Genomic DNA, 227,934 nt, shown 5'->3' with positions numbered 1-227,934 from the left:
CGTCGCCCTTGATCGGCTCGAACGTATCGTACTGGCAGGCCGAGGACAGGTCCGGCCCTCCGGACTTGAACGTGTCGAGAACCGTGACGTGATGCCCGCGCTCCAGGAGCATCGGCACCAGGATCGTCCCGATATAGCCGGCGCCGCCGGTGATCAGAATTCGCATCGTTGCCTCTCGTCGCGATGAGCCGTCGGGCCGCCTGCGGCCGGGCTGGAATGATGGGCGGGCGCCGCTCAGCGGGTCTGGCGATAGATCAGGGTCGACCCGTCGACATCGATGCCGATCGGAACGACGGATAGCGGCGCCACCCGTTCGGTCAGAGCCGGAAGCCGGTCCGGATCGATGAGGGCGAGGAAGAAGCCGCCCCCGCCCGCGCCGCACAGCTTCGCCCCGTAGGCCCCCGACGCGATGATCGCCTCGAACAGATCGTCGAGCACCGCATTCGAGACCTCACGCGACAGGGTCCGCTTGATGCGCCACGAGGCGGAGAGCATCTCGCCGAGCTGCGTGAGCCAGCCGCTCGTCCCCGCCTCCAGCAGCGAGACGCATTCCTCCACGAGGCGGTATAGTTCGGATAATTCCTTGTCGATCGCGCGCGCGCGCGTCACGGCGATCTGGGCGGCGACCGTGGTCGTCGCGCGCCGCGCGATGCCTGTATGGACCAGCACCATCGACGCGTTGAGCTGCTGTGTGGCCGCAGAACTCATCTGAACGGGGGATATGCGGATCGCGGAACCGCTGAAATCGAACCGGTTGATCCCACCGAAGGCGGCATGGAGCTGGTCCTGCACGCCGACATTCTCGCGCAGGATCTCGCGTTCGACTTCAATGGCCTTCTTCGACAACTCGATTTTTGTCGGCTTCTGGTTCAGAATTGTATAGATTGTCCGAAGAAACCCGACGGTGAAGGCCGACGAGGATCCGAGTCCGCTGCCTGCCGCAGGCAAATCGGATATGATGCTTATGTCGAGCCGACGATTGACATCGAAATGCTTGAGGACTTCCCGGACGACCGGGTGCTCTATGTCCTCGACATTGTTACAATGCTCGATCCGGGAATAGCTCAGTCTATAATTGTAATCCTGGCAACCAATCAAATCGAGCGCAGCGATGATAATGTATTTGTCAATCGCCGTCCCGACGACCGCACCGGGCGCGCGCTCAAAATATTCAGGATAATCAGTGCCGCCACCGAAAAGGCTGATTCGAAGTGGCGTCCGAGTGACCGTCAGCATCTAGGCATTCCAGATCTTGCATGCGCGTCGTTGTTTTGAACATTGAAAACACGGTCCGACCGGATCAATCGAGCGCACTGCAACACGCACACGCAAGAAACAGTGCCATGGCGCCTTTGGCAGGAGCAACGGCAAGGGCTCTTCCTCAAGCGCGACACGTCAAATGTCCTTTTCGGTCTATTTATCGACAATCCTTCAGATCGAACGGGCGAAGATTTTCATATGGCTTTGAACCCGGGATCCCAAGAGAACCGGATTTCGTCCTGCGCGGGCCGATGCCGAACAGCTTCGTCCCGGGCGCTCTCTCGCGGAACGATGCGGGACCAGCCCATCCCGAAGCCGACCGCGCACGCCCCCGATCGCAGCGGCGAAGGCGCCCGACCGGACATCCTCGGCCCGCCGGAGAGCGCCCCTGCGGCGTTCGCGCCAACGCGTTACGCCGTTGCAGATCGCGCGCCCCAGCTGCGAAGACCCCGTGGACACACGTCTCCGGCCGCCGAGCACTGTCCCGGCCGTCACGATCCCGTCGGCTGTCGTCGATCGTCCCGCCGGCCCTGTGCCGGCGCCGCGCCCTGCGGGAGGGATCGATATACGCATCCCATCGGACGACCGGTGATCCTGGCCCATATATCCCGACTGCGACCGCAGTTTCGAAGCGGTCGTTCCTGTGAATGCAGCTTCCGAAATCAGGGTTAAAGGTTCGTAAACGATCGTTCGGGCCCAGGATGAGGATCCGCGCATCCGTGTGCATCGGTTCGCGTCCTGCGGCCTTCGGGCGGCCCTGGGCCCGTGCTGGATATCGATCCCGGGACCCGGAGCGGTCGGCGCCGTACGACGCGCCACCGATCGGTCCGTCGGTTCGACGGCCTCCCGGCACGGCAACGGACAGCCCCGCGCCGGACACGAAGTCTGCACGGCTGCCGGGTTCCCTCTGCGAGCCGTCTGCCGCCATCGGTCGGCCCGGCCTCCGGCAGCGCCTGAACGGCCTCGCTGAAACCGCGGCGCGCCATCACGCAGGGCTCGCGGCGGCGTCCGTGCCGCGAGCACCGGGGCGGGTTCACCGGCTCAGGCGGCCCGCACGCCGGGCCCATCCCGCCCATGCGCCTGATCCATGATCTCGCCGATCCGCTCGCCGACGGCGACGGCGATCTCGACCGAGGCCGCCCCTTCCGAACCCTGCCGGCAGATCCGGGTGAGGACATCGGTCACGCGCTGCTCCATGACCCCGAGGATCGCCGCGGCCGCCTGCGGCTGCGCGCCGCGCAGCACGGCGGCGAGGTCGCAATAGGCGTCCTGAAGAAGTCGGAGCGTGAGCCGCTCGACCGCTTGTTCATCCTCCGCCGACAAGGCTTGCATCAGACCCCACTCCCGACAGCGCCCCCAGCCTTGCCCCGACATCTTAACAAGCCGTGAAGGACGCCGCGGGACCGCAAGATTCGGCTAACCCTGCCGCAGGGCCGGGGGAGGTCCACTTACGCACGGCGCGGATTCCGGGCGGCCGAGGCGCCTCGGCGCGATCCGCGGCCGGGCGGAGGGAACTTGGCGGGCCCTCGGCGGGTCGACCCCGCAAGATCCGTCAGCGCGAGAGCCTCCCCATGCGCCTCCTCATCATCACGAGCCTCTGTCTGGCCGCCATCGCCGCGACACCGGCATCGGCCCAGGTTCAGCAGACCAATCCCAACGCCGCCAACCGATCCATGGAAACCGGCGGCCAGCTGCGCGCGCTGCGGCAGGAGCAGACGACCCAGAGCAACACGCTGCGGATGAACATCCAGCGCAACCAGGCCGCGACGCCCGCCCCGAATACCGGACCGAACGCGATCGGCCCGACCGGCGGCACGGGCGTGATCGGCCGCTAGGACCGGGACGGTGCTGGCCGGAACCGGTCCACGCTCCCTACACGTCCGGCAGGCGCCGCCCCTTCACGACCACCCGCGGCCACCGGTCCAGCCCGATCGGCATCAGCACGGCGATCCCGGGCGGCACCGCGGCGTCGCCGAGCAGGCTTTCGAGGGAGACCCGGCAGGCTTCCTCGAGCTCGCCCCGCGTGCGTGCGCCGGACGTCTTGATGTCGGCGATCAGGAGCGCCGCGATCTCGTGGGCAAAGGCGTCGCCGTCCAACATGCCGGGCTCCTGTTCTACGCGTGATCCCGTAGAGCCTCTCGCACAACGCCCGGAGCGCGGTTGCGGTCGGAGGCGAAGCCGCCGGCGCCCGAGAGTCTTGTGGGAAACCCTTAGCCGTCTCGGGCCCCCGCGAGCAGCCGGACAGAATTACGTATCCCCATAACGATTGCGGATGGTGTCACCGTCCGGTCCCGGGCGGCCATCCCCCGCGAGACGACCGTGCCGGCCCCCTACCCATAAAGGAGAGATAGTCCGCCCCGGACGGCCCGTGCCACGTCGGACCGGCAGATCGCGGCTCAGAAGCCGCTTGCCGATCGGCGGCGCGCTCCTGGGCTCGCGTGACGGGGACCAGGGTCCGGGTGCCGTGGGGACGCAGCCCGCGATGGCGCCAGAGGGATCGAGGACCGGACCGATGATCATCGTCGACGAGCGCTCCGGCCCCTTGAGCCCTGGCGCCGCCCCCGCCCGCATGCGCGCGTCCGCGGAGAGCTCGCCCGCCGGACGCCGCGGCGCCGGGCGACTGGCGATCCTGGTGTCGGCGGGGACGATCCTGTTTCTGATCCCGGCCCTCTGGAACGGCCACCCGTTCCTGTTCCCCGACAGCGAGCACTACTTCATCATCGGCCGGAGCATCCTCAGCGGTCTCGCCCGGCTCGGCGGCTCGGCGGCGGCGGCCGGCAGCGGCGGCGCCGTCATGGCCGATCCGGCCGCGAGTTCGGATGCGGCGGGCGGCCTTGCCGCGATCGCGGGCGGGCGCTCCCCGGTCTATGCGCTGCTGCTCTACGTCCTGTCCGCCCTGGTGAGCGTGTGGTGGATCATCGTCCTCCAATCCGTCCTCGTCTCCTGGCTGACCGTGACATTCCTCGATCTCGTCTGGGAGCGGCCCCGGCCCGGTGCGGTCCTGGCCGGTCTGGCGGCCTTGGCGCTGCTCACCTCCGCCGGGGCGTTCAGCGGCTTCCTGATGCCCGACGTCTTCGCGGCGACCTTCGTCCTGGCGGCCCTGCTGCTCGTCTTCGACACAGCGGCGTCCCGCGGAAAAACTCTCGCCTATGCGGGCGTTGTCGCCCTCAGCCTGGTGATGCATGCCACGATCGTCCTGCTGGCCGGATCCGCGCTCGTCCTGATCGCGCTGTGCCGGCTCGTCCCGTTCGCAGACCGACATGTCCGCAGGGCGTCGCTGCTCTGGATCGGCGGCGCGCTGATCCTGGGGCTCGCCTTCAATGCGGCCTATCTCCGGCTCGCGGAACGCGTCTCCGGGCATCCGGTCGGAACGCCGCCCTACCTGATGGCGCGCGTCATCGCCGATGGGCCGGGGCGTCTGCTCCTCACCGAGACCTGCACGCCGTCCGATCGCCCCTTCGCGGCCTGCGCCTTCGCAGGCCGGCACTTCGTCGACCACAATGACTTTCTCTGGGGCAGCGGGAGCCCCGGTCCCAACTTCAGCACCGCGCCCGCCGCCCTGCGCACGGCGCTCGGCGCCGAGGAGGGGCGCTTCGTCCGCGCGGCAATCCTGCATCATCCGATCGCGCAGGCGGCGGCCTCGACGCGCAACGCCCTGCGGCAGCTCGTCAGCGTGGACATGACCGAGTTCGTGATCGGGACGCATCTCCTCGTCGACGATGCCGAGTTCAGGACGGCCGCGATCCTGAAGACGATCCCCAAGCTCGACCGGTGCCTCGCGCAACCCGGCGTGTGCCCGCCGGAGGCCGCGCTCGTCCCGACCCTGCAGGGTGCCTTCGGCGTCAACCTCCTGTCCTGCTTGGCCGCGATGGCCGTCACCGCGCTCTACTGGGCACTGCGGCCCCGGCTCGGGGCCGACACCCGGGCGCGTCTGGATCGCCTCATGCTGATCGGGACCGGGATCTGCCTCCTGCTGCTCGTCAACGCGGTGGCCTGCGGCGCTCTGTCCGGACCGCATGACCGCTACCAAGCGCGCCTGGCGTGGCTCAGCGCGCTGTTCATGGTGGCGCTCGCGGTCCATGCGGGCGGGCCGGGCGAGCCGCAGCCGGCGCGCAAGCCGGTGTGACGGGCGCTGCGCGCGCCGAGCCGACCCGTCCGCGGCGGGACGGACGGCATGCGCCGGCGGAGACGCGAAGCGGCCGCCTCCGGGCGATGCACGGCGGCGGTCCCCCCGCGGTCGGGCATTCAGGCGCGGATCGCGCCGCCCGGACCTTCAGACGATCTCGCCGGGCAACGAACGGGCCCGTCCCGAGGCTGAACCGGCTCCAGCGCCTTCCGGCAGCCGAAGCCGACAGTGCGGATTGGTCCAGCACGGCCGGACCGAGAGGCCGGCTCCGTCCAGGGAGCGATCCGGACACGGCCGTCCGCTACGGCCGGACCCGTCCCGATATCGCGGCGCGGCCTGCGGATCGGAGGCTGGCCTGGGCAGCCGCGCCGCCCCGCTATCGAAGCTCGGGGGCGGACGACACGTCGACCCGGGAGCCGACCCGGGAGAAGACGAGGAGGCGCGCGCCCGCATAGTTCAGGACGAGGGCGACCGCGGAGGCCAGGGCCAGGGCGGCGAGGGGGGCGGAGAACGGCTCGGGAAGCCGGAGGATCGCCAGAGCGAAAACCAGCATGTTGCAGGCGAAGCCGAAGGCCTGCACCAGCAGGTAGCCGGCCAGGGCGCTCAGGACCGGGCGCCCCCGCAGATCGGCGAAGCTGAGGCTCCTGTTGAGCAGGAACGTGACCAGCACCGCCACCGTGAAGGACACCGCCCGGGCGGCGAAGGGCCCGCAGCCGAAGCCGTGGATGCAGAGCGCCATCAGCCCGGCATCGGTGACGAATCCGATCCCGCCGACGAGGCAGAAGCGCGCGAAGCGCTCCGCCTCGCTGCGGGGTGCCCGGGCCTCAGCGGACATCGAGCTGCCGGGCCACCGAGAGGTAGAGCAGGCGCTTCAGCTCCTGACGGGTGCGGGTCGTCAGGTCGAGGACGATCCCGGTGAAGAAGGTCAGCACGCTGAGGATCACGATGCCGAGGCTCAGGACCGCCGTCGGCAGGCGCGGCACGAGGCCGGTCTCGACGAAGGTGACGATGACGGGCGCGACCAGCACGAGTGCGGCGAGCAGCAGCGCCACGCTGAGCGCGCCGAAGAACTGGAGCGGCCGCTCGTCCTTCATCAGGCGCAGGATCAGGTACAGGATGCGCGCACCGTCCCGGTAGGTGCGCAGCTTGCTGACCGATCCCGCCGGCCGCTCCTGATAGGCCGTCGTGACCTCGGCGGCGGGCATGCGCAGCTCCAGCGCGTGGACCACGAGTTCGGTCTCGGTCTCGAAGCCGCTGGACATCGCCGGGAACGACTTCACGAAGCGGCGCGACATGACCTTGTAGCCCGAGAGCATGTCCCGGAACTCGCGCCCGAACACGCCCTGGACGAGGCCGGTGAGGACGCGGTTCCCGAGGCGGTGGCCCGGCCGGTAGGCCTGCTGCGAGACCTCCGCGCGGGCGCCGTTGACGAAGTCGAGGTCGTCCTTGAGCACCCGTCCGACCAGGAACGGTGCCGCCGCGGCGTCGTAGGTGCCATCCCCGTCGACCAGGATGTAGATGTCGGCCTCGACGTCGCCGAACATCCGCCGGACGACGTTGCCCTTGCCCTGGCGCGGCTCGATCCGGACGATCGCGCCCGCGGCTCGGGCGACCTCGGCGGTCCCGTCGGTGGAGTTGTTGTCGTAGACGTAGATCTGCGCCGTCGGGAGGGCCGCGCGGAAATCGCCGACGACCTGCGCGATCGTCAGGCTCTCGTTGTAGCACGGGACCAGAACGGCCAGGCGGGGCGGGCGCGCGGTTTCGGCGACGAGGCCAAGGACGGACATGGCGGGGCTCCGCGGCCTCTGCCTGAGGCCTGCCGCCACCGTGCGGGCCGTCCGGATCGACCACAATCGGCCGCGCTCCGGAGCCGGACCGCGCTTTCGACGTAGCGGCGCCGGCCGAAGGAGGGCGGGCTACGTCCTTCGGCGGAGACGGCCGCGCGGGCTCACGCCTCGGCCCGCGCCCGCTTCCGCGCCTCCGGGACGGCGGCGGGCGCCGCGCGGCCGGGTCCGCCGAAGGGCAGGCGCAGGCCCGCGACCACCGGATAGACCGCCGGCAGCACCACGAGGGTGAGCAGCGTCGCGGAGATCAGGCCGCCGATCACCACGGTGGCGAGCGGCCGCTGCACCTCCGCGCCCGCGCTCGTCGAGAGCGCCATCGGCAGGAAGCCGAGCGCGGCGACCAGGGCGGTCATCATCACCGGCCGCAGCCGCATCTCGGCGGCGCGCGTCGCGGCCTCCTTGGCGCCGAGGCCGGTGGCCTCGAGGTCCCGGATGTAGCTCGTGAGCACCACGCCGTTCAGGACCGCGATGCCGAAGGTCGCGATGAAGCCGATCGCCGCCGAGATCGAGAACGGCATCCCGCGCAGGGTCAGCGCCAGGATGCCGCCGGTGGCCGCCATCGGCACGTTGAGGAAGATCAGGCCGGCGATGCGGATATCGGCGAACATCACCACCAGCAGGATCAGGATCGCGGCGAGCGCCGCCGGCACCACCACGGTCAGCCGGCCGGTCGCCTCCTGCAGGTTCTGGAACTGGCCGCTCCAGACCAGGGCGTAGCGCGGCGGCAGCGTGACCTGCTGCGCCACGGCGGCCTGGGCGGCCGCGACGAAGCTCTGCACGTCGCGGCCCCGGACGTTCGCCTGAACGGAGATCCGCCGCTGCAGCCGCTCCCGGCTGATCTGCGCCGGTCCCGTCGCGACCTCCACGCTGGCGACCATCGCCAGCGGCACCATCATCCGGCTGCCGGCCTCTCGACCCGCCTCCTGGCCGGAGCGGCCGACCGGCAGGGCACGGATGCGCTCGATGTCGCCGCGGTCGGCGGGATCCAGGCGCACCACGATGTCGGTGATCGAGTTGTCGTCCCCGTAGACCATGCCGGCGGTGCGGCCGCCGATGCTCTCGACGACGTCGAGCACGTCGGACACGGTGATGCCGTAACGGGCGGCCCGGGCCCGGTCGACCTGGATCGAGAGCGCCGGCATGCCGGCCTGCGCCTCGGCCTTCACGTCCGCGGCGCCCTCGACCCCCGACACCGTCCGCACGATGGCATCGGCCGTGTCCTTCAGGACCTTGAGGTCGTCGCCGTACAGGCTGATCGCGACGTCGCCGCGCACGCCCTCCAGCAGGTCGTCCATGCGCATCTGGATCGGCTGCGAGAAGCTGTAGGCGACACCGGGCACCTCCTCCTTCAGCCGCGTGTCGAAGGCGGCCACGAGGCCGTCCTGCGTCGCGGCGGTGGTCCAGGTGGCGGGGTCGGCGAGGGTGATGAAGCTGTCGGTCGATTCGACGCCCATCGGGTCGGTGGGGATCTCGGCGCTGCCGGTGAGGGAGACCACCCGCTTCACCTCGGGGAAGGATTTCAGGACCCGCTCGATCCGGCCGACCGTGGCCAGCGACGCGTCGAGGGCGATGCCCGGCAGCTTCTCCGAGGTGACGACGATCGCGCCCTCCGACAGCTTCGGCAGGAACTCGCCGCCGAGGCGCGTGGCCAGCACGCAGGAGCCGGCGAAGAGCGCGAGCGCCACCCCGACGGTCAGGACCACGTGCCGCTCGGCGCCGCGCAGCAGCGGCCTGTAGGCGGCGCGCATCCCCCGGACGAGGCGCGTCTCGCGCTCGCCGACGCCGCGACCGGCGAGGAAGAGGGCGGCCAGGGCCGGCATCAGCGTGAGGGTGACGACCAGAGCGCCGGCGAGCGCGAGGATCACGGTCAGCGCCATCGGCACGAACATCTTGCCGGCCACGCCCTGCAGCGCGAGGATCGGCACGTAGACGAGGATGATGATCGCCACCGCGAAGATCACCGGCCGCGCCACGGCGGCGGTGGCGTCCCGCACCACCTCGGTGGCCGGCCGGTCCGGATGCTCCCCACGCGCGCGCAACACGTTCTCGATCATCACCACGGCGCCGTCGACGATCAGACCGAAATCGATGGCGCCGAGACTCATCAGGTTGCCCGACAGGCCGAGCAGGCGCATGCCGGCGAACGCCATCAGCATCGCGAGCGGGATCGCGACGGCGACGATCAGGCCGGCCCGCAGGTTGCCCAGCAGCAGCAGCAGGACCACGATCACCAGCACCGCCCCCTCAAGGAGGTTGTGCGCGACCGTATGGATCGTGCGATCCACGAGGGCGCTGCGGTCGTAATAGGGGACGATCGCCACCCCGGGCGGCAGTTGCGGGCGCAGGTCGTCGATGGTCTTCTTGACCCGCTCGACCACCGCGCTGGCATTCTCGCCGTAGCGCATGAGGGCGATGCCCACGACCGTCTCGCCCGCGGCGTCGTGGGTGACGGCGCCGAGCCGGACCTTGGGCGCCTCCTGCACGGTTCCGAGCGTCGCCAGCGTGACCGGGACGCCGCCGGGGCCGGTCGCCACCACGACGTCGGCGATGTCCTGCGGGCCCTTGGCGAGGCCGAGGCCGCGGATCACCTCCTGCTGATCGTTGTGCTCCAGATAGGCGCCGCCGCGCGCGGCATTGTTGTCGGCGAGCGCCGTGTAGACCTGGGCGAGGGTGACCCCGTAACGGCGCAGGGCATCGGCGGAGATGCGGGCCTCGTAGGTCGGCATCTGGCCGCCGTAGATGTTCACATCGGCGATGCCCGGCGTCAGCTTGAGCTTCGGGGCGATCGTCCATTGCAGGATGCGCTTGAGCTGCATCGGCGTGTAGGCCGGCGCGCGCAGCTCGAACTGGTAGATCTCGCCCAGGCCCGTCGCCATCGGGCCCATCTGCGGGTCTCCGACGCCGGCCGGCATCAGGCTCTTGGCCTGCGGCAGGCGCTGGAACACCTCGGCCCGGGCCTCGGTCACCGATACGGATTCGTCGAAGGTCGCGTAGACCGCCGAGACCCCGGCCCGGGACGTGGAGCGCACATTGGCGAGGCCCGGCGCGCCCGCCATGGCATTCTCCACCGGGAAGGTGACGAGACGCTCGACCTCCAGGGGGCCGAGCCCCGGCGACAGGGTCAGGACCATCACCTGCCGGGGCGAGATGTCCGGCACCGCGTCGATGGAGAGGCCCTCGAGGTTGGCGATCCCGCCCGCGGCGGCCGCGAGCGCCACCACCAGGACCAGGAACCGGCGGCGCACCATCAGGGCGAACCAGGTCTTCATCGCGGTGCTCAATCCGTGGAGCCGAGCAGGCTGCGCATGAGGATCGCCTTGAGGCCGAAGCTGCCCGCCGTCGCGACGCTCTCTCCGGCCGCGACGCCGCGTGTCACCTCGACCCAGTCCGCCCGCTGGATCCCGAGGGTCAGGACGCGCCGTTCGAAGCGGTCGGGGGCGACGCGCACGAAGGCGATCGGGCCCGCCTCGGTCTGCTGGATCGCGGCGGCCGGGACGGTGACGCCCGACCGGCCGAGATCGGCGGCCACCGTGACCGACACGAACATGTTGGCGCGCAGCAGGTCCTCCGGATTGTCGAGTTCGAGCCGCGCGGGCGCGGTGTTGGTCGCCGGATCGAGGGCGGCGTTGACGGAGCGCACCCGGCCCTCGAAGGGCGGCTGGCCGGGGATCGGGCTGTCCACCGTGGCCGCGTCCCCGGCCTTCACCCGGGTGATGTCGGGACCGTAGAGATTGGCCAGCACGACGACGCGGGCCGGATCGGCCACCGTGAACGCGTCGCGGGCGGTGTCGACGACCTCGCCGAGGGTCACGCCGACCTGCGTCACGACCCCGGCGATCGGGGTGACGACCGCGCTGGTGCCGGGCGCGGCGCCCTCCGCGGGGGCGAGGCGCTGATACTGCGCCCGGTACATGTCGGCATTGGCCTGGGCGGACTGGACCGCCGCGCGCGCCTTGGCGAGATCGACCTGCCGCCGCTCGACCTCGGCCTGGGCGACGCCGCCGAACTTGAGCTGCTCCTGGCCGCGCTTGAGCTGTATCTCCGCGGCCCGCTCGGAGGCCTGCGCCTCGCCCAGGGTCGCCTGGGCGGCCTGGAGGCCGTTGCGCGCGTCCAGGATCCCGGCGGCGTCGAGGGTCGCCAGGGTCTGGCCGGCCGCGACACGGTCGCCGGGCTGGACCGCGAGGCTCAGGACCCGCCCCTGCGTGCGCGGCTTCAGATGCGTCACGCGCCGCTCGTCGAAGGCGACGGTGCCGGGGGCGCGCACCGGCAGGACGATCCGGCGCGTCTCGGCCGTCCCGAAGGCGAGGCCGGACCGCTTCTGGCCGGCCGCGTCGAGGGTGACGAAGTCCGATTGTGCCGACGCGTCCTCCGTCTTCGCGGCGGACGAGGCCGTCGCCGAGGCGTCGTCACCGGTTTGGGCAGGCCCCAAGCCGAGCCGGTCGCGCAGCGCGTCGCGCGAGATCCAGCCGGCGCCCAGGAGCGCGGCGAGGATCAGGACGAGCCAAGCCAGGCGTGCGCCGCCGCGCCGGGCCTTCCCGGGCCGGACCTCCGGAGCGGCCGCCGCGGTCGGCCCCACATCCGGATGCGGCGCCTGCGCGTCGGTCTCGGCCTCCCGCGCGGCATCGGAGGCGTCCATGGTCAGCGCCATCCGATCCACCGCAGGCCTCCCCATCGCCCGGCGCCGAGCGCCGCAGCCGACTCGACCGGCCGCCTCACGCGTCGAGGCCCGGCTTGAGCACGTCCTCGGTCACGAAGCGCCCGGTCTCGACCTCACGGACCACGACCTCGTAGCCCGCGCTGCGCAGATCCTTGAGGTGATCGAGGGTGACGTAGGCCCGGGCCTCGACATCGTACAGGCGGCTCGCCGCGTAGCGGTTGATCAGGCGCCGCGGGCGCCGCTTCCTAGGCATGCACCGACGTCCACGGATCGGGCGCGAAGCGGCGGGACGGGCAGGGAAGGCGAGACCAAGTCCGCATCGAGGGAATCCGGAAGCGCACCGTCCGGCGGCCGAGGGGCGGGCGGGTACGGGCTAGAGTCATTCCAATAAAGAGGGCCAACGCGATGCGGTGCCATTAAATTCGGGTTCATGCGGACGGTCGCGGGGCGATTTGCGCCGCGAAGTCCGGCACAAGGGTCCGGGACCGGGAAACAGCCGCGCCTGCGCCGGGGCGTGGAACCGGGGCGGGGGCCGCGCGTGGCGAAGCTGCTGCTGATCGAGGATGATGCGGAGACGGCCGGGGACGTGCTCGACGACCTGCGCGGGCGCGGCCACGAGGTCGTCTGGACCGCGACCGGTCCGGACGGAGCCCGGGCGGCCCGGGATGGCGGCTGGGGCGCGATCATCCTCGACCGGATGCTCCCCGGCCGGGACGGCCTGAGCGTCCTCCAGGATCTGCGCCGCGACGGGGATCGGACGCCGGCGCTGGTCCTGAGCGCCCTGGGCGACGTCGACGAGCGGATCCGGGGCCTGCGCGCCGGCGGGGACGACTACCTCGCCAAGCCCTTCGCGCTGGCCGAACTCGCCGCACGCATCGAGGCGCTGCTGCGGCGGCCGGTCGACAGCCGCGAGACCGTCCTGCACGTGGGCAACCTCGCGATCGACCTGATCGCCGGCACGGGCCGGCGCGGCGCCCGCGACCTGGAGTTGCTGCCGCGCGAACTCAAGCTCCTGGCGTATCTCATGCGCCGCCCCGGCCAGATCGTGACCCGGGCGATGCTGTTCGAGGAGGTCTGGAACTACCGGTTCACGCCCAAGTCCAACCTGATCGACGTCCATGTCGGGCGCCTGCGCCGGAAGCTGGAGGCGGGAGGAGAGCCGCCCCTGATCCACAGCGTGCGCGGCACCGGCTTCACGCTGACGCCCGATGGTTGATCGGCTCCGCTCGGCGGACCTGTTCCGCTCCACCGCGATCCGCTGGGCGCTCGGCATCGCCCTGTGGTCGCTCCTGCTCGCCCTGGCGATGTTCGCCTTCGTCTACTGGCAGACGGCCGACTACCTGCGGGAGGAACTCGCCGAAACGCTCCGGCTGGAGGTCCGGGCGGCCGCGGCCGACCCTGGCGTCGCGGCGACCCGGGTCGATACGTGGATCGCGATGGATGTCCACGCCACGCATTACGGCGGCCTGTTCGCGCCGGACGGGACGCGCCGGGCCGGCAATCTCGGGGCGTTGCCGGCCCGTCTGGCGCGCGACGGCGACGCGTACCGGGTGAGCGCGACGGTCGATCTCGCCGGTCGCAGCCTCCAGGACGAGATCTGGGCGGCCGCGCTGGCGCTCGCCGACGGCAGCACCGTGGTGATCGCCCACGACACCGACGAGATCGACCGCGTGAAGGCCACGATCCTGCGCGCCCTCGGCCTCGGGCTGGTGCCGACGCTGGCGCTCTCGGCCCTGGGCGGCCTGCTGCTCACGAGCCGCGCGCGCCGCCGCCTGGCCGCCACCGAGGCCGCCGTGGCCGAGGTGATGCGCGGCGACCTGGGCAAGCGCCTGCCGGTCGGCCCGGGCGACGACGAGTTCGACCGGCTGACCCGGACCGTGAACCGGATGCTCGACGAGATCGAGCACCTCATGGGCGAGGTCCGCAGCGTCGGCGACGCCGTCGCCCACGACCTGCGCACGCCGCTCACCCGCCTGCGCGCCCGGCTCGAGCGCACCCGGTCCCAGGCCCGGACCGTCGCGGAGTTCCACGAGGCGATCGACCAGGGGCTCGTGTGGATCGACCAGACGCTCGCCATGGTCACCGCCGTCCTGCGGATCGGCGAGATGGAGGACGGGCGGCGGCGCGGCGCGTTCACGCGGGTCGATCTCGGCGAGGTGGCGGCCGTGGCGGTCGAGTTCCACGCGCCGCTCGCCGAGGAGAAGGACATCGACCTCGCGCTCGCGGCGCCGGACGGGCCGCACCCCGTCCACGGCGACCGCGACCTGTGCTTCGAGGCCCTCTCTAATCTCCTCGACAACGCCCTGAAATTCACGCCGCCCGGCGGCCGCGTCGCGGTGGGATTGCAGCGGACCGAGGCCGCGATCGTCGTGACCGTCGCCGATACCGGCCCGGGGCTGCCACCGGGGGAGCGCAGCCAGGTGTTCCACCGCTTCTATCGCGCGGAGGCGGCGCGCCAGACGCCCGGCCACGGCCTGGGCCTGAGCCTCGTGGCGGCGATCGCCGACCTGCACGGCGCCCCCGTGGCGATCCGCGACGCGGCGGGCGGCGGCTGCCATGTCGAGCTGCGCTTCCCGCACGCCGAGGCGGAGGCCGGCCCTCGGACGGCCCGGTCAGCGCCATCCATCACAAGTGGACCGTCATCCCCATAATTCGCCCGTGATGGCTCGGCCGCTCGGGTGCGAAAGCCGCGGTTAAGGCGCGCCATGTCAGTACCCGGCAACGAAACGACGCCTGTGTGGGGCCGATGAACGTGTTGCGGCGCGCCGGTTCCTGGCTCAGATCGGCCCGCACCTGGATCGCGCTCGGCGTCCTGGCCCCGTTGGGCATGGTGGTGACGTCCGGCCTGATGCTGGCCGATCTGCGCCGGGACGCCTGGGACAGCGCGGACCAGACCAGCCGGAACCTCCTCCAAGTCCTCGAGCGCGACATCGTGCGCAACATCGAGATGTACGATCTCTCGATCCGCGCGGCCGTCGACAACCTGAAGGTGCCGGGCCTGATAGAGGCCGATCCGCGCCTGCGCCAGCTCATCCTGTTCGACCGCGCCGCGACCGCCCGCGACATGGGCGTGATGCTGATCCTGAACGAGGAGGGCGATGTCGTCGCCGACATCGCGGCCGTCCCGCCCCGCAAGGGCAACTACGCGGATCGCGAGTACTTCCAGGTTCACCAGGCGAGCGCCGGGCTCGGCCTCCATGTCGGGCGCCCGATCGTGTCGCGGCTCGACGGCGAGCGGATGCTGCCGTTCAGTCGCCGCATCGACAGGCCCGACGGCAGCTTCGGCGGCGTGGTTCTGGGCACCGTGAAGCTGTCCTACTTCACGCACCTGTTCAGCGAGATCGACCTCGGGCCGGGCGGGGCCATCAACCTGTACCTGACCGACGGCACCCGCATCATGCGCTATCCCTACGTGGAGGCCGATCTCGGGGCGAACATCGCGCAGGCGCCGACCTTCAGGCGGTTCCTGCGGGAGGGGCGGGGCAGTTTCGTCAGCACCTCCGTGCGCGACGGCGTCGAGCGGAGCTACAAATTCACGCGGATCGGGACCCTGCCGCTGATCCTGAACGTCGCCCTGTCCACGAAGGACGTGGAGGCGGACTGGGCCGCGAAGGCGACGATCATCGGCGGCATCGTGCTGGCGCTGTGCGGCCTCACGATCGCGCTGTCGCTCCTGTTCGGGCGGGAGCTACGCCGCCGCGAGGCGATGCGGGCCGAGATGGCCGCTTTGTCGCGCACCGACGCCCTGACCGGCCTGCCGAACCGCCGCTGCTTCGAGGACATGTACCAGCGGGCTCTGGACGCGGCCCGGCGCGACGGCCATCCCCTGTCGCTGCTCATCGTGGATGCGGACCATTTCAAGCGCTTCAACGACCAATACGGGCACCCGGTGGGCGATGCGGTCCTGCAGGGCCTGGCGCGCAGTCTGTCGGCGAGCGTGCACCGCCCGCAGGATCTCGCCAGCCGCATCGGCGGCGAGGAGTTCGCCGTGCTCCTGCCCGAAACCGACGAGGCGGGCGCCCGGCGCGTCGCCGACACGATCCATGCCGAGGTGGCGAAGCTCCCAATCCCGTCGGCCGGGCTCGGGGCAGGCGTCGTGACGGTGAGCATCGGGCTCGCCGCCGCACGGCCGAGCGGCGACCGGAGCGCGCCCCCGCCGGACCTGTACCGCTTGGCGGACGGCGCCCTCTACGAGGCCAAGACCGGCGGCCGCAATCAGACGCGCAGCGCGGCGCCGTCACCCGCGCCGCTCCAAAGGGGCGCGCTGCAGCTGGTGAAGACGTCCTGACGGGGCCCGGCTGCGATCGGTCTTCCGATTTCTTGACGGAATCGACACGAAAACCGTGATCTTCTCGCGCCGATGGCTGACGGACCGGCCCGTGCCGCCCGTCGTCATCGCGCGCCGATGGACGGGTAGGCAGCGGGACCCGTGCGTCGGATCAGCGATGCTCGTGTGGATTTCGCGTGGAATCCGGCCCCGCAAGCCAAGGGTAACGAGGATGGACGACAGACGTGTGGCGCCCCGCAGACGGACGCTTCTCGAGGGGCACATCGAACTCGCCGGTGGCGGTGCGATCGACTGTACGATCCGCAACATCTCGGACGGCGGCGCCCGCCTGCGCGTCGTCAGCGTGATCGGCGTTCCCGACGCCTTCGTGCTGTCCTACGGGATCAACGGTCAGCGTCGGCCAGTTCGCGTCACGTGGCGTCAGGAAACCGAACTCGGGATCGCGTTCGACGACGCCTGACGGCCCGCGCCGGACGAGGCTTCCACGCCCACCCGTGTTGAGGGGCGGATCGGAGGGGCGTGGAAGGCCTGCGTCCGGCTGGTGGCCCACCGTTGCGCCGACAGGGTTAACGTTTCCTTACCGGGCGGCGGGGGCCGCGCGCCGGGCGTGGAGCGTCTCGGCGATCACCACGCCGGTCCGCAGCACGTGGCGATGGGCGATGGCCCCGGCCTCGGCGGCGTCCCGCCCGGCGAGGGCCTCGAACAGATCCCGGTGCTCCCGGGCGGATTCCGCCCAGCGGCTGCCGCTGGAGAGCGCGCGCAGGCGCGCCCACTGAGCCCGGGCCTGGAGCGGCGCGTGGGCCTCCGCCAGCGGACGGTTGTGGGCGGCCGTGACGATCGTCCGGTGGATCTCCTGGTTGAGGGCGAAATAGGCATCGAGCGCCTGGTCCCGGTGCATGCGGTCGAGCTGAGCCTGCTTGCCGCGCAGGTCGTCCATCAGGGCCTCGGAGATCCGCGGCGCGGCAAGTTCCGCGGTGAGCCGCTCGATGCCGGCCAAGGCCTCGAACAGTTCGAGGATCTCTTCCGGCGTCCAGTCCGGGACGCGCGCGCTGCGATTCGGGTGCAGGTCGACCAGCCCCTCCGCGGCCAGGAGCTTGAGGGCTTCCCGCAGCGGGGTCCGGGAGACCCCGAGCGCGACGGAAAGGTCCGTCTCCACGAGGGTCGCGCCCGCCGGCAGCACGCCGCGGACGATCATGTCCTTGAGCCGGGCCGCCGCCTGCTCGTGCAGTCCGATCCTGTGCACCTGCGCGGCGGGGACGATCAGGGCCTTGCGGGGCCGGCCCCGGCCTCGTGCGACGACGTCCATCGATCCTCCCACTCCACCGCGCCAGCCTAGCGCGTGCGGCCGCCCGATCGATGATCCATTTTTCGGCCACTTGCGCTGCCATATCATGCATTTGCGCAAATTGCATGCAGCATGCAGAAAATGCCTTGTCGCTCGTCCCGGCCTGTCGGATGCTCCGCGTGTCGGGGAAGGATGCGATGGAACGACCGAACCGCACGACGCGCCTGGGCATGCTGACGCCCTCGTCGAACAGCGTCCTCGAGCCGGCCACCGCCCATCTGCTGGCCGGCTGCGCGGGTGTGAGCGCCCACTTCGCCCGCTTCCGCGTGACGGAGATCGGCCTGTCGGCGGCGGCGCTGGACCAGTTCGACCCCGAGCCGATCCTGAGCGCGGCCGACCTGCTCGCCGACGCCCGGGTCGCCGCGATCCTGTGGAACGGCACCTCCGGCGCGTGGCTCGGCTTCGACGCGGACGAGCGCCTCGGCGCGGCGATCACCGACCGGACCGGACGCCCGGCCTCCACCGCCGCGCTCGCCTTCCGCGACCTGTTCCGCGCCCGGGGCTTCCGGCGGATCGGCCTCGTCACGCCCTATACCGGCGACGTCCAGCGCCGGATCCAGGCCAACTGGGGTGCGGCCGGATTCGACTGCGGCGCCGAGCGCCATCTCGGCCTGTCGGAGAATTTCGCCTTCGCCGAGGCCGGTCCCGAGGCCATCGCCGGCATGGTCCGGGCGGTGGCGGCCGAGGGCGTCGACGCGGTGGCGATCGTCTGCACAAATCTCGCGGGCGCCGTCCTGGCTCCGGATCTGGAGGCCGAACTCGGCGTGCCGGTGATCGATTCGGTGGCCGTCACCCTGTGGAAGGGCCTGGACCTCGCCGGCTGCCCGACCGCGCATCTCGCCGCCCATGGCCGCGCCTTCGCGGCGGACGGGGAGGGCCGTCCGTGAGCGCCGGAGCCGGAACCACCCTGATCCTCGACGGGATCACCCAGCGCTACGGGACGGCGCTCGCCGTCGACACCGTGACCCTCGACATCAAGGGCGGCGAGCTCGTGGCGCTGCTCGGGCCCTCGGGCTGCGGCAAGACCACCCTGCTGCGGGCGGTGGCGGGCTTCCTGAAGCCGACGGAGGGGCGCGTCATCATCGGCGGCCAGGCGGTCGACCACCTGCCGCCGAACCGCCGCACCGTCGGCATCGTGTTCCAGAACTACGCCCTGTTTCCCCACATGAGCGTCGCCGACAACGTCGCCTACGGCCTCGCGGCCCGGGGGGTCGGGCGGGCCGAGCAGAAGGCACGGGTGGCCGAGATGCTGGCGCTGGTGCGGCTGGAGCACCTCGCCGGGCGCTACCCGCGGGAGATGTCGGGCGGCCAGCAGCAGCGGGTGGCGCTGGCCCGGGCGCTCGCCGTGCGCCCCTCGATCCTGCTCCTCGACGAGCCCTTCGCGGCCCTCGACAAGAACCTGCGCCTCGACATGCAGATCGAGATCAAGCGCATCCAGCGCAGCGCCGGCACCACCACGCTGATCGTCACGCACGACCAGGAGGAGGCCCTGTCGATGGCCGACCGGGTCGCCGTGCTCAATGCCGGCCGCCTGGAGCAGTTCGCACCGCCCACCGACGTCTACGACCGCCCCGAGACGCTGTTCGTCAACACCTTCGTGGGCACGGCCAACGTCCTGCACGGCCGGCTCGCGACCGGGCCGGGGGGCACCCGCGTGGTGGCCCTGGAGACCGGCGGCCTTCTGCCCACCGTCACGGCCTTGCCGGACGGGACGCGGGTGGCCGCCTGCCTGCGGCCAGAGCACGTCGCCTTCGCGACCGGAGGGGAGGGGCTCGACGGCGTGGTCGAGATCGGCCTGCCGCTCGGCGCCACCCTGGTCCACGAGATCCGCCTCGACGGCGGCGCCCGCCTGAAGACCGCCGAGGCCCGGGCCGCGGGCGCCCGGCCCCGGCCGCCCGGCACCCGCGTGCGCCTGTCGCCGACCGCGCCCGAGCGGGTCAGCGTCTTCCCCGATTCCCGCCACTGAAGCCGAGCCGCCCGAGTCCGAGCCAGGAGAGCCGACCATGACCCTGCACCGCCGCAGCCTCCTCGCCGGCGCCCTGACCCTCGGCGCCGCGCAGGCCTTCCCGGGCCTGTCCCGCGCGCAGGCGCGCAAGCTCGTCTTCGCCACCTTCACGGGCAGCTGGGAGGAGGCGCACCGGGCCGTGCTGGTGCCGGCCTTCCGCAAAAGCTCGGGGGGCGACGTCATCCTCGATCCGATGCTCTCGGTCGACCAGATCGCCAAGGTCCAGGCCGCCCGCGCCAACCCGCCGATCGACGTGATGCTGCACGATCCGGGCCCCGCCCTCACGGCCATCGCCCAGGACCTCGTCGAGCCCTATCCGGTGGCCCAGTCGGCCCATTACGGCGACCTGATCGCCGACGCGCAGGAGCCGATGGGCCCGGCGCCGTTCTTCCAGATCGTCGGCCTGACCTACAACCCCGAGAAGGTGAAGACGCCGCCGACCTCCTGGGCCGACCTGTGGAAGCCCGAGTACAAGGGCCGGGTCGGCATCACCAACCTGAACTCGACGCTCGGCACCGGCTTCCTCGTGGAGATCGCCCGGATGCACGGCGGCTCGGAGACCGATGTCGAGCCGGGCTTCAAGGCGCTGGAGGCGCTCAAGCCGAACCTCGCCGCCGTGGCGGCCAACCCGGGCGCCCTGGCGGCCCTCTACCAGCAGGAGCAGGTCGACATCGGGCCGGGCAATTTCAACGCGATCCAGATCCTGAAGGCCCGGGGCGTGCCGGTGGAGTTCGCGATTCCGAAGGAGGGCATCATCGCCTTCAAGACGACGATCCACATCGTCAAGAACACGCCGGTAAAGGAGCTGGCCTTCAAGCTGATCGAGGCCGCCCTCTCGCCGGAGGTGCAGGCCAAGCTGATGCAGAGCCCCTACCTGATCGTGCCGACCAACCGGAAGGTCGCGATCGAGGGCGCGATCGCGAAGGTGCTGGCCAAGGACGCGGACGAACTGAAGCGCAAGTCGGTCTTCCAGGACTGGGCCGCGATCAACCGCAGCCGGTCGGCCTGGATCGAGCGCTTCAACCGCGAGATCCGGGTGTGACCGCCGGCCCGGCCATGGCGACGGCGGGCCCGGTCGCGGCGCCCGGCCGCCCGGTCCGCGCCTGGACGGCGGCCTACGACATCCGCCTCGCCCTGCCCCTCGGGGCGTTCTTCCTGGTCTTCTTCCTGGCGCCGCTGGCGCTGCTGCTGCTGGTGAGCTTCTACGCCGATCCGGGCATGACCCGGTTCGGCCTCGACCAGTACGCCCGGTTCCTGCTCGACCCGTTCTCCCTGCGGGTGCTCGGCGCGACCCTGTGGCTCGGCGTCGAGGTCACGGCGCTGACCCTGCTGCTCGGCCTGCCGCTGGCGCTGCTCCTGACCTGGGCGCCCGGCCGCCTGCGCGGCCTGCTGACCCTGATCGTGCTGCTGCCGCTGCTCACGAGCGTGGTGGTGCGGACCTTCGCGTGGATCGTGATCCTCGGGCGCCAGGGCATCGTCAACGCCGCCCTCCTCGGCCTCGGCCTCACCGACACGCCGCTGAAGCTGCTCTACACCGAGGGCGGCCTCGTCCTGGCGCTGGCGCAGGTGCAGATGCCCCTGATGGTTCTGCCGCTGGTCACCGCCCTGTCGCGGATCGACCCGAACCTCGCCGACGCCTCGGCGGCTCTGGGGGCGGGGGCGTGGCGCACCTTCCTCCGGGTGACCCTGCCGCTCTGCCTGCCCGGCATCGTGGCGGGCTGCCTGCTGACCTTCGCGGCGGCGATCACGGCCTTCATCACCCAGTCGCTGATCGGCGGCGGGCAGATGCTGTTCATGCCCATGTACCTGTACCAGCAGGCCTCCTCGCTCAACAACTGGCCTTTCGCGGCGGCGATCGCGATCGTCTTCCTCGTGGCGGTGCTGGCCTGCGTGACGCTCCTCAACCTCGTGGGCCGCCTGTCGCGCGGCTACGCGCAAGCCTGAGGTCACCATGCGGACGTCCCTGCGGCGCGACTTCGACTGGTTCAGCTTCCACGGCACCGTGCTGCTGCTCGCCGGCCTCTGCCTCGTCCTGCTGGCGGCACCGACCGTGATCGTCGTGGTGGTCTCGTTCACCAACGGCTTCTCCCTGCGCTTCCCGCCGCCGGGCTATTCCCTGCGCTGGTACGCGGCGCTCGCGGAGGCCGAGCAGCTCCAGGCCGCCGCCTGGAACAGCCTGGTGGTGGCGGGCTGGGCGACCCTCCTGTCGGTGGTGCTGGGCACCGCGGCTGCGCTCGCCATCGCCCGGTCGCGGCGGCTTTCCGCGCGGCTCCTCGACAGCCTGTTCCTGTCGCCGCTGGTCCTGCCGGCCCTGGCCTTCGGGCTCGCCGCCCTGATGCTGTTCAGCCTCGCCGGGATCCCGGTCTCGCCGCTGACCCTGATCCTCGGCCACACCGTGGTCTGCGTGCCCTTCGTGGTCCGCACCACGGTCGCGGCCCTGTCGCAGATGGACCCGGTGCTGCTGGAGAGTTCGACCTCGCTCGGCGCCTCGCGCCTCTACACGTTCCGCCGGGTGACCCTGCCGCTGATCCGGCCCGGGATCTTGGCCGGGGGCTTCGTCGCCTTCATGGCGAGCTTCGACAACGTCCCGGTCTCGCTGTTCCTGCGCGACGCCGCCACCGACATGCTGCCGATCCGGATGTGGCAGGATCTGGAGGGGCGCCTCGACGTCACGGTGGCGGCGGCCTCCAGCCTGCTGATCCTGGTGACGGTGGTGCTGGCGGTGGTGATGGAGCGGGCCGCCGGCCTGTCCCGCCGGATGGCGGGCTGACCCGCCATGCGGATCCTGCTCCTCAACCCGAACACCTCCGCGGCGATGACCGAACGCATGGCGCGGGCGGCGCAGGCGGCGCTGGCCCCCGATGCGCGGATCACCGCGCTCACCGCCACGACGGGCCTGCCCTACATCGCCAGCCGGGCCGAGGCGCAGCTCGCCGGCGCGGCGGTGCTGGAGACGCTCGCCGCGCACCAGGCCGGCCACGATGCCGCGGTGATCGCGGCCTACGGCGATCCCGGGCTGATCGCGGCGCGGGAGCTGTTCGACCTGCCGGTGGTCGGGATGGCCGAGGCGGCGATGCTGACCGCCTGCCAGGTCGGAGCGCGCTTCGCGATCGTCACCTTCGCCCCCGCGCTGCTGCCCTGGTACGAGGATGCGGTGGCCCTGGCCGGCCTGTCGGCCCGCTGCGCCGGCCTCTACGCGGTGCGCCGGCCGTTCCAGGCGGTGACCGAGGTCCAGGACGACTTGCGGCCCGAGATCCTGGCCCTGGCCGAGCGGGCGGTCGAAGAGGGGGCCGACGCGGTGATCCTGGCCGGGGCGCCCCTCGCCGGCCTCGCCACGACCCTGCGGGACGCGGTGCCGGTGCCCCTGGTCGACCCGCTGGCGGCCGCCCTCGGCCAGGCGCAGGCGCTGGTGCGGCTCGGGACGCGGCCGCCCCGGGCCGGACGCTTCGCCCGGCCGCCCGCGAAACCGGCCACGGGCCTGAGCGGGCCGCTCGCCCGCTGGATCGCGCATCGCGAGGGAGAGCCATGATGCAGACCGATGCGACGGGCCCGCTCTGGACCCTCTCGGCCACCGCCCTGGGCCGACGCTACGCCGCCGGGACGGCGAGCCCGGTCGCGGCCGCCCGCGCCTGCCTGGACCGGGCCGAGGCCGTGAACCCGGGGCTCAACGCCCTGGTCGCCGTCGATCCCGAAGGTGCGGCGCGCGCCGCCGCGGCGAGCGCGGCCCGCTGGGCGGCGGGCCGGCCGCTCGGCCCCCTCGACGGCGTGCCGGTGACCATCAAGGACAGCCTGAACGTCGCCGGGTTCGCCACCGGCTGGGGCAGCCGGCTCTACGCGGGGCAGGGGGCGGACCGGGACGAGACGCCGGTGGCCCGCCTGCGCGCGGCCGGAGCGGTGATCCTGGGCAAGACCAACGTCCCGGAACTGACCGTCCAGGGCTATACCGGGAACCCGGTCTCCGGCGTCACCCGCAACCCCTGGGATCCGGCGCTGACCCCGGGGGGCTCCAGCGGTGGCGCCGTCGCGGCGGTGGCCGCCGGGATCGGGCCCCTGGCCCTCGGGACCGATGCGGGCGGCTCGATCCGCCGCCCCGCCTCCCATACCGGCCTCGTCGGCCTGAAACCCACCGCCGGACGGGTGCCGCGAACCGGCGGGCTGCCGCCGATCATGCTCGACCTCGAGGTGGTCGGGCCGATGGCGCGCACGGTCGACGACCTCGCGGCGCTGATGCGGATCCTCGGGGCGGCCGATCCGAACGCGGTCGCGCCGAACGGCTTCGGCCCGTTCGGGACCGCCGCAATGCCGGAGCGCCCGCTGCGGATCCTCCATGTCCCGGCCTTCGGCACCGCCCCGGTCGATCCCGAGATCGCCGACAGCGTCGCCGAGGCGGCCGGGCGCCTCGCCGGCCTCGGCCACCGGGTCGAGACCGGCCGCTTCGACGCGGCGACCGCCATCACGGAGGCGTGGCCAATCCTCGGCCAGGCCGGAATCGCCTGGCTGATGCGGGCGCATCCGGGCCGGCGCGACGACCTCGGCCCCGACATCCGCGCCCTGGCGGAGGCCGGGGCGGCCCTCTCGGCGGCCGACCTGTTCGACGTGCAGCGGATGGCGCTGGCGCTGCGTCAGGATCTCGCCGCCCTGTTCGCCGCGCATGATCTGCTGATGACGCCCACGGCGGCGGCGCTACCCTGGCGGGCGGAGGACACCCATCCGGAGCGCATCGCCGGGGTGCCGGTGGGCCCCCGCGGCTCGGCGACCTTCACGGGCTTCGTCAACGCCGCCGGCTGTCCCGGGATCTCGATCCCCTGCCGCCCCTCCCGTGCCGGGCTGCCGATCGGGTTCCAGCTCGTGGCGCCCTGGGGCCGCGACGAGGCTCTGGTGGCGATGGCGGCGGCCTACGAGGCCGCCCATCCCTGGCGGATGCTCTGGGAGGGCGGCGCCCCGTGACCGGCCTGTCGCTCCACGCCGTCGACGCCGCCACGGGCCGGCCGGCCGCGGGGATGCGCGTGCGCGTCCTGCGGGCCGGGTCCCGGCGGCGGGTGCTCGCCGAGGGGCGGCTCGGCGCGGACGGGACGCTCGATCATCCGATCGTGCGGACGCGGCTCGCCGCCGGCCTCTACGAGGTCGTGTTCGCGATCGGGGACTTCGTCGGGGCGGCGGGGGAGGGGTTCCTGGAGGAGGCCGCGATCCGCTTCCGGATCGACGACCCCGACGGCCACTGCCACCTGCCGCTGAAATTCACCGCCTTCGGCGTCGCCCTGTTCCGCGGCTGCTGAGCCGGGGGTGCGTCGTCCCGGCACGCGCCTGCGGCGGCGCGGCCCTGCCGGCTCCCTCTCCCTTTGAGGTGACCGAGGCCCCCGGAGCGCCTAGACTCGATTCCGATCGGAGCGGGGCGCAGGAGGAAGCCGATGCGGGTTCAGGCGATGACGATCCCGGCCGCGGCTGGGCGCGCGACGCGCGGCGCCCCTCCGGCGCGCCTGATGCTGGCCGCGCTGACGGTCCTCGCACTTCCGCTGGCCTGGGTCGCGGCCGGACGCTCCCCTGCGGCAGCCATCGACCCCGATCTCGTGCGGGTGATCCGCTTCATGGCGCTGATCAAGGGCGGGTTTGCCCTGGCGGCGCTGGCCGGCTGCCTCTGGCGCCTCGGACGCCCCGCGGCCGCGTGGCGGAGCCTCGTCTACGTGGCCGGGCCGCCGCTCATGGCGGTCGGTGCGGCCGGCCTGTGGTCCCTGCACGATGCCGGCTCGGCGGCGCTCGCCCTGCATCTCGGTCTGTTCGCGCTCCTCGCGGCGGCGCTGACCGACCCCGATGCCCTGCCCGACGGTTCCCTGCGGCACGCCGTCAGATCGTCTCGTAGGCGAACAGAACCGAGATCAGCGTCAGGCCGATCAGCCCGATGACGAAACAGATGTCGGCGCAGCGCTCCAGGCGGATCGCGAGGTCGCTGACATCCCCCAGACGGATCGACAGGTAGGACGCGATCGCGCTGACCAGGAACAGGACCGCCGTCAGGGCGGCGGCCTCGTCGACGTGGCTCGGCCCGATCCAGCCCTCGGCGATCTTCACGAGGCCGATCAGCGTGGTGCAGACACCGACCATCGTACCGGCATTGGGGAGGATGTGGCGCGACAGGCCGTCCTCGCCGGATCCGGTGGCCTTCCGCCTTTCGGCCATGCGCTCCTCGTACAGCTCCGCGCCGGCCGATCCCCCTTAGATATCGCGCCCGTGGAGGTTCGTCATGAAGCGACCGCTCACCACCAGCTTCTCCGCGCCGCCGCCGACGCAGGCCGCCTCCCCCGAGCCGGCGACCTCGACGGCGACCACAGCGGCGACCACAGCGGCATCCTGGCGCGACGTCGCCCCGTTCGCGGCGGCCCTGATCGCCACCCTGGAGGGGATCGAAACGGGGCCGAAGGCGGGGCCGGCGATGCGGGCACACCGCTCCGCCATGCGCCGCCAGGGCGCGGCGGCCGCGGCGCTCGGCGGATCCGAGGCGCTGGAGGCGGTCCTCCACCAGGTCGCGGAGGCCGACGCGGCGCGGGCCGCTCAGCGCCTCGCGCTCATCCGCGAGGCCTGGACCGGGCTGCCGGGGGCGGGGGCGTGAGGCGTTCGGTCGGCCTACCGGACCGGGCTGGCGGCAGGTCCCGGACGCAGGTCCCGGACGAAGCGCGCCGTCGGGCGGGGCGCCGCCGCTTCGCGCCCCGGATTCAGACCGTCGCGTAAAGATTTGATACAGGATCTGGGATAAATTCGGGCTCAGCCACGCCGCGTCACACCGAGATCGATCGTCAGGAATTTGTGATGAACGACCAAGACAAGCAATTCATCACCCAGCAGATTCTTGATGTGGGCCGCCAGCTCTACGCCGCCCTCGACAGCAAGATCATGGCGGCTCACGCGCAGCAGCTCGCACAGATGCAAGATGTCAGGCGCCTCGCCGTCGTTCAGCTGGCGCCGAAAAACAACTTCTGTCTCGTGACAGATCATCCGATCGCCTACGAGAGCAACGATCACACGGTTCCGCGCGGAACAAAGGATGACAATACACGCAATCAGCGGTTCTGTCATGCGATCGAAAGCCATTTCGGCCGAAAGGTCACCGCCCTGGACCTCGGCTGCGCAGGGGGCGGCCTCGTCTTCGATTTCCTCATCAGAGGCAACGCGGCATTCGGGATCGAGGGAAGCGATTACTCCCTTCGCGCGCAGCGCGCCGAATGGTCTATCATTCCAGATTATCTAAAGACATGCGATATTACCAAGCCATTTTCTCTGATAGATCAGAAGACGGGTACGAAAGCCAAATTTGACGTCATCACGATGTGGGAGGTCCTCGAGCACATCGAGGAATCGTTGCTTCCTCAGCTGTTTGCCAATGTGAAATCTCATCTGGCCGACGGCGGTCTTTTCGTGGGCTCCGCCGCGACATACGACGATGTCGCCAACGGCGTGAGCTACCATCCTACAGTCAAGCCGGAGACGTGGTGGCGCGAGCTTGTCCGGCAGCACGGGCTCGAATTCGTCCCGAAGAGCATGTTTCAGTTCAAGGATTTTTGCCGAGGTTCCGGCAATGAGAACGCATTCTACGATGCCGATTTCAGCAAGAACCCCGAACTCGGCTTCCACTTCGTGATGAAGCACGTCGCCGCTTAGGTGCGGGGCATCCGAACGCGGCCATGAGGGCGCCGCACGCTTGAGCGGACCGAGCGCGCGCCCCACATGGACGGGAGCGACAGCATGGGGGGCCGGCCGTGTACGACCTCATCCACACCCTCCGCCTCTGGCTCTGGCGCCGTCAGATGTGGGCCATGGCACGGGCGTGGCGGGTGCCCGCGACCGGCGACGGCGACTGGATCGCCGCCACCGTGGCGGCCTCCGCGACGAGCTCGGGCGCGCCGGTCTCGTACGTGAGCGGCGCCGGCCTGTAGCGGATCCCGCTCCACCGGGAGCGGTCAGCCTTCCGGAGAGGGCTCGGCGGCGGCGGCGCCCGGCTCGGGTGCCGGGCCGGTGTCGAGGGTGCCGCTGTGGACCAGGGCGCCGGCCCAGGCGCTCGCGATGATCCGGACCTGCTCGATGGCCTCGGCGCGGGTGAAGGCACTGTCGCCTCCTCCCGGCCTGCCCTCGTCCCAGTAGACGAAGCCGGTGCGCCGGCCGCCGGCATCCTCGACGCAGGCGGCGTTCTCGAGGACGCAGATCCGGAGCGGGAGCTTGAGGCCGAGTGTGGGCATGGGGCCCATATAGGGCGCCGATCCCGCAGGAAATCGGCGCGCCCGCCGCGTGACGGTGCGCCTCAGGCAGGCCTCAGGTGGGTTTGGCCGCGTTGAGCGCCCGCGTCAGGTGCGCCACGACCTCGTCGCCCTTGGGCGGAGGCTCGGCTTCCTCGACCCGCCGGGCGACTTCCATCACGAGGTATGTCACCGATGGCGGCCACGATACGCCGTTGTCCAGGAGCATCCGGGCGGCGCTCACGAGCATCCTGAACTGGTCCGGCGGGATCGTGAGACCGGCCTCGTGCTGCGCGAGGATGTGGTCGGCGATGGCGGCCGCCAGTCCAGCAACCTCGGCCATCTTGTCGGGCGGACCCTCAGCCGTCATCTCAGATCGCGCTTCGTCTTGGAACGCTCGGTGCGGAGCATCTGTCACCTCTCCCAGGCCCATACGGTTCCACAAGCAATCCTGGGCAGCAAGCCACGCGGGCGGTTCGCAACTCCGACGTGTTGGATTGTGAACCATCGACGTCATGCGGCGGATCGGGCGCCCCATGCGTCTGCGCGGCTGGCCGTTCGCCCTGGCATCCCCTCATCGAGGCTCCCCGTTCGTGGCCGCTCTTCACCCGGCGGTCGGCCCCGTGCGGCCAGGGAAGCGGGCCATTGCCGCCCATGAATGGGATCCGGGCCTCGCGTCCGTGCGGAGCCGCGCGCCCGGCCCTCCGCCGTCCACCCGAATGCGATGTGACGGGCGCTCCGACGCGGCTCGACCGGTGAGCCAGCTGCGCTGGTCTGGGAGGCAACCGCGTCCTGACCGAAGCCGCGGGCCTCGAAGATCCTGTGGACGACGCCTGTCCGCTTCGCCTCGTCCAGCCAGGCCGTGACGCAGGCGAGGGCAGCGGGGCGGCCCTGCGGGACAGCGACCTGCATCTGCTGGTCGACCGGCCACAAACGGAACGGCGACGGGCCGCGCGTGCGTCAGCGTGCGGGCGGCGGCGCGGACGGTCGTCGTCCCATCGATGGCCACCGTCACGCCGTCGGGTTTCCCGTCATCCGAGCGACTGACAAAGATCAGCCCGGCGGTCGGCGCCCCTATCCGGCCGACCCGGAGCGGGCCGGTCGGGGCAATCTCGAAGTAAGAGCGGACGGTCCGTCTCCGATCCAATTCGGCCACTCGGCGGACTCGGACGACAGCCCGAAAACGGATGCGGCCGGCGGCCCATCCTACCTGTGCGCCCGCCGGTAGTCACGCGGGCTCATGCCGTGGCGATCCTTGAAGCGGCGCGCGAAATGCGCCTGGCTGCTGAAGCCGCAGCCGTAAGCCAGCATGCCGATCGACAGGTGGGCGCAGGCCGGATCGGCTAGGCGCTTGGCTGCCGCCTCTAGCCGGCGTCCCCAGATGTAGTCGGAGATGTGCCGGTCGCGCTCGTGGAACAGCTCCTGCAGCCGGCGCAGCGACACGCCGACCGCGGCGGCGAGCTTCGGCGGGTCGAGGGTCGTGTCACTCAAGTGCGCCTCGACGTAGGCCTTGGCGCGCTGGACGGTGGCGTTGCCGTGTATGGAGCGGGGCACCTCCTGCGCCAACCGTTCGGCGAGACTGGCCACGACGAGATCGATCCCGATCGACGCCATGCGCGCCGCACCGTCGGGGTTGAGCCGATCTCCCACCCGGATCAGTTCCTGGACGTAGGTGTTCGCGAGCATCGTAGAGGCGAGGTTGGCCTCGACCGCGAGGGCAGTGAACAGTTGAGACGGGCCCAGCACGCTCTCCAGGCGCTCCCGCGGCAGGTCGAGGATCAGGAAGGTGCCGGTCTCGATCTCGCTCACGCCCGGTCGATGATCGAGCACGACGAAATCGCCGGCCCGAGCTAGCGCCTCACGCTCGTTCTGCTGGACGGCATGGCGGCCGGATTGGCTGAAGACCGCGTAGAGGCGGTCACCCCGGCCGTTCCGCCGCACCGCCTCGGGTGTCACTTCGGTCCGGGTGGAACTCTGAACGCTTCGCGTGATCGGCAATGCTCCGATCGCGGTGACCTCGATCCGGCCGTGGAACGGCGCAGCGTCAAGATTCCGGATCTCGTTCGGAACCATCTGATCGCACATCATCTCCCGCCATCGCCGGAAGGCGATCCTGGGGTGGAGGCCCTCAGTCGAGAAAAGCGGTCGCATCCGCGGTCTCGGTCCACAGCTCGCCATACGAGGGCGGAGATTGGAGGGGCCGTCCGTCTATTGTATATAATCTAAGGATTCAAGCATTGCGGGCCGCCCGAAAACGGACCGGCGGAAACCCATCCCGAGCCGCGTTTCCGGACGCGACCCATGCCAGACGCTTAGGCGACGATCAGCGCATCCCGGAAGCGGTCATAACTCGTTCGCGCCCCACTTTCGTTCGAGGCCGGGTTGGCTGTCGCCGCCGTTTCAACTCGGCGACAGGGGATCCTGTCCAAGGAGCTTTGCACCCATATCCGCCGAACGGCGAACCACCTCGAAGCCATAGGTGGTCATCTCCCGCTCATACGCCTGAAGCGCTGCATCGCAGGACAACTCGCCTTTGTGATGCTTCACGATCCAGTTCCTCAAAAGCCCCGCATCGCGCAAGGCGACGTTCGCGCCTCGCCCCAGGCTGGGCGTCATCGTGTGGATCGCGTCGCCCAGGAGCGTGACCCTCGTCTCCGGCTGGAGATCGAAGGGAATGCAAGAGGCCATCTCGACATAGAAGAATGAACCCGCTTCGCCCGCCCGCGGCACCTTTGCAGCCCCTGACGGCCACTCTGCCAGAAGCCGGCTCGCCAGATCCTGCAGCGTGTCGCTGGAGGCCGCGCGCAGGGCGGCTTCGTCGTCCCCGAACAGCTCCTTGCGCCCCGCGATGATGCAGCCGATGTAATCATCCTGCGTCCGAAGCCTCGCCTGCGGCAGCAAGGCGCGGGCCGCTTGATCGGGCGCCATCGGATAGATCACAGGCCCCACGCCCAGGATCAACTTGCGGGTGTCGAAGGCGGCGGTGAAAATATCGGCCAGGGCGTGAGGCGGCAGAACCCGCCGCGCGTCGCTCAAGGCCAGGCGGCCATAGATGGCGCGGGCACCCGAATCCATCATCTTCGCGTCAGGCGCCCTTTGACGGCGCAACGCCGACCCCGCGCCGTCCGCACCCACCAGCATTGTGCCGCGCGCCGTCCGGCCATCGGAAAAAATCGCGGAGACCCCCGTCTCATCTGTCTCATAACCTTCGAGCCGTGCATCCCAGTGACAAACATCCTCCAGATCCTGCAACAGGATCTCGCGCAGGGTCGCACGGTTCACGTTCAGATGCTGGGCAATGCCGTCGGTCAGGTGATGCTGCGTCTTGCTGTAGTCGTCGGTCTGGAACCGGCGCTGGATTGCGAAACTCGTGTCCATGATGGTCGTGTAGGGCAGCGGGTGCATCGAGGTGGCCTCGAACAGCGCAAACAGCGGCCCAGGCAAGGCGGCTTTCAGCGCCGAGATGCCATCGGCATCCAGATGCAGGCGGTAGCCCTGCTTTCGATCCCAGGGGCCTGCATCTCGATCATAGACCGCGACCTCAATTTGCGATGCGCGCAAATGTTGCGCAAGACAAAGACCGCCGATCCCCGCACCGATGATGATGATTTTCACGTTTGTTGTCCTTGATATAGGCCTAGATCGAGCGACCAGCCGCCGGAGCGGCCTGCGAAAGGACCTGGAGCTACCAAGGTAAGCGCTGAGATGGTTTTCGAGACGATGTCTGTTAATCGATCAGACATAAGGCACCCATCTCCACCGGCGCGCAACGCGCACGCCTACGTTCACCTTGGCGTCTGCCAGGTTTGAACGTCGTGGAGCCAGTTGGGCGATGAGAAACCGCAAGCGGCGACCGCGCTACCAATCGGTCTGCTCTCTTCTCGACATGGAAATCATATTCTGAGTCGCGCCAAAATCAACCTGCCGAGCGCGAAAATCGAAGCGCGAAGGGTGGTGATATCCTGGTTCCAAAACGTCGGCCCATAACCGACCAATAGGAGATCATCACGTGCATCAGACGGCCATCGACTGAGTGTCCTTCTGGATCCTCGTAAACGCGTCTGCTTCTCGCGTTTTGCGCCCGGAAGCGGATTGTCAGAAACCCACCCTGAGCCGCCGGTCCGCACCCAACCCCTGCCAGCCGTGCCGCCAGCTTTCGCCGACACCCGGAAGCAGCCATTCACCGCCCCTCCGACACCTTCGACTTAAGGTGGACAGCGGACCGTAGATCGTCGTCCAGAAGCCGACGTTCAGCCTCCGACCGACCATCGTCGCACATGTTGCGGCCTGAATCGCGCCAGATCTGACAGAGATTCCGATCCAGATCTCAAACAGGCACTGCGATCTATCCACCACGTCTCGATCGCGAAGGTTCGGACTGCATCATGGATCGGGGCCAATCAGCGGCCGAGCGCTCCCTGACTTGCTGTTGAAGCCAGTACGCCCCCGCCATCAGGGCGCGCTCCTACGCGGGCGGATGCCGTCCGCCGCTCCTGCTTCCACGATGGTGACAGAAATTGTCACCACGGCGTCGTAGGACGCCGCCTCGGGTGAAAGGCGAGTCCATGAAACGCATTCAATATCACTCCTACGGCGGCCCCGAAGTCATGCGGCTCGAAGAGTTTGCGCTGGGAACGCCAGGGAAGGACGAAGTGGCGGTCGCCGTCCGTCGCGCCGCGCTCAACCCGATCGACTGGAAGGTCCGCAACGGCGCGATGAAGATCGTGACCGGGCGATCGTTCCCGCGTGGAATGGGTCTGGACCTGGCCGGCACCGTCACCGCGGTCGGGGCCGACGTGACCCGATTCAAGATCGGCGACGCGGTCTTCGGCATGGCGCGCTTCAAGGAGGCCGGTTCACTGGCCGAAGCCGTCATTGCCAAGGAAGCCGCGCTCGCGAAAAAGCCGGAGACCGTCTCCTTCGAGCAGGCCGCATGCCTCGGGACGGCGGGCGTCACGGCTTGGAATGGCCTCATCGACAAGGCGCGACTGAGGCCCGGTCAGAGCGTGTTCATCAATGGATGCTCGGGTGCTGTCGGAGAGGCCGGCGTGCAGATCGCACGCATGTTCGGCGCCGAGGTGTCGGGCAGCTGTGGCGCCGAAGGGATCGAGCGTGCCCGCTCGCTCGGGCTCCAAACAGTCTATGATTATCGGGTCACCGCCGCACCGACGATTTCCGAGGTATTCGACGTGGTGTTCGATGCTGCAGGAACGCTCTCGACGTCAACCGGCATCGGCCTGCTGCGCAAGGGCGGCACCTTCACCACGGTCGAGCCTACGCCCGTACGGTTCTTGCGTGCCGTGTTCGACCGGCGGATGAAACCGATCGTTGGAAAGCCACGTGCGGACCTGCTCGACCGCCTGGCAAAGGCAGCCCATGACAGGACGCTGGTTCTGCCGATTGCCGAAACCGTGCCGCTCGCGCAAGCTATTCCGCTGATCTCGGCAATCGAGGCGGGCCGCAAGCTGCGCGGCAAAGTGGTCGTCACGATCGGGTAGCCGTGTCGCGCAGTCACCGTCTCTTCGACCTCCTCCAGCGTCTCCGCCGTCACCGAGGGGTGGTGGCGGGCGCGGTGCTCGCTCGCGAGGCCGGCGTCTCCTTGCGCACCATCCGCAGGGATATCGCGACTCTCCAAGCCATGGGGGCCGACATCGATGCGGAGGCCGGCGTCGGCTATGCTCTCCGCCCTGGTTTCTTGCTCCCGCCGCTCTCATTCACCGAAGAGGAACTGCACGCACTGGTCATCGGTGCGGAATGGGTGAGCCGTCAGACCGACGCCGCCCTGGCTGAGGCCGTTCGCAATGCTCTCGCCAAGATCGATAGCGTGCTGACTCCGACCCTGCGGCCGGCTCTCGACGACAGCAGTTTCTACGTCGCCTCCGGCCCTCCCTCGGTCGCCACGCGCTTCGATCTGGCGGAGTGCCGCCGCGCGATGCGCGAGCAGCGTAAGATGCGGGTTGTCTACCGTGAAGAAAGTGGCGGCACGTCGGAGAGGATCGTCTGGCCGATCATGCTTGGTTTCGACGGTTCCGGGCGAAGCTTTGCAGCTTGGTGTGAGAGAGAGGCCGGTTATTGCATTTTCGACGCCGAACGCGTTGTCGATATGACTCTTCTCGTGGAGCATTACCCGGGAAGCCGTCGACAGCTGGTCAAAGCGTGGCGCGCCGTGGCAGAACGACTGTGCGCACAAAGGGTCCGATAAGGCCGCGGTCCTCCGCAGGGCTGCCGAGGAAGCGGCCGCACCAGCCTTGCAGTCGGCGGCCGGCCTGCCGATCAGCAGGAAAGCGAGCGGGCGGCAGGCGCGGTCGGGCGGAGCTCGTGGATCCCGGCCGTGCGTCCACCGCGCGAGCGCCCGCTTGCCCGCATCGGTTCTCCCCTTCGCCTCCCGCGGAACAGCGATGGGCCTCCACCCCGGATGCGTCGATCAGACCCTGGGCCGGCGGTCCGCCAGCCTGAGCCAGAGCTTCGAACAGACCGCCCGTCCTTGCCTGCCCAGCGCATGAAGCGGTCAAGGTCTTCTTCGGGCCGTAGATCTCGCGCGGTGCGTCCGCCCGACGTCCGCCGGATTTCAGCCCGTGACCGATGCCCCCGATCACGCGCGGGTCGTCGACGCGCTCCTTGCCTCGCGTATCGGTGGGCAGGTGCGGAGCGATCTTCGCAGACTGCTCATCCGTCAGCCAGGAATGATCCATCGGCGCCTCCGGCAGGAGCCGTGAATCACATCCTGCCGGGCCGCGCTACCGTTATGGGGGACGTCACTGAGACGGCAGGCTGCCGGCTCACTTTTATTGAAGGAATACGATCCATGATCGATTAGAAAGCAGAAGCCATCACCTTATTTTGCACCCTGAATGGTCGACGACTCGTGGCGATTTTCCGATATGGCGAGAGGAGGAATGCAGACGAAGGCTTTGAGACTCGGATAAGCCGCGTTCATTGCCGCATCGATCGTGTTGTTTTCGATCACGACCCCATAGCCCGGAAATTCGATCAGCTGATTGGAAAGCGGAAGACAGATCTTCATGAGGTTTCTCGCACCGAGGGGTGAAACCGTGTACGCCATTACCCCGAAGCTATGACGCAAACGGAGCGGCACGTTCAGCCCGGCACGATCACGGAACTCTGCAACCCGAGCGCGAAGATCATCCTGTTCGAACTGCAGCTTGCAGCGAACCCCTTCGACAACCTCAAGCCAGAGAAAGGCGTCGAAGTTCACCCCCCAAAGAACGACATCCCAATCGGAGGGAAGCGCATCCAGGATTGTGCGTGCCCCGGCATGAAAATCTCTCGAAAAAATCGCGTCGTCTTCCGCAATCGTTACACAGACATCCTCGTCCGCTGCCTTGGTCCAAAGACCGATATGGGAGTGTGCATTGCCCAAGGCTGGATTTGTATAGCGCAAATCTCGATGGATCATCCCGGTCCTGGCCAGTTCGTCGCGATCCAGGTTTCGGCCTTCGACAGCGTCCGGCCGGACAACCTGGAGGAAATCGTTGCGATGCATGAATGTTTTCAATCGCTCAGCGTCGCGATCCAGGTTGATGATGTGAACGGGGACATTCCGGTCGGCATCGATCATCGTCTTGTGCCTCGGCCACACGGGACATCGAAAAATCTTGATTCAAAAGAGCAGACAACAACACAGAGCGAGATTCTTGATAATTTTGCTCGTCGAGCAAAGGCTTGTGCGTTCGCGCGCAATACGAAAAATCTTTTGCTTGTATCTATGAATATAAATTTCAGATTTTCCATCAAGAAATTGCCTTTTCGTCCGAATATCAATCAAGCCACAGTACGGTGATCGTATTGGCCTGGTTCCGGACTCCCTGCTTTCCGCTCCCGATCCGCAAAGCCAATTCGAATTATCCAAGTGGCGAGCTCATGATAACGCGTGATGTGCGGCTGCGACAAAGGCAATCTGGCGGACAGAGGCGCATTTACATCTGCCTGAAAGTCATCCACACGATGTGCGACAATCGAACCTGCGCCAGATGCCTTCCATCCGTCACGATGAATTGCAAATAAAGTAGTTTGTTATAAATTTGTAAGCGCCCTCATAAGCCACATTGTGCCCACCGGTCGACAACGCATCTCGATCGGCATGCGCCATCCAGCCTTCGACCATATACGGAACATCGTCAGAAGGGACGTTGTGCAAGAATATTGGCACCTGGTGATGATTGAAATACATGGCTAAAACGATGTCGTCATTTGCGCGGCAAAATTTATCATTTGATGTGTCAACTAAATATCGATCGAAATCGTCCTTGATACAATTCGGAGGATACAGGACCCCACCAAACCCTTCGAGCATCGTGCATGCGCCGTGCCCGTACCAGGGTTCGAAGAGACCTCCTTCTTTCAGGTTGCCTCCATAACGGGTGAGTATCCGATCTTCGTTCGGACCAGAGATAGATGTCAGCAATCTCAATTGATTTCGCGGATATCGGCAATCGTCGTCAACCGACCATATGTACGCATCGTCATGTCGATGCCGGAGCAGGGTGGGGGCGATCTTCGTGATGGGCCCATAATCATCGGTTCGAAAAACCGCGACCTGACCTTCCGAAACGAGCCAATCCGGAAGAATGTATTTTTCTCCATTGCGCTTGCAATGGAACGGAATATTGATCTCCAGACGATCGACAGCCACGTCCTGATGGAGAACAGACTCGATGACGGGCTCAATCTCCGCGATACGTGACGGTATCGTCGTCATAGAGGCAATGATGCGCATCTCGATCCCGCCTCGCTGATGCAAGGAAGACTATTATTGACGCAACTGGACAACATTCGCAAGAACCTTGCTCCTGCATCAGTTGCCCATTCAGGAATCGGAAGCGGTCGTCGCCAGTTCTGCCAAGAATCTCCGCGTCTGCCGCCGGTCGCGGGACGAGCGGCGAACGGGGCGGCAACCCTCGCGCCGATCGGGTCCACCGAAGCGCCTGCGTCGGCAGCGCCAACACCCTCGCGGTCGCGACTCCCGACAAGGGCCAGGAGCGCTTCGCCGCTCGGCCGTGCCGCCGTCGCCATGAGCGGATTGTCGACCGGCTCGCCCCGTGTCGAAGACTTGCGCCGCTCCCACGATGCGGCCCCCTGATTGCCGCCTCACGGCTGGCAAGACCTCCAGAGACAAGGCGCCGCTGCCGAGGACTGTGCAAACCCGGATGAGCAGAGATCGATCCCGATCAGCGCGAGCAGATCGTCGTCTTGATCAGATCGGGTAATAAACCGGCCGATCCCAAGCTCTTGCAACTCGCACGCCACCGACTGAGATACGCATCCAGAGGCAATGCCGCCCGTTCCGGCCAGCGATTGAGCGCACCGATGTCTTCCAACAGCGCGGGACGCGCCATCAGGGCGGGTAGCAGTATCGAAACCGCCGCCTTCGCATGGTCGGACAGTCCGACGAAACCCTCCAAGGCCGATCTATTGCGGGTGAACCAAGAGCTGGACGTTCCGAGGCCTTGAGATGACGAAATCTGATTGTACTGGGCCAGAATGTTATCTCGATAATGGCTTATCTCCTTCCCATAGCCCGCGTCTCCCGGAAACGGCGGGGTCCTCTCCCAATCCGCCGCCAGGTTGGCGAGACCGCGGAGCGAGAAGCTTTCAGCGATCATTTCTTCAACCCACTGGCATGGCGCGCTGGGTTTCGCTTCGCTGTCCCAAGAATTACTCACGACATGACCCAGTTCGTGGCCGAACTGATAGGCCAACTGGGTCCAAGCACGCTCGCCCACGTCGACATGGATGATGGCAGTATCGCTCGCATCCCGATGCAGCCAGACCGCGGGTGGACCGGCGGGGCAATTCTCGATCCGTAATATCTGCGGCTGCCGATCGGACACCATACGGATGCCGGAGCAGCAGGCCTCCCGCATGCGGCCGATCACGAGCGCGGCCGACCGTGGCGGCGCGTGCCATTCGCCCCGGACTTCGACAGGATTCGCCAGGATCGGAGCGCTGCCTGCTTTGGTACGGCCGAGGCTTATCATGTATAAACCTCCAGCAAAAGCGACGCTCCGACGTGAGATCAGCCTATCCCGCATGTGTCGGGCTGCGGCTTAGCAGGATGCGCGCCTGTTCGGTATCGTTTCGTATGTCATCGCGCGCCATGTAGCCGTAGATCTGACGATTATCGATGTACTGTACGACATTGCTCTTCCGAGCGCTGTCGGAGAAAATCACATACTCGTGCCTGTCGGTTCCGTCCTGATAGTTGAGCAGCGGGATGACGTCGGTCCGGACGAGGTAGGTGCAATGGACCACCGGCATTTCGACGACACCTGTGATCCAGCGGTTCAACACCCAATCGTACTGGTCGCAATGACTGTAGTATCCCTGATCGTCGACCGCCGCATGGTAATTCGAGTAATAGCTTCCTCTCTCCACCGATCGTAGAAAGGGGGCCACGATGGGCAACTGCAGCGCCACCAGTTCGCGAAGCGTGTTTGGCCGAATGAAATTGTCGACATCGGCCGTGAAGTAGAAATCGCATCCGTGATGGATCGCCCGTTGAAGGCTTTCCTGACGGATGCGCCCCAGGACCCGGAACCGCGTCGCGTTCCACTCGTGCAATTCGTAGGTCTGAACGGGATCTTCGACGTCGCTGGCATCGAACTCGACGGCCGCATACTGAGCGCCGAATGTCTCGATCCAATGCGCCAGGATGTTCTCCGTCTCATCCGTATTGTTGTTGGTTCTTATATAAAGTACGATCTTGGATTTCGGATAATTCATATTTCTCAAGCAGTCGAGATAGAGCGGGAGCGCTGCGGCCATCTGCTTCGCCAATATCGCGACCAGCACGCGGGCATCTGCGGCGGCGGGTTTCAGCTCCCGCGCGGGGCCGATCTCGTACTGCTCAAGGAAATTCGGCGCCGCGCGCGAGCCCAGACGGGCGGCGGTCTTCTCGTCCTGGATCTTCGTCAACGACGCACGGGCATTGGCCTCGACCCGAGCGCGTTCCGACAGCGGGAGCCTGTTGTCCGCCAGAAGCTTCAGACAGGCTTCTAAGCATTCGCTATAATGTCCCGCCCAGTAAGCGTTGATGGCGAGCTTGTCCAATAACCCGTAATCGTAGACCCATTTGGAAAGAAACAGTCCGCCTGCGGGTTCGACGAGATGAGAACCCGCTTTGGCCGCAGCGAAGCCCTCCTCGTTGCGGCCGTGTCGAAAATAGAGGTCGCTGATGTGGTAAAAGGCTTCCGCGCGAGTCCCGCAAACCGCTATGGCGCGTCGGTAGACGTCAGCGATCTCGTCGACGGGCCGGCCGAGACGATCCATGAGGTGGCCGGCTTCCAGTAAACTGATGTACACCTCTTCGGTCCAATAACCCATCTCGCTCCGTGCGAGATAGGCATCCAGGGCCTTCTCGAGCTGATTGCTGTCTCGGTAACTTTGGCCAAGATAGAACGTATACCTTGACCGAAGGAAACTGTCGCTCTCGACATCGAGAGCGTCCTCCAGTCTGCGGGCATCGCGGCGATAAGTGTCCGGATCCTTTTCTCGGGCGCCGCCCGATGCGCCCGACGCGATGTGAAATCCGATGGCGTCTCCCGATGTGACGCCGTCCGGTGCCTCAATATACTCGTGCAGCACGCCCTTGTAGTGAAAATCTCTGTCGTTCGACATGATTTGAGGGCGCCAATATCTTATGCCGCCGCGTCGGATCTCGACGTTGTAATAATCATGTCTTAAAGACGCTTTGAATTTTCGCGGATCGAAACCGTCGTCGAAGGTCAGCGTTTCGTCCGCGTCCATGACGAAGGCGTATTCGACGACGTTCCGCGCTCTGAGATGGCGCAAAGCCGAGCTTCGATTTGTGGCAAAGTCCTGCCACGTCTCCTCGACGACGTCCCCCGATACATGATTCCGCTCCAGCCAGGAACGAATGATGTCCTGGGTGCCATCCGTCGATCCGGTATCGGAGATGAGCACGTAGTCGATCAGAGGAAGCATGCTCTCGAGGCAGCGCTCGATCACGCGCGCCTCATCCTTGACTATCATGGACAAGCCAATTTTTGCCATGGTCCCGTTCTCTCCCGATCAAAGAGGCGAGCGGCTGACAAGAATTTTCAGTACCCCCGTCCGGACGCATGGCGCACATGAAAACCGGACTTCGTTGATATATTACAGATTTCAGGGCGCCGATAAGACGCCTATGTTGCCATATCTTCGCCGGGTAGTATAGCTCGCGCGGTGTAACATCAATCTGTCGGCAGGAACGATCTGGACCGAATCGTCCCGGCTCGAAAAGCCCGCATGGGGTGAGATCCCGATCTCGGAGGGCACAGAACCGCCCCTCGGTCAGGTGCCGGACGACGGGGCCGCGGACCGGCTGGGCTATGCCGACGTCTGGTCGACCAGCGGCCGAGGCCATCCCGGACGAGGTCGCAGGCCTTCCCGTGTCGCGAGGTGCTGCTGGATGCGACGGTCGGCGAGGGCTTCCGTGCGTGTGGGCGGTGTCTGCCCGCAGGCGTGAGGTGCGTCTGGCGCTGCCGAGGGAACGTCGCCGTCGGTCGGGACCAAGAATTACCATTCGGTATGCGCGCGGCCACGGCGCATCGAAGCCACCCGCGCAACACCGATGCCGCCCCCATGCGCACCGCTCGTGGTCTCCGTGGCGGTCCGGCACCGGAGCGGTTCGGGCGCCGGACGCATCTCGCCTCGCCCTGCGCGGCCCGCGCCAAACGTGGAGAGGCCGCAGCGGCGAGCTGCGGCCTCTCTGTTCCGGAGGGCGCCCGGAAAGGCGCCCTCCGCATGTCACCCCAGTCAGCTCGGCCGACCCAGATTGTTGAGCAGATCGGTCGGCGAGGACGTGTTCGAGGACGCGCCACCCGCCGTCGACCGGCTCGCTCCGAGCGAGGCGCTCGCTTGGGTCGTCGCGTCGCCCGAGCTTCCGCCGAGCCGGAACGCGTTCATGAGAGTCAGGATGTCTTGTTGCACGGCCGTATCGCTGAGTAGGCCACTCACCGAGCCGTTGTTGGAGATCAACCGGCTGATGAGGTCTCCCAGCGATCTCAGGACATCCATGTCGGACACGCTCGAACCCTGAGTCGACTGAGCGAAGACCGGATCCATCCCCGTGCTGACGGATCCCTGATCGATCACAGCTCCAGCGCCGCCGTTCGATCTCGTCGCATCCGCCGAGTCGTAACCATGGTGATGATCGTGACCATGGTGGTGGTGGTGATGGTGGCCTCCAGTGGCACCCGTCGCGCCCGTGCTGCCGGTCGAGCCGGTCGAGCCGGTGGCACCCGTCGAGCCGGTCGAACCGGTCGCTCCGGTGCGGCCCGTGGCTCCGGTGGCACCCGTCGAGCCGGTCGAACCAGTCGCTCCGGTGCGGCCTGTGGCTCCAGTGGCACCCGTCGAGCCGGTCGAACCCGTCGCGCCGGTGCGGCCTGTGGCTCCGGTGGCACCCGTCGAGCCGGTCGAACCGGTCGCTCCGGTGCGGCCTGTGGCTCCGGTGGCACCCGTGGCGCCGGTGCGGCCTGTGGCTCCGGTGGCACCCGTGGCGCCGGTCGAACCCGTCGCTCCGGTGCGGCCCGTAGCTCCAGTGGCACCCGTCGAGCCGGTCGAACCCGTCGCGCCGGTGCGGCCCGTGGCTCCCGTGGCACCCGTCGAGCCGGTCGAACCGGTCGCTCCGGTACGGCCTGTGGCTCCGGTGGCACCCGTCGAGCCGGTCGAACCCGTCGCTCCTGTGCGGCCCGTGGCTCCAGTGGCACCCGTTGAACCGGTCGAACCCGTCGCTCCGGTGCGGCCCGTAGCTCCAGTGGCACCCGTCGAGCCGGTCGAGCCCGTCGCTCCGGTGCGGCCTGTGGCTCCGGTGGCGCCCGTGGCGCCGGTCGAGCCGGTGGCACCCGTCGAACCCGTGGCGCCGGTCGAACCCGTAGCTCCCGTCGAACCCGTAGCTCCCGTCGAACCCGTAGCTCCCGTCGAACCCGTGGCGCCGGTCGAACCCGTAGCTCCCGTCGAACCCGTAGCTCCCGTCGAACCCGTAGCTCCCGTCGAACCTGTGGCTCCCGTCGAACCCGTGGCTCCGGTCGAACCCGTGGCTCCCGTCGAACCCGTGGCTCCCGTCGAACCCGTGGCTCCCGTCGAACCCGTGGCTCCCGTCGAACCCGTGGCTCCGGTCGAACCCGTGGCTCCCGTCGAGCCCGTGGCTCCCGTCGAACCTGTGGCTCCCGTCGAACCCGTTGCTCCCGTCGAACCCGTGGCGCCGGTCGAACCCGTAGCGCCGGTCGAGCCCGTGGCTCCCGTCGAACCCGTAGCGCCGGTCGAACCCGTAGCGCCGGTCGAGCCGGTGGCACCCGTCGAACCCGTAGCGCCGGTCGAGCCCGTGGCTCCCGTCGAACCCGTGGCGCCCGTCGAACCCGTGGCGCCCGTCGAACCCGTGGCTCCCGTGCTGCCGGTGGCTCCCGTGGCACCGGTCGCCCCCGTGCTACCGGTCGCGCCGGTGACGCCGACCACGCCGGTGATCGGGTACCCGCCATCGTTGGTGAACGTTACGCTCGTGCTTCCGGCACCATTGGTGGCGCTCTGCGTGCCACCGCTGAATGCGACCTGCGCGGTGGTGATATTGATGCCCGTTCCCGTCGCATCGTAGATCGCGAATTGCTCATAAATCCCCTGGCCGAGCGCCGCGGAGAAGGAAAAGCTACCGCCCGTCGAGAAGGGATTCGGCGTATCGGCCACCGTAGATCCGAGCAGGATCCAGTTCCCATTCTGCCTGGCGTAGAAAAACAGCTGATCTCCGGCATCCGCTGTTCCGGAGAATGCAACGAGGCCGTCGCTTGAGGTTCCGGACAAGTTTTCGTTGGCCATTGCAATCTCCCTCGCTATGGCTCTTGCCCACCTTCAGTCTTGGTGGCGCCGGCCTCTCGAACAACGGAAATCAGATCTGTTTTCGCACAAGGCAGCGCATACGAGGCAGCATGCCAGCACAGGGGATCCTCCTATCGCGAGACAAATTGGCCGAGCCATATGCCAGAGGTTATAATTCGTTAACTAAACACGCCGGACCCAAAACCGAATCACGGTCAGTCGGATGCGAAAGCAGATTTCACGAGACGATCTGCGGACCCGGGAGGCGCCGAAGTCGAAAAGGTTAAGAAGTCTATAACCTGTGGCCTATTCCAGCCCGAACCGCGGGCCGGCATGATCGTGAGCGGCGGGCGCGCCCGCATGAGACGCACCGAGCAGGCGCCCCCTCAGGGTGCCTGCCCGAGCTTCGCATGACCCGATCAGACGACGTGGAGTCGCCATGCACCAGCGCCCGACACCCGCGGGGCCGCGTTCGGAGTTCGAGAGGTGAGCGTCTCAGACCGTGCGATGTCGCGCGAGGCGCAGGCGCGTATCATGGCGGTCGTGCGGGTCGCACACCACCATGGCGCTGACCTCGATCCCGCCGACTACCCGCGCGAGTCCGAAGGTCCGGTACCGGCGCCGGCCTCGCTCGCGGCATGGGCAACGGCGTCCGGCCTTTGGGCCAGGGCGGTGCGCATGCGCCGGTCCCAGCTCATGCGGCTGGAACACGTCGGCCCCATCGTTGTGTTTCTTGCCGACGGGCATGCCGCCCTCATCACGCGCCGCGATCGTGAGCGAGGCGTCTGCTTCATCGAGGGACCGACGGGCCCCAGCGGCACCGGCATCGAGATCGACGAGCTGCGCCTTGAGCGGGTCTGGAACGGCGAGGCCCTTCTCGTCCGCCGCTCGCGCGCGACGACGGACGACGAGGCCGCCTTCTCGCTCGGTTGGCTCGCCAGGCTCGTCCTCACGGAGAAGCGCAATCTCCGCGAGATCCTGACCGCCTCCCTGGCGGTCAGCGTTCTGCAGATCCTGCCGCCATTCCTGGTCATGGCGGCACTCGACCGGGTTCTGACCCACAACACGGTGTCGACGCTCACGCTGATCACGCTCATGCTGGTCCTCGTGACGGTCTACGAAGCGCTGATCAGCTACGCGCGGCGCGAGATCGTCGAGGTGATGTCGACCCGGATCGATGCCCGTCTGAACGTTCACGTGTTCCGGCGCCTGCTGGCCTTGCCGATCGAGTTCTTCGAGCGATCCCCGACCGGCGAGACGACCCATAAAATCTCGCAGGTCTTCAAGATCCGCGACTTCCTGACAGGGAAGCTGGTTTCGACCGTTCTGGACCTGCTCACGCTCGTCGTCCTGCTGCCGTTCCTGTTCTACATGAGCGTGACCTTGGCGTGGATGGTGCTGGTCGCGTCCGCCTGTGTCGGGGGGCTCGTGCTGGCCTTCCTGCCGGCGATCCGGACCGTCTATGCGCGGCTGATCGCGGCCGAGATCCAGAAGGGCGGGACCCTGGTCGAGACCGTGCACGGGATGCGGACGGTCAAGTCGCTGGCGATCGAGGACGTGCGGAAGCGCGAATGGGACGAACGCGTCGCCGAATCGGGCAAGGCGCGGCTGGCGGCCGGCCGTATCGTCAACTGGGCGCAGACGCTCTCGCTGCCGCTCGAGCGCTTCATCGACCGGGGCATCCTCCTCTGCGGCGCGTACATCGTGGTCCTGGCCCCGGCGGGAACGACCGGCATCACCGCGGGCAGCCTGATCGCCTTCATGATGCTCGGCGGCCGCGTCGCGAGCCCGCTGATCAGCTTCGCCAAGCTGCTTCAGGACATCGAAGAGATCCGCATGTCGATCAGCCAGGTCGCGGAGGTGCTCAACCATCCGACCGAGACCGAGGCGGCACGGAGCGGCCTGCGCCCCCAATTCGCGGGACAGATAAGCTTCGAGGAGGTCGGCTTCCGGTACCCGGGCGCGCAGTCGGCGGCCTTGCGCGAGGTTTCCTTCAGCATCCCCGCGGGAACGATGCTGGGACTGGTCGGCCGCAGCGGGTCCGGCAAGTCGACCATCGCGCGCCTGCTGCAGGGGATCAATCGCGATTACACGGGCCGGTTGAAGATCGACGGCTCGGACCTGCGCGAGATCAACCTCACGCACCTGCGTCGGAGCTTCGGCGTGGTCATGCAGGACAACTTCCTGTTCCGCGGGACGGTGCGCGAGAACATCATCGCCGGCCGGCCGGGCTTGACCTTCGAGGACGTGATCCGCGCCGCGCGGCTTGCAGGCGCGGAAGAGTTCGTCGAACGGCTGCCCCGCGGCTACGAGACCTGGATCGAAGAGGGCTCCGCGAACCTGTCGGGCGGCCAGAGGCAGCGGCTCGCGATCGCCCGCGCCCTGATCACGGATCCGAGATTGCTCATCCTGGACGAGGCGACCAGCGCGCTGGATCCCGAAAGCGAGGCCCTGGTGAACGCGAACCTCCAGCGGATCGCGAGCGGCCGGACCATGATCATCGTGTCCCACCGGCTCTCGTCCCTGATCCGTTGCGACCAGATCCTGGTGCTCGACAAGGGCAGTGCGATCGCCATCGGTCCCCATGACCATCTGGTCGAGCATTGCACGATCTACAAGCAGTTGTGGCAACAGCAGAATCGGCATCTGGAGGAGGCGCGTCCGTCCCCGATCTACCTGAGCGCCACCTGATCGGAGACCGCAGATTGCGCCGTTCGCTCCGGACGAACGCGGCGCCGGGTGGAGCAAGCCCTCAGGTTGTTCTGAGCCACGGCCATACGGAAACAAGGGCTCGCCGATGAGTAACTCTCTCGCAAGCTGGTTCAATTTCCGGATCAGGCGCCTCTCGCCCGCGGAGGCGGATGTCGGTCCGGTCCTCCTGGAGTTCCAGTCTCCGACGGCGGCGCTCCTCGCGATGCCGGTTCAACCTGCGGCGCGCAGCATGCTCGGCGTGGTCCTCACGCTCGTGATCGCCTCGGGCCTCATCCTGGCCACGTGTCCCGTCGACGTCGTCGTCACGGGCGGGGGGCGGATGGTGTCGACGAGCCCGACGATCGTCCTTCAGCCCTTGGAAACGTCGATCGTGCGGTCGATCAAGGTTCGCGAAGGCCAAGTCGTCCGCGCCGGCGAACTCCTTGCCGAACTCGATCCGACCTTCACCGGCGCCGACGCACGGGCCCTGGAGAACCAAGTTCTCAGCCTTCAGGCGGAGGTGGATCGGCTGACGGCGGAGAGCACGGGATCGCCGTTCCATCCGTCCTCGGCCGACGCCGCGACCGTGATTCAGGTCGCTCTCTACGGACAGCGACAGGCCCAGTACCGGCACCAGATCGAGAGCTACGATCAGAAGATCAGAGGTTTGGAGACGCAGCTCGCGCGCGCGGATCTCGACGCCAAGGCGTTCGGCGAGCGCGCGGAGATCGCCGGGATCCTCGAATCGAAACGCCTGCAGCTGGAGCGCCTCCAAGTCGGCAGCCAGATGAATCGCCTCGTCGCTCAGGACCAGCGCATCGAGATGCAGAGGAACCTGAAGGATGCGACCGCGTCCGCGGGCCGGGCCCGGAACGACCTCAATCAGATGATCGCCGAGCGGGATGCCTTCTCGCAGCACTGGAAATCGCAGATCAGCCAGGAGATCACCCTGCGGCGCCGCAGCCTCAACGAGGCCCAGGAAGGCCTGCGGAAGGCGACCCTCCGTCGACAGCTGGTCAATCTGGTGGCCGAACAGGACGCGATCGTCCTGAATGTCGCCAAGGTGTCGGTCGGTTCGATCCTGCAATCCGGCGAGCAGCTCATCACCCTGGTGCCGCGGGACACGCCCCTGGAAGTCGAGACGCGCATCGCGGCCGACGAGGCGGGTTACGTCCATCCCGGACAGAAAGTCAGCGTGAAGTTCGATACGTTCCCCTTCGTGCAGTACGGCATGGCGGACGGCGTCGTGAAGAGCGTGAGCGCCGACAGCTTCACCGGGCAGCAGGAGACGCAGCGAAGCAGTGTCGGCGGGCAGGCGGCCAACGGGGTCTGGTTCCGCGCGCGCGTGGAACTGACCGCGATCAAGCTTCACGGACTGCCCGATAACTTCCACATGACCGCCGGCATGCCCGTGACGACCGATGTGATGGTCGGGGATCGAACGATGCTCAAGTATCTGTTCGCCCGCCTGCTGCCCGTCGGACTTGAAGGGATGCGGGAGCCGTGAATAATCGCCACTCTTCGGAGGCGTGCGGCGGATGAAGATCGTCGACAGGTTCCTGGCTCCGGCATCTCCGACCGCGCGGCTCAGGCTCGGCCTCAGCCTGCTGGAGAGCGGCCGGTTCAAGGACGGCGTCGCTCAGATCAGCCGGGCGGCCCAGGGCGGCTTGCCGGACGCGCAGTTCCACCTCGGGCAATGCTACCTGGACGGGACGGGCGTCCCCGAGAGCATCACCGAAGCCGTCCGCTGGATGACCGCCGCGGCAGAAGGCGAGCATGCGGAGGCACAGTTCAAGCTCGCGTTGCTGTGCATGCGCGGCGATACCGGGATGGCGGAGCAGAGGTCTTCGCTCACGGACGAGTTGGCCTTCGACCGCGCCGACGAGCGAAAGCAATCCGATCCCGTCTCCGCCATCCTCTGGGCGCGACGGGCCTCCGCCAACGATTCGCGCGAAGGGCAGGCCCTGCTCGGCTACATTCTGACGGCGGGCCCGAACGCCCTGCGCGACGAAGCCGAGGGGGAACGCTGGTATCTGGCGTCGGCCAGGGCCGGCTGCCCGCAGGGGCATCTCGGCCTGGGACTGCTGCGTCTGCGGAAGCAGACGCCCGAGGACATTGCGCTGGCGGTCGCCGAGATCGAGAAGGCGGCGGCGGCCGGCTTGGGGGATGCGTTGTTCCTGCTCGGTGCGCTCACGCATGCAGGCATCGGCGTGCCGAGAAGTGCGGAACGCGCCGTCGAGCTCTACGCGCGGGCGGCCGAGGGCGGCATCGTCGCCGCCCAAACGAGCTTGGGTCTCGCACTGCTCAATGGCGACGGCGTCGAGCGGAATCCGATCCTGGGGGAGACGTGGCTCAGACGCGCGGGTCTGGCCGGAGACGCACACGCCGCCGCGCTGGTCGGGCACCTGCATGCCAGAGGCGGCGATCTGGCGCCCAATTTCGCCGAAGCGGCGCTCTGGCTCGAGCGCGCGGCAAAGGCCGGCTATGCCGGCGCGGCGCGAACGCTGAGCCAGCTCTACCAAGTCGGCCTGGGCGGCGCTCAGGACCCGGACAGGGCCGCGCACTGGCTGCGGGAGGCGGCCAACCTCGGCAGTGAAGTCTCCCAGGTCGATCTCGGAAATCTGATCCTCGCCGGTGAGGGCGCGCCCGGCGACGATGTGCGGACCCGCCACTGGTTTGAGCGCGGCGCCAGGCAGGGCAATCTGGCGGCGGCCTTCAACTTCGGCATCTGTCTGTCGCACGGCATCGGCGGTGGATACGACGAGGCGCAGGCGGCCCTGTGGCTGCGCAAGGCGGCCGAGGAGATGCCGATCGCCCAGTTCTGGTACGGTCGGATGATCGCCGAGGGCCGAGGGGTCGTCGGCGATGCCGTGGAGGGCCGGACCTGGATCGCGCGCGCCGCCGAAGGCGGCGTCGCGGAGGCGCAGGCGATGCTGGGCGAGATGATGGTCAACGGCCGAGGGGGCCCCGTCGACCGCGTCCAGGCCTTCCATCTGTTCGAGCGCGCGGCCGAGAGCGGCCATGTCGGGGCAATCTATGCTCTGGCCGCCATGCTCGACGGCGGGTACGGTCTGAAACCGGACTTCCCCCGTGCGTTGAGCCTGTTCAGAGCAGCGGCGGAGGCAGGACATGCGGATGCGCAACTGGCTGCAGGTCGCTACCTGGCCCGCGGGCTCACGGGCTCGAAGGACGAGGCCGAGGCACGGCGCTGGTTCGAAGCGGCACGCGGGCAGGGTGTCCGTGAGGCTGCCGCGGAACTCGAACAGCTCGATCAAATCAGCTTTCCGAAACGCGACGACAGTGGAGCCGCTTTTTTCGCGGCTTAATTATACTTTGACATCGCGGCCTTATCGGCCTAATAAAGCCACGTATCTCACATGTTCCTTAGTTCTGCTCGGCATGATCCTCATGCGACCTGCCGAGGCGGACATGTTGCGGAGACAAGCGATGAGTGGCTGGGTCGTAAAAATTACGAAGGCCGGGAATTTCACTGCGCCGAAGCTTTACGCGGTCGCGGAGGCGGATCCGCGCCGCGCGCTGTATCTCGTCAACAAAGCCGCCGACGGGGCGCCGCCAGCCGATCGCGTCGAGACGGTCGGCGAGCTCTCGCCGGATGCGGTTCACAATCTCGGGCTTGGGCCCGAAGAGATCCGTGACGTGACGGCCAATCCGCCCGCTCACTGACCGGCCCACGGCCGCACCATGACTTGCAGGCCACTCATCGGCCGGTGAACCTGATCGAAGCACCGTTCACGGGATCCGGAGCAGCCGGATCCTGCGCGCGCGCGTCGGCGGCAGGGCGATGACCCGGACGCTCATGCACCGCGATGCCGGAGATGATCCGGCTGATCGTTCGCTGCGGCGCACGGGCGGTGTCCGGTTGCAACGCGCTTGGTCCACAACGGTGAAGCTGTGACGGGCGCGGCGTGCCCCCTCTCCCGTCCAGGGGAGGGGACCCGCGTCCCATCCGGACGACACGGCAGCCTCGTAAAATGTGCCGTGCGCACCGCGATCGGGCAAGATCCGGACGCCTGCCGCGGCCTCGAACGTCATGTGCGCGGGCAGGGGCGCCCAAGCATCCCCGCGCCCACCGGATATCGACCGGGGCGATGCCATCGTGCGTGAGGGGGCAAGGCTCAAGTGTCGGACCCACCCTCGCGCCGCCCCGTGCCGGCCGACGCATCTCCCACCCGGAACGAACCAGAGTGTCCAGTCCTCAAGGCCGAAGCCCCCCTCCGCGCGACTGACGACGGGCATCGGCGCCGCGTGTGACGGCCGGTTCGGTCCGCGCTCAAACGCAAACGATCGTCAGGACCTCGGGACAAAGGACTGAAAATTCAGATTTTACAGACAATTGCGATATACAGACTCATATCGCGACTTGAATACAATCTTCTGTCGATGAAAATAGTTGACCAGCCGGGAAACCGCTCCATTCTCATGGCCGCGAACCTCAGACGGCGCCCGAGACTGTAACCTGCTTCCGATCCACGAGGCACGCCCTCATGCGTCAGATGAAGCACATCATCGATGGGCTCACCCGACCCGCCGGCGGCAACTGGATTTTTGCAGCCGCCTTCGGCGCCGTTCCGATCCTCTATCTGATCCCCGCAGCAAGCCGCTTTTATGTGAACGATCACGCCGTCTTCGCGATCATACCCTGGTGCGCGAACAGCCTCTTCCTGGCCATCCTGCTCCGTACACGCCGGGAAGCGTGGCCGCCGGCGATCGCGACCGCCGCGGCCGCCAACTTCGCCGCCCACCTGTTGATCGGCAAATCGATTCTGGCGACATCCGGCATCGTCATCGCGGACGTGTTCGAAATCTGCGCGACGGCGGCACTTTTCAGGCAGATGAACCGCGGAGAAAATTGGTACTTATCATTCAAAACCATCCTCCTTCTTACGGTCTTCAGCTCGCTCGCCTGCCTGCTGAGCGCGGCGTTCGAATTCGCCTGGATCAGTCTCCTTGTTCCCGCAACGGAGCGGCCGATCATCCAGACCCGGTCCTTCACCGAAGCCCTCGACTTGCTCGTAGCGCTGCCTTTGGTGCTGAGCTGGACTGAACGGTCTCTTCTGGAAAGGCTCAACCCCCGGAAATTATCTCAGATCGCCGTTCTGACGATCGCGAGTGCGGCCGCCAGTTACGCTCTGCTGGTGTCTCACACGCCGTTTCTTTTTCTCGCGATACCGCTGTTGCTGTTGGCAACGCTCAGCGGCGGATTGTTGGGCAGCAGCGCGGCGGTCTTCGGTGTGTCGCTCGCCGTTCGATTGTTCACCTTCAACGGACCGGCGGCCCTGAGCGCGGCCAAGGGCGCTGCGAGTGCCGAATTGCTGATCATCTACAATTTGTTCGTCCTCACGGCCCTCTTATCGGCCATCCCGTTGGGCGTGCTTCTCGCCCGACTTGAAAACGCGGCCCACCGCTTGCGGGAGGCGGGCGCGGCGGCCGACCGCGCGCGTGAGGAAGCCGAAGCGGCACGTGACAAGGCCGAGACCGCGGGCCGGGCGAAGAGCGATTTCCTGTCCGTCATGAGCCACGAGCTTCGAACACCCATGACCGGCGTGCTCGGCTTGGTGGACCTGCTCGCGAAGGAAACCCTGACGGACAATCAGAAAATAAATCTCGATCTCGTCAGGCAATCTGGCCATCATCTTCTGAGTGTGATCAATAACATTTTGGATTTCTCAAAGATCGAGTCCGGAAAACTCGAAATCGAGTCGACGATCTTCTCGGTGAGATCCCTCTTCGATGAAGTATGCGCGACGACGCAGCCGCTCTGCCACGCCAAAGATATCGCGTTCAAGGAAGAATATTCTGAACGTATCCCAGCTTGCGTGATCGGCGATCCGACCAAGATCCGGCAAGTCTTGCTGAATTTCGTCGGAAATGCGATAAAATTCACACACCATGGAACGATCAGGATTATCGCAACCCATCGCTCGATCGATGAAAACAAGCTCTTGCTCCGGATCGAGGTGCAAGACAGCGGCATCGGCATCGCTGAAGAGAATCAAGCGGAGGTTTTTACGGCCTTCACACAGGAAGATAAATCGACAGCGCGACGCTATGGAGGGAGCGGCTTGGGACTGGCGATCTCCAGACGTCTCGTCACCGCGATGGGCGGAACGATCGATTTTGCCAGCTCGCCCGGTTCCGGCAGCCGCTTCTGGTTTGAGATCCCCCTTCTTGAGCATGACGGATCTGACGTCGTGGCCCCCATCCCATGCAGGCCATCGGATCTGCAACCGCGTCGCATCCTCGTGGCCGAGGATATTCCGCTGATCCGCAGTATCATCCGCTCGATGCTGGCATCGGATCGTCATACCCTGATCTTCGCCCAGGATGGCGCCGAGGTTGTCGAATTGGCCAAGCAGGGTTGCTTCGATCTGATCCTGATGGATGTCCAGATGCCGGTCATGGACGGTGTCGAGGCGACGCGGGCGATCCGGCGCCTCGAGGGCCCGGAAAGGAGCCTGCCGATCATAGCGCTCACGGCCAACGTCTACGAGAGCGAGCGCCGGCGCTACCTGGAAGCCGGAATGAACAGCTGCATCGCGAAGCCGATCGATTGGGGTTCGCTGAACGCATCCATTGCCCACTACACGGCGAGAACGCGAAACTTCGTGAGCGGCAGCGCGGTCTCGCCGACGCCTGCACCTCAGCAGTCCGATCTGCTCGACGATCGTAAACTTCAGTCCTTGCAAAAGAGACTGGGTAGCGAGCTCGAATCCCTCCTGCTTCAGGCACTCCGAAATGCCCATGGCACCTGTGCCTATCTCGACCGCACCGATGCCAGCGGGAAGGCGAAAGCGAAGGAGGTCCATGCGCTCAAAGGCATGGCCGGCATGCTCGGGCTCTCAGGGATGCAGCGTCTTTGTCTCGGGTTGGAGATCGAGCTGGGATGCGATCAAAGCATCGGCACCAGTAACGCCGATCTGCGCGCGATGATCACATCGACCCGGGCAGCCCTCGTCCGAAAGAATTTCCTGACCGAACCGGAATTCGCCGCGCAAACAGGATTGTGATACGGCGGTTGCGGACAGCATTGTTGCCAGTATCTCGCGCCGTTGCGGGTGGCGCAGCGCGCATCGCCGAAGCCCGCGGGAGGAAATCCGCACACGCGGTCTGTGCGGGGCGCCCCCCGCTCGCGGAGCCGCTCATCTTCGGCGCCCCGCGTTGTGCGGCTCGGGCGGGCAACGTCCGGCTGCCGCGCAACCACCTGCAGAGCGGCACATCGCGCCGAAGGCACCGGCAAGGTCTCCGGGATCGCGTCCGACGTGAACGAGAGCTCTGATGACATCCGGTTGTCGCGCGACGATCCGATCGCCGATCCGCCAGGTACGCGGGCACTGAACACGCATCGCGGATCGTCAGGCCGTCAATATTGTAAATAATAAAACCGCATCCTGCGACCGGTCGAATCAGAAGCGCTGCTCCTGCAATCCGACAATCGAACGGACATTTGCGTAATTTGCCAGCTCGGTCCGATTAGAGAGAGACAACTTCTGAAATATATTATACAAATGGATCTTGACTGTACCCTGCGAGATATTGGCCTCTCGCGCGATCTGTTTGTTCGTCAGACCTCTTGCAACGAGCATCGCGATCTCGCGTTCGCGCGCCGTCAGGTTCCGCGTGCCACCGTCCCCATCCTCGCCATGGTGCCGATCATAGGATTGGCCTTGGCGTTGGATATGGCCGCCTTCAATCCAATCCAGAAGGTCGTCGCTGGCGGAGTCTTTGTGAAAGATCGCGATCGCACCGCATTCCGAGGCCGTGGCAAACTCTTCACGGGCGACTGAGCCGGTCAGGACAATGAACTGCGTCTCTGAACCGGCCTGCCGCGCAGCCTGGATGACCTCGACACCTGACAATTTCGGCATCTGCACATCGAGGCACGCGAGATCGGGTTGCAGTTCAAGGATCACCTTCAATGCCGTTTCGCCCTCGCAGCAGGTGGCCACGACATCCAGATTGTTGACCTGCCGGAGCAGGGCGGCCAATCCAGCGAGGACCACCGGATGATCATCCGCGATTATGATACGACGACCGGGGGAACAAGCCATAACGCGTCTCTATACGCCTGCTGTTGCGATCCAGTTATTCTCCGATACGCGAGATCAATTTTTGCCGTATAAAATTCTTATTGAGCGGTACGACTTGCGGACTCACCGTCTTTCAGCATTGTCTTTCAAATCGACACTCTCAAGTTCACAATCAATCATTTAAATCCGATCGCAAAATAATGATACGTAAAACAACTCCATCGACGGCTCAATTTATGACACATCGACATACGATATGCATCTTCACGCCGCGAAGCCGGAAAGAGCAACATCGATAGACAATATCTCTTTATAGATGCGCCAATATTGAAAGCTATGTCGGTATAATTGTATTTAATAGCGGGATTTCGAATGATTCATCTGTACAGACGGGAAAAACAGGTGTCAAGATTGATTTCTGGCGATGCATATAGGTTAATATTTTGACGATCCGCCGCGGCGAGCGGCTCTGCCGGCAGGCCGGTCTTCCGCGGCACGACCGCGACTGTGATACCGTTCGGACGCAGGGGCGTGACGGACACGCGAGCCGGTTCCGAACGCTTTGCGATGAATCGCGCCACTGGCGCCGCGGGTCCGGACTTGCGCAACGGGCTCCTCTCCCGGGCGGGAGAGGGCCTGGGCGCGGGACGAGACGCTTCAGGACCGAGCGCCGTGGACGCGCGCCGGACTCGGTCGAGATAGTGCTCGTCGCCCCTGCCGCACGGAGCTATAGACCTTCCCGCACGGTGGCATGATGCCCCGGATCACGGCGGCTGCCGTCATCGCCTATGAAGAGGCGAGTGCGATCCCCGTTCAACGCTGAGCCCTAATGGAAGCGGCCGCTCGGATCGGACGCGGTCATGCTCCGCGCAAGCAGTACACCGGCCTGCATCAGGGCCTGCCGCAAAACCGGCAGCATCTCCTTGGCATGATCCTGCTCAATGAGCCCATGGGCTATCAGCAGGTGGTCGGCCACGAGCTCCAAGGCTGAGCCCGGTGGCGTCGTCGGGCTCACGGGCGGCGGCACGAAGCGCGCCAGCGTGCCGAAGGCACCCAACGGTTCCGAACCGCTCACGGCGATCTCCGTGACCGAGCCGAGATAGCCGAGGAAGGTGCGGCCGGGCGGCCCGAACGAGGGGACGGCCCCGATCATCGCCCAGGCGTAGCTTCCGTCCGCACGGCGCAAGCGTAGGCGCAGGCTGTACTCGCACTGCTGATCGCGAGCCTCGCGCAGGAACGTGACCGCAACCTCATGGTCGTCGGGAAGCACACAAGCGAACCAGCCATGCTCGACGGCCTCGGCCGCCGCCTGGCCGGTGAAGACCGTCCATTCGGGACTGACGTAGCTCACGCCCCCGTCCGCCTTCGTGACGAAGATCATCTAGAACGCTCCTCGGCTTCTGACTCGCATCGGCGCGGAAGCCCGAGCGCCAATCCCCAGACCCACCGAATTCAACTGGAGCGATACTTTTACTTTTCAACCGAGCTCGTTAATTTTAGTCAATTCGTGATCGCGGAACATACATCTTCGATCTAAGGTTTTGCTGATGACATGAGAAAATTTGACGAGCCCGATTGGGCGACGCTGCACCGGCTCGCTGATGCTCTCGGCGTCCCTGTCGAGCGATTCTTCGCCGAGAAGCCGCCTGCTGGCGAAGCCGCGAGCACGGACGAATACCTGCGCCTGTGGTTCAAGATCGAGACGGAGGAGGGACGACAACAAGCGTTGGAAGCGCTGCGAGGCGTTGCGGAGAGAGAAGAGCCATAGCAACCGGTGGATCCCGACGGCGGATATGGGCCGCCGAACACATCACCGAGCGCGTTCCGCCTAAAAAGCGTGCGCCGCCGCCGATCCTCCGGCCCGGCTTGGATCATGTGGCCGCGCTGGCAGAAGGCGGCGAGGCTGGCGTCGGCGTTGTTCGAGGTGTCGTGATCGCGGTGTGCGACGGCCAAGACCGTCCGGGTCCAGCGGTCGAGGATGTCGGCTTCTGCCGCGACCCGGAAGCGGCGCCCCCGTCCATCGCGCCACCGGCCGGCTTCCGCGCCCCACAAGCGACCATCCAGCGACCATCGCCGAGGGGGTAGACCATCCCCGCCCGTATGGCCGCCCCCAGCCCTTACGGCAGTCTTCCGCCCGCCCCAACCGGCTCACGTCCGAGAGCTGGGGCCAGCCGATGGGGTTGAAAAAGCGATGCTCAGGCCGGATCGGCACCGCGGGGCTGAAAATCCGGTGCGGGGCCTAAGCTGCGGCGAGCCGGCTCACCCATCCTGTAGCCATTTGGCCACAGCCGCCCGGCAACGTGCCGGCGGAATGCAACCAAAGCGCCAGCGAGATGTTGTGGCGCCCGGATGAGGATCGAGCGGCATATCTCCCAAATCTAACTCATTTTTACAGACAGTTTACTATGCCGCCCCGCCTCGTCGCCCAATGGTGTGCCCATAAAACTACAGCTATTTTCGGCACGAACCGGTAGCCATACATCCAGATCGAAATTTGGACCTTACCTCATGACCAAGCTCCTGGCCTCGCTGGCTGCCTTCACCGCCCTGACCGCTGCCGCCTCGGCTGCCGACCTGCCGCGCCGCGCCGCCCCGCCGCCGGTCTTCACCCCCGTCCCGGTCTTCACCTGGACCGGCGCCTACTTCGGTATCAACGCCGGCTACGCCTTCGACGCCAGCGACCGCAACACCGGCAACACCTTCGCCGTGCCGTTCCCCTACGCCGCCCCCGGCACCGTCGCCTCCTTCCGCAACCGCAGCCAGGACGGCTTCTCCGGCGGTGGCCAGATCGGCTACAACTGGCAGCTGACCCCCGGCTCCGGCGTCGTGTTCGGTATCGAGGCGGACGCCCAGTACCTCGACTTCGGCCGTAACCGGAACAACGCCTTCGTCGCCGGCGCGCTGGCTCCCGGCTACTACGTCACCGACCCGCGCGGCCTCTCCAGCCTCGACTTCTTCGGCACCGTCCGCGGCCGCCTCGGCTACGCCTTCGACCGCACCCTCGTGTACGGCACCGGCGGCTTCGCCTACGGCTCCGGCAGCGCCGACCGCTCCTTCGGCGGCTACGCCGGCAACGACAGCTTCCGCACCGGCTGGGCCGTCGGCGGCGGCGTCGAGTACGCGCTCCCCACCGACTCCTTCCTGAACTTCTTCCGCTCCTCGGCCGTGACGCTCAAGGTCGAAGGCCTGTACGTCAACCTCGACCGCAACACCCGCAACCAGGGCGCGTTCGTCATCAACGCCGCCAACAACTTCCCCGTCGTCTACAGCGGCATCGGCCGCCGTTCCGACGAGTTCGCCGTCGTCCGCGCCGGCCTGAACTACAAGTTCGGCTCCTACTAAGATCCGGTCGCGCTGCTCCCGGCGGCTGTGCCGGGAGTTGCGGCGGCGGGCGAGGGGTCGTTGGTCCTCCTCATCGCCCTCTGCCGCCGAAGAGCAGCCGATCGGCTGACCTTCGCATCCCCAGCCCGATCAAACTGGCCGCGAGGTCGGCGACACCCTGGGAGCTCCCGCTCCTGGGGTGTTTCTCGTTGGAGCCCCTGGCCGGGCAGCGCGGTCCTCCGATGAGGCGTGACCATCGCCGGCTCACGCCGACCGGCGTTGGAACGAGAGCGTCCCTCCCCGCGGATGGGGGGCGATCCTGCTGTGGACGAGATCGCTGGAGCGGGTCCTGAGCCGCCGTCCTTTCTGACGCGGTAACCATGCCAGGCCTATCAGCCACATCCCCGAGGCCGCGAGGCAGGTGCATGCATGGGCGATGATGTGGCTGCGATCCTTTTGACCCTCGCGACCGAGAACGTCGAACTGCGCGAGCAGCTCGCCACCGCGCAGGACATGCTGATGGAGACAGCCGTCGATGCCGGGCAGCTCCATGCCCGAATTCAGGATCTGCAGGCCGAATGCGATGCGTGGCGGGCTGAGGCCGAGCGCCTGGAGGCTCGGGCCCTTCGAAGAGCCTGAAGGGTCAGGCTATGGCCCAGAACAGCGGCAGCGCACCCGCCAGGAAGAGGGCTGAGGAGAGGAGCACGGCAAGGCGCTCGCGATGGTAGAGGACGAAGGCGTGAGGGCTGGCGAACATGGTGACATTGGATCGGACGGGGAGAGATCACGTACGCCCCTGAACCTTGACGGATCGAGGGCGCTACGCGCTGTCCACAATTGATGGCCGATCCCTGTCGCTGCCGAGCCACATCCTTTTGGATGTGCTCGGACGCACCCTGCGGAGGCCGGGCCGAGCGTAATGCGTCCTCGTGGCTGCTATCGCCCCCTCAGTGGCCCGATCCAGCGGCGCAGTGACCTTCCCGGGTTGCTGCGCCGTTGTCGCCCCAGGGGCGACCCGCAGAGCCGCCGGCATTCCGTGCGAGCCGCCTCTATCCGCCGGACAAGGTCGGCCGCGCGATCCACGAGGCCGACGCCCTGGGCGCAGTTCGGACCGGCGTCCATCCGCACAAGCGGCACCGCCAAGCCCCGGCTCAAACCTTTCGCACGAAGGTCACCGGCAGGAGCGGCGTGAAGTGATCTCGGCACATGCGATCCAGCGGGATCACGGCACGCGGGCCAGATCGCGCCATGAGGATGACGGGGGTACTGACGGCGCCCTCCGAGAAGGTCAGCGCTCAATACGGGACGCGGCGCTGCCGCCTCGATACCGCCGGGCTCTTCCATTGGCGTCCGGGTCTGAAGGTCCCCAACCGGGGGCATCACGGTCGGCAGCTTCGACCGAGCGCCGAACTTGTCGCGCCTCCGCGGCGGCGATTGCCTCGACCGCGGCGATGACGTTCTTCAGTGCAGCGATCTGGTGAAGGGCGCTCCCGGTCGGCACTCCCACATGCTCGGCCATCGGCACAGGAGGAGCGCACGCTGCTGCGCCTTCAGGCGTTCACGCAGGGCGTTGAGCCTGTCGGGCATGGGCGGGCTGCAGCCCCTCCCTGTCGGACGCCTCGCACCGCGTCCCGTTTCTCAGCCCCGGCGCCGCTCCTGCCGCCACAGGGCGATTGCGATGCGACGCGCCTCATAGGTTCGCCGGAGCAGCGTCCCGAGTCCGCCCTGGCCCTCCGGGGCATAGGCGTATGACAGAACTCCATCAGGCCCGTAATTCCGAAGCATCTCGGCACGCCACAGACCGTCCGCCGCCGCGAGCGCGGACTCCGTGAGGGCGAGGCGGGCGGGGTCCGAAGACGGCGAAGGCTGAGCGATCATCTCATTCAACGCGCCGTTCGGGCGAGTGATCCAACCAAGCCATCTCGACACCTTGAGGGGTGCGCTCCTACCCGTGAAGTCGGCGCCACACCCTCGTCGCTGCTGCTCTCTTCGCTCTCGTGGAATCGGCCTCGGCTGCGCAGTCGCCGGACGCCGCCGTCAACGGTTGCCACCGGATCCCGTGCCGGACCTCCAGCAAGCCGAAGGCCGATCCGACCGGCTGCCCCTCGGCAGCCCTTCGATGGACCCGTATCCACAATCGGCCTGTGTGGACCACTTTTACCTTTGGGATGCATCTCTTCGCACCCGGTGGCGCCCAAACGCGCCGGGGCCGTGGATCGCCCTCTCCGCCGGAGTCGGGTCCATCCCTCCAGGCTGGCTTCGAGCGCGCGACGGATGCCCGGTCCTGCGGACCTGCGCGTGCCCTTTGCCGTTCCGCTTGCGGACGGCGGGCATCGGATATCCTCACAGCCGGGGCCGATTTGGGACCGGCTGCTGCTGAGGAGCTTGTCGGGCGCTCACGCCAAGGCACGAAGGCCTTGTTTTTCCGAGGAGATTTGTTGGCGCACCCGACACGATTCGAACGTGTGACCTTTGCCTTCGGAGGGCAACGCTCTATCCAGCTGAGCTACGGGTGCAGGCCGTGGCGATTTCCTAGCCCAAGCGCGCGAGGAGCGCAACGGCGCCGATACGATCGCGCTCTGCCTCTCATCGCCTCGACGGGGACGTCGCGGGCGCGCGCCGGAGCGGGTTGACCGGAGTTGAGCCAGGGCAGCCGGCGCATGGCGCGCCGCGCGTGCGCGGCCGCAGGCGATGGGCGAGCGCGATCAACGGCGCTCCCGTCCCGATCGAGACGGGGAGGGTCGCCCCGGGGATCGCGTCGCCGCAGAGGGCAGCAGCGCGGGAATGCCGGACCGGGAACGGCTGCCCACGAAAGATAGCGGCCGTGCAGGAGGAGAGGGCCTCCGCATCAGGTTGCACGACGATGCCGAAGCCTGCGTAGAACGGGCCAGCGTCAAAGATGACGCGGCGCCCGCGCCGGTTGGGCTCGAACAGCGCGCCGTAACGGAGCCTGGCGAAGGTCGCTTCGTCGTCGAGCGGCTCCTGATCGATCCGGTCGCGGCGCTTGGCGGCCCGGTCGAGATCCGGCTTCTCGCACGGCTTCACGGCTTCGGCGAGGACAGCCTGGATCGCGGCGCGGATCGGGCGGCCGCAGGCGCGGATCTCTTCGCGGCTGGGCGTTGGCCCCGTGGTCGGAGTCGGCCGCGGAATTCGGGATGCAGTCCTCGCAGGAGCGGCGCCCACGACAGGCTGCGCGGCACGTGGCGCATCACCGAAACCGGCACCGGGGACCACGACGATCGCGATCACGATGAGCCCGCCTTCAGCGCCTTCGACCAGCCGGATGTCGGGAGCGCGTTTCGTTTCGAAGGCGTTGCGTCCCTGACCTGCGCCTACAGCCAGACCGATGTCGGCTTTGCGGTCCACGGCTTCGACGAGGGCACGGAGGGTTGGGGACGAGGGCTGGGCCGAGGTCGACGGGGCGGCCTCTCGATCGCAAGACGCTGTTCCGCCTCGATCGGGACGAGCAACGGTTGGTACGAAGGCGCGGCGCGCGCTGGAGCCGCGACTTCACCCGGACACGCGCGACGAGGGACGGCGCTTCCGGCATCCGCGTCGTGGTCGACGATAGCTCGCGGGCGTGCGCGGCGCTTGGGACGACCATGCGGGTGGCGACAGAAGGCACACCCGCGTCGGCACGCCGGATCGTCCAGGACGTCACCCGCGCGGCAGCGGAGGTGTCGATCCCGACACGAGCCCGACAGGCTGGATCTCGCGCGGCACTTGGGGTGGTGTACGGAGGAACAGTGCCGTTGAAGGCGCACGTCGATCGTGCCGGACTGCCGGCCCGGCCCGACGGACGCGGCTTTCAGACGCGGCTTGCCCGCTGCGGAAGGCGGTCGCGGCGAGTTGCCCGATGAGGCCCAACGGCGCCGCGGGTGCGCCACACGCGATGACCGGCAGTTCGGCGATCGGCTCAGAGACTGAATTCTATCGCATCCCTCAGCACCTTGGAGGGCCGGCCCCTTCAGCTTCGGAGGGCGACGCGCTGTCCGGCTGAGCTGCGGGCCCGGGCCACGGCCATGCCCTGATCCGACTGCGTCGCCCGTGCAACGGCGCCCGTCCCATCGCGCGGCGCCGCCCGATCCCCATCCGGTGTGGCGCCGGCGTCCTTGCCTTCGCGCGCCGCTTCTTGACCCCTGAACACCGGGCAGAGGGGTCGGGAGCGAACAGCGGTGGCGGAGGTGACGGGCGGCCGGGATCCGCGGGCGAACAATTTCGGGTCCCTGCGCCTCCTGTTCGCGACCCTCGTGATCCTGGCCCACGCCCCCGAACTCGTGGACGGGAACCGGTCGCGCGAGTTGCTGACGCAGGCCTTCGGCACCCTGTCCCTCGGGGAGATCGCCGTCGACGGGTTCTTTCTCGTGAGCGGCTACCTGATCACCGCGAGCTACCGCGCCAAGCGCTCCTTCTCGGATTACCTGATGCGGCGGGCGCTGCGGATCTACCCGGCCTTCGTGGTGGCGTCCCTGCTCTGCATCGCCGTGGTCGCGCCCCTGGGCGGCGGCGACCTCGCGGCGGCCTCGCCGCTGGAGGCCCTGGCGCGGCTGTCGCTGCTCCTCATGCCGGTGGTCCCCGGCACCTTCGCCGGGCTGCCCTATCCGCTGCTCAACGGATCGATGTGGACGATCCCCTGCGAGTTCGGCTGCTACCTGCTGCTCGGCCTCGTCGGCACCGCCCGCGCCCTGCGCCGGCGCGGGCGCTATCTCGGTCTCCTCACGGGTCTCGGCATCCTCCTCGCCCTGCGCTGGCTCTACCTGCCCATCGGGCATCCGGGAGATGCCCTCGGCTCCCTGTCGGAGATGATCCGCCTCACCTTCGTGTTCTGCTGCGGCGGCGCCTTCCGGCTCTTCGCCGACCGGATCACCTACACGCGCCGCGGCGCCGGCCTCGCCGCCTTGCTGCTGGTGCCGCTCCTGTTCAGCCGGCCATTGGCCGAGCCGGCCTTCGCGCTCCTCGGCGGGTATCTGATCTTCTGGTTCGCCTTCGCGGTGCGTCCCAATGCCCTCAGCCGCGCCACCGCCCAGATCGATCCGTCCTACGGGCTCTACCTCTACGCCTGGCCGCTGCAGAACCTGCTGATCGCCCGGATCCCCGGCATTTCCCCCTGGGCGGTCGCGGCCCTGGCGCTCGGGGCCGCCATGCCCCTCGGCCTGCTGAGCTGGTTTCTGATCGAACGGCCGATGCTCCGGTTCCGCGCGGGAACGGGCGCCGCCGCAAGCCCCGAGCCCGGCCCCATCCCGGCGGCGCGTCCGGCGCTCAGCGCCTAGCGCCCGACGCGCCGCCGGGTAACCGGGGCCGCCCGGGCGCGTTTCGCGATAGACCATCGGGTCGCGGCCGGGGAGGGCGGGGCATGACGCAGGGTCTGGATCGCGGCACGCTCGACCGGCTGATCGCCCTCGGCCGAAGCCGGGGCGCCATCACGGCCGACGATCTGCGCACCGCGCTGCCCGTCGAGCGCATGGATGTCGATGCCCTGGTTCTGGTGATGCTGGAGCTGGAGGCGGCGGGCGTGAGCGTCGAGCCCGAGGCCGTCGGCCCCCCGGCGAACCGGCCGGTCTCGACCGCGGTGGAACTCCCGGCACCCGAGCCCGGCACGCCGCCGAACCGGGCCACGGAGGCAGGATACGGCGCCGCCGCCTTCGCGGCGCCCAGATCCGCTGCGGCGGCCCCGCCGGAGCCGATCCCGGACGACCGGGCCGATGCCAGCCGGGCGGTCATCCTGGCCGGCCTCGCAACTGTGCTGATCCTCGGCGCGGTGCTCCTGATGCTGTGAGCGTCGGGGGCGGAACGCTTCGGCCCGCGGCCCCGTTGGCCCGGGACGGCCGGAAACGGCCCCGAGGACCATCGTATCCATGCGTCAGACCCCGGACGGAACCCTCGCCCTGCTGATCGCGGCCTTGCGCGAGGGGACCGCGCACGTGGAGGCGCTGCTGACGCTGGCGCGGACGGAGATCGACGGCAACATCCGGGCGATCGTATCGCTGGTCGCCATCATCGGCACGATCCCGGTGCTCCTGATCGTCACCTTCTTCCTCGGCCTCGACGCCGTGGTGAAGCTGCTGGCGGTGCCGTTCGGTGCCGAGGCGCCGGCCGCGCTGCTCGTCGCCGCGCCGTTCCTGGCCGTCGCGCTCGGCCTCGGCTGGATGGGCGTGCGCCGGATGGCGCTCTCGAACCTGGAACCCTGGCGGACATGGCGGCAGGTGAAGCGGGACGTCCGGGAGGTTACACGCATCGGCACCTGACCCCGGGACCGAAAGGTCGTTATCCGTCAGGCGACTATGCCCGTCCGTTCACGCGTGACGCGAGCGGCCCGATGCTTCGCTGGCGAAGGGGCTGCTTCTTAGTTCCGCATCCTGTTCAAGCGAGCCGGCCCATCGCGCCCGGCTGATCCGGATGTGCTGAACCGATCAATCAGAATGTCGCCTCAACGCCCTGTCGTATCGAGACAATCTTGCTGAACCCCGTGGGCTCTAGCCCGTCGGTGCCAGCATCGTGCCGAGCCCCGGATCCAGCGGCACGTCGATCCGGCACTGGAGGCCTTGGGGCTCGAAGGCGAGATCGACCGTGCCGGCGAGCTCGCGCCGCACGCCGCCGGCGATCAGCCGCGTCCCGAAGCCGACCCGGGTCGGCGGCTGCACCGGCGGGCCGCCGCTCTCCTCCCAGCGGAACCGCAGATGTCGCGCGCCCGGCGCGAGCGACCACGTCACCCGGACGCGGCCCTCGCGGACCGAGAGGGCGCCGTACTTGGCGGCATTGGTGGTCAGTTCGTGGATGGTCATGCCGAGCGCGAGCACCTCGCGGGGGCTCAGCGAGACGTCCGGACCGTCCAGGCGGATCTGGTCGCCGCCGGTCCGGTAGGGGCTGAGTTCGTTCTCCAGCACCTCGCGCAGGGACGCCCCGCTCCAGTCCTCGCGGGTCAGGAGGTCGTGGGTCTTCGACAGGGCCAGGATCCGCGCCTCCAGGACGTCCGCGGAGCCGCGGGACTGGCGGGCGAGGGCCTGGACGGTCGCCAGGGTGTTCTTCACCCGGTGGTTCAGTTCGTGCAGCATCGTGCCCTGCTGCGCCTGCAGGGCGCGCCCGTTCTGGATCTCCGCGTGCAGCGCGGCGGTGCTGCGCTGGAGGGTGCCGGCCATGGCGTCGAGCTTGCTGCCGAGGCGTTCGAACTCCGTGGCGCCGCGCAGGCCGGTGCGGGCGGCGAGATCACCGGCCTGCCAAGCCGCCGCGATGTGCAGGAGCCGCTCGACCGGACGGCGGATGAAGAGCCGCCCGGCCACGAGGGCGGCGGCCAGCGCCAGCGCCGCCCCGAGCGCGATCAGCACCAGCCCGCGGCGCGTGGCGGCGTCGATATCCGCGAAGGCGGCGGCATGGTCGCGCCCGACCACGACGCGCACCCCCGCCAGCGGGCCGTCCGGCGTTGCGGCCGCGATGATCCGCAGGCGGCCGTCGAGCCCCTCGGCAACGCGGACTTCGCTGCCCTGGATCTCCCGCATGGCGCGCTGGTCGGGCGGGATCGGCTTGCCGATCCAGGCGGCCTCGTCCGGACGGCGGGCGATGATCAGGCCGTCGCGGTCCGTGACGGTGATCGCCGTCTCCGCTTGATGGAGCGTCTGTTCCAGATGATCGGAGAGCCAGTCGAGGTCGACGGCGGCGAGGAGGACGCCGGTGGGGGCCGCCGTCGCGTCGCCGGCATGGACGGCCCGGGCGAAGTGGATCGAGGGCCGCCGCGTCTGGAGGCCGACCGCGTAGCCGCCCACCGCGTAGCCGCCCGTCTCCAGGGCGCGGCGGTGATAGGCGCGGTCGCGGCTCGTGTAGGAGCCCGCCGGGGAGCCGGCACTGTCGCAGAGCACGGCGCCTTCGGGATCGGTGAGGGCGATCAGCAGCACGTGCGGCAGCCGGGCGGCGGCGCGCCGCAGGTAGGCGGTGCAGGCCGCCGGGTCGCGGGTCTGCACGGAGGCATCCCCGGAGATCAGGTCGAGAGCCTGCTGCATCCGCTCGGAAATCTGCGCGAAATCCTCCGCGACGTCCCGCGCGATGGCGCGGGCCTCGGCCCGCACGGCCGCGTCGCGGCTCGCCCGCAGGGCGACCTCGTTGTAGCCCTGGATCGCCAGCGCCGGGGCGAGGGCGAGCAGGACGAGCAGCAGGATGCGGGTCGTCAGCGACAGAGGCAGCGAGAGAGGCGGCGGCGGCGGTAGCGACGGCGGCGGCGCGGCGGGGCGTGGGACGCGGAGCGGCATCGGCGGTCAGTCGCGACCGGCGATCATCGCCCGCACCCGGGCGGCCAGCACCTCCACGGAGAACGGCTTGGTGATCATCTGCATCCCCGGTTCCAGGTGACCGGTGCCGAAGGTCGCGTTCTCGGCATAGCCCGTGATGAACAGGACCTTCAGGTCCGGCCGGTGCGGGCGGGCCGCCTCCACCATCTGTCGGCCATCGAGGCCGCCGGGTAGGCCGACATCGCTGATCAGAAGGTCGATCCGGCCCGGTCCCCGCAGCAGGGCGAGCCCCGCCCGGGCGTCCGCGGCCCGGACCGCGGTGTAGCCGAGGTCGGCCAGCACCTCGACGATCAGGTCCCGCACCACCGGCTCATCCTCCACCACCAGCACGGTCTCGCCGCGCGCCGCCCGGTGCAGCACCGTGCGATCCGAGGCCACGGATTCGGGCTCCGCGACGCCGCGGTGGCGCGGCAGATAGAGCGTGACGGCGGTGCCGCGCCCCGGCTCCGAATCGATCCGGACATGCCCCTCGGACTGCCGGGCGAAGCCGTAGATCATCGACAGGCCGAGGCCGGTGCCCTGGCCCAGCGGCTTGGTCGTGAAGAACGGATCGAAGGCCCGGGCGGCGACCTCCGGGCTCATGCCGGTCCCGGTATCGCTGACGCGGATGCTCACGTAGGAGCCCGCCCTCGCGCCGGCCTCCAGCCTTGCGTCGGCGTCGCCCAGGCGGGCGTTTCCGGTCTCGATCACGAGGCGGCCGCCCTCCGGCATCGCGTCCCGGGCGTTGATGGCGAGGTTGAGGACGGCGTTCTCGAGCTGGTGCGGGTCGCACAGGGTCAGCCACAGGTCGGCCGCCGTGACCAGGGCGAGTTCCACCCGCTCGCCCAGGGTGCGGCGCAGGAGCTCCTCCATGCCGGCGATCAGCGGGTTGGCGGCGGTCGGCTGCGGCGCCAGGGGCTGGCGCCGGGCGAAGGCGAGCAGCCGGTGGGTCAGGGCCGCCGCCCGGTTGGCCGATGCCATGGCGGCGCCGGCATAGCGCTCGATCGCGTCGAACCGCCCCTGCCGGATGCGGGTCTGCATCAGCTCGAGGGAGCCGATGATGCCGGTGAGCAGGTTGTTGAAGTCGTGGGCGATGCCGCCGGTAAGCTGACCGATCGCCTCCATCTTCTGCGCCTGCAGGAGCTGTTCCTCGGCGCGGCGCTGCTCGGTCAGGTCCCGCCCGACGATGTAGAACAGCCCGGCCCCGGGCTCGGGCACCGCGGTCCACATCACGACCCGGCGGTCGCCCGCGCGGGTGAGGACGCGGTCGACGAAGCCCGTCACCCTCTCGCCGGCGGCGAGCCGCCCGACCACCGCGGCGGCCTCGGCATGGTCGTCCGGATCGATGAACGTCGCGAACGGGCGTCCGAGGAGCTCGGCCTCGGTCCAGCCGAGCATGCGCGCCCAGGCCGGGTTGACGCTCTTGAGAAAGCCGTCGAGCCCCGCCGTGCCCATCAGGTCGTTGGTGGTCTCCCACAGCCGGTCGCGCTCGCGGGTGCGCTGCGTGACCTCGGAGAGCAGCGTCGCCTCGACCTCCTTGCGGTCGGTGATGTCCTGGACGAACACGTGGAAGCCGTCGACCGCCCCGCCGGCATCGCGCCGGGGCAGATAGCGGATCTCGGCATCCCGGTGGCGCCCGTCCGCGTGGGGCCACGCCGCCTCGAACAGGACGGCCTCGCCGGCGAGCGCGCGCTCGATATAGGTGCGCCGCAACTCGGCATTCGCCGGAGTCAGGAGCGCACGCACGTCGCGGCCGACGATCTCGGAGGCCGGGCGGAAGAACCAGTCCTGATAGGCCGCATTGGCGAAACGGTAGATGTAGTCCCGGCCGATGAAGGCGATCAGCACCGGCAGCGCATCGGTGATGAGGCGCAGCTCGCGCTCGTTGGCCTCGGCGAGCCCCTCTGCGGCCTTGTGGTCGGTGATGTCGCGCACCGCGCCGACGAACCGGACCGCACGCCCCGCGCCGTCCCGCTCGAACGCGCCGCGCCAGGCGATCCAGCGCTCCGCGCCGGTATCGGCCCGCCGGATCCGGTAGGCGACGTCCCGCGCGGCGCGGCCGGCCGCGCGGTCGGCCCGCCGGGCGATCAGGCCGGCATCGTCCGGGCTGACGAGGCTGGCGATGACGTCGACGGGGAGCCGGTCCTGCTCCGGCAGCCCGTAAAGGCGAAAGAAGTTCGGCGTCCCGTGGACGGTGTCGCTGGCGATGTCGATGGTGAAGACGCCGACGCCGCCGGCCTCCTGGGCCCGGCGCAGGCGGCCCTCGGAGGCGCGCAGAGCCGCCTCGGCCCGGGCCTGCGCGCCGATCTCGGTATTGACCCCGAACCAGCGCGCCACCCGTCCGGTGGCGTCCCGCAGGGGCACGATCCGGGTGAGGAAGGGCCGGAACACGCCGTCGGCGCCCCGCAGGGGGAAGACCATCTCGAACGGTTCGCCGGTGGCGATCGCAGCGGCCCAGACCGCCTTGACCCGCGGCAGCTCGGCGGGATCGTGGACAGCCTGCCAGCCCCACCCCGCCATCGCCTCCTGGGTGGTGCCGCAATAGTCGAGCCAGCGGCGGTTGTACCAGAACAGGTAGCCGTCGCTGCGGGCGAGCCAGCACAGGATCGGCAGGTGGTCGGCGAGGTTGCGGAACTCGGCATCGTCGAGCCGTGCCGGGTCGGGATCGGGAAGGGTCGCGTCGATCCGCGCGGGCGCGCGCCAGAAGGCGCGGCCGAAGGCGGTCTCGTCCGCCGGTGCGACCGCGGCGTCTGTCTCCGCCCGGGCCGCGAGGGCGGCACGCAGGCCTTCGACCTCGTCCGCGAGCGCACGGTTGCGCTGCCGGAGATCCGCGACCTCGTCCACACTCATGAATCGCCGCCGGATCGGGCGGACGCGATCGACACGCGCGCGCAGGCGGATTCGAGAGCGGGATGCGGTGCCATACCGGCGTTTTTGCAGAACCGGCCGGCCCTTGCCAGTGCGCCGCGGGATCCGGGCGCCGGAAGCGTGGGCTGGATCGTCTCAGCGCCCGCGGGGGCGGCCGGCCTGCGGGCGCAGGTACAGGAAGCTGCGCTCGCCGGTAGCGGCTTCGGCCACGTGCTGGATCGTGTCGAGCAAGTCGGCCACGGCCTGCGGCGCGGCCGGACGGAACCCCGCCTTCGGCTCGACCCAGCGCTTCTGCGTGCGTCCCGCGGCGATCTGAGCTTCGCTCAGCGCGTCGAAATCCCGGCGTCGGGTCATGGTTGTGCCCTCCGCCTGGGATTCTGTCGGCGGTATGGTTGACGAAAGGTTAACGCAGGATGCGCTCCGCGAGGGGACAGCGCGCCGCATCTGCCGACCGGCTTGATCCAAGACCCAGCCCCCTCTAAACAACAAAAACTGAGGTAAATCAATAGATTAGTGTGATTATAAACTGCAGCCTCCGGGACGGCGCGGGACTCAGACCAGCGTGTGGGCCGCGGTGACCGGATCCGCCGGCCCCGCCATCGGCACCCGGGTCGTCGACGCCCTGGCCGGGCTGCGGCCGCTGGCGCCGTTCTTCTGCCTGTACGTGACCTTCGGGGCCACGCTCGGCTTCCTGTCCGGCGGGGCGCCGCTGATCCTGCGGGCCCGGGGCGTGGAGCTGGCCGAGGTCGGCCTGCTGCAACTGATCAACCTGCCGGTCGGGCTGACCTTCCTGTGGGCGCCCGTCCTCGACCGGCTGCGCCTGCCGTTCCTCAGCCATCGGATCGGCTGGATCGTGGTCGCGCAGGCCGCTTCGGTGCTCCTGCTGGTCGCCCTGAGCTTCGGCGAGACCTGGCCGCTCCCGGCGCTGCTCGCCCTGGCGATCGCCGCCTGCGCCTGCGTGGCGACCATGGACATCGCCCTCGAGGCGCTGGTGGTCGAGACCGTCCCGGCGGACGAGCGGGCCTACGTGGCCTCGGCCAAGCTGTGTGGGGCCTCCCTGGGCGGGATCCTGGGGGTCGGCGTGCTGGTCGGCTCCTACGACAGCCTGGGCTGGCACGGGGCGGTCCTGGCCTGCGCGGCGCTCGACGCCCTCTGCCTGCTGCCGATCCTCGGCTACGGGGAGGCGCGCCTGCGCGGGGCCGGGCAAAGCCTGGAGCGCGGGTCGGGCGCGCTGGCGCGTCTGCGCCGCCTGGCCGGACGCGTGCTCGTCCTCGGAGCCTATTTCGCCGCCTCCTATCTCGTCGCCGGGCCCAACACCCTGGCGCTCCTCGATCTCGGCGTGTCGCTCGGGCAGGTCGGATCGCTCACCGGCACCGTCCTGCCGGCCGTGAACCTGGTGATGGCCCTGGCGGCGGGGGGCTTGGCCGCGCGGTTCGGCACGGTCCGGCTGATCGCCGCGGGCGCCCTCGGCGTCCTGGCCTCAGGGGGCCTGATGGCCGTCGCCTGCGCCGGCCGGATGGCGGATCTCGGAATCGCCGCCACGGTGCTCAGCTTCGTCGCGGGCGGCTTCCTGGGCGTGCCGGTCTTCAACATGATCTACCGGTGGGCCCAGGGGCCGAGGCCCGCCACCGACTACGCGCTGCTGTTCGGGGCCGCCTTCTTCGCCGCCATGCCCCTGCGGGTCGCCGCTCCGGCGCTCGCCGGCTGGGTCGGCTGGCCGGGCTACTTCGCCGCCAGCCTGCCGCTCTACGCCGCCGCGGTGGCGTGGCTCGCCGTCGCGGTGGGCCGGACCCTGCGGGCCGACGGGGTGGCGCGATGATCGCCGAGGTCGCCGCGCAGATACCCGACTCGCTCGCGGCCTATCGGGACGGCGTCGCGGACGGTCCCGGCGGCCCGGAGGCGGTGCCCCTCGGTGCCCTGCGCGACCCGGACGTGTTCGACGCGACGCTGGCGGCCTTCGGGGCCGGGTTCGGCGCGGAGTTCCAGACCGCGGATCCGCGGATCCGGGTCTCGTACTGGAGCCAGTTCTACCTCGCGGCCCTGGCGACGCCGGCGCTGACGGCCCTGGTCCGCCTCGGCCGGCCGCTGCCGCTCGCCTTCGATGCGATGCGCCTCGAACTCGACGCGGCGGGGCGGCCGTGCCGCTTCCGCCTGCCCGCGGACGGGTCCGGCTGCGCGGGCTGCCCGGCGCCCGGCCTCACCGGGCTGGTGGAGGCGCATCTGCGCCCGTTCGTGGAGCTGTGCCATGCCCGATGTGGCATCGCCCCCCGGATCCTCTGGGGCAACGCGGCGGTGATCCTCGACTACGTCGCCCGGGAACTCGGGACCCCGCTCGGGGACGGGGGCGGGGACGGGGCGGGGGCCGGGGCGCCCCCCGCCTGCGCCGCCGCCTGTGACGACGTCGCGGCCTGCCTCGGATGGCGTCCGGGCCCGGGCTGCGCTAGGAGCCCCCTGGCGCAGGCGCTCTGTCCGGGGACGTCGGGGTGCCGGCGGCGGCGCGTCTGCTGCCTGCGCCAGCGCCTGCCGGGGGTGCCGTCCTGCGGCGCGCTCTGCCCCGTCGCGTGCGCCGCCCCACGCTGATCCGAGCCGCGCGATGCTGAAGGCCTTCCTCGCCTATTACCGGCCGTACCGGACGCTGTTCCTGGTCGATTTCGGCTGCGCGGTGCTGTCCGGCCTGCTCGAACTCGGCTTCCCCATCGCCGTGAAGGGCTTCATCGACAGCCTCCTGCCCCGGCAGGATTGGGGCCTGATCCTGCTCGCCGCCGCGGCGCTGGCGCTGGTCTACGTGGCCAATGCCGGCCTGATGGTGGTGGTCACCTACTGGGGCCACGTGCTCGGCATCAACATCGAGACCACCCTGCGGGAACGGGCCTTCGACCACCTGCAGAAGCTCTCCTTCCGCTTCTACGACGGCCAGAAGACCGGCCACCTCGTCGCCCGGGTGACCAAGGACCTGGAGGAGATCGGCGAGGTCGCCCATCACGGGCCCGAGGACCTGTTCATCGCCGTGATGACGCTGCTGGGCGCCTTCGCGCTGATGCTCACGGTGCACGCGCCGCTGGCGCTGATCACGGCGGCGATCCTGCCGCTGATCGCCTTCGTGTCGATCCGCTACGGCGGCCGCATGACCCGCAACTGGCAGGCCCAGTACGGCCGGGTCGGGGCCTTCAATGCGCGGATCGAGGAGAATGTCGGCGGGATGCGGGTCGTGCAGGCCTTCGCCAACGAGCCCCACGAGCGCGCCCTGTTCGCCCGCGACAATGCCCGCTACCGCGACACCAAGCTCGAGGCCTACCGGCTGATGGCGGCGGGCCTGTCGATCAACTACCTGGGCCTGCGCCTCGTGCAGATCGCCGTGCTGCTCGGCGGCGCGGCCTTCGTGGTCCGGGGCGACCTGACGCCCGGCGGCTTCGTGGGCTTCCTGCTCCTCGTCGGGGTGTTCTACCGGCCGCTGGAGAAGATCGGCGCCGTGGTCGAGACCTACCCGAAGGGTGTGGCGGGGTTCCGCCGCTATCAGGAGTTGCTCGCCACCGCGCCCGACATCACCGACCGGCCGGAGGCCCGCGCGGTGGAGTCCCTGCGGGGCGACATCGGCTTCGAGGGGATCGGCTTCGGCTACGGCCCCGGGCGCCCGGTCTTCGCCGGCCTCGACCTCACGGTGGCGGCGGGCGAGACGGTGGCGTTCGTGGGCCCCTCGGGGGTCGGCAAGACCACCCTCTGCGCCCTGCTGCCGCGCTTCTACGAGGTCGAGGCGGGCCGGATCACCGTCGACGGGATCGACATCCGCGACATCACCCTCGCGAGCCTGCGCCGGCAGATCGGCATCGTGCAGCAGGACGTGTTCCTGTTCGCCGGCACGATCCGGGAGAACATCGCCTATGGCCGCCTCGACGCCACGGAGGCGGAGATCGACGCCGCCGCCCGGCGCGCCCGGCTCGGCGGGCTGATCGACGGCCTGCCGGAGGGCCTCGACACGGTGGTGGGCGAGCGCGGCGTGCGCCTGTCGGGGGGGCAGAAGCAGCGCATCGCCATCGCGCGGGTCTTCCTCAAGAACCCGCCGATCCTGATTCTCGACGAGGCGACCTCGGCGCTGGACACCGAGACCGAGCGGGAGATACAGCGGGCGCTCGCCGAACTCGCCCGCGGGCGCACGACCCTGGTGATCGCCCACCGCCTCGCGACCATCCGGGACGCCGACCGCATCGTGGTCCTGGGGGAGGGCGGCGTGGTCGAGGAGGGCCGGCACGCGGCCTTGCTCGCCGCCGGCGGCCCCTACAGCCGCCTGCACGCGGCGCAGTTCGGACGGGGCGACCCCGAGACGGGCATCCTCGCGGCGGAGTGAGGCGCCCATACGGGCCGCGGAACGCCGGCCTCGGCCTCCTAGGCCTGCGGCCGCGCCGCGGTCGATTCGCGCACGACGAGGCGCGTGGGAAACAGCCGCTGGGCGAGGTCGTCCGGCGCGCGCGTCCCCTCGATCAGCTCGACCAGAGTCGCGAAGGCGAACCGGACCATGTCGAGGGTCGGGACATCGACCGAGGTCAGGCTCGGGACCGAGTAGGCCCCCTGGGTGAGGTTGTCGAAGCCCACGACGCGGATCTCCGCGGGGACCCGCACGCCGCGCTCGTGCAGCGCCTTCAGCGCGCCGAACGCCACTCGATCGCTGGCGGCCACGATGGCATCCGGCCGGTCTCCTGACCCCGTGTCCGGCCGCTCCAGCAGCGCGCGCGTCGCCCGATAGCCGCCCTCGGACGTGCAGTCGCACGCCACCACGCGGTCGTCGCGCAGCGGCAGCCCCGCCTCCGCGAGCGCGTCCCGGTAGCCGCGGAACCGCTCGGCCCCGGCACGCCACCGCCGACCGTCGCCCGCGCCCGTGAAGAAACAGATGGACCGGCTCCCGGCCTGGATCAGGTGGCGGACGGCGTCGCGGGCCGCGTCGCGCTCGGCCTGCATGGCGTAATGCGTGCCGGGAACGTCGAGGCCGAACACGACGAACGGGAACCGCTTGGCCTGCAGCAGGCCGATCAGCGGGTCGTCCTGGCGGTCGGCGAAGACGACGATGCCGTCGACCCGGGCCTCGCTGACCAGGCTGGCGATCCGGCTCAGGCCGTCCGGGTCGTCGCCGCGGCGACACCGGTGGACCAGGGTATAGCCCTGCTGGTCGGTCACGTACCCGAAGGTCTGCAGGACGAGGCCCTGATCGGCCTCCTCCCTCAGATGGAACGCGGCATCGGCGGGCTGCGCCCCGAGGGAGAACACGCAGGCGATGCTGCGACTGGGCTTCTTGCGCAGGGACCGGGCGGCGAGGCTCGGCACGAAGTCCAGGTCGCGCATGGCCGTCTCGATGGTCTCGCGCGTGGTCCGGGCGACCTTCTCCGGATGGTTCAGGACCAGCGAGACCGTCTGGAAGCTCACGCCGGCCCGTCGGGCGACGTCCTTGATCGTCATCTGGCCCATCCTCACCTCGGGAGCCGGTCTGCCCGGCAGGACGGCGCGCCCGCGCCGGGACGGGCCCGGTGCCGGCTCGTTGGGCCCGCGAATCTAGATCTGTATCGATTGGAGATAAAGCCGCTGGCACGGCAACGAAGACGGGTCGTGTCAGCACTAGACCGGTCGTTTCGGCGTGAAATCCGGTCAATCCCTCAGATTGTCGGCGGCTCCGCCGCGCCGTCCCCGGCCTGGACGGCGCGGTTCGCCAAGCAGGTTTTCCGGGCAGGATTTCCGGGCAGGATCTCCACGCAAGCCCCCAGGCGGAATCGGGGCGTGTCGCGTGGCCTGCCCAATCCACAGGCGTGCCCCCCGCACCCCACCGCGCCGCAGCCGAGGGAAGGAGCGCAAGACGGCCGCCAGACGGCCGGCGTCCGACCGCTGTCGCGTCAGCCGGCCCGGGCGCGCAGCCGCTGCATCAGCCTGAGCAGCACGCCACGGATATGGGATCGGAGGCGGGTGGTCTCGGCCATGGGACGCGGTTCGAAGCGCCGGAGCGCGGCGCCTTGAGAAACACGTCCATCGGACGAGCGTTGCTACGCAAAAAGCGGGTTCGCTCCGGCGGCGATGCCCCGGAACCACCGTCCAAGGGTGTAGCGCGAGACCCGCATCGACGCGCGGCCGCGCCCCGTATGATGACTGCGGATCGTCGACAGAACGTTCTTGATATGCGCCCGCAGCGTGGCTTTGCGGAGCGCGGCTTTCTCGGCGCGCGCGTTGGGCGGATCGGCGGAGGTCGACATGTCAGGGGTCCCGACTCCAAGAGCGCCACCTCAGCAAGCCATCGGACATCGGCGGCGGCGTGCCTGGTTCTTATAATCGATAATTCAATCGAGACTGGGCCGCCTTCGCACAGATACAGGCAAATCCGCGTTTTAAATGCATTAAGGTTTATCCGATCAAAGACCGGTCCCAGTCATATTCCGGACTACGTAGAGAGATCAGGACGACCGCCGGAGGGCGGCAGCAGGGGGGAGGTCGGTGTCCGAACGCTTCTACTTCGACGTCGAGAGCGGCGAGGAAACGATCCGCGACGAAGAAGGCGTCGAGGTCGGCAGCCTGGACGAGGCCCTGGCCGAGGCACGCAGCGTGATCGCCGAGATGGCCGATGAGGTCTGCGCGGCCGATCCCGGCCGCTCCTGGAGCCTGGTGGTGCGCGACACCGCCGGGCGGCCCATCCGCCGGCTTCCGATTCGGCGGTAGCGCCGTGTCGGCGACATCCGACAAGGAGCCCGCCGCGGCAGGGCCGGGCGGGCTGAAGGTGATCTCGTCTCGGAGAAGTGACGAGCGTAGAGACCGGCCGGGGACCGCGCATCCCCCATCCGGATGAGGCGGCCACACGATCCTGCGAGGATTGCGTCGAGGCCCGCGCGGACGCGGATCGGGCCGCCGCATGGATCGCGTCGGCCGCCCGGGACAACCCGGCCGCCATCAGGCCCCGCCGTCCGGGGACGCTACAGCCACAGGGAAAGGCCTTCCACGGCCGCCGGGCCGGTCAGCCCCCGAAGGCGCGGGGCGGCAGGCCGGTCACGCCGACATCGAGTTCGAACAGGGCCCCCGCCGCCGGCACGTGCTCGGCGCCCCGGGCGGCCGAGGTGACGAACAGGCGGTCGAGCCCTTCTCCCGCGAAGGCGCAGCTCGTGATGTTGGGGGCGGGCAGTGGGATCGCCCGCATCAGTCGCCCCTCGGGATCCACGCGGCTGAGCCGGCCGCCGCCCCAATGGGCGATCCAGAGGCAGCCCTCGGAATCCGTGGTCATCCCGTCGGGCCAGCCCCAGGCCTCCGGAAAGCGCAGGAAGGCGCGCTTGCCCGTCAGCGTGCCGTCCGCGGCGAGGTCGAAGGCGTAGACCGTCCGGGCGGCGCTGTCGCTGTGATAGAGGATCCGGCCATCGCGGCTAAAGGTCGGCCCGTTGGCGACGCCGTAGCTCGTGTCCATCCGCCGCCAAGTCAGGTCGGGATCGAGCCGGTGGAGGGATCCTGAAGCCGCGGTCTCGGCCTGATGCATGCTCCCGGCCCAGATCCGGCCGGCGCCGTCGACCTTCGCATCGTTCAGGCGGTTGTCGGGCTCGTCGGGCTCCGGATCGCCGATCGGCGTGATCCGGTCGGCCTCGAGGTCGTAGATCGCGAACCCGCTCTTCAGCCCGACGATGAAGTCGCGCCGGCCGGCGCGGGGGATGATCCAGCCCAGCGGCTCCGGGAACGGATGCGTGCCGGTCTCGCCGCGGGCGAGGTCGAGCCAGTTCAGGGCCGGGGCCTCGATGTCGACCCAGAACAGCAAGCCCCACTCCGGAACCCAGATCGGGCCTTCGCCGAGCCGGTCGCGCCGGGGCCGGTCCAGGATGCGGATCCGCGGGTCCATGGCAGAGCGCTCCCCGATGCCGCCGACGCTCAGGCGCCCGCCGGCCGCGCCGCGGCGGCGGGGCGGCAGCCCCAGAGAGCGTAGAACAGGACGTAGAGTTCGCAGGCGGCGGTGATCAGGAAGGAATGTTGCAGCCCGAACCGGTCCGCCGCCCAACCCTGCACCACCACCAGGGATCCGCCCGCGATCGCCATGATCAGCAGCCCGGCGCCCTCCTCGGTGAGCGGCCCGAGGCCGCGGATCCCCAGGGTGAAGATCGTCGGGAACATGATCGCGTGGAACAGGCCCACCGAGATCAGGGCCCACATCGCCCAGTGGCCGGTCGCGAAGGTCGCCACCAGCATCACCGCGCAGGCGCCGATCGCCGCCCCGGCCAGCACGGTCTCGGCCGCCCGAGCCTGCATCAGGTAGCTGCCGGCGAAGCGGCCGACCATCATGCCGCCCCAGAGCAGGAACAGGTAGCGCGAGGCCTGGGCGTGGGTCAGGTCGCCGATCTCCGGCTGTGAGACGAAGTTGATGAACAGGTTCGACACCCCGATCTCGGCGATCAGGTAGATGAAGATCGCCGGCACGCCGAGCACGAGGTTGCGGTGGCGCCAGAGGGACAGGCCGGCGCGCTCGGCCTTGACGGCCCGGGCCGTGGCGCCGCCGGCGCCGCCCAGGGCGGGCAGCGGGAAGCGGGCGATGATCACGGCGAGACCGACGAGGATCGCCGCCACGATCAGGTAGGGCAGCTGCACCGATTGCGCGTCGGCCAAGCGCTCGGCCGGTGTCAGGATGGTGCCGGCGGCGGCGTTGCCCGCGGCGGAGCGCCCGAGGATCAGGTAGCCGCCGAACAGCGGCGCCAGGGTCGTCCCGAAGGAGTTGAACGCCTGCACGAGGTTGAGGCGCGCCGGAGCGCTCTCGGCCGGGCCGACCACCGCCACGTAGGGGTTCGCGGCGACCTGCAGCAGGGTGATGCCGCTGGCGATCACGAACAGGGCCGTGAGCGTGATCGCATAGGAGACTTGGTGCGCGGCCAGGATCATCCCGAGCGTGCCCAGCGCCATGATGCCCAGCCCCGCCACCAGGGCGCGCTGGTAGCCGACCCGTTCGATCAGCTTGGCCGCCGGGATCGAGGCCACGAAATAGGCGATGAACCAGACGGACTCGATCAGCGTCGTCTGCGTGTAATCGAGGTCGAACACGCTGCGCAGGTGCGGCAGCAGGGTGTTGTTGATGACCGTGATGAAGCCCCACATGAAGAAGAGGCTCGCCAGCAGCGACAGGGCCGGGCGGTAGGCGCCCCGGTCGCGCGCGGCCTCCGCCCCCGTCCGGGGCGCCGTCGTCCCGACGGTCGCGATCGGTCCTGCCATCCGGCGTTGTCCTCTGCGCTCCGGGCCGCCTTGCCGACGGTCCCATGTTGTCCATTTCATTTGTATGAGTATATATCGGATTCGCGGACGTCAACCGCGTCCCCGTCGCGTGCCGGCGCAGGATCGGCGGGACGGGCGGCTTCATCGAGGGGAGGATGCGATGCGTGGAGTGGGACCCCTGGCGCTGTGCGCCTGCGCGGCGATCCCGGGCCTGACCCCGGCTCCGGTCCGGGCGGCCGAGCCGGTCCGGACGGTGTTCGGCACCCTGCCGGACGGCCGGTCGGTGGAGGAGGTGACGCTGACGAACGGCAAGGGGATCACGGCCCGGATCCTGTCGTGGGGCGCGCTCCTGCGGAGCCTCGACGTCCCGGACCGGTCCGGCAAGGCCGCGGATGTGGTGCTCGGCTACAACGACCTCGCCTCCTACCTGACCAAGGGCAGTTATTTCGGCATGAGCGTCGGGCGCTACGCCAACCGCATCCGCGCCGGGCGCTTCACCCTCGACGGCCAGACCTACACGCTGGCCACCAACGACGGCCCGAACGCCCTGCACGGCGGCGCGGCCGGCTTCGACAAGCGGCTCTGGACGATCACCGCGGTCAAGGGCGGCGCGGCTCCGTCGGTCACCCTGCGCTACGTCAGCCCGGACGGGGAGGAGGGCTATCCCGGAACGCTCACGGCCACCGCCACCTACACGCTCGACGCGACCGACACGCTGACGGTCACCTACGAGGCCACGACCGACAAGCCGACGATCGTCAACCTGACCAATCACAGCTTCTTCAACCTCGCGGGTGAGGGCTCGGGCCGCTCGATCCTCGATCAGACCCTGACCATCCCGGCGGAGCGCTTCACGCCGGTCGACGCCACCCTGATTCCCACCGGCGCGTACCTGCCGGTGGCCGGCACGCCCTTCGACTTCCGCAAGCCCGCGGTGATCGGCGCGCGGATCCGCGACGGGCGGGACGAGCAGATCGTGCGGGCGCGCGGCTACGACCACAATTGGGTCGTCACCGACGCGCCCACGGCCGAGCCGCACCTCGTGGCGCGGGTCGAGGATCCGGAATCGGGCCGGATCCTCGAGGTGGCGAGCAACCAGCCGGGGGTGCAGTTCTATGCCGGCAACTTCCTCAACGCGACGGTGGTGGGTAAATCCGGCCTCGCCTACCGGCAGTCGGACGCCCTGGCGCTGGAGCCGGAACTCTTCCCCGACACGCCGAACCAGCCGGCCTTCGGCTCCGCCCGGCTCGACCCCGGCAAGACCTACCGGAACGTGATCGCCTACCGGTTCTCGACCAGCCCCGCTCACCGGACCCAGAAATGACCGACCGACCGATTGCACGGCCCCTGCGCTCCCGCGCCTGGTTCGACAACCCCGACAATATCGACATGACGGCGCTCTACCTGGAGCGCTACCTGAACTTCGGCCTCAGCCTGGAGGAGCTGCGCTCGGGCAGGCCGATCATCGGCATCGCCCAGACCGGCTCGGACCTGTCCCCGTGCAATCGTCACCATCTCGTCCTCGCGGAGCGGATCCGCGAGGGCATCCGCGAGGCGGGCGGGATCGTCCTGGAATTCCCCGTCCACCCGATCCAGGAGACCGGCAAGCGGCCGACCGCGGGCCTCGACCGCAACCTCGCCTATCTGGGCCTCGTGGAGCTGCTCTACGGCTACCCGCTGGACGGGGTCGTGCTGACCACGGGCTGCGACAAGACCACCCCGGCCTGCCTGATGGCCGCCGCCACCGTGAACATCCCGGCCATCGCCCTGTCGGTGGGGCCGATGCTCAACGGCTGGTTCAAGGGCCAGCGCACGGGCTCCGGCACGATCGTCTGGAAGGCCCGCGCGATGCTGGCGGCCGGCGAGATCGACCATGACGGCTTCATCAAGCTCGTCACCTCGTCGGCGCCCTCGACCGGCTTCTGCAACACGATGGGCACCGCCACCACGATGAACACGCTCGCCGAGGCCCTGGGCATGATGCTGCCCGGCTCGGCCGCGATCCCGGCGCCCTACCGCGACCGGCAGGAGGCCGCCTACCAGACCGGCAAGCGCATCGTCGCCATGGTGGCCGAGGACCTGAAGCCCTCCGACATCCTGACCCGCGACGCCTTCCTCAACGCCATCGCGGTCAATTCGGCGATCGGCGGCTCGACCAACGCGCCGATCCACCTCGCGGCGATCGCCCGCCACATGGGGGTCGACCTCGACATCACGGACTGGCAGACCCACGGGCTCGACGTGCCGCTGCTGGTCAACCTGCAGCCGGCGGGCACCTATCTCGGCGAGGATTACTACCGCGCCGGCAGCTTGCCCGCGGTGGTGGCGCAGCTCATGCGCCGCGACCTGATCCGGGAGGGCGCGCTGACGGTCAACGGGCGCACCCTCGGCGACAATTGCCGCGGCGCCGTGATCGAGGACGAGGACGTGATCCGGCCGATCGACCGGCCCCTCAAGGAGGCGGCGGGCTTCCTGGTCCTGCGCGGCAACCTGTTCGACGCCGCGGTCATGAAGACCAGCGTCATCGGCGACGAGTTCCGCGCCCGCTACCTGTCGAACCCGGAGGATCCGGACGCCTTCGAGGGTCCCGTCGTGGTCTTCGACGGACCGGAGGATTACCACGCTCGGATCGACGACCCGAGCCTCGGCATCACCGCGGAGACCATCCTGATCATGCGCGGGGCCGGGCCGATCGGCTATCCCGGGGCCGCCGAGGTGGTGAACATGCGCCCGCCCGCGCAGCTGATCCGGGCCGGCGTGCACGCGCTGCCCTGCCTGGGCGACGGGCGCCAGTCCGGCACCTCGGGCTCGCCGTCGATCCTCAACGCCTCGCCCGAGGCGGCGGCCGGCGGCGGCCTCGCGCTCCTGCGCACCGGCGACCGGGTGCGGATCGACCTGCGCCGCGGCACCGCCGACATGCTGGTCGACGCGGACGAGATCGCCCGCCGCCGCAGCGCCCTGGAGGCGGCGGGCGGCTACGCCTATCCGGCCTCGCAGACGCCGTGGCAGGCGATGCAGCGCGCAGCCGTGGGGCAGATGCACACCGGGGCCATCCTGGAGGGCGCCGAGGCGTTCCAGCGCATCGCCCAGACCCGGGGCGTGCCGCGCGACAACCACTGAGACGAGGCCCAAGCCGGCGGCGCGGACGCCGCCGGCGCCGTCAGGGGCGCATCGCCAGCTCGGTGTCGGCGAGGGCGAGGCGGACCAGCTCGGTCATGGTCTCCCGGGCGGCGGCCGGGTCGCCCGCCACGATCGCGTCGTAGAGGGCGCGGTGGTCGGGCATCGGATCCCGGGGCAGGCCCTGGCGGCGATGCTTGAAGATCGTCGTCCACGTGACCGCGGCGGCGATGGAACTCGACAGGGCCATCAGCGCCCCGTTGCGGGCCGATTCCAGGATCGTGTTGTGGAAGGCCTGGTCGGCGGCCCGTCCGGCCTCGGTGGCGAGGCCGTGGCGGCCCATCTCCTCCAGGGCATGGCCCATCCGGGCGAGGTCGAGGCCCGAGCGCCGCTCCGCCGCGAGCGCCGCCGCCGCCGGCTCGACGATCATCCGCAGCTCGAACAGGTCGCGGATGAAGGACTCGCTCGGCTCCGACTCGAAGGCCCAGGCGAGGATGTCGGGGTCGAGCAGGTTCCAGCGGCTGCGCTGGCTCACGCGGGTGCCGGTGCGCGGGCGGCTCTCGACGAGCCCCTTCGCGCTCAGGATGCGGATCGCCTCGCGATAGGCGGTGCGCGAGACGTTCAATTTCTCAGAGAATTCGATCTCCCCGGGCAGCACGTCCCCGGGAGCGTAGCGGCCGCCAAGGATCGCCACCCCCAGATCGCGGGCGACCGAGCCGTGGATGCGGCGCGAGCCCGAGGCGAGGGGCAGCGTGACGTTCTCCGGACCGCGATCCTGCCTCACTCGTCCACCTCCAGTCCGGGCCACCGGGTCGGTCGGGGCGGGATCGGCGTGATTCTATCCTGAAGTTGTAGGAGCGCAAAGAGGAACACCCCCTGCACCGGAATCGCGGCCGCGCTTGCGGCGGGAGGCGAACTGCCCTAGCCTAATTGTATGAGTAGTGAATCGCCAGGATCCGTGACGATCCGCGGCAGCGTCCTGATCGGCGCCGCCGACGTGACCACAGCCGCGCTCTTCCGGGCCGTGGATCCCGCCACCGGAGCGCCCCTGGAGCCGGCCTTCTCGGCCGCAGGCCCTCGGGAGGTGGAGGCCGCCTGCACGCTGGCGGAAGCGGCGTTCCCGCATTTCGCGGAGACGCCACCAGAAACACGCGCTCGCTGTCTCGAAGCTGTGGCCGAGGGCATCGCCGATCTCGGCGCGCCGCTCGTCGAGCGGGCGATGGCCGAGACCGGCCTGCCGCGGGCGCGGCTGGAGGGTGAGCGCGCCCGCACGGTCGGGCAGCTGCGGCTGTTCGCGGATCTCGTCCGCTCCGGCGCGTGGATCCGGGCGACGATCGATCCGGCGCAGCACAAGCGGCAGCCGCTGCCCCGGCCGGACCTGCGCCGGCGCCACGTCGCGATCGGCCCGGTGGCGGTGTTCGGCGCCTCGAACTTCCCGCTGGCCTTCTCGGTGGCGGGGGGCGACACCGCCGCCGCCCTGGCGGCGGGCTGCCCGGTGGTGGTGAAGGGCCATCCGGCCCATCCCGGGACCGGGGAGCTGGTCGCGCGGGCCGTGCGTGCGGCGGTGGCCACCGGCGGCCTGCCCGAGGGCACGTTCTCCTACCTGCCGGGACCGTCCACGGACCTCGGAAGCGCCCTGGTCGCCGACCCGCGGATCAAGGCCGTCGGCTTCACCGGGTCGCGCGCGGGCGGGCTCGCCCTGATGCGGGTGGCCGCCGGCCGGCCCGAGCCGATCCCGGTCTATGCCGAGATGAGCGCGGTCAACCCGGTCGTGCTCCTGCCCGGCGCCCTGCGGGCCCGGAGCGCGTCCCTGGCGGCGGGCTTCGTCCAGTCGCTGACGCTGGGGGCGGGGCAGTTCTGCACCAATCCCGGTCTGCTGATCGGGATCGCCGGCTCCGACCTCGACGCCTTCGCGGAGGCCGCCGCCGCGGCGATCCGGGAGAGTGTGCCGCACACCATGCTCACCCCGGACATCCGCGACCGGTTCGCGCACGCCGTCGCCGCGCTGGCGGCCCGACCGGGAGTGACGGTCGCGGCGCGCGGGGCGGCCGCCGGCCCGGGGGGCGCCCCCGCCTGCCTGCTGCGCACGGAGGCGTGCCACGTCCTCGCGGATCCGGCCCTCGCCGACGAGATGTTCGGTCCGGCCGCGCTGCTGGTCGCCGCCGCCGACATGGCGGAGGTCACCCGGCTCCTCGAGTCCCTCGGCGGGCAGCTCACCGCGACGTTGCACCTCGACCGCGCGGACGAGCATCTCGCCGCCGGGCTCGTGCCGCTGCTGGCCCGCAAGGCCGGACGGATCCTGGCGAACGGCTGGCCCACCGGCGTCGAGGTCGCCCCCGCGATGGTGCATGGCGGGCCGTTCCCGGCGACCTCGGACGGCCGGAGCAGCTCGGTGGGCACGCTGGCGATCGAACGGTTCCTGCGCCCGGTCTGCTACCAGGACCTGCCCGACGCGCTCCTGCCGCCGCCCCTGCGCCCGGACAATCCCTGGCATCTCGCGCGCCGGATCGACGGCGTTCTCGATCCGCAACCCGGCCGCTGACAGGCCGCCGCGCGACCCTCGACGGCCGCGCGTTCAGGACGACCCGAAGCGGTCGTCCCCGGGAGGACACAGATGGGACGATCACTCCTACAATTCCGCGCCGCCGACGGGCAGCGGGGCGTCGCGCTGCTCGCCGACGGTCGGGCGCGGCGGGTGCTCGGCGTCGACAGCGTGCGCGCCCTGGCGCGCAGAGCTCTCGAGGCGGGGGACGATCTGGCCGCGACGGCGGAGCGGGCGGGACTCGGCGCGCCCGTCGATCTCGACACGGTCCGGCTCCTGCCGCCCATCGACCACGCCGATCCCGCCCACCTGATGCTGAGCGGCACCGGCCTGACGCATCTCGGCTCCGCGGAGGGCCGCGACGCGATGCACCGCGCGGCCGCGGCCGACCCGGCGCCGACCGACTCGATGCGCATGTTCCGGATGGGCGTCGAGGGCGGCAAGCCGGCGCCGGGCGAGGCCGGCGTGCAGCCGGAATGGTTCTACAAGGGCGACGGCTCCGGCCTGGTCGCCTCCGGCGAGCCGCTGGTCTCGCCGGCCTTCGCCCGCGACGGCGGCGAGGAGCCGGAGATCGCCGGGATCTACCTGGTCGACGCCGACGGCACCCCGGTGCGCCTCGGCTTCGCCCTGGCGAACGAGTTCTCCGACCACGTGACCGAGCGCGGCAACTACCTGTGGCTCGCCCATTCCAAGCTGCGCCCGGCCGCCCTCGGCCCGGAGCTGTGGCTCGGGGCGCTTCCCCCGGACGTGCGCGGGACCAGCCGCATCCTGCGCGACGGCGCCGTGCTCTGGGAGAAGCCATTCCTCTCCGGGGAGGCGAACATGTCCCACAGCATCGCCAACCTGGAGCGGCACCACTTCAAATACGCACCCTTCCGGCGCCCCGGCGACGTGCACGTCCACTTCTTCGGGACCGCCACCCTGTCGTTCAGCGACGGCGTCGCGACCCGGCCCGGCGACGTGTTCGAGATCGAGGCCGCGCCGTTCGCGCTGCCCCTGCGCAACCCCCTGGCGGCCGCCCCGCCCACCGATCCGGCTGTGCGGGTGCTCTGAGATGGCGAGCCCGATCCGCATCGGTCTGGTGGGTGTCGGCAAGATCGCCCGCGACCAGCATCTGCCGGTCATCGCCGCCTCCCCGGATTACAGCCTCGTGGCGGTGGCGAGCCGGCATGGCGGGCTCGACGGCGTGCCGAGCTACGGCAGCCTGGAGGCGATGCTGGCGGCGCACGGCGACCTCGACGCCGTCGCCCTGTGCCAGCCGCCGCAGGCGCGGTTCGCGGCGGCCCTGGCGGGGATCGCGGCGGGCCGCCACGTCTTCCTCGAGAAGCCCCCGGGGGCGACGCTGGCCGAGGTCGGGCTCCTGGTCGAGGCCGCTCGGACCCGGGGCGTGAGCCTGTTCGCGAGCTGGCACTCGCGCTTCGCGCCGGGGGTGGAGCCCGCGCGCCGCTGGCTGTCGGGCCGCCGGATCCGGTCGGTGGAGATCGCTTGGCTGGAGGATGTCCGGCACTGGCACCCGGGCCAGGACTGGATCTGGGACGCGGGCGGGATGGGCGTGTTCGATCCGGGGATCAACGCCCTGTCCATCGCCACGCATATCCTGCCGCCGTTCCACCTGACCGGCGCGACCCTGTCGGTGCCGGAGAACCGGCAGGCGCCGATCGCCGCCGACCTGCATTTCGCCGATGCCGCCGGCACCCCGATCCGGGCCCGGTTCGACTGGCGCCAGACCGGGCCGCAGACCTGGGACATCCGGGTCGAGACCGACGACGGTACCCTGGTGCTTTCGCAAGGCGGGGCCGTCCTGACGATCGACGGCCGCGACCAGCCGCTCCCGCCCGAGGCGGAGTACCGCGGCCTCTACGACCGTTTCGCCGCCCTGGTCCGCTCCGGCGCCAGCGACGTCGACCTGAATCCGCTGATCCACGCCGCCGACGCCTTCATGCGCGGCGAGCGCCGCACGGTGGAGGCCTTCACGGACTGACCGGACACGGACTGACCGGGAGGCCCCCTGCGGGACACGAACGCGACAGAGCCAGGCAAGGCCGCGCGGTTAAGGGGGAGTCACATGGGAAAGTATAGGCGATGGGCCGCGCTCGCATTCTGTGCCGCGACGGTCACGGCGGGCGCGTGTCCGGCGGTCGCACAGGTTGAAGCCACGGCTCCGGACGGGGGACCGTCGCTGGTGAATCCGGGGCCGAAGGCGAATCCGGCGCAGAAGGCCCGGTACCGGGCGAACCGCGCCCGGCGGCGGGTCATCCGGGAGGCGCGGAGCTTCTCGGGCGCCAGCAGCGCCGCGGCCAGCCTCGACGTGCAGGGCAGCAGCGCGACGCCGCCCAGCCTGCCGCCGGGCACCCTCGATCTGGGCAACGGGATCAGCATGATCCTGAACTACACCGGCGAGTTCGCCGCCAACCCGTCCGGCGGCATCCGCCAGGGATCGGCCTATGCCGGCCAGATCGCCTTCGGCCTCGACGCCGATCTCGCGCGTCTCGCGGGGATCGACGGCGGCTCGGTCCACACCGTCGTCACCCAGCGCCACGGACGGAGCCTGGCGCAGGATTCCATCGGCTTCGACGGCAGCGTGCAGGAGATCTACGGCGGCGGCCAGACCGCCCATCTCACCCTGCTGTCCTATGAGCAGAAGCTGTTCGACAACCGCCTCGACCTCGAGGTCGGCCGCCTGCTGGCCAACCCGAACTTCCTGGCCTCGCCGCTCTACTGCAACTTCCAGAACAACGCGACCTGCGGCGCGCCGAAGTCCATCTTCAAGCTGACGAACTTCACCTACTGGCCGATCGCCACCTGGGGCGGCCATGCCAAGGCCTGGGTCAACGACAAGGTGTTCCTGCACGCCGGCATCTACGAGGTGAACCCCCGCGACCAGTTGCCGACGCAGAACGGGATCGACTGGTCGACCAACGGCGCTACCGGTGTCCTGGTGCCGGTGGAAGTCGGCTACTCGACCAATTTCGGCAATGACCCGCTGCCGCGCAACTACAGCGTCGGCGTCGTCTTCGACCGGTCGGACTACAAGGATCCCGTGCTCGACCAGCGGGGCGGCGCCCGGGTCTTCAGCGGCCTCGATCCGCTGACCCGGTTCGGCCGCTCGGCGGTCTACGCCCGCTTCGACCAGATGGTCTGGCGGCCGGACCCGAACGGCATCCAGGGCCTGTCGGTCTTCGGCGTCGCGCTCGGCGGGACCGGCGGCCGGCAGACCCAGGATTACTTCCTGGAGGGCGGCGCCGTGCTGACCGGCACCTTCCCCGGCCGGCCCTACGACACCCTCGGCTTCGTCTTCGCCATGGAGAAGCTCTCGCCGCTGGGCACGGCCAACATCCGGGCGGCGCGCACGGCGCTCGGGCTCGGCACCCGGAACGTCGAATCCCTGCAGACCATCCTGGAGCTGAGCTACGGCATCCAGCTCACCCCGGCGGTGCGGCTGATGCCGAACCTGCAATACGTGATCGACCCGGACCAGACCCGCTTCCCGTTCCGTCCGAAGCCGATCCCGGATGCCTTCGTGATCGGCGCGAAGCTGTCGGTGGACCTGTTCACCCTGGCCGGCCTGGCGAAGGGTCCGGGCAGCCAGTGAGCGCGCGAACCCCCGGCGCCCGCAGGATGCGGGCGCCGGTCCTCCATCGCGGCGCCAATCCCGGCTGCCGCACGGCGCGGCCGTCCGGCAGGACCGATGTCCCGGTCGCGCCGACGGCCTCGGCCGGCGCAGGAGCGCGGCGGACGGGGTTTCGCCCTGCGCGCTCCTTCGTGTACGAGACCGGGCTCCGCGTTCCGTCACGCGGTCGGTGGGCTGCCCGCCCGTCGGGCGACGGCAGAGACCTGGACATGGCAGTGACCGATCAAGACGCGGCGCCGGTCTGTACCGGAGTGGCCGGCCTCGACCACATCCTGGACGGCGGCTACGCGTCCCGGCGCTCGCACCTCATCGAGGGCCGGCCCGGATCCGGCAAGACGACGCTGGCGATGCAGTTCCTGCTCGACGGCGTGCGGCGGGGCGAGCGCTGCCTGTACATCACGCTGTCCGAGAGCCGGCGCGAGCTTCTGAACGTCGCCGGGCGCCACGGCTGGTCCCTCGACGGCATCGAGATCTTCGAACTCATCGCGCCGGAACTCAGCCTCGACCCGAACCAGCAGCAGAGCCTCGTCCATTCGTCCGATCTCGAACTCGGCGAGACCATCCGCATGGCGATCGCCGAGATCGAGCGGACCAAGCCGCAGCGCGTCGTGTTCGACAGCCTGTCCGAGATCCGGCTGCTCTCGCAGGGTTCGCTGCGCTACCGCAGGCAGGTCCACGCCCTGCGCAGCTTCCTGCTCATCCAGAACACCACGGCGCTGCTCCTCGACGATCTGACCGCCGAGGCGGACGACCTGAATCTGCACAGTCTCAGCCATGCCGTGATCCGGCTGGAACAGCTCGCGCCGCTGTACGGCGGGGAGCGGCGGCGCCTGCGCGTGATCAAGATGCGCGGCACGCCGTTCCGGGGCGGGTTCCACGACTACGTCATCCGGCGCGGCGGTCTCACGGTGTTCCCGCGGCTCGTCGCGGCCGAGCATCTCGGCACCTTCGCCGACGACCAGTGCGGCACGGGCAGCCCCGAGCTCGACCTGCTGCTCGGCGGCGGCATCGATCGCGGGACCAGCACGATGCTGATCGGCCCGTCCGGCGTCGGCAAGTCGACGGTGGCGCTCACCTGCGTCACCGCGGCGATCGCCCGCGGCGAGAAGGTGCTGATCCTCAGCTTCGACGAGACCACGAACGTGCTGCGCCGCCGGGCCCGCGGCCTCGGCATGCCGATCGACGCCGTAATCGCCTCCGGCGATCTCCGGGTCGAACAGATCGATCCGGCGGAGGTCTCGCCCGGCGAACTCGCCGACATCGTGCAGGAGGCGGTCGAGCACCAGGGCGTGACGACGGTCGTGATCGATTCCCTGACCGGCTATCACAACGCCATGCCGGAGGAGAACTACCTGCTCCTGCAGATGCACGAGTTGCTGACCTACCTGAACCAGCAGGGCGTCGTCACGCTCCTGGTCCTGGCCCAGCACGGCATGATCGGGGCGATGGGCGCCAATGTCGATCTGACCTATCTCAGCGACACGATCCTGCTGTTCCGCACCTTCGAGGCCGATGGCCGGCTGCGGCGCGCGATCTCGGTGGTGAAGAAGCGGACCGGCAGCCATGAGAACGCGATCCGCGAGTTGCGGATCGACTCCGACGGGATCCGCGTTGGCGAACCACTCAGCGCGTTCAGGGGTATCATGACCGGCGTTCCGACATTCGAAGGTGAACGGTCGTCCCTCTTGCCCACCCACAGGGCTGATGACCGACGCTGAACCGCCGGTTCTCCTCTTCACGCCGGGGGGCCGCGACGCCGTCGTCGCCGCGACCATCCTCGGCGAGGGACAGATCGCGTCGCAGATCTGCGGCAGCCTCGCGGAGGTGGTCGCCCGGCTCCACACGGCCGCCTGCGCGGTCCTGACCGAGGAGGCGCTGCTCTCCTCGAACCGGCAGGCGCTGGCGGATTGGATCGCCGCCCAGCCGCCCTGGTCCGACTTCCCGTTCATCCTCCTGCGACTGCGCGGCGCCGAGCCCAACACGCAGTTGACCGACCTCTTGGGCAACGTGAGCGTGCTGGAGCGCCCGTTCCATCCGGCGACCCTGATCATGGCGGCCCGGGCCGCCCATCGCGCCAAGCGCCGGCAGCTCGAGGCGCGGGCCCATCTCGAGGAGCGCGAGCGGACGACGGAGCGGCAGGCGCTCCTGATCCGCGAGCTGCATCACCGGGTGAAGAACACGCTGGCGACGGTGCAGGCGCTGCTCGGGGCTTCGGCCCGGTCCGCCACCACCGTGGACGCGTTCTACGAGGCGTTCTCGGCGCGGGTGATCTCGCTGGCCAAGACCCACAATCTCCTGACCGAGGATTACTGGCAGCAGGCCCCCCTGCGCGAGATGCTGATGAACGAGCTGGGGCCCTACAACGACGTCGAGGGCTCCCGCATCCAGCTGGACGGGCCGCCGATCGACCTGATGGGCGACCTCGCGGTCCCGACCGGCATGGCCATCCACGAGCTGACGACCAACGCGGCCAAGCACGGCGCCTTGTCGGTTCCGGAGGGCTGTATCCGGATCCGCTGGGGTGTCGAGCAGACGCCGGCGGCACGCATGCTCCATCTCGACTGGACCGAACGGGGCGGCCCGTTCACGGAGACACCGACGCGGAAGGGCTTCGGCTCGACGCTGCTGCAACGCGTCCTGAAGCTCCAGTGCCAGGCGGAGATCGCCTTCGATTTCCAGCCGGCCGGCCTGCATTTCACCATGCGTGCGCCGCTGCCCGAGACGCGCGTCGTCCCGACCTACTGAGCGCACCGGTTCTCGAAACCCGGCGGCCCGGATCCGACCGCGGGATGTGCGCTTTCACACAGAAGTGTGGTGCATCCTCCGGCTCAGGTCGAACCGATCGCAGGTGCGAGATTTGGGATGTCGCAGCACAGCGACACGTTTCTCGATGACCAAGTTTGCCCCTCTCGTCGCCGCCATCCTCGCCTGGGCCGCCTTCGGCACCTGGGCCGAAGCCCGGCGATCCGCGCTCCAGAAGGATATTCCGGCCCTGCGTCCGGGCATCGAAGCCGATCTGGCCGCCCGAAACTGCCCGAATGTCCGTATCGACACGGAGCGCTTCCGCCAGTTCTCGCGAGAGAACCACCTCAACCACGCCGATTTCTTCACGAAGAAGCGCTCGGTCGCCCTGCAGCAGGACCTCGACGCGGAGGCGACGCAGTTCCGGGAGCGTCCGGAGCAGGCCTGCGCGCAGATGTGGGACAAGTACGGCGACGACGGTACCGTGCTGCATCTCCTCGCCCGCAAATAGACGGACCGCCGGCCGGGCGCGTGCTGGAACCGGCCCGCCGCCCGGCGGGCCGCCAGGGTTCGCGGCCGACGGGTGAGCGTCTGCCGGTTGCCGGCCCGCCGGGCTCCCGGCCGACGAGGCCCTTCCAAAGCCCCGCGGAATGCGAGAGCGCCCTTCTCACGCCGGGCCCTCCGGGAGACGAAAGCTTCGTTTCCCGCGCGACCACGCCGCCGCGGCACAAGATTTCGGCGCGAGTCCGCCCGGCATCCTGAGATAAAATCTCATCCGGGGCGAGATGTTTCGAGCAGAACGTTTTGCGTTCGCGAGACAATTGGGAACCGCGTTTCATTGACGGCGGAACGTGGGGCGATCAATTCTATCGACCTATTCGGATGTCCGGCCGCACCATCCTCGCTCTTCGAGATCGCGGCGGCTCGCCATCCTGTCCCGCAGCAAGGCACCCGGAATGACACGACCGAGACTCGTCGGCCTGAGCGCGAACGTGCAGCGGCCCTCCAAGACCCGGACGCTGGTGGATGCGGTGCTGCGCGAGGCCGGCGCCCGGGCGCCCCTCGATGTGCGCCTCCTCGACTTCGTCGATGCCGGAACCGGCCTCGGCGCCGCCTGGACCCGCGACCAGCTCCCGGCGTCTTCGCGCAGCGTGCTCGCGGCGATCGAGGAGGCGGACGGTCTCGTGGTCGGCTCGCCGGTCTACAAGGGCGCCTATACCGGCCTGTTCAAGCACCTGTTCGACCTCGTCGATCCGGGGGCGCTGGCCGGCAAGCCCGTGGCGATCGTGGCCACCGGCGGCGGCGCGCGCCACGCGCTCGTGGTCGAGCACGCCTTCCGGCCGCTCTTCGGCTTCTTCGGCGCCCTCCAGATCCCGACGGCCGTCTACGCCTCCGATCCCGATTTCAGCGACGGCGTGCTCACCGAGGCCGGCGTGCGCGCCCGCGCCGCCGAGGCCGGCGGGCAGCTCGCGGCCCTGCTGGTCCACCGGTCGGCCTCCGCCGCGCCCCTCGCCCTGGCCGCCGCCGAGTGAGCCGGGCGATGCTTAACCGCCGCAGCCTGCTGGCCGCCCTGGCGGCCCTGCCCCTCGCGCCGGCCCTGGTCCGGGGCGCCCGCGCGGCCGAGCCCAGCGTGGTGCGGATCGGCTACCAGAAGAACGGCATCCTGGTCGTCGCCAAGCAGCAGGGAATCATCGAGAAGCGCCTGGAGCCCCTCGGCCAGAGCGTGCGCTGGGTCGAGTTCTCCTTCGGGCCGCCGCTGCTGGAGGCCCTGTCGCTCGACGGGATCGACTTCGGACAGACCGGCGACGCGCCGCCGATCTTCGCGCAGGCCGCGCGCGCCAACCTCGTCTACGCGGCCGCCCAGGAGGCCGGCGGGTCGGGGGCGGGGATCCTGCTCCCGGAGGCCTCGGCGATCCAGAGCCTCGCCGAGCTCAAGGGCAAGCGGGTCGCCTTCGCCAAGGCGTCGAGCGCCCACAACCTGACCATCGCGGCCCTGGAGAAGGCCGGCCTCAGCTACGCCGACATCACGCCGGTGACCCTCGCGCCCGCGGACGCCGCGGCGGCCTTCGCCCGGGGCAGCATCGACGCCTGGACGATCTGGGACCCGTATTTCGCCATCGCCGAGCAGGGGGAGGGGGTGCGGGTGCTGGCCCGCGCCAGCGACATCACCCCGCAGAACAACTACTTCCTGGCGAGTCGCCCCTTCGCGGAGACCCGCGCCCCGGTGCTCCAGGCGGTGATCGACGCGCTCGGGGACGTGGCGGCCTGGTGCACGCAGAACCGCGGCGCCGTCGCCGACCTCCTGTCGCAGGGCACCGGCGTGCCCCTCGCCGCCACGCGCCGGGCGGTGGACCGGACCGACTACGTGATCGGCCCGATGAACGACCGGGTCGCCGCCGAGCAGCAGCGGATCGCCGACCGCTTCCACGCCCTGAAGCTGATCCCCAAGCCGATCCGGATCGCCGACGCGGTCTGGACCGCCCCCGCCCGCAACGGCTGACACCGACTGCCGAGAGCCATGACCGACCGCACGCCCCGCGCCCTGGCCCTGCCGCCGTCCGACCGCCCGGCGCCGAACCGCCGCCTGCTCCTGTCCGCCGGGCTCGGCCTCGCGGCGGCCGCGATGCTGCGCCCCGCCCGGGCCGCGGGCAGTATCCGGATCGGCTACCAGAAATACGGCTCCCTGGTGCTGCTGAAGGGCCGCGGCAGCCTGGAGACGGCGCTCCAGCCGCTGGGCGTCACGGTGGCGTGGTCGGAATTCCCGTCCGGGCCGCCGCTCCTGGAGGCGCTGAATGCCGGGGCGATCGATTTCGGCTCCGCCGGGGAGGCCCCGCCGATCTTTGCCCAGGCCGCGAGCCCGGAGCTGCGCTACGTCGCCACCGAGCCGCCGGCGCCGCGGGGGGAGGCGATCCTCGTGCCCAAGGACAGCCCGGTGCGCAGCGTCGCCGACCTGCGCGGGAAGACCATCGCCCTCAACAAGGGCTCGAACGTCCACTTCCTGCTGGTGCGCGCCCTGGCGCAGGCGGGCGTGCCCTATGACGGGGTGAAGCTCGCCTTCCTGGCGCCGGCGGACGCCAACGCCGCCTTCGTGCGCGGCTCCGTCGACGCCTGGGCGATCTGGGATCCGTATCTCGCCGCCGCCGAGCGCGCCACGGGCGCCCGGGTCCTGGCCGACGGGCAGGGGCTCGCCCCCAACCGCCAGTTCTACCTGTCCCGGCGGGGCTTCACCGATTCCAGCCCGGAGATCGTGTCGGCCGTGCTCAAGGCGATCGGTGAGGTCGATGCCTGGGCGGAGGGCCACGCGGACGCCGTGGCGGCGGAACTCGCCCCCGCGGTGGGCATCCCCGCGCCGGTTCTCGGCGTCGCCCTGGGACGGCTGTCCTACGGCGTCGCGCCCCTCGACGCCGCGGCGGTCGCCGATCAGCAGAGGGTCGCCGACACGTTCCACGGGCTGGGCCTCCTGCCGCGACCGATCCGGGTCGCCGACGCGGTCTGGACGCAGCCCGAGCGCCGGACCGAGAATCGGGCGGAGACTCGCTGATGCGCAACGCCAAGCTCGATCGCCTCGGCGACACGGCCCTGCCCTGGCTCCTGCCGGCGGCGCTCCTTCTCGGCTGGCAGGCCGCGGTATCGGCGGACCTCGTCTCCAACCGCTTCATGCCGGCGCCCCTCGACGTGGTCCGGGCCGGCTGGGAGGCCGGGCGGACCGGGGAGCTCTGGACCAATCTCGGCGTCAGCACCCTGCGGGCGCTCGCGGGCTTCGTGATCGGCGGCGGCATCGGCTTCGCGCTCGGCCTCGCCAACGGCCTGTCGCGCCTGTCGGAGCGGCTCACCGACACCTCGGTGCAGATGGTGCGCAACGTGCCCCACCTGTCGCTGATCCCGCTGGTGATCCTGTGGTTCGGCATCGGCGAGGAGGCCAAGCTGTTCCTCGTGGCGCTCGGCGTGTTCTTCCCGATCTACGCCAACACCCTGCACGGCATCCGCTCGGTGGATCCGGGCCTCGTGGAGATGGGCCGGGTCTACGGCATGTCCCGCAGCGAGCTGTTCGCCCGGGTGGTGCTGCCCGGCGCCCTGCCGTCGATCTTCGTCGGCCTGCGCTACGGCCTGGGCATCATGTGGCTGACGCTGATCGTCGCCGAGACGATCTCGGCCTCGTCGGGGCTCGGCTACATGGCCATGCAGGCGCGCGAGTTCATGCTGGTCGACGTCGTGGTGCTGGCGATCCTGATCTACGCGGCCCTCGGCAAGCTCGCCGACGCCCTGACCCGCCAGCTCAAGCGCACCTGCCTCGCCTGGAATCCCGCCTACAGGAGCGCCTGATGCTGCTCGACGCCGTCCGCCGCGAGGCGCTCCCCGACGCCGGATCGGCACCCCGTCAGGCCGGGGGATCCGCATCGTCACGCCCGCCCGCGGAGCCCGCAGGCCGCGGCATCGCCGTCACCGTCCGCGACCTGCACAAGAGCTTCGACGGCACCGCCGTCATCGAGGGCCTGAACCTGTTCCTGCCGGCCGGCGGGTTCACCGCGGTGGTGGGCCGCTCCGGCTGCGGCAAGAGCACCCTGCTGCGCCTGATCCTCGGGCTGGAGACGCCCACTGGCGGCCGGATCGATCTGGAAGGGCCGGCGACGTCGCCCCGCCGGTCGGAGCCGCCGAAGCGGATCATGTTCCAGGAGCCGCGCCTCCTGCCCTGGGCGCGGGTCGTCGACAACGTCGCGGTCGGCCTGTCGGGCCTCGGCTCCCGGGCCGAGCGCCGGGAGCGGGCGCTCGCGGCGCTCGCCGAGGTCGGGCTCGGCGACAAGGCGGGACAATGGCCCGCGACCCTGTCGGGGGGCCAGCGGCAGCGGGTGGCGCTGGCCCGGGCGCTGGTGAGCCGGCCGGGCCTGCTCGCCCTCGACGAACCCCTTGGCGCCCTCGACGCCCTGACCCGCATCGGCATGCAGGACCTGATCGAGCGGATCTGGCAGGCGCAGGGCTTCACGGCGCTGCTCGTGACCCACGACGTCGCCGAGGCGGTGGCGCTGGCCGACCGCATCCTCGTGGTGGAAGCCGGGCGGATCGCCCTCGACCTGCGGGTCGACGTGCCGCGCCCGCGCCGACGCGGGGATCCGGATCTCGCACGCCTCGAAGGCCGTATTCTCGATCATCTTCTGGGCGCGCCGCAGGCCGCCTGACCCGCAACGGAGCTTCCCGATGACCGCATCGCACGACGGGCGCGCCGACGTCCTCTGGTTCCTGCCGACCCACGGCGACGGGCGCTATCTCGGTGCCCAGGAGGGCGCCCGGGACGTGTCGCTCGGCTACCTCCAGCAGATCGCGCAGGGCGCCGACGCCCTCGGCTATTACGGCGTGCTGCTGCCCACCGGGCGCTCCTGCGAGGATTCCTGGATCGTCGCCTCGGCCCTGGCGCCCCTGACCCGGCAGCTGCGCTTCCTCGTGGCGGTGCGGCCGGGCCTGATGGAGCCCTCGGCCGCCGCCCGCATGACCGCGACCCTCGACCGGATCTCCGGCGGGCGCCTGCTGATCAACGTCGTCACCGGCGGCGACCCGGTGGAGCTCGCCGGCGACGGCGTGTTCCTGTCCCACGACGAACGCTACGCCGTCACCGACGAGTTCCTGACGATCTGGCGCGGCCTGCTGGCGGGGGAGACCGTGACCTTCCAGGGCGCGCATCTGCGCGCCGAGAACGGCCGGCTGATCTACCCGCCGGTGCAGAAGCCCTATCCGCCGCTCTATTTCGGCGGCTCCTCGCCCGCCGGGATGGCGGTGGCGGCCGAGCATTGCGACGTCTACCTCACCTGGGGCGAGCCGCCGGCGCAGGTCGCGGAAAAGATCGCCGCCGCCCGGCAGGCCGCCGAGGCGAAGGGCAAGACCTTCTCGTACGGCATCCGCCTGCACGTCATCGCCCGGGAGACGGAGGGCGAGGCCTGGGACGCGGCCGAGCAACTGATCTCGAAGCTCGACGACGCCACCATCGCCAAGGCGCAGGAGACCCTGAAGCGGCAGGATTCCGTCGGCCAGAGCCGCATGATGGCCCTCCACGGCGGCAAGCGCGACAAGCTGGTGGTGTCGCCCAACCTCTGGGCCGGCGTCGGCCTCGTGCGCGGCGGTGCCGGGACGGCTTTGGTCGGCTCGGCCGATCAGGTCGCCGACCGGATGAAGGAGTACATCGATCTCGGGATCGACCGCTTCATCCTCTCGGGCTACCCGCACCTGGAGGAGGCCTACCGCTTCGCCGAGCTGGTCTTCCCGAAGCTGCCGCTGCGCGCCACCACGGGTCGCCCGGCCACCAATGCCCGCAACGACGGCCCGTTCGGGGAGATCGTCGCCAACGACATCGTGCCCAGCCGCCGCGTCGGCGCGCACTGACCGGAGGATCGGGCCGCCCTCCGGGACCGGGCATGGCTGATCTGCATTCGCGCTGCCCGGGTGTCATGGTGACGCCATCCTTGGCGTCCATCCGCCCCGCCCATCGCCGCGCGCCGTACGCGCGCGGCCGGGACGAGTAAAGGATGTCCATGACTTCGACCAAGACGGCCCTGCTGGCCATCGGTCTCTGCCTCGGCCCCGCCGCGGCCTTCGCGGAGCAATCCCCGGCCCGGGAAGCGCTCAAGCAGTACTGCACCGGCGACTACATGGATTTCTGCAGCGCCTACGCGCCGGGCGGCCCGGAAGTCGAAGCCTGCTTCAAGGCCAATCTCAAGAAGCTCTCGCCCAACTGCTCGGCGGCGATCACCGCCTACAAGAAGGAGCAGCGGGCGACCAAGCGCTTCAGCGAGGCGCGCTGAACCGTCACCGCACGGCGACGCCCAGAGGCGCGCCGCTGCAGTCGAGATGCGCCGGGTTGGTCGAGACCACCCCGGCATTGCACCCCGCCTGCGTCCCGACATAGAGGGGCGTCCCGCCGGATCCGGGCCGCGCGAGGTAGCCGATCGGCCGCGTGCCGGCGTCGAGATGGCGGGGATTGCTGGTGACGAGGCCCGCATCGAGCCCGGCCGCCGTGCCGACATAGACGGGCGGGTCGCCGGGGTTACCCGGTTGCGCCAGCGTGGCGCCGATCGGCGCCGTGGCGCAGCCCTTGTACCCCGGGTCGATCGTCACCTCGCCGGCGTTGCAGCCGCCCTGCGTGCCGACATAGAGCGCCGTACCGGGCGCCCGGGGGGCCGGGGGCGGCGCGACGGCCGCCTGCGGCGCGATAGCAGCCCGCGGCGCTTGGGCGGCCCGCGGCGCTTGGGCAGCCTGCGGCGCTTGAGCGGCCGGCCCGCCGCCGAGCGCCGTCCGCAGGGCCGCGATCCCCGCCTTGACGTCCTCCAGCGTGCCGACCACCACGTAGCAGGTGTAGCTGTGCGCTCCGGCCGGGACGTTGTTCTCGCGGAAGACGCAGTTCCACTTCACCGTCGCGTTGCCGGGGCCCGGCAGGGTCGCGAAGTTGAACCGGCCGTAGCCCGCGTTCGGCACGCTCGGCTGGGGGAGGGCGGGGCTGTACACGCCCATGGCCCGGGATCCGTCGGCATTGGCCAGGATCACCGGCACGCCCTGCTCGGCCGGCCCAGCGGAGAGCGGCGCGGAGCGGCCCGTCGCCGGATCGTAGCTCCAGAACTGCGCGAAGTCGGGGGGCATGTAGGCGGTGGCCGCCTCGAAGGTCGCGGAGGCATGCGGCTCGGCGGTGACGTAGGTGGCGCGGTACGCGATGGCGTTGGCCACGCCCTCGGCGCCGAGGGTGACGCGCTTGGCCAGGACGTCGTTGGAGCGCGGCCCGGCATGGGGGCCGGGGCCCTTCGGGCAATTGCCGGTCGTCGCACCGGGCCCGATCCAGTAGGCCATCTGGGACCGGGTCTCGAGCGTGTCGGCGCCGACCTGCAGGGCCGTGAGCAGGCTCGTGCTGCGCGGGCCGGTGCCGTCGGCATCGCTGCCGGCCTCCGTGGGGTTCAGGCACTCCCCGTAGCCGTCGAAGGCGGCGGCCGATTGCAGCTCCCGGCCGTGGTCGCGGGCGTTGATGAATTGCGTGCCGCCCCAGGTCAGGCTGTCGATGGCGCCCGCGGTCCGGGACGAGACGCCGACGGCGAGGGGCGATCCCTTGAACGGCCGGCTGATCGTCGCCCGGCCGCCGGGCTCGGGCCATGCGATCGACGGCGCATCCGCGGCGCGGGCGGACCCGGCGAAGCCGGCGAGCAGCAGCGCCGCGCAGGCGGGACGGGTGGGTCGGATCGGTGCGGTCATCGGCGACTCCTGGGCGCCGTCGGCTTAGCAGGTGCGCGCGCGCCGTCCAGGATCGCATCCCGGATACCCGACCGGGACCCGCGCGCCGCAACCGGGCTTTGCGGTCCGCCGCCCGCGCCGATGCTGCCTTCGGGCAGCCTCACGCCTGCACGATAATTTAAGCCCGTGGCCGCCATCAGGTTAGGACACGCGCGGCCGAACTCTGAGTCCTGCGGCTCTGTGATGATCGGCCCGCGCGACTATCGGGAACCTGTCTCGGCAGTCCCGGAGACTGCACGATGTGGAGGCCGTGCCGATGACGACACCCGACCTGACGTCCGCCGGAACCGCCTCCCGGGCCGGCGGCCGCGAGGGGCTGCTGCGCGGTGCACGCATCGGCGCCGCCGCGGCGGTGACCGTGATGGTGCTGCTGCTCGATCTCATCAGCTACTCCCAGCTCATCTTCGCGGGGCCGCTGGCGGAGAGCCGCGCCGCCGGCCTGTCGGGCCTGCTCGCGGCCTACGTGCTGGGCAGCCTCGTCTTCATCGCGCTCCGCCGGACCGCGCGGATCTCGCTCTCCTTCATCGGCGCGGCCGCGATCGTGCAGGCGGCGATCGCCGCGGGCGTCGCCGGGCAGCTGGAAGCGGCGGGCGTGACCGATCCGGAGACGGTGGGCCAGCTCGTCCTCGTCGCCTGCGGCGTCTCGACCTTCGCCACCGGATTGGTCTTCGCGCTGCTCGGCACCCTGCGGGCCTCCCTGCTGGTGCAGCTCCTGCCCTATCCGGTGCTCGCCGGCTTCCTCGGCGGCGTCGGGCTGCTGTTCCTGCGCAGCGGCGTGCAGATCGGCGGCCATGTCGACGATCCGCTGGCGGCCCTGCTCCGCACCGTCGACCCGGCGGCCCTCGATCCGGGCCGGATCGATGCCGGAGCGCTGGCGCGCATCGCCCTGACCCTCGGCATCGGCTTCTGCGCCTTCTACCTGCCCCGGATCGTCCGGCACTGGGGGACCTATCCCACGGTCATCCTGTCGAGTCTCGCCGTGGTCCATCTCGGACTGGCCTGGACCGGCACCAGCGTCGCCGCCGGGCAGGCCGCGGGATGGCTGATCGAGCCGCTGCCGGCGGGGTCGCTGCTGCGGCCGCCCGCCATCGGCAGCCTCATGGCCTTCGACCCGCACCTGCTCCTGCCGATCTGGCCCAAGATCGCCACCCTGGTCGTCGTGGCGGTGATCATCCAGATCCTCTACGTGGTGAGCGTCGAGCTGGAGATCCGGCGCGACCTCGACATCGACCGGATGTTCGTGGCCTCCGGCGCCACCAACATGGTCGGAAGCCTGTTCGGCAGCTCCGCGATGGGCTTCGGCCGGACCTCGACGCTCCTGCTGCACAACATCGGCGGCGGCCACTGGCTCGGCTGGTGGCTGACGCTGGCCGTCATGGCGGCGCTGCTCATCGTCGGGGCGAGCCCCCTGGCGCTTCTGCCCCGCCCGCTGGCCGGCGGCGCCCTGATCGCCATCGGCATCGGGCTGCTGTTCAACCTGAACATCGCCTGCCGGACCCTTCCGGGCTGGGAGATCGCCATCGCGCTGGTCGTGTGCGCCGCCACGGCGTTCTTCGGAGCCACCACGGGCTTCCTGGTCGGCGTCCTGCTGGCGATCCTGATCTTCGGGGTCCAGTACGGGCAGATCGGCGCGATCCGCCGGTCGCTCTCCGGGGCGGAGCGGCGCAGCAGCGTCATCCGCGGTCCCGACGCCGCGGCGCGTCTGCAGGAAGCCGGCGGCCGCACCCGGATCTACACCCTGCAGGGCTACCTGTTCTTTCTCAACGCCCAGGCGATCTACCGGCGCGCCGGCGCGGAGGCCGGGGATCTGCGCGTCCTGATCCTGGATTTCCGCGAGACGGTCGGGCTCGACAGCTCGGCGCTCATCGCGTTCCGCAAGGTCGGCCAGCTCGCCGAGCAGCGGGGCTTCGACCTGCTGCTGGTCCATCTCGATCCGGCCGCACGCCTGCAGATCGCCCGCAACGGCCTCACCGCGGACCCGCATATCCGGATCCGCGACACCCTGGACGAGGCCCTGCGCGAAGCCGAGGCCACCCTCCTGGCGGAGGCCGGGGGTGCCGGCCCGGGGGAGGTCGCCGTCTTCGCCCGGCACATGGCCGATCGGCTGGACAGCACGTTCGGGCCGGACGACTTCGCACCGTATCTGACGGTCCGCGACCTGACGGCCGGGGCGACGCTGATGCGCCAGGGTGAGGCGGCCGACGCCCTCTACTTCCTGGAGCAGGGCGTCGTCTCCATCGAGATGGAGGTTCCCGGCCGCGGAAACCTGCGCCTGCGCACCACCACCGCGGGCACGGTGATCGGCGAGATCGCGCTGGTCCAGGGCGGCCGGCGCACCGCCACCGCCATCGCCGAGAGCCCCTGCCGGGTGGTCGGCATCGACCGCGCCGGACTCGCCCGCATGGAGCGGGAGCGCCCCGATCTGGCGCTCACCTTCCAGCGCTTCCTGATGCTGGAACTGGCCGGCAAGGTCTCCGACACGAACCGTCTGCTCGAGGCGGAGATGCTGTGACGCGCCCGGCGGCGCCCGCCCTCCGCACCGCGGATCAGGCCGCCGCCAGCATCACGGCGAACCCGAGATGGGTGACCTGATGCAGGAACTGGTCGATGCCGACCAGCCACCAGAACCGGGCATCCGTGGCGGGCAGGCGCGTCCGCTGGGCGACCAGCGCCTTGCCGCGGTCGATCGCCGTGTGGATCGCGAAGTCCGCCAGCGCCAGCCACCACAGGGCCGGCTTCACCGCGAGGGCGATCAGCAGCGTGCCGAGGCCGTGCAGGCCGGTATGGGCGCAGAGCGGGACGAGCCACGCGGACGGCCGTTGCTTGCCTTCAGCCATCCAGTTGGTCTGGAACAGGAAATCCGCCGCGAGGTGCTTCACGGCGAACGCGAGGACCAGCAGCGCGAAGGCACCCACCGGGACGAGCGTATCGACGGACGGCATCGCGGCCCCGGCTCTCCTGACGCGATCCTGCGGGGAAGGGTTCGGATGCGCATCCCGCGCTCCGAATCGACAGGCCGCCAGCATACACGCGCCGACCGGCCCTGGCGCGGACGGAAATCCGATCCCACGGCCGCTCCGGCACCGGACGCCAGACACCAGACGCCGGACCGCAGGATTCAAGACCCCGAAAGTCGTCACGCCCTTCTTCGCGCCAGGAAACCAGATCTTTCCGATAATCGCTGCGAAAACATCCCAAACAGCGAATATTTTAATCATTCTAATTCACGAAGATAGACATTGTTGTCCAAATCGACCGCATGATAGCTGTCCCGGCTGCGTGAGCTACGCAGGCGGGACAATGTGAGCGGGATCGTGGCGGCCCGGAATTACGACGCTGGCCTCTCCGGCCAGAGGATCACGGCGGCTCCCGTGCCCGGCTCCGGCCGGCAGCCGCCCGGCGGATCCTGGAACCTCGCGGCGTTCGAGCGCCATCGCGCCGCCTATCTGGCGAGCGCGCGCCGCATCCTCGGCTGCCCGGCCCAGGCCGAGGACGTTGTGCAGGACGTGCTGCTCCGGCTCATCGCGGATCCGCCTGAGGCCGCGGATGCGGTCCAGGCCGCCTATGTCGGGCGGATGGTGCGCAACCTCGCCCTCGACCGGGCTCGGCGGCAGGGCTTCGAGCGGCGCCTGTTCACCGGCCTCGATGCCGCCCCGGATCCGGCCGACCCGGGGATGGGAACCCCCGAGGCGGCCGCGGCGTCGCGCGAATCCCTGCGGCAGGTGGAGGCCGCGGTGGCCGAGCTGCCGGAGCCGGTGCGGACCGCCTTCCAGCTCCACCGGGTCGAGGGCGTTCCGCAGATCGAGATCGCGGCCCGGCTCGGGGTCTCACGTGCCCTGGTGTGCGGCCTCGTGCGCCGCGGCCACCTGCACTGTCTCGCGGCCCTCGACCGGCGCTGCGCCGCCTGTCCGGCGCGCGCCGACGCACCACGCGAGCATCAGCGCCAAGCCGATCCCGTCGGCCAGGAACTCGGCCGCGACCCGGCTGGCGAGCACCCCCGTATAGCCGAGGAGCGGCGGCAGGATCAGGAGCGGCGGGATCAGCGCCAACCCCTGCGCCGCCAGCGACACGGCGGCGGCCCGGCGCGGCGCGCCGATCGCCTGGAACAGGGTCGCGGCCGTGAGCTGTAGGCCCACCGGCATGAAGGCCACGGCGAAGATCGCGGTGGCGCGCGCACCCTCCCGGGCGGTCCCCGGATCCTGCGCGAACAGGCCCGCGAGGGGCTCGGCCAGCACGATCATCAGGCCGCCCACGATGGCTCCATAGGCGAGGGCGGCGGTGAGCACGAAGACGAGGGCGCGGTGCAGGCGATCCCGGCGGCCGCCACCGGCGGCGTGGCCGAGGACGGCCTGGGCGCCCGCCATCGTCCCGAGGAGCGGCAGCGCCGCCACCAGGGTCAGCCGCAGGGCGATGCCCTGCGCGGCGACGGCGGCGTCGCCATAGGGGGCGGCCGCCTCCACGAACAGCGCCATCGCGAAGGCCGCGAGGAGGCTGGAGCCGGTGGCCGGCACGGCGAGGGTCAGGGCCTCGGCGAGAGCCGCCCGCCCGACCCGGCTGCCGGGCCATCGGACGCTGATGCGGTCCGGCCCCCGCGCCCGGGCGAAATGCAGGCCGTAAGCGGCCGCCCCCGCGAGCTGCGCGCCGATCGCCGCCCAGCCGGCTCCCGCCGTGCCGAGACCGCAGACCCGGATCAGCACCCCGTCGAGCAGGATGTTGAGGCCGAAGCTGCCGACCATGACGGCGCCGCTGAGGCGCGCATGGCCCTGGGCGCGCACGATGAAGCCGCCGACGATCATCACCAGCATCAGCGCCGTGCCGACCGTGGCGAGCGCCGTGTAGGGCGCGGCCTCCGCGGCGAGGGCGGCATCGGCGCCGAGGAGGCGCAGCCAGAACGGCGTGTCGGCGACGATCGCGGCCGTGACGGCAAGCCCGGCCGGCAGGCTCAGCCAGAAGCCCAGGCCGGCAGAGGCCGCGGCGCGGTCGTCGTCCCCCGCCCCGAGGGCGCGGGAGACCTGCGAGGCCGCCGCGATCCCCGCCCCGTAGCCGAGCGCCGCGACCAGCAGCGTGACCGGATACGCGATGGCGATGGTGGCGATCGCGGCCGCGCCGAGATCGGCCGCGAACCACGCATTGACCAGCATCTGCAGCGCGTGGGCCGAGATGCCGAGGATCGCCGGCCCCGACAACCGCAGGACGAGGGCGACGACCCGGTCCTGGTCGAGATCGACCGGCCGCCTCACGGGGCCGCCGCAGCCGACCGGATGGCCGCCCGGGCGGCGCGTTCCTCTTCGAGGATCGTCTGCGCGATGGCGCCGGCCCGCACGGGCAGGATCGACAGCAACGTCTCGGTCAGACCATGCGTCGGCTCGCTGAAGCCCTGGAGGTGCAGGCTCACCCGGGGCTCGGCGCGCTCCAGCGGCAGGCGGTAGTGCCGGTCCGCGGTCTCGCCGGCCATGAACGGGCGCACGGGATCGAGGATCGCCGGCACCGCGGCGCGCTGGTAGCCGGTGGCGCAGATCACCGCCGCGTAGCTCTGCCGTTCCTCGGTGCCGGCGACGTCGTCGCGCAGGGTCGCGCGCAAGCCCTCCGATGCCGCCTCCAGCGCCACCACCCGGGTGCTCCGCCGCAGCCGGTAGCGGGTCACGCCGCTCACCGTCTGCTCGTAGAGCGTGGCGTAGAAGTCCTGGATCAGGTCGGCGTCGACCACCGCGTAGTTGGTGGCGCGGTGGGCGGCGATCAGCTCGGCCCGGACCGGCGCGGGGGCGCCGTGGATCCGGTCGACGGCCGCAGGGTCGAAGATCTCGTTGACGAAGGGACTGTCGTCGGCGGGCTTCAGGGCGGGCCCGCGGATCGCGAGGTCGACGAGCGCCCGCGGGTAGCGTGCGCCGAGATCGGTGACGATCTCCACGGCGCTCTGGCCGCCGCCCACCACCAGGATGCGGGGCTCCGGCCCGTCCAGGCGCGGCGCCCCGAGGGCCTGCGCGATCCCCGGCAGGTACCAGGAGGAGTGGATCAGCCGCCGGTCCTGCGCGTGGGCCGCGAAGGGGGCCGGGATCGCCGGGTCGCCGCCCGCGGCCACGACGAGGTGACGGCAGCGGCGCAGGCGGCGCGTCCCGGCGCCGTCCCGGGCCTCGACCACGAAGGCGGCGAGCCGGCCGTCGCGGATCTCCGGCCGCACGGCCTCCACGGTCTCGCCATACGCGACCACGTCCGAGAAATGGTCCGCCGCCCAGGCCAGGTAGTCGTTGTACTCGACCCGGGACGGGTTGAACGTCTTGAGGTTGAGGAAGGTGCTGAGCCGCCCCTTCACGTGCAGGTAGTTGAGGAAGCTGAACGGGCTCGTCGGATCGCGCAGGGACACGAGGTCCTTCACGAAGCTGATCTGCATGTCGGCGCCGGGCAGCATCATCGCCCGGTGCCAGCCGAACCGATCCTGCCGCTCGATGAACCGCAGGGACGTCCGCGGCGGCCCGTCGCCCATCGCGTCCCGCAGGGCGATGGCCAGGGACAGGTTGGCCGGGCCGAAGCCGATGCCGATGATGTCGTCGGTCGCGGGGTGATCCGTCATCGCTCGCATCTCTGTTCGCTCGGGGGGCGGTCTAGGCCGGCACGGCGGGGGGCCGCGGCGCGGCGTCGGCGGCGGCCGCGCCCGGCACCCAGAGCCGGTCGCGGACGAAATGCTCGCGCGACAGGGCGACCAGGGCCGCCCGCTTGTGGGGGAAGTCGACGGTGGCGATCGTCGCGAAGCCGGAGGCGTGAAGATTCCGGATCTGCTGGGCGTGATCGGCCCGGGGCTCGCCGACGATCCGCTGCGTGCGCGGCTCGTCGAGGAGCAGGTAATGCATCAGCGACGGCAGCCACGCCGAGAGAACGGGCCGCCCGCGGACGGCTTCGTCGCCGATCGCCACGTGCCAGCCGCGGTCGTAGGGCCCGGCTTCGTAGAGCGGCCCGAGGCGGCTCTCCCGCGCCCAGTACAGCTCGAAATAGCCGAACGGCTTCCCGTCGAGGCAGCCGAACAGCGGCAGGGTCGCGGGATCGGACTGGAGCTTGGCGATGTATGCGGCATGCGCCGCGAGGGTGCCGGTCTCCTGCCAGATCGCGGCGACCCGGGGATCGTTCATCCAGGCGGAGAACAGGGCGACGTCGCCGGGCTCCGTCATCGTGCGGAAGCTCACGGTGCGGCCGAGCCAGGGGATCGCCCGCGCGTAGACCGTGCCGGCGGGCGTCCCGGGCCGCAGCGGGTGGCGGCGCCCGTCCGTGGCGGTGAACAGCTCGGGGAACGGCGGCCGGACCGCGGGAAGCCAGCGGGCGGCGCATTGCCAGAGAAGCCCCGGCAGGATCTCGACCCCGTCGCCGCTGCGCCGGGCCGCGCCGAGGTCGAGCAGTCGCCCGGTCGTCGCCGGATCGGCCGTCACGGCGATGCGCAGGACCCGCGTGTCCTCGGCGGTCAGCGCCTCGGCGCGCGCCAGGATCGCATCCACGGCGGCCGCCGGCTCGACCGAACCGGCGAGGCGGATCACCGGCACCTCCCGGGTCCCCTCCAGGGCCAGCGGCACCCGCGCGTCGGCGTGCGCCGTGTCGTCGTGCATCCCGTCCCTGGACATGCTGGGCCTCGAAGCGTCCGTCATCCGTCCTCCGCGTGTCGCCGGCACCTCCCTGACGGATGGGGCCGCCCGGCGTTCAGACCTTTCGTGCGGGGGCGGCCCGGAGGCCCCGGGGCGCCGCCGTGAACGGCCCCCCGCCTCAACCGTCAGTTCATCGAGGCCCGGAGCGGCGCAGGAGCGAGCGGATGGACAGGCAGACCGGCCAGGCGGCGATGGCGGACGAGGCGGCGATCGCGGACACGGGCGGGGACACGACCGCGGACGCGGCCGGGGATTGGACCCTGGCACCGGTGGTGGTGGCCTTCGACCGGGCCGGGCACGGCGCCTTCTGGCCGGCCGGCCAGGCGCTGCCCGCCGGCTGGAGCCGGGCATACGGCCCCTGCGGGATCGCGGCGGCGCGGGACTGGATCGCCGATCCGGCGCACGCACCCGAAGCCGTCCCCCTGTCGGAGCCAGCCCCCGACGCCGACCGCGAGAGCGTCCCGGCCCGGCTCGCCCGCCTCGCCGCGGCCGAGCCCGGGCGGCCGGCGGTGGTGTTCGGGAACCGGACGCTCACCCGGGGCGAGCTCGACACCCGGGCCTGCGCCCTCGCGGCCGGGCTCGCGGCCCGCGGGATCGGGCGCGGGGACCGCGTCGCGGTGGCGCTGGAGCGGTCGCCGGAGATGATCGTGGCGCTGCTCGGGGTTCTGCGGGCCGGCGCGGCCTTCCTGCCCCTCGATCCCGCATACCCCGCCGCCCGGGTGCAGCTGATGCTGGCGGATGCCGGCATCGCGCATTGCGTCACGACGCCGGCGATCGCCGCGCGCCTGGAGCTTCCGGCGGGCCTCGCCCGGCTCGATCCCGCCGCCCTGGAAGCCGACCGAGCCGCCGCCGCCCCGGTGATGCCGGAGCCGGGGGATGCCGCCTACCTGATCTACACGTCGGGCTCCACCGGCATGCCGAAGGGCGTGCTCGTGGAACACGGCCCGCTCGCCATGCACTGCCGGACCACGGCCGCGGCCTACGCGATGGACGCGGAGTCGCGCGAGCTCCATGTCCTGTCCTTCGCGTTCGACGGCGCCCACGAGCGCTGGATGACGCCCCTCGTGGCCGGCGGCTGCATCGTGCTGCGCGGCCCCGACCTCTGGACCGCCGCCGAGACCCTGGCGCAGATCCGCCGGCACCGGGTGACCCATGCGGGCTTCCCCACGAGCTTCATCGGCCAGCTCGCCGACTGGGCCGAGCGCCTGGGCGAGGCCCCTTCGGTCCAGGTCTACTCCTTCGGCGGGGAGGGGATGCCCCGGGAGACCTTCGCGCGGCTCGGACGCGCCCTGAAGCCCCGGCTGCTGATCAACGGCTACGGCCCGACCGAATGCGTGATCTCGCCGCTGATCTGGGCGGTGCCGCCGGACGCGACCTTCGACGAGCCCTACGCGCCGATCGGCGGCCCGGTGGGCGCGCGGGCGGCCTACGTGCTGGGGCCCGATCTCGAACCCGTGGGCGCGGGGGAAACCGGCGAGCTCTACATCGGCGGCGGCCTCGCCCGGGGCTATTGGGCGCGTCCGGCGCTCACCGCCGAGCGGTTCCTGCCGGACCCCTTCGCCGCGGGCGGCGGCCGGATGTACCGAACCGGCGACCGCGTGCGGCGCCGCCCCGACGGCAGCCTCGCCTTCGCCGGACGGGCGGACGATCAGGTCAAGATCCGCGGCCACCGGATCGAGATCGGCGAGGTCGAGGCGGCCCTGCGGGGGCTGCCGGGCGTCGCGGAGGCCGTGGTCCTGCGCCGGGAGGGCCCGGCCGGTGCCTATCTCGCGGGCTACGTCGTGCCGTCACGCGGGCGCCGCCCGGAGCCCGGCCGCCTGCGCGCCGGCCTCGCCCGCACCCTGCCGGAGCCCATGGTGCCGGCGAGCCTGACCCTCCTCGACCGGCTTCCGGTGACCGCCAACGGCAAGCTCGACCGCCACGCCCTGCCGGACCCCGCCGCCGACGACCGGCGCGGGCGGCCCCCCGGCTCCGCCACGGAGCGGCGGCTCGCCGGGATCTGGTCCGAGGTCCTGGGCTTTCCGGTCCGGGTGGCGGACCGGCGCTTCTTCGAACTCGGCGGCGATTCCCTGTCGGCCCTGCGGCTGGTGGCGCGCCTGCGCCTCATCGCGCCCCGGGGCGGGATCGGCGTGGCGGACCTCCTGCGCGATCCCACCATCGCGGAGCTGGCGGCGCGGATCGATGCCGGAGCGGAGGCGGCCGACGAGGGCCTCGCCCCCACGGTCCGGCTGTCCGCCGGGCAACCGGAGAGCGACCGGCCGGTGCTGGTGCTGTTCCCGGGACTCCTGGTGAGCACCCGGGAATACGAGCCCCTGGTGGCCCATCTCGGCCCCGGGCAGGAGGCGCACGGCTTCCTGTGCGCCTCCCTGGTGGAGGCGGTCCGGCCGCTGCCGGCGGTGGCCGACCTCGCCGACGCCTATGCCGAGCGGGTGCGCGGCCTGATGCGCGGCCGCGCCGGCACGTGCGTCTTCCTGGGCTGGTCCTGGGGCGGAGTGCTGGCCTACGAGACCGCCCGCCGGCTCGGCCCCGGCTTCCCCCTGGGGTGCGTCGGCATGCTCGATGCCTGCGGCCTGGAGGCCAATTTCGCCCCCGGCGCCGGCCGGCCGATCGCGCCCGAGGAGCGGGCGGCCCACGAATCGCTGGTCGGCGCCTGGCTCGAGCGCTCGCCGATGCGTGCGCATTGGGCGGCCCTGCGCGCCCGCATGGACCCGGAGGCCGACCTGCAGTTCCTGCGCTTCCTGGCCGCCGAGCCGCAGCCCCTGCCGACCGACGGACCCGAGGTCGGAAGCCGGGAGCGGATGCTCTGGACGCTGGTCGACCACGCCATTCAGTTCCGCAGCCTCCGGCTGGAACCCGCCGCGGTGCCGGTCCACAGCTTCGTGGCGGCGGAGTCCCTGACCCGCGGCCTGCCGGTGATCGACTGGTCCGCGCTCACCAGCCGGCTTCTCGCGGTGGAGACCGTACCGGAAACCGATCATCTCGACATCGTCCTGTCACCGTATCTCCACGACCGGATCGCCGCGCTGATGGCGCCCGGTGCCGGGACATGGGGCCGGGCCGCGCGGACCGTCGCCGGGACTGCCGCCGGAGCCGCCGCCGGGACCGCCGCATGACTCCGCGGGATCCCGATCTGACCTTCGAGGCCCTGCGCGACGCCCATGTGGCCGCGCTCACCGGCTCCCTGATCGACGGCGTCGAGCACGGCCCCGGGGGGGCGGGTTACGTCTGGTCGCGGAGCATTCCGGACCCGACCCTGAACTTCGCCTTCGGGGTGCATCGGCCCGACCAGTTCGCCTGGGCGGGGGCCGCGGCCCTCGGGCGTGCCCGGGCGCCGGCCTTCCTGGCCCGGGACGACGCGGAGGTGGCGCTGCTGCGCGATCTGTTCGAGCCGGCGGCGCTCTACCCGGCGAGCTGGATGGTGGCGTGGCCGCGGCCGTCGTCGTCCGCGGCGGGTGGCGCGATCACCGTGCAGGCGGCGCCCGCGCCGGGGCCGGATTTCGAGCGGGTCTTCGCTCACCTGTCCGACGACCCGGGCGTGCGGACGCATCTGCGCCGCTTCTATATCCCGGCCCTGCGCGCGGCCCGGAGCAGGACCGGACTCGCGCCGTTGCACCTCGTCCTGCGCGACGCCACCGGTCCGGCGGCCTGCGCGAGCCTTTACCTGCGCGGCGACAGGGCGGGGCTGTACAATGTCAGCACGCGGGCCGACCGGCAGCGTCGCGGCCTGGGCACCGCCGTGACCGTCGCGGCCCTGCGCGAGGCGCGGGCCCGCGGGGCCACCCAGGTCTTCCTGCAATGCCCGGCCGGCGGCGCGGTCGAGGCGCTCTACGTCCGGGCGGGCTTCCGGACGGTCTGCGCGCCCACCCTGCTGTGCACGAGCCCGCCTTGATCGGGATCCGTTCAGAACGGCTCCGCGCCATACCCGTCGGGCGTGAGGCTGAAGACGAACCCGATCTCCGCCGCCGCGTCGCCCAGGACCAGCGCGCTGACCGGCCCGGCGACGACCTTGCCCTCGCCCTCCGCCCAGGCGTCGTACCGTCCGCGGGACTCGAGGGCCGCCAACGCCGCGAGGGTGCGCCGCGCCGCCCGGGGCTGCCGGACGCCGTTCTCGTCGCGCCACGCCGCCGCGTCGGCGGGCCAGACCCGGCGCGGCAGGGACGGCCTGTCGCCGCGCGAGGGCGGGCGCATGGCCGCGACCCGGAGCGCGCGGATCCTCACGGCCGGCCGACCCAGGCCGCGCGCAGGACCCGCAGGGGCGCCGTCGCGGCAGGCGCCGTCGCGACGGGCGTCGGGCGGGGCCCGGGACAGGGCACATCCGGGCGGAGCGGCCGCCCGGCCGGAGGGACCATGCCCGCCACCGCGCGGGAGAGCGCCGCGGCCAGGGGCGCGTAATCGGCCAGATGCACGCCGTCCCGGTGGAGACCGGGGCCGGCGAGCCCCCCGGTGCCGGCGCGCCACGCCGCGAACGGGTCGAAGAAGGTGTGGCCCCCCTCGGCACACAGCCTCGCCAAGCGGTCCGAAAAGACCGCGACGGCGGCGGGATCCCGGCCGGTCGCCCCGATTCCCACCGGCGGTACGGCGGCGACGAACACCTGTGCCGACCACGCCTCCAAACTGCGCAGGATGCGCCGGACATCGGCCTCGAACCGGTCGACCACGCGGGCCCGCTCGGGATGCCGCCAGCGCTGGAGGTCGTTGGTGCCGATGATCAGCACCGCGGCCGCGCAGCGGGTCGGCACGCGCAGCTCCGCGAGATGGCGGCCGCAATCGACCGCGGTGCTGCCGCCGACGGCGATGTTGATGCAGGCCCGGCCGCCGAGATCCGGCGTTCCGACGAACTCCGCGTGGGAGTTGCCGGCCAGCAGCACGCTGTCCGGCGCGGCCGCCCGCAGGGCTGCGCGGATGCCGGGACGCCGGTCGGCGAACCGGCGCCCGACGATCCGCCCATGCCGCCAGTGCCGGGCGGCGGTCTCGATCCAGGGGACGTCCATGACTGTCCTGATCAGGCGTGAGGGCTCGGCCGCTCCCGGATGGCCGGGACCGGAGAATGACGGGTGCGGTCCGCGACAGAACCGTCACGACCGCACGACTCGGCCGCACCATGACTCGGCCGCACCATGACTTGGCCGCTCCCTGACATGGCCGCTCCCTGACATGGCCGCTCCCTGACATGGACACGGCATGACTTGGCGACCGGGCACCGAAGCGCGGGAAACACGGGGACATCCGATCCGCAACCGCAGATCGTCTTCGCATCTTCTATGTGGGAAAATTTCACACGTCAATCGCCCAGCGGAACGGATCGGTCCCGGATCCGAACGGGGACGACTTCCGGCCGCTGCGGCGCCGCGCTAGGTCGGTGGCCGCGGGGCGCCGTCGGTCGCCCGGAACCGTCGGGGGGCCAGGATGGCCAGCGAGATGATCAGGGATCGGGTCTTCATCGTCACGGGCGCGGGCTCCGGCCTCGGGGAGGCGACGGCGCGGGGCCTCGCGGCGGCGGGGGCCCGGGTGGTCGTGGCCGACATCGCCCGGGAGGCCGGCGCCCGGGTGGCGGCGGATCTCGGGACGCAGGCGCGCTTCGTCGAGACGGACGTCACCCGCGAGGCGGATGGCGCGGCGGCGGTCCGGACGGCGCTGGACGCGTTCGGGCACCTCCACGGGCTCGTGAACTGCGCCGGCATCGCGCCGGGGGAGAAGGTGGTCGGCCGCGACGGGCCGCACCGGCTCGAGACCTTCGCGCGGGCGGTCTCGGTCAACCTCGTCGGCACCTTCAACATGATCCGGCTGGCGGCCGACGCCATCGCCCGGGAGGCGCCGGACGCGGCGGGCGCCCGGGGCGTGATCGTCAACACAGCCTCGATCGCGGCCTTCGACGGCCAGATCGGGCAGGCCGCCTACGCGGCGTCCAAGGGCGGCGTGGTCGCCATGACGCTGCCCCTTGCCCGGGAACTCGCCCGGCACGGCATCCGGGTGGTGACCATCGCGCCGGGCATCTTCGAGACCCCGATGATGGCGGGGCTGCCCCAGGACGTGCAGGACACCCTCGGCCAGAGCGTGCCCTTCCCGCCGCGCCTCGGCCGCCCGTCGGAATACGCGGACCTCGTCCGCCACATCTGCGAGAACCCGATGCTGAACGGCGAGACGATCCGCCTCGACGGGGCGCTGCGGATGCCGCCGCGCTGACGGCTCAGCCGATCGACACGCTGGTCAAAACCGCGGCGGCCCGGCGGACCTCGGCGGCGATCATCTCCTCGCTCGGACCGTCGATCGGCATATCCGACAGGATCGCCGCCACGTCGCGCTTCACGTCCTCGCGGATCTCCGGGTTCTCCTCGGAGAGCCGCCCGATCAGGACGCCGAGCACGATCTCCAAGGCGGACAGCTTGGCGTGCAGGCGCGTGAAATCGTCCAGCGGCTCGGGCTCGTGCGCGGTCATGGCCTGCTCCATCCGTGAGGGCTCCGCCGTCGCCGAGGGGCACGCCGGATCGTCAGCGTCTCATACAGGGGCCCCGGCCGCCCGTCTCGCGGGGCGCCCGGCCGCGCTCCGGGGCGACGGCGGCAGAATTTTTTCCGGGCGCGGGCAACCGGATTTCCGGACCCGACGTTTCACGCTCCCGTGAACGAGCCCGCAAAGGGACTACCCGCCATGATCACCCGCCTCACCGCCGCCGCTGGCCTGCTCGCCCTCTCCGCCAGCTTCGCCGTGGCCCAGACCCCCACCGCGACCCCCGCCGAACCCGCCACCAAGGCCGACAGCAACCTGAAGGAGTGGCAGGTCGCCAAGGTCGCCAAGGTCGGCCTCGCCCAGGCGCTCGCCACCGCCGAGTCGCAGGGCGACGAGAAGGGCGGCCGCGCCATCGACGCCGACTTCGAGAAGGCCGACAGCAAGGATCCGGCCCACTACGCGATCAAGGTCGTCTACCCGAGCGGCAAGCTGGTCGAATACGGCATCAACGCCGATACCGGCGCCCTCTACAAGACCGAGAACCAGCCGATCGAGCGCTACTTCACCCGGCTGAAGGCCTCCGACTTCCAGAACGCCAAGACCTCGCTGAAGGACGCGCTGGCCATCGCCGAGCAGAAGGCCGGCGGCGGCAAGGCCTACGAGGCCGAGGTCGAGAAGGACGGTTCCGCGGTCCAGTACGAGATCAAGGTCGCCGGCGCCGACAAGGAGCAGGAGATCAAGGTCGGGCCGGACGGCAAGGTCCTGAACTGAGGCGCCGGGCTGCGGCGCAGGCCGCCGCAGCCCGCCCCGTCCTCGCGCGGGGCGCGCGCAATCCGGGGGACGCCCGGCCGATCCAGGCCGCGCTGCCCCGAAGCGCTTCATGCGCGAGGACGGCTCGGCCGGAGCGGCCGCTGCAACCTGTCGCCCCGCGGCAAGCGGACCCGAACCACCGTCTCGTCCATTCCCTTCGTAAGCGGCGGCCGGAGCGGCCGCGGACGGGAAGGGCAGGATGGACGCACGCGCGCTGGACGAGGGTCATCTCGGACGGGCCCATACCCGGGTCGAGGGTCCCGACAAGGTCACGGGCCGGGCCCTCTACAGCTCCGACCGTGTCGGCCCGGAGACCGCCACGGCCCACGCCGCCCTGGTGACCAGCACCATCGCCCGGGGCCGCATCACCGGCTTCGACCTCGAAGCCGCCGGGCGGGTGCCGGGTCTCCTGGGGATCTTCACCCACCGGGATTTCGCGGGCGCGGTGGCGCCGGTGAAGCACCTGATGGCCGGCGGCTTCGCCAACAGCTCGCACCGCCCCCTCGACTCCGAGGCGATCGCCTATGCCGGCCAGATCGTGGCGCTGGTCGTGGCGGAGACGCAGGAAGCGGCCGCGGCGGCGGCGGGCGCGGTCCGGGTCGCCTACGCGGCCGAGCCCGCCGCCGGCGGCTTCGATGCGCCCGGCGCCGAGACCGTGCGGCTGGCCGACCTGAAGCCCCATCACGAGGACATCGCCCGCGGTGATGCCGAAGCCGCCCTGCATACGGCGGCCGTCCGGATCGAGGCGCGCTACGAGACCCCGGTCCAGCACCACAACCCGATCGAGCTGTTCACCACCCGGGCCGCCTGGGACGGCGACAGGCTCACGGTGCACGAGCCGACCCGCTACGTCGGCGCGGTCCAGCACGGGCTCGCCGCGCAGCTCGGCCTCGATCCCGCGCAGGTGCGGGTGGTGGCGGGCCTGATCGGCGGCCATTTCGGCTCGAAATTCGCGCTGTCGCAGCACACGGCGCTCGTCGCCCTGGCAGCCAAGCGCCTCGGCCGGCCGGTTTCCCTGGTCCCGAGCCGGCGGCAATGCTTCACCATCGCCAATTACCGGCCGGAATCCCGCCACCGCATCCGGCTCGGCGCCGACCGGACGGGCCGCTTCACCGCCCTGGTCCACGAAGCCGACACCGTGACCTCGCGCTTCGATCCCTTCGTCATGGAGGGCGCGGAGGTGACCGCGAGCCTCTACGCCTGCCCGAACATCCGGACCGAGGAGCGGGCCGTGCGGGTCGACCGCAACACGCCGGGGCCGATGCGGGCGCCCCCGGAGGTCCCGTTCCTGTTCGCCCTGGAGAGCGCCGTCGACGAGATGGCGGCGGCGCTCGGCATGGACCCGATCGAGTTGCGCCGGCTCAACGACACGGCGGTGGATCCGGTCAGCGGAAAGCCGTTCTCGACCCGGCCGCTGATGGCCTGCTTCGATGCGGGCGCCAAGGCCTTCGGCTGGTCGCGCCGGGTGCCGCGTCCGGGTTCGATGCGCGACGGTCCCTGGCGGGTGGGTCTCGGCTGCGCCACCTCGGTGCGGCCGGTGAAGATCGCCGCCGCGACGATGCGGGTCCGGCTGGGCCCGGACGGGTCCGCGGAGGTGGCCTGCGCGCACCACGAGATCGGCAACGGCATCACCACGCTGCTCGCGATGGGCGCGGCGGACGGGCTCGGGGTGCCGGTTGAGCGGGTGACGGTCCGGCTCGGCGACACGGACCTGCCGGCGGCGGGTATCTCGGGCGGATCGAGCACGACCACCAGCCTGATGAACGCCCTGGCATTGGGCTGCGGGCAGATCCGCGAGACCCTCGCGCAGGCCGCGACCGGGCAGGACGGCCGCCTCGCCGGCCATGATCCGGGGACGCTGCGCCTCGCGGACAGGCGGCTCGTGGCCCCGGACGGGGCCGGGATCGCGCTGGCCGAGGCGGTCGGCCCAGCGGGCGTGGAGACCGTCGCGGCGTTCGTGCCCGAAGGCGGCGACCGCGAGACGGCGCTCGCGGGCCTGCGGCAGGGCCATATCGGGCTCAGCCTGGGCGGGGGCGGGAAAGCCGTGTCCTGGGGCTTCGGCGCGCAGTTCGCGGAGATCCACGTCCATGCCGAGACCGGGGAGATCCGGGTGGCCCGGCTCACCGGCGCGTTCGCGGCGGGGCGCATCCTCAACCCGCTGACCGCGCGGAGCCAGCTCACGGGCGGGATGATCTGGGGCCTCGGCTCGGCGCTGCTCGAAGAGACAGTGCTCGACGGTGCCGCCTACCGCAACCCGGATCTCGCCGAATACCTCGTCCCCACGGCGGCCGACGCGCCGGAGGTCGAGGCGCTGCTGGTACCCGATCCCGACGACCGGGTGGACGCGCTGGGCCTGAAGGGTCTGGGCGAACTCGGCATCATCGGGGTGAACGCCGCCATCGCCAACGCCGTCCACCACGCCACCGGCCGCCGAATCCGCAGCCTGCCGATCCGGCTGGAGGACGTGGCGTAACGCCGGCCGCTTCTCCCTCCCCCTCTGCGGGGGAGGGAGGGCGCGCCATTCTGCGACCCGCTCTACTCCATCGTCGGCGCGAGCTTCTTCACGCTTGCCACGTCCTCGCCCAGCCATGCCGCGTTCTTGGCGGTGCCGTCGAAGGTCGCGCTCGTCTTGAACAGCTCGTACTTGCCCTCCAGCGCGTAGGGCTTCGACCGCGACAGCAGCTCGGCCACCGCCGCCTTGTCCATCGGCTTGAAGGTCTTCACCGCCTCGAAGGCCTGGTCGAGGTCGCGCTGGTTCTGGATGCCGGTGATCACCACCGAGACCGGCAGGTTCAGCGAGAAGTGCAGGTACTCGATCGGCTTGATCGGCGCGTCCGCCTTCAGGATCACCCCGTCGCCAAAAGTCTTCATGGCGAGCGGCGCGATGCCGTTCTGCACGAGGTACGGCAGGACGAGGTGGCTGAACGAGCGGAAATGCGCGTCCATCACGTTGACGGGCATCTGCACGGAATCGAAGTGGAAGCCGCGCTCGGCGGCGACCTCCAGCATCTGCAGGTGGATGCGCGGGTCCTTGTGGCCGGTGAAGCCGATGTAGCGCAGCTTGCCGGCCTTCTTGGCCTCCAGGAAGCCTTCCATCGCCCCGCCCTCGGCGAAGACCCGGTCCGGGTCGTCGAAGCGCAGTATCTCGTGGTGCTGGACGAGGTCGATCCGGTCGGTGCGCAGGCGCAGGAGCGACTGGTCGATCTGCTTGATCGCCTCCTCCTTGGTCCGCCCGTCCATCTTGGACATCAGGAAGACCTTGTCGCGATAGCCGCCCTGGGCGAGGGCCGCGCCCATGCGCAGCTCGGAGCGCCCGTCGTTGTAGTCCCAGCAATTGTCCATGAAGGTGATGCCGCGATCGATCCCGGCATGGATCAGCCGCGTCGCCTCGTCGTCGGTCACGGCCTTCTTGCCGAGGTGGAACCCGCCCATGCCGATCGCCGAGATCTTTTCCGACGTCTTCCCGAAGGTCCGGTAGAGCATCTCGCCCCGGCGCTCGCCGGGATCGGTGACGAAGGGCAGGTCCGCCGGGTCCTGCGGGCGGTTGCCCGGGAGCACGGGGGCGTTCACGGCCGCACCTGCGCTGCCGGCGCCAGCCAAGCCCGCGCCGAGCACGGCGCCCTGTAGGAAGCTGCGGCGTTCCATCGGCTGTCTCCGTTCGTGAGTGTCCGGGTGAGGAGAGGTAATGCGTCGGGCCGGCTCATCGTTCGGTCTCCGCGGCGAGGCGTCCTGCCGCGTGGAGCAGGCGCAGGGCGGCGCAGGCGGCGCCGTAGCCGTTGTCGATGTTGACCACCGTGATGCCGGGGGCGCAGCTCGCCAGCACGGCGTCGAGGGCGGCGCGGCCGCCCGCGGCGACGCCGTAGCCCACGGAGGTCGGGACCGCGATCACCGCGCCGGCCACGAGGCCGCCGACGACGCTCGGCAGCGCCGCATCCATGCCGGCGGCGACGATCACCACCGGATGCGCGCGGATCTCCTCGATCCGCGTGGTCAGCCGCCACAGGCCGGCGACGCCGACATCGGCGAAGAGCGCGGCAGCCCGGCCGGCATAGGCCAGCACCCGCAGGGCCTCGCGGGCGACGGGGACGTCCGAGGTGCCGGCCGCCACCACGGCGACCCGAGCCGGGCCCGTGATCCGGGGCGCCTCGCCGAACACGGCCGTGCGCGAGACCGGGCAATAGTCGAGGCGGGCCGCCGCATCGAGCCGGTCGCGCTTCTCCGGATCGAGGCGGGTGAGGAGGAGCGAGGCGCCCCGGGCGCGGGCGGACTCCAGGATCGCGTCGATCTGCTCAGGGCTCTTGCCGGCGCAGAAGATCGCCTCCTCCAGCCCGATCCGCTCCGACCGGGCGAAGTCGAGGGTGAATTCTTCAGCGACGCTCACGAGCGGGCCTCCCCCTGCTGCACCAGGAAGGCGCTGCCGACCCGGTAGGGCGCGAACCGGACCGGGCCGGCGAGACGCGCCGGTGCGATCTCCCGGATCCCGGCCCCGAGTTCGGCGCGGCTGTCCGCGTCGAGGGCCGCCAAGCTCCCGGGATCGAGTTCCACCACCACGCCCTCGGCGCGCACCCGGCAGCGGACCGCCCGCTTGGCGCCGGTCCCCGCAGCGAGGGCGCCCCCCACCAGCCGCTCGACGGCGTGGATGAAGCCCAGCGTATCCGGCTCGATCGGGATGCCGGTCTCGACCCGGCTCGACAGGCACGGGGCCGCCGGCAGCTCCGCCACGGCGCCGAGGCCGAGGTCGCGGGCGAGCGCCCGCACGGAAGCCTTGTCGAACCCCGCCTCCACGTAGGGGTGGCGCACGCCGTGCTCCCGGGCGGCGTCGAGGCCGGGGCGGTACTCGCCGAGGTCGTCGCGGTTGGCGCCCGAGAGGATCTGCCGGTCGGTGACGGCCCGGACCGCCCCGTACAGGTTGGTCTTGCAGAAGAAGCAGCGGTTGACCGGGTTGGCCCGGTAGGCCGGGTCGGCGAACTCGCCGGCCTCGATCACCCGCAGGGTCCAGCCCTCGCGGGCGCCCTCGGCGCGGACCCGCGCGGTCGCCTCCTCCGGCACGGCCGGCGAGACCGCGTGCACCACCAGGGTCGTGCCCGGCGCCAGCCGGTGGGCGAGGGTGGCGAGGGTCAGGCTGTCGACCCCGCCGCTCACCGCCACGGCGACGGGGCCGAGTCCCGCCAGGACGGCTTCGAGTTTCTGGCGCGTCACCGCTCCTCCTCCGGCACAGTCAGGGCGAGGCGCTCGGCCTCGCGGCGCAAGCGCGCCCGTGCGGCGTGACCCGCGTGGTCGCGGGCATCGTCGGCCTCGGCCTTGGCGGTGCGCCCGCCGGGGCGGTCCACGACCTTCACCCGGACGGGTCGGCCCGCATGATCCACCGTGCGGGCCTCGCGGTCGAGCACCGCCCCCTCGACCCGATGGTAGCGCAGGCCGATCGTGGTGGTCTCCCGGAAGCAGGCCGCGATCGCCGCCTCCAGGCTCTCCGGGCGGACCAGAACCTGGATCCGGGCCATCATCCGGCCCTTCTTGCCGAGGACCGGCGCCTGCACGACGTCCAGGATTCCGGGCTCACCCCGCAGCCGGTCGAGGCCCATGGCGAGATCCTCGCCGGACTGGTCGTCGATCTCGAAGGCGATCACCGCGAGGTCCCGCCGGCCGGGACGGGCGGCCGCCTCATCCAGCACCAGGACGCGCAGGCAGTTGCTCAGGCCCGGCAGGACCATGGTGCCGAACCCGATGCCGGTGCGCCCGAGAATGCCCCGGGGACGGCCCCGCCCGGGGTCTTCGCCGCAGAGATGGCGCAGGATCGCCGCGCCGGTGGGGGTGACGCGCTCGCCGGGCACGCCGTCGTCGAGGGTCGAGAAGCCCTCGAGGAGCAGCGTCGTGGCGGGGGCCGGGACGGGGAGGGGACCGTGCTGGGTCCGCACCCGGCCGGAGCCCAGCGGCAGAGCCGAAACGCTCCAGCTCCGCACCCCCAGCGCGGCGATCAGGTGGGCGGCGGCGACGATGTCGGCGATGGAATCGAAGGCGCCGACCTCGTGGAACGCCACCGCCTCGACCGCGATGCCGTGGACCCGGGCCTCGGCCGCGGCGAGGTGGCCGAAGATGGCGAGGGCCTGCGCCCGGACCGCCGGCGCGAGATCCGCCGCCTCCAGCGCGGCGCGGATCTCCGACCAGGGCCGGTGTCCGTGACCGTGACCCTGATCGTGGCCATCGCCGTGACCGTGGCCGTCATCATGGGCGTGATCGTGGGCGTGATCGTGATCGTGGGGATGCGGATGGTCGTGGCGTGCCGGGTGGTCGTGTCGGTGCGGCGCGGGTCCGGGCTCCACCCCGGGGGCCGAAACGGCGAAGCGCGCGCCGCTGAGGATCCCGTCATTGTGCGCCCGGACCGCGCAGGCGATGCGCCCGTCGACCGCCCGGATGCTGGCGGAGACGCCGGCCTGATGCTCAGGGAAGGCGTCCAGCAGGGCGGCGGCGAACATGTCGCCGGCCACGCCGCCGAGCGCGTCGAGGTGGATGTGCATCGTGTGTCGCGCGGGCCCGTGCCGGGAGGGAGGTCCGCCTCAGATCGGCCGCGGCGGTTCCGCGGCAAGGTTCGGCCGGCCTGCGGGGCCGCGGCGTATCGCCCGCGCCGGTCAGGAGAGCTGCAGATAGGCCGGATCGAACAGCCCCCGCTCCATCAGCCCGTCGAGGTCGCGGATCGTCAGGCGCCGGCTGCGCAGGGCGACGAGGCCGCTGATGCGCAGCTCCTTCAGGGTGCGGTTGATGTGCACGCTCGTCTGGCCGAGGGCATCGGCGAGATCGGGCTGGGTCACCGGCATCGGCAGCGTCATCCCGTCCGCGAGGCCGACGCGTGTCAGCCGCAGGTGCAGCTCGCAGAACAGGTGCGCCAGCCGCTCGATCGCCGAGCGCCGGCCGACGCTGGCGATCCACTCCCGGTGGAGGGCCGTGGTGGCGAGCATCTCCCGCCACAGGCATTCCTCCACGGCCGGCCGGCCGCGGATCGCGTCGCCGAGCTGGTCCGGCGCGATCCGGGCGACGGTGACGGAGGTCAGCGCGCCGATGGCGTGGTCCATGTGCGCCCGGCGGAAGACGAACGGATCGCACAGGTCGCCCGGCAGGAGCAGCGCGACGATCGCCCGCCGCCCGTCCGGAAACTGCTTGTACCGGCAGGCCCAGCCGTCGAGGATGAGGTGCGTGTGGGACGGGTCGCTCTGCTGCCCTTCGATATCCTGACGGGCCGCGACATGGCGGACGTGCTGGCGCCCCAGCCCGTCGAGGACCGCGCGGTCCTCGGGTGCGAGCCGGACGTGCCGCTCCATCTTCCGCACGAACGGGTTCTCCACGTCCCCCTCCGGTCAGATCACCGCGACACCGGCGTGTCGGCGACCCTCGGGAGGGAGACGGGCCCGACCGGAGATTCGGCCGCGTCGCGGCCGGGTACACGGGACCGGGGGACGTCGCGCGCGTCCGAAGCGTCCCGCACGACGGTGCCGCCGGGGGTATCGGTGAAATAATGGGACAAGGATATTTCTATCGGCAGGGACCAAACCGTCATCCGAACATCGAAGTCCGGATCATCTTGATCGGCTTGTGCCTGCAGCAGAAAAACGTGCGCCAACCTGTGTTAAGTCGTCGTTCCCGGGCTTGAGGACGGGGGACGCGTCGATCCGGTGCGCCCGCGCAGGTTGTTCGCGCAGATCGTACGCGCGGGTCGCTCGGAAAGGCCGTTCGCGCCGGACCGGGTGCGGCGCTAGTCCGCGGCGGCGCCCACCGTATCGGCCATGCGCGCCCGGCGCGTGCCCAGGGGCTGGGGCGCGCCGACGGTGGTGTCCTCGGCGGTCTGATGCTCCATCTCGGCGTTCACCTGGGCGCCGGCCAGCATGATCATGGTCGAGAGCCAGATCCACGTCATGAACCCGACCGCCGCACCGAGGGAGCCGTAGGTCTTATTGTAGCTGCCGAAATGGGCGACGTACCAGGAGAACAGCACCGATGCGCCGAGCCACAGCACGGCCGCCAGGGCACCCCCGGGCGTGACCCAGCGCCAGCGCGGCGCGTCCCGGCTCGGCCCGTAGCGGTAGAGCAGGGCGAGCCCGAGCAGGACCGCCAGGAGCAGAACCGGCCACCGCAGCAGCGACAGCCACCACGCATCCGCGCCGAGCCCGACAGACGCGAGAATCACCGGCACCGCCACCACCGCGGCCAGCGCCAGGACGAGGAACAGCAGCGCGCCCGCCGTAAAGGCGAGGGAGACCAAGTTGAGCACGAAGAAGTTGCGCTTCTCGCGCTCGTTGTAGACGAGGTTGAGGGCGTCGAAGACGTGCTTCACCCCGCCATTGGCGCTCCACACCGACAGGACGACGCCGAACACCAGGCTGAGCCCGAGGGTGCTGTTGCCCTCCGCGTTCAGCCGCTTCACCTGGTCGCCGACGATCTCCAGGGCGCCCTGGGGCAGGATACCCTGGAGGCTGGCGAGCTGGTCGTTGATGGTCGCCGCATCCGCCACGAGGCCGTAGCAGGAGACCAGGGCCGCCACCGCGGGGAAGATCGCCAGGAGCGTGAAGAAGGTGACGCCGGCCGCGATCAGCGACAGGCGGTTCTCGCCGATGTCGTGATAGGCCCGCAGCGCGATGTCCTTCCAGCCCTTGGCGGGGATCTCGGCCGGCGTCGAGGCCCCCCGCCCGCGATCGGCCTGGGTCCGGGCGACGGCCTGCGCCTCCTGGCCCGCGTGCGAGGGCGACGTCCGGCGCGCCCCGTCCTGCCCGGCGGAGCGGTCTCCGGAGCGGTCGGCGGGGCGGTCGGCGGGGCGTGGGGCCGGCGGCCCCGTCCGGCGCGGAAGGGCGACGAGGCCGATCAGCGCGGTGGCGAGGGCGAGCGTCCAGACCGTCGAGGCGCTCCCCTCCGGAGCGGAACCCGCGGTGCGGGCTGGATCGGGGGTTGGCATCGGCGACCTCGGCGGGGTTCGGGCGGACGTGTCGGCGCAGGCCAGTCGGCCGCGCATGACGGCGCACCCGACCGGCTGCAGCTGCGAAGGCAAACACCGCGGCGCGGGCAAGGGTTCGCCGTCCAGTTGCAATACGACGGCAACGCGGGACGCAGGGCCTGAGCGGCGGGTCGGCGGTCGTGACCGGCACCTCGGGCGGCATCGGCCGGCCCGTCCCGACGGCGCTGCGCGCCGGCGCGGCCCCGCGGCCGAGCCCCCTTCGGGAAAAGCGCTAACCCATGTTGCGGCATGGGCGGCCCGGGCACGCCACAAACAGTCCCATGGGCGCAACCGGCCCACTCGCCGACGACCGGACCGTATGCCCGACACCGAAGGCTCATCGCTCCTCGATCCCGTGACGGATCGTGCAGAGGAGGCCGGGGCGGAGACCCGCCACGGCCTGCCGGAGGCCGTGCGGGCCCATCTCGGCACCCTGCTCGGCCGCGCCTACGACCGGATCGGCCTCGGGTCGGAGCCCGCCTCGGACCCCTTCGCCGACCTGCTGGCGCGCCTGGAGACGGCCCTCGCGCAGGCCGAGGGCGAGCGGGACAAGCTGTTCCGGGCGGGTCTGCTGGAGGTGGTGCCGGCGCTGCACCGATTCGCGGTCTCGCTGACCCGCGACCCGGCTGCGGCGGACGATCTCGTGCAGGACACCCTGCTGCGCGGCTGGCGCGGCCGCGGCGGCTTCACCCCCGGCACCAATCTGGAGGCGTGGCTGTTCACGATACTCCGGAACGTCTTCTACAGCCAGCACCGCAAGCAGGGCCGCGAGGTCGCCGACACCGACGGCACCTATGCCGAGCGGCTGACCAGCATTCCCGAGCAGGGGGGCCATCTCGATCTTCAGGACGTGCGCGCCGCCCTCGACCGCCTCGCCCCGGTGATGCGGGAGGCGCTGGTTCTCGTGGCGATCGAGAACCTGAGCTACGACGAGGCCGCCGCCGTGATGAACTGCCGGATCGGGACCGTGAAGAGCCGCGTCTGGCGCGCCCGCGAACAGCTCGCGCGGATGCTCGGATACAGTGGAGCCGAGATCGGCAGCGACGGGGTCATGCTGTCGGTGACCGGCAGCTCGGCCTGATCGGGACGATTCTCCAGGTCGAATAAGCCAATTCGACACTCAGACCGCCGTATTCGGCAGGAAATTTGACTTAGGTGAAAGCGTCCGGGCCGGCGCCTGGGCGATATGAAGCGGGTTGGGTCGATCCGTCGACTCGGCTCGGCTCCCATCGGTGTGACATCCCCCCGATCCACCGATGGGGGCCTCTTCCCGCATCTCCGGCGGATGTGCCGGGCAGAGGTGGGGCCCAGCCCAGACCTCAGGTCGAACCGCCGCCCCGGTCCGTGTCGAGCTGCTGCAGCAGCTCCGCCAGTCGGGGATCCAGAGCCTCGTCGATCACCGGATCGTACATCGCCCGCATCTGGTGGCCGAGGCGCAGGCGCGTCTGCGCGTCGAGGACCGGGCCGCCCGAGAGGGGAACCACGCGCAGGGCGGACGGCGCCGGGCCGGGGCCATAGCGTTCGGTCGGTCTCGGGGCGGCGCGCCGGCGTTCGGGATAAGGCATGCCGTTTACATCGGCCCGCACCCCCGCGACGGCAACCACCTGCCGGCGCGAAGGCGCGCCCGGGTCGTCCGCCTCACGCATCGTCCTCCGGCGCGAACACCTCGCCCCGCTCGGCGAGCACGGTGTTCGCGGCGTCCTGGGCCAGTTCATCCTGGGCCAGCTCGTCCCGGGCCACCGCCGGATCGGGGCGGCCGAGGGCGTGCGCCAGGGCGGCGTCCCAACCGGCCGGAGGCGCGTGACCCTGGCCGGCGAGGATCTCGCCGGCCCGTCGGCAGAGCCGAGTCCAGTCCGGCGCGGCGAGGGCGGCCCAATCGGTGCCGAGGCCCAGTTCGGCCGCGGCCTGCGTCGCGGCGGCGGTCCAGCCCGACGGCGGGGCGGGGATGTCGGTCATGGCGATGCGGCCTCCTGCCGGGATCTCGCGTCTCCCGCGGACGATAGCGCGCGCCGACGGCCTGTCATCAGCGCAGGCCGTGGGCCGCGAGTTCCTCCGGCACGCCCGCGGCCGCGTCCTGGCGGATCAGGATGGCGTCGAGGGTGACCGGACGGTCGTTCCAGGCATCCACGCCGACATCGCAGGAGCGCGTGGTGTCGGCGAGGCAGCCGTGGCTGTGCCCATAGAGGTGGCGCGTCTCCCGCCACAGCCCCGGCCAGGCCCGATGCGCGTAGTGCGACAGGAACAGGCGGTGCGGCCGCCCCTGCGCGTCCGCGACGGAGAGGCGGGCGCTCTCAACCGGCGGCTCCGCCCAGGGCAGGTCGAGGACGCGGTTCGAATCGTGATTGCCCCGGACCAGGCGCTTCGTGCCGTTCAGCCGCGCGAAGATCGCCGCGCAATGGGCGGGGCTCGCATGGGCGGCGAAGTCGCCGAGATGCCAGACGGCATCCTCCGGGCCGACCACGGCGTTCCACCCGGCGACCAGGGCCTCGTCGTGGGCCTCGAGGCTGCCGAACCGCGCCCCGCGGTGGCGGAGGATGTGCGGGTCGCCGAAATGCGTGTCCGCGGTGAAGAAGATCGCCATGCCGTCGAGACCTGGGCCGCCATCGCGTTCCGTCCAGACCGGCCGGAGAGGCCCGGACAAGATGGCGCTGCGCGGCATCCCGTCTGCCGGACTGGAAACGGGGCCGCGGCTCGGATACGGGTGCGGCGCGCGAGGCCGGCCGGCTCCCCGAGGGGCGGAGCGCCGTGCGGGCCGGATGGGCTGAGGCGATGCTCGATCCCGCGATCTACGCCCATCTCCTGGACGCGGCGCGCGCCCATCCGGCGCTGCGGGCCGCCCTCGTTCAGGCCGGTCCGATCCGGATCGAGCCGCCGGCGCATCCGCGCGTCGCCGACCGCCTGTTCGTCGAGGTGGTCAACCAGCAGCTTTCCACCCGGGCGGCCGGGGCGATCTGGGCCCGGATCGAGGCGGCCGCCGCGGCGGCGGATTCGAGCCCCCGGGGCCTGTTCGAGGCCGGCGACGCGGACCTGCTGCGGGCCTGCGGGATCTCGGGCAACAAGGTGCGGGCCCTCCAGGCGATCGTGGCGGCCGAGGCGGCGGGCCTGCTCGGCCCCGGCCTCGCCGGCCTGCCGCATCCCGAGCGGGCGGCGATCCTGTGCGGCATACGCGGCGTCGGCCCCTGGACGGCCGACATGGTCGGCATCTTCCATTTCCACGACCCCGACATCTGGCCCGCGGGCGACGTGGCGGCGGTGGGCTGCCTGCGCCGCCTCACCGGGCAGGCCGATGCCGGCGCGGTGGCGTCGGCCTTCGCACCGTACCGCTCGATCCTGGCGCGCTACCTGTGGCGCATCAAGGACGGGGCGCCCCTGCCGGGGGACGAATCAGCCTGTCAGGCCCCGGCCCCCCGGACCCGGCGCCTGCGCGGGGCGGCGAAATCCGGGTGACGGACGGCCGGGGATCGGCTATCCGTCGGCGCCTCCCGGGCCCGTAGCTCAATGGTTAGAGCCGGCCGCTCATAACGGTCTGGTTGCAGGTTCGAGTCCTGCCGGGCCCACCAGGCTGGCCGCGGGCAACCGCACCACCCTCGCCGGCCCCCCGTATCCCGCAGTCACGCGGTTCCGCCGACCCACAGGGGCCGAGCCCGGATCGGTCCCTCGCCCAGGAGCCGCTCACGACGGCGAGGCCGAACGCGCCCTGTGGCACGGCCGCGACACCGCCCGACACCGTGATGTGGACGGTGCGCATTGATCCCGATCGATCAAGCGCGAACGGGCAGTCTGCGACGCACCGAATCAGACCGAGTCTTCGCCGCGTTCGTCGCTCTCTCGCCTTCCTCCCGTGCCATCGCGTCGGTCGCACCGCGCCCGACGCCACGCTCTCTCCCGCCGACAGCCCATGCTTCCGCATTACCGCTGGCTCTGGGCCCTGACCCTCCTCCTCGCCTGCGGCGGGGCGGGCCTCCTCTACAATGTGCTCTTCGTCGGCGGGGCCTCGATGCTCGCCGGCCTCGTCTACGCCCTGGCAGTGGGCGGGACGGTGCTGGCCTTCGTCCCCGCCCTGACCCTGTCGGGTCTCCAGCCGCGGATCCGCCGCCTGCCGGCGCTGGTCTACATGCTCGCGGCCGAGTTGCTCTACGTGGTGCTGATCACCCTCGGCTGCGCCCTCGGCGGCCTGGTCGTCTGGGGGTTCGGCCTCACCGGCGACAGCCTGTCCACGGCCGTGCGCATCACGCCGCGGTTTCTCGCCTACTCCCTGGCCGTGTCGGCCCTCCTCGTCTTCGCCATGCGGATGCGCGACCTGATCGGCGGCGCCGTGTTCGTGAACTTCATGATCGGCCGCTACCACAAGCCGGTTCAGGAGGAGCGGATCTTCCTGTTCCTCGACGTCGTCGGCTCCACCGCCTTCGCCGAGACCCACGGCGATCTGCGCGCCCAGGAGTATCTCGGGGCCGTGTTCGCGACGCTGGCCGAGCCGGTGCGGCGCAACGGCGGCTCCGTGGACGATTATGTCGGCGATCTCGCCATGATCACCTGGCCGATGAGGCGCGGCCTCAAGGACGCGCGCTGCGTCACCGGCCTGTTCGCGGTGCTCGACCGGATCGAGGCGGATGCCGCGGCCTGGACCGCCCGGTTCGGGACGGTCCCGCGGCTGCGGGCGGCGCTGCATGGCGGCCCGGTGGTCACGGCCGAGGTCGGAGTCGACCGCCACAAGATCGCGTATTTCGGCGACGCCGTGAACGTGACGGCGCGGATCGAGGCCCTGTGCCGCCCGCTCGGCGTCGGCATCCTGATCTCGCAGGATCTCCTCGGATGGCTGGACCCGCTGCCCGACGGCGTCCGCGCCCGCCCCCTGGGCCTGCACGCCCTGCGCGGCCGGGGGGCGCCCCTGGCGGTCGCCACCCTCGAACGCGGAGCCGCGGTGGCGGAGAGGCCGATCCCGGGGCGGAGGCCGGATCCGAGGGCGCCGGATCGCCCGGAGGTCGTCGCGGAACGGCGCTAGGAGGTCGCATGCCGCGCATCCCGGCCGGCGCCCGGCGCGGCGGCGTGGCCGGTCCGGGATCGCGTCTCAGCCGCGGCGGAAGCAGCGGTTCCAGAGGCGCCGCCCCCAGGCGACCGGCGCGCGCCGGGGGGCCGCCGCCGGGCTCGGCCCGTCGAACGCCGCAGCCAGCGCCGCCGGCAGGGTGTCGATGATCGCCGCCGGCCCCTCGATGTCCCAGCCGATCACGCAGCAGCCGCAGCCGGTGCTGCGCACGCAGGTGAGCCGGCCGGCATGGGCCAGCATCCAGTGCTCCGCTGCGGCGACGTCGTCCGCCTCGTCCACCTCCACGCACAGGCAGGCGCGCCTGAGGCCCGGGGCAGGGGGACCGGCCGGCCACGGATCGCTCCGCCCGTAGAGGGCCCGCAGGGCCTCGGGATCCGCCCCGGCCTCGCCGGACCTCACGGCGCGTCGTCCGCGCTGTCCGGCGGCGCGTCCATCTCGGCCACCTGCCGCTTGGCGAAGGCGCAAGCCGCGAAGTCCGGGTTGATCGCGCAGGCCATGTCGAACGCCGCCCGGGCGCGGGACGCCTCGGCGGGGACGCCCTCGCCCAGGCGGTAGGCCTGGCCGAGCATGGCGCAGCCCCAGGCGCCGCGCCGGTCGCAATCGAGGCGGAAGCTCCGGGCGAGGCAGGCGTCCGTGTCCGCGCGCGGCGCATCGCGGAAGGGATCGGCCGCGTAGCCGCCGTTGCGGATCCCGGCGGCCCGGTTGGTGCAGCCCGCCGGAAACCCGCCCGCGCAGGCGAGGGCGTAGAGGCGCTCCTTGTCGAGGATATCCGGGACGTCGAGGGAATGGTGCTCGAAGGCGAGGGCGAGGTCGAAGCAGGCCGGCGCGTTCGACCACCGGGTGCAGAGCACGAAGCAGGCCGCGGGTTCGCGCGCGCAGCGGCGCTCGGTGGGCCGCCGGGGCGCGAAGGCCCGCCGCCAGACCGGGCGCTCCCGCGCGAAGGTGTCGGCCGGGCAGGCCGGGAAGCTGCGCAGCAGCGCCGGGTCCTGCCGCAGCGGCTCCCCGATCCCCGCGGCCTCCGCCTTGTTGAAGATGATCGCGCCGGGCGCCTCCTCGGCCCGGGCCGCCGGTCCGCGCGCGAGGGCGAGGGCCGCAGCGAGGCTGGCCAGGATTCGCCCGGCCAGACGGCGCCGGGGCGGGCTCACCGGCGCCGGCGCCAGCGGCGCAGCAGGCGTCGGAGGCCGAGCACCAGGGCGACCACGAGGACGAGCAGCCCGAGCGCCGGATGCAGCAGGGCGCCCGCCTGGAACAGGACGAAGACCCCGAGGACCACCTTCCAGGGCTTCATGGGGGCGTCGTCGGCCTCCGCGACCGTGCCGGGCGCGGCCTGCGCGGGGGCGACCGGCTCGGGTGTACCGAACCGCGGGCGCCCGGAGGCCGGCACGCCGCTGCGGCCCGGCACCGGCGCGGCCGCGCGGGCCGCAGCCTCGGCGACCGCCCGCGCGGCAGCCGCCTCGGCCTCGGCCAGGATCGGGTCCGGCTCGGGCGCGGGACGGGGGGCCGGCGCCCACCAGCGGGCCAGCGGCATTGCTCCCCGCGCGGACCGGGCGCGGAAGTCCGGCTGCGGCCGCACCGCAGGCCGCAGCCCGTGGCGGTCCGCGAGGGCGCGGGCCTGCGCCACCAGCGGCGCACCGGTCTCCGGCGTGACCATCCGGACGAACTGCGCGAAGCCGACCGCGGCGCGGAGCACGTCGCCCTCGCCGGCCGCGCCCCAGCGCCGCCCGGCCGGCCCGTGCCGATCGAGCCCGTGCAGCAGCGCGCGGAAGCGGCGCAGGGTCTCCCGGGGCACGCCGACGCGCTCGTTGACGGTCAGCCCGGTCACCTCCTGGTGCCGGCCGCGGCGCATCACCCGGGTCTTGTCCGGATGGACGGTGAAGCCCTCCCCGGCGACGATGGCGTGGACGTATTTGAGCAGCGCGCCGACTTTCCCGGCGGCCGCGCCGGAGGCCGAGAAGGTCAGGTCGTCGGCGTAGCGCGTGTAGGTGAAGCCGAGGCTGGCGGCGAGGCCGGTGAGCCGGGCGTCGAGCCGGGTGCAGACGAGGTTGGTGAGCGCGGGGCTCGTCGGCGCGCCCTGCGGCAGCCGGCGGGGGCCCCGGGCGGCGTAGAGGCGCGCGCCGTCGATCTCGACCGCGTCCACGTCCGGCTCGGTGCAGAGCAGCGCCAGCACGGTGGCCACCGGCTCGGCGTAGCCCAAGCCCCGGAACTTCCCCTTGATCCGCCGGTAGTCGAGGCTCGGGAAGAAGTCCTTGAGGTCGAGATTGACCACCACGTCCCGCCCGACATGGGCGGCGGCGTTGGTGACGATCGAGCGGCCGGGCACGAAGCCGTGGGCCGCCCCGTGCACGGGAACGTGGGCGAGGAGCGCGTCGAGGATCCAGTACTGCGCCCGCTTCAGCCGCGGCATCGGCGCCGAGATGCGGCGCAGGCCGCCCGCCTTCTTGGGGATGGTGAAGCACCGGTAATGGCTCACCGCACTGAGCGCCCGGTCGTAGGCGAGGAAGCGCAGCTCGCCGAGGCCGATCCCCATGGCCTCCGCCAGCGCCTTCGGGCTCGCCAGGGCGGGAAGACCGGGGGCGGGCCCCCGCGCGGGCGCATCCGCGTTCGCGAGGCCGGCCGAGACGCCGTCGCCGAGATGGAGGATCTCCGCCTCCCGGCGCGCGTGCCACGCCTGCGCCCGGGCGTGGCGGTCGCGGGCGTTGCGCAGCTTCGTCTCGCGCCGCCGCTCCAGCGCCGCCGTCTTGCGGCGGCGATGCATCTCCTTGAGGGCGGCCTCGGGGTCGCGCCACGCCGCCTCCCGCCGGTGCAGATCGGCGAGGGCGCGGGCGATCTCGCCGCGGCGGCGGATCAGGTCGTCCGGCGGGTTGGGCTGCTCCGCCCCGTCCGGCCAGAATCCGAGCCGGATCATCTCCTCGAGGATGACCTCGTCCTTCGAGCTCTCGCGGATCCGGTCGTAGAGCTGCTGGCGGGTCAGGCTGCCGGGCTGCGGGCTCATCGGCGGCCTCCGGCGCGGGCGGCGGGAGGCGTGACGGGGGGAAGCGTGACGGGGGACGTCGGCCAGGATGCCTTCGTCAAGTCTCGGGACTGGCCCGGTCCACTCGACGCCGGCACGACCACCGGTGCGCGTTTGGGTTCAGCGAACCCAAACCGCGAACGCGCACCGGTGGTCAGTGCCGGCCCAGTGAAGAGCGGGCCAGTGACGCTTTGCCGGGCAGGGTGCAGGGACGGCGAATCGCCGCCCGAAATGCAAGGTCCGCCCCGGCCGACGCCCCTCGTCACGGTCAGGATAGGCCAGGCTTGCGGCCGCATCAATCGGGTCTGCCTCACGCCTGCCACCGCGCCGGCTTGCCCTCGACCTGGGCGTGGAAGAAGCGGCGCACGGCCAGCATGTGCGCGCAGGGGCCGCGGGTGAGCCGGTTGTGGGTGTAGAAGCCGCACTGGCAGGAGCCGCCGACCATGCGGTCGTCGGAATCGAGCTCCACCGCGGGCGTCAGGCTCCGGCCGTCATCCAGCACGGTCCCGCTCAGGCGCCGCCGGTCCCCCGCCTGCTCGACGGACCCGAGGGTGACGAGCCCGGCCGCCAGGAACCGGTCGGCCTTGGCCTCCTGCTCGGAGGCGAAGCGCAGGGCACCCGGCGCCAGCGGCTCCCGGGTCAGCTCCCGCAGGCGGTAGACCCGCTTGTCGAGGTCGAACATGGCGCGGCCCGCCTGCACGTAGCCGCCGAGCGCCGCCTCCACGGTCGACCGGTCGAGGCCGGTCTCGGCGGCGAGTTGCCCGGTCCCGGCGGCGTGGTGGCGCCGGAGCGCCGCGAAGACGCGGGCGGCGGTGTCGGCCTCGACCTCCCCCCGGGGGGCGAGCAGGTCGAACTGCCCGGCCCGGGACCAGTCGTTGGCGGTCCAGCCCGACAGGCCGAGGGTGAAGCGCAGGCCGCCGAAATCCACCACCGCGAAGCTCGGCAGGCCGGTGCCGAGGAGGTGCAGCCGCACCGACCGGGCGAGCGGCAGGGTCCGGGCCAGGATGGCGAGGCGCCGCCGGCCCCACAGGCGGATCTCCGCGGCCTCGCCGCCGCGGTAGATCGAGCGCCGGAAGGTCAGCCGCTCGTTCCAGGGCTCGATCAGCACGCTGACCGGCCGGCCGGGCTCGAGCAGGAACCGCAGGGCGCGCGGGCCGTGGCGCTCCCGGCGCGCGGCGAGGCGGGTCAGGATCGCGTGCATGTCGACCGGGTGCAGGTCCACCACGTGGGCGGGCTGCGCCATGGCGCTCGACACCTGCAGGAAGCCCCGCATCCAGGAATCCGGCAGCTCGATCTTGTCCTCGCGATAGGCGGCCTCGCCGGAGGTCTGGACCGCGAAGCCGGTCGGGTCGATCGCCAGCTCGGTATCGCGGTAGCTGCGGATCTTCTGGAACTCGTCGTAGAGCGCGTGGCTGTAGTCGATGTTGGTCGTGCCGCAGGCCATGTCGCCGATCCGCGCGAAGGTGTCGTGGTCGCAGGACAGGCGCCCGTAGCTCGATTCGTCGAGGCTGAACGCTTCGAAGAAGACCTCGTCCGGATGGACGGTGATGACCGGGTCGAGGACGATCCAGGCGTCGAAATTCTCCCGGTAGAGGTAGTCGAAGTACCGCTTCCGCGCGTCGTAGAACGGCCGCATCACCGCGTCGGAACGGGCCGCGATGTCCCGGTGTTCGGCGCGCAGCGCCTCGATCTCGGCGCGCAGGCTGTCCTTCTCGGCGAGGGCCTCGGCCAGGAGTTCCTGCTCGTGGGCCTGGAGCCACGCGAAATAGGCGGTGCGGTCCTTCGGCTTGAAGCGCAGGTCCGACACGACGACGTGATGCAGGGCCGAGATCGCCTCGCGGAACGGCAGGTGTCGCGCCACCGTCCCGGCGAAGTAGGTCGGCTCGCGCAACGTGTCGGGGACGAAGCCGAGCCGGGTCGCGTCCGCATCCGAGACGGCCCGGCTCTCGCCGAGGTAGCGATGGACGAAGTTCATCGAGCCCCTTCCGAGACGGGTGCCGAGGGAGAGATGGGCCCCCGCACCTCCGGCGGCCGCCGGACGAGAGGCACGGCGAGGCCGGGATGGGCCTCGGCGATGTCGCGCAGCGCCAGGATCGCGGCGCTGCGGTCCCGGGCCGTGCCGCTCAGGGTGAGATCGGCGAAGAGCGGCAGCAGCGCCTCGGCGCGGGCGCGGCTGCGCAGGGCCTCGGCCCGGAGGAAGGTGGCCATCCGGTCCTTGGCGACCCGGCCCCGCAGCACCTGCAGCATCACGATGCGGGCGAGGGGGATCAGCCGTACGAAGGCCGCCTCGCTCGCCACGGCCTGCTCGGTCAGGAGTTCGGTGAGCAGGAGATGCATGGACGGAGCGGGGTGCTCCAGCAGGCGCAGCACCTGCCCCTCCGCATCCTCGGGCCGGAGCCGGCTGCGCAGGAGATGGCGGGCGAAGGCCAGGACCTCCGGCTTGACGCTGTCGGTGACCACGGCGAGCGCCCCGGGCGTCCAGGCAGCCTCCGGCCACGTTTCAAAAAAGCTGCGGGCGAAGGCGAGGGTGTCGGGCCAGTCGCTCTCCACGAGGAGCACGGCCTCGGCCGCCGCGGCCTGGAACCGGGCCGGGTCGGCCGCGAAGGCCGCCATCGCCCAGTCCCGCACCGCCCGGTACGGGTGGCCGCCGAGCCGGGCGATCTGGCGGACGCTGAAGGCCGCGGGGCGCCGGTCGGGCAGGAGGGCGGCGCCGAGGCGGCGGGCGCCGTCGGCGCGGGCCTGCAGCAGGCGCCACAGGGTGCCGTCGTCGAGGGCGGCGCATTCCCCCGGCAGGGCCTCGCGCAGCAGGGCCACGACGTCGGCGGCGTAGGCGTCGTCGGGGGCCGCGCGAAACAGGCTGCCGATCAGCTCCCGGGCGAGGCGGGGAGCGAGACCCGGATCCGCCGCCGCGAGGCGCGCCACCAGGGGCCGGGCGGCCTGCCGGACGGCGCTGCCGGGCCCGCTGGCGAAGGCGACGATCCGCTCGGCGTAGGGTCCGAGCCGCGCGTCGTCGAGACGCGCCAGCAGGACCAGGGCGGCAATCCGGATGTCCTCGGAGCCCGTGCCGATCAGCGCGTCCCAGCTTTCCGGGGGCAGGCCGTCGGCTCCGGCAGGAGACTGCGCCAGGAGCGCGAGTCCGGCCGATCGGACGGCGGCGGCCGGGTGCGCGATCAGGGCGGCGGCAGTCTCGGGCTGCACCGGCAGGTCGTGGTCCGGCCACAGGAGGGGCAGGGCGGCACGTAGGCCCCGGATCGCGGCCGTCGCGGCGGCGTCGGGCTCCGGCGGCATCGCCCGCAGCCACGCCACCAGCCGCGCGACCAGGGGCGCCGCGAGCCCTGGGGGCAGCGCCCGGGCGAGCCCCGGGACCGCCGCCTGGACATCCGGCTCCGGGCTCGTGAGCAGCGCGGCGGCGAGGTCCGGATCCGACCAGACGACCGGCGCCCCGGCCTCGAGGCGCCGCAGGGCAAGCGCCCGCGCCTCCGGCAGGGCTGCGGCCAGCAGCGCCGCCACCAGGGCGGCGAGGTCGGCGGAATCGGCGATCCCGGCGGCGAGGCGCGCCTGGGCGATCTGGAAGGCGAAGGTCCGCACGGCGTCGTGCGGGGCCGCCAGGAGGCGCCCGATCGCGGCGGCGTCCAGAGCCGCGCAGGCCCCCGGGTCCGCGCGCAGCACCCGCAGCCCCAGCCGCGCCACCGGCTCGATCCGCCCCTCCGCGGCGAGGCGGAGCGCCAGGTCCGGACGGGCGCTCCAGAGATCCGGGAAGGCCTCGTCGCGCCGGTCGGGATCGACGGCGCCGGTCTCCAGGAAGGTCAGCGATCCCGTCCGCGGCCGGGCCTCCGGGGCGTGGCGGTACAGGAGCTGGCTCGCCGTCCAGTTGCGGCCGAGCGGTCCCCGTGCCCGCGCCTGCCGGCCCCAGGTCCCGTCCGGCTTGCGCCCCCAGGCGGTCCAGCGGGTCGGGGGGTCGAGATCCTCCGGCCCGAGGGCCAGCAGGAAGCCCGTCGCCAGCGCGGTGAAGGCCGGGTCGCCGACGGCGCCGCGCTTGCGCAGGGCGCGCCAGATCCGCCGCTTCATGTAGGCGCGGGTGGCCGTGGACAGGCCGAGCCGCGCCTCCGGGCCGTGGCGCGCCGCGTCCACCGCGACGTAGCGCCGGAGGTCGGGGACGTAGGCGTGGCTCCGGCCGGCCTGGTACATCGCCTGCGCGGTCTCGAAGCGCTGGGCGGCGGCGCCGAACAGGGCGGCATCGTCGGCCATCTCGGCGTGCTTGAACAGGCGCCGCAGGCCGATCAGGTAGGGCGGCCGCGCCGGCAGCCGGAGGAGGGCGGCGCAGAGCGTCGCGTGCAGCGCGGGCCGCCCCTGGGCAAGCCGGCCCAGCGCCACCAGGGCCGGCCCGACCCGGCCGGGATCATGCCGGGCGAGGCCGTCCAGCGCCCCGCACAGGCCGTCGACGTCGCCCGCCTCGGCCGGCCGGGCGACCATGCCGGGCAGGTCCGGCTCGGCCTCCGGTGGGCGGTACGCCCCGGTGAGCGGGGCGGCCAGGGCGAAGCGGGCGAGGTCCCGGACGACGCTTCCGGGGGCGTCGGCGGCGATCGCGTCCAGGATCGGGCCCGCCTCCGCGCCGGCCGCCCGGGCGAGCGCCCAGACCAGAGCGTAGCTCGCCTGCGCCGGACCGAGGGCCCGCGCCAGGGCGATCAGGTCCGGGGCCGCCGCGGCCAGCCGCAGCTCGCCGATGCGCCAGAGCAGGCGGTCGCGCTCCCGCTCGGGCCAGCGCTGGTGCAGGCAGGCGGAGAGCCGCGCCCGCAGCACGGCCGCGCGCCCGTCGGCCGACGGCTCCGACGCGGCGGAGGGCTCCGGGCCGTCGATCCGCCGGTAGCCGCCGTTGATCTTCGCGACGATCACGCTGTCGAACACCCGGGCCGCCGCCTCGGCGGTGAGGGGCTGGGGTGTCTTGGAGCCCTCGCGCAGGGTCGCGCCGCGCCGGCCGTAGCGTGTGTTGACGAAGTAGCGCTCGGGCGTCCCGAGGGCCTCGTTCTCGATCAGATCGACGTCGTAGACCTTGTCGGAGGTGGCGTCCCGCAGGTGGAGGCGCGCCGCGCGGACGACCCTCATGCCACCGCGTGGGCGTGCGGGCCGCGCGCCGGACGAACGGGATGGCCCAGGCCTGGGCGACGATCGACGGATCCGCGCATTCGGGCTCCTTACGCAACGATCGGGACGGGACGGCCGGCGAATCACGGCGCCCGAAACCGCGGCAAGCTGCCCCAGGGCGCCGGATGGAGCAACCGCGTCCCCACGATTCCGTGATCAGCCCTCCGCCGGCCCGGGATCATCCCGCATGGCGGCGACCCAGAGGGCAGCCCGGGCGAAAGGATCGGGCTCCGCGCCCGGGGGGGCCAGGGCGGCGGCGAGGAAGGCCGAGAGCCGCGCGGCGGTGGCGGGATGCCCCGCCGCCGCGAGGCGCGCCACGAGGTCGGCCCCGCCGGCGCGGGCGTTCGCCGCGAAGGCCCGCCGCCCGGCATGGAGGGCGTTCGCCAGGAGCGCGGCCGCCTCGTCGAGGAGCGTGGCCGGCCCCAGGTCCGGTGCCGGCGGGATCGGGTGGCCGGCGCCGTCCGGGGCGGCGAGGTCGGGCACGACGAGCCGGTCGACCGACACCGACCAGGGATCGCAGACCAGGGCCCCGTCGGCGATCCGCACCGGGCCGGCGACCTGCCGCACCGGTCCCCAGCGCCCCGAGCAGGCGCCCGCGAGGGCGTCCAGGGCGTGCGGCGCGGCGGGGTCGTAGGCGCGGGCGAGATGCAGCGTGCCGCCCGCCTCCGGCAGTTCGACGGCGGCCTGCCACGTCTGGGCGCCCGGTGCCCAGGCCTGTCCCAGGACCGCATCGACGGGGAAGACGTGGAAGGCCTCCAGCCGGTCGCGCGGCCGCAGGAAGGCCGGCGGCCGCTCGGCCAGACGGCGCAGGATCGACGGGACGTCCCGCGCCGCCAGGGGGGCCGGCACGGTCACGCGGGCGTCCCGCGGCAGCAGGGCCGTGCGGCCCTGCGCGCCCCGGCCGAGGGCGAGGAGCCCGTCTGCCCGGCGCCGGGCGACGCTGGTCAGGATCTGGCCCTGGCCGGTGCCCGAGACGGACAGGCCCGATCCCAGGAGCCGCCCGGGCAGGCTGCCGACGAAATCCACCTCGGCCTCGCCCGGCGCGAAATCGCGCTCCAGGGCCAGGAGCGCGCCGGTATCGGTGTCGGCCAGGGCCACCCGGGCGCTGGCGCCGCGCCCGCGGGCGAGGAGCCGGGCGCCCAGGGAAACGAGGCGCGTCCTGCCCATGGCGGTCTCGTAGGGCTGGCCGACGCCGAGGGCGGCCTCCCCGCCCCGGACGCGGCCGAGGAGTTCCGTGGCGAGCGCCAGGACCACGGCCGCGTCGTAGGCGGCGTGACGCCCGGCATAGGCCGCGAGTTGCCCGGCCAGGTCCGCCTCGGCCAGCAGGATCTGCGTGGCGCCCCGCCTCTCGGCCACCCGCCGCAGCCGGACGAGGGCGGCGTCGTGGGCTTCCGGACCGGATACCACCCCGGCCTCCAGCAGGCCGGCGACCACCCGGTCGGCGGCCTCCGCGAGTCCCTCCTCCGCCGGCCCCGCCTCCGCTCCGGCCGGCGCCGCCCCGCCCAGGCGGATCTCGGCGGCGCCCCCGGCCGCCCGGAAGGCGCGGATCGCCAGGGCGACGTGGGCGCAGCCGCCCCCGGCCGCGCAGTCGCAGCGGGCGTAGCCGACCGCGTCGGGCACGAGGAAGCGCACCGTCGCGGTCGGGAGCCGCGCGGCCGGCACGGCGCCGCGCTCCAGCCCGATCGTGATCCCACCCGCCAGGAGGCGCCGCAGCTCCGCCGCCGCCGCGCCGCCGAGCCCCGCCTCGAAGGCGGCGCCGTCGAGGCTGCCGGGATCCCAGGCGACCGCCGCGGGTGCGGCTGGCTGCGCCGGTCCATCCGCGACCGCCGCGGCCCGGTAGGCGACGACGAGGGCGACCCGGTGGCGGCACATCCCGCTCGCCGGGCAGGTGCAGCTGGCCTCGCCCGGGGGCCGGCCGGGGCCGAGCCGCGTGACCGTGCCGTCGGCGAAGCGCGCCTCGACGGTGCCGTCCTCGGCCTCCGCGAGGGCCGGCCCCTGGCCGGCGGCCACCTCGCGCAGCGCGCGCTTCACCAGGCCGGCATTGGCGAGCTGGACGAGGCCGTCATCCGTGAGGGCGCGGAGGTCGGGGCGGGCCATCGCCGCGGCTCAGCTCCGGATCGCGGCGGCGAGCCAGCCGGCGAGTTCGCCGGGCGTCATCGCGGCGATCTCGGCACCGGCCGCCACGAGCCGCTGGGCCATCGCCCGGTCGTAGGCGGGCCGGGCCGCCGAATCGAGGGCCGCGAGCCCGAGCACGCGGGTGCGCTGGCCGGAGAGCGCCCGCACCTGAGCGACCAGGGCGGCCTCGCTCGCGCCCTCGTAGAAGTCGGAGACCAAGACCACGATCGCCCGCTCCGGCGCCGCGATCAGGCCGGCCGCGTAGCGCAGGGCCCCGCCGATATCGGTGCCGCCGCCGAGCTGGACCTTCATGAGCAGCTCGCAGGCGTCGTCGCAATCGCGGGTCAGGTCCACCACCGCCGTGTCGAAGGCGACGAGATGGGTGCGGATGCCGGGGAGCTTCCACAGGCAGGCGGCCATCACCGAGGCGTGGATCACCGAATCGAGCATCGACCCGCTCTGGTCGACGAGCAGGATCACCTGCCAGGGCCGCATCTGCCGCCGGTTCCGAGCGAAGAAGTGCAGCCGCTCGACGGTGATCCGCCGGCTCTCGGGATCGTAGTGGCGCAGGTTGTCGCGGATCGTCCGGTTCAGGTCGAGGTCGCGGGCGCCGGGCAGGCGCGTGTGCCGCCGCCGGTCGAGCACCCCCGAGAACGCCACCGCGAGGTCCCGGGCCAGCCGCTCCATCAGCTGCCGCACCACCTCCTGGACGAGCTTGCGGGCCATCACCAGCACGTCGGGCGCCATCAGGTGCTTGGTGCGCAGGACCGCCTTCAGCAGCGTCTCGTTCGGCGCGACCCGGGCCAGCACCTCGGGGTTCGTGACCACGTCGTCGATGGCGTAGAGCTCGATCGCGTCGCGCTCCAGCCGCTCGATGGTCTCGCGGGGGAAGAGCGTGTGGACCGCGTTGATCCAGCCCGGCACCGTCAGGGTCGAGCCCTCGCGGCCGCCCTGGCGCCGCTCCCCCCGCGCCGTGCCGTCGGCGTCGCGGCCGTAGAGCCAGTCGAGGGCCTGATCCATGGCGGCGGCCTCCCCCGACAGGGCGCAGCCGGCCCCCGCGCAGGCGGACTCCGCCGCCTCGCCCAGGATGAGCCGCCAGCGCGTGACGGGGTCGAGGCTCACCGCAGCCGCGTCCCGGCGAGGAGGCTCGGTCCGCGCAGGAGCTCGCTCGCCGTCACCGGCGCGAGCGCGCCGAAGGTCCGCTGGCCCGGCTCCGTCCGGTTGCTCCAGGGCGAGCCGAGGGTCAGGTCGCCGAGGGTCTGCTCCCGGTCCTCGAACTCCACCGCGCCGGTGAACAGGCCCTCCGAGAAGGTCAGGGATGCCTGGCCCGCCGCGCCCCCCGGGAAGGTGACGGCGCGCTCGATCCACCAGACCACACCGCCATCCTGCGGTGACCCGAGGGGCCAGCCCTTCGCGGCCATGCCGCGCAGGCGGTTGGCCTCCACCACGGTCCCGGCGAAGCGGCTCGTGGTCGATGCGGCCGCCTCGGCCTCCGTGAAGGCGTAGGTCTCGCGGACGAGCTGCGGGAAGGGCTGGACGATCTCGTAATCGCCGAACAGCGCCCCCCAGGCGGCCAGGGCCCCGGGGTCGAGTTGCAGGGGATGGACGAGGCCGATCAGGCCCGGGGCCGCCCCGGTCAGGTCGAGGTCGAGCGGCGCGTCGTCGGCATCCGTGAAGGTCAGGTCCTCCGCCACCCGGAAGGTCAGGCCCGGGCCGGTCCGCGGGTCGGCATCCGCGAAGGTGGCCCAGACGAGGCGCTGGGCGAGGTGGCGCACGAGCGGGTGTGCGGCGAAGCAGGGGCCGAACACCGTCGGCTGGACCCGGCGGGCGCCGGCGAGCATCGCCTCCAGGCGGGCCACCTGCAGGCTCGCCACGGCCCGCGCGTCCTTCTTCAGGGCACCCCAGCGGGCCACCGCCGCCGCGGCCTTGCCGGCATCGTCGGCCTTGGCGGGCTTGGGCAGGTCCTTGAGCCTCTGGCCGGCGGCGTCCCGGACCCAGGGCTTCAGGGTCTCGTCGAACCCGACCCGGAAGCCGCGGGGGCCGAAATCGAGGTCGAGGCCACCGCGCTCGTCGAGGTCGAGGTCGGGGGCGAGCCGGTCGGCCAGCTCCTCGGGGGTGAGGCCGCGGGCCTCGGCGAGCTGGGCGATCTTCTGCCGGGCCTTCTCCTGGAGCCCCTTGAACTTCAGCTTCTCGGCGATGCCGTTGAGGTTCATCAGCGCGACGTCGGTGCCGATATCGACCAGCACGTCGAGTCCGGTGACCGCGCGGGCGTGGGCGGCCTCGCCGGGCCAGCGGCGGATCAGGCGGGTCAGGTCGCGGGCCGTGGCGTCGGTGCCGAACCAGCCCAGCGCGCGCAGGGCCCAGCCGTCCTTCGAGGGCGTCCCGGCGGCGATCCAGGCGGAGAACAGGTCCCACGCGAAGGCCGCGAGGCTCGCCTCGGTGCAGGCCTCGCGGACCATCGGCACGCCGGCATAGACGGCGTCCGGGTTGGTGAAGGACAGCATCTCGCAGAGGGTCAGGATCGCCGCGTCCGGCAGGGCGGTCCCGTCCCGCAGACGCGGGCGGGTCAGCATGGACGGCACGACCCAGGCGGGCGGCTTGCCGACCTTGGCGGGGACGCGGTCGAGGGGATCGCGGTCGAGCACCTGCGCGACCGCCTCTGTCACGTCCGGTGCCTGGTCCGCGTAGCGCGCGGCCACGGAAGTGATGATGGCGCGGCCGTCCGCCCGGTCCTGCGCCAGCACGCGCAGGGCGTGCTCGCCAGCGTCGCGCAGCGCCCCGGGCCGGCCCACGGCGTCGGGCAGCAGGCGGATGAGGGCGGTCTCGGGATGGCGGCGCAGCCAGGCCAGCGCCGGCTCGCGGGCCTTCTTGAGCTTCGTGAGGGCGCGGGCGGCAGGCACGGCGAGACGGCCATCGTCCACCGCCAGGACCGCCGGCAGGAGCCCGACCGGATCGGCCTCGACCAGCCCGACGAGGCCCGGCATCGCCCGCTCGCCGAACCGCGCCAGCATCGCCCACACGATCTCCGGCCATTGCGAGACGTGGAAGCATCCCGCAACGACGCGCGACTGGGCCCAGAGGGCGAGCGCCAGGGGCTCGGGCTGCCGCTCCAGGCTGCCGACCAGTTGGCGATAGGGCGAGTTCGCCCAGTAGCGGCAGGCCTCGTCGATCTGGGCGACGCGGGCGGCGACCCAGGCGATCAGGGCCGGCGGGTCGTCGCGCGGCGGCTCGGAGAGCGCGGGCGGGATCCGGCTCCAGCCCTGCGTCGGATGGGAAAGCTCGGTGGCCGCCACGAAGGCCGACAGCGCCTCCGGGCCGTCGAGGGTCACGGCGTTCCGCGCCCGCCAGTAGCTCGGGGCGACCTCCGGCACCGCGTGCGCGAACGGCGTCGGCAGCGGCGCGAGGGCGAGGACGAGGTCGTCCCGGGTCCGGGCCTTGGCCCGCCAGGGCGGATCACGCAGCACCCGCGGCCAGGCGGCGGGCTCCGCCAGGGGCACGGCGCGGGCCTCCGCCAGGGCATCGAGGATGCCGGCCCCGCGCCCGCCCGACGCCGCGAGCCAGCCGCGGACCGTGTCGAGGCCGTGGATATCGAGCGCCCGGTTCACCCGGGCGCGCAGGGCCGGCTCCGATCGGCCGCCCGCGAGGGCGGCGAGGCAGCGGGGCAGGATCGCGGCGGGATCGGCCTCCAGCGCCGCGTCGAGGGCCGCCGCGACGGGCTTCTCGTGGAGATGGGGCAGCAGGGCCGGCAGCGCGCCGGCCTCCCCCGTCGACAGGATCGCCAGGGCGACCGTCCGGCGCTGGTCGTCGGTGGCGTAGTGCAGCAGCCAGTCGAGGGACGGCAGCGCCGGCTGCCCGGCGGCGCGAGCGACCGCCAGCAGGGTCGCGGCCGCCTCCCCCGCGTCGACGGCGCAGTAGACGAAGTAGAAATGGTAGCTGCGCTTGGTCCGCCAGGGCGCCACCGCGTCCGGCGGCGCATCGGCGAGCAGCGGCACGAAGGCCGTATCGGCCGTCACGTCGATCCCCGCGGAAGCGGCGGCTTCGAGCACGGCGCGGGGCTGGAGCGGGTGCGGGGCGGGCCGGTCGTCGGCCAGGATGAACGCGCAGGCGCAGGCCGCCGGCCAGTCGTGATCCTCGGCGATCCGCGCATTCAGGAACGCGACCGCGGCGTCGTAATCGGCCTCCGGGGCGTGCACCAGGGCGGCCCGCAGGGCGAGGTGGAGCGGCTCCGCCCAGGACAGGCGCTGGTAGGGGCGCGGCGTCTTCGGGGTCGGGCGGCGCCGGTCGGCCAGCCGGGCGACGGCCTCCGTCCCGCCCCGGGCCACGGCGTAGCGAAGGATCGCCTCCAGCGCCCGCCGCAGGATGGCGTCGCCGGTGGCGGCCCGGGACGGATTTCCCTGTCGGCGCGCCTCCGCGGCGTCGACGATCGCGTCCAGCCAAGCGGCGAGGCCGTCCCGGTCCGGCGGCGCCCCGGCGAGGCGCGCGGCCTCGGCATCGCCGAGCGCGGCCGCCAACGGCGCCGCGATCGCCCGCCAAGCCTCCGCCGCGTCCGGGCGCGGACCGGGGCGCAGGCGGGTCGGCAGCGGCACCGCCTCGAAGACCGCGGCCGGGGCGGGGGGCAATGCGGGCTCCTGCGCGGCCGGGTCCGGGGCGGGCTCGGCCGCCGCCGGCGGAGCCGCGACGAGTGCCGTCTCGTCGGTGGCCGTCACGGTGGCCGGTTCGGCGGGGATTTCAGCGGCGCTCTCCGGTCGCTCAGCCGTCCCGGACGCCTGAACCGCATCCGCGGTCCGAGCCGGTGCGGCCGGGGCGGCGGCGGGTGCGGGAGCCGATCCCTCGGCGCGGACGTAGCCCTTGGTGGTCTTCTCGCGGACGAGCTTGTCCTTCTCCTTCACGGCCGCGGCCGCATCGGCGCAGGTCTTGTCCTTGCTCTGGCCCTGGGTGCCGAGGCGCCCGAAGCGGACGGTGAGCGTCGGGCCGGAGACACCGACCTCCCAAAATTTGGCCGCGCTGCCCTCGACCAGCTCGTAGCGTTCCATGGGCTGTCTCCCTCTCACGCGTCGCCGGCGGCGGCGAGCAGGCTCGGCGTGCGCAGGACCTCGCTGGCGGTCACCGGATCGAGGTCGCCGAACCGGTGGGTCGCCGCGGCGCGCCAGCCGGTCTCGGACAGGGTCAGGGTCCGCAGCGTCTGGATCCCGTCGCCCTCCGGGCCGGGCCGGTGCCAGAACCCGTCCTCGAAGCGCAGGACCGCGACGAGGCGGGTTCCGTCGGGCAGCGCGACCGGCCGCTGCACCGCATGGACGTGCTCGCCACCGGTGTCGGTCGACCAGCCCTGGGGCCGCAGGCCGCGCAGGCGGCGGCCGCCCACCCGGATTCCGTCGAAGCGCAGGGTCTCGGCGCCGCCCCGCTCGGCCTCGGTGAACGCGAAGGTCTCGCGGGCGAGTTGCGGGAAGGGCTGGGCGATCTCGTAATCGGCGAACAAGCCGCTCCAGGCCGCCAGCGCTTCCGGGTCGAGGTGCAGGGGATGGACGAGGCCGACCACGCCCTCGGCCGCCGCGACGTCGAGGGCGAGGGCGTCGTCCGCGGCGTCGGTCGGCGAGAGATCCTCCGCGAGGCGGAAGACGTGCCCCGGCGGCGTCGCGGGCGCACCGTCCGGATAGAGCCCCCAGACGAGGCGCCCGGCGAGGTGGCGGATCAGCGGGTGGGCGGCGAAGAACGGCCAGAACACCCCGGGGGCGACGCGGCGCTGGGACGCCAGCATGGCCTCGAGCCGGGTGACCTGCAGGCCGGCGGCGGCTTCCGCGTCCTTGCGCAGGGTCGCCCAGTGCCGGGACGCCGCCTTGGCGGCCTCGGGATCGTCCGCCTTGGTCGGGCGGGGCAGGGCGGCGAGCCGCCGGCCCTCGGTGTCGCGCAGGACGGGCTTCAGCGTCTCGTCGAAGCCGACCCGGAACCGGCGCTCCCCGAAGGACAGGTCGAGCCCGCCCCGGGCGTCGAGGCCGAGATCGGGGGAGAGCCGGTCGGCGAGGTCGACCTCGTCGAGGCCGCGCGCCTCGGCGGCGTCGACGATGGCGGCGCGGGCAGCCTCGCGCAGTTGCAGCAGCGGGCTCTTCTCGGCGATGGCGCTGAGGTTCATCAGCGCCACGTCGGTGCCGATCCCGGCGAGCACGGCGATGCCGGCCCGGCCGCGGGGCTTCAGGCCGGCCTGCCCCCAGGCGCGGATCTGACGGGTGAGGTCGCGGGCGGCGTGGTCGCCGCCGATCAGGGCCAGCGCCTGCAGGGCCCATTCCCCCGTCGCCTTGGCGCCGGCGGCAATCCAGGACTGGAACAGCGCGACCGCGAAGGCGTCGAGGCTCTCCGGCGTGCAGGCGGCGCGGGCCTGCGCGACGCCCGCGTAGGGCGTCAGCGGGTCCGAGAAGGCGAGCATCTCGCACAGGGCGGTGACGGCGGCGTCGGGCAGGGCGCCGCCGCTCCGCAGGACCGGGCGGGGCAGGGCGGCGGGGACCACCCAGTCGGGGAGCTTCGGCGGCTTGGCCGGCACCTGCTCCAGCGGGTCGCTGTCGACCCCGGCGGCCACCGCCTCGGTCACGCCGGGATCCCGCTCCGCATAGGCCGCGACGGCGGCGTCGAGGGCGGCGCGCCCCGCGGGCTCGGCGGCGAGGAAGCGCAGGGCCGCGTCGGCGGCGTCGCGGTCCGGGCCGGCGGGCCCGAGGGTCTCGGGCAGGAGCCGCAGCGCCGCGGTGCGGGGATGGGCGCGCAGCCACGCGGCCGCGGCCGGCCGGAGCTTGCGGGTGCGGTGGAAGACCCGGGCGGCGACCGGGGCGAGGTCGGCGGCGTCCACCGGCTCGACCTCCGGCAGGAGCTGCGCCGGATCCGCCGCGACGAGGCGGACGAGGCCGGGCACGGCCCGCTCGCCGAAGCGGGACAGCATCACCGCGATGGTGCGCCGCCACGCCACGTAATGGGCGCGCTGCGGCCCGGTCTGCTCCCACAGCATCAGCGCCAGGGGCTCGGGCTGCCACCCGACCATCCGGAACCAGGGCCCGTAGTTGAAGTAGAAGAAGCCCGTGAACTGCTCGCGGGTGAGGTCGAGCCGGCGGTCGAGCCAGGCCAGGGCCGCCGCGGGATCCGCGTCGGCGGCCGGCACGGGCTCGGCCGGCGGCGGGATCGGCATGTCGTAGAGAGCCTCCGCCTCGGTGGCGCAGATCCGCGCCGCGAGGTCCGTCATGGCCTCCACAAGCGTTCCGGCCTGGAAGTAGAAGGTGCTGCGGTCGAGGGCCTGCTCGGGGTCGAAGCCGTGCGCGAAGGGCGTCGGGATCGGCGCCACCACCCGTTCCGGCCGGGCGCGCGCGGCCCCGCGCCGCCGCCAGGGCGGGTCCCGGAGCACGGGCGGCAGGGCCTCCGGCGCCGCCTGCGGCCCGCTGCCGGCGGCGAGCAGCCGGTCCAGGCGCCCCGCGCCCCGGCCCCCGTCGGCCGCCGCCCAGGCGCGGGCGGTCTCATGTCCGTGGCGCTCGGCGAGCGTGACGACCCGCGGGCCGAAGGCGGGCTCCCCCTTGCCATGGAGCGCCCCGAGATAGGCCCGCAGCATCCAGTCGGGGAAGGCCGCGTCTGCGGCGTCGAGGGCGTCGCGGACCAGCTTGGTGCCCACGAAGGGTAGGAGGGCGTCGAGGGCGTCGGCGGCCCGGGTCTCCAGGAGCGCCCGGGCGATGAGCGTGCGCTCGGGGCCGACCGCTCCCTCCAAGAGCCAGACAAGGGCGGGGGTGGCCGGCTCTCCGGCCGCGTCGGCGCTGGCGATCACCGTGGCGGCGGCCTCCTCGGCCCCGACATCGCAGGTCGCCAGGGTCGCCCGGTGGAACGGCGCGGCGTACCAGGGCGCGGCCTGGCTCGGCGGCACGTCGACGATCAGCGGCAGGGCGGCGTGGGAATTGCCGTAGGCCTTGGGATCCGGCGGGTCGCAGCGCCCAAGCACCGCGCGGGCGCAGAGGGCATGGTCGGCGCCGGGCCGGTCGTCCGCGAAGACCGCCGCGAGCCAGCGGGCGAGGGTCGGCTCCGGCTCCGCGGCGGCGAGCCGGAGGGCCGCCTCCAGGGCCGCCGCGTATTCCGTCTCGGGGGCGGCGGCCAGGGCGGCCCGGACGCCGAAGGCGGTGGGCATGTCCCAGGCCGAGACCGGCAGGGAGCCGTACCGGCCGGAGGGGCGGGGCTGCAGCCGGTCGAACAGGGCCACGAGCGTCCCGGTGCCGGAGCGGGCCACGAGCCAGCGGGCGAAATGGGTGAACGCCGCCCGGGCCGCCGGCCCCTGCGGGCCGGGCTTGGCACCCCAGAGGCGCTGGTTCAGCGCCGGGCAGGCCGCCTCGAGCTGCTCCAGCCAGTGCCGGGCCGCGGCGTGGTCGGGGGCCGGCGGCGCGCCGTCGAGCCGGGCGGCGAGGGCCTCGGCCGGCGCGCGGGCCTCGTCGGGAGCGGTTTCCAGCAGCGGGCGGATCCGCGCCGCGAAGGCCGCCCAGTCGGCGGCGGCGTCGAGGGGCGGCCCGGGGCGGGTGCGCGTGGGCAGGGGCGTGCCGGAGAAGATCGGGGCGCCGCCGGTTGCCGGGGTGCAGCGCGCCTCCGCCCGGGCGGCGGGGGCCGGCGAGGCCTCGGCGGCTTCGGAATCGGCGGCCCGGGCAACCGTGGCCTGGGCAATCGTGGCCTGGGCTGTCGCCCCGGCGGCCGAAGCCGGTGCGGCGTCGCCGGCCGGGCGATAGCCCTTGGCGGTCTTCTCCCGCACCAGCCGGTCGAGCTCGACCCGAGCCGCCTGCGCGCTCGCGAAGCTCTTGGTCTTGGACTGCCCCTGCGTGCCGAGCCGGCCGAATCTCACGATGAGAACGCTGTCCTCGGTCCCGGCCTCCCAGAACTTCGCCGATGATCCCGCCGTCAGCTCGTAACGCTGCATGCAGTCCTCTCCCCCGTGGCGCGGCGGTAAAATTTTCCTTGTCGCGTCTCAGGTCAACCCGTAGCGGGCGAGCCGCGCGGCGACCCGCGCCTCGCGGGCCAGGGCCTCGGCCTGATCGGCCGGGCGGGCGCGCTGGCGCATCCAGGCCAGGGCCTCGACCTCGGCCCGGGCCTCGCCGAGGCCGCTCCGGCGCAGGATCGCCACGGCGATGCGCTCACGCTCCCGGGGCGGGAACCACGCGAAGGCCATCCGCAGGGACGGCAGCGCCCGCAGGAAATCCTCATCGCCCCAGGCGGCCACCAGCCCCTTGACGGAGGCGAGGGTGGCGTCGGCGGCGATCTCCTCGCGGGCGAGGGCGAACAGGCCGGCGAGGAAGTCGCCCAGCGTCGCGGGCAGGCCGAAGCGGCGCAGCCGGGACAGGGCGGCCTCCGGGTCCGAGCCGGCCGCGCCGCAGGCGACCCGGAAGCCGAGGGCCGCCCCCGCGAGAGCCGGGGGCGTCTCCGGGTCGGCGAGGCGCCGGCCGAGCATGGCGGCGAAGGGCGCGCGCAGCTCGTCGAGGCCCGCAACCTCGGCGCCGACCTCGCGGAACAGGTCGCGGCAGGCGAGGAGCAGCGGGATGGCGCCGAGCCCCGCGCGGGGCTCCCGGATGCCTTCGACGACGAAGAGCGCCCGGGCCGCCAGAGCGGCGCAGAGGCGGGCGAGGGCGGGCCGCGAAGGCGCGAAGGCGTCGCCGAACCGGTACAGCCGCACGATCCCGGCCCCGGCGGCGCCCAAAGCGGCCACGTCGTGCGCCGCCGCGATGCCGGCGCTCAAGCGGGCCAGCAGATCGCCCTCCAGGGTCAGCCCGGCGAACAGCGCGTCGGACAGGGCCCCGGTGAGAACGGCGAGGGAATCCGGCGCCGCCTCGACCCGGGCGGAGATCCGGGCGGCGGCGGCCATCTCCAGGGTGCCGCCCCAGAGCGAGGCCTCGATCAGGGCGCCGAGCCAGTGCGGGTGGCGCACGAGCGTGAAGCGCTCCCGCGGCAGGCCGGGCTCGGCGCGGTCCGGCCCCTCGCGGGCGATCCCCGGCAGCCCGAGCAGCGCCAGCCGGTGCAGCAGGTGCGCCCGCGCCCGGTCGCCCGGCTCGGCCCAGTCGAGGTCGATGCTGCGGCGCGCCGGCCCCGGCTCCAGATCGGCGGCGCGCAGACGCTCGGCGACGTCGGCCACCAGGGGCGGCTGCCGGGTGCCGGGAGCGAGGCGTCCCTCGCGCCGGCCGGTGAGCGCCCGCAGCATCGCGGCGAGCGCGGGGTGGCCGGGCGCGGCGCCGCCGCCCGCCCAGGCGGGCGGGCGGTCGAGGGCGTCCTTCACCAGGGCGGCGAGAGCCGCGTCGATCAGGTCGGCGCGCAGGATCGCCGGATGGGCGCGCAGCCGGGCGAGGGCCTCGGCATGGACCCGCCAAGCGATGCGGTCGGCGGTGGAGACGACCTGCCCGGCCTCGCGCAGGGCCGCGGTGATCGCCGTCATCGCCCAGTCGGCCGCGGGGGCGAGACCCGCCTCGGCCACGCGCTCGTAGTAGCCCGGGGCCGGCATGCCGGCCGCGTAGCCCGAGAACCGGTCGAGCCGGAGATAGGCGTAGGGCACCACGTAGCTGCCGGTGCGCAGGTCCGGCTCCGGCGGCGCCGGCTCGGGCCGGGTCCCGTCCGCCTGCGCGGCGTGGCGCCGGACGGCGTCCGCGTGCCAGCCGCCGCAGACGAGGACCACCGGCCGGTCGCCGGCCGCCCGCAGGGCGTGGGCCGCGTAGGCGCCCATGAAGCGCTCGCGGGCCGCCTCGGCGGGATCGTCCGTGCCCGGCGGGCGCAACAGGGCGAAGTAGCGGTCGAGCCGGGCCGGCAGCTCCGCCTCGGAGGCCGCCTCGGCGAGGACATCCCAGAGGGCGTCCTGGTCGGCGACGCCGAGGGCGGCGGCCAGCGCCCGCTCGGCGGCCTCGGCGCGGGCCCCGTGCGGGTCGGCGTAACGGTTGGCGCGGCGTCCGAAGGCCGGGTCCCAGGCCGGCAGGTCGCAGAACAGCGTCTGGGCACCGACCGCCCGGCCCGCCTCCAGCGCCTGCCATTCCGGCGAGAAGGCGCAGAACGGCGTGTAGGAGGCGGCGCTGCCGGTCGCATCCGCCCGGAACGAGAAGATCGCCACCGGCAGGTCGTGGCCGAGGGCGAGGTCGGGCAGGTGCGGGTTGAAGTCCACCGGACCCTCGATCAACACCAAGGCCGGCCGCAACGCCGCGATCGTGCGCCGGACGAGCCCGGCGCAGGCCGGGGAATGGTGGCGTACGCCGATGACGGTCAGGCGGCCGGAATCCGGCGCGGGACCGCTCATTGCGGGGTGAGGAGGTGCCGCGCCGCGTAGAGCTGGCGCCACGCCGCGCCGGAGCGGCGGCTGACGCGCTGGTCGAGATAGCGGCGCAGGCGGGCGAGATCCTCCGCGTCGTCCTTGGCGGCGGTGCCGGCGAGGCAGGCGACGATGTCCTCCGGCTGGCCGGCATCGCCCCGCAGGAAATGGCCCTTCACCCCGATGGCGTGGGCGACGCTGACCGCCTCCGCGGTGCTCATCACGGAGGAGAGCCGCTCCATGCCGGTGCCCTCCGTATCCACGGCCTCGCGCAGTTCCCGGAAGCAGGTCACGAGGAGTTCGAGCACCTCCGGATCCGGGCTGCGGGGCACGCCGGAGCGGGCCAGAAGCGCGGTGGCCTCGCGCTGCACCAGGGCGAGTTCGGCCTCAAGATCGGCGATCGGGAACACGGTCTCGAAGCCGAACCGGCGCTTGAGGGCCGCCGACATCTCGTTCACGCCCCGGTCGCGGGTGTTGGCGGTGGCGATGAGGTTGAAGCCGTCGCGCGCGTAGACCATCCCGTCCGCGCCGGTGAGTTCCGGCACGGCGAGCACCCGGTCGGACAGGACCGAGAGCAGGCTGTCCTGCACCTCCAGCGGGCAGCGGGTCAGCTCCTCGAAGCGGACGATCCGCCCCGCGCTGAGGCCGGTATGGAGGGCGCCCGGCACCAGGGCGCGGGGGCTCGGCCCCTCGGCGACGAGCAGCGCGTAGTTCCAGCCGTAGCGGATCTGGTCCTCGGTCAGCGACGCACCGCCCTGGATCGTCAGGGTCGAGCACCCGCTGATCGCGGCGGCGAGGAGTTCCGAGAGCAGGCTCTTGGCGGTCCCGGGCTCCCCGATCAGCAGGAGGGCGCGCGAGGTCGCCAGGGTGACCATGGCCCGCTCCACCAGCGCGGGCGCGCAGACCACCTTGGCGGGGGTCGCGCCGTCACCGCAGATGAAGCGCCGCACGGCCTGGAGCGAGAGCTGCCAGCCGGGCGGCCGCGGCGCCGAATCCTCGGCCCGCAGGCGGGCGAGTTCCGCAGCGTGGACGTCCTCGGCCGGGGGTCTCTGACGCGCCTCGCGATCGCCGCCCGCCCGCACCGCCTTCGCCATGCACCCGTCCCCTGCCGTCGCGCCGATCCTGTCGGCGTGTCCTGCGATCGGCAGAGCATGCCCCGGCACGGGCATGTCTCTCAAGCGCCTCCGAGCATCTCCGAGCATCTCCAAGCATTGGTGGCCCAGCGCATGCGTCCGGCCGGCCCGCACGGCACCGGACGGGCCAGAACGGATGTCTTTCCGAGAGCGTCTACATCGACACCAAGCACAACGTCAGGATCGCGATCTCGAAGACGATCCAGCCACCGAAGACGACGACCAGCTCCCAGTCGGTTCTCTCTTTGGTCTTGGCCAAAGCGTACATGTTCGACCTCCTCGCGCAGCCCGAGAGGCCACAAGCGAATTCAGTCACCACGATAGGACGCGACGTATACGAATATTCAATCAGATTCTGCTGTGGATTGCAATTGTTCAAGCCCGCGCAAGCCCGAAGATAAATCAATACATCACTCCGCGAAACGCGCGCCGCGCCTTCTCGGACGCGGAAATATTGCATCGCAGCAAGTATTTCCCCGCAGGCCCGGCGCTCGCGCAACCCCGATCCCGGGGACGTGAACGGGATCCGTCCGGCCGCGTTGCTCCCGACAGGCCCGGGAGAGGCAGCCTGGGGAAGCGTTCCGAGGATTCACACATGAAGACGTTGATCAGCCTGACCGTCGCGGGCCTCCTGGCGACGGGCGCGGCCGCCACGGCCGCGGAGAATACCGGCCCCCGCATGCAGGGCTCGCCCAATGCGGCCGGCTATACAGGCAAGGACGAGACGGGGAAGGGCGCGACGACGGGGACGACGACGGGCACGACGACCGGATCACCGGGCTCGGAGATGCCGAAACAGGACGGCCGGATGAAGGGACCGCCGAATGCGGCCGGCTTCCAGCCGGGCGGCGACAAGGCCGGCGGCGCGGCCGGAGCCCCGGACCGTCGCTGATTCGCCTCATGCCGGGGCGGGATCCGGCCCACGATCCCGCCCCTGAAGCCGGAGCCCCAGCCGCGACAGGCGGGGGCGGCAACCGGACGGGCCGCGCAATGCGGCGGCCCCATGGAGCACGGCGCGCGCAACGATATCCCCGCCACGGCGACGGCGATCGAAGGGCGGGGCCGCGATGGCCCAGGTCGAGGCGGAGCCGGTCGCAGGGCCCTGATGAAGGCCGTCGACCTGCCGGAGACGCCGGGATTCGAGGACGGGGGCGCCGTCCCCCTGCGCGCCCGGGCAGCGAACGTTCTGCCCGTGAAGCCGTCGCGGCACCGCGGCGGCGCATTGCGGCGGCATCGCGGCGGCAGCATGGCCGGGGCTTGTGCCGCTGCGGCGGCCCCGTCATCCAGCCGTCATCGGGCCGGCCTAGGGCGGCGCCTCCCGCCCACCCGACCGGCTATGCTCACCTGATGGATTGGTCCGACCTGCCCGAAGACATCCCCCCGTCGTCGGCCGCCGACGCGAGCCGGATGCGGCTGTACATCACCGTCGGGCTGATCGGCATGGGGGCTCTCGGCATGGTCGGCGGGATGCTGCACATCCTCCCGGCCTGAGCGAGACCGCCGCCGCCCCGGCCCGGCCCGTTCGGTCGCCGCCCGGATCGCGGCGATCCGGCCGCCGATCTCGTCCGTCGTCCGGGCGGCCATTCCGGCGGTCACCTTCGCCGCGGCGACCACGGCGAAGCCACGGCCCGCCTCACCGGCGCGGGCGGCCTCGATCGGGGCGACGCCGCATCATTCAGCGAACCAGGATCGATCCCCCGCACCAGACCGGCGCCCCCCTGCCGCAGGAACCGGAAGGTCCCGGCGGGCAGTGCGTCGCAGCGCGGCTCCATCGGCTGGACGACGCTGCCGCCGGGCCGGCGGCAGGCTACCGGACGGGATCGGGCAAGGCTGAAGCCGCAGCGCCGGGGAGGCGATCCCGGCTGCTTCCATGCAGATCGCCCGATGGCAGCGCCACGGGAGGTGCCCTGAGAGGCCGGGATCGACACCCGCGGGTGCCGCTGCCGAATCCCGGAGGTCATCGCGGCTCCAGAGCGCCCGCCGGAGCCGGGGCACGCGGTTCGGAGCCCGAATCCGCTCAGGCCGCCAGCTTGAGAACCCAATCGTAGAAGTCGGTCCAGGTCTCCGACGGGGTCGGCGGCTCTGTGCCCGACGATTTTCCGGGTTCGATCGCGACCTGCGCGCGGACATCCCGAGGGGCGCAGCCGAACTCTGCGCGGAAGGCCTGGGTGAAATGTGCGGGGCTCTCGAACCGCCAGCGATACGCCACATCGGAGATGCGGGCGAAGCGCCCGTCGCCGGCGGCGAGGTCCCGATAGGCGCGGGCGAGCCGGCGCTGCCGGATATAGCCGGACACGCCCCCGAGGGGGACGAACAGCCGGTACAGGGCGCTGCGCGAGACGCCGAACCGCTGCCCGATCGCCTCGGCGGTCAGGTCCGTGGACGCAAGCTCGGCCTCGATGAAGCGCCGGATGGCGACGAGCAGGGGGGCCCGCTCGAGTGGCTGGACGCCCCCATCCTCCTGCGGCAGGCCCAAGGCCGCCACACCGAGCAGCGCCGCCGTGGCCTCAGCTGCCGCAGCGGCCTCCGGCTCCGAGAACCCGGTCGCGTGCGTGCTGAGGGAGCGCAGGTGGTCGGTGAGCATCCGGCCGAACGGCGTCGCACCCCGGATCACCGCCCCGTGCAGGGTGTCGAGCGCGCTTTGCCGGACGCCGAAGAGCGGCCGCGGCAGGACGACCGTGATCGCCTCGTAATCCGTGGAGGCGGCGGAGAGGGGCCGCGACAGGTCGAACAGGCAGATGTCCCCCGGCGCGCAATCCTGCTCCCTGCCGCTGACCGCCACCCTCGATTGTCCGGAGACACGCATGTGGGCGACGATGTGATCGACGCCCATCCGGGCCACCAGGCCACGCTCGCGCACGAACCGGAGCCCGGAGGCGCGGGCGCTGCAGACGATCGCGGTGCCGAGGTGCCGAACCCGCGACTGACCGCGGAAATCGGACAGATCTTCCTTGCGGATCGTGAAGTCCCAAAACGGCGCGACGGCGTCGCGCCAATCGTCGGCTTGACGATGACCGGGGCTCTCACCCGTGAGCAGCAGGATCGGTTTTGGTCGCATCGCCCGTGTTGTGGTCCGGACCGCGCACATGGCATCGGCCCCGCCGCCAGTATGGCGATTCCTGCTGCTTAGAAAAGTGGCACTCCGTTCCAAACACCGGACTCTGCGCTCCGGGCTCGTCCTGTCCTGCGGGATCCGGTACCGGAGGTGGAACGTCCCGCAGGCCGGTCGGCCGCGGGACGGGACGGGACACGGTTGTGAGGATCGCGGACTGCGATCCTGATGGTCGAGCCCCGTTACCGTCCGCTCGGGGCTGCGCCGCTGCCGGTGGCACCGTTGCCGGTGCTGTTGTCGCCCGCAGGGGCGCCGGGGGACGAGGTGTTGCCGTTGGGCGTGCTCTGCGCGGCGGCTATCCCGGCGCTGCCGGCGACGAGGGCGAGAGCGAGCAGGGCGGATTGAACGGTTCGGCTGGTCATGGCTCTCCTGGATCCCGATCGGATTCTCGACGTGCCGGCCCATGCCGGCTTGCCTTCGAGAACCGCCCCCGGCCCGCCCTGTTCCCGCCCGGACGGGAGCGGCGCGAATCGGCCGCGGACCTCGGGCATGCCCGTGCAAGCATCCAGACCCGGAATGCGGCCGCGCTGCCCGGCTCGTGGATCGGGCAGCCGTTGTGCTCGGCCCGGAAGCCGGCCGAGCGGGGATAGACCACTCGGCGCGCGCGCATGATTGCGCCGAGCGGACGATGGGCGGCGAGGTCGTGCCAAGGACGGAGGACGAGGCCGTCATCGCGAGCCCGCGCCTTCGCGTCGCTCCAGGCCTCCTGACGCGGCACGGTGATGCGCGCCACAGGGGGCGATAGGGGCTCTCGGCCTCGGGCCAGGGGACCGAGGCGTCCTCGACCGGCATCGTCTCGCAATTGGTGAGGAGTTGAGCCCAGATTTCCCAGACGCCCGCCTGCGCGGCGAAGAAGGCCGCGACCGCCTCGCGCAGGCCGTTCGGCTGGCCGTTGACGTTCAGGGCGGCGCCCGTGAGCGCGGTCAGTTCGGGCGAGACCGGCGCCACCGCGACCTTCGCGACGTAATCGCCCCAGCGCAGGGGCGCCTGGCTGTAGAAGGTCTCGCTCAGGATGTGGGTTTCGGGATGACCGCCGAGGGCGATGACTGTCGGGCTTTTCGTGCCGAGTCCCTCAAGCACCGCTTCGACGCCGCGCAGCAGGGCCGAGAAGCCCTTCTTGAACACCTGCGGGGTGTCGGTGGCACTCGCCGGCAACGCCGAGATTCCTGATGGCGAGGCCCCGGGGTGTCGACACGCTGTCGTCGAGGATGTCGCCGGGATTGGTCGAGAAGCGCAAAACCACATCGTGGCGCTCCGGCGCCGCGAAGGCGCCCTGGGCGAACGCGGGGGACAGTCCGGGCAGCACCTCCAGGGAGCCGACCAGCAGGCCGTGCGCCTTGGCATGAACCCCGCGCACCGCGTGGCCGTCATCCTTCAGGGTGATGCCCTGGATCTTGGCGAGTTGCTCGACCATGCCCGCCTGGACCACCGCCTCATCGGGCTGCGGAGCCTCCAGGTCGGGCGCGTAGCGAATGAAGGCGGTCATGGGCCTCGGGGAAGACTCGGGGGCGCCGGGCAGCGGATCCGAGCCGCAAACCGTTCGGATGCAGGCCGTTCCGGGCATTTAGGGCGGCGGGAGCTGCTGGCCGCGCCGTTTCCGCCGGGAACACCCGGCAGCCCCCCGAGCTTGTCCGAAGGTCGAGACTTGGGGCGTGGCGTGAAGGTGTTCCGGATCATGCAGGCGGCGACGGGGGCGATCCTCTGGATCGGCTCCGCGCTCGATCCCCTTGCAGCCCTCGACGCGATGGCGCGCGCAGCCGGCTTCCGCGACAGCACCCGGATCCCGAGCCACCTGCGGGCCGGAGGCCTCCATGTCGAAGAGGTGGAGGTCTGAATCCGCGCCGCGCCGAGCAACGGGCCGGGCGGCTGGACGTGCGGCTGGACGTGCGGCGCCGATATCCCATCCCGGGCTGGCGGATCGAGATGCGCTCGCCGGAACCGACCACAGCGACCGCTGTGTGCATCGGGGAGAACAGGGGGGTTGCCGACAAGTGTAGCGATGCCGTTCACGCGTCTTCAGGGAACGCCACGGAGGGTACGGCATGAACTCCGCCGATCCGACACCGCGCCTGCTCGCGGCCGGGGCGTCCCTCACCGGGACCGGCATCCTGATGTGCCGGACCGAGCCGTCCTGGGACGGGATCCTCATCGGCCTGCTTTGCCTCGGGCTCTGGGCCCTCGGAACCCTCGCGACACGTCCGGGGCCCGTGACGCGGCCCACACGGACGATGCGGCCGGTCCTCCTTGAGGCGGTCGTCGTCGAGCGCCCCCGACCCCCGCCCCTGTTGCTGCCCGCGCCCCGGACCTCGGCCGACGACCGGGCCGGATCGAGCCCATCCCGCCTGCCGGACAGGCCGACGCACCGCCCACGCGTCATCGGGCGCCGGCGCGGCTAGGGCCCCATGGCCGGCCCGGGATGCCGCTGACCCGGCGGGCGAGCAGGGGCGAGAACCGCGCTTCGAGAGCCTTGAGACGTGTCACCGGGGTGCCCCGGCGACGGCCGGGGCGGGCGCGAAGACCGCGGCTGGGAGCCCCGCCCGCGCCGAAGGAATCTGGTAAGGAGGTGAGCCAGTCATCGATCCCAAGCCGGCCGGATGTCCTGCGGCGTCCTCGCCATCCGGACCGACAAACGGCCGCCGTCCGGAATCCTGCATCGCCGCGCCGGCTCTGGCGGCGCGCCGCCCCCATGACCGGCCAGGAGATCGCCATGGCCCCGATCGAGACCCCGGTGCCCTACCGGCTTCAATGCATCGTCCACCGGGAGAGTGCCGGCGGCATCATTATCCACGACGAGCAGATTCCCGGCGCCACCGACGAAGCGGCGGTCGCCACCGCGAAGGCACGCTTCACGCAGCTGCTCTCCGGCCGGTCGGGCTCGGCGGCTCTGAGGGACCCCGCAGGCCGGGTCGTCTGGTCTGCCCGGCAGACGCCGCCGCCCGGCACGGTGGAATCCGGCATCCCGTAGGACACCTCCCGGCGGGGTCAGGGGGTGTGGCGCGCCTCGAGATCAATCACCGGGCCGCCCAGATCGAAGAACTCATCCTCGTACGGGAGCAGGTCCTGCGGTTCCTCAGCCTCCCGCCCCCCGAACGGCAGGAGCGCGGACAGGACTCCGAGGCAGAGCGCTCCGGCAACGAGGGCAATCATAATCGCGAAGCTCATCACGGAACACTCAGGCGAAGCCGACGGCGGCATCAGGCCGTCGGAAGATTAAGGCCCGGTTCCCGCACGCCGCAATCGTTCATGGCCGTCCGCGCGACCGCGGATCGACCGTTCTGCACTCTGAACGGCGCCCCGCACGCCCCGAAGCGCCACGAAGCGCCACGAAGCGCCACGAAGCGCCACGGGGGCACCGCTGGCGCACCGTTGCGGGGCGCATTCGAGGATTGGACCGGCCCCGGCGCGGCTCGGGTGATTCGGATGCGGAATCACCGTGGCGTCGTGACCGCATCCTGACGGTGCTCGACCTCGTCGCGCACACCGCGGCCGGCCATGAGGATCTCGGTCATGAACGCCGCGATCGCCGCCACCGTGCAGATCAGCGCCGCGCCGAAGCAGGCGAACAGGACGGAGGCGGTCGCCGCGTCGCGCAGGGCCCCGACGAACAGGGTCAGCACCGCCAGGCCGATCAGCCCGCCTCCGAGCGAGGCCAGGACCACCGCCACGTCCAGCACGAAGGAGCGCCGCCGCAGGAAGGTCAGACGGCGGGTGAGGCGGACAGCCTCGGCGGCCGTGGCCCGGGCGGTCTCCGCCGAGAGGCTGTCGACCTTGTCGGAGATCCGGCCGAGTCGGGTCGAGAACACGTTGAGCAGCGTCGCCAGGGCCGACAGCAGGAAGGCGGGCGCGAGCGCCACCTGGATGATGTGCGCGACGCTGTCAGGCTCGGTCGCATTGAGGGAGAAGCCGAACATCAACGCGCTACGCTCGCGGACATGTCATGTCCCGGCGCGGCCGGGCATCGGTGCGGATGGAGGCGCGGGTGCGCACGGGTCCCGGGCGGAGCAGCCTACCATAGGAGCCCCTCCGCCTGCAGCCCGGCCACCAGCAGGAACAGCGCCGAGAGGAACGCGACCGCGATGTAGGGGGCCGGCGTGTCCGTCACCGAAGCCTCCCGGCGGGCGTGGGGCACAGATGCCCGATCCCGATACGGGCCGGGAGGACCGGCATCGAAGGCAGCGCGACGGGTCCCATGCGCGTCTCCTGAACTCTCCACCGATGACGAGGCCGGGCAGATAGGGCCTGATATGCGCCGGGAAAGCCGCGGCCGTTCGGCCGTGCGGCGGCCGCAGGTTCTTCCCCACAGGCCGGGCGGAGCGGGTCCGCACCGGGAGCCGGCACCGGGTCTTGCGCGAGATCTGCGGCGCCCCGGGAGATCGATCGGTCCATGGGGCCGCGGCCGGACTCACGGTCGTCCGCCCGAGATCCGGATCCGGCCGGGCCCCCTATTCGCGCGGGCGCATCCGCCGTCGGACGCCGGAAGATCAGGGCCGGGCCGGCGCGAACCCGACGGGCAACGATCCGATACGCTCCCGGACCGGAGCAGATCTCCCGCCTCGCGCAAGCGGGCAATCCGGGGGACCGATCTGGGCTGTTCGTAAATTAATGTTAACCGCTCTTCGGGTCGCAGACGGACTTGCGGGCCGCCTGCCGGTAGGCTCTAGTGAATGTCGAAGCTTCCTGGTTGGTCCTGGGAACGTTTACGAACGAACTTCAGCCCCGTCCGCACCGCGCGGCGGGGCTTTTTGTTCTCGGAAACACTCCGATACACATGGTTGAGAGCGCTTCGACCAATCCCGATCGGGATGTGCCCCAGCACACTTGGCTGTCTTGGCGGGAGGGCCCGTATCCGGGCTGTTGCGGCGACGCACTATCGCCCTGGCGCGCCCTGTCGTTCTGTCCGCCCCGCACACATCCCGCACAACGGGAGACAGAGGACCAGATGATCAAGAAGCTTCTTCTCGCGAGCGCCGCCACGGCCCTCCTGACCGGCGCCGCCTCGGCCGCCGACCTGCCGCGCCGCGCCGCCCCGCCGCCGGTCTTCACCCCCGTCCCGGTCTTCACCTGGACCGGCGCCTATTTCGGTATCAACGCCGGCTACGCCTTCGACGCCAGCAGCAACAACACCAACAGCTTCGCCGTGCCCTTCCCGTACGGCAACGGCACCACCGCCTTCTTCAACCAGCGCAACCAGGAAGGCTTCTCCGGCGGTGGCCAGGTTGGCTACAACTTCCAGTTCACCCCCGGCTCCGGCATCGTCGTCGGTATCGAGGCGGACGCCCAGTACCTCGACTTCGGTCGCAACCGGAACAACGCCTTCGTCGTCGGCCCGCTGGCTCCCGGCTACTACGTCACCGACCCGCGCGGCCTCTCCAGCCTCGACTTCTTCGGCACCGTCCGCGGCCGCATCGGTTACGCCTTCGATCGCGTGCTGTTCTACGGCACCGGCGGCTTCGCCTACGGCTCGGGCAGCGCCGACCGCTCCTTCGGCGGCTTCGCCGGCAATGACAGCTTCCGCACCGGCTACGCCGTCGGCGGCGGCATCGAGTACGCGCTCCCCACCGACTCCTTCCTGAACTTCTTCCGCTCCTCGGCCGTGACGCTCAAGGTCGAAGGCCTGTACGTCAACCTCGACCGCAACACCCGCAACCAGGGCGCGTTCGTCATCAACGCCGCCAACAACTTCCCGGTGGCGTACAACACCATTGGCCGCCGCGATGACGAGTTCGCCGTCGTCCGCGCCGGCCTGAACTACAAGTTCGGCTCGTACTGAGATCCTCGCGCGATCGCGCCCCCCGCGCCGCGGGGGGCTGCGTCCCGGCCACCGGGACAGCGCGAGGCCCTCTGAGCAGGCCGTATCCTTTCTCGACCTGAGCATCCCCAGCCCGATCAAACTGGCCGCTTGAGCCGAGGAGCGTCCCGGGAGTCATTCCCGGGACGTCTTGCCCGGGACGTCTTGCCCGGGACGTCTTGCGTCCTGGCGATGGCCCTCCGCGTCACGCCTCAGGCGTGGACCGCGTGTTCCAGTTGCGCCTTCGACATCCGCGACCGGCCAGGCACGTTCTGAGCGCGGGCCTTGCGCATGAGCTCGGCCTTTGTCGGCTCCGACCGGCTGGAGCCCTTGCCGGACGTCTTGCCCTGTCCGGCAGACCTGCCGTCCTTCCTGCCGTCCTTGCGCGCTGCGGCGGCCTTTTCGGCGGCGGCCTCCGGCTGCTTCGAGAACTGCTTGCCCTTGCGGGTATCGGCCCGCTTCTTGGCCGTGCTGGCGGCATATTCCTTGTCCGTCAGACTCTCGCGGGCCTTCTTGGGCAGGTATCGTTCACCGGTCTTGCCGCTCTCTTCGCCCGATTTCGTGCCCCATTCCTCGTCGGTCCATTGCCGGAGATGGTTGTCGGCCGTCTTCTTGCCGGCATAGCCACCGCCTTCCTTCTTGTATTCGGCGGTCGCCATCTGCGCCTTGCGCGCCGACCACTGCCCAGGCTTGCCACCCTTGTCCGATTTCGTGACTTGCGTCTTGACCTTCTCCCACAGCTTGGGGTCGGTCTTCTTCGCTGTACCCGACATCGTCGCGCCTCGTGAAAAAGATTTGGCAGACAACACGAGCCCTGCGGCTCTGTTCCTGCGGCGCGTTCACTCCCCGCGCCCCGCCCGGTACGGTCCCGCGCCCCGGCGCCCCGCGATGACATCCCCGGGGAGGGGACGCGTCTCGGAGCGGAGCGGGATCGGCCTGACGGCGGCCAGGATTGAGCGCCTTTCAAGGCGCGGGAACGGGGGCCGGAAGACGCAGCAGCCCGATCCGGCGCAAGCCCCTGCGCGCGCCCCTGCGCGAGCCGAAGGGCGTCATCGTCGGCGGCCGAGGCCCCCCATCCGCAGCGCCTCAGGAGCCGTCGATCACGCCGGTTCGGACCGGAAGTCTGCTCTCGGCAGTCGCCGCCGGAGGGTTCCGGAATGTTTGTTTCTGGACGGTTATGGCGGAGGTCAGCCCACATTCAGGCGAGACGACCATTCTATCGTGGCCTTGTGTCGGTCCCGACCGGCACAAATCGAACAGAAGGTCAGATCATGATGCACGTGAAGATGTTCGCGGCGACCGCGGCCGTCATCGGCGGCCTCGGCCTCGTCTCCGCCAGCGCGGCGCCCCTGGCACCCGCCGGAGCCGCCGCGATCACCGGCCCCGCGTCTGTCAGCACCGTCGCCTTCGGCTGTGGACCCGGCTGGGCGCCCGGCCCGTACGGGCGCTGCCGGCCGATCTACCGTCGTCCGCGCTTCTACGGCCCCCGCTGCTTCTTCCGCCCGACTCCCTGGGGCCCGCGGCGGGTCTGCCGGTACTGATCCGACGGCTCGGGATCGATCGCGGCACCGAACCGTGACGCGAGCCGCGAGCTGATCCAGGGGCAGGCGCCGTCTCCGAGGAGGCGGCCCTGCCCCTTCCCGTTGGAAGGGACGCGGACGCCCGGGATCGCGCATCCGGCCCGTGCCGCCAGGCAGGCCGGGGCCCGGCCGCAGAGCCGCGCGCCGTCGGACCGAAAGTCCTGGCGCGGGGCGGGAATAAATCCCGCCGCCCACCGGTTCCTGATCGTGTGGCACGACGCTGCGGTCTGGAGCACGAGGGTCGGGACCCCATGGCTTCGCAGGCTCTCGACGGGGCGGGCCCGGCCCGGCCGCCGACATGACGACCCTGGCGCGGGCGCGCTTCAGCCAGTTCGTCCTGCCGCGCCTCGACGAGGGTTACCGGCTCGCGCACTGGCTCACCGGAAATGCCACCGACGCCGAGGACGTGATGCAGGAGGCGTGTCTGCGCGCGTACCGGGCGATCGAGGGGTTCGCCGAAGGCAATGCCCGCGCCTGGTTCCTGACGATCGTCCGCAACACCGGCTATTCCTGGCTGCAGCGGCACCGGCCGCGGGCGGTGGTCTTCGCCGACGACCTCGCCCCCGAAGCCCGCGCCGCATTGGAGACCGGAGGCGCCCTGGCCGAGGCCCCGGAGACGCCCGAGTCGACCCTCATCGCCCGCGATGAGGCGGGGCAGCTCGCCCGGGCGGTCGGGTCCCTGCCGGTGGCCTTCCGGGAGGCGCTGATCCTGCGCGAGTACCACGGCCTCAGCTATCGGGAGATCGCCGCGGTGACCGGCGTCCCGATCGGAACCGTGATGTCGCGCCTCGGCCGCGCGCGGCAGCATCTGCTTGTACGGCTCGCGAAGGACGGGCGATGACCGACGACGAGACCCTTCAGCTCCTCAGCGCCTACGCGGACGGCGAACTGTCCCCTGGCGAAGTCCTGGCCATGGAGCGCCGTCTCGCCGCGGACCCCGCGGCGCGGGCGATGGCGGAGCGCCTCCGCGACCTCTCGCGCGCCCTGCGCGGCCCTCTGGCGGGACCGTCGGCCCCGGAGACCCTGCGGGCGGGCGTGATCGAGCAGATCGGCTTCTCCGATCCGCCCCCATCCCGCACCCGGCTCGGCTCCTGGCAGGTGCTGGCCGCGACGCTGCTCCTCGGTCTCGCCGGCGGCGCCGCGCTCGGCGCCGGGGCCGTCTATCTCGACCGCCCCGGCGGCGCCCCCGATACGGGCGCGTCCGTGCTCGCCGGCCACCTCCGCGGCCTCGCGGCGCCCCAGCCCTTCGACGTCGCCTCCTCGGACCGGCACGTGGTGAAACCCTGGTTCAACGGACGGACCACCATCGCGCCCGAGGCTCCGGACCTGTCGGACCGGGGCTTCCCGTTGATCGGCGGCCGGGTCGACATCGTCGCCGGCACCCCCGTGCCGACCCTGGTCTATCGCCGCGACCGGCACGTGATCAGCGTCACGGTGGTCTCCGCCGCCGACGGGGCTGCGGACGGCGAGGGACGGCGGGACGGGTCCACGATCGAGCGCTGGCACCTCGGCGACCTCACCTACTGGGCGGTGTCGGACCTCAACCTGCGCGACCTGCGCGCCTTCGCCGACCTGTTCCGGTCTCGGGCCGGCGGACGCCCGAGCTGAAACGGGAATAATCGGCATTTCCGACGGGTTGTTACTGATATCGGGGAGTCGATGCGGCGAGGAACCTGGCGTGATCAGTCAATCGCACATGAACATCCGCAGAACCGGGGGCATGCCGGAGGCCGGCCCGGTGCACGCGCGGCGGTCCCAGTCCGGCGGCGCCCCCACCGTCCCGGACGCGTTCGTGGTGGAGGCCGCGCTCCACCTCCTGGCGGAGCATCTCGAACAGGGGCTGGCCGTGACCGACCGGAGCGGTCGGCCCTATTTCCTGAACCGGGCTGCGCAATCCCTCATCGACCGGGGCCTTCTGCGCCTCGAGCACGGCGGCCTGCGCGGCGCGGGGCCGGAGGACAGCGCGACGCTCCGCCGCGTCATCGACCGCTGCGCCGCCGGCCAGCGCGGCGCCGCGGTGCGCCTGGACGGCCCCGACGGGACACTCCTGGTCGCCGCCTGCGCGATCCCCGGGGCCTTCCGCCCGATCGCCGAGGGCGCGGTTCTCCTGCGCCTCATCGACCCCGCGGCGCCACGCCTGCCGGATCCCGGCGTTCTGCAGGATCAGTTCGGTTTTACCCCCGCGGAGGCGGCCCTGGCCATCGACATCCTGGCGGGGAACGACCTCGCGGCGAGCGCGACGCGCCGCCAGATCACCCGGAACACGGCACGTGTGCACCTGCGTCACCTCTTCGAGAAGACGGGGACGCGCCGCCAGGCCGAGTTGATGCGCCTGCTCCTGCTCTGCCCGCAGCCGATCGCGGGTGTGTAGAGCCGTCCTCGGTTTCCCGTGCGGGACGGAGGGGCGTCGTCTGGACCGGCAGAGCCTGCCCCGTCAGGCGGCAGGCCGCAACAGGCTCGCCCCCCGGCAAACAAGTCTACTTCGACAACACGCAGTAACCTGAACAGATGATGCGAGAAAGAGACGATTCATCGACACTGATCCGGCCGAAATTGGATTAAGAACCAATTCTTTGGCACAACGGAGACCAGATCATGATCCTCTCGTTCGTTAAATACATTCGAAAAAACCGCATCGCCGCGCGAAACATTCGCATCTTATCGGCCCTCGACGACGATATGTTGAGCGATATCGGGCTCGACCGGCGCACGCTCCGCGCCTTCTGCGAGAACGGCTGTTCGCACATGCTGGCCCGGCCGGGCCAGCCGGAGGCATCCCGGACGGTCGCGCTGCCCACGACGCTCGGGATCGCCGTCCGCTGAACCGGCCAGACCCCTTCAGGCCCGCTCAGATCGCGATGCAGATCTTGCCGAAGTGGCGGTTGCTTTCCTGGTGGCGGAACGCCGCCACGAGCTCGTCGAGGGGGTAGCGGCTGTCGACCACCGGCCGCAGGCCGCAGGCTTCGATGCCGCGGACCATCTCGATCTGGTGGCGGCGGCTGCCGACCAGCACGCCCTGCAGGCGGATCTGCTTCAGGAGCGCCGGCACCAGGGGCAATTCCCCGGCCACGCCCGACAGGATGCCGATCACCGAGATGTGGCCGGCGACGCGGACGGCGGCCATGGACTGCTCCAGCGTCGCCGGACCGCCGACGTCGACGACGTGGTCGACGCCGCGCCCATCGGTCAGCCGCCGGGCGGTCTCGCCCCAGGCCGGGTCGGCGCGGTAGTTGATGACGTGGTCGGCGCCGAGCCCGCGCAGGCGCTCCAGCTTGTCGTCGTTGGACGAGGTGGCGATCACCGTGGCCCCCGCCGCCTTGGCGAATTGCAGGGCGAACAGCGACACGCCGCCGGTCCCCTGCACCAGCACGACGTCACCGCTCTTCAGGCCGGCATCGGCGTGGAGCGCGCGCCATGCGGTGAGCGCCGCGGTGGTCAGGGTCGCCGCCTCGGCGTGGTCCCAGCCCTTCGGCGCGTGGGTGAAGGCGCTGGCCGGCGCGGTGACCCGCTCCCGGGCATAGCCGTCGACCCCGTCGCCCGGCACGGTGGCGAAGCCCTCGACCCGCGGCGTGCCCTCGGTCCAGGTCGGGAAGAACGTGCTGACCACCCGGTCGCCGACCGCGAAGTCGTTCGGGCCGGGTCCCACGGCCTCGACCTCGCCGGCGCCGTCCGACATCGGGACGCGCGGCTCGCTCGGCCCCCACATCCCGCTGACCACGGCATAGTCGTGATAGTTGAGGGAACTCGCCCGCAGGCGGACGGTGATCGCGCCGGGCCCCGGCTCGGGCACCGGCCGCTCCCCGAAAGTCACCTTGTCGAAGCCGCCGCCCGGCTGGACGATGACGGCCCGGGCTGTCGATCCGGTCATGATGCACCTGTCGCTCCGCGGCCGCGGCCGCCGGGAGGCGGACACTGGCAGGCCCCACGCCCGGCGTCGAGACGACGGACGGGGACCGTCCGCCGCGGGGGCCGGGGCGGACGGCCCGCAACGGGCGCTCCGGTCCGGGACCGGCGCGCCCAGGAGCCGGGCGCAGGAGCCGGGCGCATGCCCCTCCCGCCCTTGCCGCTCCGCGACGCCAGCGGCAAGGTCGCGGATCGCATCCCGTCCGGGGAAGGAGCACAGACCGTGTCGACCGAGCGCGTCGTTCTGACCGAAAGCATAGCGCCGACGGCGTCCAGGATCTTCACGCAGGCCGGGATCGGCGACATCCGCCAGCTGCCTCGTGCCGTCAGCCCCGATGATACCCGGGATCTGGCCGACGTCACCGTCCTCGGCATCCGCTCCCGCACGCACGTCACCGCCGCGCTGCTCGACGCCCTGCCCGATCTCACCGCCATCGGCTGCTTCAGCGTCGGGACCAATCAGGTCGACCTCGAGACGGCGCGCGCCCGGGGCGTGCCCGTCTTCAACGCGCCGTTCTCGAACACGCGCAGCGTCGCCGAACTCACGATCGGCGAGATCGTGATGCTGCTCCGGCGCATCCTGCCACGCTCGATCGCCGCCCATGCCGGCGGCTGGGACAAGTCGGCCTCCGGCGCCTTCGAGGTGCGCGGCAAGACGCTGGGGATCGTCGGCTACGGAAACATCGGCGCGCAGCTCTCGAACCTCGCGGAGGCGATGGGCATGCGCGTGATCTTCTACGATCTGACCGACAAGCTGCGTCACGGGAACACCGAGCCGGCCGAGAGTTTCGACGCGCTGCTCGCCGCCAGCGACGTGGTCAGCCTGCACGTCCCGGAGACGCCGCTGACCCACGGGCTCATGGGCGCGGAGCGCATCCGCGCGATGAAGCCCGGCGCCTACCTCATCAACAACAGCCGGGGCACGGTCGTGGACCTGGACGCCCTGGCGGCGGCCCTGCGCGACGGCCATCTCGCCGGAGCCGCGATCGACGTCTTCCCGGTCGAGCCCACCTCCAACGCGGAGCGCTTCGTCTCGCCCCTGCAGGGGCTGCCGAACGTCATCCTCACCCCGCATATCGGCGGCTCGACGGAGGAGGCGCAGGATCGGATCGGCGCGGAGGTGGCCCGCAAGCTGGTCGACTACGCCCAGACCGGCTCGACGCTCGGCGCGGTGAACTTCCCGCAGGTTCAGCTGCCGCCGCGCCGGTCCGGCGCCCGCTTCCTCCACGTCCACCGGAACGTGCCCGGCGTGCTCGGGCAGATCAACGCGGTCTTCTCGGACCGGTCGCTCAACATCGACGCGCAGTACCTGCAGACGGACGGCGAGTACGGCTACGTCGTGGTGGACGCGTCGGTGGGGCCTGGCGAGGCGGACGCGGTACTCGGCGCGCTGCGGGCCATCGACGGTACGGTGCGGACGCGGCACCTCCGGCCGGCGGTGGCGTGAGGCTGACGCCGACGGCTGCCCCACCTCGTCGCCCCGTGCGGGCGACGAGGTCCACATCACTGCGACCGCTGCGCGTGCGCCTCCCACAGAGCTCGGGCTCGCCCGAGATCTGTTCCTGGCAAGCCCGCACGGGCGAGGGGACCCGCGCCCCGTCCTGAGACCCATGGGCGAGACCCGCGATCGCGTCGCCGCCCTGCAGAGGACGAGCGCGGCGCGGATCCGATCGCCCCCCGGGGTCAGTGCCGCGGCAGGGTGTGCAGCGCCGTCAGGAAGGCGTCGACCTCCGCGCGGGTGTTGTAGAAGGCCAGCGACGCCCGCACCGACTGGTCGACCCCGAACCGGCGGAGCGCCGGCAGAGCGCAGTGATGGCCCGAACGGACCGCGATGCCGCGGGCATCGAGGTGGTGGGCGACCGCCTCGTTCTCCTGGCCTTCGATCACGAAGGACATCACGCTCGCCTTCTCCCGAGCCGTGCCGATCAGGCGCAGGCCCTTCACGTCGGCAAGACCGGCCTGCGCATAGTCCAGCAGGTCGTGCTCGTAGGCGGCGATCGCCGGCAGGCCGATCCGCGCGAGGTAGTCGAGGGCCGCCCCGAGCCCCACCGCCCCGGCAATGTCGGGCGTGCCGGCCTCGAATTTTTCCGGCGCGCCCTTGTACACCGTCTTCGCGAAGGTGACGTCCTCGATCATGTGGCCGCCGCCCTGCCAGGGGGGCATCGCCGCGAGCAGGTGCGCCTTGCCGTAGAGCGCGCCGATGCCCGTCGGCCCGAACACCTTGTGGCCGGAGAAGACCAGGAAGTCGGCGTCCAGCGCCTGCACGTCGAGCGGCATGTGCGGCGCGGATTGCGCCGCATCGACCAGCACCGGCACCCCGTAGGCATGGGCGATCTGGATGATCTCCCGCACCGGGTTCACGGTGCCGAGCGCGTTGGCCACCTGCGTCACCGAGACGATCTTGGTGCGGCCCGACAGCAAGGCCGCGTATTGCTCGAAGATGATCTCGCCCCGGTCGTTGACCGGGATCACCCGGAGCGTCGCCCCGGTCTGCTGGGCCAGCATCTGCCAGGGCACGATGTTGGCGTGGTGCTCGATGGTCGAGACGATGATCTCGTCGCCCGGGCCGATCTGCGCCCGGCCGTAGGAATGGGCGACGAGGTTGATCGCCTCCGTGGTGCCGCGCAGGAAGACGATGTCGTCCTTGGAGGGCGCGTTGAGGAAGCGGCGCACCGCCTCGCGCCCGCCCTCGAACAGGTCGGTGGCGCGCGCCGCCAGGGTGTGGGCGGCGCGGTGGATGTTGGAATTGTGCCGGGCGTAGAACGCGTTCGTCGCGTCGATCACGGCTTTCGGCTTGTGGGTCGTCGCGGCGTTGTCGAGCCACACCAGCGGATGGCCGTTGACGCTCTGGTGCAGGGCCGGGAAGTCCCGGCGGATAGACGCCACGTCGAAGGGCGCCGCGACCGGGATCGACCCGTGCGAGAGCGCCCGCGGCGCGGGGCCCGGCGCGCGGCTCGGCTCGACGCGCGGCGTCGCGGGAGCCGTCCGGGCCGGGCGGGGGCCGAGGGTCAGGAAGTAATAGTCCGACAGGTTGTCGGCGGCCGGTTCGGGCGCCCGCGAGAGGCGGCCGGTCCTGCGAAAGCTCTCCTGCGCCTCGTCCACGCCCGCCTGCGACGGGTCGGCCGGGACGAGGTGCGGGGCGAGCGCATGCGCGAAGGCCTGGGCGCGGGGGTGATCCGCCGCGACCTGCCGGTGCAGTTCAGGCCCGCCCGGGAACGAGATGTCCGGCAGGGCCGGAGGCGGGCTCACCGGGTGGACCGGCGGGATCGTGGCGGTCCCGGCGAAGGCCGGGCCGGCGGGGGCGAGATTCGGCAGGCCCGGGCCGGTGAGGCCCGGGACGCCGGCCGGCGACGCGCCGAAGGCGCGGGCCCCGAGGGCGGACAGGTCGGGCTGGATCCCCGCGGGCAGCCCGGCGGCCGGTGCCGAGGGCACGCCCACGGCACCGCTCGGCAGCGGAGCGCCGCCGAACCCCTGAGGCACGCCGTCGAGCGCCTGCGGGACCTGCGGGCCCGCGGGGAGGGTGGGGGCGAAGGGCTGGCTCGCCGCCTGCCCCTGACCGTAGATCTCGCGGGCGAGGCGCCCGACGAGATCCGCGTGCGCGAGGTCGCCCGGGCTCGCTCCGGGCACCGCGAGGGCCGTCGCCTCAGGCGTAGTCATGGTAGTTGCCCAGGAGCACGTTATCGAGGCGGGCGATCGCGTCCTCGACCAGCACGGCGGCCGAGAAGTAGCGGGTCACGAGGTGCGAGGCGATCGAATGGTCGTTGGTGCCCATGTAGCGCACCGACAGGCCGGGCTCGATCTCGCCGGTCACCCCGGATTTCTGCAGGCCGACGACGCCCTGCTCGCCCTCGCCGACCCGCAGCAGCAGGATCGAGGTGGTCTGCGCGCCGGTCACCGGGTCGATGTCGATGGGCAGCTTGTCGCTCGGCACCAGCGGCACGCCGCGCCACGTGATGAACGGCGCGCCGAACAGGTGGACGACGACCGGCGGCACGCCCCGGCGGGTCGCCTCCCGGCCGAAGGCCGCGATGGCGCGGGGATGGGCCACGAAATAGGCGGGCTTCTTCCAGACCAGCGTCAGCAGCTCGTCGAGATCATCCGGGGTGGGCGGGCCGCCGCGGGTCGGGATGCGCTGGCGCGGACCGACCTCGTGGAGCAGGCCGAACTGCGAATTGTTCAGGAGTTCCCACTCCTCGCGCTCCTTCACGGCATCGACCGTGAGACGGATCTGCTCGCGGAGCTGGTCGATCTCGTTGGAGTAGAGGTCGGTCACCCGTGTGTGGGTGTTGAGGATCGTCTGGATGGTCGAGAGGTGGTACTCGCGCGGATCGACCTCGTAATCCACGAAGGTCGTGGGCAGGCGCGGCTCGCCGGTATGGACTGCCAGCAGCTCGATGCCCTGCTCGCCGTAGGAATTGGTGTGGCCCGTGAGGCGGTCGCGCTCCTCGCGGTACTGGGCGATCCTGGCGCGGATCTCCTCGCTCTCCACCGCGGCGGCGTCCAGCGTCAGGAGGGTCACCGCCGACAGGGCCTTCACGGCCGGGGCGGGCGCACGCTCGCCGGCCAAGCCGGCATCGCCGAAATAGTCGCCCTTCGTGGCCAGGCCCTGCCGCAGGCGGCCCTTGTAGGGGCCCGACAGGGTCAGCTCGACGGTGCCGTCGGCGACCACCGTGAGGCTGCGGCCGGAGGCGCCCTCCTCGTGGATCACATCGCCGGCCTTGTGCCGGCTCTCGGTGAACTGAGCCGCCAGGGCCGCGAGCTCCGCATCGCCCAGCCGGCTGAACAACGGCACGGCCCGCAGGGAGGCGGGGCGGATCACCCGGCGCTTGCCGTCTCCCTTGCCGTCTCCCTTCTCCTCGGCGGCGAGATCGATCCGGCCGGGGCGCGCCAGCACGACGGCGCGGCGGTTGACGCGGTAGACCCCGCCCGCCACGTCAACGAAGGGCAGAAGCCGGAGCAGCCAGCGCGGCGTGTTGGCCGCGTTCTGGACCGAGGTGACGGTCGCCGTCGCGAGATTGCGTGCCGCCGTGGCGCTCACGCTCAGACCCGGTCCGCTCATCGTTCGTCCTCACTCCATTCAGGGTTGCAGGCGCGCCGCATCCATCCGCAAGCAGCGGTTCGTCCCGCAGCGTATGCGGGGTCGGCGCGAGACGTCTTGATCATGACTTGATGATGATCACGGGCCGGTAGACCGCATGACCGCCAGTCGAATGATGTATCTTACAGCGATCGTACAATCCTTGTCCGCCGCTTATCCGGCCTCAGTTCTTGTTCGGCCCGACAGGATCTGGATAAGGCCCGACTCGCCCAAGGGTCAACGGAATGATTTCCCTATTTTAAGCCGATTCATAGGAATTGCACCTTTGGCATACTTGACGCAAAGGACATAGCGATCGTGCGATCGCCGGATCGAAGAATTTAGTTTCATCCCATCGGGGCGCGCGGCGCAGGCCGGGCGACTTTGTTTCACGGGAAGGATTTTCCGGCGCGCCTCAGATGCCGTCCCCGTAACCGAAGGACTGGTCCATGCTGAGCGCCGGCTCCTCGCCGACGGGCAGGCGCGAGACGACCCGGGCCGGCACGCCCGCCACGGTCGTGTGGGGCGGCACGTCCTGCAGCACCACCGCGGCGGCCGCCACCTTGGCGCCCGCGCCGACCCGGATATTGCCCAAAACCTTGGCCCCGACGCTCAGCAGCACCCCGCGCTCGATCTTGGGATGCCGGTCGCCGCTCTCCTTGCCGTTGCCGCCGAGCGTCACAGACTGGAGGATCGAGACGTCGTCGGCGATCACCGCCGTCTCGCCGATCACCACCCCGGTGGCGTGGTCGATGAACACCCCCGAGCCGATCCGGGCCGCCGGGTGGATGTCGCAGCCGAACACCTCCGAGATCCGGCTCTGGACGTGCAGCGCCAGGGTCGCCCGGCCCTGGTGCCAGAGCCAGTGGCCGACCCGGTAGGCCTCCAGCGCCGCCAGACCCTTGTAGAACAGGAACGGATCGAGGAAGCGGCGGCAGGTCGGGTCGCGCTCGCGGATCGCCACGAGGTCGCGCACCGCGTGGGCGCCCGCCTGCGGATCCGCCTCGAAGGCAGAGAGACACAGGTCGCGCATCGACAGCCGGGCGAGGTCGCCGTCCCCGAGCCGGTGCGCGAGGCGGTAGGCGAAGGCCTGGGCCAGGGAGCGCTGGTCGAGAATCGTGGCCTGGATGATGCCGGCATAGAGCGGCTCCTCGATCAGGGCCGCCTCGGCCTCGGCGCGCAGGTCCGCCCAGACCTCGGCCTCAGCCGTGCCGCGGCTCGTGACGCGCAGCGGCGGCTGGACCACGGCCATCGTGGCCCCCGCGGGGGGCAGGGCGGCGTGATGCATCGGGCGCCGCCGGTCACCGCACGGGGCGGAACAGGTCGGGCAGATAACGTTTCAGGGTGTCGTGCCCCTGGAACTTCACGTCCACGGTGGCCGGGGCGTTGCCCGGGGGGTGGATGCCCACCACACGGCCCCGGGCATGCCGCCAGATCCCCAGAATCTCCGCGAGGTCGATCCGCGCGAACACGACCTCGTCGCCCTGCATCATCCGCCCTGGGGTCATGGTGTCGGCTCTCCTTGAACGGCCGGTCGCGGCGGCCTGATTCGGCGGCCAACGGCGCCGGAACCGGGCCGGCGGCGTTGGCGGGAAGTCTTTTCCGGGCACCCCGGTCCGGCGGAGAAGGTTTCGACCGTGCGCGGGCGAAACGGGAGCATCATCTTCGCTAAGACCTTGTTATATATTGATTTTTACGCATCGCCCCTGCCTTGGCAAGCCCCGCGCGCCCGGCCTCGGGCCGGAACGGGCGTCCTCGATCGCGGCCACGATGCCGGCCCGCCCGGGCCGGACCTGAGCTTCTGCTCCAAGATGCGCCTTCGACGAACGACCTGCGCTGCAAGTCCTCGCCAATTTGGCAGCACATTCTCGGCCTCGGCCTCTAGATTGACGGTGTCGGCGCGCAGTCGACGCAGAGCCGAATGGAGGTTTGCCGTGATCGTGAGCAAGAAACGGATCGCCGGGACGACTGCGCCGTGTCTGCCGTGTTGCCGCATCCAGGACGAGGAGAGCGCACGACATCAGACACGAAAGGCGAACACCGATGCTGACCTATGACACGAGCCGGAGCACCCAGCCCGACCTGAGCGCCGAAGCGGCCGTTTCCCTCGGCCGAATCCTGACCCGGAGCGTCCGCTCCCATCCCTCCCATGAACGCGCCGCCCTCGCGAGCGCCCTCGACGACGGCCTGATGCCCGACGAGGTCGACCGGATCCTCGCCGGCCGCCGGGTGGCCGAGGCCTTCCCGATCCGCCGGGGCGAGAGCCCGGAAGCCTACGCGTCACGGGCCGTGTCCGAGATGTTCGTCGCCTACCTCCAGTAGGCGCGCCGCGTCCGGCCAAGCCGGCCTCCCCGAACACGAACGATGGACACCTGTCATGTCGGTCTTCCCCCCCGGGTGGAGGCGCCGGACGGGGACGGCTGCCTGCGCCCTCGCCCTGGCGCTGGGAGCCGCCGGCCCGGCCGCCGCGCACCCGCCGAAGGGCCGCGGCGCGGCCTCCGCGGCGTCTGCCGCCGATGGGCCGGCCGTCCCGGCCCGGCTCACGGTCGGGCCGGGCGGCCGGGACCTGCGACTCGCCGGCGATCTCACCGAGGGTGTGGCCGCACGGGTCGCGGCCCTCCTCGCCGCGCACCCGCAGATCGCGCGCCTCCATCTCACCAGCGACGGCGGCCTGGTGGAGGAGGGGGCGGCGATCGGGGCGCTCGTGGCGGCGCGGGGGCTCGCCACCTACGTCCCCGACGCCTGTGCCTCGGCCTGCACGCTGATCTTCGTCCGCGGCCGGACGCGCTACCTCGCGACCGGCGGCCGGCTCGGCTTCCACGCCCCCTACGAGATCGGGGCGCAGGGCCGGATGCGCCCAGTGGATTCCGCGCCGGAACGGGCGGCCTACCGGGCCGCCGGCCTGCCGGCGGCCTTCGTGGCGCGGGCCCTGGCGGTGCCTCCGGCCGGGATCTGGATCCCGGCCGCGGCCGAGCTGCGCGCGGCCGGCATCGTCACCGAGGTCGTCGGCCCGGACCGCTTCCCCGATTCGACCCTGGACGCGGATCCGAGCGCGGCCGGGGCCCGGGCCGCGATCCTGCGAACCCTGCCGATCCTGCAGCAGGCCGACGCGGCGGGGCTCGACCCGATCACCCGGTGGTACAGGGACGGCTACGCCGCCGGCCGACCCGAGGCGGAGGCCGCGGCAGGCCTGAGGCGGATGGCCGCCAGCTACCTGCAGCGGCGCTTCCGGGCGGCCGATGACGGGGTCGTCCGGGCCCTGGGACACCGGATCCTGGCGATGATGCGAAGTGCCGGATCGCAGGATACGGCCGCCTGCGGCATCCTCGCGGCCGGCGACCTCGTGGCGCTCGATGCGCGGCTGCGGGCCGAGCGGCCGGCGTCGCGCGGGCTCGCACCGCTCCTCGCCCGGACGCAGGCGGGGCGGCCGGACGATGCGGAGGCGGCAGCCCCGGACGCCGCCCGGTCGGCGGATTGCGCCGCCCGGATCGCCGGCACGCGGCGCGCCCTCGGCCTGCCGCCCCACGCGGCGGCCGCCGCGCTGCGGGCGCTGTTCCTCGCCGCGCCGCAGCAGATCCTGGCGAACGGCGCCGGGCCGTAGCGGCCCGCCCCCTCTCGACACGCCGCGCAGGCGCCTATCTTCGCATCCGCCGCCAAACCTCAGGCAGCCTGGTCGGAAACGGGAGTCGATGGATGCCGGATTATCGCCTGCGCGGGGCGGTTCGTGGCGCGGACGGGGAGATCGGCGCGCCGCGCCTCGACGAGATGCTCACAGCCGCGGACGCGAAGGAAGCGGTACGCCTCGCCAACAGACGCTCACTGACGATCGAGGACGATGCGGTGAATGCCCTGTGGCTGGTCGACGCGAACGGGACCATGCTCTGGTCCCTGCGCCGGGCCGATCTGGAATCCTGACGCAGTCCCCACGGAAGGCCGGAGCCGTCAGGCCGGCGCGTGGCGGCGCGCCTCGGGCGGCGCCGCCGCCTCGGGGCGCTCGGCCCCCCCGAGATACAGGGACCGGACATCGTCCCGCGCCCGCAGGGACGCGGCACTGCCGGCCAGCGCGCTGCGTCCGTTCTCCAGCACGACGGCGTGGTGGGCGTGGCGCAGGGCGAGACGGACATTCTGCTCGGCCACCAGCAGGGTCAGGCCCTCGGCCCGGTTCAGGCCGGCGAGCACCCGGTAGATCTCCTCCACCACCCGGGGCGCGAGCCCCATGGACGGCTCGTCGAGGACGAGCAGCCGGGGCCGTCCCATCAGGGCCCGGCCGATCGCCGCCATCTGCTGCTCGCCGCCCGAAAGGAGGCCGGCGGCGACCTCCCGCTTCGCGGCGAGGCGCGGGAACAGGCCGTAGACCCGCTCCAGGTCGGCGCGCACGTCGCTGCGGCCCGAGCCGCGCCCGAGGCCGCCCGCGACGAGATTCTCCTGGACGCTCAGTCCCCGGAAGCAGTGACGGCCCTCCAGCACGCCCACGAGCCCGGCGCGGACGAGGGCGTCGGTCCGGGTCCGCGTCACGTCGCGTCCGTCATAGGCGAGGCGCCCGGCCGTGACCTGGCCGCGCAGGGCCGGCAGCAGGTTCGACACCGCCCGCAGCAGGGTCGTCTTGCCGGCGCCGTTGGCGCCGACCAGGGCGACGATCTCCCCCGCCCGGACCGCGAGGTCGACGCCGTGCAGGGCGTGCACCGCCCCGCCGTAGACGACCTCCAGGGCCTCGACCTGCAGGAGGGTCGGCGCGGCGCTCATCGGGCGCTCACCGGGCCGCCGCGGCGGCCTGCTTGCCGGCCGCGTCCGCGGCCTCCTCCGCCGCGCAGTCGCGCGGGGTGAGGCCGTGCTCCTTGGCGTAGGCGGTCGCGGAGGCCTCGATGATCGGGCGCAGGCTCGCCCAGTCGGGGGCGATCCAGTCGGACACCACAGTCCACTTCGCCCCGTCCCATTGCTGGAAGGTGACGCGGCCCTCGCCCTCGTGGTTGGCGCAGGTGACGTTGATCGAGTGGAACAGGCCCTTGGCGCCGAGCGCCGCCACCCGGGCCTCGTCGAGGCGCAGGTGCTCGAAGCCCCAGCGCACCTCGTCGCCGGTGAGCGTGCGCGCACCGAACTTGCCTTGCGCGATCCGCACCGCCTCGACGTTGAGGATGCCGTTCAGCACCCCGAGATTGTGGTAGACGCTGCCGATCCGCTTCCTGTCGGCGAGGTTGCCGTTACCGGCCCCGTAGACCTTGCCGACGACCTCCTGGATCACCGGATAGGCGGTCCCCGAGGCCTGGGTGGTGATGGCGACGTAGCCCTTGGCGGCGTCGCCTGCCGGGATCACGTCCTCCTCCGAGTTCGACCAGACATTGCCGACGATGCGGTCGGCCGGGAAGCCGGTCTTCTGGGCGGTCTTGAGGGCCACCGGGTTCATCACGCCCCAGCCGCGCAGCACCACGAAATCGGGCCGCAGGCGCCGGATCGTCAGCCATTGCGACTGCTGCTCGTTGCCGGGATGGGGCACCTCGATCTGCGCGACCGTGAAGCCGTACCGCTCGGCGAGCTGCGCGTAGATCGGGATCGTCTCCTTGCCGTAGGGCGAGCCATGGTAGAGTACCGCGATGGTCTTGCCCTTGAGCTTGTCGAGGCCGCCCGCGCGGGTGCCGAGATACTGGATGATGCCGCTCGTCTCGCTGTAGGGGTTGAGCAGCAGCGGGAAGACGTAGGGAAAGACGCGCCCGTCGGTGGAATCGGTGCGGCCGTGGTTGATCGTGACCAGCGGCACCCTGTCGGCGGTGATGCGGTCGATCATCGCGTAGGCGATGCCCACCGAGAGCGGGTTCCAGGCGGCGATGCCGGGCCGGGACTTCAGCCGCTCGTAGACCTCGACCCCGCGCTCGACCTCGTACTGGGTCTCGCCCTCGCTCCAGGTGAGCTTGACGCCGTTCACGCCGCCGTCCCGGGCGTTGATCAGATTGAGATAGTCGATGAAGCCGCCGAAGAAGCCGGTCCCACCGGCCGCGTAGGGGCCGACCCGGTAGCTCTGGAGCGGGAAATACTGCTCGTCGGCCCATCCGGCGCGCGGCGCGGCGGCGGCGAGCATCACGGTGCCGGCGAGGAGCGCGGCGCGGAGGCGGGTCGTCAGGGGCATGGTCGTCCTGGGGTTGGTCAGACGGGGAGGGGATCAGGCGGCGCGGCGGCCGAGGCGGCGGCCGGCCCGGTCGAGGAGGGCGGCGAGGCCCGCGGGCTCGCGGATCAGCACGGCCACGATCAGGGCGCCGAGGACGATGCGCTGGACCATCTCCAGGGTGCCGGAATCGAAGCCGTCGCCGAGGAGCGCCGCGCCGAGGCGGGCCAGCAGCAGGGGCAGCACCACGATGAAGCCCGCGCCCAGGAAGGCGCCGCGCAGGGTGCCCAGGCCGCCGATGATGACGATGAACAGGATCTGGAAGGAGCGGTCGAGGTTGAACCCCGCCGGCTCGACGGTGCGCAGATACGCGAAGGCCCACAGCGCCCCGGCGATCCCGATCACGAAGGACGAGGCCGCGAAGGCCAGGAGCTTGGTCCGGGCGACCTTCACGCCGACGAGGCGGGCGGCGGTCTCGTTGTCGCGGATCGCCACGAGGTTGCGGCCCGTGGGGGAGCTAACGAGCCTCCACGCGACGAGGGTCAGCAGCGTGACCACCGTGAGCGAGACCAGGTAGCGCCCGCGCGGATCGTCGAAGGACAGGCCGGCCACCACCAGTCGGGGAGCGGTGATGACGCCCGAGGGGCTGTCGTCGGAGATCCAGCCGATCCGGTTCAGCGCCCAGGCGACGAAGAACTGCACGGCGAGCGTCGAGACCGCGAGGTAGAAGCCCCGCAGGCGCAGGGCCGGCAGCCCCGCCGCCAGCCCGGCGAGCGCCGCCACGAAGCCGGCGAGCAGGAGTGACGCCGGGAGCGGCAGACCGGGCAGGCGCAGCGACAGGTTGAAGGCCGCGTAGGCCCCGACCGCCATGAAGGCGGCCGAGCCGAGGGAGAGCAGCCCGGCATAGCCGGTGAGCAGGTTGAGCCCGAGGCCGGCCAGCGCCAGGGCCAGGAACGGCGTCAGCAGCGCCTCGAACAGGTAGCTCGTGCCGGTGAGCGGCACGATCCCGTAGGCCAGGACCAGCAGGGCGCCGAGGCCGAGGGCTCCGGCGGGCAGGTGGGGGCGCGGCGCGGCGCGGGGGAGGGCGTCCATGGCGTCTTCAGACCCGCTCGACGGCGCGCAGGCCGAACAGGCCCGACGGCCGGACCAGCAGGAAGCCCAGCGCCGCCACGTAGGCGATCCAGCCCTCGATGCCGCCGCCGATGACGGGCCCGAGATAGACCTCCGACACCTTCTCCACCGCACCGACGATCAGCCCGGCCACGATCGCCCCGGCGATGGAATCGAAGCCGCCGAGCACGAGCACCGGCAGGGCCTTCAGCACCACCAGCGACAGGGAGAACTGCACGCCGAGCCGCGCGCCCCAGAGCAGCCCCGCCACCAGCGCGACGATCCCGGCGGCGATCCAGACCGCCGACCAGATCCGGGGCAGGCGCAGGCCGGTGTTGAGGGCGGCCAGCGGATCGTCCGCCACCGCCCGGAAGGCGAGGCCGGTGCGGGTGTAGCGGAAGAAGGCGGAGAGGAGCGCCACCATCAGGCCGGCGGTCGCGGCGGCGAACAGGTCGAACCGGCTCACCAGCACGCCGCCGAGATCGATCGGCGTGTCGTCGATGCCGAGGTCGAGCCCGTGGACCTGGGTGCCCCAGGCGAGCTGGGCCGCGCCCTCGATCACGTAGGCGACGCCCAGCGTCGCCATGAACAGGGTGATCGGCGGCTGGTTGACCAGCGGCCGCAGCACCGTCCGCTCCACCGCGAGGCCGACCACCACCATCGCGGCGAGGGTCGCGGCGAGCGCTGCGGGAAAGGGCAGGCCGCGCTCGGTGAGGCTCACGAAGGTGAGGGCGGCGAACAGCACCATCGCGCCCTGCGCGAAGTTCAGCACGCCCGAGGTCTTGTAGATCAGCACGAAGCCGATCGCCACGAGGGCGTACATCACGCCCGACAGGAGGCCGCCGACCACGACCTCGATCAGGAAGGCGAGATCCGGGCTCATGCGGCGGCCGCGCCCGTGTCGGCATCCCCGTCCGCATCCCCGTCCGCGAGTCCCAGATAGGCGGCGATGACCGCCGGGTCCGCCTGCACCTCCGCCGGCGTGCCGGTGGCGATGCGGCGGCCGTGGTCGAGCACGGTCACCCGGTCGGAGAGGCGCATGACGACGCCGATATCGTGCTCGATCAGGACGATCGCGGCCCCGGACGTCTCCCGCGCCGCCCGGATGAAGCCGGTCATCTCGGCCTTCTCGGTCGCCGTCATGCCGGCCATCGGCTCGTCGAGGAGCAGGAGTCGCGGCCGGGCCACCAGGGCCCGGCCGAGTTCGACCCGCTTCTGGAGCCCGTAGGGAAGGCTGCCCGCCGGACGGTCGGCCACGGCTCCGAGGCCGAGGCGGCCGATCACGGCCTCGGCGGCGTCGCGGTGCGCCCGCGCCTCCCGCCGGGCCGACGGCAGGCCCAGGATCTGGGCCCCGAGCCCGGCGCGCCGCGCCGCCGCGAGCCCCGCCAGGACGTTGTCGCGGACGCTCAGGCCCGTGAACAGGGCGAGGTTCTGGAAGGTCCGGGCCACGCCCAGTGCGGCGAGCCGCCCGGCCGGCACCCGGGCAAAGGATTCCACGCCGATCCGCACCCGCCCGGCCTGAGGCGCATAGAGGCCGGTGATCGCGTTGATCAGCGAGGATTTGCCGGCGCCGTTCGGCCCGATCACCGCATGGATCTCGCCGGCCCCGACCGCGAGGTCGATCTCCGCGAAGGCCACCGTGCCGCCGAAGGCGAGGGACAGCCCCTCGACCGACAGGACCCGTCCCGCCCGGTCCCGATGCGGGCTCCCGCCGGGGGCGGGGACGGCAGCCGGGCGGGGGGCTGGCCCCGGGAGGAGGGGCCGATTGCCGTCCCGTCCCGTTCGAACGAGGCGCAGCGCAGGCTGCATGATCCGGATTCCGTTCAGGACAGGCCGCCCGCTTCGGCGCGAACCGGCGGCACCCGTTGAGAGAAGACGAGACGCAAGACGATGATCCGTCCCGGGAGGACAGTTCGACGCTCCTGCTGTTCAAATCCTGCTGCTCAGCGCGGATGAAGTCAAAAGCACAGTCTTTCCAATTTCAGGACGACACGCGAACATTCTCCCGCCGGGGAGCGGCGGCACGAGATCGCCTCCATCGTCGCGCCGACGGGCCGCACGGGACGGCCAGATCTTGCCCTGCCGGCGCGGCGACAGAGCCCGAACGCCGGCGGATCGGCCCGGCAGCAGGGACGGAAAGACACCTTGTGGTAGCATAAACTAATCCATGTAAGTATTCATGCGCGGAAACAAAATGTAGGGTTGCACGCTCAGGCCGTTGCGGAGATGCAGCCATGCCAAGCCCGCTCGCGCACAAGCTCAATTGCTACGTCCGGCTCTCGGAAGACGACCGGATGTGCTTGGCCGACGCCATGGGCCCGAGCCGCATGGTCGCCCCGCGCACCGACATCATCCACGAGGGCGACGATCCCCGCGCCATCAACGTGATCCTCGACGGCTGGGCCTGCCGGTACCGGCAGTTCGCCAACGGGCGCCGCCAGATCGTCTCGCTCCTGCTTCCGGGGGATCCGTGCGATCCGCATGTGTTCCTCCTCGACGAGATGGATCACACGATCGGGGCGATCACGCCCGTGCTCCTCGGCCAGATCTCCGGCACCGCGATGCGGGATCTGACCGCCCGCAGCCCGCGGCTCGACCTGGCCTTCCATCGCGAGAGCCTGGCCACCGCGGCGATCCAGCGCGAGTGGACCGTCAGCCTCGGCAGCCGGACCGGCATCGAGCGCCTCGCCCACCTGTTCTGCGAGCTGCATGCGCGGCTGACGGCGATCGGGCTGGCGGACGGCAATACCTGCGCGATGCCGATGACGCAGAACGATCTCGGCGACGCCATGGGCCAGACCAGCGTGCACATCAATCGGACGCTTCAGGAGCTGCGCGGCCTGGGGTTGATCACCCTGCGCAGCCGGCGCCTGACCATCCACGACCCGGCGGCGCTCGCCCGGCTCGCGCATTTCGACGCCGCCTATCTGCACCGCACGGAGGTCGACCGCATCGTCGCATGCTGAACCCTGCCGGCCCCGTGGCGATTGAGGCAGGTTGAACGACATCCGGAGTGGCCCGGCATGACAGACCCTCGCGACCCGGCGGAGCGACTCTCGGCTCTGGAGGCCGACAACGCACGCCTGCGCCGGCTGCTCGACGAAGCCGGCCTTCCGGACAGCCTGCGCCACGGGATGCGCAACACGATGGCGATGCTGCGCACGGTCATGCACCGGTCCGCCGAGAGCGCCGCGGATGTCGAGAGCTACGTGGCGCATCTCGACGGACGGTTCGGCGCGATCATGCGCGTGCAGGCCGCGACGGACGCGTTCGGCGATGCCGACCTGCACACCCTGATCTCCGACGAGTTGATGTTCCACCTCGCGCGGGAAGGGGAGCAGGCGACCCTCGCCGGCCCGCGGGTCCGCCTCCGCCCCAAGACCGCCCAGGTTCTTGCGCTGGCCCTGCACGAACTGACCAGCAACGCGGTGGAGCACGGATCCCTGGCGCTCCCGCAGGGCCGGATCCGCGCCACGTGGCGGGTGAACCTGGAGGTCGAGCCGCCTGTCCTCAGCCTCGCCTGGGCCGAGACCGGCGGCAGCGGGATCACGGCCCCGTGCCGGCGCGGCTTCGGCACGGACGTGCTGACGGAGATGCTGGCCTACGAGCTCGGCGCGGCGGTCGATCTGCACTTTGCGCCGGATGGGCTGCGCTGCGCGATCCGCGTGCCGCTCACCGCCCGGATCGGGCGCCACGTCGCCGAGGATCCCGAGACGGCGTGGGACGGCGACAGCCGGTGAGATCCGGGCCCGGGAGGACGATGCGGGCCCCCACCGGCCCCGGCGGCGCTCACGGTCCCGACGCCGCCCGCACCTGGCCGGTCATCTGGGGGAGCGCGCCGAGCGCCTCCGGGGTCTGGGTCGATCCGGGCAGGAGGAGGTAATCCGGCGTGAAGCCGGAAAAGTCCTGCAGTCGCTTCAGGTTCGGCACGCGCACGCTCTTGCGTCCGCTCTCGATCAGTCCGGCCCTGCGCAGATCCGAGAGGACCCGCGAGAGGTGGACGTTCGAGAGCCCCGCCGTGTCGGCCAGTTCCGACTGCGCCAGCGGCAGGCGGTAGTCGGGCTCCAGGCCGAGGCCGACGGCATTCAGGCGGGCGAAGAGTTCGCAGATGATATGGGCGACCTGCCGGTCGGCGGACCGGCGCCCCACCCCGACCAGCCATTCCTGGAGCACGGCTTCGTCGACCAGAACCGACCACCACAGGGCGCGGTAGATGTTGGGCCGGCGGGCGGCGAGCTCCTTGATCGTCCGGTAGGGCACGGAGGCGACGGTGCAGGGCGTCAGCGTCGCCACGGAGTGGATCGCCCGGTTCAGGAGGGAGGCGTGCAGGTCGCAGCCGTCGCCGGGCACCAGATAGGCGAGGATCGATCGCCCCCCGTCGGGCACGAGCTTGTAGCGGCAGGCAAATCCCTGAAGGATCACGTAGGCGGCGTCGGGCCGCTCGCCTTCCGAGACCAAGTCGCGCCCCGCCTCGACCTGCGCGGTCGCGCTGGTCGCAGCGTCCAGCGCGGCCATGTCGGCCTCATCCAGGTCTGCGCGCAGCGCCAGCTTGCGAAGGAAGGGGTTCAAGGGATGTTCCGGAAGGACCGCGCCGCGTCACGAGCCGCGCCAGCGTAAACGCGCGACCGCCTATTCCTACTCCCTCGGGTCATCACATCACCGTCTCGTCCGGCCCCGGATGCCGACGGCCTCGATCCGCCGGACCATTGAACGGCCGGGCATACCGCTGCCCGGATGCGGCGTTCAGCAGAACCGGGCAAGAGCCGGACCGTTTGGGATCCACAGCCTGCGCCGGGACGAGCCACGCGACGGGAAGGCCGTGCAGACCCGCCCGTCAGGCCCAGGCTCGGCCGGATCGCGCGGGTGAGCCCGGCGCATCAGGAAAGCCGAAGCGTGCGCAGGACGGTGCCGGCCCCGTCGTGGATCTCCATGCGCCAGCCCTCCCCGGCGTCCGGCAGATCGCCGGCGCGCCGGAACTCCTCGATCAGCACCAGCGCTTCCGCTTCCGCTTGCGCGATCGACGCGGCCAGGACGCCCACCTCGTCCTCGATCGTCTCGCCGTCGCTGCTCAGGCGAAAATAGTAGCGCTCTGCCATATCATCCTTCTGCACAGGCCCGGACCCGATTTCGACCCGCCCGCGGGCTGCCGCCCGTCGGGCGACGCGTCCGCGCGCCGCGGGTTGAGGTAAGTGGCATCGATCCGCGCCCGATCAACGTGTCGGCGAAAACCCGATGGCAGATGCCCACCGGTTGATCCCGCCGCCGCCCGAAGCAGCATGAAGCTGCCGGTCTCGCGGGCGAAACGCCGCCCATCTGTGCGCCGCTCCGGCCGGGCCGCCGCGCGATGAGGCATGCCTAAATATGTGGCATACGATTTGCGAAGCCCCGAACCGTCGCAAGGAAGACGACGCAGGGGACCGCCATGAAGGCATTTGGAACTTGGGCTTCGGCCGCCGCGCTGGCCGCCGGGCTCGCGATGGGCGCCCTGGGGGCAAGCCCCGCGCGGGCTCAGGAGACCATCAAGGTCGGCATCCTGCACTCGCTGTCGGGCACGATGGCGATCTCGGAGACCACCCTCAAGGACGCGATGCTGATGCTCATCGCCGAGCAGAACGCCAAGGGCGGCGTGCTCGGCAAGAAGCTGGAGCCGGTGGTGGTCGACCCGGCCTCGAACTGGCCGCTCTTCGCCGAGAAGGCCCGCGAGCTGATCAGCAAGGACAAGGTCGCGGCCGTGTTCGGCTGCTGGACCAGCGTGTCGCGCAAGTCGGTGCTGCCGGTGTTCAAGGAACTCGACAACATCCTGTTCTACCCCGTCCAGTACGAGGGCGAGGAGAGCGAGCGGAACGTATTCTACACCGGCGCCGCCCCGAACCAGCAGGCGATCCCGGCCGTCGACTACCTGATGTCGGAGGATGGCGGCGGCGCCAAGCGCTGGGTGCTGGAGGGGACCGACTACGTCTACCCCCGCACCACCAACAAGATCCTCGAAGCCTATCTCAAGTCCAAGGGCGTCAAGGACGAGGACATCCTGATCAACTACACGCCGTTCGGCTTCTCGGACTGGCAGACCGAGGTGTCGAAGATCAAGGCCTTCGGCTCGGCCGGCAAGAAGACCGCCGTGGTCTCGACCATCAACGGCGACGCCAACGTGCCGTTCTACAAGGAGCTCGGCAACCAGGGCATCAAGGCCACCGACATCCCGGTCGTCGCCTTCTCGGTGGGCGAGGAGGAGCTCGCCGGCATCGACGCCAAGCCGCTGGTCGGCCACCTCGCCGCCTGGAACTACTTCGAATCGATCAAGACCCCGGAGAACGAGGCCTTCATCAAGAAGTGGCAGGCGTTCAAGAAGAACCCCAAGGCCGTCACCAACGACCCGATGGAGGCCCACTATATCGGCTTCAACATGTGGGTGAAGGCGGTCGAGAAGGCCGGCACCACCGACCCCGACAAGGTGATCGACGCCCTGCCGGGCATCGAGCAGAAGAACCTCACCGGCGGCACCGCCACGATGCTGCCGAACCACCACATCACCAAGCCGGTCTTCATCGGCGAGATCGAGGCGAACGGCCAGTTCGACGTGGTCTGGAAGACCGACACGCTGATCCCCGGCGAGGCGTGGTCGAAGCAGCTCGAGGGCTCGAAGGACCTCGAGGCCGACTGGGTCAAGCTCAAGTGCGGCAACTACAACACCAAGACCAAGACCTGCGGCGGCGCCTGAGGGGCGCTCCCGCTGAACGGAGGTGCCGGACCTCCAGTTCGGTCCGGCACCTTCGGATCGCGGTGAGGCGCGGGTCCCCTCTCCCGTGCGGGAGAGGGACAGGGTGAGGGATCGGGTCCTTCCGGACAGCGCGCACCCCTCACCCCAACCCTCTCCCGTACGGGAGAGGGGGCCTGTCGCGCCTCGCATCGACCGATCCGTGCAGACCGCGGCCGCCCGTTGGCGAACTCAGGTGCCGCACGCGTCCCCGTCCCGCTTCCCAGGCGCAACGAAAGTCTCGATGCTCCGTCTCCTCACCCTCCTCGTCCTGCTGCTGGCCGCCCCCGCGCTGGCCCAGGCGCCCGATCCCTACGGCCAGCTCGCCGGGGACGGCTATACCGAGATCGAGGCGGGCGTCTCCGGCCTCGCCGCCAGCGGCGACCCGCGCGCGGACGCGATCCTGTCGGCCCTGTCGGACGGACGGCTGCTGGTGCGCCCCGCCGACAGGACCCTGCTGATCCGGCAGGGCGGCACTCTGGTCGACGCCCGGACCGGCGCCGCCGCCGCCGACAGTCCCGACCTCAAGCCCGTGCGCGCCAACAACCGGGTCCGCCGGGCGATCGAGGCCGCCCGCGGGCAGCTCGACCTCGCGAGCCCCGATCCGGGAAAGCGGCGCATCGCCGCCGACGCGGTGTTCAAGGCAAGGGACGCGGCGGCCCTGCCGGCCCTCGACGCCGCCCTGGCGCGCGAGACCAGCGCGCCCGTCCGGCAGGCGCTGACCGAGGCCCGCGCCGCCGTGCTGCTCGCCAGGCCCGGCACCGCGGAGACCGACCGGATTGCCGCAATTCCCGCCATCCAGGCCCGGGGCGATGGCGACGCGATGGGCATCCTGCGCGGTCTGGCGGCGGATTCGAGCGAGGCGGTGCGCAATGCCGCCGCCCGGGGCATCGCGGCGATCGAGACGCGGCTCGCGATCCTCGGGGCCCTCCAGAACGTCTGGTACGGGATCTCGCTGGGCTCGGTCCTGCTGCTCGCCGCCATCGGACTCGCCATCACCTTCGGGGTGATGGGCGTGATCAACATGGCCCACGGCGAGATGGTGATGCTCGGCGCCTACACGACCTATGGCGTGCAGGAGCTGATCCGCACCCAGGCGCCGTCCCTGTTCGGCTGGTCGCTGGCGATCAGCATCCCCTGCGCGTTCCTGGTCGCCGGCCTCGTCGGCGTGCTGATCGAGCGGTTCATCATCCGCTTCCTCTACGGGCGCCCGCTGGAGACGCTGCTCGCCACCTTCGGGGTCAGCCTCGCGCTCCAGCAGGGCGTGCGCTCGATCTTCGGTCCGACCAACCGCGAGGTCGGCGCCCCCGCCTTCATGAGCGGCGCCTTCGATTTCTACGGCCTGTCGATCACCTGGGGCCGGATGTGGATCATCGCGTTCGCGCTGGCCGTGTTCCTGGGCCTGCTGTTCGTGCTCAGAAGAACGTCGTTCGGCCTGAAGACCCGGGCGGTCACCCAGAACCGGCGCATGGCCGCCGCCATGGGCATCCGCACCCCCTACGTCGATGCCCTGACCTTCGGGCTCGGCTCCGGCATCGCCGGCATCGCCGGGGTGGCGCTGTCGCAGATCGACAACGTCTCGCCCAATCTCGGCCAGGGCTACATCATCGACTCGTTCCTCGTGGTCGTGTTCGGCGGCGTCGGCAACCTCTGGGGGACGCTGGTGGCGGCGCTGACACTCGGCGTCGTCAACAAGCTCGCCGAGCCGTATGTCGGCGCGGTGCTCGCCAAGATCGGCCTCCTGGTCTTCATCATCCTGTTCATCCAGAAGCGCCCGCGCGGCCTGTTCGCGCTCAAGGGCCGGGCGGTGGAATCGTGAGCCCCATGCCGTCCCGCCCCCCTCTCATCGACCTGAAGGGCTGGATCTTCCTCGCCGTCCTGGCCGCCTTCTGCGGCGCCGTGCCGGTGCTGAACCTCGCGGTGCCGGAGGGCTCCGGCCTGCACCTGCCGACCTACCTCGTCTCGCTGTTCGGCAAGTACCTCGCCTACGCGCTGCTCGCGGTGAGCCTCGACCTCGTCTGGGGCTATTGCGGCATCCTCTCGCTCGGCCACGGGGCGTTCTTCGCGCTGGGCGGCTACGCGATGGGCATGTACCTGATGCGCCAGATCGGCTCCCGGGGCGTCTACGGCAACCCGGTCTTGCCCGACTTCATGGTGTTCCTGAACTACAAGGCCCTGCCCTGGTACTGGCTGGGCTTCGACCACTTCGCCTTCGCGGCCCTGATGGTGCTGCTGGTGCCGGGGCTGCTCGCCTTCGTGTTCGGCTGGCTCGCCTTCCGGTCGCGGGTCACGGGCGTCTACCTGTCGATCATCACACAGGCGCTGACCTACGCGCTGATGCTCGCCTTCTTCCGCAACGACATGGGCCTCGGCGGCAACAACGGCCTCACGGACTTCAAGGATCTTCTGGGATTTTCCGTCCAGTCCCAAAACTTCCGCGTCGGCATCTTCGTGGCGACCGGCGTGGCCTTGGCTTCGGGCTACCTGATCGCCCGGGTCATGACGGTCTCGGCGTATGGAAAGATCCTGATCGCCGTGCGCGATGCCGAGAGCCGCACGCGCTTCCTCGGCTACCGGCCGGAGCACTTCAAGACGCTGGCCTTCACGGTCTCGGCCATGATGGCGGGCGTCGCCGGCGCCCTCTACGTGCCGCAGGTCGGCATCATCAACCCGGGGGAGTTCGCCCCCACCAACTCCATCGAGACGGTGATCTGGGTGGCGGTGGGCGGGCGCGGCACGCTGGTCGGCGCAGCTCTGGGCGCCGTGCTGGTCAACTACGCCAAGACCGTGCTCACCGGCGCGATGCCCGACGCGTGGCTGTTCGCGCTGGGCGGCCTGTTCGTGGTCGTGACGCTGTTCCTGCCGCGCGGCCTCGTCGGCACCGCGATCGAGCGTCTCGGCTCCCGGCGCGCCGCCGCCACGCTGCCGCCGGAGCCCGACATCGCCCCGAAACTCGCCGAAGAAGGGCAGGGCTCGTGAGCACCGACCTCGTTGAGCGCCCGGACGCCCGGGGTCCCGCCAACCGGAAGCGGGAGACGGACGCGCTCCTCTACCTCGACGACCTGCGGGTCACCTTCGACGGCTACAAGGCCCTGCGCGGCCTGTCGCTGACCCTGGCCCGCGGCGAGTTGCGGGCGATCATCGGGCCGAACGGCGCCGGCAAGACCACCATGATGGACTGCATCACCGGCAAGACCCGGCCGGACAGCGGCATCGCGCTGTTCGACGGCACCCATGACCTGCTCAGGAGCGACGAGCCGGCGATCGCCGACCTCGGCATCGGCCGCAAGTTCCAGAAGCCGACCGTGTTCGAGAGCCACACGGTCGCCGACAACATCCTCCTCGCCCTCAAAGGCCCCCGCGCGGCCTTCGCTTCCCTGTTCGGCTGGCGCAACCGGGTGGAGGCCGCGCGGATCGACGCCCTCTTGGAGACCGTCGGCCTGCTGGCCCACCGGGGCCGCCCGGCCGCCGATCTCAGCCACGGCCAGAAGCAGTGGCTGGAGATCGGCATGCTCCTCGCCCAGGATCCCAAGCTCCTGCTGGTCGACGAGCCGGTGGCCGGCATGACCGACGCCGAGACCGCCGAGACCGCCCGGCTGCTCCGGCGGATCGCGGGCGAGCACGCCGTCCTCGTGGTGGAGCACGACATGCACTTCGTCCGCGACCTCGGCTGCCGGGTCACCTGCCTGCACGAGGGCGCAGTGCTGGCCGAGGGTTCGATCGACGCGGTCTCGGCCGACCCGCGGGTGGTCGAAGTCTATCTGGGACGATGACCATGCTCAGTGTCGAAGGCATCGACCTCTATTACGGCGCCGCCCAGGCGCTCCGCGGCGTCTCCCTGACGGCCGAGGCCGGGCGGGTGACGACGGTGCTCGGCCGCAACGGCGTGGGCAAGACCTCGCTGATGCGGGCGATCGTCGGCCAGCAGCCGGTGCGCTCCGGCGCGATCCGGCTCGACGGCCGTCCCATTCAGAACCTCGCCCCCTACGACCGGGCGCGGGCCGGGATCGCCTTCGTGCCCCAGGGCCGCGAGATCTTCCCGCTGCTCACCGTCAAGGAGAACCTGGAGACCGGCTTCGCGCCGCTGAAGCGCCGCGACCGCCACATCCCGGGGGAGATCTACGACCTGTTCCCGGTGCTCAAGGACATGCTGCACCGGCGCGGCGGCGATCTCTCGGGGGGCCAGCAGCAGCAGCTCGCCATCGCCCGGGCGCTGGTGACCCGGCCGAAGCTCCTCGTGCTCGACGAGCCCACGGAGGGCATCCAGCCCTCGATCATCAAGGATATCGGCCGGGCGATCACCTATCTCCGGTCCAAGGGCGAGATGGCGATCGTGCTGGTCGAGCAGTATTTCGCGTGGGCGCGCGACCTCTGCGATTCCTACGCGGTGATGGATCGCGGGCAGGTGGTGCTGGCCGGCCCCCGGGCCGGGATGGTGGAGGCCGACGTGCTCCGGTGGATGTCGGTGTAGGGCGCGCCGGTCGCCACGCCCCTGCCGGTGCTGCGCCGGAGGCACTTGGGAATCCGGCCCTCCGATCCGATTATTTGGACGGATGTTCAGCAATCAGACGATGGGCAACCGGAAAATCGGTCACGAAATCTGTGTTCACCGCCTCGTTCGGCCAAGGTTAAACCACAATTTGGGTTCGCCATGGGGGTCAACCACGGGGGCGCCCATGACGATCCTGGATCCGATCACCGGCGAGCTGGTCACCATCTCCCTACCAAGGCCGCGTCCGCAGACCGGTCCGCGCTGACAGGCGGTGGGGCCTCATGACGAACGCGACCGATCGAAGAACCGGACGCCGCGGCGGTCGTAGCGGCCGCCCCCAGATCCGGACGATGCCGCCGGGCCTGCTGCTGGCCGGCGGCACGGGGGCGAACGCCGCGCTGACGGCCATCGACCTCATCGCCCAGGCCCGCGCGGCCCGCCGAGAGGCCGAATCGCGCGACGGTGCGGACCGCGCGGAGCAGGGCTGACGGCGGCGACCGATTCGGTCACGCCATCGCCCGCCTGTGAGAATCGGGCTCCGCGCGACGCGGGCGTCCCGCCGGCTGCCGGGCCGGCACGATCCGGCTTGAAAGCACCCGCGCAGGAGGGTCAGAAGGCGCCAGCCTCGCAACCGCTGACGGGTGACTCATGAAGATCGGCGTCCTGATCCTGGCCGGAGCCTGCGGCGTGATCGTCGGGATCGTCATCGGATACGTGGCGGGCACGCGCGTCAGCCAGGCCTTCGCACGGCTGCCGGTGACCGACCGCTCCCCCGCCGCCCAGGCGCTCCGGATCGTCTCGCAGATCGCCGCCGAGCACGGCCTCACCCGGGACGCGCTGCTGAAGGCGATGATCGACCCTCAGGCCGGCGGGGAGGGGACGGAGCGTCCCGGCAAGGATACCGGCAAGGACCGGCGCGATCTGGCCCGGTAAGGGGCCCGGCAATGGGCCCGGTAAGGGGAAATCCGCGACCGCATGCGCGCCGGCCTCACGCGACCGGCACCGGCCGCGGGCGCAGCCTGATGCTGGCGGCGACGAGGACGGAGCGCAGCTCGGCCGGCCGAACCGGCTTCGAGAGGATCGGGATGTCCGGTGCGCCCAGATCCTCGCGCACGCGCGCCTCGTCATGGCCGCTCATCACCACCGCCGGCAGCGCACGGCCCGCCAGGCCGCGGACCGCCGCGATGCATTCCGTTCCCGTCACGCCGCTCCCGAGTTCGAAGTCGGTGATGAGGAGGTCGATCTCGGGCAGCGCAGCGGGGATCCCGGCCTCGGCCTGAACGCGGCATCCCCATTTGCGCAGCAGGCTGGCCGTCGCCCGCAGGACGGCGCCGTCATCCTCCACCAGCAGCACGCGCAGCCCGCCGATCGTCGCCGGCGGGTCGAGGGCGTCGCGCGGGGCCGCGGGCACCGGAGCCTCGGCGAGGGGGAGGTCGCCGATGGTCACGCAGGTTCCGCGCCCCGGCACCGAGCGCAGCGTCACCGCCAGGTCCAGCAGCGCGCCGAGCCGCCGGACGATCGGCAGGCCCAGGCCCACGCCCTCGACGTCCCGGTCGCCGCGGCGGCGGATCTGGTAGAATTCGTCGAAGACCCTGTCCTGATGCTCGGCCGGGATTCCCGGGCCGCGATCGTAGACCTGGATGGCGAGCCGACCGCCCCGCCGCCGGCACGCGATCAGGATCGGCCGGCCGGGCGCGTACTTGATCGCGTTGTTGACGACGTTCTGCAGCATCGTCGTGAGCAGCGCCCGGTCGGTGTCCACGACGCTGGCGCAGGCACGGCGGCGCAGGACCGTCCCGGCAAGCTGGGCGGCCTCCGAATTCTGGCGCCACACGTCGTCGAGGATGTCGTTGACCGGGACAGGCTCGGGGCGGGGCACCACCCGGCCGCTGTCGAGGGTCGAGATATCCAGAAGCGACTTGAACAGGCGCGAGACGCTCTGCAGCGACCGGTCGATGTTCTCGACCATCTGCAGTTCCTCCCGACCCAGCGGGGCGTCCCGCAGGCAGGCGGTGAACAGGCTGATGGCATGGATCGGCTGGCGCAGATCGTGGCTCGCCTGAGCCAGCAAGCGCGACTTGGACAGGTTCGCCTCCTGCTCGCGCTCATAGGCGCGGCGCAGACGCTCCAGGAGGCTGTAGATGTAGGTCGGCACGAGGACGGTGATGGCCGCCAGGGTCAGGACGAGAAACGGATTGCCGCGCCAGTACGCGTTGAAATACGTCGTGACCGCGAGCGAGACCAGGGCCGCGGCTGTTGACGCCTTCAGGGAGGTGCCCCCGTAGCGCAGGCCGTTGCCGACGATCAGCCGGATGACGATCGCGTAGAGCGGCAGGAACGGCGCGCCGCCCACGGCCATCGCGTAGGTCATTCCGCCGAGATCGAGGGCGAAGGTGACGACGCGGCGCGGCGTGTTGCTGCCGGGATGCCGGGCGATCCAACCGTACAGCGCGACGGCGAAGACCCAATGGCCGGTCACGAGATAGGCGACGAACCGGGCTTCCGGCGGGGCGATGCCACCGTAGATCTGGGGCAGGAGATACAGGCAGGCGCAGCCGATGACGACGGCTCGGATGAGGGCCTGCGCCTTCTCGTTGTCGTACGCCTCGTCCCGCTGGCGGCGCGGCTGGAACATCGGCGATCAGGCCGGGCCGGAAGCGAACGGCACGGCCCCGACGCCGTCCCGGGACTTCACGGGGGCTGCGCCTCCGGCATACGGCCCGCCCCCCCTCCTGCCGGCCTCGGTATCCTGCTGTCGCGTCATCGTGCGAACTGCCCAGCCGTATCACCGCCCGGACCCGGGTAACGGCCGCAACCGTCGCCGACCGAGGACAGATCTCTCAAGCCTACCTGAGGGTGAGCAGCACTACCAGTGGTAAAAAGAAGGGGCGATCGGGCGACGCGGACGGCATTTCCGGGCGCCGGGCGGCTATACAATCCTCGACAATCCTCGGCACAGCCCAGTCCGATCATCACAACAACATCGATTTGGAAAATATTCAGTGTGATCTTGTTTACGACACTGCAAAAATAGTCTCGCTCCACGGCCGAGTGCTCCCGGCGACCGGCACCCCGTGGCGTGGCGGGTGGCCCTCCGGGAGGCCGGCCGGGTGGCCGGCCTCAGCGGTAGGTGCCGGCGGCCGGGTCGAATCGATAGAGGCGGGCATCCCGGTCCGTGGCCGGACGCAGGCTGCCGTCCGCGCCCAGCACGGTGCCGCTGAGGGTGACCCGGACCGGGGGCCACGCGGCGGGATCGCGGGGATCCTCCGGCCGGATCTCCAGCCGGCCCTCGCTCGTGCCCATCCGGCAGGGCTCCTCCTCGACGCAGGCGGCCGAGCCGTCCGAGCCGGCCGAAACCTCACCCGCCAGCACCCAGCGCGTCGGCGCCCCGTAGAACTGCAGGAGGAGGAAGGAGAAGTCGCGGGCCCCGGCCGCACCGGAAGCGGCAAGGCGCAGGCCCATCAGGAGGCGCCCCCGGCTCAGCGGCTTGAACACCGCGCCTCGCTGCTCGTCCACCGCCGGGGCGCTGCCGTTGCGGTTTCCGGTCCCGATCCGCCCGGACAGGGTCTGCACCCCCTCGAGACGCCAGCGCATGTCCTTGAGGGCGTAGGTGGCGGCCGCGACGCTCCGCCGGTTGGGCGCAGCGGCATCCTCGCCCGGCGCCGGCATCGTGACGAACCCGGTGAACCAGCTCCCGGTCTCGGTGGAGAACATCGCGGCGGTCCAGAACTCCGCCGTGCGGCCGTCCTTCATCCGGCAGGTCTCGGCTTCCTTGTCGGCGGGCCGCCCGCAGATCGCCGCCAGCACCGTGGCATGCGGCAGCATGGCGAGGTCGGGATCGGCCGCAGCGGGCCGGGCGGCCAGTCCGGACAGCCCCGCCAGGCCCAGACCCGCCAGACGCCGCATGCGGGCCGCACGTCCGACCCCGTGTCCCGATCGCCTCATGCCCCGGCCCTTGCCACGGGGTCCGCGACGGCGACATTCGGACAGGTGTACGATCGGACGCTCCGCAGCCGCCGCCCCGCCCCCCTCATTCACCGACACCGGCCGTCGCGGCTTTCGCGGCCGCCGCGGAACGGGAGGTGACGTCGAGGGCCCGCAGGAGCGCCGAGACGTGGATGCGGACGGTGAAGGGCGAGATGTCCAGTTCCCGGGCGATCTCCTTGTTGGTGTGCCCCCGGGCGACGAGGCGCAGCACGTCGCGCTGGCGCTGCGTCAGGGGCGGGAGCGGTCCGCGCGGTAGGGCGAGGCCCGAGACGGGGCTTCGCCGGATCACGAACTCCCCGTCGCGAATCGCCGCGATCGCCTGGGCGATCTCCGCTGCCGGCAACGCCTTGCCGATGAAGCCGTCGGCGCCCTCGGCCATGACGGTCCGGATCAGGCCCTCGTCGTCGGTCATCGACACGACGACGATCGAGGCCCGCTCGAACTCGACGCGCAGCGCTCCGATGGAGTGCCGGGGATCGAGGCCGGGGAACAGAAGGTCGAGGAAGAACGCCCGGGGCGGCGGCCCGGTGCGGGCCATTGCCAGGACCTGCTCCATCGTGGCGGCCTCCCGGACGAGGGCCTGGGGATAGAGCCGTTCGGTGATGCGCCGCATGCCCTCGCGGAACAGCGGATGATCGTCGGCGACGATGAGGGTCTCGCGCGCGGAGCCGTTCATTCCACTCCCGATCGCAGCATCGGAATCTTTCCCCACGACGTCCCCAGCACAGGGCCATGCCGGATGAAATCCAGGCCCTGTCAAGGGTGCGACGATAGGTCAGATACACTAGTAGACCGGTTTTTTCCGCATGCCTAGAAGTCAGCCCGTCATGATGACAGGCATCGGCCGCCGGTTCTTTTGAATCTTTCCAAAAACATCAAGGCTGTTTGTCCTGTCGTGCGTGCCGATGCGGCGCACGAATTACGTCGTTCCATGTTCGGGGGCCTGCTGGATGTCGGAAGTCGAGCGCCAGAATGCTGAGCGGCAGGCTCAGGACAGGCTGTCCGGTCCCCACGCGGCCCCGAGCCCGGCGGCCTCCGCCAAGCCGGCCCTGTCGCCGAGCCTCATCGCGATCGTGGGCGGGCTGGTGGCAGCGGGCGCCGTCGCGGGCGTGCTGCTCTCGGGCGGCGGCGAGACCGCCGGGACGGCCGAGCGGCCGGCCCTGAACCTCGTCAAGACGGGCCAGATCGACAAGGCCGCCGAAACCCTGCCCGCCGACGAGAAGGACAAGATCGTCGCCGAAGCCAAGGCCTGCCGGGCGCCCCTGGGCCTGATGCGCCTGTCGAAGACGAAGGCCGATGCCGGCGGCGTGGTGCGCATCCGCGCCGGGAACTACCTGTCGCCGGCCTTCAACATCACCGACGGGCCGATCAACATCGCGGTCCCGTTCCCGGCCCCCTACGAGGCCGGCAAGGGCGAGATCGTCATCGAGGGCGCCGCCAAGGACGTGTTCGTCGAGCTCACCCCGGGTTTGACGGTCGATACCACCGCGGGCGTCAAGCGGATCCCCGTGATCTGGAACACCAGCAAGCCCTGCGGAGGCTGACGGATGTCGAAATCCGCCATCCTCCCCTTCGTCGTCTCCGGCCTCGTGGTCGCGGTCCTCACGCCGCTCCTGCTGAGCACCGATTACGGCCCGGTCGCCTGGTGGAACGCCGCCGGAGCGGAGCTGCGGTGGAGGGCGGCGATCGGGATCGCCGTCGCCCTGCTGGCGGCGCTGGGCCTCGCCGCGACCGCGACGGCCGCCCGCAAGGCGGAGGCCGGCCTCGGGCAGCCGGCCGGGGGCCTGCTCGCCCTGCCGCGCCTGATCGTGGCGCCGCGCCGGGTCGTGGAGGCCCGGTCTCCCGAGGCCGTGATCGCGAATCTGGAGAACATGGTCGGGCTCGCGCCGGTCAAGCGCGAGGTCAACGCCCTGATCGCGCGGCTGGAACTGGAGCAGCGGCGGCGCGCCGAGGGCCTGCCGGTGGCGGCGATCAGCCAGCACATGGTGTTCACCGGGCCTCCCGGCGTCGGCAAGACCGAGGTCGCCCGGGCGATCGGCGAGATCTACCGGTCCCTCGAGGTGCTGCGCCGCGGGCATCTCGTGGAGGTCGACCGCGCGGCCCTGGTGGCGGGCTATGTCGGCCAGACCGCAGCCAAGACCCTGGAGAAGTGCCACGAGGCCCTCGACGGCATCCTGTTCATCGACGAGGCCTACACCCTGGCCGCCGGCGGCGGCGGCGGGGGCGACTTCGGCAAGGAGGCGATCGACACCCTCCTCAAGTTCATGGAGGACAACCGCGACCGGATCATCGTGATCGTCGCCGGCTACACCAACGACATGCGCCGGTTCATCGACACCAATCCGGGACTGGCCGGCCGCTTCACCAAGACCGTCGAATTCCCGCCCTACAGCCCGAAGGATCTCTGCGAGATCCTGAAGCGCATGGCGGCCCGGCAGCAATTCGCGCTCCCCGAGGGGTTCGAGGCGGCGCTCACCCCCTGGCTCGCGCAGCGGTCCCGCGCCGAGGACTGGTCGAACGCCCGCGAGATGCGGACCCTCCTGGAGAAGGCCCGCGAGGCCCAGGCCGCCCGGGTCGCCCTGCAGGGCGGCGACCTGCGCCGCCTGGAGATCGTCGATCTGCTCCGCGCCACCGGCGAGGACGCCTGACGGCGAGACGATCGCGGGACGCCCCGCGCCCGTTCAGCACCACGGCCAGCACCAAGGTTTGTCACGTCCATGGAACGCCTCGACAAGCATCCGGTCGCGCTCTTCGCGGTCATCGTGCTGGGTGCCACCGGCCTGCTGGTCGCCCTGCGGCCGGACCTGCTCGGACCGCTCGCCGCGACGCCCGCGGCCCTGCTGCGCAACGGCCTGATCCTCGGCGGCCTCGTCGGGGGCCTCCTGGCGGCGAGCTACATCCCGGCGCGGATCGAGGCGACGCGGCGCGCCCTGGACCAGGCCCGGGCGAGCCGCAGGATCCGCCCGATCCGCTTCGTGGACGACGGCGCGGGCGCGGAGAAGAAGGACCTCCTGGCCACCGCGCTCGCGACCCTCGACGGCATGGTCGGCCTCGACCCCGTGAAGCTGGAGGTGAAGGGCGTCATCGCCCGGATGCAGGTGGAGCAGCAGCGCCGCGCCCAGAACCTGCCGGTGGCGGCCATGAGCCAGCACATGGTGTTCACCGGGCCCCCCGGCGTCGGCAAGACCGAGGTCGCCCGGATCCTCGGCAACGTCTTCAAGGCGCTGAAGGTGCTGCGCAAGGGCCACGTCGTGGAGGTCGACCGGGCCGGGCTGGTGGCGGGCTATGCCGGCCAGACCGCGATCAAGACCCTGGAGCGCTGCCGCGAGGCCCTCGACGGCATCCTGTTCATCGACGAGGCCTACACCCTGGCCGCCGCCGGCGGGGGCGGGGGCGACTTCGGCAAGGAGGCGATCGACACCCTCCTCAAGTTCATGGAGGACAACCGCGACCGGATCATCGTGATCGTCGCCGGCTACACCAACGACATGCGCCGGTTCATCGACACGAATCCGGGGCTCGCCAGCCGCTTCACCAAGACCGTCGAGTTCCCGCCCTACAGCCCGCCGGAACTCGCCGAGATCCTGAAGCGCATGGCGGCCGGCCAGGGCTTCGTCATGCCGGAGGGGTTCGAGAAGGACCTCGCGGCCTATGTCGGCGCCCGGTCCAAGGCCGAGGACTGGGCCAATGCCCGCGAGATGCGGACGGTGCTGGAGAAGGCCCGCCAGGCGCAGGCGCTGCGCCTCGCCGCCAGCCCCGGCGGCGACATCAACCGGCTCGAACCCGCCGACATCGCCGCGGCCCTCGGCCGCCAGGCCGGCGGCGCGGTCGACATGGACGCCGCCCGGAAGGTCATGGCCCGCCTCGACGCGATGATCGGGCTCGCGCCGGTCAAGGAGCAGGTGAAGACCGTGGCGGCGCGGGTGCTGGTCGATGCCCGGCGCCGCGCCGAGGGCATCGAGGTCGGCGCGGTGAGCCAGCACATGGTGTTCACCGGCCCGCCCGGCGTCGGCAAGACCGAGGTGGCGCGCATCATGGGCGACATCTTCCGGGCGCTCGGCGTCCTGCGGAAGGGGCACGTGGTCGAGGTCGACCGGGCCGGGCTGGTGGCGGGCTATGTCGGCCAGACCGCGGCCAAGACCCTGGAGCGCTGCCGCGAGGCCCTCGACGGCATCCTGTTCATCGACGAGGCCTACACCCTGGCCGAGGGCGGCGGGGGCGGGGGCGACTTCGGCAAGGAGGCGATCGACACCCTCCTCAAGTTCATGGAGGACAACCGCGACCGGATCATCGTGATCGTCGCCGGCTACACCGACGACATGGCCCGGTTCATCGACACGAATCCCGGCCTCGCCGGCCGCTTCACCAAGACCGTCGAATTCCCGGCCTACGATCCTTACGACCTCGTCGAGATCCTGCGCCTGATGGCGTCGCGGCAATCCTTCCGGCTGCCGCCGCGCTTCGAGACCCTGCTGATCCCGTGGGTCGAGCAGCGCGCGCAGCGGCACGACTGGGCGAATGCCCGCGCGATGCGCACCCTCCTGGAGCGCCTGCGCGAGGCCCAGGCGATGCGGCTCGCCAGCGATCCCCTGGGCGATTACGGCCAGTTCGAGCTCGTGGATTTCGAGCGGGCGCTCGGCGGCGGCGCCCCGCGCCCCGCCGCATTGTCGTGACGGCCCGGGAGCCGTCGCGGCCATGAGCATCGCACGCGAGGACTGGCTGCGCGCGCACGCGACCCTCTGGTACGACGATCGCCGCTACCGCCTGGCCTGGCTCGCCCTGCCGCAGGCCGTGACCTGCGCGGTGGCGGGCCTGTGCATGGCGCTGGCCGCGCAGGGCGTCTGGGGTCAGCCGGCCACCGCCTCGAAGGCGCGGATCGCCGAGCTGAGCGCCCTGCGCGACCGGGCCGGCAAGGACGGCGACCGCACGGCGTTCGACGCGCTGACCGCCGCGGCCACCCGGGGCCAGATCGACGCCGCGACCAAGCTCGGGACGCTCTACGACCCGCTGACCGCCGCCTACTTCCCCAGCAAGCCCGCGCCGAACGATTTCGCCCGGGCGGCCGCCCTCTACGGACCGGGCGCCGCGATCGGCGACCTCCTGGCGGTCGCGCGCCTCGCGGACGTGCTGCTCGATCCGGCCAACCCCAACCGCGACCTCCGGCGCGGCTGCCGCCTCGCCCAGACCTGGTTCGACGATCCCGAGACGCTCGAGCGCACGATCACCGGCGAGGAGCGGCTCACCGTCAAGCTCGCCACCTGCTACGTCGAGCCCGAGAGCGGCCTGCCGCAGGACCCGGTCCGGGCCGGGGGGCTGGTGACCGCGGTGCTGTGGCGCAAGCACCGGCCGACGATGGACGCCTTCATCAACAATCTCGGCCAGCAGAACCCCGCCCTGGTGTCGGGCCTCCAGCGGCATCTGGCCGAGCAGCGTCGCTATATCGGCCCCGTGGACGGGCGGCCCAATCCCGGGATCATCACGGCCCTCCAGGTGGAGGCGGGGATCACCAACACGGTCGCGACCCCGCGGCCCGAGCCGCGGCGGATGGCGCCCAAGGGCCCGGATCCGGAGGTGATCGCCCTCGCGACCGCCGCCCGGGCCGGCGACCGGCGGAAGCTGGCCGAGCTCAAGGGCCGGGCCGATGCCGGGGACGCGGACGCGCTCACCGCCTATGCGCGCCTGTTCAACCCGGTGATGAACAAGGGCGACGTCTTCGCGCCGGACGCGCAGGTCGCCGTGGCCGCCTACGAGCGCGCCGCGGCCGCCGGGAACGGCATGGCGGCGGGCGAGGCCGCGGTGCTCCACGATTCCGGCTACGGCAACGTCGCCAAGGATCCCCGGAAGGCCGCGGCCCTCGCCCTGCGGGGCATCGACCTCAAGGACGACCAGATCACCTTCTGGCTGCTGTTCCCCGAGGCGGGGCACTGGAGCGACGGGTTCTGGGGCGCCCTCCAGGCCGAACTGACCACCCGCGGCTTCTACACGCTCCCGGTCGAGAACACGCGCAATCCGGCGGTCATCACGGCCCTGCGCGCCTACATGAAAGCCAAGTCATGAGCGGCGTCTTGATCGGGACCGACCGGCTCCGGGCGCACGCGACGCTCTGGTACGCGGATGCGCGCTACCGCCTCGCCTGGCTGGTCCTGCCCCAGGCCGCGGTCGCGCTCCTGGCCGGCCTCGCCCTCGCGCTGCTGAAGCCCGCGGGCGAGTGGGGCAAGCCTGCCGACAGCAAGGAGAACGAGAAGCTCTATCTCGACCTGCTCGACAAGGCCGGCAAGGACGGCGACAGGGCCGCCTTCGAGAAGCTCAAGGCGGGTGCCGAGGCCGGCGACGTCAGCGCCCGCTCGTTCATGGGCGCCCTCTACAATCCCGAATGGGCCGCGCTCTACGTCAAGAATCCCGTCAAGCCCGACGCCGCCAAGGCCCTGACCTACTACCAGAAGCCCGCCGACCTCGGCTTCCCCGGGGCCCAGCGCGGCATGACCGAACTCCTGCTCAACAGAGGCCGCGGCCAATACGATCTCAAGCGGGGCTGCCGCTACGGGCTGGCCTTCCACGCGAACCCGGTCGCCGCCCGGAACGCCTATCTCGATTCCTGGTCGACGCTCTACTGGATCGCCGGCTGCTACACCGATGCCGAGAGCGGCGTCCCGCGCGATCCGCAGAAGGCCGCCGATCTCTACATGGACACGGTGGCGGCCAAGCTGCCGCTGGCGGTCACCACCTTCACGGACGAGCTCGGCCGCCAGCCCCCCGACCTCGTGGCGGCGATCCAGCGCAATCTCGCGAAGCGCGGCTTCTACACGGGCCCCGCCGACGGGTCGGCGACGCCGCAGACGCGCGCGGCCGTGCAGGCGCTGGCCGGCAGGGCCGCCGGCCCGCAGACCAATCCGGGGACCGGCAATCCAGGGGCGGGCAATTCCGGGGCTGGCAATTCCGGGGCGGGCAATTCCGGCCCCGGAAAGCCGGGCACGCCGCCGCCCGCGACACCCCCCGCCTCCGCGCCGAGCGTCGAGGCGTTGATGGCGCTGTTCAAGAGCGCGACCACCAACGCCGCCGACGAGGCGAAGCTCAGGAGCCTGGCGGAGAGCGGGGTCTCGGTGGCGCAGTATCTCTACGCGCTGCTCCTGTCGCCGGCGAACACGGAGCAGCGGATCACCGCCCCCGACGGCCTCTTGGCGCGGCGGTATCTGGAGCGCCTCGCGGGCGAGGCCTCCTTCGCCCCCGCGGCGGCCTCGGCGGCGTTCCTGTTCGATATCGGCGGCGCCGGCCTGCAGCGGGATCCCGGCAAGGCGGCCGACATGACGATCCGCGCCCTCGAACTCAAGTCCACCGAGATCCTGCAGAACCTCGAGCAGGACAAATGGGGCGTCGGCTTCTGGGCCGCGCTCCAGCAACGCCTCGCCGACCGGAATCTCTACCAGGGCCGCGTCGTCGACCAGCGCAACGACCGCACCATCCAGGCGGCCCGCCGCCTCCTCGGCAATCCATAGGAGACGGCCATGGCCCCCCGCCGCCGTTCGAATCCTGCGCGGTTCCCGGCCCCTCGGGCCGGGCGCCGCCTCGCCCTCTTCGCCGCCGCCCTGTCGGCCGGCCTCCTCCTGCCCGCCGCCGCGCAGGCGCAGATCAAGGTCCGCAAGGCCGATTGCTTCTTCGCGGCCGACGGCAGGACCGTCATCGACGGGGTCTGCGAGTTCCTGACCGATGCGCGCAGCTACGGCGTGGGCGGGTTCCGTCTCGCCACCTACGACAACGGCTACCTGCGCGACGGCGTGGTCGTGTCGGTGACGGCGCCGGGCCGGGGCACGGCCACCTGGAACCGGGAGCCCGGCGGCAAGCCCGAGGACGGCCCCTCCGACGGCGTCACGTCGGAGGGCGCCTGCTGGACCGGGTCCCGGAGCCGGGTCTGCGCCTGGAAGGTCGGCGAGGGCCGCCCCGGCTTCGGCGGGGCTCCCGCGGCGGCGCCTGAGGCCGGCGCGCCGCGGGCCGCCGATTGCTACCTCGAGGTCGCCGGCGATGTCCGCCTCGACGGAGCCTGCCAGTTCCGGGCGGAGACCGGGCAGACCGGTGCCCGCGGCTTCGAGATCCGCTCCTATTCCGGGAGCAAGCTCGACGTCGTGGCGCAGCTCGTCCGCGACCCGCAGAACCCGCTGAAAGCCACCGCCTTCTGGAACGGGTCGTCCGGTGGCCTGCGCGCCGCCGAATCCCTCGGCGCCCTGTCCCCGAGCGGCCCCTGCTGGGACAATGACGGCGTCCGTCTCTGCGTCTGGCAGCCCGGCCAGCCTCGCGGCGGCTGGGACCGGCGGGACGGCGGGACCGCGCCTTCCCGCGATCGGCCCGCCGAAGCGCGGGCTCCGGCCCCGCCCGACACGCCGCCGCCGCCGTCGCAGTCACCGTCTCCACCGCCCGCGCCCCGCGACACCGCGGAGGCGCGGGACCCGCCGCCGGGCACGTTCCTGAAGCTGTCCTTCAAGGGCCGCTGCGAATCCCTGGTGATGGACGGGGAGGATCTCACCGCCCTCTGCGCCTCAGGTGCGGTGAACACCTCCGTCGTCGGGAGCCCGAAGGCCGGGTTCATCTTCGGCACCACCGACGGCAAGGCCATGGCGTTCCTGGCCTCGGCGAAGGGCCTCGTCGCAGGCGGCACCCTGCGCCAGCCCATCGACGAGCTGATGTACGCCGAGCGCGACCAGTCCACCATCAAGGTGAAGGGCACCTGCGAGTTGCCCAACCCGATGGGCGGCCCGGTGGTCATCACGTGCAACGCCCAGTCGACGAACAGCACCTACGCGGTCCGGTTCCGCACCGATGGCGGCAAGCCGGTCCTGGAGCGCTCCGACCCGAAGTGAGCGTCCCGCCCGCGGTCCACGACCGCCCGTCCCGCAGGCCGAGGAGGAGTCCCATGGCACACAGCGTCCCGAAGTCGAGAGCGGCCGGGGTCGTGCGGCCTGGGCGGCCCGGCTTCGGCTTCCTCTTCGGCCTCCTCGGCCTCCTCGGGCTCTGCCTCGCGGGGCCGGCGCTCGCCGGATCCACGAGCGTGACCGCGCGCCCCGGACAGCGGATCCGCCTCGACGGCTACGCCACCCACGAGACCCGGCCGGGCTGCCCGTCGGTTCCGGCGGCCGCGGTCGAACTGGTCACGCCGCCCCGCGGCGGACGCATCGAGCAGCGGCGCGAATTCCTGGTCCTCGGCCGGAACACCGACGGCACCCCGTCGCGGGACGGCTGCCAGGATGTCGAGCGGGACGCGCGGGCGCTCTACTACACGGCCCGGCCCGATTTCTCCGGCCTGGACACGGTGTCGGTGATCGTCACCTTCGTCACCGGCGAGGAGGCGACCTACACCTACAGGATCACGGTGCCCGAGGGCGAAGGCCGGCGGGCGCCGGCGGTGTCCCAGGCACCCGCCCCCCGCGACGCGGGCCTCTCGCGGCCGGCCCCGACGGCGCGCGCCGCTCCGGCCGAGCGAGCGGCTCCGGCTCCGGCGCCTCAGGAGGCCAGCACCGGCGACTTCCTGCGCGACGCGGTCCGCGGCGCGGTCCCGGCCGGCCGGCCGGCACCGGCTTCGCCGCCCCCGAAGGCTGCAGAGGCCGCGGCGCCCGTATCCGGCACGCCCGCACCGCCCGCGCTGCCGCCACAGCAGCTGGCACCGCCGCGCCCGCCCGCCGCGCCGCAGCTCTGACGCGCCGCGGACGGTCAGCCCTGCGGCGGAGGCCGCGCCCCCCATCGCCAAGCCGAGGACGAGGCCCGTGCATCAGCACCTTCCGAACGCTCCCCGATCCGCAGCACCGACCCGACCGCGGCGGCGCACCGGCGCCGGCGTCCTGGCCCTCGGGTCGGCACTCGGCTCAGCGCTCTGCCTGCCGCTCTGCCTCGCCCTGCCGGCCCGGGCGGAGGTGGAGAACAAGACCGCGCGCCCCGGCCAGCGGATCTTCCTCCAGGGCTTCACCTACTACTTCGCCACGCAGGGGTGCCGCTCGCGCGCGGCCACGATCGAACTCGTCAGGCCGCCGCGCGGCGGGCGCATCGAGCAGCGGCGGGAATTCCGGATCCTCAGCGGCAAGGTCGACGAGACCGGGGCGCAGATCCGGCAGCCGGACGGCTGCGAGGACGCCAAGAAGGATGCGATGTCGCTCTACTACACGGCACGCACCGACTTCTCCGGCCTCGACACCCTGTCGGTCGCCGTCACCTTCGGGGACGGGTCCACGGTGCCGTACACGTTCCGGATCACCGTGCCGCCGGGCGAGCCCCGCCGGGCCCCGGCGGTGTCGCAGGTGCCGGTGCCGCGCGACGGCGGCAGCGGCCAGGCCGCACCGGTGGCCCGGGCGGCGCCGGCTCCGGCGTCCCGGGAGGCCGGCACCAGCACCGGCGATTTCCTGCGCGACACGGTCCGCGGCTCGGTCGCGGCCCCGCGGCCGGCGCCGGTCGCTGAGCCTCCGAAGGCGGAGGCGGCCGCGTCCGGCGCGGTGCCGCGGACCGAGCCCCCGGCACCGCGCGAGATGGCGCCGCCGCCGCGCCCCCGGCCACCGGCCGCGCCGCAGCTCTGAGACCCTGCGGGGGGCCGGCCGGCGCGGACCGGCCTCCCGCACCCGTACGGATCGACGCCCGACCGGGACCCGGCCGCGCAGGTCCGCCAAGTCCACGCCAGAACGAAGTGAGAGGCGCCCCATGGGATCGATGCAAACCGCGTTCGTCCACGCGGCAATCCTGTCCACACTCGCGCTCCCGGCGGCCGCGGCGGAGACATGCCGCGACCATTACCGGAGCGAGGGGACGCCGATGCTTCAGGCCATCACCTACAAGACGTGGATGATCTTCCCCTCGGTCAGCCCCAAGGCCGCGTTCGACCGGGTGACGCGGGCGGTCCTGGCCGAAGGCTTCGTGGGCGTGCACGTCGAGAAGCAGCTCGGGACCCTGACGGCCCAGCAGGAGACATCCGGCTCGGGGCGACCGCAGACGCTGCGGGTCGTCGTGCGCAAGGCCGGGACGGGCAGCCGGGTCGACGCCCTCTTCATGGTGCAGGCCGGTCAGATCGGTCAGGACGTCGACCAGAACCTGTGCCGCGTCGTCGATGCCGCGGCGCAGTAGGGCCCGGATGGCGCGCGGCTGCGGGCGTCCGCCCGCACCCCGCGGCCTGTCACGGGGGAGCGGCGTGGCTCCGCGGCGCTGCCCGGGCGCGCGGTCCGGATGCGAGGTTCAGATGCCCCGTTCAGTGCGAGGCCGGCCGTGACGCGGCTCCTGGTGGCGGCCGTCGCCGCATCCCTCCTGGCGCCGTCTGCGGCCCGGGCGATCGACTGCCGCAGGGCGGCCAGCCCGCTCGAGCGCATGATCTGCGCCGACGCGGCGCTCCGGAAAGCCGATGCCGCCCTGGGTTCGGCCTATGCCGGCCTCCTGCACGGCACGGACGACGCCGAGATCCGGGCGATGCTGATCGCCAGCCAGAAGCGCTGGGTGGCGGCCCGGGACACGTGGCTCGGCGACCTGGACGCGGCCGACGCGCGCACCATCGTGCTGGGGGCGATCCGGGCCCGGACCGAGGACCTGTCCGGCCGCGCGAAGAGCGATCCGGCCCGGCCGCACTGGATCGCGGCGGCGCTGCGCCAGCGGGCCTTCGCGGCACGGTTCACCGGCGGCCCCTTCGCGGGGTTCGACACGGCCTGCTATTTCCTGCCCGTCGGGCAGGACCGGGTCTACGGCTGCTTCGGCAGCCGGCGCTTCCAGAACGGCGACCGGGTCTGCACGCTGTCCGACGACTGGGCGAGCGGGCACACCACCGAGACGCGCACGGTCGGGCGGGTCGTCGACGGCGCCGTGCGAACGGTCGCGACCTGCACGATCGGCGGGGGCGACGACGCGGAATGCCCGGGTCCCGAAAACCCCGCCGGCCGCTGGACGCGGCCTGCCGCCCCGGCGGCCGCGACTGCCAGCGCGACGACGGCGCCCGCAGGCCCTCGGGCCGTCCTCGATGTCGAGCTGGCCTCGGACGCCGAGGCCGAGACCTGGCTCTCGACCTGCCTGACAGACCCCGCCTATCCGCCGCCCGACCCGGTTCCGGCGGCCGGGACGGAACCGGGGTCGCGCCCGCCGGCGCGCGCGGGCGACCCGAACGGGAAGTGACGATGAGACCGGACGCCCCCTTGCCGGACCCGGCCCGCAGCCGCCATCCGGGTGACGTCGGCCTTCGGCTGCGCGCAGGCCGTGGCGCAGCCGGGGAGGCTCCTCGGCGCCCGCGCATCGGCCGAGCCGGCCGGGCACCCGCCTTGGCCCTCGGCCTGATGCACGGTCTGATGCTCGGCCTGCCCCTCGCCGAGCCGGCCGGGGCGCAGGACGGGCCGCCGGCGCCGCGGGTCGCCTCCGCCGTGAAGAACCTGCGCTTCGTGCCCCTCGCCGCGCTGCCGCGGGCCCCGGGCGGGGCGGGGCGCCAGGCCGGCTGCCCGGGCGAGGTCGTCCCGGCACAATCGGAGGCGGCGCGGGCTGTGGCCGCCCGGGACTGGTTCGTCACCGGCGAAGCGGCGCTGGGCCGCTACCGGGCCGTCAGCTTCGCCAGCGACCTGCAGCAGGGGACGAGCGGCACCTGCTTCATCGCGGACGGCAATGTCGGCCTCTTCGAGGGACCGCGCCTCGTCGCCCTCGTGTACGGCGCCGGCCGGACCGGCGCGGTCGGCCGGATCGCGGCGCGCGCCGGCGGCGTGCGCCTCTGGGACGGCGACCTGCCGCCCTCTCCGGTGGGCGACCTGACCCTGCGCCCGGACGGGACCCTGTCCCTGGAGCCGCTTCCCGCGGTCGAATCCGTCTGCGGCGGCCGCGGAGCGGTCCCCGCCATCCGCGGCCAGCCGATCGACACGGCCCGGGCGGCGCTGATCGCCGCGGGCTGGACGCCGGTGAAGGGTCCGCCGAGCGACGATGCGCGGGAGCGGGACCTCGCCCGGCGCGGCGTGATCGAGGTCGACGGCTGTTCCGGGACGGGCCTCGCCTATTGCAGCTTCCGGTATGCGGGGGCCGCCGGCACGCTCTCGGTGACCACGACGGGCGACGGGGACCTGCCCGAGGTCCACGAATACGGAGTCACGTGCCGATGAGACGGATCCTGCGGGCGCTGGCGCTGATCGCGGCGACGGGCCCGGCCGCGACCGCCGCGGTCGCGGCGCCCGCGCCGCCCTGCGCGGCCGAGGCCGAGCGGCAGGCCCTCAAGCTGCTGCGCTTCCACAGCGACGGCGACGCGCGGGCCACGGTCGATCCCGCTTCCGTTCGGTCCGTCGGCACCGTCGCGTCCCTGGTCGGGACGCGGCGCTTCCAGGTGATCGAGGCGGAGGGCAGCATCGACAAGGGCGATTATCGGATCCGGCTGATCTACGCGCCGATGCCCGGGAGCTGCGTGCTGATGGGGCAGGAGATCCTCGAGCGGTCCGATCCCTACTGAGCACCGCCCTCAGCGCGCGCCGAGGCAGCCGGTCCCGGGGGCCGGCAGGACCAGCCAGGCGCCCCCCGCGTAGAGGCGCCGGACCGCGCCCGGCGCGGCGGGCCGGATCACCAGATACGCGCGGCCGGCCGAGACCAGGGCCCCGTCGTCGGCGGCCGCCAGGGCGGCGGGGTTCCCGAGCGCCACCACGGTCTCCGGCTGGACCGCGAGGGCGGTCAGCGCGGTCACGCCGAGCCACCCGGCGAGCGCCGCCGCCGCCGGGGCGACCGGCAGGCCGCGCCGGGGGCGCCGATCAGTAGTCGTAGGCATGCTCGAACCGGCCCCCCGCGGCCTCGACGGCGCGGATCTGTTCGACGAGCTGCTCCACCGCGGTGTCGTAGCCGACGCGCTGCCAGCCCGGCTCGGACTGGATCGGCATCGCGAACAGCGGCTCGGCCCCGGCGAGGGCGACCGTCCGGCCCGGCGGCAGGAGGACGGTGGTGAGGATGCGGTCGTTGCCGGCGATCTCCAGCACGGTCCGGCCGCGCGCCCCCAGGCCCCGCAGGATCTCCGTGAAGGCCCGGTAGCGCGGCGTCTCGATCAGGGCGGCCGGTCCGCCATCGCCGGCCGGGACGGGGCCGAGGCGGGTGATGCGCGGGTCGGCGGCCGCGTCGGCGGCGTCGAGCCCCGCCACGACGCTGCGGATCGTCAGGCCGGCCGGGTCCATCCCGGCGAGCCACGCGATCCCCCGCGCGTAGGCCCATTTCACCCCGTATTGCAGCGAGAGCGCGCCGCGCCGCTCGACCGCCCGCAGGGACGGCGTGAACGGGACATCGCGCCAGAGCCGGGACAGCTCCGCGTCGAACGGGTAGCGGTACCAGGGGGTCTGGCGCAGGAACACGGCGTAATCCGCGAGCAGCCGGGCGTTGAACCGGTCCTCCTCCGTCGGCTCGGGCCCCCGCCACCACGCAGTCAGCGCCCCGACGGTGCGCTCGTAGGCGCCCTGGATCAGCATCTCGGCCGTGAAGCTGAGGCCGATGACGTAGTTGGTGACCTTCTGGCCCGCGGTGACGTCGCCGGTACGCCCGGCCGCCCGGGTCGCCCCGCACAGGCTCGTCCAGAAGCCGGTGGTCGCCGCCCAGTAGTCGAAGGCCGATTCCGAGGCGGATCGCGTCACCCCGGCGAGGTCCGCGTAGGCGTGGACGATGTCCCATTCGGGGAAGGTCAGGTAGCTGTCGCCGGCCGCGCGCTTGTAGCCGTCGGGGGCGATCCCGAAGCGCGAGCCGCCCCCCGCACGCCCCTGCAGGGTGGGATCGGGCGCGACCGCGCAGCCCCCCTCGATCGCCGCGACCGGCAGGGCGCAGGCGAGCGCGAGGAGGGCCAGGCCGGCGGCCGCCCAGCGGGCGGCCCGCCGGCGGCGACGGGCGGGACGGGGGCTCACGCCGCGCCCGCCGCGGCGGCGCGCCACGGCCACCAGCCGAGCACCACGCCGGCGAGCCCGAGGCTCAGGTGCGGGCCGTTCGAGAGGAGCGGGCTGTCCTGGAAGCCCTTCAGGAACAGCGACAGGTCGAGGAAGCTCGACCCGGTGATCACCCCGACCACGCCGTCGAGGAGGTAGATCGCCCCGAAGGCCCGCAGGAAGGTCACGGCGGCGTGCCGCGACCACAGGGCGGCGGCGAGCGCCCACAGGCCGGAGGCGAGGTGGAGCGCGTCCTTGTAGACGTCGAGCCGGAACAGGCCGAAGACGCGGCCCTCCGCGTCCCGGAAGGCCGGGATGTAGTCGGTGGCGGCGGCGAACAGCAGGATGGCCGCGAAGGCGAGGGCGGCCGCCTGTGGGGGCGTGGGTCTCATGAGCGGATCCTTGCGCGGTCAGGCCATGGAGGTCGACCAGAGGGCGTTCCGGAACAGCAGCCCGGGATCGTACCGGCGCTTGGCCGCCACGAAGGCGTCGAGCCTGGGATAGGCCCGGGCCATCTGGTCGCGCCGGGCATGCAGGCGGTAGGGCAGGTAATAGGCCCCGCCGAGCGCCACGACGCGCTCGATCAGGGCCTCGGTCATGCGCATCATCGCGGCCTCGTCGCCGGGGGTGAGCCCCTGCGAGAACGACATCACAGCACCGATGCGGGAAGAAGGCGCGTAGGCCAGCGTCGAGTCCGGGTCCGCCGCCACGTAGCGCAGGGTCACGTTGAGGCAGTCGCAGCCCGAGCCCGGGATGATCTCCCGGCAGGCGGCGCGGAACGCGTCGAACCGCTCGGGCGGGACGAAATACTCGTGCAGGATGTCGGTGCGGTTGCGGTCGCGCGAGGCGAGGTTCGCCACCGGCTCGTTCATCAGGCTGTTGCGGGTGGCGAGGCCGGGGTCGAGCGTCGGGTTGAGCCGGGTCTCGGCGATCCAGCGGGCGCGCTTGCCGAACTCGCTGCCGACCTGGGCGCGGTAGATCTCCCGCGAGACCGCCGAGAACGCCCCCTGCGCGGCCGCGGCGGGCAGGACCTGCGGCGGGTGCTCCGCCTCCGCGTAGGTGACGAGGATCGCCTCCTCGAAGAACCCGGCCTGCGCCACCGAGAGGCGGCCGTAGGCCATGCGCAGCCGCGGGTCGCGCTCCACCGCCGCCACGAAGGCCGGCGCGAACTCCGCGGCCGGCATCACCGCGAAGGTCGGCGTCAGGAGGCGGTTCGGCACCATCTCGACCACGAGGTCGACCACGATCCCGAACAGGCCGTAGCCGCCCATCGCCAGCCCGAACAGCTCGGCGTTCTCGGTGCGGGAGCAGGTGACGAGGCTGCCATCGGCCAGGACGAGGCGGAGGGCGCGGACGGTGGAGCCGAAGGGCCCGCGCGGGGCCGGCCAGCCATGGGCGTTGACGCTGAAGGTCGAGCCGACCCCGAAATCGCTGTTCGACTGCATCACCGCGGGCGAGAACCCGATCCGGTCGAGCTGCCGGATGACCTGCGACCAGCGCGCGCCGGCCCCGACCCGGTAGAGGCCGGCGGCGGTGTCGGGCTCGATCGGGCCGCCCTCCAGGGTCACGGCCGTCCCGTCGCGGGCGAGGCTCTGGCCGCCCATGGAATGGCGGGCGACGCCGACCGCCACCGGCCGCCCGGCGGCGGCGGCGTCCCGGATCTCGGCGCGCAGGGCCTCGATCAGGGCCTCGGTCGACCCTGTCGGGAGCACGGCGTGGCGGGCCACCGGGGTCGGGTTGAGGCCGCTCGCATCGTTCAGGATGATCCGCGGGGCGGCCCGGGCCGCCCGCGGCAGCAGCGCGGCGGCCGCCAGGGCGCCGCCGCCCGCGAGGATTCTGCGCCTGCTCGGTCGTATCCCGGTCATGACCGCCGCCCCCAGCCCTCGATTCGCTCCGGCGGGGCGACCGGCTCGCCCCGCCGGCCTACCCTGCGACGGGTCCGGGCCCGCCGGCGTGAGATCGCGCACGGAGCGCGATACGGCCGGACAAACCGGCCGGCCCTCTTCGCACGCGGCGGCTCGTTCGCCCATTCCAGCGGCCGGCCGCGCGGTTAACCGCACGCCTGCGCGGGTCCTGCGCCTGCTCAAGGCCCGCTAGGATGCCGTCTTGCGTGACCTGCTGCCCGCGGGCCTGCCCACAGGCGCCCGTGACGGCGAGCCTGCCGCCTTATGAGGTCCGCCCCGTCCAACGGGAGGACGAAGCCCTGCGGGGCGCGCGGGGTAAGACGGGTGCCGCATCGTCGGTCGGCCGCCCGTCCGTCCGGCCAGGGCCCGTGGCGACACCCGATCGGCCCTGTGACGCCCGCCTGTCCCGAGAGCGTGATTCTGGCCGGATCCGGCGCATGTCCGGCTCCGGGATCGGAGTGTTCTGCGTGCGCGGAGATAACCGGCCGTCGCCCCCGCAGGACTTCCGAGATTCTTCGTGCCGCCCGGCGGCCGAAGCCGTCTCAAGGCACGCGATTGTCCATCGCGGCTTGACACTGACCTTCCGCCTCGTGGCCACTCGCCGGCCTTCATCCCCTGCGCTGGAGCGGATATCGGCCGCGGCGGGACCAGCGGCGCCTGCAGATCCGTTGCCGGAGGCGGATCCGACGCGACGCCACTCGGGCGCTCGCTTGCGCGCGGGTCTCGCGGGTTGCTGCCGAGCGCGGTGGCGCGTCGTCCGTGAGCCCTTCGGCCTCTTAAGCATGCCCGAGGCGGCGCGCGCGCCGTGCGGAACGGTGTCGTGAGCTTGGCTGTTGCCTCCCTGCCGACCAGTCCCTGGCCGGCACCGAGCCGCCGGCGATGACCGGCGCGCCGACACCCTGAGAGGAACGCCTATGAGGAAGTCCCTGCTGGTCGTCGCCGTCCTGGCCGCCTTCGGCGCGGCCGGCGCCGCGACCTCGGCCTCGGCCGCGCCCGGCCTGCCCGGCGCCGTGAACGCCCCGTCGGACGTGGTCTCCGTCCGCATGGACCGGATGCACGGCCACCATCACCACCGGATGATGCGCCATCACCGCCACGGGCACATGATGCGCCATCACCATCATCGCGGGCACATGACGCGGCATATGCACCGCCATCACCGCATGTGAGCTGGTCGGGGCCCCCGAGGGGCCCCGTTCCCCGGGATCCGGCGTGCGGCCCGGCCCTGCGACCGGCGCGACATGAGCCGGGCCAGGCCGCCCCAGCGGGAGGACTGACCGCACGCCTCTACTCTGCGGCCTCGCGGTGGACCGGCTCCGGCTGGCGCGCCCGGGACGTGGCCGTCGCGGGCCGGACCCTGCCGAAGCGGGCGTAGAGGGCCGGCAGCACCACCAGCGTCAGCAGGGTCGCGCTGATCAGGCCGCCGATGACCACGGTGGCGAGCGGCCGCTGGATCTCGGCTCCGGTCTCGGTGGCGATGGCCATCGGCACGAAGCCGAGCGAAGCGACCAGCGCCGTCATCGCCACCGGCCGCAACCGGATCATCGCGCCCTCCAGGATGGCCTCCCGCTTCGGGCGCCCCTCCGCCACGAGCTGCTTGATGAAGGTCAGCATCACGAGGCCGTTCAGGACCGCCACGCCCGACAGCGCGATGAAGCCGACCGCCGCCGGCACCGAGACCGGCATGCCGCGCAGCCACAGGGCCACGATGCCGCCGGTCAGCGCCAGCGGCACCGCGCTGAACACCAGCAGTGCGTCCCGCGGCGAGCCCAGGGCCGAGTAGAGCAGCAGGAAGATCAGGAAGAAGCACGCCGGCACCACCACCATCAGCCGCTGCTTGGCCGAGGCGAGGTTCTCGAACTGGCCGCCCCAGGTCACGAAGGAGCCCGGCGGCAACGGCACTTGCTGCCCGACCTCGGCCTGCGCCTCCGCCACGAGGGAGCCGATGTCGCGCCCGCGCACGTTGGCGGTGACGACCACCCGGCGCTTGCCGTTCTCGCGGCTGATCTGGTTCGGCCCCTCCGTGACCGAGAAGCCCGCCACCTGCTTGAGCAGGACCGAACGCGCACGGCCGTTCGGGCCGGGCGGCAGGGGCACCGGGATATTCTCCAGGGCCTCGCGGTCCTCGCGCACCGTGTCGGTGAGGCGCACCACGATGGGGAAGCGCCGGTCGCCCTCGAAGACGACGCCGGCATCCTTGCCGCCGATGGCCGCGCCGATGACCTCCTGGATGGCGCCCGTGCTGAGGCCGTAGCGGGCGGCCTCGGCCTTGTTGATCTTGATCTCCAGGAACGGCAGGCCCGCCGTCTGCTCGACCTTCACGTCCTCGGCGCCGTCGATGCCCTTCAGGGCCGCCGCGATCTGGTTGGCGGTCTTCAGCATCGGCTCGAACTCCTCGCCGAACACCTTCACGGCGAGGTCGCCCCGGGTGCCGGCGAGCAGCTCGTTGAAGCGGAGCTGGATCGGCTGCGAGAACTCGTAGACGTTGCCGGCGAGCGCCCCCACCGCCGTCTCGATCTGCGCCTGCAGGTCGGCCTTCGACAGGCTCGGGTCCGGCCACGCCTCCTGCGGTCTGAGCATGACGAAGGTGTCGGAGGAGTTCGGCGGCATCGGGTCGGAGGCGACCTCCGCCGTGCCGGTCTTCGAGAACACGTAGGCGACCTGCGGGAACTTGGAGACCACCTGCTCGACCTTGAGCTGCATCGCCTGCGACTGGGTCAACGAGGTCGAGGGGATGCGGGTGGCGTTGAGCGCGATGCTCTTCTCGTCGAGTTGCGGGATGAACTCGGTCCCGAGCCGGGTGAACAGGACGCCCGCCCCGACCAGCAGCAACAGGGCCGCCCCGAGAAAGGCGAGGGGACCGCGCACCGCCGCCCCGAGCACCGGCCGGTAGGCCGCCTTCAGCGCCCGGATGATGAGGTTGTCCTTCTCGGTGACCGTGCCGGTGATGACGATGGCGATCAGCGCCGGCACGAAGGTCAGCGACAGGATGAAGGCCGAGACCAGCGCGATGATGACGGTCAGCGCCATCGGCGCGAACATCTTGCCCTCGACCCCGGTGAAGGTCAGGAGCGGCACGTAGACCAGGATGATGATGGCTTGCCCGTAGAGGGACGGCTTGATCATCTCCTCGGCCGACGCCCGCACCGTCTGAAGGCGCTCCTCGGTCTCGAGGGCCCGCCCGAGGGCGTGTTGCTTCTCGGCGAGATGGCGCAGGGCGTTCTCGGTGATGATCACCGCCCCGTCGACGATGAGGCCGAAGTCGAGGGCGCCGAGCGACATCAGGTTCGCCGAGATCTTCGCCTCGACCATCCCGGTCAGGGTCATCAGCATCGCCACCGGGATGACCAGCGCCGTGATGACGGCCGCCCGGATGTTGCCGAGCAGCAGGAACAGGATGACGATGACGAGGGCCGCGCCCTCGGACAGGTTCTTCACCACCGTCCTCACCGTCGCCTCGACGAGACGGGTCCGGTCGAGGACGGTCTGGACCGCGACGCCGGGGGGCAGGCTCCTGCGGATCTGGTCCATCTTGGCGTCGACCGCGGCGGCCACCGTGCGGCTGTTCTCGCCGATCAGCATCAGGGCGGTGCCGATGACGACCTCCTGGCCGTCCTCGCTGCCCGAGCCGGTGCGCAGGTCGCGGCCGATGCGGACCTCGGCGATGTCCCGGATCCGGACCGGCACGCCGCCGCGGGTCGCGACCACGACGTTGCCGATGTCGTCCATGTCCTCGAGGCGTCCGGCGGCGCGCACGACGTAGCCCTCGCCGTTATCCTCTAGGTAGCGGGCGCCCTGGTTGGCGTTGTTCGCCTCCAGCGCCCGGACGACGTCCGAGAAGGACAGGTCGAGGGAGGCGAGCTTATCGGGGTCGGGCTGGACGTGGTACTGCTTCTCGAAGCCGCCGATCCCGTCGACGCCGGCCACGCCGGGCACGGTCTTGATCTGGGGCCGGATGATCCAGTCCTGAACCGTGCGCAGGTACGCGGTCTGCTCCAGCGCCGTCCTGAGGCGCTGGCCCTCGGGGGTCAGGTAGCTTCCGTCGGGCTGCCAGCCCGGCGCGCCCGCCTTCGAGAGCGTTCGCTCGCCGGGCTTCGCGTAGTGGATCGACCACATGTAGATCTCGCCGAGGCCCGTGGAGATCGGGCCCATGGCGGGCTCTGCCCCGGGGGGCAGGTCCCGCCTCACCTGGGCGAGGCGCTCGGCCACCTGCTGGCGGGCGAAGTAGATGTCGAGCGTCTCGGCGAAGACGGCGGTGACCTGCGAGAAGCCGTTGCGCGAGAGCGAGCGGGTGTATTCGAGCCCCTTGATGCCGGCGAGGGCGGTCTCGACCGGGTAGGTGACCTGCTTCTCGATATCGACCGGCGCGAGCGAGGGCGCGGTCGTGTTGATCTGCACTTGGTTGTTGGTGATGTCCGGGACCGCATCGATGGGCAGCTGCGTCACCGCGTAGCCGCCGAAGCCGGCGGCGAGCAGCGACAGCAGCAGCACGAGCCAGCGCTGGCGGACCGAGACGTCGAGGATGCGGCTGATCATGTCTCGGCCCCTCAATGGTCGTGGCCGGCTTCGCTCTTCCCGAGCTCGGCCTTGAGGAGGAAGGTATTGGCGACCGCGATGTCCTCGCCGGCCCTGAGGCCGGAGACCACCTCGTAGGCGTCGTCGTCCGCGCGCCCGAGCTCGACCTCGCGCTTCTCGAAGCCCTCGTCGGTGCGCACGAAGACGACGCGCTTGCCCTCGACGGTCTGGAGCGCGGCCTTGGTCACCCGGACGGGCACTCGATCCGTCTCGGTCTCGACCTCGGCCGTGACGTAGGTCCCCGGACGCCAGGCCATGTCCTGGTTGGGCAGCGAGACCACCACCCGGGCGGACCGGGTGTCGGCGTTCAGCAGCGGGCTGACGAACACCACCTTCCCCTGCACGCTGCGGCCGCCGCGGTTCACGGTGACCCGGGCGCCTTCCCGGACCTCGTCGAGGTCCGAGGTCGGCACCGCGAGCTCGATCCAGACGGTCGAGAGGTCGGCCACGGTGTAGACGTCGGCCGGGTCGCCCTCCTTGCCGACGGCGGTGCCCACATCGACCTTGCGCTCGACGATGCGGCCGGAGATGGGCGCCCGCAGCTCGTACTGGCGCAGGGTCGAGGCGTTGGGCGTCGCCTCGTCGCGTTTCTGCGCGGCGGCGACCTCGGCGGCGTTCAGGCCGAGCGCCGAGAGCTTCTGGCGGGCGAGGTCGACGCGGAGCTGGTTCTCCTGGAACACGGCCTTGGCGTTGTCGAACGCCGCCTGGGATGCCGCCGCGGATGCCAGCAGCCTCTGCTGGCGCTCGAAATTGACCTTCTGGAGGTCGGACTGGACCATGGCGGTGAGGTACTCGCTCTTGGCGTCGGCGACCTCGCGGCTGTCGAGGACGGCGACGACGTCCCCCTTCCGCACGTCGTCGCCGAGGCGCTTGCGCATCTCGGACACCGTGCCGACGACGCGGACCGGGACGCGGGCGATCCGGTCCGTGTCCGGCGTGATCGTGCCGGGGACGAGGATGTGCCTCGACAGCAGGCCGCCTTCCGCCTTGGCCACCTTGATGTCCTGGTTCTCGATCTGCTCGGCGGTCATCGTGACGTGCCCCTCCGCGCCCTCGGCTTCGGAAGGCTCGTGCGCTCCGTGAGCGTGGCCTGCGCCCGCCTTGGGGGCGGCGGCCTTGCCGTGGTCGTGGCCGCCGCCCGCTTCGTGGCGGGGCTCGCCCGGCGATGCTGGGCCAGGCCCGGCGGCGAAGGTGTGGAGGGCCGGCGGCAACCCGGCCGCGGCGAGGAGGCCGCGAACGAAGCCGGACACGGCGGGAACGGCGGCGCCCACGAGGACGCCGGCGGCCACCAGGGCCGCAGTCAGGAGAATGCGCATGATGCCTGCTCGTCGGGGCGCCGGTGCCGTGGCGGCTTCCGGGCCGGTCCCGTTGCGATGACGTGAGGAAGCGGCCCCGGGGCCTCGGACCCGGGGTTCAGGACGCGCGCCGTCGCGGCGTCACCTCAGGCGCGCGGCGGACGCGGCAGGCGGTCGGGGGAGATCGAGGCGCGCGCCGCGTCGACCGGGGCGTAGCAGGGTCGGGACGGCAGGGCGGGCGGAACGGGGGCGAGGCCGTCCGACGGCATGGCCACGTGGCAGCCGCAATGGACGTGGCAGGCGATGCCGGGATCCGCCGCCCGGGCCGAGGCCGGCGTCAGGTCCGACGCCATGACCAGCTCCGTCCGGTCGTGGCCCGGATGGTTCTGATTATACGCCAGGTCCTCGGCGAGGCCGGCGGTCGGGAGAGCGACGGCCAGCGCCAGGACGAGCGCGAGCGCGCGGGCGACGGTCGCCCACCACCCCGTCCAGGCCCCGAAGGCTCGCTGGCGTCCCGCCGACTTCATCGTGCTCCTTATGGGCGATTCGGGCGTCGGGCCACAAGACGCGGGGGTGAAACGCCGGGCGGTCAGGTCGCCGGTCCGGCCGACGGAGTGCGGAATGTCACCGTCCGTCGCGGCTCAACGCCGTCGCGACAGCCTGGCTCGGCCGGCATCGGGAGAGACCCGACAGGAGACGACACCTCTTCGCCCTGGCGCCAGACGCCCAATCCTCCGCGGGCGGCTCCGGCGACTGGCGGCCGCACGACCACGTCGACGACCACGTCGGCCGGCATCACCATCCGCGCCGCGACGAGGACAGGTCGTTCTTCGATGAACGGGGCCCCCATCCCCCCAACCACGACTTCGCCGACGGAACGGACCGCCCCGGACCGCCCCGGACCGAACGACGGTCCGGGGCGGTCGGCGGAGGCTCAGGCGCCCCGCGGCCCGAACAGGATGAGGGCGCTGCCGAGCACGCATACGAGGCCGCCGGCGATGTCCCAGCGGTCGGGCCGGTGGCCTTCGAAGCCCCAGAGCCACAGGATGGCCGCGACGACGTAGATGCCGCCGTAGGCCGCATAGGTGCGTCCCGCCGCCCCGCTCTCCACGACGGTCAGCAGGGAGGCGAACAGCGCCAGCGAGGCCATCCCCGGGACGAGCCACCACGGGGATCTGTCGAGGCGCAGCCACGCCCAGAAGGCGAAGCAACCGGCGATCTCGGCCAAGGCGGCCGCGGCGAAGGCGGGATAGGTGAGCATGGGCGCGTGTTCGCATGCGCCGTGCGTGCGACAAACCGGCGACACGGGCCGGAGGCGCCGGTCCTGACCACGCGGCGGGCCGGCGCCGTCTCGACCTCCTCCCGTCCCGGCTTGAGGCGGCCGAACCGTGCGGGCGTCGCCGGCGCCAAGCTGCGCCCGGGCGCACGCTGCCGTCCACGCGCCACGTCAGGTCCTGTCGGGACCGGCTTGGGCCTGTACGGCGGCGATCTGCCGTATCCGCCGCGGCAGGTCGCGAACGAGAGCGGTCTTCCGGTAGGGCGTCATCTTCCGCCACGCGCGGATCTCCGGGACCGTGCGGCCGCATCCGAGGCACCAGCCGGTCCGCCCGTCCCACTGGCAAACCCCGATGCAGGGGTCGTCCGTCTTCATGTTAGGGCTCCGTACGCCAGGCGGCCCGTCCGCCGCTGGACACATATAGGGTACCCCCCTATACGTCACTACGACGAGGAAGCCCGCGATGGCCCACACGGTCAAGGAAAAGGCCAAGCTCCTGGCGCGGGTGCGCCGGATCAAGGGACAGGCGGAAGCCGTCGAGCGGGCCCTGGAGGCCGAACTCGGCTGCGCCGACGTCCTGATGCTGGTCGCCTCGATGCGCGGGGCCATCAACGGCCTGACCGCCGAGCTGATGGAAGACCACATCCGTCACCACGTCGTGAACCCGGACGCGGAACCGGACGCCGAGCGCGCCCGGGGCGCCGCCGAGCTGATCGAGGTGGTCCGGACCTACCTCAAATGAAGGCCGCCCCATGACGCCGTTCGCCGACCTGCTGCAGCAGGGGACCGCCCATGCCTGGCTGTTCGTGCCGAGCGCGATCCTGCTGGGCGCCCTCCACGGCCTGGAGCCCGGTCACGCGAAGACCATGATGGCGGCGTTCATCATCGCCGTGCGCGGCACGGTCCTGCAGGCGGTCCTGCTCGGGCTGGCGGCGACGCTCTCCCACACGGCGGTGGTCTGGACCATCGCGCTGGGCGGCCAGTACCTCGGCCGGGAATGGGGCGGCGAGGCCGCCGAGCCGTATTTCCAGCTCGCCTCGGCCGCCCTCATCCTCGGCGTCGCGTTCTGGATGGCGTGGCGGACCTGGCGCGAGCAGCATCACGCGCACGACCATCACCACCCTGACGCGCATCGGCCCATCGTCACGCGCGACGGTGCGCTGACGCTGGAGGTGTTCGAGGACGGCGTGCCGCCGCGCTGGCGCCTGCGGGCCGAGGGCGGATCGTTGCCGGTCCCCGCGGCCGTCACGGTCGAGACGGTGCGCCCGGATGGCGCCCGGCAGGCGTTCGGATTCGTCGCGCGCGAAGGCTTCCTGGAGAGCTGGGACGAGATCCCCGAGCCCCACGCGTTCACGGCGCGTGTCCGCCTCGACGGCCCGGCCGGGTCGGAGATGCACGAGGTCGCCTTCGCGGAGCACGACCACGACCACGATCATATGAACCTCGGCGACGAGGACGACGCCCATGCCAGGGCGCACGCGGAGGACATCCGCCGCCGCTTCCAGGGCCGCACCGTGACCACGGGGCAGATCGTGCTGTTCGGCCTGACCGGCGGGCTCATCCCGTGCCCAGCCGCCATCACGGTGCTGCTGCTGTGCATCCAGCTCAAGCAGTTGAGCCTCGGCTTCGCGCTGGTCGCCTGCTTCAGCATCGGGCTGGCGCTCACGATGGTCTCGGCCGGCGTCGTCGCGGCCTTGAGCGTGCGGCACGTGGCCGGCCGCTGGTCCGGGTTCGGCGCGTTCGCACGCCGGGCGCCGTACGCCTCGGCGGCGCTGATCGTGCTGGTCGGCCTCTACACCGGCTGGCTCGGCTGGGACGGCCTCCGCCACGCCGCCGCGGCGCAGGCGGCCCAGTCCGGGACATCGGTCGGGACATCGGTCGGGTGAGCGACGACTGCCGGGTCTGAAACGCCGGCGGCGGCCTCGACCTTCCGGCCCAGGGCTGACAGCCTATCGCACGGCCGGAAACGGACGGGCTCGGGCATGGCAGGCGATTCCCCCGGAAGGTCTCAGCAGGCGGCCGGATCGCGCACGGCTGCCCGAGGCCTCGACAGCGATCCGTCAGAGCAGGGCCAGGGCGACGCCGCCCAGGGCCGTGAGTGCGACGACCATCCAGGGCGGCGTCCGGCCGACGGTCAGGAGCCCGAAGGCGAGAACGGCCACCGCGTAGTCGCGCGCGTTCCCGACCGCGCTGGTCCAGACGGGATCGTAGAGCGCGGAGCCGAGGATTCCGACCACCGCCGCGTTGGTCCCGCGCATGGCCGCCTGGGCCAGCGGTCGCGTCCGGAGCGCGTCCCAGTAGGGCAGCATGCCGTAGACCAGCAGCAGACCGGGCAGAAAGATCGCGACCAGCGCGATGGCCGCACCGACCACGCCGTGGGGTGCCGGTCCGGCGACGGCTCCGAGATAGGCCGCGAAGGTGAACAGCGGCCCGGGCACGGCCTGGGCGGCCCCGTATCCGGCGAGGAAGGTGCCGGGGCCGACCCAGCCCGGGGCGACCACCTCGGCCTGCAGCAGCGGAAGGACCACGTGGCCGCCGCCGAACACCAGAGCCCCGGAGCGGTAGAAGGCATCGAACAGCGCCAGAGCCTGGGATTGCAGACTGGCGGCCAGCAGGTGAGGGACGACGAGGAGCAGCGCGAAGGCGAGCAGGCCGATTGCGCCGGCCCGTCGGGACACCGGGAAGGCGAGAAGCCCGGCCTGCTCCTGCGGCGGCAGCCGGCAGAGCACGAGGCCGGCGAGGGCACCGAGCGCGATGGCCCCGACCTGACCGACCGACCCGGCGACCAACACGGTGAGGAACAGCGCCGCCACCGCGATGCCGGCGTGCGGCCGATCCGGCGCCAGCGCGCGGGCCATGCCCCAGACCGCCTGCGCGACCACCGCGACGGCGACCAGCTTGAGCCCGTGGATCGCGCCCTCGGCCACCGGGCCGGACAGGGCGCCGGCGCCGGAGGCGAAGGCCAGAAGCAGCAGGGCGGAGGGCAGGGTGAAGGCCGTCCAGGCCGCGAGCCCGCCGAGAAGCCCGCCGCGCAGAACCCCGAGCGAGAACCCGACCTGGCTTGACGCCGGCCCGGGCAGGAACTGGCACAGCGCCACGAGGTCGGCATAGCCACGCTCGTCCAGCCACCGGCGCCGTATGACCAACTCGTCGCGGAAATAGCCGAGATGCGCGACCGGGCCGCCGAACGAGGTCAGGCCGAGCTTGAAGAAGGCGCGGAACACCTCCCCGGCGGAGCCGGACGCGCCCGCCGAGGCGGGATCGGTACGCCGCGCCTCGGCGGCCGCGGGGGCTTCGGTCATGGGCGGCCTCGCTCCGTCGTGCCGGCGGGGGGACGGCCGGCCATGCGTTCGCGAGCGGCGTCCCGCATCGGACGGCCTCCGACGGCGCCCCCGCGAAGCCCGCCGCGCCCTGCGGTCGCATCCGTCGGGATCGCGGCGCCATCCTGCGGTGTCGCATGTCGGTATCGGGATCGAGGGACCGGTACAAGCCACCCGCGCAGGCCTGTCTCGCCCCGGTCCCGCCGGGGATCGCCCCCCGGCAAGGTCATCGGCAAAACGGCCGACAACGGCCCGGGACCGGCCACCGGTCTACGCCGTCACGCCGAGGCCCGCCGGCACGCCGAGGCCCGACGATCCCGGGGGCTTGACCTTCCAACGGTGGGAAGCCCCATCTCGTCGGGACGGCATCCGAAGGAGAACGTCATGGTCCGCTTCAAGGTCGACAGGATGGGCTGCGGTGGCTGCGCCGAATCCGTGACCCGCGCCGTTCAAGCCATCGATCCCGGCGCCCATGTCGAGGTCGACCTCGGTGCGAAGCGCGTCACCGTGTCGAACGCCTCGGCTCCGGCCGAGCGGATCGCCCAGGTTCTCGTCGCCGCCGGCTATCCGGCCGAGCCGATGCTCGCGGCGGCCTGATGCTTCGGGCCGCCAACCCAACCTGCGCTGTGCATGGACGTCCCATGCCCGACATGGTCCCGCCACCCGAACCGGTGTAATCCTGATTCCATGTGCTTCGACCGGCAGATCGCGCGCCTGATGGCGGCGATGATCCTCGCGATCATCGCCTACGTCGCGCCGTCCGCCGCCCAGGCCCACGAGGGCCATGGGGGTCATGGCGGCCATGGGGGCCACGGCCGCCACATGGCCGCGGCGCAGCCGAAGGCGACGGCGGCGGCGGTGGCGGTGGCGGTGGCGGCGAAGCCGACGGTTCGCGCCGCGGCGCCCACGTGGTCCAAGGTCGTCACCACGGCCGTCGAGGCGGCGTACATCGCGCCGACCGGGGACGCGTGTTGCCGGCCCGGTTGCAAGACCCGCTGCTGCGGGACGATGTCCTGCTGCGCGACCGGCGTCCTGTCCGGGTCCGACGCCCTCGTCCCGTCCCTGTTCCGGACCGGCACGCAGATCCCGGGGGACGTCTCCGGCCGCGTCGGCACCGACCCCGAGACCCTGCCCAAACCCCCACGAACCCTCGCCTGAGATGAGGCGCGCCCGAGGCGCGCGACGCCCGAGCTGCGCCCGCGAACGGCCGCGCCCGGCATCCCCACCGCGAGGAATACCGTTTCCATGTCGACCCGTCTTGCCGCCGCCCTGGGCGCGATGGCGCCGCTTGCCGCCGTCCTGGCGGGATCCGCGCTCGCCCATGAGGGCCATGACCACGGCGCGGCCCCGCCGCCCGTCTCGAAGACCATCGCCCCCCGCGGCGAGGCCCTCTCGGAGACCTTCGAACTGGTCGCCGTCCCGCGCGACGGCACCCTGACGCTGTTCCTCGACCGCTTCCGGACGAACGAGCCGGTGACCGGCGCGACCATCGATGTCGAGACGCCGGACGGCCCGAAGACCGCGACCGCCACGCCGGAGGGCGGCTACGCGCTCACGGCCCCGTGGATGTCGGCGCCCGGCCGGCACGAATTCGTCGCCACCGTCACGGCGGGCGGGGACGTCGACGTCCTGACCGTCGCGGTCGCCGTGCCGGACCCCTCCGGCCGCGCGGCCGCGGCGCCCGCCGAGCCGTCACCGGGGCGGGCCGCCCTGTCGCGCGTGTCCGAGGTCGCCCAGGAGGTTCGCGCGCGCCTCGGGCAGAAGGATCCGACCCTGGTCGGCGCGGTCGTCGTCGCCTTCCTGCTCGGCATGCTGGTGACCGGGCTCGCACGCGGGCGCCGCAGCGTCCCGGCGGTGGCGTTGCTCGCCATCGGCATCACCCTCGTCCTCGGCACGGCCGCCTTCGCGCATGGCGACGAGGACCACGGCCCGGCCGTGCAGGGTGCCGCCCTGACCGAGCCGCGCCCGTCCGGATCCTCCGATCTCGCCCAGCGCCTGCCCGACGGCTCCGTCTTCGTGCCCAAGCCCACCCAGCGGTTGCTGGTTCTGCGCACGACGATGACCGAGCAGGGCCGGTTCCACCGCGCGGTGGAACTCCCCGGCCGCATCATCCCGGATCCGAATGCGAGCGGTGTCGTGCAATCCTCGGTCGGCGGCCGCCTCTCGCCTCCGGCCTCGGGGCTGTTTCCCCGCCTCGGCACCCGGGTGCGCCGGGGCGAGGTGCTGGCCACCGTCACCCCGCCGATCCAGGCCGTCGACCTCTCCGACATGCGCCAGACGCAGGGCGACCTCGACCAGCAGATCTCCATCGTCGAGCGCCGGGTCGACCGCTACAGGCGTCTCGCCCTGACGGGGGCGGTGGCCCAGACCCAGCTCGACGACGCTCTGGCCGAGTTCAAGGGCCTGCAGGACCGGCGCGCGGCCCTCGACCGGATCCGCCGGGAGCCCGAGCCGCTGGTTTCCCCGGTGGATGGCGTGGTCGCGCAGGCCGCGGCGGTCGCCGGGCAGATGGCGAGCCCCGGGCAGATGGTCTTCCAGATCGTCGACCCGAACCGCCTCTGGGTCGAGGCGCTGAGTTTCGATGCCCTCACGGCGGCGCAGGACGCCACGGCGCGGCTCGCCGACGGCCGGCTCCTGACGCTCGCCTACCAGGGCTCGGGGCTCGCCGACCGCAACCAGGCCATCCCGGTCCAGTTCGCGGTCCAGGGCGACGCGTCGGGCCTGCGCGTCGGGCAGTTCGTCACCGTGCTCGCCGCGACGGACCGCGAGCAGGCGGGCTTGGCCCTGCCGCGCGCGGCGGTCGTGCGGACCGGCAACGGGCAGGACGTCGTCTACGAGCACACCAGCGCCGAGCGGTTCGAGGCGCGGCCGGTGCGCGTCGAGCCGCTCGACGGCGGCCGCGTGCTGGTCGCCGAGGGGATGGGGCCCGGCCGGCGGGTCGTGACCCAGGGTGCCGAACTCCTCGACCAAGTGCGCTGAGGAGGCCCGCGATGTTCACCGTCCTCGTCGGCCAGTCGGTCCGCAACCGCCTGCTCGTCCTCGCGCTCGCCGCGGCGCTGGTGCTGTACGGCGCCTTCGCCGCCACCAAGCTGCCGGTCGACGTCTTCCCCGATCTCAACAAGCCGACCGTCACCCTCATGACGGAGGCGGAGGGGTACGCCCCCCAGGAGGTCGAGCAGCTCGTCACCTACCCCATCGAGACCCGGATGAACGGACTCCCGGGCGTCACCCGGGTGCGCTCGGTCTCGGGTGTGGGGCTGTCCATCACCTATGTCGAATTCGACTGGGGCACCGACATCTACCGGAATCGCCAGCAGGTCGCGGAGCGTCTGGCGCTCGTGCAGAACCAGCTGCCCCGGGGCGTGACCCCGGTGATGGCCCCCATCTCCTCCATCATGGGCCAGATCCTGCTGGTGGCGGTCACGAGCGCGACGGCGAGCCCGATGCAGGTGCGCGAGGTCGCGGACTTCACCCTGCGGCCGCGGCTGCTGACCATTCCGGGCGTCGCGCAGGTCATCCCCATCGGCGGTGAGGTGCGCCAGTTCCGGATCGGCCCGAACCCGGCCGCCATGCGCGCGCTCGGGGTGACCAACGTGCAGCTGGAGACCGCGCTCGCGCAGTTCGGCACGAATGCCGGCGGAGGCTTCACCGACCAGAACGCCCGCGAATACCTGATCCGGAACATCGGCCGCACCCTGAGCCTCGACGACCTGCGCAACCTCGTGGTCGCGACGGTCAACGACGCGCCCGTATCCCTGCGCCAGGTTGCCGAGGTCTCCTTCGCCGCGAAGGTGAAGCGCGGCGACGCCGGGTACATGGCCAAGCCCGCGGTCATCGTCTCGGTGGAGAAGCAGCCCGACGTCGATACGGTGCGGCTGACCCGCAGGATCGAGACCGCCCTGAAGGAGATGGCGCCGACGCTGCCGGCCGGCATCCGGGCCGACCGGATCCTGTTCCGGCAGGCCGACTTCATCGAGACCTCGATCCGCAACGTCGAGGGCGTCCTCGTCGAGGCGGTGCTGGTGGTGGCGGCGGTGCTGTTCGCCTTCCTGCTGAACGTCCGGACCACGGCCATCTCGCTGCTCGCCATCCCGGTCTCGGTGCTGACGACCGCCGCGGTGTTCCACCTGTTCGGGCTCTCCATCAACACGATGACGCTCGGCGGCCTCGCCATCGCCATCGGCGAACTCGTCGACGACGCGGTGGTCGACGTCGAGAACATTTTTCGCCGGCTCGGCGAGAACCGGAAGGCCGGCAACCCGAAGAGCGTGTTCCAGGTGGTGGTGGAGGCCTCGAACGAGGTCCGGTCCGGCATCGTCTACGCGACGCTGATCATCATCCTGGTCTTCGTCCCGCTCTTCGCGCTGTCGGGCATCGAGGGCCGGCTCTTCGCCCCCCTGGGGCAGGCCTACATCATCTCCATCCTGGCGAGCCTGCTCACCTCCATCACCCTGACCCCGGTGCTGGCCTCCCTGCTGCTGCCGGGGCTCAGGAACCTGGAGCAACACGACAGCCGCTTCCTGGCCCTGCTCAAGCGGGCCAACGCCGCCCTGCTGGGGGCCGCCTTCCGGCACCAGGGCCGGCTCGTCGGCGCCGTCGCCGTGGCGGTGGCGGCCGCGAGCGTGGCCGCCTGGAACCTGCCCCGGGCCTTCCTGCCGCCGTTCAACGAGGGCTCCTTCACGGTCAACATGACGTTCCGTCCGGGCATCTCCCTCGCCGAGAGCGACCGGGTCGGGCTCATCGCCGAGCGGCTGCTCCTCGACATCCGGGGCGTGAAGGCGGTGGGCCGCAGGACCGGCCGCGCCGAACTCGACGAGCACGCCGAGGGGGTCCACGCCTCCGAGATCGAGGTCGCCCTCGACGCGGACGCCGCGCGTCCGAAGGAGGCGCTCGTCGCCGACATCCGCGGACGCCTCGCCGCCCTGCCGGTGGCGGTGAATGTCGGCCAGCCGATCGCGCACCGGCTCGACCACATGCTCTCGGGCGTCCGCGCCGAGATCGCCCTGAAGGTGTTCGGCGACGACCTCGACGGCCTGCGCCGGGTGGCCAACGCCCTGCGCGACCGGCTGGCGGCGATTCCGGGCCTCGCCGACCTGCAGGTCGAGCGGCAGGTGCGCATTCCGCAGCTGGAGGTGCGGGTCGACTATACCCGGGCGGCCCTCTACGGGGTTCAGCCGGCCGCAATCGTCGAGCAGATCAGCCGCCTGTCGAACGGGCGGGTGGTCTCGACGATCGTGGATGGCGTGCGCCGCTTCGACGTGGTGCTGCGCCTGTCCGAGGACCGGCGGACGACCGCGGGGCTGGGCGATCTCCTCCTGGAGACACCGTCGGGCTGGGTGCCGGCGCGGCAGGTGGCCGACATCCGCGAGACGGACGGGCCGAACCAGATCCTGCGCGAGAACGCCCGCCGCCGCATCGTCGTCCAGGCCAACACCGACGGCGCAAGCGACATGGCGACCGTGGTGGCGGCCATCCGCGAGGCCGTGGCCAAGGAGCCGCTGCCGCCCGGCTTCTTCACCAGCCTGGAGGGCACCTTCCAGGCGCAGGAGGAGGCGAGCCGGACCATCGCGGCGCTTTCCGCGCTGTCCCTGGCCCTGGTCTTCGCCATCCTGTTCAGCCGCTACCGCTCGGCCGCCCTCGCCCTGATCATCATGGGCAACGTCCCGCTGGCGCTCATCGGCTCGGTGGCCGCCCTCTGGCTCGTGGGCCAGCCGCTCTCGGTGGCGTCGATGATCGGCTTCATCACGCTGACCGGGATCGTCGCGCGCAACGGCATCCTGAAGATCAGCCACTACCTGAACCTGTCGCTGCACGAGGGCGTGCCGTTCGGGCCCGACCTCGCGGTGCGCGGCAGCCTGGAGCGGCTGACCCCCGTGCTGATGACGGCGCTCTCGGCGGGCGTCGCGCTGGTGCCGCTGCTCTACGATGCGGCGAGCCCCGGCAAGGAGATCCTGCACCCGGTGGCGGTGACGATCTTCGGCGGCCTCGTCAGCGCGACGCTGCTCGACACCGTCCTGACCCCCGTCCTGTTCCTGCGCTTCGGCCGCACGTCGCTGGAACGGCTGCGCGCCCTCCACGCCGAAGCCCCGGCCCACCCATCGCCGTCGGGCACGCCCCCGCGCCCGGCCGAGGCGTACTGACCCCCGAGGAGACACGCGCATGATCCGAACGAGCCTAACCCTTGCCGCCGGCCTGCTGGCCGCAACCGCCGCCGACGCCCACGAGACTGCGGGCCGGCACGGCGGGCGCGTCGCCGACGCCGGCGACTTCCACGTCGAACTCGTCACCCGGGGCGAGACCGTCGACGTCTACGTGTCGGACGGCACGCAGGCGCCGGTCCCCGTCGCGGGCTTCAGGGGGACGGCCATCCTCGTGGCCGGCGGCAAGCCCGCCCGCGTGCCGCTGGAGCCGGCCGACGGCAACCGCCTGACCGGGAAGGCCCCGGCGGCGCTCGGCGACCGCCCGAAGGGCGCCGTGCAGCTCGCCGCCCCGGACGGGGCCACCGTCAGCGGCAAGTTCAACTGAACCGACCACCGAAGGGATCTCTTCCATGACCGTCGCCCGGACCCTCCTCGCCGCCGCCCTGCTGACCGCAGGCCTCGCCGGCACCGCCCGCGCACAGGGCCTGCACGACCACGGTTCCATGTCCGGCCAGGGGAGGGGATCGATGAAGCCGGACCCGAAGGACGACGCCTCGACCCGGGCGTTCAAGGCCGCCGACCAGGCGATGATGACGGACATGGACGTCCCCTACACCGGCAACCCCGACGTCGACTTCCGCACGCACATGATCCCGCACCACAAGGGCGCGGTCGCCATGGCCGAGGTCGCGCTGAAATACGCCCGGGACCCCGCCACGCAGGCGATGGCCCGGAAGATCATCGCCGACCAGACCACGGAGATCGCCGACATGGAGGCGTGGCTGAAGCGGCACGGCCGGTAGTCGCCGCCGGCGCCGGGCCGCCGACAGGGGCGCCCGGTCCGCGTCCCGATTCCACCCGCGCCTGTCCAGGGGCAACCGATGCATGCCGCCCGCAAGGCCACGCTCCACCGCATGGCCCCCTCCGCGCGCCTCTGTCCCTCCGGCCTGAAGGCCGAGGACCTGCGCGAATGCGGGGGCTTCGCGGTCGAGGACCGCAGGCTCACGGCCCGCGATGAGGCCGAACGCCTCAAGGACGAGCCCCCGGTCAAACCGACGCCCCGGACCTTCATCGACGACCTGCAGCGCCGTCTCGGCAAGGCGGCCCACGCCCGAACATGCCGACCTCCGTGCCGGCCAACGCGGTGTTCAAGGCGGTCGACCTCGAAGGGCGCGACATCGAGTGCGCCTGCGCCGGCGGGGCGAGCACGGTGCCGCCCGGCTTCGTCGCGCTGACCGAGAGCGTGATGATGGTCGCCCTGGCGGTCCGGATGCTGGCGATGCCCCCGTGAGCGGGGTCGTCGGCCTCTTCCCGGGGGGCCGGCCGCTCCCTGCGGCTCTTCAACCCGGCGATCCGGCCCCCGGCTGAGACGCGTGGGGCATGTGGTCCGGCCCGTCGGCGCCCGCTCGCCGTGGACTGAGGCCCCTTCCGCGGGCGGCACGCCACGCTGGAGGCGCACCACCACGGGACGGTCAGCCTCCGAGCGGGCCGCGTACGCCCCTCACGTGCCGAACGGGCATCACTCGCGGGTCCATGGGCTGGCATCCATGGCCTGACACGGTCTGAGCGAACGGTGTGAAACAGCCATGTGAGCCGCACCAGCACCTTCAGCTACGGGCTTGAATGTGCTGGCGCGCCCTACGGGAATCGAACCCGTGTTTTCGCCGTGAAAGAGCCACTAGTCAGACGTTTTGGGACATTCCCGGACGCGCTTGGATGTTGCGTTATCAAGCACTTAGTGTGATACCGTCCGAACCGGTCCCCGTTTGTTCGCCCACGTATATTGGGCCAAACTTGGGGTCATTCGAGGCCACGCATGTCCCGCACACTTCGTGAGGCAACGCTCGATACTCGCGCCGCCCGGCTGCGGCTGGCGCCATCCCGCAAGCCCTACTGGCGGTCTGTTGAAGGCGGCCTGCAGCTGGGCTACCGCCGCGGCGAGCGGGGAGGGGTCTGGCGTGCCAGGCGCTACGTCGACACCCGATACCTTGAGACCACGCTTGGCGTCGCGGACGACGAGACCGACGCCGACGGCGTGAAGGTGCTGGCCTACAAGCACGCTCTCGCCGCCGCGCGCACGTGGTGGCAGGCAGAGGAGCGTCGGGACCTCGGCGCGCCTGAGCAGCGCGCCGGGCCGTACACGGTCAGCGATGCCCTGGACGACTATCTCGCGCACTACATCGCCAAGGGCGGCAAGAGCGAGAACGCGACCCGGACGGCCGCCGACGTCCACGTGCGGCCCGCGCTCGGCAAGCTCGTCCTGGACAAGCTGACGACCCGCAAGATCCGGGACTGGCATCATGGCTTGGCCGGCGCGGCCCGGCGCCTCCGGACGAGGGCAGGGGAGGAGCAGCAGCTCGCCGAGATCGATGACGATCCCGAGGCGGTGCGCGCTCGGCGCGCCACCGCCAACCGGATCCTCACGATCCTCAAGGCCGCGCTGAATCATGCCTTCGCCGAGCGGCACGCCCAGTCAGATGCAGCTTGGCGGGCGGTGAAGCCGTTCCGCGAAGTTGACGCTCCGGTTGTCCGGTTCTTCACCGAGGACGAGTGCCGGCGCCTCGTGAACGCCGCCGAGCCCGAGTTCCGGCGCCTCGTGCAGGGCGCCTTGCTCACCGGCATGCGCTACGGCGAACTCGGCCGCCTCAAGGTCTCGGATGTGAACCTCGACGCCGGCACCGCCTCGGTACGGCGCGGCAAGGGCGGCAAGGGCCGCCATGTCGTGCTGACCGACGAGGCGCGCGCCCTCTTCCGGGACCTCACCGCCGGGCGGCCAGGCTCTGCCCTGGTGTTCGCGCACGACGACGGCCGGCCGTGGGGCATGTCGCACCAGATCCGCCCGATGGTCGAGGGCTGCCGCCGCGCCGGCATCGTGCCGGCGGCCGGCTTCCATGTCCTACGGCACACGCACGGCAGCGCTCTCGCTATGCGCGGCGTCCCCATGCAGGTCATCGCCACCCAGCTCGGCCACGCCGATACGCGGATGACGGAACGCCATTACGCCCACCTCGCGCCCAACTATGTGGCCGATACCATCCGCGCGAATTTCCCAACGCTCGGGCTGGGGACCGGTACCGGAGTCGCCAGCCTTGCGGACGCGAGGGCAGGGCAGGGGGCGCGGTCATGAGCGCCGGCAGCGCCACTGCCCCAGCGGCCCTCCCCGTGGTGGCCGAAACCACGCCCATCGCCAGCTACGGCAACGCCGCACGAGCGGCAGAGGTGGTGGGCGCCGATCCAGACCGCAGGTTCCTCCGCGCCTACAGCAGCATTATCCAGGGCTACGTCGACATGCTGCTCAGCGAGCACGCCGATCCGGTCGACAATCACGCACTGGCAGCAGAGCTTTCACGGGCCGCCGCGGATCCATTCGGCACCCTGAAACTGCACCTTGAGGGCAAGCTCGATCCTCGCGTGGCTGAAAGCGTCCAGGCAGCGATCGCCGAGAGCATCGACCAGAATGGCGAGCTCGGGGAGGGCCTCGCCCAAATTCCCCAAGATGTGCTTTCGTTCATGGTCAGCATGCAGCGCGGCATAGAGAAAGAAGCCGATCGCTACCGCGGGCCGAACAGCAAGCGTGGACCAAAGAAGAACTTCCCGATCTGGATGCTGACCCGGGACGTGTTCCGCCTCTTCGAAGACAACGGCCTGCGGACGTCTCTACCTTCGAATGCGAGCGCGGATGACGATGACAGTGTGACGCCACTCCTGAGGTTTGCCGAGATAGCGCTTACCGATGCTACTGCCGCTGACCTTGCCCCGTGTTTGCCCCCGTTCATAACCAGAGTCCGTTCTGGTTCTGGTCCTGTTGGGACCGGGTTGCAAATGCGTTCGGGGTGAGC

198 protein-coding genes, 2 tRNA genes and 3 pseudogenes (1 of these 203 only partly in view) are annotated in these 227,934 nt (G+C 71.6%); 110 read left to right on the top strand and 93 right to left on the bottom strand.

Features of this window, described 5'->3' with window-relative positions; all coding sequences use genetic code 11:
• From ABIC70_RS18925 to ABIC70_RS18915, 3 genes are all read right to left on the bottom strand, one after another.
• Positions 1-166, bottom strand: the beginning of a protein-coding gene (locus ABIC70_RS18925) for an NAD-dependent epimerase/dehydratase family protein (protein WP_043756300.1). It extends 767 nt beyond the left edge of the window; only the first 166 of its 933 coding nucleotides appear in the window; its start codon is at positions 164-166; its stop codon lies off the left edge, out of view.
• A gap of 68 nt (positions 167-234) precedes the next feature.
• Entirely contained in the window at positions 235-1,236 is a 1,002-nt protein-coding gene (locus ABIC70_RS18920) for a GHMP family kinase ATP-binding protein (RefSeq protein ID WP_179698458.1), read from the bottom strand.
• 1,065 nt (positions 1,237-2,301) lie between these two features.
• Positions 2,302-2,592, bottom strand: coding sequence for a hypothetical protein (locus tag ABIC70_RS18915; RefSeq protein WP_043349792.1), 291 nt, complete (start codon positions 2,590-2,592; stop codon positions 2,302-2,304).
• A 239-nt stretch (positions 2,593-2,831) separates the two neighbouring features.
• Between ABIC70_RS18915 and ABIC70_RS18910 the strand changes: the two genes are divergently transcribed.
• Positions 2,832-3,095, top strand: coding sequence for a hypothetical protein (locus ABIC70_RS18910; protein WP_354440567.1), 264 nt, complete (start codon positions 2,832-2,834; stop codon positions 3,093-3,095).
• A gap of 37 nt (positions 3,096-3,132) precedes the next feature.
• On the opposite strand, the gene ABIC70_RS18905 is transcribed toward ABIC70_RS18910, so the two are convergent.
• The gene (locus ABIC70_RS18905) at positions 3,133-3,360 is read right to left on the bottom strand and encodes a hypothetical protein (RefSeq protein WP_043349788.1); all 228 of its coding nucleotides are present in this window, start codon (positions 3,358-3,360) and stop codon (positions 3,133-3,135) included.
• A gap of 412 nt (positions 3,361-3,772) precedes the next feature.
• Here ABIC70_RS18905 and ABIC70_RS18900 point away from each other — a divergent pair, with 412 nt between their 5' ends.
• Positions 3,773-5,386 carry a hypothetical protein gene (locus ABIC70_RS18900; RefSeq protein WP_354440564.1) on the top strand — a complete coding sequence of 538 codons (1,614 nt, stop codon included), beginning with the start codon at positions 3,773-3,775 and terminating at the stop codon, positions 5,384-5,386.
• Positions 5,387-5,762: 376 nt separating this feature from the next.
• Here the strand turns inward: ABIC70_RS18900 and ABIC70_RS18895 are convergent, their stop codons facing one another.
• From ABIC70_RS18895 to ABIC70_RS18875, 5 genes are all read right to left on the bottom strand, one after another.
• A complete protein-coding gene (locus tag ABIC70_RS18895; protein ID WP_354440562.1) occupies positions 5,763-6,221 on the bottom strand; it encodes a GtrA family protein in 459 nt (152 codons plus the stop codon).
• On the bottom strand, positions 6,211-7,173 hold the full coding sequence (locus ABIC70_RS18890) for a glycosyltransferase (RefSeq protein WP_043349781.1): 963 nt from the start codon (positions 7,171-7,173) through the stop codon (positions 6,211-6,213). Before ABIC70_RS18890 ends, ABIC70_RS18895 begins: the two co-directional genes overlap by 11 nt.
• Before the next feature lie 161 nt (positions 7,174-7,334).
• Entirely contained in the window at positions 7,335-10,499 is a 3,165-nt protein-coding gene (locus tag ABIC70_RS18885; protein ID WP_354440560.1) for an efflux RND transporter permease subunit, read from the bottom strand.
• A gap of 8 nt (positions 10,500-10,507) precedes the next feature.
• On the bottom strand, positions 10,508-11,866 hold the full coding sequence (locus ABIC70_RS18880; protein WP_354440558.1) for an efflux RND transporter periplasmic adaptor subunit: 1,359 nt from the start codon (positions 11,864-11,866) through the stop codon (positions 10,508-10,510).
• A 76-nt stretch (positions 11,867-11,942) separates the two neighbouring features.
• Positions 11,943-12,140 (bottom strand): polyhydroxyalkanoate synthesis regulator DNA-binding domain-containing protein, encoded by a 198-nt coding sequence (locus tag ABIC70_RS18875; RefSeq protein WP_043386535.1) that lies wholly within the window; start codon positions 12,138-12,140, stop codon positions 11,943-11,945.
• Positions 12,141-12,425: 285 nt separating this feature from the next.
• Between ABIC70_RS18875 and ABIC70_RS18870 the strand changes: the two genes are divergently transcribed.
• The 4 genes from ABIC70_RS18870 (at position 12,426) to ABIC70_RS18855 (ending at position 16,635) form a co-directional block, all read left to right on the top strand.
• Positions 12,426-13,103 carry a response regulator transcription factor gene (locus ABIC70_RS18870; RefSeq protein WP_043386537.1) on the top strand — a complete coding sequence of 226 codons (678 nt, stop codon included), beginning with the start codon at positions 12,426-12,428 and terminating at the stop codon, positions 13,101-13,103.
• A complete protein-coding gene (locus ABIC70_RS18865) occupies positions 13,096-14,538 on the top strand; it encodes a HAMP domain-containing sensor histidine kinase (RefSeq protein WP_051044747.1) in 1,443 nt (480 codons plus the stop codon). The genes ABIC70_RS18870 and ABIC70_RS18865 overlap by 8 nt, the downstream gene beginning before the upstream one ends.
• A gap of 95 nt (positions 14,539-14,633) precedes the next feature.
• Positions 14,634-16,175 carry a sensor domain-containing diguanylate cyclase gene (locus ABIC70_RS18860; RefSeq protein ID WP_354440555.1) on the top strand — a complete coding sequence of 514 codons (1,542 nt, stop codon included), beginning with the start codon at positions 14,634-14,636 and terminating at the stop codon, positions 16,173-16,175.
• 211 nt (positions 16,176-16,386) lie between these two features.
• Positions 16,387-16,635: a PilZ domain-containing protein gene (locus tag ABIC70_RS18855; protein WP_043386543.1), complete on the top strand. Its 249-nt coding sequence runs from the start codon at positions 16,387-16,389 to the stop codon at positions 16,633-16,635.
• Positions 16,636-16,752: 117 nt separating this feature from the next.
• Here the strand turns inward: ABIC70_RS18855 and ABIC70_RS18850 are convergent, their stop codons facing one another.
• Positions 16,753-17,481: a GntR family transcriptional regulator gene (locus ABIC70_RS18850; RefSeq protein ID WP_043349758.1), complete on the bottom strand. Its 729-nt coding sequence runs from the start codon at positions 17,479-17,481 to the stop codon at positions 16,753-16,755.
• Between the two features lie 176 nt (positions 17,482-17,657).
• Between ABIC70_RS18850 and ABIC70_RS18845 the strand changes: the two genes are divergently transcribed.
• The 9 genes from ABIC70_RS18845 to ABIC70_RS18805 all read left to right on the top strand — a co-directional run bounded on the left by ABIC70_RS18845 (position 17,658) and on the right by ABIC70_RS18805 (position 25,425).
• Positions 17,658-18,407: a maleate cis-trans isomerase family protein gene (locus ABIC70_RS18845; RefSeq protein ID WP_043349762.1), complete on the top strand. Its 750-nt coding sequence runs from the start codon at positions 17,658-17,660 to the stop codon at positions 18,405-18,407.
• Positions 18,404-19,486 (top strand): ABC transporter ATP-binding protein, encoded by a 1,083-nt coding sequence (locus tag ABIC70_RS18840; protein ID WP_043349755.1) that lies wholly within the window; start codon positions 18,404-18,406, stop codon positions 19,484-19,486. Before ABIC70_RS18845 ends, ABIC70_RS18840 begins: the two co-directional genes overlap by 4 nt.
• A 37-nt stretch (positions 19,487-19,523) precedes the next feature.
• A complete protein-coding gene (locus ABIC70_RS18835; RefSeq protein WP_043349754.1) occupies positions 19,524-20,567 on the top strand; it encodes an ABC transporter substrate-binding protein in 1,044 nt (347 codons plus the stop codon).
• On the top strand, positions 20,564-21,469 hold the full coding sequence (locus tag ABIC70_RS18830) for an ABC transporter permease (protein ID WP_043349751.1): 906 nt from the start codon (positions 20,564-20,566) through the stop codon (positions 21,467-21,469). Before ABIC70_RS18835 ends, ABIC70_RS18830 begins: the two co-directional genes overlap by 4 nt.
• A 7-nt stretch (positions 21,470-21,476) precedes the next feature.
• On the top strand, positions 21,477-22,295 hold the full coding sequence (locus ABIC70_RS18825) for an ABC transporter permease (protein WP_354440551.1): 819 nt from the start codon (positions 21,477-21,479) through the stop codon (positions 22,293-22,295).
• A 6-nt stretch (positions 22,296-22,301) separates the two neighbouring features.
• Positions 22,302-23,054, top strand: coding sequence for an aspartate/glutamate racemase family protein (locus ABIC70_RS18820; RefSeq protein WP_043386555.1), 753 nt, complete (start codon positions 22,302-22,304; stop codon positions 23,052-23,054).
• Positions 23,051-24,472: an amidase gene (locus tag ABIC70_RS18815; RefSeq protein ID WP_111474075.1), complete on the top strand. Its 1,422-nt coding sequence runs from the start codon at positions 23,051-23,053 to the stop codon at positions 24,470-24,472. Before ABIC70_RS18820 ends, ABIC70_RS18815 begins: the two co-directional genes overlap by 4 nt.
• Positions 24,469-24,801 (top strand): hydroxyisourate hydrolase, encoded by a 333-nt coding sequence (locus ABIC70_RS18810; RefSeq protein ID WP_043354274.1) that lies wholly within the window; start codon positions 24,469-24,471, stop codon positions 24,799-24,801. The genes ABIC70_RS18815 and ABIC70_RS18810 overlap by 4 nt, the downstream gene beginning before the upstream one ends.
• Before the next feature lie 132 nt (positions 24,802-24,933).
• On the top strand, positions 24,934-25,425 hold the full coding sequence (locus ABIC70_RS18805; RefSeq protein ID WP_244447750.1) for a hypothetical protein: 492 nt from the start codon (positions 24,934-24,936) through the stop codon (positions 25,423-25,425).
• On the opposite strand, the gene ABIC70_RS18800 is transcribed toward ABIC70_RS18805, so the two are convergent.
• Entirely contained in the window at positions 25,367-25,699 is a 333-nt protein-coding gene (locus ABIC70_RS18800) for a hypothetical protein (protein WP_043354278.1), read from the bottom strand. The genes ABIC70_RS18805 and ABIC70_RS18800 overlap by 59 nt on opposite strands.
• A 64-nt stretch (positions 25,700-25,763) precedes the next feature.
• On the opposite strand from ABIC70_RS18800, the gene ABIC70_RS18795 reads away from it, so the two are divergent.
• From ABIC70_RS18795 to ABIC70_RS18785, 3 genes are all read left to right on the top strand, one after another.
• Positions 25,764-26,129 (top strand): hypothetical protein, encoded by a 366-nt coding sequence (locus ABIC70_RS18795; RefSeq protein WP_075379914.1) that lies wholly within the window; start codon positions 25,764-25,766, stop codon positions 26,127-26,129.
• Between the two features lie 197 nt (positions 26,130-26,326).
• Positions 26,327-27,175: a methyltransferase domain-containing protein gene (locus ABIC70_RS18790; protein WP_043354281.1), complete on the top strand. Its 849-nt coding sequence runs from the start codon at positions 26,327-26,329 to the stop codon at positions 27,173-27,175.
• Positions 27,176-27,273: 98 nt separating this feature from the next.
• On the top strand, positions 27,274-27,450 hold the full coding sequence (locus ABIC70_RS18785; RefSeq protein WP_167337804.1) for a hypothetical protein: 177 nt from the start codon (positions 27,274-27,276) through the stop codon (positions 27,448-27,450).
• 24 nt (positions 27,451-27,474) lie between these two features.
• Here ABIC70_RS18785 and ABIC70_RS18780 read toward each other — a convergent pair whose 3' ends face one another.
• From ABIC70_RS18780 to ABIC70_RS18765, 4 genes are all read right to left on the bottom strand, one after another.
• Positions 27,475-27,759 (bottom strand): hypothetical protein, encoded by a 285-nt coding sequence (locus ABIC70_RS18780; protein WP_236961499.1) that lies wholly within the window; start codon positions 27,757-27,759, stop codon positions 27,475-27,477.
• Positions 27,760-27,823: 64 nt separating this feature from the next.
• Positions 27,824-28,117, bottom strand: a complete 294-nt coding sequence (locus tag ABIC70_RS18775) for a hypothetical protein (RefSeq protein ID WP_043354282.1) — start codon at positions 28,115-28,117, stop codon at positions 27,824-27,826.
• 836 nt (positions 28,118-28,953) lie between these two features.
• Complete coding sequence (locus ABIC70_RS18770; RefSeq protein ID WP_043756315.1) at positions 28,954-29,898, bottom strand: helix-turn-helix domain-containing protein; 945 nt, start codon at positions 29,896-29,898, stop codon at positions 28,954-28,956.
• A 249-nt stretch (positions 29,899-30,147) separates the two neighbouring features.
• Positions 30,148-31,362, bottom strand: a complete 1,215-nt coding sequence (locus ABIC70_RS18765; protein ID WP_274928952.1) for an FAD-dependent oxidoreductase — start codon at positions 31,360-31,362, stop codon at positions 30,148-30,150.
• Positions 31,363-32,312: 950 nt separating this feature from the next.
• On the opposite strand from ABIC70_RS18765, the gene ABIC70_RS18760 reads away from it, so the two are divergent.
• Together ABIC70_RS18760 and ABIC70_RS18755 are read left to right on the top strand one after the other, a co-directional pair.
• The gene (locus ABIC70_RS18760; protein WP_354440546.1) at positions 32,313-33,245 is read left to right on the top strand and encodes an NAD(P)-dependent alcohol dehydrogenase; all 933 of its coding nucleotides are present in this window, start codon (positions 32,313-32,315) and stop codon (positions 33,243-33,245) included.
• Positions 33,246-33,247: 2 nt separating this feature from the next.
• A complete protein-coding gene (locus tag ABIC70_RS18755) occupies positions 33,248-33,949 on the top strand; it encodes a helix-turn-helix transcriptional regulator (protein WP_354440577.1) in 702 nt (233 codons plus the stop codon).
• 36 nt (positions 33,950-33,985) lie between these two features.
• Here ABIC70_RS18755 and ABIC70_RS18750 read toward each other — a convergent pair.
• From ABIC70_RS18750 to ABIC70_RS18725, 6 genes and pseudogenes are all read right to left on the bottom strand, one after another.
• Positions 33,986-34,439, bottom strand: a pseudogene (locus ABIC70_RS18750) (transposase family protein); the annotation flags it as partial.
• Positions 34,440-34,582: 143 nt separating this feature from the next.
• Complete coding sequence (locus ABIC70_RS18745) at positions 34,583-35,326, bottom strand: glycosyltransferase family 25 protein (RefSeq protein WP_354440544.1); 744 nt, start codon at positions 35,324-35,326, stop codon at positions 34,583-34,585.
• A gap of 426 nt (positions 35,327-35,752) precedes the next feature.
• The gene (locus ABIC70_RS18740) at positions 35,753-36,484 is read right to left on the bottom strand and encodes a hypothetical protein (protein ID WP_354440542.1); all 732 of its coding nucleotides are present in this window, start codon (positions 36,482-36,484) and stop codon (positions 35,753-35,755) included.
• A gap of 451 nt (positions 36,485-36,935) precedes the next feature.
• On the bottom strand, positions 36,936-37,745 hold the full coding sequence (locus ABIC70_RS18735; RefSeq protein WP_354440540.1) for a hypothetical protein: 810 nt from the start codon (positions 37,743-37,745) through the stop codon (positions 36,936-36,938).
• Between the two features lie 43 nt (positions 37,746-37,788).
• Positions 37,789-39,780 (bottom strand): tetratricopeptide repeat-containing glycosyltransferase, encoded by a 1,992-nt coding sequence (locus ABIC70_RS18730; RefSeq protein WP_354440538.1) that lies wholly within the window; start codon positions 39,778-39,780, stop codon positions 37,789-37,791.
• 744 nt (positions 39,781-40,524) lie between these two features.
• Positions 40,525-40,833, bottom strand: a complete 309-nt coding sequence (locus tag ABIC70_RS18725) for a hypothetical protein (RefSeq protein WP_354440536.1) — start codon at positions 40,831-40,833, stop codon at positions 40,525-40,527.
• Positions 40,834-43,062: 2,229 nt separating this feature from the next.
• Here ABIC70_RS18725 and ABIC70_RS18720 point away from each other — a divergent pair.
• From ABIC70_RS18720 to ABIC70_RS18700, 5 genes are all read left to right on the top strand, one after another.
• Positions 43,063-45,267, top strand: coding sequence for a peptidase domain-containing ABC transporter (locus tag ABIC70_RS18720; RefSeq protein WP_085987691.1), 2,205 nt, complete (start codon positions 43,063-43,065; stop codon positions 45,265-45,267).
• Positions 45,268-45,373: 106 nt separating this feature from the next.
• A complete protein-coding gene (locus ABIC70_RS18715; protein WP_043354297.1) occupies positions 45,374-46,774 on the top strand; it encodes an HlyD family type I secretion periplasmic adaptor subunit in 1,401 nt (466 codons plus the stop codon).
• Positions 46,775-46,805: 31 nt separating this feature from the next.
• Entirely contained in the window at positions 46,806-48,593 is a 1,788-nt protein-coding gene (locus tag ABIC70_RS18710) for a tetratricopeptide repeat protein (protein WP_354440533.1), read from the top strand.
• Positions 48,594-48,714: 121 nt separating this feature from the next.
• Positions 48,715-48,951 carry a hypothetical protein gene (locus ABIC70_RS18705; protein WP_043354299.1) on the top strand — a complete coding sequence of 79 codons (237 nt, stop codon included), beginning with the start codon at positions 48,715-48,717 and terminating at the stop codon, positions 48,949-48,951.
• 821 nt (positions 48,952-49,772) lie between these two features.
• The gene (locus tag ABIC70_RS18700) at positions 49,773-52,295 is read left to right on the top strand and encodes a hybrid sensor histidine kinase/response regulator (RefSeq protein ID WP_354440531.1); all 2,523 of its coding nucleotides are present in this window, start codon (positions 49,773-49,775) and stop codon (positions 52,293-52,295) included.
• Positions 52,296-52,691: 396 nt separating this feature from the next.
• Here the strand turns inward: ABIC70_RS18700 and ABIC70_RS18695 are convergent, their stop codons facing one another.
• A complete protein-coding gene (locus tag ABIC70_RS18695) occupies positions 52,692-53,336 on the bottom strand; it encodes a response regulator (protein WP_083936118.1) in 645 nt (214 codons plus the stop codon).
• Positions 53,337-54,141: 805 nt separating this feature from the next.
• Positions 54,142-54,696 (bottom strand): PAS domain-containing protein, encoded by a 555-nt coding sequence (locus tag ABIC70_RS18690; RefSeq protein ID WP_043354302.1) that lies wholly within the window; start codon positions 54,694-54,696, stop codon positions 54,142-54,144.
• Between the two features lie 171 nt (positions 54,697-54,867).
• Between ABIC70_RS18690 and ABIC70_RS18685 the strand changes: the two genes are divergently transcribed.
• Positions 54,868-55,083: a hypothetical protein gene (locus tag ABIC70_RS18685; protein ID WP_354440580.1), complete on the top strand. Its 216-nt coding sequence runs from the start codon at positions 54,868-54,870 to the stop codon at positions 55,081-55,083.
• Positions 55,084-55,106: 23 nt separating this feature from the next.
• Here the strand turns inward: ABIC70_RS18685 and ABIC70_RS18680 are convergent.
• A pseudogene (locus ABIC70_RS18680) lies at positions 55,107-55,527 on the bottom strand (hypothetical protein); the annotation flags it as partial.
• 296 nt (positions 55,528-55,823) lie between these two features.
• Here ABIC70_RS18680 and ABIC70_RS18675 point away from each other — a divergent pair.
• Together ABIC70_RS18675 and ABIC70_RS18670 are read left to right on the top strand one after the other, a co-directional pair.
• Positions 55,824-56,657 carry an outer membrane protein gene (locus ABIC70_RS18675; RefSeq protein WP_043756327.1) on the top strand — a complete coding sequence of 278 codons (834 nt, stop codon included), beginning with the start codon at positions 55,824-55,826 and terminating at the stop codon, positions 56,655-56,657.
• Between the two features lie 408 nt (positions 56,658-57,065).
• A complete protein-coding gene (locus tag ABIC70_RS18670; protein WP_043382471.1) occupies positions 57,066-57,275 on the top strand; it encodes a hypothetical protein in 210 nt (69 codons plus the stop codon).
• Between the two features lie 1,800 nt (positions 57,276-59,075).
• Here the strand turns inward: ABIC70_RS18670 and ABIC70_RS18665 are convergent.
• A tRNA-Arg gene (locus tag ABIC70_RS18665) sits at positions 59,076-59,152 on the bottom strand.
• 70 nt (positions 59,153-59,222) lie between these two features.
• Positions 59,223-60,002 (bottom strand): hypothetical protein, encoded by a 780-nt coding sequence (locus ABIC70_RS18660; RefSeq protein WP_354440528.1) that lies wholly within the window; start codon positions 60,000-60,002, stop codon positions 59,223-59,225.
• Positions 60,003-60,811: 809 nt separating this feature from the next.
• On the opposite strand from ABIC70_RS18660, the gene ABIC70_RS18655 reads away from it, so the two are divergent.
• The 3 genes from ABIC70_RS18655 to ABIC70_RS18645 all read left to right on the top strand — a co-directional run bounded on the left by ABIC70_RS18655 (position 60,812) and on the right by ABIC70_RS18645 (position 62,881).
• On the top strand, positions 60,812-61,906 hold the full coding sequence (locus ABIC70_RS18655; protein ID WP_354440526.1) for an acyltransferase family protein: 1,095 nt from the start codon (positions 60,812-60,814) through the stop codon (positions 61,904-61,906).
• 83 nt (positions 61,907-61,989) lie between these two features.
• The gene (locus ABIC70_RS18650) at positions 61,990-62,412 is read left to right on the top strand and encodes an RNA polymerase sigma factor region1.1 domain-containing protein (protein ID WP_354440524.1); all 423 of its coding nucleotides are present in this window, start codon (positions 61,990-61,992) and stop codon (positions 62,410-62,412) included.
• Between the two features lie 79 nt (positions 62,413-62,491).
• Positions 62,492-62,881, top strand: a complete 390-nt coding sequence (locus ABIC70_RS18645; RefSeq protein WP_043356297.1) for a phage holin family protein — start codon at positions 62,492-62,494, stop codon at positions 62,879-62,881.
• Positions 62,882-63,109: 228 nt separating this feature from the next.
• Here the strand turns inward: ABIC70_RS18645 and ABIC70_RS18640 are convergent, their stop codons facing one another.
• From ABIC70_RS18640 to ABIC70_RS18630, 3 genes are all read right to left on the bottom strand, one after another.
• The gene (locus ABIC70_RS18640) at positions 63,110-64,873 is read right to left on the bottom strand and encodes a sensor histidine kinase (RefSeq protein ID WP_354440522.1); all 1,764 of its coding nucleotides are present in this window, start codon (positions 64,871-64,873) and stop codon (positions 63,110-63,112) included.
• Positions 64,874-64,879: 6 nt separating this feature from the next.
• The gene (locus ABIC70_RS18635; protein WP_354440520.1) at positions 64,880-67,741 is read right to left on the bottom strand and encodes a hybrid sensor histidine kinase/response regulator; all 2,862 of its coding nucleotides are present in this window, start codon (positions 67,739-67,741) and stop codon (positions 64,880-64,882) included.
• A gap of 153 nt (positions 67,742-67,894) precedes the next feature.
• Positions 67,895-68,113: a hypothetical protein gene (locus ABIC70_RS18630; protein ID WP_043356299.1), complete on the bottom strand. Its 219-nt coding sequence runs from the start codon at positions 68,111-68,113 to the stop codon at positions 67,895-67,897.
• A 220-nt stretch (positions 68,114-68,333) separates the two neighbouring features.
• On the opposite strand from ABIC70_RS18630, the gene ABIC70_RS18625 reads away from it, so the two are divergent.
• Genes ABIC70_RS18625 through ABIC70_RS18615 form a run of 3 tightly spaced genes read left to right on the top strand, consistent with a single transcriptional unit; the run spans position 68,334 to position 72,101 of the window.
• The gene (locus ABIC70_RS18625; RefSeq protein WP_075381871.1) at positions 68,334-69,578 is read left to right on the top strand and encodes an MFS transporter; all 1,245 of its coding nucleotides are present in this window, start codon (positions 68,334-68,336) and stop codon (positions 69,576-69,578) included.
• A complete protein-coding gene (gene fhuF, locus ABIC70_RS18620) occupies positions 69,575-70,339 on the top strand; it encodes a siderophore-iron reductase FhuF (protein WP_354440517.1) in 765 nt (254 codons plus the stop codon). The genes ABIC70_RS18625 and fhuF overlap by 4 nt, the downstream gene beginning before the upstream one ends.
• Positions 70,340-70,352: 13 nt before the next feature.
• Positions 70,353-72,101 (top strand): ABC transporter ATP-binding protein, encoded by a 1,749-nt coding sequence (locus ABIC70_RS18615; protein ID WP_053610137.1) that lies wholly within the window; start codon positions 70,353-70,355, stop codon positions 72,099-72,101.
• 38 nt (positions 72,102-72,139) lie between these two features.
• Here ABIC70_RS18615 and ABIC70_RS18610 read toward each other — a convergent pair whose 3' ends face one another.
• Together ABIC70_RS18610 and ABIC70_RS18605 are read right to left on the bottom strand one after the other, a co-directional pair.
• Positions 72,140-73,204 (bottom strand): LacI family DNA-binding transcriptional regulator, encoded by a 1,065-nt coding sequence (locus ABIC70_RS18610; RefSeq protein WP_236952898.1) that lies wholly within the window; start codon positions 73,202-73,204, stop codon positions 72,140-72,142.
• A gap of 575 nt (positions 73,205-73,779) precedes the next feature.
• Positions 73,780-73,986, bottom strand: a complete 207-nt coding sequence (locus ABIC70_RS18605) for a hypothetical protein (protein ID WP_043382414.1) — start codon at positions 73,984-73,986, stop codon at positions 73,780-73,782.
• 238 nt (positions 73,987-74,224) lie between these two features.
• On the opposite strand from ABIC70_RS18605, the gene ABIC70_RS18600 reads away from it, so the two are divergent.
• Positions 74,225-74,446 carry a DUF6894 family protein gene (locus ABIC70_RS18600; protein ID WP_043382412.1) on the top strand — a complete coding sequence of 74 codons (222 nt, stop codon included), beginning with the start codon at positions 74,225-74,227 and terminating at the stop codon, positions 74,444-74,446.
• 292 nt (positions 74,447-74,738) lie between these two features.
• Here the strand turns inward: ABIC70_RS18600 and ABIC70_RS18595 are convergent, their stop codons facing one another.
• Together ABIC70_RS18595 and ABIC70_RS18590 are read right to left on the bottom strand one after the other, a co-directional pair.
• Positions 74,739-75,602 (bottom strand): SMP-30/gluconolactonase/LRE family protein, encoded by an 864-nt coding sequence (locus ABIC70_RS18595; protein WP_354440514.1) that lies wholly within the window; start codon positions 75,600-75,602, stop codon positions 74,739-74,741.
• A 29-nt stretch (positions 75,603-75,631) separates the two neighbouring features.
• Positions 75,632-76,957 (bottom strand): sugar MFS transporter, encoded by a 1,326-nt coding sequence (locus tag ABIC70_RS18590; RefSeq protein ID WP_053610134.1) that lies wholly within the window; start codon positions 76,955-76,957, stop codon positions 75,632-75,634.
• Positions 76,958-77,117: 160 nt separating this feature from the next.
• Here ABIC70_RS18590 and ABIC70_RS18585 point away from each other — a divergent pair, with 160 nt between their 5' ends.
• Positions 77,118-78,281, top strand: a complete 1,164-nt coding sequence (locus ABIC70_RS18585) for an aldose epimerase family protein (protein ID WP_354440512.1) — start codon at positions 77,118-77,120, stop codon at positions 78,279-78,281.
• Positions 78,278-80,077 (top strand): IlvD/Edd family dehydratase, encoded by a 1,800-nt coding sequence (locus tag ABIC70_RS18580; protein ID WP_053610133.1) that lies wholly within the window; start codon positions 78,278-78,280, stop codon positions 80,075-80,077. Before ABIC70_RS18585 ends, ABIC70_RS18580 begins: the two co-directional genes overlap by 4 nt.
• 40 nt (positions 80,078-80,117) lie before the next feature.
• Here ABIC70_RS18580 and ABIC70_RS18575 read toward each other — a convergent pair whose 3' ends face one another.
• On the bottom strand, positions 80,118-80,858 hold the full coding sequence (locus tag ABIC70_RS18575; RefSeq protein WP_043756504.1) for a FadR/GntR family transcriptional regulator: 741 nt from the start codon (positions 80,856-80,858) through the stop codon (positions 80,118-80,120).
• A 150-nt stretch (positions 80,859-81,008) separates the two neighbouring features.
• Between ABIC70_RS18575 and ABIC70_RS18570 the strand changes: the two genes are divergently transcribed.
• The 14 genes from ABIC70_RS18570 (at position 81,009) to ABIC70_RS18505 (ending at position 95,777) form a co-directional block, all read left to right on the top strand.
• Positions 81,009-82,616, top strand: a complete 1,608-nt coding sequence (locus ABIC70_RS18570; protein ID WP_502916026.1) for an aldehyde dehydrogenase (NADP(+)) — start codon at positions 81,009-81,011, stop codon at positions 82,614-82,616.
• Between the two features lie 72 nt (positions 82,617-82,688).
• Positions 82,689-83,669, top strand: coding sequence for an AraD1 family protein (gene araD1 / locus ABIC70_RS18565; RefSeq protein WP_182592969.1), 981 nt, complete (start codon positions 82,689-82,691; stop codon positions 83,667-83,669).
• A 1-nt stretch (position 83,670) separates the two neighbouring features.
• Positions 83,671-84,597 carry a Gfo/Idh/MocA family protein gene (locus tag ABIC70_RS18560; RefSeq protein WP_075379945.1) on the top strand — a complete coding sequence of 309 codons (927 nt, stop codon included), beginning with the start codon at positions 83,671-83,673 and terminating at the stop codon, positions 84,595-84,597.
• A gap of 84 nt (positions 84,598-84,681) precedes the next feature.
• The gene (locus ABIC70_RS18555) at positions 84,682-86,208 is read left to right on the top strand and encodes a carbohydrate porin (protein WP_182592968.1); all 1,527 of its coding nucleotides are present in this window, start codon (positions 84,682-84,684) and stop codon (positions 86,206-86,208) included.
• 248 nt (positions 86,209-86,456) lie between these two features.
• Complete coding sequence (locus ABIC70_RS18550) at positions 86,457-87,965, top strand: ATPase domain-containing protein (RefSeq protein ID WP_043355227.1); 1,509 nt, start codon at positions 86,457-86,459, stop codon at positions 87,963-87,965.
• The gene (locus ABIC70_RS18545) at positions 87,952-88,992 is read left to right on the top strand and encodes a sensor histidine kinase (RefSeq protein ID WP_043355225.1); all 1,041 of its coding nucleotides are present in this window, start codon (positions 87,952-87,954) and stop codon (positions 88,990-88,992) included. Before ABIC70_RS18550 ends, ABIC70_RS18545 begins: the two co-directional genes overlap by 14 nt.
• A gap of 145 nt (positions 88,993-89,137) precedes the next feature.
• Positions 89,138-89,500, top strand: a complete 363-nt coding sequence (locus tag ABIC70_RS18540; RefSeq protein WP_043382391.1) for a hypothetical protein — start codon at positions 89,138-89,140, stop codon at positions 89,498-89,500.
• A 445-nt stretch (positions 89,501-89,945) separates the two neighbouring features.
• Complete coding sequence (msuE, locus tag ABIC70_RS18535) at positions 89,946-90,521, top strand: FMN reductase (protein WP_043355222.1); 576 nt, start codon at positions 89,946-89,948, stop codon at positions 90,519-90,521.
• 8 nt (positions 90,522-90,529) lie between these two features.
• Positions 90,530-91,489 carry an aliphatic sulfonate ABC transporter substrate-binding protein gene (locus ABIC70_RS18530; RefSeq protein WP_354440506.1) on the top strand — a complete coding sequence of 320 codons (960 nt, stop codon included), beginning with the start codon at positions 90,530-90,532 and terminating at the stop codon, positions 91,487-91,489.
• 18 nt (positions 91,490-91,507) lie between these two features.
• The gene (locus ABIC70_RS18525; protein ID WP_354440504.1) at positions 91,508-92,530 is read left to right on the top strand and encodes a sulfonate ABC transporter substrate-binding protein; all 1,023 of its coding nucleotides are present in this window, start codon (positions 91,508-91,510) and stop codon (positions 92,528-92,530) included.
• Positions 92,530-93,312 carry an ABC transporter permease subunit gene (locus ABIC70_RS18520; RefSeq protein ID WP_354440502.1) on the top strand — a complete coding sequence of 261 codons (783 nt, stop codon included), beginning with the start codon at positions 92,530-92,532 and terminating at the stop codon, positions 93,310-93,312. The genes ABIC70_RS18525 and ABIC70_RS18520 overlap by 1 nt, the downstream gene beginning before the upstream one ends.
• Positions 93,312-94,163, top strand: coding sequence for an ABC transporter ATP-binding protein (locus ABIC70_RS18515; RefSeq protein ID WP_043382382.1), 852 nt, complete (start codon positions 93,312-93,314; stop codon positions 94,161-94,163). The genes ABIC70_RS18520 and ABIC70_RS18515 overlap by 1 nt, the downstream gene beginning before the upstream one ends.
• Positions 94,164-94,182: 19 nt before the next feature.
• Complete coding sequence (gene ssuD, locus ABIC70_RS18510) at positions 94,183-95,358, top strand: FMNH2-dependent alkanesulfonate monooxygenase (RefSeq protein ID WP_043382379.1); 1,176 nt, start codon at positions 94,183-94,185, stop codon at positions 95,356-95,358.
• Positions 95,359-95,507: 149 nt separating this feature from the next.
• Positions 95,508-95,777 (top strand): hypothetical protein, encoded by a 270-nt coding sequence (locus tag ABIC70_RS18505; protein WP_043357569.1) that lies wholly within the window; start codon positions 95,508-95,510, stop codon positions 95,775-95,777.
• 4 nt (positions 95,778-95,781) lie between these two features.
• Here ABIC70_RS18505 and ABIC70_RS18500 read toward each other — a convergent pair whose 3' ends face one another.
• Positions 95,782-97,209 (bottom strand): hypothetical protein, encoded by a 1,428-nt coding sequence (locus tag ABIC70_RS18500; protein ID WP_075379949.1) that lies wholly within the window; start codon positions 97,207-97,209, stop codon positions 95,782-95,784.
• 295 nt (positions 97,210-97,504) lie between these two features.
• On the opposite strand from ABIC70_RS18500, the gene ABIC70_RS18495 reads away from it, so the two are divergent.
• Entirely contained in the window at positions 97,505-99,760 is a 2,256-nt protein-coding gene (locus ABIC70_RS18495; RefSeq protein ID WP_354440498.1) for an SLC26A/SulP transporter family protein, read from the top strand.
• Positions 99,761-99,794: 34 nt separating this feature from the next.
• On the opposite strand, the gene ABIC70_RS18490 is transcribed toward ABIC70_RS18495, so the two are convergent.
• Positions 99,795-100,190, bottom strand: coding sequence for a DUF3307 domain-containing protein (locus ABIC70_RS18490; RefSeq protein WP_043357581.1), 396 nt, complete (start codon positions 100,188-100,190; stop codon positions 99,795-99,797).
• A gap of 360 nt (positions 100,191-100,550) precedes the next feature.
• On the opposite strand from ABIC70_RS18490, the pseudogene ABIC70_RS18485 reads away from it, so the two are divergent.
• Positions 100,551-101,051, top strand: a pseudogene (locus ABIC70_RS18485) (sigma factor); the annotation flags it as partial.
• Positions 101,052-101,075: 24 nt separating this feature from the next.
• On the opposite strand, the gene ABIC70_RS18480 reads toward ABIC70_RS18485, so the two are convergent.
• The 3 genes from ABIC70_RS18480 to ABIC70_RS18470 are packed head-to-tail and all read right to left on the bottom strand — an operon-like array spanning position 101,076 to position 104,852.
• Positions 101,076-102,488, bottom strand: a complete 1,413-nt coding sequence (locus ABIC70_RS18480) for an MATE family efflux transporter (RefSeq protein WP_354440496.1) — start codon at positions 102,486-102,488, stop codon at positions 101,076-101,078.
• Entirely contained in the window at positions 102,485-103,816 is a 1,332-nt protein-coding gene (locus ABIC70_RS18475) for a lysine N(6)-hydroxylase/L-ornithine N(5)-oxygenase family protein (protein WP_043354124.1), read from the bottom strand. Before ABIC70_RS18475 ends, ABIC70_RS18480 begins: the two co-directional genes overlap by 4 nt.
• 31 nt (positions 103,817-103,847) lie before the next feature.
• Positions 103,848-104,852 carry a GNAT family N-acetyltransferase gene (locus ABIC70_RS18470; RefSeq protein ID WP_236952900.1) on the bottom strand — a complete coding sequence of 335 codons (1,005 nt, stop codon included), beginning with the start codon at positions 104,850-104,852 and terminating at the stop codon, positions 103,848-103,850.
• 185 nt (positions 104,853-105,037) lie between these two features.
• Here ABIC70_RS18470 and ABIC70_RS18465 point away from each other — a divergent pair, with 185 nt between their 5' ends.
• Positions 105,038-107,986, top strand: coding sequence for an amino acid adenylation domain-containing protein (locus ABIC70_RS18465; RefSeq protein WP_354440493.1), 2,949 nt, complete (start codon positions 105,038-105,040; stop codon positions 107,984-107,986).
• Complete coding sequence (locus tag ABIC70_RS18460; protein ID WP_043382476.1) at positions 107,983-108,762, top strand: GNAT family N-acetyltransferase; 780 nt, start codon at positions 107,983-107,985, stop codon at positions 108,760-108,762. Before ABIC70_RS18465 ends, ABIC70_RS18460 begins: the two co-directional genes overlap by 4 nt.
• An 11-nt stretch (positions 108,763-108,773) precedes the next feature.
• Here ABIC70_RS18460 and ABIC70_RS18455 read toward each other — a convergent pair whose 3' ends face one another.
• Together ABIC70_RS18455 and ABIC70_RS18450 are read right to left on the bottom strand one after the other, a co-directional pair.
• A complete protein-coding gene (locus ABIC70_RS18455) occupies positions 108,774-109,061 on the bottom strand; it encodes a hypothetical protein (protein ID WP_083683391.1) in 288 nt (95 codons plus the stop codon).
• Positions 109,062-109,087: 26 nt separating this feature from the next.
• Complete coding sequence (locus ABIC70_RS18450) at positions 109,088-109,864, bottom strand: SGNH/GDSL hydrolase family protein (protein ID WP_043756522.1); 777 nt, start codon at positions 109,862-109,864, stop codon at positions 109,088-109,090.
• Between the two features lie 427 nt (positions 109,865-110,291).
• On the opposite strand from ABIC70_RS18450, the gene ABIC70_RS18445 reads away from it, so the two are divergent.
• Positions 110,292-111,056, top strand: a complete 765-nt coding sequence (locus ABIC70_RS18445; RefSeq protein WP_236952901.1) for a 3-hydroxyacyl-CoA dehydrogenase — start codon at positions 110,292-110,294, stop codon at positions 111,054-111,056.
• A 4-nt stretch (positions 111,057-111,060) separates the two neighbouring features.
• On the opposite strand, the gene ABIC70_RS18440 is transcribed toward ABIC70_RS18445, so the two are convergent.
• Positions 111,061-111,309: a hypothetical protein gene (locus ABIC70_RS18440; RefSeq protein WP_043355542.1), complete on the bottom strand. Its 249-nt coding sequence runs from the start codon at positions 111,307-111,309 to the stop codon at positions 111,061-111,063.
• Positions 111,310-111,519: 210 nt separating this feature from the next.
• Here ABIC70_RS18440 and ABIC70_RS18435 point away from each other — a divergent pair, with 210 nt between their 5' ends.
• Together ABIC70_RS18435 and ABIC70_RS18430 are read left to right on the top strand one after the other, a co-directional pair.
• Positions 111,520-112,089, top strand: a complete 570-nt coding sequence (locus ABIC70_RS18435; protein ID WP_043382364.1) for a PepSY domain-containing protein — start codon at positions 111,520-111,522, stop codon at positions 112,087-112,089.
• Positions 112,090-112,327: 238 nt separating this feature from the next.
• The gene (locus tag ABIC70_RS18430) at positions 112,328-114,601 is read left to right on the top strand and encodes a xanthine dehydrogenase family protein molybdopterin-binding subunit (protein WP_354440490.1); all 2,274 of its coding nucleotides are present in this window, start codon (positions 112,328-112,330) and stop codon (positions 114,599-114,601) included.
• 62 nt (positions 114,602-114,663) lie between these two features.
• Here ABIC70_RS18430 and ABIC70_RS18425 read toward each other — a convergent pair whose 3' ends face one another.
• From ABIC70_RS18425 to ABIC70_RS18400, 6 genes are all read right to left on the bottom strand, one after another.
• Complete coding sequence (locus ABIC70_RS18425) at positions 114,664-115,773, bottom strand: aldo/keto reductase (protein ID WP_053609750.1); 1,110 nt, start codon at positions 115,771-115,773, stop codon at positions 114,664-114,666.
• A 55-nt stretch (positions 115,774-115,828) separates the two neighbouring features.
• Positions 115,829-116,509 carry a nickel pincer cofactor biosynthesis protein LarB gene (gene larB, locus ABIC70_RS18420; RefSeq protein WP_043355532.1) on the bottom strand — a complete coding sequence of 227 codons (681 nt, stop codon included), beginning with the start codon at positions 116,507-116,509 and terminating at the stop codon, positions 115,829-115,831.
• Positions 116,506-117,327: an ATP-dependent sacrificial sulfur transferase LarE gene (larE, locus tag ABIC70_RS18415; RefSeq protein WP_354440487.1), complete on the bottom strand. Its 822-nt coding sequence runs from the start codon at positions 117,325-117,327 to the stop codon at positions 116,506-116,508. The genes larB and larE overlap by 4 nt, the downstream gene beginning before the upstream one ends.
• On the bottom strand, positions 117,324-118,643 hold the full coding sequence (gene larC, locus ABIC70_RS18410; RefSeq protein WP_354440485.1) for a nickel pincer cofactor biosynthesis protein LarC: 1,320 nt from the start codon (positions 118,641-118,643) through the stop codon (positions 117,324-117,326). The genes larE and larC overlap by 4 nt, the downstream gene beginning before the upstream one ends.
• Positions 118,644-118,754: 111 nt before the next feature.
• Positions 118,755-119,465, bottom strand: a complete 711-nt coding sequence (locus tag ABIC70_RS18405) for a Crp/Fnr family transcriptional regulator (RefSeq protein WP_043355518.1) — start codon at positions 119,463-119,465, stop codon at positions 118,755-118,757.
• A 407-nt stretch (positions 119,466-119,872) separates the two neighbouring features.
• Positions 119,873-121,066: a YihY/virulence factor BrkB family protein gene (locus ABIC70_RS18400; RefSeq protein ID WP_354440483.1), complete on the bottom strand. Its 1,194-nt coding sequence runs from the start codon at positions 121,064-121,066 to the stop codon at positions 119,873-119,875.
• 358 nt (positions 121,067-121,424) lie between these two features.
• On the opposite strand from ABIC70_RS18400, the gene ABIC70_RS18395 reads away from it, so the two are divergent.
• Positions 121,425-122,186 (top strand): sigma-70 family RNA polymerase sigma factor, encoded by a 762-nt coding sequence (locus tag ABIC70_RS18395; RefSeq protein WP_043382349.1) that lies wholly within the window; start codon positions 121,425-121,427, stop codon positions 122,184-122,186.
• A 238-nt stretch (positions 122,187-122,424) separates the two neighbouring features.
• On the opposite strand, the gene ABIC70_RS18390 is transcribed toward ABIC70_RS18395, so the two are convergent.
• The 3 genes from ABIC70_RS18390 to ABIC70_RS18380 form a co-directional block, all read right to left on the bottom strand.
• Positions 122,425-122,670, bottom strand: a complete 246-nt coding sequence (locus tag ABIC70_RS18390) for a hypothetical protein (protein ID WP_043382347.1) — start codon at positions 122,668-122,670, stop codon at positions 122,425-122,427.
• Positions 122,671-122,743: 73 nt separating this feature from the next.
• A complete protein-coding gene (locus ABIC70_RS18385; RefSeq protein ID WP_354440481.1) occupies positions 122,744-123,061 on the bottom strand; it encodes a hypothetical protein in 318 nt (105 codons plus the stop codon).
• 67 nt (positions 123,062-123,128) lie between these two features.
• Positions 123,129-123,686, bottom strand: coding sequence for a metallophosphoesterase (locus ABIC70_RS18380; protein WP_075379960.1), 558 nt, complete (start codon positions 123,684-123,686; stop codon positions 123,129-123,131).
• 188 nt (positions 123,687-123,874) lie between these two features.
• Between ABIC70_RS18380 and ABIC70_RS18375 the strand changes: the two genes are divergently transcribed.
• The 3 genes from ABIC70_RS18375 to ABIC70_RS18365 all read left to right on the top strand — a co-directional run bounded on the left by ABIC70_RS18375 (position 123,875) and on the right by ABIC70_RS18365 (position 126,107).
• Positions 123,875-124,552 carry a DNA-3-methyladenine glycosylase family protein gene (locus tag ABIC70_RS18375; protein ID WP_354440479.1) on the top strand — a complete coding sequence of 226 codons (678 nt, stop codon included), beginning with the start codon at positions 123,875-123,877 and terminating at the stop codon, positions 124,550-124,552.
• 37 nt (positions 124,553-124,589) lie between these two features.
• Positions 124,590-124,665, top strand: a tRNA-Ile gene (locus ABIC70_RS18370).
• 338 nt (positions 124,666-125,003) lie between these two features.
• On the top strand, positions 125,004-126,107 hold the full coding sequence (locus ABIC70_RS18365; RefSeq protein ID WP_354440477.1) for an adenylate/guanylate cyclase domain-containing protein: 1,104 nt from the start codon (positions 125,004-125,006) through the stop codon (positions 126,105-126,107).
• 66 nt (positions 126,108-126,173) lie between these two features.
• Here ABIC70_RS18365 and ABIC70_RS18360 read toward each other — a convergent pair whose 3' ends face one another.
• The 11 genes from ABIC70_RS18360 to ABIC70_RS18310 all read right to left on the bottom strand — a co-directional run bounded on the left by ABIC70_RS18360 (position 126,174) and on the right by ABIC70_RS18310 (position 148,788).
• On the bottom strand, positions 126,174-126,548 hold the full coding sequence (locus ABIC70_RS18360) for a hypothetical protein (RefSeq protein WP_053609755.1): 375 nt from the start codon (positions 126,546-126,548) through the stop codon (positions 126,174-126,176).
• Positions 126,545-127,294, bottom strand: coding sequence for an SEL1-like repeat protein (locus ABIC70_RS18355; RefSeq protein ID WP_182592951.1), 750 nt, complete (start codon positions 127,292-127,294; stop codon positions 126,545-126,547). Before ABIC70_RS18355 ends, ABIC70_RS18360 begins: the two co-directional genes overlap by 4 nt.
• Positions 127,291-129,141 carry a reverse transcriptase family protein gene (locus ABIC70_RS18350; RefSeq protein WP_053609756.1) on the bottom strand — a complete coding sequence of 617 codons (1,851 nt, stop codon included), beginning with the start codon at positions 129,139-129,141 and terminating at the stop codon, positions 127,291-127,293. The genes ABIC70_RS18355 and ABIC70_RS18350 overlap by 4 nt, the downstream gene beginning before the upstream one ends.
• Before the next feature lie 328 nt (positions 129,142-129,469).
• Entirely contained in the window at positions 129,470-131,134 is a 1,665-nt protein-coding gene (locus ABIC70_RS18345; protein ID WP_354440474.1) for an SWIM zinc finger family protein, read from the bottom strand.
• The gene (locus tag ABIC70_RS18340) at positions 131,131-134,262 is read right to left on the bottom strand and encodes a hypothetical protein (protein ID WP_354440472.1); all 3,132 of its coding nucleotides are present in this window, start codon (positions 134,260-134,262) and stop codon (positions 131,131-131,133) included. Before ABIC70_RS18340 ends, ABIC70_RS18345 begins: the two co-directional genes overlap by 4 nt.
• 195 nt (positions 134,263-134,457) lie before the next feature.
• The gene (locus ABIC70_RS18335; protein ID WP_354440470.1) at positions 134,458-136,398 is read right to left on the bottom strand and encodes a YehQ family protein; all 1,941 of its coding nucleotides are present in this window, start codon (positions 136,396-136,398) and stop codon (positions 134,458-134,460) included.
• 9 nt (positions 136,399-136,407) lie between these two features.
• The gene (locus ABIC70_RS18330; protein ID WP_179698528.1) at positions 136,408-137,538 is read right to left on the bottom strand and encodes a VWA domain-containing protein; all 1,131 of its coding nucleotides are present in this window, start codon (positions 137,536-137,538) and stop codon (positions 136,408-136,410) included.
• Positions 137,535-141,449, bottom strand: a complete 3,915-nt coding sequence (locus ABIC70_RS18325) for a DUF4132 domain-containing protein (RefSeq protein WP_354440468.1) — start codon at positions 141,447-141,449, stop codon at positions 137,535-137,537. Before ABIC70_RS18325 ends, ABIC70_RS18330 begins: the two co-directional genes overlap by 4 nt.
• A 14-nt stretch (positions 141,450-141,463) precedes the next feature.
• The gene (locus tag ABIC70_RS18320; protein WP_354440466.1) at positions 141,464-145,333 is read right to left on the bottom strand and encodes a DUF4132 domain-containing protein; all 3,870 of its coding nucleotides are present in this window, start codon (positions 145,331-145,333) and stop codon (positions 141,464-141,466) included.
• 48 nt (positions 145,334-145,381) lie between these two features.
• Positions 145,382-147,682 (bottom strand): DUF5682 family protein, encoded by a 2,301-nt coding sequence (locus ABIC70_RS18315; protein WP_354440464.1) that lies wholly within the window; start codon positions 147,680-147,682, stop codon positions 145,382-145,384.
• The gene (locus ABIC70_RS18310) at positions 147,679-148,788 is read right to left on the bottom strand and encodes an ATP-binding protein (protein WP_043382316.1); all 1,110 of its coding nucleotides are present in this window, start codon (positions 148,786-148,788) and stop codon (positions 147,679-147,681) included. Before ABIC70_RS18310 ends, ABIC70_RS18315 begins: the two co-directional genes overlap by 4 nt.
• Before the next feature lie 634 nt (positions 148,789-149,422).
• On the opposite strand from ABIC70_RS18310, the gene ABIC70_RS18305 reads away from it, so the two are divergent.
• Both ABIC70_RS18305 and ABIC70_RS18300 read left to right on the top strand, forming a co-directional pair.
• Positions 149,423-149,719, top strand: a complete 297-nt coding sequence (locus ABIC70_RS18305; protein WP_043355801.1) for a hypothetical protein — start codon at positions 149,423-149,425, stop codon at positions 149,717-149,719.
• A 455-nt stretch (positions 149,720-150,174) separates the two neighbouring features.
• The gene (locus tag ABIC70_RS18300) at positions 150,175-150,318 is read left to right on the top strand and encodes a hypothetical protein (RefSeq protein WP_167380411.1); all 144 of its coding nucleotides are present in this window, start codon (positions 150,175-150,177) and stop codon (positions 150,316-150,318) included.
• Between the two features lie 526 nt (positions 150,319-150,844).
• Here the strand turns inward: ABIC70_RS18300 and ABIC70_RS18295 are convergent.
• The 3 genes from ABIC70_RS18295 to ABIC70_RS28400 form a co-directional block, all read right to left on the bottom strand.
• The gene (locus ABIC70_RS18295) at positions 150,845-151,885 is read right to left on the bottom strand and encodes an AraC-like ligand-binding domain-containing protein (protein WP_287091227.1); all 1,041 of its coding nucleotides are present in this window, start codon (positions 151,883-151,885) and stop codon (positions 150,845-150,847) included.
• Positions 151,886-152,121: 236 nt separating this feature from the next.
• Entirely contained in the window at positions 152,122-152,301 is a 180-nt protein-coding gene (locus ABIC70_RS18290) for a hypothetical protein (protein WP_043355788.1), read from the bottom strand.
• Positions 152,302-153,011: 710 nt separating this feature from the next.
• Positions 153,012-153,425: a catalase family protein gene (locus ABIC70_RS28400; protein WP_244447758.1), complete on the bottom strand. Its 414-nt coding sequence runs from the start codon at positions 153,423-153,425 to the stop codon at positions 153,012-153,014.
• 159 nt (positions 153,426-153,584) lie between these two features.
• Here ABIC70_RS28400 and ABIC70_RS18280 point away from each other — a divergent pair, with 159 nt between their 5' ends.
• From ABIC70_RS18280 to ABIC70_RS18270, 3 genes are all read left to right on the top strand, one after another.
• Positions 153,585-153,773 carry a hypothetical protein gene (locus ABIC70_RS18280; protein ID WP_148311233.1) on the top strand — a complete coding sequence of 63 codons (189 nt, stop codon included), beginning with the start codon at positions 153,585-153,587 and terminating at the stop codon, positions 153,771-153,773.
• 208 nt (positions 153,774-153,981) lie between these two features.
• Positions 153,982-154,335 (top strand): hypothetical protein, encoded by a 354-nt coding sequence (locus ABIC70_RS18275; protein WP_043382308.1) that lies wholly within the window; start codon positions 153,982-153,984, stop codon positions 154,333-154,335.
• Between the two features lie 311 nt (positions 154,336-154,646).
• Positions 154,647-154,904 (top strand): hypothetical protein, encoded by a 258-nt coding sequence (locus ABIC70_RS18270; protein ID WP_043756558.1) that lies wholly within the window; start codon positions 154,647-154,649, stop codon positions 154,902-154,904.
• A 17-nt stretch (positions 154,905-154,921) separates the two neighbouring features.
• On the opposite strand, the gene ABIC70_RS18265 is transcribed toward ABIC70_RS18270, so the two are convergent.
• Positions 154,922-155,101 carry a hypothetical protein gene (locus ABIC70_RS18265; RefSeq protein WP_043355784.1) on the bottom strand — a complete coding sequence of 60 codons (180 nt, stop codon included), beginning with the start codon at positions 155,099-155,101 and terminating at the stop codon, positions 154,922-154,924.
• A 266-nt stretch (positions 155,102-155,367) separates the two neighbouring features.
• The gene (locus ABIC70_RS18260; protein ID WP_043355782.1) at positions 155,368-155,850 is read right to left on the bottom strand and encodes a DUF2721 domain-containing protein; all 483 of its coding nucleotides are present in this window, start codon (positions 155,848-155,850) and stop codon (positions 155,368-155,370) included.
• A 1,028-nt stretch (positions 155,851-156,878) separates the two neighbouring features.
• Between ABIC70_RS18260 and ABIC70_RS18255 the strand changes: the two genes are divergently transcribed.
• Positions 156,879-157,709 (top strand): outer membrane protein, encoded by an 831-nt coding sequence (locus tag ABIC70_RS18255; RefSeq protein ID WP_083683394.1) that lies wholly within the window; start codon positions 156,879-156,881, stop codon positions 157,707-157,709.
• A 230-nt stretch (positions 157,710-157,939) separates the two neighbouring features.
• Here the strand turns inward: ABIC70_RS18255 and ABIC70_RS18250 are convergent, their stop codons facing one another.
• Positions 157,940-158,500, bottom strand: coding sequence for a hypothetical protein (locus ABIC70_RS18250; RefSeq protein WP_043389277.1), 561 nt, complete (start codon positions 158,498-158,500; stop codon positions 157,940-157,942).
• A 498-nt stretch (positions 158,501-158,998) separates the two neighbouring features.
• On the opposite strand from ABIC70_RS18250, the gene ABIC70_RS18245 reads away from it, so the two are divergent.
• The 5 genes from ABIC70_RS18245 (at position 158,999) to ABIC70_RS18225 (ending at position 162,130) form a co-directional block, all read left to right on the top strand.
• A complete protein-coding gene (locus ABIC70_RS18245) occupies positions 158,999-159,268 on the top strand; it encodes a GCG_CRPN prefix-to-repeats domain-containing protein (RefSeq protein WP_043756560.1) in 270 nt (89 codons plus the stop codon).
• A 337-nt stretch (positions 159,269-159,605) separates the two neighbouring features.
• Positions 159,606-160,148 carry a sigma-70 family RNA polymerase sigma factor gene (locus ABIC70_RS18240; protein ID WP_354440459.1) on the top strand — a complete coding sequence of 181 codons (543 nt, stop codon included), beginning with the start codon at positions 159,606-159,608 and terminating at the stop codon, positions 160,146-160,148.
• The gene (locus tag ABIC70_RS18235) at positions 160,145-160,915 is read left to right on the top strand and encodes an anti-sigma factor family protein (RefSeq protein WP_354440457.1); all 771 of its coding nucleotides are present in this window, start codon (positions 160,145-160,147) and stop codon (positions 160,913-160,915) included. The genes ABIC70_RS18240 and ABIC70_RS18235 overlap by 4 nt, the downstream gene beginning before the upstream one ends.
• Before the next feature lie 70 nt (positions 160,916-160,985).
• Positions 160,986-161,678 (top strand): helix-turn-helix transcriptional regulator, encoded by a 693-nt coding sequence (locus tag ABIC70_RS18230; RefSeq protein WP_043389287.1) that lies wholly within the window; start codon positions 160,986-160,988, stop codon positions 161,676-161,678.
• 224 nt (positions 161,679-161,902) lie between these two features.
• A complete protein-coding gene (locus ABIC70_RS18225) occupies positions 161,903-162,130 on the top strand; it encodes a YjiS-like domain-containing protein (protein ID WP_354440455.1) in 228 nt (75 codons plus the stop codon).
• A 25-nt stretch (positions 162,131-162,155) separates the two neighbouring features.
• Here ABIC70_RS18225 and ABIC70_RS18220 read toward each other — a convergent pair whose 3' ends face one another.
• Complete coding sequence (locus ABIC70_RS18220) at positions 162,156-163,175, bottom strand: zinc-dependent alcohol dehydrogenase family protein (protein WP_354440453.1); 1,020 nt, start codon at positions 163,173-163,175, stop codon at positions 162,156-162,158.
• A 258-nt stretch (positions 163,176-163,433) separates the two neighbouring features.
• Here ABIC70_RS18220 and serA point away from each other — a divergent pair, with 258 nt between their 5' ends.
• Entirely contained in the window at positions 163,434-164,657 is a 1,224-nt protein-coding gene (gene serA, locus ABIC70_RS18215; protein WP_354440575.1) for a phosphoglycerate dehydrogenase, read from the top strand.
• Positions 164,658-164,893: 236 nt separating this feature from the next.
• Here serA and ABIC70_RS18210 read toward each other — a convergent pair whose 3' ends face one another.
• The 4 genes from ABIC70_RS18210 to ABIC70_RS18195 form a co-directional block, all read right to left on the bottom strand.
• The gene (locus tag ABIC70_RS18210; RefSeq protein WP_354440451.1) at positions 164,894-166,867 is read right to left on the bottom strand and encodes a family 2A encapsulin nanocompartment cargo protein cysteine desulfurase; all 1,974 of its coding nucleotides are present in this window, start codon (positions 166,865-166,867) and stop codon (positions 164,894-164,896) included.
• The gene (locus ABIC70_RS18205) at positions 166,854-168,269 is read right to left on the bottom strand and encodes a family 2B encapsulin nanocompartment shell protein (RefSeq protein WP_043756563.1); all 1,416 of its coding nucleotides are present in this window, start codon (positions 168,267-168,269) and stop codon (positions 166,854-166,856) included. Before ABIC70_RS18205 ends, ABIC70_RS18210 begins: the two co-directional genes overlap by 14 nt.
• 433 nt (positions 168,270-168,702) lie before the next feature.
• On the bottom strand, positions 168,703-169,575 hold the full coding sequence (gene cysE, locus ABIC70_RS18200) for a serine O-acetyltransferase (RefSeq protein ID WP_274927634.1): 873 nt from the start codon (positions 169,573-169,575) through the stop codon (positions 168,703-168,705).
• Positions 169,576-169,588: 13 nt separating this feature from the next.
• The gene (locus ABIC70_RS18195) at positions 169,589-169,795 is read right to left on the bottom strand and encodes a hypothetical protein (protein WP_043354144.1); all 207 of its coding nucleotides are present in this window, start codon (positions 169,793-169,795) and stop codon (positions 169,589-169,591) included.
• A 535-nt stretch (positions 169,796-170,330) separates the two neighbouring features.
• Here ABIC70_RS18195 and ABIC70_RS18190 point away from each other — a divergent pair.
• From ABIC70_RS18190 to ABIC70_RS18180, 3 genes are all read left to right on the top strand, one after another.
• Entirely contained in the window at positions 170,331-170,609 is a 279-nt protein-coding gene (locus ABIC70_RS18190; RefSeq protein WP_043389298.1) for a hypothetical protein, read from the top strand.
• A gap of 55 nt (positions 170,610-170,664) precedes the next feature.
• Positions 170,665-171,888 (top strand): hypothetical protein, encoded by a 1,224-nt coding sequence (locus ABIC70_RS18185; RefSeq protein WP_354440448.1) that lies wholly within the window; start codon positions 170,665-170,667, stop codon positions 171,886-171,888.
• A 92-nt stretch (positions 171,889-171,980) separates the two neighbouring features.
• Complete coding sequence (locus tag ABIC70_RS18180; RefSeq protein ID WP_043389304.1) at positions 171,981-172,202, top strand: hypothetical protein; 222 nt, start codon at positions 171,981-171,983, stop codon at positions 172,200-172,202.
• Positions 172,203-172,229: 27 nt separating this feature from the next.
• Here the strand turns inward: ABIC70_RS18180 and ABIC70_RS18175 are convergent, their stop codons facing one another.
• Genes ABIC70_RS18175 through ABIC70_RS18155 form a run of 5 tightly spaced genes read right to left on the bottom strand, consistent with a single transcriptional unit; the run spans position 172,230 to position 177,300 of the window.
• Entirely contained in the window at positions 172,230-173,030 is an 801-nt protein-coding gene (locus ABIC70_RS18175) for an ABC transporter ATP-binding protein (RefSeq protein ID WP_043389307.1), read from the bottom strand.
• 7 nt (positions 173,031-173,037) lie between these two features.
• Positions 173,038-174,405 carry an ABC transporter substrate-binding protein gene (locus tag ABIC70_RS18170; protein ID WP_043358078.1) on the bottom strand — a complete coding sequence of 456 codons (1,368 nt, stop codon included), beginning with the start codon at positions 174,403-174,405 and terminating at the stop codon, positions 173,038-173,040.
• A 33-nt stretch (positions 174,406-174,438) separates the two neighbouring features.
• On the bottom strand, positions 174,439-175,473 hold the full coding sequence (locus tag ABIC70_RS18165; RefSeq protein WP_278306906.1) for a branched-chain amino acid ABC transporter permease: 1,035 nt from the start codon (positions 175,471-175,473) through the stop codon (positions 174,439-174,441).
• A gap of 7 nt (positions 175,474-175,480) precedes the next feature.
• Positions 175,481-176,374 carry a branched-chain amino acid ABC transporter permease gene (locus ABIC70_RS18160; RefSeq protein ID WP_053609774.1) on the bottom strand — a complete coding sequence of 298 codons (894 nt, stop codon included), beginning with the start codon at positions 176,372-176,374 and terminating at the stop codon, positions 175,481-175,483.
• The gene (locus tag ABIC70_RS18155) at positions 176,371-177,300 is read right to left on the bottom strand and encodes an ABC transporter ATP-binding protein (RefSeq protein ID WP_354440444.1); all 930 of its coding nucleotides are present in this window, start codon (positions 177,298-177,300) and stop codon (positions 176,371-176,373) included. The genes ABIC70_RS18160 and ABIC70_RS18155 overlap by 4 nt, the downstream gene beginning before the upstream one ends.
• Before the next feature lie 425 nt (positions 177,301-177,725).
• On the opposite strand from ABIC70_RS18155, the gene ABIC70_RS18150 reads away from it, so the two are divergent.
• Both ABIC70_RS18150 and ABIC70_RS18145 read left to right on the top strand, forming a co-directional pair.
• Complete coding sequence (locus tag ABIC70_RS18150; RefSeq protein ID WP_053609776.1) at positions 177,726-178,457, top strand: Crp/Fnr family transcriptional regulator; 732 nt, start codon at positions 177,726-177,728, stop codon at positions 178,455-178,457.
• 57 nt (positions 178,458-178,514) lie between these two features.
• Positions 178,515-179,231 carry an HWE histidine kinase domain-containing protein gene (locus tag ABIC70_RS18145; RefSeq protein ID WP_043355062.1) on the top strand — a complete coding sequence of 239 codons (717 nt, stop codon included), beginning with the start codon at positions 178,515-178,517 and terminating at the stop codon, positions 179,229-179,231.
• Between the two features lie 49 nt (positions 179,232-179,280).
• On the opposite strand, the gene ABIC70_RS18140 is transcribed toward ABIC70_RS18145, so the two are convergent.
• Together ABIC70_RS18140 and ABIC70_RS18135 are read right to left on the bottom strand one after the other, a co-directional pair.
• Positions 179,281-180,060 (bottom strand): Crp/Fnr family transcriptional regulator, encoded by a 780-nt coding sequence (locus ABIC70_RS18140; RefSeq protein WP_043756572.1) that lies wholly within the window; start codon positions 180,058-180,060, stop codon positions 179,281-179,283.
• Positions 180,061-180,368: 308 nt separating this feature from the next.
• Positions 180,369-180,587, bottom strand: a complete 219-nt coding sequence (locus ABIC70_RS18135; protein WP_182592934.1) for a DUF6894 family protein — start codon at positions 180,585-180,587, stop codon at positions 180,369-180,371.
• A gap of 326 nt (positions 180,588-180,913) precedes the next feature.
• On the opposite strand from ABIC70_RS18135, the gene urtA reads away from it, so the two are divergent.
• The 7 genes from urtA to ABIC70_RS18100 all read left to right on the top strand — a co-directional run bounded on the left by urtA (position 180,914) and on the right by ABIC70_RS18100 (position 187,670).
• The gene (urtA, locus tag ABIC70_RS18130) at positions 180,914-182,209 is read left to right on the top strand and encodes an urea ABC transporter substrate-binding protein (RefSeq protein WP_182592933.1); all 1,296 of its coding nucleotides are present in this window, start codon (positions 180,914-180,916) and stop codon (positions 182,207-182,209) included.
• A 280-nt stretch (positions 182,210-182,489) separates the two neighbouring features.
• On the top strand, positions 182,490-184,064 hold the full coding sequence (urtB, locus tag ABIC70_RS18125; protein WP_354440441.1) for an urea ABC transporter permease subunit UrtB: 1,575 nt from the start codon (positions 182,490-182,492) through the stop codon (positions 184,062-184,064).
• A 5-nt stretch (positions 184,065-184,069) separates the two neighbouring features.
• Positions 184,070-185,224: an urea ABC transporter permease subunit UrtC gene (gene urtC / locus ABIC70_RS18120; RefSeq protein WP_043756577.1), complete on the top strand. Its 1,155-nt coding sequence runs from the start codon at positions 184,070-184,072 to the stop codon at positions 185,222-185,224.
• A complete protein-coding gene (urtD, locus tag ABIC70_RS18115; protein WP_075379988.1) occupies positions 185,221-186,018 on the top strand; it encodes an urea ABC transporter ATP-binding protein UrtD in 798 nt (265 codons plus the stop codon). Before urtC ends, urtD begins: the two co-directional genes overlap by 4 nt.
• Positions 186,019-186,020: 2 nt before the next feature.
• Entirely contained in the window at positions 186,021-186,716 is a 696-nt protein-coding gene (gene urtE, locus ABIC70_RS18110; protein WP_043347553.1) for an urea ABC transporter ATP-binding subunit UrtE, read from the top strand.
• A gap of 371 nt (positions 186,717-187,087) precedes the next feature.
• Complete coding sequence (locus ABIC70_RS18105) at positions 187,088-187,225, top strand: hypothetical protein (RefSeq protein ID WP_236952905.1); 138 nt, start codon at positions 187,088-187,090, stop codon at positions 187,223-187,225.
• Positions 187,226-187,385: 160 nt separating this feature from the next.
• Positions 187,386-187,670: a hypothetical protein gene (locus tag ABIC70_RS18100; protein WP_354440438.1), complete on the top strand. Its 285-nt coding sequence runs from the start codon at positions 187,386-187,388 to the stop codon at positions 187,668-187,670.
• A gap of 55 nt (positions 187,671-187,725) precedes the next feature.
• Here the strand turns inward: ABIC70_RS18100 and ABIC70_RS18095 are convergent, their stop codons facing one another.
• The 3 genes from ABIC70_RS18095 to ABIC70_RS18085 form a co-directional block, all read right to left on the bottom strand.
• Positions 187,726-189,372 carry an ATP-binding protein gene (locus tag ABIC70_RS18095; RefSeq protein WP_354440436.1) on the bottom strand — a complete coding sequence of 549 codons (1,647 nt, stop codon included), beginning with the start codon at positions 189,370-189,372 and terminating at the stop codon, positions 187,726-187,728.
• 485 nt (positions 189,373-189,857) lie between these two features.
• Positions 189,858-190,643, bottom strand: a complete 786-nt coding sequence (locus ABIC70_RS18090) for a hypothetical protein (RefSeq protein ID WP_354440434.1) — start codon at positions 190,641-190,643, stop codon at positions 189,858-189,860.
• 124 nt (positions 190,644-190,767) lie between these two features.
• A complete protein-coding gene (locus ABIC70_RS18085) occupies positions 190,768-191,400 on the bottom strand; it encodes a LuxR C-terminal-related transcriptional regulator (RefSeq protein WP_043389341.1) in 633 nt (210 codons plus the stop codon).
• A gap of 274 nt (positions 191,401-191,674) precedes the next feature.
• Here ABIC70_RS18085 and ABIC70_RS18080 point away from each other — a divergent pair, with 274 nt between their 5' ends.
• From ABIC70_RS18080 to ABIC70_RS18025, 12 genes are all read left to right on the top strand, one after another.
• Positions 191,675-192,268 (top strand): hypothetical protein, encoded by a 594-nt coding sequence (locus tag ABIC70_RS18080; protein ID WP_043389344.1) that lies wholly within the window; start codon positions 191,675-191,677, stop codon positions 192,266-192,268.
• 3 nt (positions 192,269-192,271) lie between these two features.
• Positions 192,272-193,372: an AAA family ATPase gene (locus ABIC70_RS18075; protein ID WP_043355315.1), complete on the top strand. Its 1,101-nt coding sequence runs from the start codon at positions 192,272-192,274 to the stop codon at positions 193,370-193,372.
• 69 nt (positions 193,373-193,441) lie between these two features.
• The gene (locus tag ABIC70_RS18070) at positions 193,442-195,397 is read left to right on the top strand and encodes an AAA family ATPase (RefSeq protein ID WP_182592926.1); all 1,956 of its coding nucleotides are present in this window, start codon (positions 193,442-193,444) and stop codon (positions 195,395-195,397) included.
• A 22-nt stretch (positions 195,398-195,419) separates the two neighbouring features.
• A complete protein-coding gene (locus ABIC70_RS18065; protein ID WP_182592925.1) occupies positions 195,420-196,781 on the top strand; it encodes a hypothetical protein in 1,362 nt (453 codons plus the stop codon).
• Entirely contained in the window at positions 196,778-198,217 is a 1,440-nt protein-coding gene (locus ABIC70_RS18060) for a peptidoglycan-binding protein (protein ID WP_043355317.1), read from the top strand. Before ABIC70_RS18065 ends, ABIC70_RS18060 begins: the two co-directional genes overlap by 4 nt.
• Positions 198,218-198,226: 9 nt before the next feature.
• Complete coding sequence (locus ABIC70_RS18055) at positions 198,227-199,573, top strand: hypothetical protein (protein WP_182592924.1); 1,347 nt, start codon at positions 198,227-198,229, stop codon at positions 199,571-199,573.
• 53 nt (positions 199,574-199,626) lie between these two features.
• Positions 199,627-200,406, top strand: coding sequence for a hypothetical protein (locus ABIC70_RS18050; RefSeq protein ID WP_182592923.1), 780 nt, complete (start codon positions 199,627-199,629; stop codon positions 200,404-200,406).
• Positions 200,407-200,473: 67 nt separating this feature from the next.
• Entirely contained in the window at positions 200,474-201,274 is an 801-nt protein-coding gene (locus tag ABIC70_RS18045) for a hypothetical protein (RefSeq protein WP_043756601.1), read from the top strand.
• Positions 201,275-201,395: 121 nt separating this feature from the next.
• Positions 201,396-201,815, top strand: a complete 420-nt coding sequence (locus tag ABIC70_RS18040) for a hypothetical protein (RefSeq protein WP_052083589.1) — start codon at positions 201,396-201,398, stop codon at positions 201,813-201,815.
• 138 nt (positions 201,816-201,953) lie between these two features.
• Positions 201,954-202,844, top strand: coding sequence for a lysozyme inhibitor LprI family protein (locus tag ABIC70_RS18035; RefSeq protein ID WP_236961477.1), 891 nt, complete (start codon positions 201,954-201,956; stop codon positions 202,842-202,844).
• A gap of 143 nt (positions 202,845-202,987) precedes the next feature.
• Positions 202,988-203,806 carry a hypothetical protein gene (locus ABIC70_RS18030; RefSeq protein WP_354440429.1) on the top strand — a complete coding sequence of 273 codons (819 nt, stop codon included), beginning with the start codon at positions 202,988-202,990 and terminating at the stop codon, positions 203,804-203,806.
• Positions 203,803-204,147, top strand: coding sequence for a hypothetical protein (locus ABIC70_RS18025; RefSeq protein WP_043389361.1), 345 nt, complete (start codon positions 203,803-203,805; stop codon positions 204,145-204,147). The genes ABIC70_RS18030 and ABIC70_RS18025 overlap by 4 nt, the downstream gene beginning before the upstream one ends.
• 9 nt (positions 204,148-204,156) lie before the next feature.
• On the opposite strand, the gene ABIC70_RS18020 is transcribed toward ABIC70_RS18025, so the two are convergent.
• Genes ABIC70_RS18020 through ABIC70_RS18005 form a run of 4 tightly spaced genes read right to left on the bottom strand, consistent with a single transcriptional unit; the run spans position 204,157 to position 207,450 of the window.
• On the bottom strand, positions 204,157-204,456 hold the full coding sequence (locus ABIC70_RS18020; protein ID WP_354440427.1) for a hypothetical protein: 300 nt from the start codon (positions 204,454-204,456) through the stop codon (positions 204,157-204,159).
• Entirely contained in the window at positions 204,440-205,567 is a 1,128-nt protein-coding gene (locus tag ABIC70_RS18015; protein WP_354440425.1) for a hypothetical protein, read from the bottom strand. Before ABIC70_RS18015 ends, ABIC70_RS18020 begins: the two co-directional genes overlap by 17 nt.
• Positions 205,564-205,977 carry a DUF4383 domain-containing protein gene (locus tag ABIC70_RS18010; RefSeq protein WP_043356619.1) on the bottom strand — a complete coding sequence of 138 codons (414 nt, stop codon included), beginning with the start codon at positions 205,975-205,977 and terminating at the stop codon, positions 205,564-205,566. Before ABIC70_RS18010 ends, ABIC70_RS18015 begins: the two co-directional genes overlap by 4 nt.
• A gap of 18 nt (positions 205,978-205,995) precedes the next feature.
• Positions 205,996-207,450 carry an FAD-binding oxidoreductase gene (locus ABIC70_RS18005; RefSeq protein WP_354440423.1) on the bottom strand — a complete coding sequence of 485 codons (1,455 nt, stop codon included), beginning with the start codon at positions 207,448-207,450 and terminating at the stop codon, positions 205,996-205,998.
• A gap of 953 nt (positions 207,451-208,403) precedes the next feature.
• Between ABIC70_RS18005 and ABIC70_RS18000 the strand changes: the two genes are divergently transcribed.
• Positions 208,404-208,658, top strand: a complete 255-nt coding sequence (locus ABIC70_RS18000; RefSeq protein ID WP_354440421.1) for a hypothetical protein — start codon at positions 208,404-208,406, stop codon at positions 208,656-208,658.
• A 118-nt stretch (positions 208,659-208,776) separates the two neighbouring features.
• On the opposite strand, the gene ABIC70_RS17995 is transcribed toward ABIC70_RS18000, so the two are convergent.
• The 5 genes from ABIC70_RS17995 to ABIC70_RS17975 form a co-directional block, all read right to left on the bottom strand.
• Positions 208,777-212,025: an efflux RND transporter permease subunit gene (locus ABIC70_RS17995; RefSeq protein ID WP_354440419.1), complete on the bottom strand. Its 3,249-nt coding sequence runs from the start codon at positions 212,023-212,025 to the stop codon at positions 208,777-208,779.
• Positions 212,026-212,036: 11 nt separating this feature from the next.
• On the bottom strand, positions 212,037-213,380 hold the full coding sequence (locus ABIC70_RS17990; protein ID WP_043356628.1) for an efflux RND transporter periplasmic adaptor subunit: 1,344 nt from the start codon (positions 213,378-213,380) through the stop codon (positions 212,037-212,039).
• Between the two features lie 125 nt (positions 213,381-213,505).
• On the bottom strand, positions 213,506-213,886 hold the full coding sequence (locus ABIC70_RS17985; protein WP_354440417.1) for a hypothetical protein: 381 nt from the start codon (positions 213,884-213,886) through the stop codon (positions 213,506-213,508).
• Positions 213,887-214,293: 407 nt separating this feature from the next.
• Entirely contained in the window at positions 214,294-214,620 is a 327-nt protein-coding gene (locus ABIC70_RS17980) for a YnfA family protein (protein WP_043756616.1), read from the bottom strand.
• A gap of 186 nt (positions 214,621-214,806) precedes the next feature.
• Entirely contained in the window at positions 214,807-215,010 is a 204-nt protein-coding gene (locus ABIC70_RS17975) for a DUF1289 domain-containing protein (protein ID WP_043756617.1), read from the bottom strand.
• Between the two features lie 88 nt (positions 215,011-215,098).
• On the opposite strand from ABIC70_RS17975, the gene ABIC70_RS17970 reads away from it, so the two are divergent.
• Together ABIC70_RS17970 and ABIC70_RS17965 are read left to right on the top strand one after the other, a co-directional pair.
• A complete protein-coding gene (locus ABIC70_RS17970; RefSeq protein WP_043389372.1) occupies positions 215,099-215,377 on the top strand; it encodes a metal/formaldehyde-sensitive transcriptional repressor in 279 nt (92 codons plus the stop codon).
• A 10-nt stretch (positions 215,378-215,387) separates the two neighbouring features.
• Complete coding sequence (locus ABIC70_RS17965) at positions 215,388-216,521, top strand: nickel/cobalt efflux transporter (RefSeq protein WP_354440414.1); 1,134 nt, start codon at positions 215,388-215,390, stop codon at positions 216,519-216,521.
• Positions 216,522-216,695: 174 nt separating this feature from the next.
• On the opposite strand, the gene chrA is transcribed toward ABIC70_RS17965, so the two are convergent.
• Positions 216,696-217,937, bottom strand: a complete 1,242-nt coding sequence (chrA, locus tag ABIC70_RS17960) for a chromate efflux transporter (RefSeq protein WP_354440412.1) — start codon at positions 217,935-217,937, stop codon at positions 216,696-216,698.
• Between the two features lie 402 nt (positions 217,938-218,339).
• Between chrA and ABIC70_RS17955 the strand changes: the two genes are divergently transcribed.
• The 9 genes from ABIC70_RS17955 (at position 218,340) to ABIC70_RS17915 (ending at position 227,932) form a co-directional block, all read left to right on the top strand.
• Entirely contained in the window at positions 218,340-218,552 is a 213-nt protein-coding gene (locus ABIC70_RS17955) for a heavy-metal-associated domain-containing protein (RefSeq protein ID WP_043756622.1), read from the top strand.
• 120 nt (positions 218,553-218,672) lie between these two features.
• Entirely contained in the window at positions 218,673-219,113 is a 441-nt protein-coding gene (locus ABIC70_RS17950; RefSeq protein WP_354440410.1) for a hypothetical protein, read from the top strand.
• Positions 219,114-219,200: 87 nt separating this feature from the next.
• On the top strand, positions 219,201-220,934 hold the full coding sequence (locus ABIC70_RS17945) for an efflux RND transporter periplasmic adaptor subunit (RefSeq protein ID WP_354440408.1): 1,734 nt from the start codon (positions 219,201-219,203) through the stop codon (positions 220,932-220,934).
• An 11-nt stretch (positions 220,935-220,945) separates the two neighbouring features.
• Positions 220,946-224,095 carry an efflux RND transporter permease subunit gene (locus ABIC70_RS17940; protein ID WP_354440406.1) on the top strand — a complete coding sequence of 1,050 codons (3,150 nt, stop codon included), beginning with the start codon at positions 220,946-220,948 and terminating at the stop codon, positions 224,093-224,095.
• Positions 224,096-224,114: 19 nt separating this feature from the next.
• On the top strand, positions 224,115-224,480 hold the full coding sequence (locus tag ABIC70_RS17935; protein ID WP_053611260.1) for a hypothetical protein: 366 nt from the start codon (positions 224,115-224,117) through the stop codon (positions 224,478-224,480).
• A 25-nt stretch (positions 224,481-224,505) separates the two neighbouring features.
• A complete protein-coding gene (gene copM, locus ABIC70_RS17930) occupies positions 224,506-224,898 on the top strand; it encodes a CopM family metallochaperone (protein WP_354440404.1) in 393 nt (130 codons plus the stop codon).
• 314 nt (positions 224,899-225,212) lie between these two features.
• Positions 225,213-225,386, top strand: a complete 174-nt coding sequence (locus ABIC70_RS17925) for a hypothetical protein (protein WP_306307448.1) — start codon at positions 225,213-225,215, stop codon at positions 225,384-225,386.
• Positions 225,387-225,911: 525 nt separating this feature from the next.
• Positions 225,912-227,222, top strand: a complete 1,311-nt coding sequence (locus tag ABIC70_RS17920) for a tyrosine-type recombinase/integrase (protein ID WP_354440402.1) — start codon at positions 225,912-225,914, stop codon at positions 227,220-227,222.
• A complete protein-coding gene (locus ABIC70_RS17915; RefSeq protein WP_354440400.1) occupies positions 227,219-227,932 on the top strand; it encodes a hypothetical protein in 714 nt (237 codons plus the stop codon). The genes ABIC70_RS17920 and ABIC70_RS17915 overlap by 4 nt, the downstream gene beginning before the upstream one ends.
• Positions 227,933-227,934 lie beyond the last annotated feature (2 nt).

The organism is Methylobacterium sp. 1973, from assembly GCF_040545035.1.
In the GTDB taxonomy this organism is placed as follows: domain Bacteria; phylum Pseudomonadota; class Alphaproteobacteria; order Rhizobiales; family Beijerinckiaceae; genus Methylobacterium; species Methylobacterium fujisawaense.
The sequence above is the reverse complement of the archived record's forward strand: the minus strand, read 5'-3'. Positions and strand labels throughout refer to the sequence as shown.

Coding starts and splice junctions, on each gene's coding strand:
- ABIC70_RS18920 (WP_179698458.1), bottom strand. CDS start 1,236: ATGCTGACGGTCACTCGGACGCCACTTCGAATCAGCCTTTTCGGTGGC.
- ABIC70_RS18915 (WP_043349792.1), bottom strand. CDS start 2,592: ATGCAAGCCTTGTCGGCGGAGGATGAACAAGCGGTCGAGCGGCTCACG.
- ABIC70_RS18910 (WP_354440567.1), top strand. CDS start 2,832: ATGCGCCTCCTCATCATCACGAGCCTCTGTCTGGCCGCCATCGCCGCG.
- ABIC70_RS18905 (WP_043349788.1), bottom strand. CDS start 3,360: ATGTTGGACGGCGACGCCTTTGCCCACGAGATCGCGGCGCTCCTGATC.
- ABIC70_RS18900 (WP_354440564.1), top strand. CDS start 3,773: ATGATCATCGTCGACGAGCGCTCCGGCCCCTTGAGCCCTGGCGCCGCC.
- ABIC70_RS18895 (WP_354440562.1), bottom strand. CDS start 6,221: ATGTCCGCTGAGGCCCGGGCACCCCGCAGCGAGGCGGAGCGCTTCGCG.
- ABIC70_RS18890 (WP_043349781.1), bottom strand. CDS start 7,173: ATGTCCGTCCTTGGCCTCGTCGCCGAAACCGCGCGCCCGCCCCGCCTG.
- ABIC70_RS18885 (WP_354440560.1), bottom strand. CDS start 10,499: ATGAAGACCTGGTTCGCCCTGATGGTGCGCCGCCGGTTCCTGGTCCTG.
- ABIC70_RS18880 (WP_354440558.1), bottom strand. CDS start 11,866: ATGGACGCCTCCGATGCCGCGCGGGAGGCCGAGACCGACGCGCAGGCG.
- ABIC70_RS18875 (WP_043386535.1), bottom strand. CDS start 12,140: ATGCCTAGGAAGCGGCGCCCGCGGCGCCTGATCAACCGCTACGCGGCG.
- ABIC70_RS18865 (WP_051044747.1), top strand. CDS start 13,096: ATGGTTGATCGGCTCCGCTCGGCGGACCTGTTCCGCTCCACCGCGATC.
- ABIC70_RS18860 (WP_354440555.1), top strand. CDS start 14,634: ATGAACGTGTTGCGGCGCGCCGGTTCCTGGCTCAGATCGGCCCGCACC.
- ABIC70_RS18855 (WP_043386543.1), top strand. CDS start 16,387: ATGGACGACAGACGTGTGGCGCCCCGCAGACGGACGCTTCTCGAGGGG.
- ABIC70_RS18850 (WP_043349758.1), bottom strand. CDS start 17,481: ATGGACGTCGTCGCACGAGGCCGGGGCCGGCCCCGCAAGGCCCTGATC.
- ABIC70_RS18845 (WP_043349762.1), top strand. CDS start 17,658: ATGGAACGACCGAACCGCACGACGCGCCTGGGCATGCTGACGCCCTCG.
- ABIC70_RS18835 (WP_043349754.1), top strand. CDS start 19,524: ATGACCCTGCACCGCCGCAGCCTCCTCGCCGGCGCCCTGACCCTCGGC.
- ABIC70_RS18825 (WP_354440551.1), top strand. CDS start 21,477: ATGCGGACGTCCCTGCGGCGCGACTTCGACTGGTTCAGCTTCCACGGC.
- ABIC70_RS18820 (WP_043386555.1), top strand. CDS start 22,302: ATGCGGATCCTGCTCCTCAACCCGAACACCTCCGCGGCGATGACCGAA.
- ABIC70_RS18815 (WP_111474075.1), top strand. CDS start 23,051: ATGATGCAGACCGATGCGACGGGCCCGCTCTGGACCCTCTCGGCCACC.
- ABIC70_RS18805 (WP_244447750.1), top strand. CDS start 24,934: ATGCGGGTTCAGGCGATGACGATCCCGGCCGCGGCTGGGCGCGCGACG.
- ABIC70_RS18800 (WP_043354278.1), bottom strand. CDS start 25,699: ATGGCCGAAAGGCGGAAGGCCACCGGATCCGGCGAGGACGGCCTGTCG.
- ABIC70_RS18795 (WP_075379914.1), top strand. CDS start 25,764: ATGAAGCGACCGCTCACCACCAGCTTCTCCGCGCCGCCGCCGACGCAG.
- ABIC70_RS18790 (WP_043354281.1), top strand. CDS start 26,327: ATGAACGACCAAGACAAGCAATTCATCACCCAGCAGATTCTTGATGTG.
- ABIC70_RS18780 (WP_236961499.1), bottom strand. CDS start 27,759: ATGGGCCCCATGCCCACACTCGGCCTCAAGCTCCCGCTCCGGATCTGC.
- ABIC70_RS18775 (WP_043354282.1), bottom strand. CDS start 28,117: ATGACGGCTGAGGGTCCGCCCGACAAGATGGCCGAGGTTGCTGGACTG.
- ABIC70_RS18770 (WP_043756315.1), bottom strand. CDS start 29,898: ATGCGACCGCTTTTCTCGACTGAGGGCCTCCACCCCAGGATCGCCTTC.
- ABIC70_RS18760 (WP_354440546.1), top strand. CDS start 32,313: ATGAAACGCATTCAATATCACTCCTACGGCGGCCCCGAAGTCATGCGG.
- ABIC70_RS18745 (WP_354440544.1), bottom strand. CDS start 35,326: ATGATCGATGCCGACCGGAATGTCCCCGTTCACATCATCAACCTGGAT.
- ABIC70_RS18740 (WP_354440542.1), bottom strand. CDS start 36,484: ATGCGCATCATTGCCTCTATGACGACGATACCGTCACGTATCGCGGAG.
- ABIC70_RS18735 (WP_354440540.1), bottom strand. CDS start 37,745: ATGATAAGCCTCGGCCGTACCAAAGCAGGCAGCGCTCCGATCCTGGCG.
- ABIC70_RS18730 (WP_354440538.1), bottom strand. CDS start 39,780: ATGGCAAAAATTGGCTTGTCCATGATAGTCAAGGATGAGGCGCGCGTG.
- ABIC70_RS18725 (WP_354440536.1), bottom strand. CDS start 40,833: ATGGATCCGGTCTTCGCTCAGTCGACTCAGGGTTCGAGCGTGTCCGAC.
- ABIC70_RS18715 (WP_043354297.1), top strand. CDS start 45,374: ATGAGTAACTCTCTCGCAAGCTGGTTCAATTTCCGGATCAGGCGCCTC.
- ABIC70_RS18710 (WP_354440533.1), top strand. CDS start 46,806: ATGAAGATCGTCGACAGGTTCCTGGCTCCGGCATCTCCGACCGCGCGG.
- ABIC70_RS18705 (WP_043354299.1), top strand. CDS start 48,715: ATGAGTGGCTGGGTCGTAAAAATTACGAAGGCCGGGAATTTCACTGCG.
- ABIC70_RS18700 (WP_354440531.1), top strand. CDS start 49,773: ATGCGTCAGATGAAGCACATCATCGATGGGCTCACCCGACCCGCCGGC.
- ABIC70_RS18695 (WP_083936118.1), bottom strand. CDS start 53,336: ATGGCTTGTTCCCCCGGTCGTCGTATCATAATCGCGGATGATCATCCG.
- ABIC70_RS18690 (WP_043354302.1), bottom strand. CDS start 54,696: ATGATCTTCGTCACGAAGGCGGACGGGGGCGTGAGCTACGTCAGTCCC.
- ABIC70_RS18685 (WP_354440580.1), top strand. CDS start 54,868: ATGAGAAAATTTGACGAGCCCGATTGGGCGACGCTGCACCGGCTCGCT.
- ABIC70_RS18675 (WP_043756327.1), top strand. CDS start 55,824: ATGACCAAGCTCCTGGCCTCGCTGGCTGCCTTCACCGCCCTGACCGCT.
- ABIC70_RS18670 (WP_043382471.1), top strand. CDS start 57,066: ATGGGCGATGATGTGGCTGCGATCCTTTTGACCCTCGCGACCGAGAAC.
- ABIC70_RS18650 (WP_354440524.1), top strand. CDS start 61,990: ATGACGCAGGGTCTGGATCGCGGCACGCTCGACCGGCTGATCGCCCTC.
- ABIC70_RS18645 (WP_043356297.1), top strand. CDS start 62,492: ATGCGTCAGACCCCGGACGGAACCCTCGCCCTGCTGATCGCGGCCTTG.
- ABIC70_RS18640 (WP_354440522.1), bottom strand. CDS start 64,873: ATGCCGCTCCGCGTCCCACGCCCCGCCGCGCCGCCGCCGTCGCTACCG.
- ABIC70_RS18635 (WP_354440520.1), bottom strand. CDS start 67,741: ATGAGTGTGGACGAGGTCGCGGATCTCCGGCAGCGCAACCGTGCGCTC.
- ABIC70_RS18630 (WP_043356299.1), bottom strand. CDS start 68,113: ATGACCCGACGCCGGGATTTCGACGCGCTGAGCGAAGCTCAGATCGCC.
- fhuF (WP_354440517.1), top strand. CDS start 69,575: ATGATCGCCGAGGTCGCCGCGCAGATACCCGACTCGCTCGCGGCCTAT.
- ABIC70_RS18615 (WP_053610137.1), top strand. CDS start 70,353: ATGCTGAAGGCCTTCCTCGCCTATTACCGGCCGTACCGGACGCTGTTC.
- ABIC70_RS18610 (WP_236952898.1), bottom strand. CDS start 73,204: ATGACGATCAAGGACGTCGCCCGACGGGCCGGCGTGAGCTTCCAGACG.
- ABIC70_RS18605 (WP_043382414.1), bottom strand. CDS start 73,986: ATGTCGACCTCCGCCGATCCGCCCAACGCGCGCGCCGAGAAAGCCGCG.
- ABIC70_RS18595 (WP_354440514.1), bottom strand. CDS start 75,602: ATGGACCCGCGGATCCGCATCCTGGACCGGCCCCGGCGCGACCGGCTC.
- ABIC70_RS18590 (WP_053610134.1), bottom strand. CDS start 76,957: ATGGCAGGACCGATCGCGACCGTCGGGACGACGGCGCCCCGGACGGGG.
- ABIC70_RS18585 (WP_354440512.1), top strand. CDS start 77,118: ATGCGTGGAGTGGGACCCCTGGCGCTGTGCGCCTGCGCGGCGATCCCG.
- ABIC70_RS18580 (WP_053610133.1), top strand. CDS start 78,278: ATGACCGACCGACCGATTGCACGGCCCCTGCGCTCCCGCGCCTGGTTC.
- ABIC70_RS18570 (WP_502916026.1), top strand. CDS start 81,009: ATGAGTAGTGAATCGCCAGGATCCGTGACGATCCGCGGCAGCGTCCTG.
- araD1 (WP_182592969.1), top strand. CDS start 82,689: ATGGGACGATCACTCCTACAATTCCGCGCCGCCGACGGGCAGCGGGGC.
- ABIC70_RS18560 (WP_075379945.1), top strand. CDS start 83,671: ATGGCGAGCCCGATCCGCATCGGTCTGGTGGGTGTCGGCAAGATCGCC.
- ABIC70_RS18555 (WP_182592968.1), top strand. CDS start 84,682: ATGGGAAAGTATAGGCGATGGGCCGCGCTCGCATTCTGTGCCGCGACG.
- ABIC70_RS18550 (WP_043355227.1), top strand. CDS start 86,457: ATGGCAGTGACCGATCAAGACGCGGCGCCGGTCTGTACCGGAGTGGCC.
- ABIC70_RS18545 (WP_043355225.1), top strand. CDS start 87,952: ATGACCGACGCTGAACCGCCGGTTCTCCTCTTCACGCCGGGGGGCCGC.
- ABIC70_RS18540 (WP_043382391.1), top strand. CDS start 89,138: ATGACCAAGTTTGCCCCTCTCGTCGCCGCCATCCTCGCCTGGGCCGCC.
- msuE (WP_043355222.1), top strand. CDS start 89,946: ATGACACGACCGAGACTCGTCGGCCTGAGCGCGAACGTGCAGCGGCCC.
- ABIC70_RS18530 (WP_354440506.1), top strand. CDS start 90,530: ATGCTTAACCGCCGCAGCCTGCTGGCCGCCCTGGCGGCCCTGCCCCTC.
- ABIC70_RS18525 (WP_354440504.1), top strand. CDS start 91,508: ATGACCGACCGCACGCCCCGCGCCCTGGCCCTGCCGCCGTCCGACCGC.
- ABIC70_RS18520 (WP_354440502.1), top strand. CDS start 92,530: ATGCGCAACGCCAAGCTCGATCGCCTCGGCGACACGGCCCTGCCCTGG.
- ABIC70_RS18515 (WP_043382382.1), top strand. CDS start 93,312: ATGCTGCTCGACGCCGTCCGCCGCGAGGCGCTCCCCGACGCCGGATCG.
- ssuD (WP_043382379.1), top strand. CDS start 94,183: ATGACCGCATCGCACGACGGGCGCGCCGACGTCCTCTGGTTCCTGCCG.
- ABIC70_RS18505 (WP_043357569.1), top strand. CDS start 95,508: ATGACTTCGACCAAGACGGCCCTGCTGGCCATCGGTCTCTGCCTCGGC.
- ABIC70_RS18500 (WP_075379949.1), bottom strand. CDS start 97,209: ATGACCGCACCGATCCGACCCACCCGTCCCGCCTGCGCGGCGCTGCTG.
- ABIC70_RS18495 (WP_354440498.1), top strand. CDS start 97,505: ATGACGACACCCGACCTGACGTCCGCCGGAACCGCCTCCCGGGCCGGC.
- ABIC70_RS18490 (WP_043357581.1), bottom strand. CDS start 100,190: ATGCCGTCCGTCGATACGCTCGTCCCGGTGGGTGCCTTCGCGCTGCTG.
- ABIC70_RS18475 (WP_043354124.1), bottom strand. CDS start 103,816: ATGACGGATCACCCCGCGACCGACGACATCATCGGCATCGGCTTCGGC.
- ABIC70_RS18470 (WP_236952900.1), bottom strand. CDS start 104,852: ATGTCCAGGGACGGGATGCACGACGACACGGCGCACGCCGACGCGCGG.
- ABIC70_RS18465 (WP_354440493.1), top strand. CDS start 105,038: ATGGACAGGCAGACCGGCCAGGCGGCGATGGCGGACGAGGCGGCGATC.
- ABIC70_RS18460 (WP_043382476.1), top strand. CDS start 107,983: ATGACTCCGCGGGATCCCGATCTGACCTTCGAGGCCCTGCGCGACGCC.
- ABIC70_RS18455 (WP_083683391.1), bottom strand. CDS start 109,061: ATGCGCCCGCCCTCGCGCGGCGACAGGCCGTCCCTGCCGCGCCGGGTC.
- ABIC70_RS18450 (WP_043756522.1), bottom strand. CDS start 109,864: ATGGACGTCCCCTGGATCGAGACCGCCGCCCGGCACTGGCGGCATGGG.
- ABIC70_RS18445 (WP_236952901.1), top strand. CDS start 110,292: ATGATCAGGGATCGGGTCTTCATCGTCACGGGCGCGGGCTCCGGCCTC.
- ABIC70_RS18440 (WP_043355542.1), bottom strand. CDS start 111,309: ATGACCGCGCACGAGCCCGAGCCGCTGGACGATTTCACGCGCCTGCAC.
- ABIC70_RS18435 (WP_043382364.1), top strand. CDS start 111,520: ATGATCACCCGCCTCACCGCCGCCGCTGGCCTGCTCGCCCTCTCCGCC.
- ABIC70_RS18430 (WP_354440490.1), top strand. CDS start 112,328: ATGGACGCACGCGCGCTGGACGAGGGTCATCTCGGACGGGCCCATACC.
- ABIC70_RS18425 (WP_053609750.1), bottom strand. CDS start 115,773: ATGGAACGCCGCAGCTTCCTACAGGGCGCCGTGCTCGGCGCGGGCTTG.
- larC (WP_354440485.1), bottom strand. CDS start 118,643: ATGCACATCCACCTCGACGCGCTCGGCGGCGTGGCCGGCGACATGTTC.
- ABIC70_RS18400 (WP_354440483.1), bottom strand. CDS start 121,066: ATGCCAACCCCCGATCCAGCCCGCACCGCGGGTTCCGCTCCGGAGGGG.
- ABIC70_RS18395 (WP_043382349.1), top strand. CDS start 121,425: ATGCCCGACACCGAAGGCTCATCGCTCCTCGATCCCGTGACGGATCGT.
- ABIC70_RS18390 (WP_043382347.1), bottom strand. CDS start 122,670: ATGCCTTATCCCGAACGCCGGCGCGCCGCCCCGAGACCGACCGAACGC.
- ABIC70_RS18385 (WP_354440481.1), bottom strand. CDS start 123,061: ATGACCGACATCCCCGCCCCGCCGTCGGGCTGGACCGCCGCCGCGACG.
- ABIC70_RS18380 (WP_075379960.1), bottom strand. CDS start 123,686: ATGGCGATCTTCTTCACCGCGGACACGCATTTCGGCGACCCGCACATC.
- ABIC70_RS18375 (WP_354440479.1), top strand. CDS start 123,875: ATGCTCGATCCCGCGATCTACGCCCATCTCCTGGACGCGGCGCGCGCC.
- ABIC70_RS18365 (WP_354440477.1), top strand. CDS start 125,004: ATGCTTCCGCATTACCGCTGGCTCTGGGCCCTGACCCTCCTCCTCGCC.
- ABIC70_RS18350 (WP_053609756.1), bottom strand. CDS start 129,141: ATGAGCCCGCAGCCCGGCAGCCTGACCCGCCAGCAGCTCTACGACCGG.
- ABIC70_RS18345 (WP_354440474.1), bottom strand. CDS start 131,134: ATGAACTTCGTCCATCGCTACCTCGGCGAGAGCCGGGCCGTCTCGGAT.
- ABIC70_RS18340 (WP_354440472.1), bottom strand. CDS start 134,262: ATGAGGGTCGTCCGCGCGGCGCGCCTCCACCTGCGGGACGCCACCTCC.
- ABIC70_RS18335 (WP_354440470.1), bottom strand. CDS start 136,398: ATGGCCCGCCCCGACCTCCGCGCCCTCACGGATGACGGCCTCGTCCAG.
- ABIC70_RS18325 (WP_354440468.1), bottom strand. CDS start 141,449: ATGGAACGCTACGAGCTGGTCGAGGGCAGCGCGGCCAAATTTTGGGAG.
- ABIC70_RS18320 (WP_354440466.1), bottom strand. CDS start 145,333: ATGCAGCGTTACGAGCTGACGGCGGGATCATCGGCGAAGTTCTGGGAG.
- ABIC70_RS18315 (WP_354440464.1), bottom strand. CDS start 147,682: ATGAGCGGTCCCGCGCCGGATTCCGGCCGCCTGACCGTCATCGGCGTA.
- ABIC70_RS18310 (WP_043382316.1), bottom strand. CDS start 148,788: ATGGCGAAGGCGGTGCGGGCGGGCGGCGATCGCGAGGCGCGTCAGAGA.
- ABIC70_RS18305 (WP_043355801.1), top strand. CDS start 149,423: ATGAAGACGTTGATCAGCCTGACCGTCGCGGGCCTCCTGGCGACGGGC.
- ABIC70_RS18300 (WP_167380411.1), top strand. CDS start 150,175: ATGGATTGGTCCGACCTGCCCGAAGACATCCCCCCGTCGTCGGCCGCC.
- ABIC70_RS18295 (WP_287091227.1), bottom strand. CDS start 151,885: ATGCGACCAAAACCGATCCTGCTGCTCACGGGTGAGAGCCCCGGTCAT.
- ABIC70_RS18290 (WP_043355788.1), bottom strand. CDS start 152,301: ATGACCAGCCGAACCGTTCAATCCGCCCTGCTCGCTCTCGCCCTCGTC.
- ABIC70_RS28400 (WP_244447758.1), bottom strand. CDS start 153,425: ATGACCGCCTTCATTCGCTACGCGCCCGACCTGGAGGCTCCGCAGCCC.
- ABIC70_RS18275 (WP_043382308.1), top strand. CDS start 153,982: ATGAACTCCGCCGATCCGACACCGCGCCTGCTCGCGGCCGGGGCGTCC.
- ABIC70_RS18270 (WP_043756558.1), top strand. CDS start 154,647: ATGGCCCCGATCGAGACCCCGGTGCCCTACCGGCTTCAATGCATCGTC.
- ABIC70_RS18265 (WP_043355784.1), bottom strand. CDS start 155,101: ATGAGCTTCGCGATTATGATTGCCCTCGTTGCCGGAGCGCTCTGCCTC.
- ABIC70_RS18260 (WP_043355782.1), bottom strand. CDS start 155,850: ATGTTCGGCTTCTCCCTCAATGCGACCGAGCCTGACAGCGTCGCGCAC.
- ABIC70_RS18255 (WP_083683394.1), top strand. CDS start 156,879: ATGATCAAGAAGCTTCTTCTCGCGAGCGCCGCCACGGCCCTCCTGACC.
- ABIC70_RS18250 (WP_043389277.1), bottom strand. CDS start 158,500: ATGTCGGGTACAGCGAAGAAGACCGACCCCAAGCTGTGGGAGAAGGTC.
- ABIC70_RS18245 (WP_043756560.1), top strand. CDS start 158,999: ATGATGCACGTGAAGATGTTCGCGGCGACCGCGGCCGTCATCGGCGGC.
- ABIC70_RS18240 (WP_354440459.1), top strand. CDS start 159,606: ATGACGACCCTGGCGCGGGCGCGCTTCAGCCAGTTCGTCCTGCCGCGC.
- ABIC70_RS18235 (WP_354440457.1), top strand. CDS start 160,145: ATGACCGACGACGAGACCCTTCAGCTCCTCAGCGCCTACGCGGACGGC.
- ABIC70_RS18225 (WP_354440455.1), top strand. CDS start 161,903: ATGATCCTCTCGTTCGTTAAATACATTCGAAAAAACCGCATCGCCGCG.
- ABIC70_RS18220 (WP_354440453.1), bottom strand. CDS start 163,175: ATGACCGGATCGACAGCCCGGGCCGTCATCGTCCAGCCGGGCGGCGGC.
- ABIC70_RS18210 (WP_354440451.1), bottom strand. CDS start 166,867: ATGACTACGCCTGAGGCGACGGCCCTCGCGGTGCCCGGAGCGAGCCCG.
- ABIC70_RS18205 (WP_043756563.1), bottom strand. CDS start 168,269: ATGAGCGGACCGGGTCTGAGCGTGAGCGCCACGGCGGCACGCAATCTC.
- cysE (WP_274927634.1), bottom strand. CDS start 169,575: ATGCATCACGCCGCCCTGCCCCCCGCGGGGGCCACGATGGCCGTGGTC.
- ABIC70_RS18195 (WP_043354144.1), bottom strand. CDS start 169,795: ATGACCCCAGGGCGGATGATGCAGGGCGACGAGGTCGTGTTCGCGCGG.
- ABIC70_RS18190 (WP_043389298.1), top strand. CDS start 170,331: ATGCTGACCTATGACACGAGCCGGAGCACCCAGCCCGACCTGAGCGCC.
- ABIC70_RS18185 (WP_354440448.1), top strand. CDS start 170,665: ATGTCGGTCTTCCCCCCCGGGTGGAGGCGCCGGACGGGGACGGCTGCC.
- ABIC70_RS18180 (WP_043389304.1), top strand. CDS start 171,981: ATGCCGGATTATCGCCTGCGCGGGGCGGTTCGTGGCGCGGACGGGGAG.
- ABIC70_RS18175 (WP_043389307.1), bottom strand. CDS start 173,030: ATGAGCGCCGCGCCGACCCTCCTGCAGGTCGAGGCCCTGGAGGTCGTC.
- ABIC70_RS18170 (WP_043358078.1), bottom strand. CDS start 174,405: ATGCCCCTGACGACCCGCCTCCGCGCCGCGCTCCTCGCCGGCACCGTG.
- ABIC70_RS18165 (WP_278306906.1), bottom strand. CDS start 175,473: ATGGACGCCCTCCCCCGCGCCGCGCCGCGCCCCCACCTGCCCGCCGGA.
- ABIC70_RS18160 (WP_053609774.1), bottom strand. CDS start 176,374: ATGAGCCCGGATCTCGCCTTCCTGATCGAGGTCGTGGTCGGCGGCCTC.
- ABIC70_RS18155 (WP_354440444.1), bottom strand. CDS start 177,300: ATGCAGCCTGCGCTGCGCCTCGTTCGAACGGGACGGGACGGCAATCGG.
- ABIC70_RS18150 (WP_053609776.1), top strand. CDS start 177,726: ATGCCAAGCCCGCTCGCGCACAAGCTCAATTGCTACGTCCGGCTCTCG.
- ABIC70_RS18145 (WP_043355062.1), top strand. CDS start 178,515: ATGACAGACCCTCGCGACCCGGCGGAGCGACTCTCGGCTCTGGAGGCC.
- ABIC70_RS18135 (WP_182592934.1), bottom strand. CDS start 180,587: ATGGCAGAGCGCTACTATTTTCGCCTGAGCAGCGACGGCGAGACGATC.
- urtA (WP_182592933.1), top strand. CDS start 180,914: ATGAAGGCATTTGGAACTTGGGCTTCGGCCGCCGCGCTGGCCGCCGGG.
- urtB (WP_354440441.1), top strand. CDS start 182,490: ATGCTCCGTCTCCTCACCCTCCTCGTCCTGCTGCTGGCCGCCCCCGCG.
- urtC (WP_043756577.1), top strand. CDS start 184,070: ATGCCGTCCCGCCCCCCTCTCATCGACCTGAAGGGCTGGATCTTCCTC.
- urtE (WP_043347553.1), top strand. CDS start 186,021: ATGCTCAGTGTCGAAGGCATCGACCTCTATTACGGCGCCGCCCAGGCG.
- ABIC70_RS18105 (WP_236952905.1), top strand. CDS start 187,088: ATGCCGCCGGGCCTGCTGCTGGCCGGCGGCACGGGGGCGAACGCCGCG.
- ABIC70_RS18100 (WP_354440438.1), top strand. CDS start 187,386: ATGAAGATCGGCGTCCTGATCCTGGCCGGAGCCTGCGGCGTGATCGTC.
- ABIC70_RS18095 (WP_354440436.1), bottom strand. CDS start 189,372: ATGTTCCAGCCGCGCCGCCAGCGGGACGAGGCGTACGACAACGAGAAG.
- ABIC70_RS18090 (WP_354440434.1), bottom strand. CDS start 190,643: ATGCGGCGTCTGGCGGGTCTGGGCCTGGCGGGGCTGTCCGGACTGGCC.
- ABIC70_RS18085 (WP_043389341.1), bottom strand. CDS start 191,400: ATGAACGGCTCCGCGCGCGAGACCCTCATCGTCGCCGACGATCATCCG.
- ABIC70_RS18080 (WP_043389344.1), top strand. CDS start 191,675: ATGTCGGAAGTCGAGCGCCAGAATGCTGAGCGGCAGGCTCAGGACAGG.
- ABIC70_RS18075 (WP_043355315.1), top strand. CDS start 192,272: ATGTCGAAATCCGCCATCCTCCCCTTCGTCGTCTCCGGCCTCGTGGTC.
- ABIC70_RS18070 (WP_182592926.1), top strand. CDS start 193,442: ATGGAACGCCTCGACAAGCATCCGGTCGCGCTCTTCGCGGTCATCGTG.
- ABIC70_RS18065 (WP_182592925.1), top strand. CDS start 195,420: ATGAGCATCGCACGCGAGGACTGGCTGCGCGCGCACGCGACCCTCTGG.
- ABIC70_RS18060 (WP_043355317.1), top strand. CDS start 196,778: ATGAGCGGCGTCTTGATCGGGACCGACCGGCTCCGGGCGCACGCGACG.
- ABIC70_RS18055 (WP_182592924.1), top strand. CDS start 198,227: ATGGCCCCCCGCCGCCGTTCGAATCCTGCGCGGTTCCCGGCCCCTCGG.
- ABIC70_RS18050 (WP_182592923.1), top strand. CDS start 199,627: ATGGCACACAGCGTCCCGAAGTCGAGAGCGGCCGGGGTCGTGCGGCCT.
- ABIC70_RS18040 (WP_052083589.1), top strand. CDS start 201,396: ATGGGATCGATGCAAACCGCGTTCGTCCACGCGGCAATCCTGTCCACA.
- ABIC70_RS18025 (WP_043389361.1), top strand. CDS start 203,803: ATGAGACGGATCCTGCGGGCGCTGGCGCTGATCGCGGCGACGGGCCCG.
- ABIC70_RS18020 (WP_354440427.1), bottom strand. CDS start 204,456: ATGCCTACGACTACTGATCGGCGCCCCCGGCGCGGCCTGCCGGTCGCC.
- ABIC70_RS18010 (WP_043356619.1), bottom strand. CDS start 205,977: ATGAGACCCACGCCCCCACAGGCGGCCGCCCTCGCCTTCGCGGCCATC.
- ABIC70_RS18005 (WP_354440423.1), bottom strand. CDS start 207,450: ATGACCGGGATACGACCGAGCAGGCGCAGAATCCTCGCGGGCGGCGGC.
- ABIC70_RS18000 (WP_354440421.1), top strand. CDS start 208,404: ATGAGGAAGTCCCTGCTGGTCGTCGCCGTCCTGGCCGCCTTCGGCGCG.
- ABIC70_RS17995 (WP_354440419.1), bottom strand. CDS start 212,025: ATGATCAGCCGCATCCTCGACGTCTCGGTCCGCCAGCGCTGGCTCGTG.
- ABIC70_RS17990 (WP_043356628.1), bottom strand. CDS start 213,380: ATGCGCATTCTCCTGACTGCGGCCCTGGTGGCCGCCGGCGTCCTCGTG.
- ABIC70_RS17985 (WP_354440417.1), bottom strand. CDS start 213,886: ATGAAGTCGGCGGGACGCCAGCGAGCCTTCGGGGCCTGGACGGGGTGG.
- ABIC70_RS17980 (WP_043756616.1), bottom strand. CDS start 214,620: ATGCTCACCTATCCCGCCTTCGCCGCGGCCGCCTTGGCCGAGATCGCC.
- ABIC70_RS17975 (WP_043756617.1), bottom strand. CDS start 215,010: ATGAAGACGGACGACCCCTGCATCGGGGTTTGCCAGTGGGACGGGCGG.
- ABIC70_RS17970 (WP_043389372.1), top strand. CDS start 215,099: ATGGCCCACACGGTCAAGGAAAAGGCCAAGCTCCTGGCGCGGGTGCGC.
- ABIC70_RS17965 (WP_354440414.1), top strand. CDS start 215,388: ATGACGCCGTTCGCCGACCTGCTGCAGCAGGGGACCGCCCATGCCTGG.
- chrA (WP_354440412.1), bottom strand. CDS start 217,937: ATGACCGAAGCCCCCGCGGCCGCCGAGGCGCGGCGTACCGATCCCGCC.
- ABIC70_RS17955 (WP_043756622.1), top strand. CDS start 218,340: ATGGTCCGCTTCAAGGTCGACAGGATGGGCTGCGGTGGCTGCGCCGAA.
- ABIC70_RS17950 (WP_354440410.1), top strand. CDS start 218,673: ATGGCGGCGATGATCCTCGCGATCATCGCCTACGTCGCGCCGTCCGCC.
- ABIC70_RS17945 (WP_354440408.1), top strand. CDS start 219,201: ATGTCGACCCGTCTTGCCGCCGCCCTGGGCGCGATGGCGCCGCTTGCC.
- ABIC70_RS17940 (WP_354440406.1), top strand. CDS start 220,946: ATGTTCACCGTCCTCGTCGGCCAGTCGGTCCGCAACCGCCTGCTCGTC.
- ABIC70_RS17935 (WP_053611260.1), top strand. CDS start 224,115: ATGATCCGAACGAGCCTAACCCTTGCCGCCGGCCTGCTGGCCGCAACC.
- copM (WP_354440404.1), top strand. CDS start 224,506: ATGACCGTCGCCCGGACCCTCCTCGCCGCCGCCCTGCTGACCGCAGGC.
- ABIC70_RS17925 (WP_306307448.1), top strand. CDS start 225,213: ATGCCGACCTCCGTGCCGGCCAACGCGGTGTTCAAGGCGGTCGACCTC.
- ABIC70_RS17920 (WP_354440402.1), top strand. CDS start 225,912: ATGTCCCGCACACTTCGTGAGGCAACGCTCGATACTCGCGCCGCCCGG.
- ABIC70_RS17915 (WP_354440400.1), top strand. CDS start 227,219: ATGAGCGCCGGCAGCGCCACTGCCCCAGCGGCCCTCCCCGTGGTGGCC.